General features: G+C 51.4%; 199 protein-coding genes and 5 pseudogenes (2 of these 204 cut by a window edge). 108 read left to right on the forward strand and 96 right to left on the reverse strand.

From position 1 onward, the window contains the following. The 13 genes from ACOQPM_RS08490 to ACOQPM_RS08550 all read left to right on the forward strand — a co-directional run. A protein-coding gene (locus tag ACOQPM_RS08490) for a hypothetical protein (RefSeq protein WP_420628818.1) crosses the window boundary here: on the forward strand, positions 1 to 197 show its 3' portion. 151 nt of this gene lie to the left of the window's left edge; only the last 197 of its 348 coding nucleotides appear in the window; the start codon falls outside the window, past its left edge; its stop codon occupies positions 195 to 197. Then, positions 178 to 624, forward strand: a complete 447-nt coding sequence (locus tag ACOQPM_RS08495; RefSeq protein ID WP_420628819.1) for a hypothetical protein — start codon at positions 178 to 180, stop codon at positions 622 to 624. Before ACOQPM_RS08490 ends, ACOQPM_RS08495 begins: the two co-directional genes overlap by 20 nt. Positions 625 to 670: 46 nt before the next feature. Beyond that, complete coding sequence (locus ACOQPM_RS08500; RefSeq protein ID WP_420628820.1) at positions 671 to 1,774, forward strand: phospholipase D-like domain-containing protein; 1,104 nt, start codon at positions 671 to 673, stop codon at positions 1,772 to 1,774. Between the two features lie 179 nt (positions 1,775 to 1,953). Continuing rightward, positions 1,954 to 3,843: a VanW family protein gene (locus tag ACOQPM_RS08505; RefSeq protein WP_420628821.1), complete on the forward strand. Its 1,890-nt coding sequence runs from the start codon at positions 1,954 to 1,956 to the stop codon at positions 3,841 to 3,843. A gap of 144 nt (positions 3,844 to 3,987) precedes the next feature. Continuing rightward, on the forward strand, positions 3,988 to 5,412 hold the full coding sequence (locus ACOQPM_RS08510; RefSeq protein WP_420628822.1) for a hypothetical protein: 1,425 nt from the start codon (positions 3,988 to 3,990) through the stop codon (positions 5,410 to 5,412). A gap of 346 nt (positions 5,413 to 5,758) precedes the next feature. Beyond that, positions 5,759 to 8,119, forward strand: coding sequence for a response regulator (locus ACOQPM_RS08515; RefSeq protein WP_420628823.1), 2,361 nt, complete (start codon positions 5,759 to 5,761; stop codon positions 8,117 to 8,119). Positions 8,120 to 8,400: 281 nt separating this feature from the next. Next, positions 8,401 to 9,423 (forward strand): diguanylate cyclase domain-containing protein, encoded by a 1,023-nt coding sequence (locus ACOQPM_RS08520; RefSeq protein WP_420628825.1) that lies wholly within the window; start codon positions 8,401 to 8,403, stop codon positions 9,421 to 9,423. A 286-nt stretch (positions 9,424 to 9,709) separates the two neighbouring features. Continuing rightward, positions 9,710 to 10,807: an ABC transporter substrate-binding protein gene (locus tag ACOQPM_RS08525; RefSeq protein WP_420628826.1), complete on the forward strand. Its 1,098-nt coding sequence runs from the start codon at positions 9,710 to 9,712 to the stop codon at positions 10,805 to 10,807. Positions 10,808 to 10,904: 97 nt separating this feature from the next. Continuing rightward, on the forward strand, positions 10,905 to 12,728 hold the full coding sequence (locus tag ACOQPM_RS08530) for a GAF domain-containing protein (protein ID WP_420628827.1): 1,824 nt from the start codon (positions 10,905 to 10,907) through the stop codon (positions 12,726 to 12,728). A gap of 47 nt (positions 12,729 to 12,775) precedes the next feature. Continuing rightward, the gene (locus ACOQPM_RS08535; RefSeq protein WP_420628828.1) at positions 12,776 to 15,166 is read left to right on the forward strand and encodes a GAF domain-containing protein; all 2,391 of its coding nucleotides are present in this window, start codon (positions 12,776 to 12,778) and stop codon (positions 15,164 to 15,166) included. Between the two features lie 10 nt (positions 15,167 to 15,176). Further along, positions 15,177 to 19,361 (forward strand): GAF domain-containing protein, encoded by a 4,185-nt coding sequence (locus ACOQPM_RS08540; RefSeq protein ID WP_420628829.1) that lies wholly within the window; start codon positions 15,177 to 15,179, stop codon positions 19,359 to 19,361. 27 nt (positions 19,362 to 19,388) lie between these two features. Next, the gene (locus ACOQPM_RS08545; protein WP_420628830.1) at positions 19,389 to 19,763 is read left to right on the forward strand and encodes a response regulator; all 375 of its coding nucleotides are present in this window, start codon (positions 19,389 to 19,391) and stop codon (positions 19,761 to 19,763) included. A gap of 124 nt (positions 19,764 to 19,887) precedes the next feature. Beyond that, positions 19,888 to 21,012 (forward strand): ATP-binding protein, encoded by a 1,125-nt coding sequence (locus ACOQPM_RS08550; RefSeq protein ID WP_420628831.1) that lies wholly within the window; start codon positions 19,888 to 19,890, stop codon positions 21,010 to 21,012. 40 nt (positions 21,013 to 21,052) lie between these two features. Here the strand turns inward: ACOQPM_RS08550 and ACOQPM_RS08555 are convergent, their stop codons facing one another. The 19 genes from ACOQPM_RS08555 to ACOQPM_RS08645 form a co-directional block, all read right to left on the reverse strand. Further along, positions 21,053 to 21,871: a response regulator transcription factor gene (locus tag ACOQPM_RS08555; RefSeq protein ID WP_420628832.1), complete on the reverse strand. Its 819-nt coding sequence runs from the start codon at positions 21,869 to 21,871 to the stop codon at positions 21,053 to 21,055. 48 nt (positions 21,872 to 21,919) lie between these two features. Next, positions 21,920 to 24,220, reverse strand: a complete 2,301-nt coding sequence (locus ACOQPM_RS08560) for a GAF domain-containing protein (RefSeq protein ID WP_420628833.1) — start codon at positions 24,218 to 24,220, stop codon at positions 21,920 to 21,922. Positions 24,221 to 24,296: 76 nt separating this feature from the next. Then, a complete protein-coding gene (locus ACOQPM_RS08565; protein ID WP_420628834.1) occupies positions 24,297 to 28,502 on the reverse strand; it encodes an EAL domain-containing protein in 4,206 nt (1,401 codons plus the stop codon). 227 nt (positions 28,503 to 28,729) lie between these two features. Then, the gene (locus ACOQPM_RS08570; protein ID WP_420628836.1) at positions 28,730 to 30,895 is read right to left on the reverse strand and encodes a putative bifunctional diguanylate cyclase/phosphodiesterase; all 2,166 of its coding nucleotides are present in this window, start codon (positions 30,893 to 30,895) and stop codon (positions 28,730 to 28,732) included. A gap of 30 nt (positions 30,896 to 30,925) precedes the next feature. Beyond that, complete coding sequence (locus ACOQPM_RS08575; protein WP_420630521.1) at positions 30,926 to 31,357, reverse strand: response regulator; 432 nt, start codon at positions 31,355 to 31,357, stop codon at positions 30,926 to 30,928. Positions 31,358 to 31,402: 45 nt separating this feature from the next. Continuing rightward, positions 31,403 to 32,821 carry a sensor histidine kinase gene (locus ACOQPM_RS08580; protein WP_420628837.1) on the reverse strand — a complete coding sequence of 473 codons (1,419 nt, stop codon included), beginning with the start codon at positions 32,819 to 32,821 and terminating at the stop codon, positions 31,403 to 31,405. Continuing rightward, on the reverse strand, positions 32,755 to 34,227 hold the full coding sequence (locus ACOQPM_RS08585; RefSeq protein WP_420628838.1) for a cyclase: 1,473 nt from the start codon (positions 34,225 to 34,227) through the stop codon (positions 32,755 to 32,757). The genes ACOQPM_RS08580 and ACOQPM_RS08585 overlap by 67 nt, the downstream gene beginning before the upstream one ends. A 62-nt stretch (positions 34,228 to 34,289) precedes the next feature. After that, positions 34,290 to 34,862, reverse strand: a complete 573-nt coding sequence (locus ACOQPM_RS08590) for a hypothetical protein (protein WP_420628839.1) — start codon at positions 34,860 to 34,862, stop codon at positions 34,290 to 34,292. Between the two features lie 33 nt (positions 34,863 to 34,895). Then, positions 34,896 to 35,822, reverse strand: coding sequence for a hypothetical protein (locus tag ACOQPM_RS08595; protein ID WP_420628840.1), 927 nt, complete (start codon positions 35,820 to 35,822; stop codon positions 34,896 to 34,898). A gap of 55 nt (positions 35,823 to 35,877) precedes the next feature. Further along, positions 35,878 to 37,833, reverse strand: a complete 1,956-nt coding sequence (locus tag ACOQPM_RS08600) for a PAS domain S-box protein (RefSeq protein ID WP_420628841.1) — start codon at positions 37,831 to 37,833, stop codon at positions 35,878 to 35,880. After that, complete coding sequence (locus ACOQPM_RS08605) at positions 37,830 to 38,918, reverse strand: HD domain-containing phosphohydrolase (protein WP_420628842.1); 1,089 nt, start codon at positions 38,916 to 38,918, stop codon at positions 37,830 to 37,832. Before ACOQPM_RS08605 ends, ACOQPM_RS08600 begins: the two co-directional genes overlap by 4 nt. Before the next feature lie 8 nt (positions 38,919 to 38,926). Next, complete coding sequence (locus tag ACOQPM_RS08610) at positions 38,927 to 41,263, reverse strand: PAS domain S-box protein (protein ID WP_420628843.1); 2,337 nt, start codon at positions 41,261 to 41,263, stop codon at positions 38,927 to 38,929. 36 nt (positions 41,264 to 41,299) lie between these two features. Then, positions 41,300 to 43,036, reverse strand: coding sequence for a sensor histidine kinase (locus ACOQPM_RS08615; RefSeq protein ID WP_420628844.1), 1,737 nt, complete (start codon positions 43,034 to 43,036; stop codon positions 41,300 to 41,302). 52 nt (positions 43,037 to 43,088) lie between these two features. Beyond that, positions 43,089 to 44,762: a sensor histidine kinase gene (locus ACOQPM_RS08620; RefSeq protein WP_420628845.1), complete on the reverse strand. Its 1,674-nt coding sequence runs from the start codon at positions 44,760 to 44,762 to the stop codon at positions 43,089 to 43,091. Positions 44,763 to 44,764: 2 nt separating this feature from the next. Beyond that, entirely contained in the window at positions 44,765 to 48,490 is a 3,726-nt protein-coding gene (locus tag ACOQPM_RS08625) for a PAS domain S-box protein (RefSeq protein ID WP_420628846.1), read from the reverse strand. Positions 48,491 to 48,617: 127 nt separating this feature from the next. Continuing rightward, positions 48,618 to 49,583, reverse strand: coding sequence for an ABC transporter substrate-binding protein (locus tag ACOQPM_RS08630; RefSeq protein ID WP_420628847.1), 966 nt, complete (start codon positions 49,581 to 49,583; stop codon positions 48,618 to 48,620). A 257-nt stretch (positions 49,584 to 49,840) separates the two neighbouring features. Then, entirely contained in the window at positions 49,841 to 50,242 is a 402-nt protein-coding gene (locus ACOQPM_RS08635) for an ACT domain-containing protein (RefSeq protein ID WP_420628848.1), read from the reverse strand. Between the two features lies 1 nt (position 50,243). After that, entirely contained in the window at positions 50,244 to 50,906 is a 663-nt protein-coding gene (locus ACOQPM_RS08640; protein ID WP_420628850.1) for a histidine phosphatase family protein, read from the reverse strand. A gap of 138 nt (positions 50,907 to 51,044) precedes the next feature. After that, positions 51,045 to 51,656, reverse strand: coding sequence for a hypothetical protein (locus ACOQPM_RS08645; RefSeq protein WP_420628851.1), 612 nt, complete (start codon positions 51,654 to 51,656; stop codon positions 51,045 to 51,047). A gap of 133 nt (positions 51,657 to 51,789) precedes the next feature. Here ACOQPM_RS08645 and ACOQPM_RS08650 point away from each other — a divergent pair, with 133 nt between their 5' ends. Beyond that, complete coding sequence (locus ACOQPM_RS08650; protein WP_420628852.1) at positions 51,790 to 54,024, forward strand: AAA family ATPase; 2,235 nt, start codon at positions 51,790 to 51,792, stop codon at positions 54,022 to 54,024. A 9-nt stretch (positions 54,025 to 54,033) separates the two neighbouring features. Here ACOQPM_RS08650 and ACOQPM_RS08655 read toward each other — a convergent pair whose 3' ends face one another. The 3 genes from ACOQPM_RS08655 to ACOQPM_RS08665 form a co-directional block, all read right to left on the reverse strand. Further along, entirely contained in the window at positions 54,034 to 54,423 is a 390-nt protein-coding gene (locus tag ACOQPM_RS08655; protein ID WP_420628853.1) for a VOC family protein, read from the reverse strand. Between the two features lie 22 nt (positions 54,424 to 54,445). After that, positions 54,446 to 55,111, reverse strand: a complete 666-nt coding sequence (locus ACOQPM_RS08660; RefSeq protein WP_420628855.1) for a hypothetical protein — start codon at positions 55,109 to 55,111, stop codon at positions 54,446 to 54,448. A 67-nt stretch (positions 55,112 to 55,178) separates the two neighbouring features. Then, positions 55,179 to 55,838: a cyclase family protein gene (locus ACOQPM_RS08665; protein WP_420628856.1), complete on the reverse strand. Its 660-nt coding sequence runs from the start codon at positions 55,836 to 55,838 to the stop codon at positions 55,179 to 55,181. 122 nt (positions 55,839 to 55,960) lie between these two features. On the opposite strand from ACOQPM_RS08665, the gene trhA reads away from it, so the two are divergent. Beyond that, positions 55,961 to 56,632, forward strand: coding sequence for a PAQR family membrane homeostasis protein TrhA (gene trhA / locus ACOQPM_RS08670; protein ID WP_420628857.1), 672 nt, complete (start codon positions 55,961 to 55,963; stop codon positions 56,630 to 56,632). Positions 56,633 to 56,663: 31 nt separating this feature from the next. Here trhA and ACOQPM_RS08675 read toward each other — a convergent pair whose 3' ends face one another. Together ACOQPM_RS08675 and ACOQPM_RS08680 are read right to left on the reverse strand one after the other, a co-directional pair. Next, on the reverse strand, positions 56,664 to 57,818 hold the full coding sequence (locus tag ACOQPM_RS08675; RefSeq protein WP_420628858.1) for a carboxylate-amine ligase: 1,155 nt from the start codon (positions 57,816 to 57,818) through the stop codon (positions 56,664 to 56,666). A 150-nt stretch (positions 57,819 to 57,968) separates the two neighbouring features. Then, a complete protein-coding gene (locus ACOQPM_RS08680; protein WP_420628859.1) occupies positions 57,969 to 59,459 on the reverse strand; it encodes a leucyl aminopeptidase in 1,491 nt (496 codons plus the stop codon). Between the two features lie 171 nt (positions 59,460 to 59,630). On the opposite strand from ACOQPM_RS08680, the gene ACOQPM_RS08685 reads away from it, so the two are divergent. The 4 genes from ACOQPM_RS08685 to pgeF are packed head-to-tail and all read left to right on the forward strand — an operon-like array spanning position 59,631 to position 63,305. Next, a complete protein-coding gene (locus tag ACOQPM_RS08685) occupies positions 59,631 to 60,341 on the forward strand; it encodes a hypothetical protein (protein WP_420628860.1) in 711 nt (236 codons plus the stop codon). A 4-nt stretch (positions 60,342 to 60,345) separates the two neighbouring features. Then, positions 60,346 to 61,464: an NB-ARC domain-containing protein gene (locus tag ACOQPM_RS08690; protein WP_420628861.1), complete on the forward strand. Its 1,119-nt coding sequence runs from the start codon at positions 60,346 to 60,348 to the stop codon at positions 61,462 to 61,464. 48 nt (positions 61,465 to 61,512) lie between these two features. Then, the gene (locus tag ACOQPM_RS08695) at positions 61,513 to 62,508 is read left to right on the forward strand and encodes an NAD-dependent epimerase/dehydratase family protein (protein WP_420628862.1); all 996 of its coding nucleotides are present in this window, start codon (positions 61,513 to 61,515) and stop codon (positions 62,506 to 62,508) included. A gap of 2 nt (positions 62,509 to 62,510) precedes the next feature. Beyond that, positions 62,511 to 63,305 (forward strand): peptidoglycan editing factor PgeF, encoded by a 795-nt coding sequence (pgeF, locus tag ACOQPM_RS08700; RefSeq protein WP_420628863.1) that lies wholly within the window; start codon positions 62,511 to 62,513, stop codon positions 63,303 to 63,305. A 109-nt stretch (positions 63,306 to 63,414) separates the two neighbouring features. Here the strand turns inward: pgeF and ACOQPM_RS08705 are convergent, their stop codons facing one another. Together ACOQPM_RS08705 and ACOQPM_RS08710 are read right to left on the reverse strand one after the other, a co-directional pair. Next, positions 63,415 to 64,101, reverse strand: coding sequence for a hypothetical protein (locus tag ACOQPM_RS08705; RefSeq protein WP_420628864.1), 687 nt, complete (start codon positions 64,099 to 64,101; stop codon positions 63,415 to 63,417). Between the two features lie 71 nt (positions 64,102 to 64,172). Next, positions 64,173 to 64,889 carry a hypothetical protein gene (locus ACOQPM_RS08710; RefSeq protein ID WP_420628865.1) on the reverse strand — a complete coding sequence of 239 codons (717 nt, stop codon included), beginning with the start codon at positions 64,887 to 64,889 and terminating at the stop codon, positions 64,173 to 64,175. Between the two features lie 128 nt (positions 64,890 to 65,017). Between ACOQPM_RS08710 and ACOQPM_RS08715 the strand changes: the two genes are divergently transcribed. After that, positions 65,018 to 65,584: a LysM peptidoglycan-binding domain-containing protein gene (locus tag ACOQPM_RS08715; RefSeq protein WP_420628866.1), complete on the forward strand. Its 567-nt coding sequence runs from the start codon at positions 65,018 to 65,020 to the stop codon at positions 65,582 to 65,584. A 7-nt stretch (positions 65,585 to 65,591) separates the two neighbouring features. Here the strand turns inward: ACOQPM_RS08715 and ACOQPM_RS08720 are convergent, their stop codons facing one another. From ACOQPM_RS08720 to ACOQPM_RS08750, 7 genes are all read right to left on the reverse strand, one after another. After that, positions 65,592 to 66,143: a hypothetical protein gene (locus ACOQPM_RS08720; RefSeq protein ID WP_420628867.1), complete on the reverse strand. Its 552-nt coding sequence runs from the start codon at positions 66,141 to 66,143 to the stop codon at positions 65,592 to 65,594. A gap of 16 nt (positions 66,144 to 66,159) precedes the next feature. Continuing rightward, positions 66,160 to 67,575: an ATP-binding protein gene (locus ACOQPM_RS08725; protein WP_420628868.1), complete on the reverse strand. Its 1,416-nt coding sequence runs from the start codon at positions 67,573 to 67,575 to the stop codon at positions 66,160 to 66,162. Then, complete coding sequence (locus tag ACOQPM_RS08730; RefSeq protein ID WP_420628869.1) at positions 67,496 to 68,203, reverse strand: DnaD domain-containing protein; 708 nt, start codon at positions 68,201 to 68,203, stop codon at positions 67,496 to 67,498. Before ACOQPM_RS08730 ends, ACOQPM_RS08725 begins: the two co-directional genes overlap by 80 nt. Positions 68,204 to 68,327: 124 nt before the next feature. Then, the gene (gene dnaB / locus ACOQPM_RS08735) at positions 68,328 to 69,668 is read right to left on the reverse strand and encodes a replicative DNA helicase (RefSeq protein WP_420628870.1); all 1,341 of its coding nucleotides are present in this window, start codon (positions 69,666 to 69,668) and stop codon (positions 68,328 to 68,330) included. Positions 69,669 to 69,677: 9 nt separating this feature from the next. Then, positions 69,678 to 70,187, reverse strand: coding sequence for a bifunctional nuclease family protein (locus tag ACOQPM_RS08740; RefSeq protein ID WP_420628871.1), 510 nt, complete (start codon positions 70,185 to 70,187; stop codon positions 69,678 to 69,680). 194 nt (positions 70,188 to 70,381) lie between these two features. Continuing rightward, positions 70,382 to 72,124, reverse strand: coding sequence for a hypothetical protein (locus ACOQPM_RS08745; RefSeq protein ID WP_420628872.1), 1,743 nt, complete (start codon positions 72,122 to 72,124; stop codon positions 70,382 to 70,384). 185 nt (positions 72,125 to 72,309) lie between these two features. Continuing rightward, a complete protein-coding gene (locus ACOQPM_RS08750) occupies positions 72,310 to 73,431 on the reverse strand; it encodes a hypothetical protein (RefSeq protein ID WP_420628873.1) in 1,122 nt (373 codons plus the stop codon). Positions 73,432 to 73,673: 242 nt separating this feature from the next. On the opposite strand from ACOQPM_RS08750, the gene ACOQPM_RS08755 reads away from it, so the two are divergent. From ACOQPM_RS08755 to ACOQPM_RS08765, 3 genes are all read left to right on the forward strand, one after another. Further along, positions 73,674 to 75,263 carry a hypothetical protein gene (locus ACOQPM_RS08755; protein WP_420628874.1) on the forward strand — a complete coding sequence of 530 codons (1,590 nt, stop codon included), beginning with the start codon at positions 73,674 to 73,676 and terminating at the stop codon, positions 75,261 to 75,263. A gap of 202 nt (positions 75,264 to 75,465) precedes the next feature. After that, a complete protein-coding gene (icd, locus tag ACOQPM_RS08760; RefSeq protein WP_420628875.1) occupies positions 75,466 to 76,704 on the forward strand; it encodes an isocitrate dehydrogenase (NADP(+)) in 1,239 nt (412 codons plus the stop codon). Positions 76,705 to 76,781: 77 nt separating this feature from the next. After that, positions 76,782 to 77,798 carry an ABC transporter ATP-binding protein gene (locus ACOQPM_RS08765; protein WP_420628876.1) on the forward strand — a complete coding sequence of 339 codons (1,017 nt, stop codon included), beginning with the start codon at positions 76,782 to 76,784 and terminating at the stop codon, positions 77,796 to 77,798. Positions 77,799 to 77,841: 43 nt separating this feature from the next. Here the strand turns inward: ACOQPM_RS08765 and thrS (ACOQPM_RS08770) are convergent, their stop codons facing one another. Both thrS (ACOQPM_RS08770) and thrS (ACOQPM_RS08775) read right to left on the reverse strand, forming a co-directional pair. Continuing rightward, complete coding sequence (gene thrS / locus ACOQPM_RS08770; protein ID WP_420628877.1) at positions 77,842 to 79,629, reverse strand: threonine--tRNA ligase; 1,788 nt, start codon at positions 79,627 to 79,629, stop codon at positions 77,842 to 77,844. Positions 79,630 to 79,767: 138 nt separating this feature from the next. Further along, positions 79,768 to 81,597 carry a threonine--tRNA ligase gene (gene thrS, locus ACOQPM_RS08775; RefSeq protein ID WP_420628878.1) on the reverse strand — a complete coding sequence of 610 codons (1,830 nt, stop codon included), beginning with the start codon at positions 81,595 to 81,597 and terminating at the stop codon, positions 79,768 to 79,770. Positions 81,598 to 82,200: 603 nt separating this feature from the next. Here thrS (ACOQPM_RS08775) and ACOQPM_RS08780 point away from each other — a divergent pair. From ACOQPM_RS08780 to ACOQPM_RS08790, 3 genes are all read left to right on the forward strand, one after another. Continuing rightward, entirely contained in the window at positions 82,201 to 82,785 is a 585-nt protein-coding gene (locus ACOQPM_RS08780; RefSeq protein WP_420628879.1) for an RNA polymerase sigma factor, read from the forward strand. Between the two features lie 98 nt (positions 82,786 to 82,883). Next, positions 82,884 to 83,438 carry an anti-sigma factor family protein gene (locus ACOQPM_RS08785; RefSeq protein ID WP_420628880.1) on the forward strand — a complete coding sequence of 185 codons (555 nt, stop codon included), beginning with the start codon at positions 82,884 to 82,886 and terminating at the stop codon, positions 83,436 to 83,438. A 2-nt stretch (positions 83,439 to 83,440) separates the two neighbouring features. After that, positions 83,441 to 84,505 (forward strand): hypothetical protein, encoded by a 1,065-nt coding sequence (locus tag ACOQPM_RS08790; RefSeq protein ID WP_420628881.1) that lies wholly within the window; start codon positions 83,441 to 83,443, stop codon positions 84,503 to 84,505. A 170-nt stretch (positions 84,506 to 84,675) separates the two neighbouring features. Here the strand turns inward: ACOQPM_RS08790 and ACOQPM_RS08795 are convergent, their stop codons facing one another. Further along, positions 84,676 to 85,035 (reverse strand): DUF4870 domain-containing protein, encoded by a 360-nt coding sequence (locus ACOQPM_RS08795; protein WP_420628882.1) that lies wholly within the window; start codon positions 85,033 to 85,035, stop codon positions 84,676 to 84,678. A 133-nt stretch (positions 85,036 to 85,168) separates the two neighbouring features. On the opposite strand from ACOQPM_RS08795, the gene fmt reads away from it, so the two are divergent. The 4 genes from fmt to ACOQPM_RS08815 all read left to right on the forward strand — a co-directional run bounded on the left by fmt (position 85,169) and on the right by ACOQPM_RS08815 (position 88,867). Then, complete coding sequence (gene fmt, locus ACOQPM_RS08800; protein ID WP_420628883.1) at positions 85,169 to 86,107, forward strand: methionyl-tRNA formyltransferase; 939 nt, start codon at positions 85,169 to 85,171, stop codon at positions 86,105 to 86,107. Positions 86,108 to 86,184: 77 nt separating this feature from the next. After that, entirely contained in the window at positions 86,185 to 87,249 is a 1,065-nt protein-coding gene (locus ACOQPM_RS08805; RefSeq protein WP_420628884.1) for a ketopantoate reductase family protein, read from the forward strand. Further along, entirely contained in the window at positions 87,246 to 88,094 is an 849-nt protein-coding gene (locus ACOQPM_RS08810) for a class II aldolase/adducin family protein (RefSeq protein ID WP_420628885.1), read from the forward strand. The genes ACOQPM_RS08805 and ACOQPM_RS08810 overlap by 4 nt, the downstream gene beginning before the upstream one ends. Before the next feature lie 38 nt (positions 88,095 to 88,132). Beyond that, complete coding sequence (locus tag ACOQPM_RS08815; protein WP_420628886.1) at positions 88,133 to 88,867, forward strand: glycerophosphodiester phosphodiesterase; 735 nt, start codon at positions 88,133 to 88,135, stop codon at positions 88,865 to 88,867. 12 nt (positions 88,868 to 88,879) lie between these two features. On the opposite strand, the gene ACOQPM_RS08820 is transcribed toward ACOQPM_RS08815, so the two are convergent. Next, on the reverse strand, positions 88,880 to 89,311 hold the full coding sequence (locus ACOQPM_RS08820; protein WP_420628887.1) for a MarR family winged helix-turn-helix transcriptional regulator: 432 nt from the start codon (positions 89,309 to 89,311) through the stop codon (positions 88,880 to 88,882). Positions 89,312 to 89,476: 165 nt separating this feature from the next. Here ACOQPM_RS08820 and ACOQPM_RS08825 point away from each other — a divergent pair, with 165 nt between their 5' ends. The 5 genes and pseudogenes from ACOQPM_RS08825 (at position 89,477) to ACOQPM_RS08845 (ending at position 92,260) form a co-directional block, all read left to right on the forward strand. Then, entirely contained in the window at positions 89,477 to 89,866 is a 390-nt protein-coding gene (locus ACOQPM_RS08825) for a hypothetical protein (protein WP_420628888.1), read from the forward strand. 247 nt (positions 89,867 to 90,113) lie between these two features. Further along, the gene (locus ACOQPM_RS08830; RefSeq protein ID WP_420627656.1) at positions 90,114 to 90,947 is read left to right on the forward strand and encodes an IS982 family transposase; all 834 of its coding nucleotides are present in this window, start codon (positions 90,114 to 90,116) and stop codon (positions 90,945 to 90,947) included. A gap of 13 nt (positions 90,948 to 90,960) precedes the next feature. Next, a pseudogene (locus tag ACOQPM_RS08835) lies at positions 90,961 to 91,443 on the forward strand (SRPBCC family protein); the annotation flags it as partial. Between the two features lie 11 nt (positions 91,444 to 91,454). After that, positions 91,455 to 91,616: a hypothetical protein gene (locus ACOQPM_RS08840; protein WP_420628889.1), complete on the forward strand. Its 162-nt coding sequence runs from the start codon at positions 91,455 to 91,457 to the stop codon at positions 91,614 to 91,616. 20 nt (positions 91,617 to 91,636) lie between these two features. Beyond that, positions 91,637 to 92,260 carry an alpha/beta hydrolase-fold protein gene (locus ACOQPM_RS08845; RefSeq protein WP_420628890.1) on the forward strand — a complete coding sequence of 208 codons (624 nt, stop codon included), beginning with the start codon at positions 91,637 to 91,639 and terminating at the stop codon, positions 92,258 to 92,260. A 234-nt stretch (positions 92,261 to 92,494) separates the two neighbouring features. Here ACOQPM_RS08845 and ACOQPM_RS08850 read toward each other — a convergent pair whose 3' ends face one another. The 4 genes and pseudogenes from ACOQPM_RS08850 to ACOQPM_RS08865 form a co-directional block, all read right to left on the reverse strand. Then, complete coding sequence (locus tag ACOQPM_RS08850) at positions 92,495 to 93,799, reverse strand: thymidine phosphorylase (protein WP_420628891.1); 1,305 nt, start codon at positions 93,797 to 93,799, stop codon at positions 92,495 to 92,497. 44 nt (positions 93,800 to 93,843) lie between these two features. Then, entirely contained in the window at positions 93,844 to 94,797 is a 954-nt protein-coding gene (locus tag ACOQPM_RS08855; protein ID WP_420628892.1) for a GNAT family N-acetyltransferase, read from the reverse strand. 38 nt (positions 94,798 to 94,835) lie between these two features. Continuing rightward, positions 94,836 to 95,153 (reverse strand): hypothetical protein, encoded by a 318-nt coding sequence (locus ACOQPM_RS08860; protein WP_420628893.1) that lies wholly within the window; start codon positions 95,151 to 95,153, stop codon positions 94,836 to 94,838. Positions 95,154 to 95,155: 2 nt separating this feature from the next. Further along, positions 95,156 to 95,302, reverse strand: a pseudogene (locus ACOQPM_RS08865) (DUF433 domain-containing protein); the annotation flags it as partial. 265 nt (positions 95,303 to 95,567) lie between these two features. On the opposite strand from ACOQPM_RS08865, the gene ACOQPM_RS08870 reads away from it, so the two are divergent. Continuing rightward, entirely contained in the window at positions 95,568 to 97,553 is a 1,986-nt protein-coding gene (locus tag ACOQPM_RS08870) for an amidohydrolase family protein (protein ID WP_420628894.1), read from the forward strand. 71 nt (positions 97,554 to 97,624) lie between these two features. Here ACOQPM_RS08870 and ACOQPM_RS08875 read toward each other — a convergent pair whose 3' ends face one another. After that, entirely contained in the window at positions 97,625 to 97,948 is a 324-nt protein-coding gene (locus ACOQPM_RS08875; protein WP_420628895.1) for an SCP2 sterol-binding domain-containing protein, read from the reverse strand. A gap of 199 nt (positions 97,949 to 98,147) precedes the next feature. Between ACOQPM_RS08875 and ACOQPM_RS08880 the strand changes: the two genes are divergently transcribed. From ACOQPM_RS08880 to ACOQPM_RS08910, 7 genes are all read left to right on the forward strand, one after another. After that, positions 98,148 to 99,317 (forward strand): DUF3179 domain-containing protein, encoded by a 1,170-nt coding sequence (locus ACOQPM_RS08880; protein ID WP_420628896.1) that lies wholly within the window; start codon positions 98,148 to 98,150, stop codon positions 99,315 to 99,317. 496 nt (positions 99,318 to 99,813) lie between these two features. Next, positions 99,814 to 102,882, forward strand: a complete 3,069-nt coding sequence (locus tag ACOQPM_RS08885; RefSeq protein WP_420628897.1) for an SH3 domain-containing protein — start codon at positions 99,814 to 99,816, stop codon at positions 102,880 to 102,882. A gap of 86 nt (positions 102,883 to 102,968) precedes the next feature. Next, complete coding sequence (locus tag ACOQPM_RS08890) at positions 102,969 to 104,291, forward strand: hypothetical protein (RefSeq protein ID WP_420628898.1); 1,323 nt, start codon at positions 102,969 to 102,971, stop codon at positions 104,289 to 104,291. An 85-nt stretch (positions 104,292 to 104,376) separates the two neighbouring features. Beyond that, the gene (locus tag ACOQPM_RS08895; RefSeq protein ID WP_420628899.1) at positions 104,377 to 105,609 is read left to right on the forward strand and encodes a hypothetical protein; all 1,233 of its coding nucleotides are present in this window, start codon (positions 104,377 to 104,379) and stop codon (positions 105,607 to 105,609) included. A gap of 18 nt (positions 105,610 to 105,627) precedes the next feature. Further along, on the forward strand, positions 105,628 to 106,122 hold the full coding sequence (locus tag ACOQPM_RS08900) for a CopD family protein (RefSeq protein WP_420628900.1): 495 nt from the start codon (positions 105,628 to 105,630) through the stop codon (positions 106,120 to 106,122). 263 nt (positions 106,123 to 106,385) lie between these two features. Beyond that, positions 106,386 to 107,033, forward strand: coding sequence for a sugar transferase (locus tag ACOQPM_RS08905; RefSeq protein WP_420628901.1), 648 nt, complete (start codon positions 106,386 to 106,388; stop codon positions 107,031 to 107,033). A 177-nt stretch (positions 107,034 to 107,210) separates the two neighbouring features. After that, positions 107,211 to 108,158 carry a ribonuclease Z gene (locus ACOQPM_RS08910; protein WP_420628902.1) on the forward strand — a complete coding sequence of 316 codons (948 nt, stop codon included), beginning with the start codon at positions 107,211 to 107,213 and terminating at the stop codon, positions 108,156 to 108,158. Between the two features lie 18 nt (positions 108,159 to 108,176). On the opposite strand, the gene ACOQPM_RS08915 is transcribed toward ACOQPM_RS08910, so the two are convergent. From ACOQPM_RS08915 to ACOQPM_RS08925, 3 genes are read right to left on the reverse strand one after another with little or no spacing between them, the layout of a single operon-like run. Then, on the reverse strand, positions 108,177 to 108,515 hold the full coding sequence (locus tag ACOQPM_RS08915) for a hypothetical protein (protein ID WP_420628903.1): 339 nt from the start codon (positions 108,513 to 108,515) through the stop codon (positions 108,177 to 108,179). After that, positions 108,512 to 108,943 (reverse strand): PIN domain-containing protein, encoded by a 432-nt coding sequence (locus tag ACOQPM_RS08920; protein WP_420628904.1) that lies wholly within the window; start codon positions 108,941 to 108,943, stop codon positions 108,512 to 108,514. Before ACOQPM_RS08920 ends, ACOQPM_RS08915 begins: the two co-directional genes overlap by 4 nt. After that, on the reverse strand, positions 108,933 to 109,175 hold the full coding sequence (locus tag ACOQPM_RS08925; RefSeq protein WP_420628905.1) for a DUF6364 family protein: 243 nt from the start codon (positions 109,173 to 109,175) through the stop codon (positions 108,933 to 108,935). The genes ACOQPM_RS08920 and ACOQPM_RS08925 overlap by 11 nt, the downstream gene beginning before the upstream one ends. 136 nt (positions 109,176 to 109,311) lie before the next feature. Between ACOQPM_RS08925 and ACOQPM_RS08930 the strand changes: the two genes are divergently transcribed. Beyond that, positions 109,312 to 110,529 carry an ATP-grasp domain-containing protein gene (locus ACOQPM_RS08930; protein WP_420628906.1) on the forward strand — a complete coding sequence of 406 codons (1,218 nt, stop codon included), beginning with the start codon at positions 109,312 to 109,314 and terminating at the stop codon, positions 110,527 to 110,529. Positions 110,530 to 110,603: 74 nt separating this feature from the next. On the opposite strand, the gene ACOQPM_RS08935 is transcribed toward ACOQPM_RS08930, so the two are convergent. Beyond that, the gene (locus ACOQPM_RS08935) at positions 110,604 to 111,416 is read right to left on the reverse strand and encodes a VOC family protein (protein ID WP_420628907.1); all 813 of its coding nucleotides are present in this window, start codon (positions 111,414 to 111,416) and stop codon (positions 110,604 to 110,606) included. A gap of 305 nt (positions 111,417 to 111,721) precedes the next feature. Between ACOQPM_RS08935 and ACOQPM_RS08940 the strand changes: the two genes are divergently transcribed. Next, on the forward strand, positions 111,722 to 112,015 hold the full coding sequence (locus ACOQPM_RS08940; RefSeq protein ID WP_420628908.1) for an isoamylase early set domain-containing protein: 294 nt from the start codon (positions 111,722 to 111,724) through the stop codon (positions 112,013 to 112,015). A 219-nt stretch (positions 112,016 to 112,234) separates the two neighbouring features. Next, positions 112,235 to 113,830 (forward strand): DUF3179 domain-containing protein, encoded by a 1,596-nt coding sequence (locus ACOQPM_RS08945; RefSeq protein ID WP_420628909.1) that lies wholly within the window; start codon positions 112,235 to 112,237, stop codon positions 113,828 to 113,830. A gap of 87 nt (positions 113,831 to 113,917) precedes the next feature. On the opposite strand, the gene ACOQPM_RS08950 is transcribed toward ACOQPM_RS08945, so the two are convergent. Further along, positions 113,918 to 114,763 carry a DUF6159 family protein gene (locus ACOQPM_RS08950; protein WP_420628910.1) on the reverse strand — a complete coding sequence of 282 codons (846 nt, stop codon included), beginning with the start codon at positions 114,761 to 114,763 and terminating at the stop codon, positions 113,918 to 113,920. 162 nt (positions 114,764 to 114,925) lie between these two features. On the opposite strand from ACOQPM_RS08950, the gene ACOQPM_RS08955 reads away from it, so the two are divergent. From ACOQPM_RS08955 to uvrA, 10 genes and pseudogenes are all read left to right on the forward strand, one after another. Then, the gene (locus ACOQPM_RS08955) at positions 114,926 to 116,131 is read left to right on the forward strand and encodes an ROK family transcriptional regulator (protein WP_420628911.1); all 1,206 of its coding nucleotides are present in this window, start codon (positions 114,926 to 114,928) and stop codon (positions 116,129 to 116,131) included. A 13-nt stretch (positions 116,132 to 116,144) separates the two neighbouring features. Continuing rightward, entirely contained in the window at positions 116,145 to 117,113 is a 969-nt protein-coding gene (locus tag ACOQPM_RS08960) for an ROK family protein (RefSeq protein WP_420628912.1), read from the forward strand. Between the two features lie 274 nt (positions 117,114 to 117,387). Beyond that, entirely contained in the window at positions 117,388 to 120,081 is a 2,694-nt protein-coding gene (locus ACOQPM_RS08965; protein WP_420628913.1) for an ABC transporter substrate-binding protein, read from the forward strand. A gap of 744 nt (positions 120,082 to 120,825) precedes the next feature. Further along, a pseudogene (locus tag ACOQPM_RS08970) lies at positions 120,826 to 121,563 on the forward strand (carbohydrate ABC transporter permease); the annotation flags it as partial. A 55-nt stretch (positions 121,564 to 121,618) separates the two neighbouring features. After that, positions 121,619 to 122,503 (forward strand): carbohydrate ABC transporter permease, encoded by an 885-nt coding sequence (locus tag ACOQPM_RS08975; protein WP_420628914.1) that lies wholly within the window; start codon positions 121,619 to 121,621, stop codon positions 122,501 to 122,503. A 74-nt stretch (positions 122,504 to 122,577) separates the two neighbouring features. Next, positions 122,578 to 124,197: a glycoside hydrolase family 3 protein gene (locus ACOQPM_RS08980; protein ID WP_420628915.1), complete on the forward strand. Its 1,620-nt coding sequence runs from the start codon at positions 122,578 to 122,580 to the stop codon at positions 124,195 to 124,197. Further along, positions 124,194 to 125,366, forward strand: coding sequence for an N-acetylglucosamine-6-phosphate deacetylase (nagA, locus tag ACOQPM_RS08985; protein ID WP_420628916.1), 1,173 nt, complete (start codon positions 124,194 to 124,196; stop codon positions 125,364 to 125,366). Before ACOQPM_RS08980 ends, nagA begins: the two co-directional genes overlap by 4 nt. 48 nt (positions 125,367 to 125,414) lie before the next feature. Then, positions 125,415 to 126,452, forward strand: a complete 1,038-nt coding sequence (locus ACOQPM_RS08990) for an SIS domain-containing protein (RefSeq protein WP_420628917.1) — start codon at positions 125,415 to 125,417, stop codon at positions 126,450 to 126,452. Between the two features lie 87 nt (positions 126,453 to 126,539). Then, positions 126,540 to 126,788 (forward strand): GlsB/YeaQ/YmgE family stress response membrane protein, encoded by a 249-nt coding sequence (locus ACOQPM_RS08995; RefSeq protein WP_420628918.1) that lies wholly within the window; start codon positions 126,540 to 126,542, stop codon positions 126,786 to 126,788. A 302-nt stretch (positions 126,789 to 127,090) separates the two neighbouring features. After that, positions 127,091 to 129,985, forward strand: a complete 2,895-nt coding sequence (uvrA, locus tag ACOQPM_RS09000) for an excinuclease ABC subunit UvrA (protein WP_420628919.1) — start codon at positions 127,091 to 127,093, stop codon at positions 129,983 to 129,985. Here the strand turns inward: uvrA and ACOQPM_RS09005 are convergent. Further along, positions 129,982 to 130,365, reverse strand: coding sequence for a hypothetical protein (locus ACOQPM_RS09005; protein ID WP_420628920.1), 384 nt, complete (start codon positions 130,363 to 130,365; stop codon positions 129,982 to 129,984). The two genes, uvrA and ACOQPM_RS09005, sit on opposite strands and share 4 nt — an antisense overlap. A gap of 77 nt (positions 130,366 to 130,442) precedes the next feature. Between ACOQPM_RS09005 and ACOQPM_RS09010 the strand changes: the two genes are divergently transcribed. The 5 genes from ACOQPM_RS09010 (at position 130,443) to ACOQPM_RS09030 (ending at position 134,349) form a co-directional block, all read left to right on the forward strand. Next, on the forward strand, positions 130,443 to 130,664 hold the full coding sequence (locus tag ACOQPM_RS09010) for a hypothetical protein (RefSeq protein ID WP_420628921.1): 222 nt from the start codon (positions 130,443 to 130,445) through the stop codon (positions 130,662 to 130,664). Next, positions 130,661 to 131,158 (forward strand): gluconokinase, encoded by a 498-nt coding sequence (locus ACOQPM_RS09015; RefSeq protein WP_420628922.1) that lies wholly within the window; start codon positions 130,661 to 130,663, stop codon positions 131,156 to 131,158. The genes ACOQPM_RS09010 and ACOQPM_RS09015 overlap by 4 nt, the downstream gene beginning before the upstream one ends. A gap of 54 nt (positions 131,159 to 131,212) precedes the next feature. Beyond that, on the forward strand, positions 131,213 to 132,667 hold the full coding sequence (gene gnd / locus ACOQPM_RS09020) for a decarboxylating NADP(+)-dependent phosphogluconate dehydrogenase (protein WP_420628923.1): 1,455 nt from the start codon (positions 131,213 to 131,215) through the stop codon (positions 132,665 to 132,667). A gap of 108 nt (positions 132,668 to 132,775) precedes the next feature. Then, complete coding sequence (locus ACOQPM_RS09025) at positions 132,776 to 133,960, forward strand: acyl-CoA dehydrogenase family protein (RefSeq protein ID WP_420628924.1); 1,185 nt, start codon at positions 132,776 to 132,778, stop codon at positions 133,958 to 133,960. A 101-nt stretch (positions 133,961 to 134,061) separates the two neighbouring features. Continuing rightward, on the forward strand, positions 134,062 to 134,349 hold the full coding sequence (locus ACOQPM_RS09030) for a hypothetical protein (RefSeq protein ID WP_420628925.1): 288 nt from the start codon (positions 134,062 to 134,064) through the stop codon (positions 134,347 to 134,349). Between the two features lie 50 nt (positions 134,350 to 134,399). Here ACOQPM_RS09030 and ACOQPM_RS09035 read toward each other — a convergent pair whose 3' ends face one another. The 3 genes from ACOQPM_RS09035 to ACOQPM_RS09045 all read right to left on the reverse strand — a co-directional run bounded on the left by ACOQPM_RS09035 (position 134,400) and on the right by ACOQPM_RS09045 (position 136,444). Next, complete coding sequence (locus tag ACOQPM_RS09035) at positions 134,400 to 135,095, reverse strand: SDR family oxidoreductase (RefSeq protein ID WP_420628926.1); 696 nt, start codon at positions 135,093 to 135,095, stop codon at positions 134,400 to 134,402. 2 nt (positions 135,096 to 135,097) lie between these two features. Beyond that, the gene (locus ACOQPM_RS09040) at positions 135,098 to 135,211 is read right to left on the reverse strand and encodes a nuclear transport factor 2 family protein (protein WP_420630522.1); all 114 of its coding nucleotides are present in this window, start codon (positions 135,209 to 135,211) and stop codon (positions 135,098 to 135,100) included. Between the two features lie 156 nt (positions 135,212 to 135,367). Beyond that, positions 135,368 to 136,444, reverse strand: a complete 1,077-nt coding sequence (locus ACOQPM_RS09045) for an alpha/beta fold hydrolase (RefSeq protein ID WP_420628927.1) — start codon at positions 136,442 to 136,444, stop codon at positions 135,368 to 135,370. Between the two features lie 251 nt (positions 136,445 to 136,695). On the opposite strand from ACOQPM_RS09045, the gene mddA reads away from it, so the two are divergent. From mddA to ACOQPM_RS09065, 4 genes are all read left to right on the forward strand, one after another. Next, entirely contained in the window at positions 136,696 to 137,457 is a 762-nt protein-coding gene (mddA, locus tag ACOQPM_RS09050) for a methanethiol S-methyltransferase (RefSeq protein WP_420628928.1), read from the forward strand. 3 nt (positions 137,458 to 137,460) lie between these two features. After that, on the forward strand, positions 137,461 to 138,354 hold the full coding sequence (locus ACOQPM_RS09055) for an alpha/beta fold hydrolase (RefSeq protein WP_420628929.1): 894 nt from the start codon (positions 137,461 to 137,463) through the stop codon (positions 138,352 to 138,354). A gap of 17 nt (positions 138,355 to 138,371) precedes the next feature. Next, the gene (locus ACOQPM_RS09060; RefSeq protein WP_420628930.1) at positions 138,372 to 138,575 is read left to right on the forward strand and encodes a hypothetical protein; all 204 of its coding nucleotides are present in this window, start codon (positions 138,372 to 138,374) and stop codon (positions 138,573 to 138,575) included. A 165-nt stretch (positions 138,576 to 138,740) separates the two neighbouring features. Continuing rightward, positions 138,741 to 139,502, forward strand: a complete 762-nt coding sequence (locus ACOQPM_RS09065) for an NAD(P)-dependent oxidoreductase (RefSeq protein ID WP_420630523.1) — start codon at positions 138,741 to 138,743, stop codon at positions 139,500 to 139,502. Between the two features lie 75 nt (positions 139,503 to 139,577). Here the strand turns inward: ACOQPM_RS09065 and ACOQPM_RS09070 are convergent, their stop codons facing one another. Next, positions 139,578 to 140,471, reverse strand: coding sequence for an AraC family transcriptional regulator N-terminal domain-containing protein (locus ACOQPM_RS09070; protein ID WP_420628931.1), 894 nt, complete (start codon positions 140,469 to 140,471; stop codon positions 139,578 to 139,580). 186 nt (positions 140,472 to 140,657) lie between these two features. Here ACOQPM_RS09070 and ACOQPM_RS09075 point away from each other — a divergent pair, with 186 nt between their 5' ends. The 17 genes from ACOQPM_RS09075 to ACOQPM_RS09155 all read left to right on the forward strand — a co-directional run bounded on the left by ACOQPM_RS09075 (position 140,658) and on the right by ACOQPM_RS09155 (position 159,334). Continuing rightward, positions 140,658 to 141,491 carry an oxidoreductase gene (locus ACOQPM_RS09075; RefSeq protein ID WP_420628932.1) on the forward strand — a complete coding sequence of 278 codons (834 nt, stop codon included), beginning with the start codon at positions 140,658 to 140,660 and terminating at the stop codon, positions 141,489 to 141,491. Between the two features lie 112 nt (positions 141,492 to 141,603). After that, a complete protein-coding gene (locus ACOQPM_RS09080; RefSeq protein ID WP_420628933.1) occupies positions 141,604 to 142,218 on the forward strand; it encodes a hypothetical protein in 615 nt (204 codons plus the stop codon). Positions 142,219 to 142,353: 135 nt separating this feature from the next. Next, complete coding sequence (locus ACOQPM_RS09085; RefSeq protein WP_420628934.1) at positions 142,354 to 142,821, forward strand: (2Fe-2S)-binding protein; 468 nt, start codon at positions 142,354 to 142,356, stop codon at positions 142,819 to 142,821. 10 nt (positions 142,822 to 142,831) lie between these two features. Beyond that, positions 142,832 to 145,048 carry a molybdopterin cofactor-binding domain-containing protein gene (locus ACOQPM_RS09090; RefSeq protein WP_420628935.1) on the forward strand — a complete coding sequence of 739 codons (2,217 nt, stop codon included), beginning with the start codon at positions 142,832 to 142,834 and terminating at the stop codon, positions 145,046 to 145,048. A 15-nt stretch (positions 145,049 to 145,063) separates the two neighbouring features. Further along, positions 145,064 to 146,278, forward strand: coding sequence for a serine hydrolase domain-containing protein (locus tag ACOQPM_RS09095; RefSeq protein ID WP_420628936.1), 1,215 nt, complete (start codon positions 145,064 to 145,066; stop codon positions 146,276 to 146,278). Positions 146,279 to 146,321: 43 nt separating this feature from the next. Then, a complete protein-coding gene (locus ACOQPM_RS09100; RefSeq protein ID WP_420628937.1) occupies positions 146,322 to 146,720 on the forward strand; it encodes a DoxX family protein in 399 nt (132 codons plus the stop codon). 34 nt (positions 146,721 to 146,754) lie between these two features. After that, positions 146,755 to 147,681, forward strand: a complete 927-nt coding sequence (locus ACOQPM_RS09105) for an oxidoreductase (RefSeq protein WP_420628938.1) — start codon at positions 146,755 to 146,757, stop codon at positions 147,679 to 147,681. A 229-nt stretch (positions 147,682 to 147,910) separates the two neighbouring features. Continuing rightward, entirely contained in the window at positions 147,911 to 148,501 is a 591-nt protein-coding gene (locus tag ACOQPM_RS09110; protein WP_420628939.1) for a DNA-3-methyladenine glycosylase I, read from the forward strand. Between the two features lie 27 nt (positions 148,502 to 148,528). After that, the gene (locus ACOQPM_RS09115) at positions 148,529 to 150,151 is read left to right on the forward strand and encodes a PucR family transcriptional regulator (RefSeq protein WP_420628940.1); all 1,623 of its coding nucleotides are present in this window, start codon (positions 148,529 to 148,531) and stop codon (positions 150,149 to 150,151) included. A 137-nt stretch (positions 150,152 to 150,288) separates the two neighbouring features. After that, positions 150,289 to 151,296: a DUF917 family protein gene (locus ACOQPM_RS09120; RefSeq protein ID WP_420628941.1), complete on the forward strand. Its 1,008-nt coding sequence runs from the start codon at positions 150,289 to 150,291 to the stop codon at positions 151,294 to 151,296. A 19-nt stretch (positions 151,297 to 151,315) separates the two neighbouring features. Beyond that, on the forward strand, positions 151,316 to 152,932 hold the full coding sequence (locus tag ACOQPM_RS09125) for an ABC transporter substrate-binding protein (protein WP_420628942.1): 1,617 nt from the start codon (positions 151,316 to 151,318) through the stop codon (positions 152,930 to 152,932). Positions 152,933 to 153,009: 77 nt separating this feature from the next. Then, positions 153,010 to 154,032 (forward strand): ABC transporter permease, encoded by a 1,023-nt coding sequence (locus tag ACOQPM_RS09130; RefSeq protein WP_420628943.1) that lies wholly within the window; start codon positions 153,010 to 153,012, stop codon positions 154,030 to 154,032. Positions 154,033 to 154,077: 45 nt separating this feature from the next. After that, positions 154,078 to 154,989 carry an ABC transporter permease gene (locus ACOQPM_RS09135; RefSeq protein ID WP_420628944.1) on the forward strand — a complete coding sequence of 304 codons (912 nt, stop codon included), beginning with the start codon at positions 154,078 to 154,080 and terminating at the stop codon, positions 154,987 to 154,989. Next, entirely contained in the window at positions 154,989 to 155,972 is a 984-nt protein-coding gene (locus ACOQPM_RS09140; protein WP_420628945.1) for an ABC transporter ATP-binding protein, read from the forward strand. The genes ACOQPM_RS09135 and ACOQPM_RS09140 overlap by 1 nt, the downstream gene beginning before the upstream one ends. Continuing rightward, a complete protein-coding gene (locus tag ACOQPM_RS09145; RefSeq protein ID WP_420628946.1) occupies positions 155,969 to 156,973 on the forward strand; it encodes an ABC transporter ATP-binding protein in 1,005 nt (334 codons plus the stop codon). The genes ACOQPM_RS09140 and ACOQPM_RS09145 overlap by 4 nt, the downstream gene beginning before the upstream one ends. Before the next feature lie 112 nt (positions 156,974 to 157,085). Next, positions 157,086 to 158,216 carry a DUF917 domain-containing protein gene (locus ACOQPM_RS09150; RefSeq protein WP_420628947.1) on the forward strand — a complete coding sequence of 377 codons (1,131 nt, stop codon included), beginning with the start codon at positions 157,086 to 157,088 and terminating at the stop codon, positions 158,214 to 158,216. A gap of 77 nt (positions 158,217 to 158,293) precedes the next feature. Next, the gene (locus ACOQPM_RS09155; protein WP_420628948.1) at positions 158,294 to 159,334 is read left to right on the forward strand and encodes a hypothetical protein; all 1,041 of its coding nucleotides are present in this window, start codon (positions 158,294 to 158,296) and stop codon (positions 159,332 to 159,334) included. A gap of 131 nt (positions 159,335 to 159,465) precedes the next feature. Here the strand turns inward: ACOQPM_RS09155 and ACOQPM_RS09160 are convergent, their stop codons facing one another. From ACOQPM_RS09160 to ACOQPM_RS09170, 3 genes are all read right to left on the reverse strand, one after another. Beyond that, a complete protein-coding gene (locus ACOQPM_RS09160) occupies positions 159,466 to 160,761 on the reverse strand; it encodes an HlyD family secretion protein (protein WP_420628949.1) in 1,296 nt (431 codons plus the stop codon). A gap of 89 nt (positions 160,762 to 160,850) precedes the next feature. Further along, entirely contained in the window at positions 160,851 to 163,637 is a 2,787-nt protein-coding gene (locus ACOQPM_RS09165) for an FtsX-like permease family protein (protein WP_420628950.1), read from the reverse strand. Between the two features lie 3 nt (positions 163,638 to 163,640). Beyond that, positions 163,641 to 164,369, reverse strand: a complete 729-nt coding sequence (locus ACOQPM_RS09170) for an ABC transporter ATP-binding protein (protein WP_420628951.1) — start codon at positions 164,367 to 164,369, stop codon at positions 163,641 to 163,643. A 148-nt stretch (positions 164,370 to 164,517) separates the two neighbouring features. Between ACOQPM_RS09170 and ACOQPM_RS09175 the strand changes: the two genes are divergently transcribed. Continuing rightward, positions 164,518 to 164,691 (forward strand): hypothetical protein, encoded by a 174-nt coding sequence (locus tag ACOQPM_RS09175; protein WP_420628952.1) that lies wholly within the window; start codon positions 164,518 to 164,520, stop codon positions 164,689 to 164,691. A 74-nt stretch (positions 164,692 to 164,765) separates the two neighbouring features. Here the strand turns inward: ACOQPM_RS09175 and ansA are convergent, their stop codons facing one another. Further along, a complete protein-coding gene (gene ansA / locus ACOQPM_RS09180; RefSeq protein ID WP_420628953.1) occupies positions 164,766 to 165,788 on the reverse strand; it encodes an asparaginase in 1,023 nt (340 codons plus the stop codon). Between the two features lie 266 nt (positions 165,789 to 166,054). Here ansA and ACOQPM_RS09185 point away from each other — a divergent pair, with 266 nt between their 5' ends. From ACOQPM_RS09185 to ACOQPM_RS09220, 8 genes are all read left to right on the forward strand, one after another. Next, positions 166,055 to 166,606, forward strand: a complete 552-nt coding sequence (locus ACOQPM_RS09185; protein WP_420628954.1) for a peroxidase-related enzyme — start codon at positions 166,055 to 166,057, stop codon at positions 166,604 to 166,606. A gap of 86 nt (positions 166,607 to 166,692) precedes the next feature. Further along, positions 166,693 to 167,484: an enoyl-CoA hydratase/isomerase family protein gene (locus tag ACOQPM_RS09190; protein WP_420628955.1), complete on the forward strand. Its 792-nt coding sequence runs from the start codon at positions 166,693 to 166,695 to the stop codon at positions 167,482 to 167,484. A 4-nt stretch (positions 167,485 to 167,488) separates the two neighbouring features. Then, on the forward strand, positions 167,489 to 168,316 hold the full coding sequence (locus ACOQPM_RS09195) for a patatin-like phospholipase family protein (RefSeq protein ID WP_420628956.1): 828 nt from the start codon (positions 167,489 to 167,491) through the stop codon (positions 168,314 to 168,316). A 61-nt stretch (positions 168,317 to 168,377) separates the two neighbouring features. Then, positions 168,378 to 169,127 carry a polyphosphate--glucose phosphotransferase gene (ppgK, locus tag ACOQPM_RS09200; RefSeq protein WP_420628957.1) on the forward strand — a complete coding sequence of 250 codons (750 nt, stop codon included), beginning with the start codon at positions 168,378 to 168,380 and terminating at the stop codon, positions 169,125 to 169,127. Between the two features lie 425 nt (positions 169,128 to 169,552). Then, positions 169,553 to 170,197, forward strand: coding sequence for a DUF4166 domain-containing protein (locus ACOQPM_RS09205; protein WP_420628958.1), 645 nt, complete (start codon positions 169,553 to 169,555; stop codon positions 170,195 to 170,197). Continuing rightward, the gene (locus tag ACOQPM_RS09210) at positions 170,190 to 170,897 is read left to right on the forward strand and encodes a hypothetical protein (RefSeq protein WP_420628959.1); all 708 of its coding nucleotides are present in this window, start codon (positions 170,190 to 170,192) and stop codon (positions 170,895 to 170,897) included. Before ACOQPM_RS09205 ends, ACOQPM_RS09210 begins: the two co-directional genes overlap by 8 nt. Positions 170,898 to 170,955: 58 nt before the next feature. Beyond that, the gene (locus ACOQPM_RS09215; RefSeq protein ID WP_420628960.1) at positions 170,956 to 171,609 is read left to right on the forward strand and encodes a DNA alkylation repair protein; all 654 of its coding nucleotides are present in this window, start codon (positions 170,956 to 170,958) and stop codon (positions 171,607 to 171,609) included. A 10-nt stretch (positions 171,610 to 171,619) separates the two neighbouring features. Then, positions 171,620 to 171,946, forward strand: a complete 327-nt coding sequence (locus ACOQPM_RS09220) for a hypothetical protein (protein WP_420628961.1) — start codon at positions 171,620 to 171,622, stop codon at positions 171,944 to 171,946. A gap of 27 nt (positions 171,947 to 171,973) precedes the next feature. Here ACOQPM_RS09220 and ACOQPM_RS09225 read toward each other — a convergent pair whose 3' ends face one another. From ACOQPM_RS09225 to ACOQPM_RS09270, 10 genes are all read right to left on the reverse strand, one after another. Beyond that, positions 171,974 to 173,200 carry a sensor histidine kinase gene (locus ACOQPM_RS09225; protein ID WP_420628962.1) on the reverse strand — a complete coding sequence of 409 codons (1,227 nt, stop codon included), beginning with the start codon at positions 173,198 to 173,200 and terminating at the stop codon, positions 171,974 to 171,976. Between the two features lie 132 nt (positions 173,201 to 173,332). Further along, on the reverse strand, positions 173,333 to 174,088 hold the full coding sequence (locus ACOQPM_RS09230) for an SIR2 family NAD-dependent protein deacylase (protein WP_420628963.1): 756 nt from the start codon (positions 174,086 to 174,088) through the stop codon (positions 173,333 to 173,335). A gap of 5 nt (positions 174,089 to 174,093) precedes the next feature. Continuing rightward, a complete protein-coding gene (locus ACOQPM_RS09235; RefSeq protein WP_420628964.1) occupies positions 174,094 to 175,317 on the reverse strand; it encodes a response regulator in 1,224 nt (407 codons plus the stop codon). Between the two features lie 65 nt (positions 175,318 to 175,382). Then, positions 175,383 to 176,171, reverse strand: a complete 789-nt coding sequence (locus ACOQPM_RS09240; protein ID WP_420628965.1) for an SCO1664 family protein — start codon at positions 176,169 to 176,171, stop codon at positions 175,383 to 175,385. A 27-nt stretch (positions 176,172 to 176,198) separates the two neighbouring features. Beyond that, the gene (locus tag ACOQPM_RS09245) at positions 176,199 to 176,705 is read right to left on the reverse strand and encodes a DUF3090 family protein (RefSeq protein WP_420628966.1); all 507 of its coding nucleotides are present in this window, start codon (positions 176,703 to 176,705) and stop codon (positions 176,199 to 176,201) included. Positions 176,706 to 176,735: 30 nt separating this feature from the next. Further along, a complete protein-coding gene (locus ACOQPM_RS09250) occupies positions 176,736 to 177,431 on the reverse strand; it encodes an MSMEG_4193 family putative phosphomutase (protein ID WP_420628967.1) in 696 nt (231 codons plus the stop codon). Between the two features lie 37 nt (positions 177,432 to 177,468). Beyond that, a complete protein-coding gene (gene mrdA, locus ACOQPM_RS09255) occupies positions 177,469 to 179,886 on the reverse strand; it encodes a penicillin-binding protein 2 (protein ID WP_420628968.1) in 2,418 nt (805 codons plus the stop codon). A gap of 127 nt (positions 179,887 to 180,013) precedes the next feature. Continuing rightward, positions 180,014 to 180,514, reverse strand: coding sequence for a rod shape-determining protein MreD (mreD, locus tag ACOQPM_RS09260; RefSeq protein ID WP_420628969.1), 501 nt, complete (start codon positions 180,512 to 180,514; stop codon positions 180,014 to 180,016). Positions 180,515 to 180,518: 4 nt separating this feature from the next. Beyond that, the gene (gene mreC / locus ACOQPM_RS09265; RefSeq protein ID WP_420628970.1) at positions 180,519 to 181,379 is read right to left on the reverse strand and encodes a rod shape-determining protein MreC; all 861 of its coding nucleotides are present in this window, start codon (positions 181,377 to 181,379) and stop codon (positions 180,519 to 180,521) included. Positions 181,380 to 181,457: 78 nt separating this feature from the next. Continuing rightward, positions 181,458 to 182,519, reverse strand: a complete 1,062-nt coding sequence (locus ACOQPM_RS09270) for a rod shape-determining protein (RefSeq protein ID WP_420628971.1) — start codon at positions 182,517 to 182,519, stop codon at positions 181,458 to 181,460. A gap of 263 nt (positions 182,520 to 182,782) precedes the next feature. Here ACOQPM_RS09270 and ACOQPM_RS09275 point away from each other — a divergent pair, with 263 nt between their 5' ends. The 3 genes from ACOQPM_RS09275 (at position 182,783) to ACOQPM_RS09285 (ending at position 183,780) form a co-directional block, all read left to right on the forward strand. Then, positions 182,783 to 183,196 carry a hypothetical protein gene (locus ACOQPM_RS09275; protein WP_420628972.1) on the forward strand — a complete coding sequence of 138 codons (414 nt, stop codon included), beginning with the start codon at positions 182,783 to 182,785 and terminating at the stop codon, positions 183,194 to 183,196. A 110-nt stretch (positions 183,197 to 183,306) separates the two neighbouring features. Beyond that, positions 183,307 to 183,522 carry a hypothetical protein gene (locus tag ACOQPM_RS09280; protein ID WP_420628973.1) on the forward strand — a complete coding sequence of 72 codons (216 nt, stop codon included), beginning with the start codon at positions 183,307 to 183,309 and terminating at the stop codon, positions 183,520 to 183,522. A gap of 6 nt (positions 183,523 to 183,528) precedes the next feature. Beyond that, positions 183,529 to 183,780, forward strand: a complete 252-nt coding sequence (locus ACOQPM_RS09285; RefSeq protein ID WP_420628974.1) for a type II toxin-antitoxin system RelE family toxin — start codon at positions 183,529 to 183,531, stop codon at positions 183,778 to 183,780. Positions 183,781 to 183,801: 21 nt separating this feature from the next. On the opposite strand, the gene ACOQPM_RS09290 is transcribed toward ACOQPM_RS09285, so the two are convergent. Then, positions 183,802 to 185,217: a sugar transferase gene (locus ACOQPM_RS09290; RefSeq protein ID WP_420628975.1), complete on the reverse strand. Its 1,416-nt coding sequence runs from the start codon at positions 185,215 to 185,217 to the stop codon at positions 183,802 to 183,804. A gap of 46 nt (positions 185,218 to 185,263) precedes the next feature. Continuing rightward, positions 185,264 to 186,454 carry a glycosyltransferase family 4 protein gene (locus tag ACOQPM_RS09295; RefSeq protein WP_420628976.1) on the reverse strand — a complete coding sequence of 397 codons (1,191 nt, stop codon included), beginning with the start codon at positions 186,452 to 186,454 and terminating at the stop codon, positions 185,264 to 185,266. A 181-nt stretch (positions 186,455 to 186,635) separates the two neighbouring features. Between ACOQPM_RS09295 and ACOQPM_RS09300 the strand changes: the two genes are divergently transcribed. From ACOQPM_RS09300 to ACOQPM_RS09340, 9 genes are all read left to right on the forward strand, one after another. Beyond that, positions 186,636 to 187,298, forward strand: coding sequence for a LysM peptidoglycan-binding domain-containing protein (locus ACOQPM_RS09300; protein ID WP_420628977.1), 663 nt, complete (start codon positions 186,636 to 186,638; stop codon positions 187,296 to 187,298). Between the two features lie 51 nt (positions 187,299 to 187,349). Continuing rightward, a complete protein-coding gene (locus ACOQPM_RS09305) occupies positions 187,350 to 187,907 on the forward strand; it encodes an NUDIX hydrolase (RefSeq protein WP_420628978.1) in 558 nt (185 codons plus the stop codon). A gap of 86 nt (positions 187,908 to 187,993) precedes the next feature. Further along, on the forward strand, positions 187,994 to 189,826 hold the full coding sequence (locus ACOQPM_RS09310) for an NAD(P)/FAD-dependent oxidoreductase (RefSeq protein ID WP_420628979.1): 1,833 nt from the start codon (positions 187,994 to 187,996) through the stop codon (positions 189,824 to 189,826). A 396-nt stretch (positions 189,827 to 190,222) separates the two neighbouring features. Next, complete coding sequence (locus ACOQPM_RS09315; RefSeq protein WP_420628980.1) at positions 190,223 to 190,537, forward strand: hypothetical protein; 315 nt, start codon at positions 190,223 to 190,225, stop codon at positions 190,535 to 190,537. A gap of 10 nt (positions 190,538 to 190,547) precedes the next feature. Then, on the forward strand, positions 190,548 to 191,606 hold the full coding sequence (locus ACOQPM_RS09320; protein WP_420628981.1) for a glycosyltransferase family 2 protein: 1,059 nt from the start codon (positions 190,548 to 190,550) through the stop codon (positions 191,604 to 191,606). Between the two features lie 169 nt (positions 191,607 to 191,775). Further along, positions 191,776 to 193,086, forward strand: coding sequence for a lipopolysaccharide biosynthesis protein RfbH (rfbH, locus tag ACOQPM_RS09325; protein ID WP_420628982.1), 1,311 nt, complete (start codon positions 191,776 to 191,778; stop codon positions 193,084 to 193,086). A gap of 103 nt (positions 193,087 to 193,189) precedes the next feature. Beyond that, complete coding sequence (locus ACOQPM_RS09330; protein WP_420628983.1) at positions 193,190 to 195,790, forward strand: helix-turn-helix transcriptional regulator; 2,601 nt, start codon at positions 193,190 to 193,192, stop codon at positions 195,788 to 195,790. Positions 195,791 to 195,957: 167 nt separating this feature from the next. Next, a complete protein-coding gene (locus tag ACOQPM_RS09335) occupies positions 195,958 to 196,230 on the forward strand; it encodes a DUF4242 domain-containing protein (protein WP_420628984.1) in 273 nt (90 codons plus the stop codon). 39 nt (positions 196,231 to 196,269) lie between these two features. Beyond that, entirely contained in the window at positions 196,270 to 196,785 is a 516-nt protein-coding gene (locus ACOQPM_RS09340) for a hypothetical protein (protein ID WP_420628985.1), read from the forward strand. Positions 196,786 to 197,025: 240 nt separating this feature from the next. Here the strand turns inward: ACOQPM_RS09340 and ACOQPM_RS09345 are convergent, their stop codons facing one another. The 19 genes and pseudogenes from ACOQPM_RS09345 to ACOQPM_RS09435 form a co-directional block, all read right to left on the reverse strand. Beyond that, on the reverse strand, positions 197,026 to 197,874 hold the full coding sequence (locus ACOQPM_RS09345) for a DNA adenine methylase (RefSeq protein WP_420628986.1): 849 nt from the start codon (positions 197,872 to 197,874) through the stop codon (positions 197,026 to 197,028). 19 nt (positions 197,875 to 197,893) lie between these two features. Beyond that, on the reverse strand, positions 197,894 to 200,284 hold the full coding sequence (locus ACOQPM_RS09350) for a Lon protease family protein (RefSeq protein WP_420628987.1): 2,391 nt from the start codon (positions 200,282 to 200,284) through the stop codon (positions 197,894 to 197,896). A gap of 159 nt (positions 200,285 to 200,443) precedes the next feature. After that, a complete protein-coding gene (locus tag ACOQPM_RS09355) occupies positions 200,444 to 201,265 on the reverse strand; it encodes a DUF5996 family protein (RefSeq protein ID WP_420628988.1) in 822 nt (273 codons plus the stop codon). A 102-nt stretch (positions 201,266 to 201,367) separates the two neighbouring features. Then, positions 201,368 to 203,083 carry a hypothetical protein gene (locus tag ACOQPM_RS09360; protein WP_420628989.1) on the reverse strand — a complete coding sequence of 572 codons (1,716 nt, stop codon included), beginning with the start codon at positions 203,081 to 203,083 and terminating at the stop codon, positions 201,368 to 201,370. Continuing rightward, positions 203,071 to 203,850 carry an ABC transporter ATP-binding protein gene (locus ACOQPM_RS09365; RefSeq protein WP_420628990.1) on the reverse strand — a complete coding sequence of 260 codons (780 nt, stop codon included), beginning with the start codon at positions 203,848 to 203,850 and terminating at the stop codon, positions 203,071 to 203,073. The genes ACOQPM_RS09360 and ACOQPM_RS09365 overlap by 13 nt, the downstream gene beginning before the upstream one ends. 200 nt (positions 203,851 to 204,050) lie before the next feature. Further along, a complete protein-coding gene (locus ACOQPM_RS09370; protein WP_420628991.1) occupies positions 204,051 to 204,686 on the reverse strand; it encodes a response regulator in 636 nt (211 codons plus the stop codon). A gap of 97 nt (positions 204,687 to 204,783) precedes the next feature. After that, on the reverse strand, positions 204,784 to 206,007 hold the full coding sequence (locus tag ACOQPM_RS09375) for a sensor histidine kinase (protein WP_420628992.1): 1,224 nt from the start codon (positions 206,005 to 206,007) through the stop codon (positions 204,784 to 204,786). After that, positions 206,004 to 207,650 (reverse strand): GAF domain-containing sensor histidine kinase, encoded by a 1,647-nt coding sequence (locus ACOQPM_RS09380; protein ID WP_420628993.1) that lies wholly within the window; start codon positions 207,648 to 207,650, stop codon positions 206,004 to 206,006. Before ACOQPM_RS09380 ends, ACOQPM_RS09375 begins: the two co-directional genes overlap by 4 nt. 171 nt (positions 207,651 to 207,821) lie before the next feature. Beyond that, positions 207,822 to 208,559: an ABC transporter permease gene (locus ACOQPM_RS09385; RefSeq protein WP_420628994.1), complete on the reverse strand. Its 738-nt coding sequence runs from the start codon at positions 208,557 to 208,559 to the stop codon at positions 207,822 to 207,824. A gap of 68 nt (positions 208,560 to 208,627) precedes the next feature. After that, entirely contained in the window at positions 208,628 to 209,536 is a 909-nt protein-coding gene (locus ACOQPM_RS09390; RefSeq protein WP_420628995.1) for an ABC transporter ATP-binding protein, read from the reverse strand. A gap of 59 nt (positions 209,537 to 209,595) precedes the next feature. Further along, complete coding sequence (locus ACOQPM_RS09395) at positions 209,596 to 209,958, reverse strand: LiaF transmembrane domain-containing protein (RefSeq protein WP_420628996.1); 363 nt, start codon at positions 209,956 to 209,958, stop codon at positions 209,596 to 209,598. A 285-nt stretch (positions 209,959 to 210,243) separates the two neighbouring features. After that, positions 210,244 to 211,194 (reverse strand): ribosome small subunit-dependent GTPase A, encoded by a 951-nt coding sequence (gene rsgA / locus ACOQPM_RS09400; protein ID WP_420628997.1) that lies wholly within the window; start codon positions 211,192 to 211,194, stop codon positions 210,244 to 210,246. A 70-nt stretch (positions 211,195 to 211,264) separates the two neighbouring features. Continuing rightward, a complete protein-coding gene (locus ACOQPM_RS09405; RefSeq protein ID WP_420628998.1) occupies positions 211,265 to 212,134 on the reverse strand; it encodes an EamA family transporter in 870 nt (289 codons plus the stop codon). 6 nt (positions 212,135 to 212,140) lie between these two features. Beyond that, positions 212,141 to 213,616, reverse strand: coding sequence for a PP2C family protein-serine/threonine phosphatase (locus ACOQPM_RS09410; protein ID WP_420628999.1), 1,476 nt, complete (start codon positions 213,614 to 213,616; stop codon positions 212,141 to 212,143). Positions 213,617 to 213,774: 158 nt separating this feature from the next. Next, entirely contained in the window at positions 213,775 to 214,506 is a 732-nt protein-coding gene (locus ACOQPM_RS09415) for a hypothetical protein (RefSeq protein WP_420629000.1), read from the reverse strand. A gap of 444 nt (positions 214,507 to 214,950) precedes the next feature. Continuing rightward, positions 214,951 to 215,328: pseudogene (locus ACOQPM_RS09420) on the reverse strand (electron transfer flavoprotein subunit alpha/FixB family protein); the annotation flags it as partial. An 84-nt stretch (positions 215,329 to 215,412) separates the two neighbouring features. Further along, positions 215,413 to 215,922 (reverse strand): annotated as a pseudogene (locus ACOQPM_RS09425) (electron transfer flavoprotein subunit alpha/FixB family protein); the annotation flags it as partial. Beyond that, positions 215,919 to 216,713, reverse strand: a complete 795-nt coding sequence (locus ACOQPM_RS09430; protein WP_420629001.1) for an electron transfer flavoprotein subunit beta/FixA family protein — start codon at positions 216,711 to 216,713, stop codon at positions 215,919 to 215,921. The gene ACOQPM_RS09430 and the pseudogene ACOQPM_RS09425, both read right to left, overlap by 4 nt. A 101-nt stretch (positions 216,714 to 216,814) precedes the next feature. Beyond that, positions 216,815 to 217,330, reverse strand: a complete 516-nt coding sequence (locus ACOQPM_RS09435) for a hypothetical protein (RefSeq protein WP_420629002.1) — start codon at positions 217,328 to 217,330, stop codon at positions 216,815 to 216,817. Between the two features lie 262 nt (positions 217,331 to 217,592). On the opposite strand from ACOQPM_RS09435, the gene ACOQPM_RS09440 reads away from it, so the two are divergent. The 4 genes from ACOQPM_RS09440 (at position 217,593) to ACOQPM_RS09455 (ending at position 220,971) form a co-directional block, all read left to right on the forward strand. Beyond that, complete coding sequence (locus ACOQPM_RS09440; protein ID WP_420629003.1) at positions 217,593 to 218,768, forward strand: CDP-alcohol phosphatidyltransferase family protein; 1,176 nt, start codon at positions 217,593 to 217,595, stop codon at positions 218,766 to 218,768. Positions 218,769 to 218,827: 59 nt separating this feature from the next. Then, positions 218,828 to 219,796, forward strand: a complete 969-nt coding sequence (locus tag ACOQPM_RS09445; RefSeq protein WP_420629004.1) for a lysylphosphatidylglycerol synthase transmembrane domain-containing protein — start codon at positions 218,828 to 218,830, stop codon at positions 219,794 to 219,796. Positions 219,797 to 219,936: 140 nt separating this feature from the next. Then, on the forward strand, positions 219,937 to 220,278 hold the full coding sequence (locus ACOQPM_RS09450; protein WP_420629005.1) for a hypothetical protein: 342 nt from the start codon (positions 219,937 to 219,939) through the stop codon (positions 220,276 to 220,278). Positions 220,279 to 220,308: 30 nt separating this feature from the next. Beyond that, positions 220,309 to 220,971, forward strand: coding sequence for a rhomboid family intramembrane serine protease (locus tag ACOQPM_RS09455; protein WP_420629006.1), 663 nt, complete (start codon positions 220,309 to 220,311; stop codon positions 220,969 to 220,971). Here the strand turns inward: ACOQPM_RS09455 and ACOQPM_RS09460 are convergent. The 9 genes from ACOQPM_RS09460 to nth all read right to left on the reverse strand — a co-directional run bounded on the left by ACOQPM_RS09460 (position 220,968) and on the right by nth (position 228,999). Further along, positions 220,968 to 221,828: a class I SAM-dependent methyltransferase gene (locus ACOQPM_RS09460; protein WP_420629007.1), complete on the reverse strand. Its 861-nt coding sequence runs from the start codon at positions 221,826 to 221,828 to the stop codon at positions 220,968 to 220,970. The genes ACOQPM_RS09455 and ACOQPM_RS09460 overlap by 4 nt on opposite strands. Before the next feature lie 82 nt (positions 221,829 to 221,910). Then, the gene (locus tag ACOQPM_RS09465) at positions 221,911 to 222,978 is read right to left on the reverse strand and encodes a glycosyltransferase family 4 protein (protein ID WP_420629008.1); all 1,068 of its coding nucleotides are present in this window, start codon (positions 222,976 to 222,978) and stop codon (positions 221,911 to 221,913) included. A gap of 8 nt (positions 222,979 to 222,986) precedes the next feature. After that, positions 222,987 to 223,748 carry a class I SAM-dependent DNA methyltransferase gene (locus ACOQPM_RS09470; RefSeq protein WP_420629009.1) on the reverse strand — a complete coding sequence of 254 codons (762 nt, stop codon included), beginning with the start codon at positions 223,746 to 223,748 and terminating at the stop codon, positions 222,987 to 222,989. After that, positions 223,738 to 224,133, reverse strand: coding sequence for a 6-pyruvoyl trahydropterin synthase family protein (locus ACOQPM_RS09475; RefSeq protein WP_420629010.1), 396 nt, complete (start codon positions 224,131 to 224,133; stop codon positions 223,738 to 223,740). Before ACOQPM_RS09475 ends, ACOQPM_RS09470 begins: the two co-directional genes overlap by 11 nt. A 68-nt stretch (positions 224,134 to 224,201) precedes the next feature. Continuing rightward, entirely contained in the window at positions 224,202 to 225,224 is a 1,023-nt protein-coding gene (locus tag ACOQPM_RS09480; RefSeq protein WP_420629011.1) for a zinc-dependent alcohol dehydrogenase, read from the reverse strand. 68 nt (positions 225,225 to 225,292) lie between these two features. Next, positions 225,293 to 225,727, reverse strand: a complete 435-nt coding sequence (locus ACOQPM_RS09485) for a PaaI family thioesterase (RefSeq protein ID WP_420629012.1) — start codon at positions 225,725 to 225,727, stop codon at positions 225,293 to 225,295. Between the two features lie 71 nt (positions 225,728 to 225,798). Continuing rightward, entirely contained in the window at positions 225,799 to 227,097 is a 1,299-nt protein-coding gene (gene ribA / locus ACOQPM_RS09490; protein ID WP_420629013.1) for a GTP cyclohydrolase II, read from the reverse strand. A gap of 86 nt (positions 227,098 to 227,183) precedes the next feature. After that, positions 227,184 to 228,302: a GNAT family N-acetyltransferase gene (locus ACOQPM_RS09495; RefSeq protein ID WP_420629014.1), complete on the reverse strand. Its 1,119-nt coding sequence runs from the start codon at positions 228,300 to 228,302 to the stop codon at positions 227,184 to 227,186. A 49-nt stretch (positions 228,303 to 228,351) separates the two neighbouring features. Continuing rightward, positions 228,352 to 228,999: an endonuclease III gene (nth, locus tag ACOQPM_RS09500; protein ID WP_420629015.1), complete on the reverse strand. Its 648-nt coding sequence runs from the start codon at positions 228,997 to 228,999 to the stop codon at positions 228,352 to 228,354. A gap of 201 nt (positions 229,000 to 229,200) precedes the next feature. On the opposite strand from nth, the gene ACOQPM_RS09505 reads away from it, so the two are divergent. Next, positions 229,201 to 230,686 carry the 5' portion of an amylo-alpha-1,6-glucosidase gene (locus tag ACOQPM_RS09505; protein WP_420629016.1) on the forward strand. The gene runs 515 nt beyond the window's last position, so 1,486 of the gene's 2,001 nt are visible here — the first part of the coding sequence; its start codon is at positions 229,201 to 229,203; its stop codon lies off the right edge, out of view.

Raw genomic sequence — 230,686 nt, forward strand, 5'->3', positions numbered from 1 at the left:
TTCTGCTAGCAGAACGGGCAGAAATTTTGCAAGCGTTGCGCCAGCTTCATGGGATTTTGGGAGCCGAACAGAGCGTTGCCGACCAAGCTCGGGCCATGCACTCTTTTGTAGAATCTTGTCAATTTTTTGATGACGCTTTGCAAGCTAGCCTGCTGGCAAAGTTAGAGGGTGTTTTGGATGAACAATGTAGCTTATGACGACGTAATTCGTGCGCGGCTAAAACTGTGGTTTGTGCCAATTATGGATAATCCAGGTTGGCGCAGTAACTTGGTGGATGTACAAGCGGAGCAGCTTTTGGCGTGGGGAATGGCGCAGGTGGAGCAAACGGCCGTTCGCACCCAACGCCTCCCTGATGAAGATGCCACCCCGCTGCTGCAAAAGGATAGCACGGCCGTTCACCTCATCATGGCAGGCGTTAATGACCTCATCGGCACCATTGGCAAACCGCCAGAGTTTGATTTGGTGGATGATGTGATGACGCGCCTGCTGAAAAATCTACGCTGGCTCACCAACCAGCCGCTCCGCCCCGACAATTTGCGCCGCGTTAGTGAATTCAATCAGGCACGCGACACAGAAGACCGCGAAGCGGCTTTCCAACACCTGTTGGCACTCATCCAGACCTAGCCGGTTTTCTAAAACCTGTTAGGTCTCCAGCAATTAAGGAAGTTGCATGAACAAAAAAATTGGCGGCGCGATTCTCGTGCTGGTTGTGGCCGTTTTGTCGGTCATTTTTGGGCAAGACTTATTACAGCAGTTTGGCCTGGATGAAGGCGAACCGATTATTGACACGGTAGTTGATTCGGGTGCACCGGCTGATTGGTACGAAATCTATTTTACCAACCCCACCTGCCCGCCAGAAAGCGAGCGCGTGGGCGGTCTGGATGAGGACATCGCAAGCGACATGCTCACAGCCGAGGTGCGGGTGGATATTGCTGCCTTTGATCTGGATGTGGAACCCATCGTGCAGGCGTTAATTGAGCTGGAGGCGCGTGGTGTAGAGGTGCGGGTGGTCACAGACACGGATTATGCGTCACTCAGCAGCATCAATCGGCTGCGGCGCAACGGCATTAGCGTGCGCGAGGACAAACGAACTGCTTTTATGCACAACAAATTTGTGGTGATAGACGGCCGTATCACTTGGCTTGGCTCGATGAATTTCACCAGCAATGGCGTCTACTGCAACAACAACAACATCGTCCGCATCAACTCGCCCCGCCTAGCCGCTAACTACACCGCCGAAATGGACGAAATGTACAACGACGAGCTTTTCGGCTCCGATTCGCCCGAAAATACCCCCAACGAATCCCTTTCCATTGGCGGCATCGAAGTCGAAAACTATTTCGGGCCAGAGAAAGAGATCAGCCTCATCATCTCCCGCCGGGTAGCGCGGGCAGAAAGCGAAATTCTGTTCATGGCGTTCGCCTTTACGGATGAGCAGATTGGGGAAGCGTTGCTGGGGCGGGCAGATGCCGGTGTGATTGTGCGTGGCGTGTTTGAGCGCGTTGGTTCCAATGCGCCGTTTAGCTACTATACCTTGCTGGAGCAGGCGCGGCTGGCTAACGTGGCCGTCCTCACCGATGGGAATCCGCAGGTGATGCACCATAAGGTATTCATCATTGATCGCAGCACCGTTATTTTTGGCTCGTTTAACTTCAGCGACAACGCCAACCGCCGCAACGACGAAAACATCATCATCGTGCATGACCCGGAGTTTGCTAGCTACTTCCTAGAAGAATTTGAAACCGTCTGGACCGAAGCCCAAGTGGGTGAGTGAGTTTGTAAGCAAGATTCCGGTTTGGGGAAACGGCTACCGCTAAACTCCTCATCCGAGCCTCAAATGAGAGCGGCACACATTAGAACATGGTAATTTGCCATGATAATTCACTGGATAGACGGTCGTTTTCGCTATAATTGCGCCGAGTTTTGGATGAAAACTGGTTCGCTGAGAAATTTATGCAAGCAACAGCACCCCAACCAATAACAAATACACGCCGCAATCTGGCCTTCTTTCTAGCCCCTATTTTGGGTAGCTTTTTGCTGCTTTTTGTGGCCTTGGCGATTGTGTTGGTAAGCTATCAGAGTCGGCACAACGGCCGTATCTTCACCGGCATTAGTGTTATGGGCGTAGACCTCAGCGGCATGGAAGTTGCCGAAGCCGAAACTGCCCTCACACAACATTTTAGCTACGCCAGTAGCGAGCAAATCATCTTTGTCGATCCAGAAACCGGGCAGCAATTTGCCAAAACCCCCAGCGAACTCGGCCTCACCTTCGATGTGGCCCAGACAGTAGAAACCGCTTACCAACTAGGGCGCAGCGGTGGCCCGATGGCTCAGGCCCAGGAGATGTATGAAAGTTGGTATTACGGCCGTTCCGTCCCCCCCGTCCTCATTTTGGATGAAAGCAAGCTGGACAGCGCCCTGGCCGAACTCGCCACCGAAATCAACATGCCGCCCGTGAGCGCCACCTTCAACTTGAGCGGCAGCGATACCAGCTACGCTGCTGGGCAGCCGGGTCGTTTCATGGACGTGGCCGACGTTCGCAATCGCGTCATCATGCCCCTCACCAACTTCCGCCCGGCGCAGGTGGAACTGCTCGTGCATGAAGTGGCCCCCGCCGTGTTCGACGCTGGCAACGCCGCCGCCGAGATTCAGCAGGTGTTGGGTAGCCCTGTCACCTTTTACCTGGAAGAGCCGCTCGATGAGCTTGATCTGGCTCCCATCACTTTGAGCCAAGAAGATTTGGCGGCGTGGGTGCGGGTTGAGGTGGCTGAATCGGCTAGCAGCAGTGCTGCCCACAATGTTTTTGTGGATGAAAACGCCGTGCGCCACTGGCTACGCCAATTTGAAGCGCAGATTTTCCGCGACCCCGTGAACGCACGCTACTATTTTGACGATGGCACAGAGGAGCTGGTTTTGGTCGCGCCGCATGTAAACGGCCGTGAACTCGACATCGAAGCCACCATTGAGCAGTTCAAAACCCAGGTGAACACGCCCAATCGCTCCATCCCCTTTGTGGTGAAAGATATTGTGCCGCTGGCCAATTCCACCGCCACCGCTGCAGAGTTGGGCATTACCGAACTGATTACCCAGACCACCACTTGGTTCTCTGGCTCCTCCGACGCCCGCAAACACAACATTGCTACGGCCGCTGCCAACTTTTACGGCATCGTCATCGCCCCTTACGAAGAATTCTCCTTCAATGATTATTTGGGCAGCATCACCGAAGCAGACGGCTTCACCGAAGGGTTGATTATTGTTGGCGGACAAACCATCACGGGCATTGGCGGGGGTGTTTGCCAGGTGAGCACCACGCTCTACCAAACCGCCTTCTTCGCAGGTTTCCCCATCACCGAACGGTTGCCGCATGGTTACATGCTAGGCTACTACCGCGACGGCGCAGGGCACGGCATGGATGCTACCGTCTTTAACGATGGCAACATCAATATTGATATGAAGTTTATCAACAACACCCCCCACCATCTGCTCATCGAGAACTATTTCAGCGAGGAAAACCAAGCACTCACCTTTAAATTTTACAGCACTAGCCTGGGGCGCACGGTGGTGAAAGAAGACCCGGTTTGGGCCAATGTCACCGAAGTGCCGGGGTCTGATCAGGATCGCTGGGAGTTTGTAGAAACGGTAGAGCCAGGCACGGTGGAAAAGATTGATTGGGCTACAGAAGGTGCCGATGTGTCGGTGCGCCGCCTCGTTTACAATGCCGATGGGCAGCTTATTGAAGATCGTACCTTCGTGAGTAACTACATCCCCGTCCCCAACGTCTTCCACTACGGCCCCGAGGTGGAGCCGTTTAGCTACCATCTGGTGCCAGAAGACGATAAGTAAGTAGATAAAAATCTGTCAAATCTGCGAAATCTTTGATATTCTTCTGGCGTGGCCAATATTCCTAGATTTTTACGTCAAATTGTTTTTTTAGCGGTTGGATGCTGGTGGCTGGTGCTGGTTGGTTGCCAGCAGGATGTGGCAGTTGTGCCAACGTCCGTTTCGCAACCTAATTCGCCTCCTACGCCAACTGCCCTTACCCCAACGGAGACAGCAACGGCCGTTCCTCCGACGACAAGCCCCACCGCCACCACGCTTCCCACGCCAACTCCTGTTCCGCTCCCAACTATCACCCTGGCACAGCCACAGGGTCGTGCCCAGCTCATTACCCTACTCCAGCAGGTGCAAACAGAGGTCATTGGCCTGGTGCAAACGCAGCAGCAACTATTAACCTTCCCTCGCCCAGACGATCCGGAGTGGGCGGGCGATGTAGCAGTGCAGGCGGCGTTCATTCAGGCAAACCGACTGGCGCTAGAGAGCCTTGTCCTGCCTGCGGCTGGGGAGAATTTGGTGATGGGGTTGAAGACGGCCGTACGCACTTGTGAAACGGCCGCTTTAGCCCAAGATTTAGATGAACTAGCCACCTGCCTGACAGCGTTGCAAACCGTCTCATTTAGCAATAATGGCAGCACCACAACTACCAACCCCAACGCCGTCACCCCCATCCCACTTGTGGGCTGCAGCCAAACCAGTGTCGGCCTCGTGCCGCTCACCGACCTCGGTACCAATCTGTACATGGGGCAGCAAGGCGGCCTCTACCCCAACGGCCAAAACGCGCCGCCTGCCGCGCATCTTGCCGCTGGGTTAGCCCAGGCACAAGCCATCCAACCCCTCGCCGCCGACGGTTCGCCTGACCCCGCTGGCAAAATTGGCTTTATCTCCGTGGGGATGTCCAACACCGCGCTAGAGTTCAACAGCTTCTTGCGCCTCGCCAACGATGACCCTGCCAAAAATGACGCAGTGGTGATTGTAAACGGGGCACAAGGGGGGTGGACTTCTAACAAGCTGGCCGAAAACCCCGATGCAGAATATTGGCAAGTGCTGGATCAGCGGCTAACTGACAATGGCCTGACGCCCGCCCAAGTGCAGGTGGTGTGGCTCAAACAGGCGCGCGGCGGGATAAAAAACGAACCATTCCCCCAGGAGCCACAAATATTGCAGGCGCAGCTGCAAAGCATCATCCAAATTGTGCAGATACGCTACCCTAACGTGAAAATTGTCTACCTCTCCAGCCGCATTTACGGTGGCTACGCCACTGGGCCGCTCAACCCGGAACCGATTGCCTATCATTCCGGCTTTGCCGTCAAGTGGCTCATCGAGGCGCAAATCAATGGCGAACCGCAGCTAAATTATGATGCAGCGCTGGGAACCGTAGCCGCGCCCTGGCTGGCCTGGGGACCCTACCTCTGGGCCGACGGCCTCACCCCCCGCAGCGATGGCCTCACTTGGCCGTGCAGCGACTTTGCCGACGACGGCACTCACCCCGGCGACCCCGCCCGCGACAAAGTTGCGCGCACGCTATTAGATTTTTTCAAGACAGATGAAACGGCGATGGTGTGGTTTTTAGAGTGAGAGTGAGGGGATGAAGATGCGATCAGAACTTGCATATGAATGAATGCACAAGTTACCGTCTGGTGATTTCATACAAAATAGGTGTTTGCCACCGATCTGTATCCATTTCGGCAACAGGCACAGTAAAACCGGCTGACCTGTTTGACTACTTGCAAAAACATCTTCTAACAGCTCAAAGAAATTGACATTAGCAAACCGCTGATTACTACGGTACCAGAGTGTGCTGTCACATAACTATCACAGAACAGTAATGGTACTGGTGCTCCTTTACGCTATCCTGATAGTACGATTTTAGCTTTAATGAAAACGATGATGCAATTTATCTCTTTGGGAAAAGAAGAGGATCATGAAACGAGTTACCCGCATTTTAATTGTAGATGATCATCCCAATGCTGCTTTCATTCTCGCCCAGGTATTGCGCGGCTTAGGCTCGCATGTTGAGGTTCTTACAGCTCATAATGGCGAAGAAGCATTGGCATTGGTTGAGAATCAGCCTGTTCAGGTGGTGATCACCGATTTTCTGATGCCGGGTATGAACGGCCTGGAATTAATCGAACAGCTACAAAAAAAGAGCAGCTCATCCCCAGAGCAAACAATTTTAATTACTGCTTATGACACTGAGGGGCTGGCCGCCACGGCGCGCCATCTACAGGTTGATGAATATCTGACTAAGCCAGTAGACCCCGAAAAAGTTCGTGCCCTTGTTAATGAAACGCTGCACGGTGCCCCAGAAACACCAATCGTTCACCCGGCAGAACCTACCAAAGAGAAGTTCAAAATTCTAGTTGCTGACGACGACTCGGATCATTTGCGACTCATGTCTACCCGCTTGGCGGATGAGGGCTATACCTATTTTACGGCCGATGACGGTCTGGAAGCGTTAGAAAAAGCCTGGGAGCTTGTACCCGACCTGATTTTGCTGGATGTTAATATGCCTGGCAAAACCGGATTTGAAGTCTTAAAAGAAATCCGGGCAAATTCACGGACGAAGCATATTCAGGTTTTGATGGTAACGGCCGTTCGCACGCAACCCCATCATATTCAGGCGGGTCTTAATTTGGGTGCCGATGATTACATCGTGAAACCCATTGATTGGCATGAACTCAGTGCGCGCATTCGCACCAAGCTACGCGTAAAGCGTGCCGAGGATACGCTGAGACAGCGCAATCGTGAACTGGCTCTGCTGCCAGAAATTGCCCAGGATTTAAGTGCGCGTTTGGATTTGGCGGAGTTGGCCAAGATTGTTTTGGAACGTACAGCCCTGGCTATGAATGGTGCCAACAGCCATTTGGCCATCTTCCAGCCTGATGGGTCGGTTTTTCAAAGACTTTTTGCCAATGGAGAGTTGGTGTCTCTGGGCGAAGACGCCCAAAAACGTTTGGTAGAAGACGGGCTTATTTCCCACGTTACCACCTCTCGGCAAGGGGTGGTTATCATGGATACAGAAAATGACCCCCGTTGGCTGAAAACAGATAATGGCTCCACGCGTTCGGCAATTGCCGTACCCTTGCTGGGTCGCCATGATGTTATTGGCGTTCTCACACTGACGCACACACAACCCAACCAGTTTACGGCCGATCATCAAGTCTTATTGCAGGCAATTGGCAGCCAAGCCGCGATTGCAGCAGAGAATGCCCAACTATACATGGCTGTGGAGCAGGAGCGCAAACGTTTGGAAGCTGTTCTGCATGGCGTGGAAGATGCAATTTTGGTCACAGACGGCCGTAATCACCTACAACTAGCCAATCCAGCGGCCGAACGCTTGTTTGTGCGTGATAGATTACGTCTCAATCAACCACTGCCCGCTACTGACTCCAGCGATAAATTGATGACTCTATCGCAACAGGCTCAAACAACGGGAACTTTGCAGCAAACAGAACTGGCCTGGCCAGGGAATCGCACCTTCCAAACACAGGTGACCTCCGTTGTTGAAGGCGGTAGCGTGATTGTGCTACACGACATCACTCACTTTAAAGAGCTAGAGCGGATTAAGAATGAGTTCATTGCCGCTGCCTCTCATGATCTCAAAAACCCAATTGCCTCGATGTTGCTCAGCAGTAATTTGGTAAAGCGAATAGGACCGCTCAGCCCCCAGCAAACAAAAATCTTGGAGCGCATTGAATACCAAGCAACGCAGATGCACCAATTAGTCACAAACATTCTGGATTTATCTCGTGTCAATTTGCAGGTTGGCCTGAAGCAACAATCTGTTGAACTGGCTCCCATGCTTCAGGAAATTTATGATGAGTTTTTGTCACAGGCAGATGAAAAGAAACTGTCATTAGATCTAAATTTGACGGCCGATACCGAATTGCTGCAAATTCAGGGGGAAAGATTGCGGCTGCAACAGGTATTCCGTAATTTGGTAAACAATGCCGTAAAATACACGCCCGAAAACGGCCGTATCACTATCTCTACTGATGTCCAGGACGATCAGGTTCGCATTCATGTCCAGGATGATGGCATGGGCATCCCTGCCGATGACCTGCCTCACGTTTTCGACTCCTTCTACCGGGTTAGTAACGAAGCGACAAAAACCATAGAAGGTACCGGCTTTGGTCTTGCTATCGTCAAATCAATTGTCGAGCAGCACAATGGCCAAATTGAAGTGGCTAGTTCAGTTGGGAAAGGAACCTGCTTCACTGTCCAGTTCCCCCTCTATGTCCATGCGGAAATATCCACGTCAGATATGGCTTTCGCCATTTGATAACTTTCTCAATTCAGCACACACGCCCCTAACAGGCAAGCTGGACAAGCCATTTAAAGGGCTTTTTAGTAGTAAGGATTATGTAAATATGGCTTCGCAACTGCTGTTTATCGCACACGAGAGCGCAAAAACGATTTTGTGACATTTTATAACAAACGACGACTAAATCATTATGAAAAAGGTTTTATAACTTCTGAAATCGCGTTACCTTTGGTAGCAGCGCGTAAAAAGTTTACAAATATTCACTTAATGAAAAACCCTAAGCCAATTACGATAATATCATGTCTGATGCTCTCACGCTTCTTCTCATAGAAGATAGCCCGTTATACATCAAACTCCTACACAAAATCATCCAGCAAGGCCCTACAACTAGCTACACAATCAAAAGTGTAGAGACATTGCAGGATGCCTTCCGCGTCCTTTCTAAGAACAAAATTGACGTTATTCTCCTAGACCTCTCTCTGCCGGATAGCAATGGGCTTGATACCTTCACCAAAGTAAATGAGAAGGCTGCCCATTTACCCATTGTCATTTTAAGCGGCCTAGATGACGAGCAAGTGGCTCTTAAAACCGTACAGCTAGGTGCACAAGATTATTTGGTAAAAGGTCAGTTTAACGGCCGATATCTCAACCGCATCCTGCATTATGCTATTGAGCGCAAGCGCATCCAGGAAACATTACGCGCCAGTGAAGAACGCTTGCGCCATTTTGCGCTGCATGATCCCCTAACTGAGTTGCCAAACAGAACCAACTTTTTAAGGCAGCTAGAAATGGCAGTGGAGCGAGCCAAGCAATCTGAAGGCTATCTTTTGGCCTTGCTGTTTATTGATTTAGACTATTTCAAAGAGATAAATGACTCTTTTGGCCATCATTATGGCGACGAGTTGCTGAAAACCGTCGCTGAGCGCTTACTGGCATCTATCCGCGCCAGCGACGTGGTCGCCCGCCTGGGCGGTGATGAATTTGTAATTTTGCTAGACAATATTGAAGATGTGCAAATAGCCCATGAGGTAGCCAAGCGCATTCAAGCAAATTTGCAGTCCCCCGTTCGCTTATTTGACAAGATCGTGGAGATCAGTGCCAGCATTGGCGTTACCCTCAATACGCGCCATTATGAGCGAGCCAAAGATTTGCTCAAGGATGCCGACATCGCCATGTACCACGTTAAAATGAGTGGGAAGGCTAACTACTCACTGTATCATACCGGGCTCTTGCTGGACAATCCAGATACACCCTGGTCTAAAGAGCTTGATGATCTCCTAGAGCCAGAAACTCCGCTCGAGTTAGATGATTCGATTGAGTAACCAAAGCAGAAGATTTTCGGCCGTTTTCCTCCCCAACAGTCATTATTTCCCATAAATTCACGCCCCGCTTACGAGCTTCGGGACAAACGTCTCATGTGGGCGTTAGCCAGACTGGTGTACGCTGTCAACTAGCAATTGAACATATTTTCACAAGAGTGTCTGTTCACGCCCTATTCACAACTATTTAACAGCCATCACATAACTGTCACATAACCATAACGGCACGGCCGTTTGCCTTGCAGTAAGCTATGGACAGTTAAATTTAATAAATATGGAGAATTCTTCAATGAAACACCCGATCTTGAAAATTGCATTTCTTATTCTGTTTGGAAGTGTGCTTTTTGCAGCTTGTACCACAGCATCCGAGGCCACGACTGAGGCCACAACGGAGCCAAGTAGCGAAACCGAAAATGTGTTGCGGATATACAATTGGGACACTTATATTGATCCTACAATTCTGGAAGATTTTGAAGAAGCGTTCGGTGTAACCATCGAGTATGAGACTTTTGACAACAATGAAGAATTGTTTGAAGAGATGCAAAATGACGAGTCTTTCAATTACGATCTCATCGTACCTACAGATTACATGGTAGAGATTTTGCGACAAGAAGGTCTTCTAACCCCCCTCACCAAAGACAACATTCCCAACTTCGACAATTTGGATGCCGCTTTTATAGACCCTGGCTATGATTTTGGCAACCGACATTGCGTTCCCTATCAATGGGGCACAATGGGCATCGGCTACAACATTGAAGCCACCGGCCGGGAAATCCACAGTTGGCTGGACTTATTTGATCCTGAATTTGCAGGACGCGTTGCTCTTTTAGATGATGCACGCAGCACATTGGCTGTGATTCTACTATCTTTAAATTATAGCCCCAACACAACCAACGCTGACGAGATTATGGAAGCGGCCAATTTCTTAAAGGAACATGCGGATCAGATTGCAGCTTATGCCCCAGACACTGGGCAGGATATGCTTTTAGCAGGCGAAGTAGATCTAACATTTGAATGGAGTGGCGATATTTTCCAGATTATGGAGGAAAACCCTAACATTCGTTATGTGATTCCCGATGAGGGTTCGATTATTTGGACGGATAATATGTGCATCCCCGAAGATGCCTCTAACAAAGAGTTGGCCGAGCGTTTTATGAATTACATTTTGGAGCCAGAGGTTGGGGCCACACTCTCTAACTTTGTTCGTTATGGCTCGCCCAATCAAGCCTCTGTACCTTTTTTGAATGAGGAAGACGTCAACAATCCAGCCTTGTATCCAACTGAAACAGTACGTGAGCAACTGTTTTTCCTTACCAGCACCAATGTAGAGACCGATCAGCTATATGTGGATGCTTGGGATGAGGTATTGGCTTCTCATTCTCAGTAAATCGTAATTAAGCAGCGCATGAAGAACCAGGTTCCTCTAGGGGACTTGGTTCTCTGCAAAATAATAGGCACTATCTTGACAGCAAAGGTTGATAGTTATGAATATTAAACAGTTTTTTGGTCGGCGTTTTTCGTCTATTCGGGCACAGTTGCGTTTAGGCATGGGTATTATCTTTTTTGTACTCATTCTTGTGACCTTTTTGAATATCCTCGTTCTACTTAACATCCGCAGCACATTGGGTGTGGATATAAATGATGCCAACCAACTTCAGGTCTTAAGTAATCAAATGCAAAGTGAATTCTTGCTGGCTCGGCAAAATGAAGCCAATATTCTTACAACTTGGCGTTCAGTCGGCTTTTCTGAGGCTGCCAGCAATAATCTCGAGGAGAATGCGACCCATTTGCTGGGAGCTAGAAATGCACTCGATCAGATTGACCGCATCTTTGCTGCTAATGATACCTTCCAGGGCTCTGCACAGTTGGTGGAGCAAACAGCCGAAATACGGCCCCTGATCACCGACTATGAAACCACTTTTCAAAGCACAATCGAGGCCATTGAGCTTCGTAGCCAGGCAGAGGGTTTAGAAAGAAGTTTGCAAGTCGAATTTGATAGTTTAGACGACATGGTGCGTCCTCTAAATAACCCAGAACTGGAATCTATTTTGCGGCAAATTCGGACGCGGGAACGCACCTATTTTATTACAGGCCAGCAAGAGCATGTGGACAGCATTCGTCTTTTGATTACCTCCTTCCAAAATGTGGCTGAGGAAACGCAAACCGTAGAGGAAGCAGCAACCATAAATACTCAGGTAGATTCTTATTTCACTGTCGCCAATGATTTATTCGATCTCGATCAGCAAATCAGACGGAGCAACTTTGTCTTTGAAGAGATCACCAGCGAACTTCAACAAGCAGCGACCGAGCTTCAGGGACTTTCTGAGGTTGTGGTTGAAGATGTGCGAACTAACCTACAGATCATCTCGAGAGATATCCTACGCATCATAGCCGCTATCTCTGTCATTACCATTCTTGTTGGCTCCGCGGCTGCCTTCTATTTAATTCGCCAGATTAACCACCCCCTACAAACATTAGGTAATGCCGTACGAGAAATGAGTCAGGGCAACTTGAACCAGAGGGTCACAATTGAGAGACCTGTTGAGATAGCTGGCTTAGCTGATGGTTTCAACGGTATGGCAACCCAGCTACAAACTTTAGTAGATACACTAGAAGAGCAGGTGGCCAATCGCACAGTAGCTATTGAGACCAGTGCTTTAGTGGGTCGCCAGATTTCCACCATTTTGGATGAAGCTGAGCTAGTAAAAGCGGTTGTGGAACAAGTGCAAAACGCTTTTAACTATTACCATGTTCACATCTATTTGTTGGATAGCGAAGCCAATACCCTGCTTATGGCTGGCGGTACGGGTGAAGCGGGTCAAACGATGCTTTCTCATGGTCACCGCATTCCAGTGGGCAAAGGTCTGGTAGGACGTGCCGCACAAACAAATATGGACGTTCTCGTTCCGGATGTTTCCCAAGACGAACAGTGGTTGGCTAACCCCCTGCTGCCAGAAACAAAAGCAGAAACGGCCGTTCCTATTGCCATCGGTGATAACGTATTGGGCGTCTTGGATGTGCAGCATAACGTTGTGAATGGTTTAGACCAGGGTGATGTTGACCTGCTGCACTCTCTATCCAGCCAGATCGCTGTTGCCCTCCGCAACGCGCGAGATTACGCAACGACGCAAGCGCGTGTCGAACAAGAGGCGCGCCTCAACGACATTAATCACCAAATTGATACAGCCCAATCTGTAGAAGAAGTGATGCAAATTGCTGTACGTGAGTTAGGCCAGGTTTTGGGCGCGGAAAAGACCGCCATTCGTTTGTTAGAAAACGGCCGTCACACAACTATCACACAATCATAACACCACCTATCTAGGATACAGACTATCATATCCTCGGAGATTTTATTATGAACAACAGCCAACAAAGCAAGGTAGCGAATCAAGAAGAACTACGGGCGCGTAATGCCAAGTATGTCGTCAATGTCGTTCTGGCAGGTGTAGTCGCTGCTACCCTTGCTTATCTCATTATTGCCTGGCAAACACAAGCATGGCAGATATATATTTTAACCGCCCTTCTTTTTAGCTATGGTGGACTAGCTCTCGTCGCTCGTCGCTATGTACAAAATGGCCGAATCCAGCCTGGTATTACACGCATACTAGGAGGCATGTTTGTCCTCTTCCCGGTTACCAGCTTATTAGTAGCTGATTTAGGCAGTGTACTCGGCCTCGCTCTGGTTGGTCTTGTTATTGTCACCGTATTGCAAACATTACCAGCCCACACTCATACGCGCTTCATCGCCCTCGCTGTGGGCATTGGTATCCTCACCTATTTACTCGATATTTTTGGCGGGGATTACCGCCAGGTTGTGCCCCAGCTTCAATCAGTGATTATCATTTTAACAGCGTTGGTGCTGGTGATTTTCACCGTCTTTATTGTGCGAGGCTTCTCCGATTACAGTCTGCGTACCAAACTAATTCTGGCATTTTTGACCTTAAGTCTCCTCTCGGGGGGTGTCGTAACGCTTTTTACGACCAATACGATTCAGGCAAACTTACTAGAGGATATTGGGAATAATCTCCACAATGTAGCAGACACAAGAGCCACAGCCATTGGCGATCTGTTATCGCGTCAGGCAGACTTACTCAACGCGCTCTCACTTAGTTCCACTATGCGTGCTGAGTTGGCGGCAATCAATCCTCAAGCTACCCTGGCTCAATTAGAAGCTATCGACCAGCAATGGCGTAATGCTGCCGATAGCGATCCGCTTATTCAAGACAGCCTGAACCATCCTTTGGCGCTTGAGATGCTAACCTTTCAGGCACGTTTCCCCCAACATGTAGAGCTCTTCATTACAGACTCTCAGGGGGCACTCTTGGCAACCACAAACCGCACCTCCGACTACTATCAGGCAGATGAGGAATGGTGGCAGGTAGCTTATGCCAACGGCCAGGGTGCCACCTTTATTAGTCAGCCAGAATTTGATGAAAGTAGTAACGCACTGGCTCTGCAAATGGCTGTTCCCATCTTTGCGCCAGACAACTCTATTGTGGGCATTTTGCGAACCACTTACGAAACAGACGCCCTGACAGAGTTGCTCGCAGCAGGCCAGGCTGGCGAATCTCTCACCGTTGATGTTTATTTGCCAGACGGCCGTGAGCTCGAGTTGGAAGAAGGCAGAACCATCATTTCTGTAGACGACGGCTATGAGCAATGGCATACGCTAGCCGAATCAAACGAAACCATAGCAGAAGTGCAGCACGATAATGATCCAACGCTCGCCAGTGCCATTCTTGTTCAAGATACAGAAAATCGCTCCGAGATTGCCAATTTGGATTGGGTATTGACTGTCACCCAGCCAGAGGCAGTTGGCTTAGCCGCTGTAACGGCTCAGCAGCGCAATACGGTTTTGCTTATTATCGGCGTTGCTTTACTTTCCATCATAGTCGCCTTTGGCTTGTCAGGGTATTTGACACGACCTGTGTACACTCTGGCTGATGCTGTTAATCACGTACGTTCCGGAAATTTGGACACACGCGTTTCCTTAACGAGTGGTGATGAGTTCGGCGAACTAGGGCGCTCTTTCAATGATATGACGGCCCAGCTACAACAGTCGGTTGGTCGTCTGGAACGACGCAATCGCGTTATTGAAACCAGTACGGAAATCGGCCGTCGTCTTTCAACGATTCTGGAACCCCAACAACTATTTATTCAAGTGGTAGAGCAAGTGCAAAGCACGTTCGACTACTATCACGCCCATATCTATTTACTCGACGACTCTGGGCAATCTTTGACAATGGTTGGTGGTACGGGACAGGCTGGTGCTGAAATGCTAGCCAAAGGCCACGTCATCCCAATTAACAAAGGTTTGGTAGGCCGAGCAGCTACCACCAAAGATGTGGTTCTCATACCAGATGTAAGCCAGGCTCCTAATTGGTTACCCAACCCACTACTACCAGAAACCAAAGCCGAGGTCGCTGTACCAATTACCGTTGGTGACCGGGTTCTGGGGGTTTTGGATGTGCAGCACAATGTTGTGAATGGGCTGCAGCAACTTGATGTGGAGCTACTCCAGGCAGTTGTTAGCCAGGTTGCCATCGCTCTACAAAATGCCCGCTCTTATGCACAGGCAAAGCAAAAGGCTGACCAGGAAGCTGTTCTGAACACCATCAGCCAGAAAATTGAAACTGCAACGTCCATAGAAACCGTTCTAGATGTTGCTGCGCGCGAATTACGGCAGGCACTTGGTGCCAAACACACCATTGTAGAACTAGGCAAAGCTGTAAACGGCCGAAAATAAAGGGATGATCATGAATTTCAACACAATTCTCCAATTTCGTCACTATAGTCTGCGAACAAAACTCGCAATCGTATTCGTCATCTTTAGTATTGCCTCGGTTGCTGGCGTTTCCCTTAGCGTTACCCGCACGATGGAAAGTGCCCTCACCCAGCAAGTAGGCGAAGTACTCAGCGTAGAAGCAAAAAGCCAACGAGACGTGATCAATCTCTTTTTCCACGAAAAAGTGGGGCAGATTCAACTTCTCTCCTTCACAGATGTGGTGCGAGAGCCGTTGGCGGTGCGTAACGAGAGTTACTCAGGCAGCCCTGAAGAGATTTTGGCGGGAATAGAGGCATTGGATGCCCAATGGGTAGCGGCTGGCGATGATGATCCGCTTATCCGCTCTGTCATTATTGATGATGCCAATGTTAATGCAACGGCCGCGCAACTGCATGACATCTCTCGCGAGTTCCCCGAGCATATTGAAGTTTTCGTTACTGACCGCTACGGCGCCACCGTTGCTTCTTCTAATCGCCTGTCTGACTACTATCAGGCAGATGAGGGCTGGTGGCAATCTGCTTGGGCAGACGGTGAAGGCGCTATCTACATCTCGGATCCAGAGTTTGATGAAAGTGCAAATGCCAACGCCCTCCTCATCGCCGTCCCTGTTTACGCAGATGATGGTGAAGTCATCGGTGTTGTCCGGACGACCCTGGTTGTTGATACGCTCTTCGCCCTGATTGGTCAGCTACGGTTTGGCGACACGGGTCATGCGGTTCTCTTTAACGCCGCTGGTAACGTCTTGTTCGATCCTTTTGCGACGCAAGATGCTGATACAGCAGAACTGCCATCTGAATTGGTACAAAGCTTTCTCACCACAGAGGCAACCTACAACATTGCTACAGATGAACATGGCGATGAGGCTGTTTTTGGTCATTCACCGTTGCACACAGAAGCAGAAGTTGATCGGTCAGATCGCAGCCTGGCTGGACAGATTGCTACCGGCATTTTGGATCTCGGCTGGGTTGTTGTAGCCCGGCAGGAGGCCAGCGAGGCCCTGGCTTCTGTAACAACGCTCAACCGCACCATCCAGTTGGTCGGGTTAGGCATTGTCGGTTTGGCAACGGCCGTCGCGTTCGTTATGGCTGGCACCGTTACCCGTCCCATTTTGGCCCTGAATAAAGCAACAGAAGCCATAGCTGCAGGTAATCTGGATGTAGCATTGCCAACAGGCAGTAAGGACGAAATTGGTCAATTGACTGGTAATTTCCAGCAGATGATGACGCGGCTACGTCAATCGCTAGGTAGCCTGCAAGCCCGCAGCCACGACCTGGAATTGGTGGTTGACGTAGGCCGGGAAATGACCCAGGTACAAGACCTGGAAAATATGTTGCAAAATGCGGTAAACATCATCCGTGACCGCTTCAATCTGTACTATGCTCAAATTTACCTGGCAGACCCGGCTGGTAACAGCCTGATTTTGCGGGCTGGTACCGGTGAGGCCGGACAACAGTTGGTGAGTCGCGGCCACCGCTTGCCAGTTGGCTCTGGCTCTATTAACGGAACGGCCGCAGCCAGTGGACAGGCCGTATTGGTAACCGATACAACAGCCAGCGCAGGGCACCGCGCCAATCCCCTATTGCCAGATACGCGCTCTGAAATGGCCATACCGCTGCTTGTTGATGAAAAGCTGGTTGGTGTTCTTGACCTGCAAAGCAACGAGGTCGAAGGCTTGACCGATGAGAACATCCCCGGTTTTACGGCATTGGCAGCCCAGCTCGCTGTGGCTATCCAGAACGCAACGCTGTTCAGCGAAACGCAGCAGGCTCGCGCTGAGGTAGAAGCTTACTCACAACAGTTGGCTCAGCAGGGTTGGCAAGGCTTCTTGAACGGGATTGACCGCAGCCAGCATTTGGCCGCTGCTTACGATTTGTCGCACGAAACCGCCCTTTCTGACATACCTGAACTGGCAGAAGATGAACACGAGGTGGCAGTGCCCATCACAGTGGCGGGCGCTTCTGTGGGTGCCATCCGGCTGGCCGATTATGAAGGCCGAGAGTGGACAGAAGATGAAGCAGAGATGCTAACGGCCGTAGCTGAGAAGGTTTCCCATCATATTGAAAATCTGCGCTTGCTCACCGAAGCTGAAAAGTACCGCATGGAAGCGGAGTCTGTGGTACGTCGCTTGACCCGCGAAGGGTGGCAAAGCTACCATGACGCAGCAAAATTACAGGCTTCTGGCTTTATCTATGATCAACAAGAGGTAATGCCCCTGCAAGAAGCTCTGGAAGAAACGGCCGTTATACAACCGCTGCTTGTACGCGGCGAGGCCATCGGCGAGCTAGCCATTAGCGGCCTTGACAATAACGAAGGATCACAAGCTGTGTTGCAAGCTATAACCCAAAAGATTAGCGAGCGGCTAGAAGCCTTACGCCTCAACGAAGAAGTTGAACGGCGGGCAAGCGACCTCGTTACAGTAGCTGAAGTGAGTACAGCCACCGCCACTACATTAGAAACAGAGCATCTGCTGCAAGCGGTATCTGACCTCACCAAAGAGCGATTTGGCTTTTACCATGCTCACATCTACCTCAAAGAGCAAGATGAACTGGTATTGGCCGCTGGCGCTGGCGAGGTTGGGCGGCAAATGACGGCCGAGGGCTGGCGCATCGCTCTCGATCGTCCGCAATCACTGGTAGCCCGCGCTGCCCGTACTGGCGAGGGTGTTATCGTGAACAACGTGTTCGACAACCCTGACTATTTGCCCAACCCACTCCTCCTGGATACACGCTCTGAGATGGCAGTACCCATGATTGTGGGTGACGAGGTGATTGGGGTGCTAGATGTGCAGTCAGAACGGCCGTACGCCTTCAATGAAGAAACCGTTCAGATTCAAACGACACTAGCGGCACAGATTGCCGTAGCTGTGCAAAATGCCCGCCAGTATGAGCAAACACAGGCCGCTTTGGCAGAAACGAAACGCCAGGCCCAACGAATGGCCATGCTCAACCAAATTAGTGAGAAGATCACCGTTGCTGGCACGCTGGATGAAATTTATGAAATCGCTGCCAGTGAAGCAACCGAACTGTTCCCCTCAGACCGGGTGACGTTGAGCTTGCTGGACGAAACTGGTGAAAAAGCACAGGTCATCGCCTTTAGCGGGGACCGGGGGTCAGTACCCGTGGGTGTGCCGCAACCAGTTGCGGGCACATTAACAGAAAAAGCCATTCAGTCCCGCCAGGCGATGGTTATCCATGACCCTGCCCCCGCACCCAATCGGGCAATCAACTCTTCTATGATTGTGCCTCTCATAAGCGGTACGCACGTCTTGGGCACCATCAACATTGGTAGCAAACAGCTTAACCAATACGACAATCAGGATGAGAATCTAACCTTCCAGATGGCCTCGCTACTATCGGCTGCTATTGAGAACCAAAGCCTTTACGCAGAGCAGGAAGCTACCGTGAAGCGCTTACAGGAGCTAGACGAACTGAAATCCTCCTTCCTGGCAAATATGAGCCACGAATTACGGACGCCGTTGAACTCCGTTATTGGTTTCACCGACGTGATGTTGGAAGGCTTGGATGGGCCATTGACCGATGCGATGGAAACTGATTTGAAGATCATCCAAAGTAATGGTCAGCACCTACTAGATTTGATCAATGATGTGTTGGACATGGCTAAAATTGAAGCCGGCCGTATGGAATTGTCACTGGGTAAAATCAATATCTATGATATGCTCAATGATGTTGTGGTGACAACAGCACCGCTAGCTGGTGAGAAAGAGCTAGCACTAGACTTAAACAATCTATCCGACCGCTCTGAGCTGGAGATTGAAGGAGACGCTCGCCGGGTTAAACAGGTGCTTTTGAATGTGGTTAGCAACGCCATCAAATTTACAGAAAAAGGCAGCGTCGAGGTTGAAGTAGGCCGCCTTAACGAATTAGTACAGATAAAAGTAAAAGATACAGGTGCAGGCATCGCGCCTGACCAAGTTGAAAAGATTTTTGAACACTTTAGACAAGCTGATAATTCAGCCACCCGTAAAGCAGGCGGAACAGGCCTTGGGCTACCCATTAGCCGGCGGTTGGTTGAGTTACACGGCGGCCGTTTATGGGTGGAAAGTACGGGCATCTCCGGTGAGGGGTCTACATTCTTTGTCGAATTGCCCGTTGAAGTGAAGCGTTCGGTCATGGCGCAAGAAGCCATATTGGCTTAAGTTGAGTCATTCAACAGGAGTAAACGAATGAAGGTTTTATATATTGAAGACAATCCCAACAACATGCATCTCGTCGAGAAGATATTGCGGGCGAGTGGCTATGAAATGATTGGTGCTGAGGACGGTGAACGAGGCCTTTTGATGGCCGAGACCCATCGCCCCAAGCTCATCTTGTTGGACATAAACTTGCCGGACGTAGATGGGTATGAGATTGCTCGCCGCTTACGTGCCAGTGAGCATGAAGAGTTGGCTGAGGTGCCGATTGTAGCGGTAACGGCCAATGCCCTGGTGGGTGATGATCAGAAGGCGCTTGACGCTGGCTGTACGGATTATTTGCCCAAGCCGATTAATATTCGCGATCTGCGTAACTGTGTTGCCCGTTATCTGCCCATTTCGGCGTAGTGGATAGACGATAGAGCCGTCACGCAACTGTCACGTAACTGTTTGCCCAAACGGCCGTCTCTTCCCCTATCATTAGTGAGCAAATATCAAACGATAAACTCTCAATATTTAGCAGGTGAGATAGATGGAAGCCGGAACACAGTCCGATAAGTTACATGAAATTTTTATTCAAAACGTTTCCCATGAATTACGTACGCCTTTAGCAATTATGCTGGGTTTTACTCAGCTGTTGAAGGATGGCGATTTTGGTGAATTGGCACCAGAACAAGAAGAAGCCACGAAAGTAATCCTGGATCGCGCTGAATCGCTAAAGGGGCTTGTTGAGCGCATCTGTTTGCTGATGGGTGGTGAGGGGCACGAAGTTATCCGTGCGCCGCTCTCTCTAGCAGAGGTCGTAAAAGAAGTTGTCACTAAAAAAGAAACCGAAATTGAAACGGCCGGATTGTCCTTGAGCGTTGAAATGGATGACAATTTACCAATTATTTTTGGCAACCAGTATCGTCTGGGGCATTTGGTAACTTGTTTACTGGATAATGCAGTCAAGTTTAATGAAGCAGAGGGCACTATTAAACTAAAGCTCTACGCAGAGCATGACCAGCTTTGTCTATCCGTTACTGATTCCGGCATTGGCATTCCTGCCGCAGAGCTAAAGCAGTTAATTTCAAACCGCTTTTATCAAATAGATGGTTCAACCACGCGTAATTATGAGGGGCTGGGGCTGGGGTTGACCCTGGTAAAAGCAATTGTGGAAGAACATAACGGCCGTTTAGAAATCAATAGCGAACCCGGTTTTGGCAGTCAATTTATTGTACAACTACCTGTACCTGTAACCCCAGCAGGAGAAAGTGTGTCTGTGACCCATGCGAATCTTCCTCCACAACGTGTCTTAGTGGTAGATGATGAAATCAACGTTGGGCTTATCGTCCAAAAAGGGCTAAAGAAATTGCCCAACTGTGAAATTAAGCTGGCACGCAATGCGGACCAAGCTTTGGCCTTATGCCAGGAAGGACCCTTTGATTTAATGATCACCGATTATATGATGCCTGGCACTGATGGCTTGGCTTTGGCCGGCCAAATTCGCGAACTGTATCCGCAAACCGTGATCTTGATGCTGACAGCGCATAACAATGATGAACTCCACCAGCAAGCATCACAGGTTTCTATTCAGCGGATTATGAATAAACCAGTGGAAATAACGGAGATACGCCAGGCAGTCTCGCAGGTTTTGGACAATGGCCCATCTGCCTGATACGGTTTCGCGGCTTCAATACTAATCGTATATTTTTTATTTATTCGCTAATGGTGTATCCCACACCGCGAACCGTTTGAATAACATCGGCCGATTTTCCGGCCGATTTTTTTATTTTCTGGCGGATGCGGTAAATATGGGCACGGGTTATCTCACTCGCTTCTGAGGCATCACTTTCATACCCCTGAATTTTGCTGACCAACTCCTGTGGTGAGACAACGTGGGGAGATTTACGGGCTAGATGAGACATCAAATCAAACTCGATAGGGCTGAGTTCAATTAAATGTCCATCAACTGTAATGACGTGGCGAGCCAAGTCAATAATAAGGCTGCCCTTTTTGAGGAAACGTTGAGAGGATTCGGCTGTTTCGCTTGCCACTGTTGGCATGACACCATCAACCGTTTCTCCTGCTGCGGCCGCACGTATTTGGGAAAGGCTGCTGGTTAAACTATCTTCTAACTGTTTCAGAAGTGCATGCTGCTGCAATGCCTGTTGACGCTTTTGCAAACCTTCGTGGATGCTTTTTCGCAGGACATCAGCTTCACAGGGCTTAAAAAGGTAATCATGGGCACCGTGGCGCAGGGCTTCAACGGCCGTTTCTAAAGCCGCATGAGCCGTCAGCAAAATCACAATCGTCTGCGGCCACTGAGCGTGCAAGCGAGTCATTACCTCAACGCCACTAATGCCAGGCATCATTACATCTAGCATCGCCAGATCAAATTCCTGGTCTTTAATTTGGGTCAAGGCGGCTTCACCACTAGCAACGGCCGTTACGTCATACCCGTCATGCTGTAGCAGTCGTTCCAAGAAAAAGCGGATATGCTGTTCGTCGTCTACAACCAGAATCTTAGCTGTCATGTCTAATTGGTGATCGTTTGGGCAACATCGTGCTGCATTATACTCTTTCTACGGCTGCTTCACAGGTAAAAGGAGGGTGAAAGTTGTTCCTTGCCCTTCCTGGCTGCTCACAGAAATCTCGCCGTTATGAGCTTCAATGATGCCATAGCTAATGGATAAACCCAACCCAGAGCCTTGTTCCTTTGTCGTGAAAAAGGGTTCAAATAGCTGAGAAGCCACTTCCTGTGACATCCCTTCGCCCGTGTCGCTAAAAGTAATCTGTACGGCCGTTGGCACGTCTCCTGGTTGAGAATTTGTGCGTGCTACACGCGTCTCAACACGTAATGTCCCACCTTCCGGCATGGCATCAATGGCATTCAATACCAAGTTCAAAAACACCTGACGCAAATGACTGGGATTCGCTTCAACCTTAGGCAATTGGGTAGCCCAAACCGTCTCTGACACAACTTGGCTACGCTGCATCTGCTTGCCCGTCAACTGCAAAACGCTTTCCAATACCCCATGTATGTCTGTTAAATCCATGCCTTCGCGAGCCGGTCTGTAAAAGTCACGCATATTCTGCACAATGGTCGCCACGCGGTTCAGTTCGCTCTTAACAATCCCCAAATATAAATCAAGCGTTTCCTGTTCAGGCTCATCCTCCTCCAGCTCTTCCATTGTTAACGTCAGACAACCTTGAATCGCTTGAATTGGATTATTGATCTCATGGGCAATGGAAGCAACCAAACGACCCAAAGCACCCATTTTCTCAGCCTGTATCAGCTGCGTTTGTGACTGTTGTAAGCGTTTAAATTGTTGACGCTCGGCCCTGTAAAGCAAGGCATTAGAGATGGCAATAGCAGCCTGCCCCGCGAAGGCCTCGGCCAGTTGGCGATGCTCCTCAGTAAAGAAGTGAGGGTCAGCTTTGTCCAGTGAATACAAACCAATCACTTCACCCCCGGCTACAAGGGGCACACCCATCCAACTCTTTATATAAGTCGCACCAGTTGATCTATCCCAATGATCGTGGATGTCTGTATCAGAGATAATGAGGCTCTTTTGTTCGTGTATCACAGGCTGGATGGTTGGCCAGTCAGTTTGGAACGTTGCCCTTTGTACCACGGACGGATCATCTAAGAATTGACCGTAACCACGCATAGCCGAAATAACAACGCGGTCTTCCCCTTCGCGCAACATCACATTGGCACTGTCGTAAGGTATCAACCGCGCTACATAAGCTAAAAGCGTTTCCAGCACAGCATCGAGATTCAATGTTTGGGTCAAGGCTGTGTTGGCTTCGCGCAATGTCTCAGCTACCTGGCGGGCACGTTGTTCGGCCATAAAGAGCGTGGCGTTTTTAATGGCCAGGGCTGCTTGCGTCCCTAAAATAGTCAGCAGGCGTTCGTCGTCTGCTGAAAAAGCGTGCGGTGAGCCACTTTGTACTGTGATGGTGCCGGTAATGTTGGTACGGTTCTTGATGGGAGCTACCATTAACGACCCCTGCCGAAAACGGCCGCCAGCCAAAAAGCGGTCGTCCGTTTGGGTATCGGTTACATTTATTAACTCTCCCTCTACAACCACATGTCCGGCAATACCTTCACCGGGGCGCATCATCAAGCCGCTCCGATCAACCTCTCCTGTGCGCGTCACGGTTGTCGGCCGTAGCACCTGTTCCTTTTCATCCAGCAAATGAATAACCGTTCGTTCCGCCCGCGGGATAATCTGCCGGGCGGACTCGGCAATTAGCTGAAAAACTTCCTCTAAATCCAGCGTTTCATTCAAGGCCCGGCTGATTTTGACAATAGCTTCACTTTCTCGCAGGCGACGCTGATCCGCCTTAAATAATAAAGACTGCTGCATGCCACCAGCTACCTGATCGGCTATCTCTTGCACGACTTCCAGATCAATATTGCTTAACAGCTCTTTTTGTTGAACGCCCAGATTTAGCGAACCAAGTAATTCACCGCGCGATACAAGGGGAAGCATAACATAGGCCTGAATGCCATCAGCCAATAGCTGCTTATCCACCTCCGACAAATCTGACGAAGCGGCTAAATCTTGCATCACAAAGTGGCGATGTTCTTGCAAAGTTGCTAGCCCTTTGAAAGCTGTCAATGGTGGATGTTTGTCGGCTTGCACCTGAGCCTGATCATCAACCTGCGCTGCCAAAACAGTTGCATAACCTGCTGCAAAATCAAACAAGGCGACACTGGCGCGTTGGTATGGCACTAATTGCTTGAGGCGTTGAATAACGGCCGTTGCGATTTCTGATGGCGAGCGAGAGGTTAAAATAATCCGATCAATCTCATGCAAGAGTTTTAGACGGGTTGTGTAATGTAATGAAGTGGGCTCTGTTTTTATTTGTTCCATAAGATTAAATTTGTAGCTACTTAGCTAACGGCTGGTTAAAAGTTTTTGCCACATCAAAAATGTGCCAGGTTGCTTATTATTCTCCGATAATTTCTTTTGTGATAAATAATGCTTTCCTTGTACCATTTCCTGTTTCACTAATGTGCGTATTCTCTTCAACAAATGCCAGCAGATCTGACGATGACAGCGGCGGGCTGACAAGATAGCCCTGAATTTGATCGCATTGCTGCTGCCAGAGGAAGGTAAGTTGATCCATGGTTTCAACCCCTTCAGCAACAACTTTTAGCTTTAGGCTATGCGCCATGGCGATGATGGCCTCCACCATTGCTTTATCGTTGGGATCGTCCATTAGATCCATTATAAAAGAACGATCAATTTTCAATGTAGAAATAGGTAACGTTTTTAAGCGGCTGAGAGACGAATAGCCTGTGCCGAAATCATCTACCGAAATGTGTACGCCCATTTTAGCTAATTTTTGCAAAGGGGCGGTACTAAAATCTTGGCTGGACATGGCTATACTTTCGGTGATCTCCAATTCTAAAGAGGTTGCGGGCAAATCAGTCTCAGTCAATATTTCTTTTACCAGTTGGGGCAAGTCCTGGTATTGGAATTGGCGAAGCGACACATTGATGGCGATACGAATCGGATAGCCCATATCTTGCCACTTTTTGGCCTCTTTGCAGGCCGCACGCATGAGCCATTCGCCAATAGGATTAATGAGGCCTGTTTCTTCAGCCATGGGGATAAATTGTGTTGGGGAAATGAAGCCTTGTTGAATATGGGGCCAGCGCAGCAGGCACTCCACTTTGGTCATACGGCCGTCTGGCAAACTTAAAATAGGTTGATAAAAAACCTGTAACGTTTCTGCCTTCATCGCCTGCCGTAAATCTGTTTCCAGGCGTAGGCGCTCCAGAGCGACTGTGTACATTTCATTGTCAAAAATGACAAAACGGTTGCCACCTTGCTCTTTGGCGCGGTACATGGCGGTATCTGCATCCCGCACATACTCCTCTGCTTTTTGCCGATGGCTAGAACTAAGCGTGATGCCAATGCTGGCGGTTAGGGCTATGTCATGCTCAGCTATTTGCACCGGATTACTCAAGCTATGCAGAATCTGTTCGGCTACCAACTGTGCCTGGTCTATTTGTTGCATCCCGTCAAGAAGGACAGCAAACTCATCGCCGCCAAAGCGCGCCACTGTGTCGCCAGGGCGAATATTGGCTGCCAGTCGCTGCCCAATGATTTTTAGTAGCTCATCGCCCGCTGCATGACCAAGGCTATCATTAATGACCTTAAAGCGATCCAAATCAAGAAAAAGGACGGCAAAGGCGTAGTGACTTTGCCGTTCAGTATGGCCAATGGCGCGCTGTACATGATCGAGGAATAGGGCACGGTTGGGCAAATTAGTTAGGGCATCGTGGAAAACGTTGTGACGTAGTTGCTCTTCGGCCGCTTTGCGTTGGGTGATGTCTATAATTTGCCCAACAAGGTGCAGCGGCTCGCCATTATCATCTTTGACAAGGGCAACTTGTAAAATCACGTTGAGGAGGTGCCCCTCTTTGTGAAAGTAACGCTTTTCCATGGAAAAATGGGGTAATTCGCCACGTAATAACTGTCGATCTAGGGCTAGATTGGTACTTATATCGTCAGGATGGGTAATATCAACAAATGTCATGTCTAGGAGTTCAGCGGCCGTATAGCCAACAATGTTACAAAATGCCTGATTCACACGCTGGAAACGGCCGTCTATGGTCACAATGGCCATACCGGTGGGCGCTAATTCAAAGATAAGGCGGAACCGCTCTTCGTTTTTCCGCACTGAATCGTAGAGCAGTGCATTGTGAATCCCCATTGCCACTTGCCGCGCAATTGCCTGCAAGCGCTCAATCTCATCCTGACGAAATTCCCGCTTATAGCGACTTTCCCAACCCTCCAAGTAGCCAATCGGCGTGGCACCTGCCCACAGCGGCACAGTGATAATTGATCGCACACCATATTGTTCCATATGCTCGCGTTTGCTCAAAGCCAGCTCGGGATCATCTACGTACATAACTTCATAATGGTCAGCGTCTTGGAGCCAATCGGCCGTGTCTTCAAAATCTTCCGCCAGATTGTAAATCTTTCCCAGATCAGATTGCTTTTCCAAAGGAGAGGCTTCTGGAGCCATATATTCAGCCAATACGGTAGACTGCCCTGTTTCATTGATCCAGTCGCAAATATAAACAGTGGTGAAATCAAGAGCTTGTCCTGTGAGTTGGGCGACACTGTCTAGAATAGGATTCGTGCTTAAAGGAACCGTCATTGCCCTGGAGAGTTCAGCCAACAGTTCCAAAGTGATATTACGCTGCCGCAACGACGTTTCGGTAAGCTTGCGTTCCTCTACTTCTTCCTGAGCTTGTTTATAAAGGCGCGCATTCTCAATGGCAATAGCTGCCTGATCAGCGAAAAGCTGGACAATTTCTAAGTCGGCTTCAGTGATAAGACCAAGTTGTGAACGAGAAATGACCATTACGCCAACAACGCGCTGGCCAATTTTTAAGGGCAAGGCTGCTAAAGCAACTTTTGTGTCTTCTGGAACAATCCCTTGCAAAAGCGGATGGGTGCGCGCATCGGGCATGATGATTGTCTCGCCCTGATGTGCAATGGTATAAGTAAGGCCACCTGGCTCGGGTTTGTCATAGGGTGTATCTGTACGGCCGTCTGCCCAAAGCACTGTACCAAAGGACATCTTGTCTTCAGCCGCATCATAGATATAAATATGAATGCCGCTCACCTGAGGCAGCAAACCCATCGCTGCGCCTGAAATAGCCTGCAGAACTCTTGGTAGCTCTAGCCTTGCCGTGACGCTAAGGCCAGCCTGCCGCAAAGCCTCTAGCTGCTGTGCTTGGCGGCGAGTTTCATCAAAGAGATCAGCATTAACCACGAAAACGGAAATTTGATCAAGGAACGCCTGGCACAGGGCTTGTTCATCGGCCGTTAGATATCTCGCCTGTTCATGATCATATAGCTTAACTAGACCAATGACCCGATCGGCCGTAGCCAAGGGAAACATGTACAGGCTGTTTACCTGAGAATCTTTCATCAGAGCCATTTCGGCTGGGTCTGCTTTTGGATCGTTCACCAGGATAGTTGTAGGTACGGCCGTCTCCAATACTTGCCGGGAAAGCGGATAATCATCTAAAGCATAAACTGTGCCTGGTGAGTCTAAGTACTCTGACTCCTGCAAACCAAAGTCCAACCAGGTGATAACTGTATTAGCTTGCCGATCCCATTTGGATAAGGCACATCCAGTTACCTTAAGCTCTCTCACAATTTGTGCAGCAACTAAACGGAGGATATCTTCTAGATCAAGAATCGCAGAAGCAGCCCGCATTGTGTTTAACAAGGAGGTAAGCCGCTCAGTTTGCTGGCGTGCCTGGGTCAACAGTTGGGCATTGTAAATCGCAAGACCTACCTGATCAGCGAATGCCTGGAGGCCTGCGGCGTGGTCTTGGCTAAAAAAGTTGGGGGTGGCACTGTTGACATTGAGAAAACCAATAACATGATCGCGTGTGCTAATGGGTGCCCCCACATAGGCACGCGTCCAACTGGTGGCATTACGCCTGATCCAGCCAGAAAATAGTTGTGTATCTGTGATGATAACAGGCTGCCTTGTCTGTATCATTTTTTGCAGGTTCGGCGTCTCAGAAATATGTAAGTGCACTTTGGCCATATTTTCGGCTTCATCTTCTGGATAGCCGCGATGGTGAAAAACGCGCCCAATGTCATCTTCAATGAGCATGATATTGGCAGCATCATGGGGAATAACGTCACTGAGGTGCAATAATATTTTGTTGAGAACTTCCTGGAGGTCGAGGGTGCTGTTGATTACTGAAATCCCGTCCCGTAAAGCGTTCGCGGCCGTTGTCATCTCATTGGCGCGATTCATCTCCTGACGTAGGCGTAGTAACTGTTGCTGCAACCAGCCAACGGCCGTTCCCGACGCTAGAATGAACAAACTACCAATTGCAAAAATTCCGTCAAAAGCCTCTGCGCCAAATAGTAACAGGAGCAATGCGCCGTTAAGTAGGGTTAAGACCATCCCGGCTATCAAACCGATGCACCAGCCAAGAAGCAAACCAGCGATAACTGCTGGCAACAACGCAAATGCAGCAATGCCTCGCCCAATCATTGGATGAAAGGCCAGGAAAATTATCAGATGGGCAGCCACAAATGCCACAGGGGTAAGCAACCTGGGCCATGAAGGCTTCTGTGAAAAAAGTGAGCTAAAAAGATTCTTCATTTTGCTTCATGCTTTGGCAAAAGCGCAGATGTCTCAACCAAATAGACAGTACAAATTTTTCGCTTTTCCCTGTGTAAATCACCATTTCCAATTTACACAAATGTAGTCAGCTTACCATAGAAAGGAATATTTCTGAATAACACATTCAGGAGAGACAGTTCATCCTATTATCTATTATGGAAGGCGGTAAAAGTTCCATCTTAGCTCCGCCAGTTGAGGAAAAGTACTTAGCCAACACTGTCCGGTGCGTTGTCTTGGGTGTGGATAAATGATGCAAAGGTATCACTGTTCTCCCACTTCAGTTTATGATCGTCCCAATTTTGTAATAACTCTATCAGTTCAAGAGCCGGAACAGGGGGACTGAATAGAAAACCCTGGACTTCATTACAATGGTGCCCGTATAACAAAGAGAGTTGCTCTTCAGACTCCACGCCCTCAGCAATAACATTCAAGTCAAGGCTATGCCCCATGGCACTGATGGCGCGAATAATGGCAACTTCTTTAGCATCCTCTTTTGACGTGCCGCGGACAAAGGATTGGTCAATTTTGAGTGTGTCTACAGGCAAGCGCTTCAGGGCGTGGAGCGAGGTGTCAAGCCCAAAATCGTCCATAGCAATTCGTACGCCTATCCCTTTTAATTTATGCAACACACCGATGGCATAGTTGTTATTTTCGATGGTATTGACTTCAGTGATTTCGATCTCAAGACGGTGGGGCGGAACGGCCGTTTCACCCAAGACCCTTCCCACCAATTCTGGCAAATCTTGATCCCGAAATTGCTTGGCGGAGACGTTGACTCCCATGCGAAGTGCGGAAAAGCCTAACCCGTGCCAGGCCTGTAACTGTCGGCAAGCAGTATTTAACAACCACTCACCAATGGGTAAAATAAGCCCTGTTTCTTCAGCCAGTGGAAGAAATTCTTTGGGAGATAGTAAGCCATGTTCGGGGTGCTGCCAGCGCAACAAGGCCTCAACTCCAGCTATTTCGCCTGATTGCAAAGAGATGAGGGGTTGATAATAAACAACAAACTCTTCCCGATCGACAGCCTGACGTAAATCTGTTTCCAAATTCCAGCGAGCAAATATTATTTTGAATTGACCTGTATCGAAGAGGGCATGACGCGCCTTGCCCTCTGCTTTGGCTTGGTACATTGCTGTGTCTGCATCTCGCAACAAATCTTCCGGCTGTTTATATTGGCGATTTCCCAAAGCAATGCCAATGCTGGCACTAGTGAACAGCTTTTGATTGGCTAAATCAAATGGCGCTGACAATAGGTGTTGGATACGCTCAGCTACATCCTGGGCATCTTGAATATCCTGTATATCTCGCAAGAGAATAACAAATTCATCTCCCCCGAAACGAGCCAGCGTATCGCCCGCACGTAGGCAGGTTTGCAAGCGGCGGGAAGCTTCAATGAGCAATTGGTCGCCAACTAAATGCCCCAGGCTGTCGTTGATAACCTTGAAGCGATCCAAATCTAGGAAAAGAACGGCAAAACGATAGTTGTCCTTTAATTTGGTAAGGGCAATGGCTTTATCTAATTGTTCAACAAAGTAAACGCGATTGGGCAAGCCCGTAAGGGCATCGTGCAGGGCATCGTGTTTGAGCTGTTCTTCAGCCATGCGTCGGCGAGTAATATCGGTTAGTGAACCAGCAATGCGTTGCGGGCGGTCATTTGCACCACGCACTACTAAGCCACGACACAGCATCCAACGGTAACTGCCATCCTTATGGCGCAAACGGTGCTCACTCTCAAAGTGACTAGTCTCTCCCCGCAAATGCGCCATCAAATCATCCTGTAACCGTTGCTCCTCATCAGGGTGTGCCCTCTGAAACCATTCAGAAATATTTTCGCCAATTTCTGTTTCCGTATAGCCCAGCATCTCCTTCCAGCGGGGCGAGAAATAAACAGTGTCGGCGACCAAATCCCAATCCCACAGACCATCGTTTGCGCCCCGAGCCGCCAAAATGTAACGCTCTTCACTTTGGCGCAGAGCTAGCTGCACCTGCTTGCGTTCGATGGCGTAGCTCAAGGCCCGGACGATTAGCTTGTGGTCAAATTCCCCCTTCACTAGATAATCCTGAGCTCCCTCCTGCAAAGCCTGTACGGCAATACCTTCGTCCGTTGAACCGCTAAGGACAACAATGGGCAAATGGGCAGCCTGTGCCGATAGCTTAATAAATGTTTCTGGGCCATGACTATCAGGCAAGGATAAGTCGGACAAGATTAGATCAAATTCATCTTGGGCCAATCGTCCCAGCCCATCTTGCAATCTATCTACCCAGGTGAGCGTAAAGGGGCTGTTTCTATCTTCATCCAGAATTTCTTGGAGCAGATCGGCATCACCGGGATCATCTTCAATTAAGAGGATGCGTATCTGGTCTTGGCTCATATTATGTCTATTACTTCAGGGAATAACCCTTTATTTGGGTGGAAATTTGACCACTGTGAACCAAAAATTTTCAATGGTTTTCACAATGTGGGCAAACTGATCCAATCCAACAGGCTTGGTAACAAAGGAATTGGCACCTAAATTATAGCTTCTGAGAATATCTTCGTCCGCGTCAGAAGTTGTAAGAACGACGACAGGAATACGCTTGAGGTCAGGATCGCTTTTGATCTCTTGGAGGACTTCACGGCCGTCTTTGCGAGGCAGGTTTAAATCGAGCAAAATGAGATCAGGACGCACGGCTTGGGCATAGTTACCCTGTTGCCGCAAATAATCCATTGCTTTTACCCCATCTTCAACCACATTAACATGGATCAAGACTTTGGCATCTTCCAAAAGTTCTTGGGTTAGATCGGCATCACCAGGATCATCTTCGACCATCAATATTTCAACGTATTCAGCCATCATAATTATTGCTCCTATATAAATGTATGGATGTTGGGTTAGTGATTATACAGGAAGTGTAAAATAAAATGTTGTACCTTCATTAGGCTGGGATTCAAGCCAGATACGGCCGTTATGATTCTCAACCACTTTCTTGCTTATAGCCAAACCAATCCCTGTGCCCGGATACTCCTCTTTCGTGTGCAATCGTTGAAAAATCACAAAGACACGCTCAGCAAATTCCGCCTCAAGACCAATACCATTGTCGGCCACGGCAAAAAGCCACTCGCCATTTTGACGCTCAACACTAATGTGAACAGTGGGTGTTTCTTCACTACGGAATTTGATGGCATTGCTTAATAGATTTTGCAACAGGTGTGTCATTTGCGAAGAATCAGCCTGCACAGTAGGTAAAGGATCGTAGGTAATAACGGCCGAATTTTCCTGCACCATCATATCTAAATCATGCAATACATTATCAACTATCTGATTCAAATCAGCTGATTGAAGAGATAATTCTTCATCACCAACCTTAAGATAGGCCAAAAGATCAGTAATGAGCGTCTGCATCCGCGTGGCTCCACCTACAATATAATTAATATATTTATCTGCCCTTTCATCTAACTGTCCTTGATAGCGACGCTCCAGCAGTTCCGTATACGACCGCACCTTCCGCAAAGGTTCCCGCAAATCGTGCGTAGCAACATAAGCAAATTGCTGCAACTCTCTATTTGTACGAGCCAAGACATGCGTTTGTTGCTGTAGAGTTTCTTCAGCACGGGTTCGTTCTACAATCTCCTGCCGCAAGAGAGTATTCGTTTTTTCAATCTCGATAGATCGCGCTTCCAACTCTACATTGACCATACGCAAATCTCGCAATGCCTGTTCTAAACTACGAGATGATAACCAAGCAACTAAAGCGATCGCAAAAAAACCAATAGGTGCTACGAAATTAAATGTAGACAGCTCAACTAGAGCAATAATATTAATCAATATACCTATCACACCAGCCATAATAAAACTACTGTAGGGGCGCAAAAGAACACTAGCCATAAGAACAGGTAACGTGAACATATATAACGCTCGGCCAAACGCGACTTGTTCAGGTGTATCGCTAAAAAGAAGGGAAATCGCCAAAAGCCCTAAAAAAAGCCAACTAGCAAATCGGTTAAATCCCCGCCGGTTAATTACAAAAACTGCTGTGAGACCTCCTAGCACAGCAGCCCCTGCAGCGATTAAGCGATTTCCTTCTTGGATATTTATAGCGGGAAGAGCAATCGTCAATACAATAGCTAAAAGAACTAAACCCGCCATGCCTAAGAGCAATATATTGAGTAGTTGAGCACGTCTTTGTGTGTCAGGATCGGTTGAAGGTACATTTATAAGTTGATTAACAAATTCTATCACGATGAACTCACTTAACTCGTTAATAGCAAAGCGCTTAAAATAGTTGAGCGAATTACCTTCATTGGCGCATATAAACATTTCCCAATCCACAAAGGTGGATAAGGCAATTCTATATGTGCTTGTAACCAACTAGCTCCCCGCCGCAATACTTCAAGAGGGACATCGCCTCCGCATCGTTGCCAGATAACCAATGCCTGTAGACAATAAGCCGTTTCTTCTGCTGTAGGCATATAGTAGTAACCCCAAGCTCCGTCATCCCGTTGGGTATTCAGAATCCAAGCCACGGCTTTCGCTACTAAGTCTTTATCATATTCTGTACCTGCAATAATAGTATGAGCAGTAGGATAATAAGGGGAGGCATGCCATTTATCAACCCAGAACCCCTTCCTTGTTTGTTTTCTGTACAAGAATTGTCGCACTTTTTGCACTGATGGATGGGACAATTTCAAACCCGCTCGGTTCAACGCACCCAATACGTGAATATTTGCACTCACAGATGGGTTCGCTTCCAGATGAAAGCAACGGAAATGATCATCTTTTTCATAACTTAAGATCGTCTTCAAATCTGCTTGGCGACCAAAGTGAGTCAATGTTTCATAAACTACACTGGTACCGTCACTGTCCCTAATTGCACAGCCGGCAGCATAGCCCATACCATTATTTGGCTCCCAATCACCCTCAAGAAAATCAAGATGCGGCTGACATTGAGCTATAATTTCATCATCTAAAGAAGTGATTAAGGACAGGTTCTGTAACGTCCAGGCTGCTTCAAACACATCAATGGGAAACACATTTGGCACACCCCCTTTGTAAACAGGAAGCCCGCGCAAGTATTCAAGAGCCTGCCCATTATCATTGTCAACAAAAAGAGAAAAATACGCCGTTGCTGAAGGACTAAACCCAACTGAGCCATTAGCCTCCTGTAAATTTTCGGTGTCTAATAAATGAACACCGTCGCCACCAGCCATTTCGGCTGAAAAAACCATACTCACTAAACGACTAATCATTTGTTTAGGCGAACGAGCCAGTTTAACTTCACGTATACGAGCCATATTATCCAAAAAATTATATGGTCGATTGATTAAACCCAGAGATTGAGCCTCTACCATCAAAGTGGGAAACAGCATCTCAAAAGCGATAGTTTCCCCGGCTGGATCATCTGCCAGCTGAGACCAATGAATCTCCAACGCTGCCAGCCCATGCTTTATGCGAACTTTATCGTGCTCTAGTCCACGCCGAGCGAGAGCGATCATCGCCGCTAAAGTGCAAATGAGTCGGTCGTGATGATAGAGCGGTGCTTCAGCACCCCAACTGCCGTCGGCTAGCTGGTGATGGCGCAGCCAGCTCAGCGCATCTTCAGCAATTGGTTCGCCCAATTCAAATAGACGGGCTACCCAAGCTGTATCATATGCCGTATTTGTCATTTGGCTTTGGCCAGGCTTGATTTCTTGAAGCAGTTGGATTATTTGTTGATGAAGATCCACTTAAACACTCCGATACAATAACTCAATTCAATTCTAAAAACGTAGGCCAGATACTTCATTTCCTATGTATGAGAACGCAAAAGATCATAGTCTACTAAACTGATTACAACAGTCACAATGATCGTGATTAACAAAATAGTCGCCACAGTAGGCAAAATATCTACCAAGGTTCTAATGACGATTAAGGCCACGGAAAAAGCAAAAACAAAGGCCAGCATATGCTTAACGCCAATCCGCTTTTTGGCCGCTAAATTCTGGGCCGCACTTAATAGTGCACCTCCCAAGGCGCCCACAATTAAATCAACCTGCCAATTACTCCATGAAGCGTTTACATAAGCAACTACAGCAAGCATCAACAGGCTCATTACGATGATATTCGTTATCGTGACGGAGATTGGCTCCCGCCTTTTGGTTACAATTTTTGCTTCCGTAAAGCGAATTAAAAGAGAGCCTATGATGCTGCCAGCCATAATAGTGGCAACGGCCGTACCCCATTGCTCTTGCCGCCAAAACTGGAGTGCCAGAATCAAGCCAGCCACAAGAGGGAGATTTTGAATAAATTCCCAGGTAAGAATTTGGATTGATCGCATCATATCAAAAAAGAAGAGCGAGTCATTTGGCGATTGATATGTCATATCTATCGTTTGCTTCAGTCGTCTGCCTGTAGCCTACTCCTCCAGAAAACCTTCTGGCAATGTAACTTGCGGTGTAGGGTGCCACATGTCCCACTCTTTATTTCTAGCTCCTACGCCCAGAGTCTTACCCTGATTTGCCTGAAAAAATTGACGCAACGCCATCCAATCCTCAGGCTGTAGGGCTTCATAATTGACCCTCTTAGCGGTCCGGGCATATAGATAGTCGTAAAAAATAGTCCGTAACTGTACTTGATCCAAATAGAAAGCAGGCGCAACGCAAAAGTAGAGTTGTTCCTTTCCAACTGTCATCAAAGGCATATCAGAAGCGTGCAGCTTCCCCGAACCAATGAAAAGATTTGCTGGAGGAATGTATTCACCATAATACATCTCAACCAAAGCCTGTTTGTCGGGAATCTTGCCATGCTCTTGATAATAACGAACCGCCAGTGCAGCCAATGTTTCAGTCGCATCATGGGCACATATACCAAATAACAGTTGGTGTTTAGTATGTGCTAGAGTGCGGGCTGTTACTTGGTCGAACTGTTCAGACAAATGGGCATAGGGTGTATTGGCCAGGCATTGTCTGTGCTCACCGTAGAATCGAACCCGTACGTCATAAGCTTCATAAAAATCCAGAAAGCGCGGATGGCTCGTTAGTTGGGATAACCCTTCTCCCATCATTTTTACATAGCGTTCACCACGCGCCATCAATTGCGGGTTAAAAGCGGGAAGCAAGAGGGTTTGTATGCCGTGGTCAAAGAGTAACTGGCTTAGTTCAACCAGACGTTTTGAGGTGGCCTCAAGGTAAGCAAGAGCAAAATCTTCTTCTGGCTGAGCGTGCTCCAAAATAAACCAACGTCGGGTACCATTGAAAATAAAGGCACATACTCGCAGCCCTCGTGATTGAACAATTTGGGCAACTTCAGCCATTTCTAGATTGAGAAACGTATCATAATCCATCTTGATCGTTTTTCCAGTGCAGTAGGTAGTGTCAAGTGAAAAATTGCACCCCGTGTCATGTATTGAGGTTTAGCATTCCAGTATTCAATCTACCGTCTTGCTTTACGGGCAGCGTAAAGTGGAAGGTTGCACCCTGTTTAGGTTGGGAGGTGGCCCAAATACGGCCGTTGTGATTCTCCACAATCTTTTTACAAATGGCCAAGCCCATGCCCGTACCAGGATATTCACCTCGAGTGTGCAAACGTTGGAAGATCAAGAAAATGCGGTCTACATATTGCGGCTCGATCCCAATCCCATTATCAGACACCGAAAAGAGCCATTCGTCATCTTTTTCTTCAGCAGAGATATGTATTTGGGCTAGCTTATCGCCGCGAAATTTGAGTGCGTTGCCCAAGAGGTTTTGAAGCAAACGGCTAATTTGCTGGGCATCTACATTCAGGGTGGGTAGAGGATCGGCCGTTATGGTTGCACCGCTTTCCTGAATATTTAGCTCTAAATCAGACATGACCCCGTCTAGTATAGCGGAAAGAGCTGTTAAATTGAGGTTAAGATCAGCACGTCCCAGGCGAGAATACATCAGCAGATCGGTAATCAACTGCTGCATTCGTGACGAACCGTCAACAATATAGTCAATATATTTATCAGCTCGGGCATCCAGCTTTCCTTCGTATCGCCGGGACAGTAATTCTGTATAGCTCTTAATCTTGCGTAGCGGCTCGCGCAAGTCATGGGAGGCAACGTAGGCAAATTGTTCTAATTCAGCATTGGAGCGGGCTAATTGGAGATTGCTATTTTCTAATTCGGCCGTGCGTTCAGCAACGAGCTCTTCTAAATGCTCCTGATAGCGCGCCACTTCATCTTCCGCCAACTTGCGTTGGGTAATATCGCGGGTGATAACCTGAATGGCATCAACACGGCCGTCCCGGCGCAACAATGCTGGAAATGCTTCTACCCAGCGTGCTTCATTATCTGGACCTGTTAGCTCAATTGTCAACGAGCCAATCTTATTACCTTCAAGCAGCTGGGAGAAAAGTGCTGTAAAACGTTCTAAGTCTTCCTCTTTTATGGAATCCACTTCAATAAAAGACTGTCCAATGATTTCCTCTCGCGGCAAATTACGCAGGCGCACTGTGGCTTCATTACAATCCACAATTGTGCCATCCAGCCCCAGCAAGGTGATGGATTCTGGCGAGTTCTCAAACAGCAGCCGATACTTTTCTTCACTCTGCCGCAAAGCCTGTTCGGCTTGTTTGCGCTCGCTAACATCGTGGAAGACGATCACGACACCCAAAATCTCATCAAGCTCCCCCTTAATCGGGGCAGCACTATCTTCAATCGGACGTGTCTCTCCATCGCGCTGTATCAATAACGTGCCGTTGTCCAGGATGACCGTTTGGCGACTGTCCATGACTCGGGTTACCAGATTGGCAATAGGGCTAAGCGTTTCTTCATCCACTGCCTGAAACACTTCTGGCAATGGCTCGCCGGCTGCGTCAGACTGCGTCCAGCCGGTTAGTCCTTCGGCCACCGGATTCATAAAGGTGATTTTACCTTGCTCATCTGTGGTAATTACCCCATCACCGATACTGTGCAAAACAGTTGAGAGCCAGCGCTCTTTTGCTCGTAGCTGCCGCTCCATTTCATGTTTATATAGCGCCATTTCGATAGCGGTCTGTAGCTCTTTGCCCTCAAACGGCTTTAGGAGGTAACCAAATGGCTCCGTTAATCTGGCGCGGTCAATGCTGGCATCATCAGAATAGGCAGTGAGGTAGATGACGGGAATATCAAACTTCTCCCGAATTTGTGAGGCAGCGTCAATGCCGTCCATTTGCCCAGCCAGCATGATGTCCATCAGAATGAGATCAGGATGTATGTCGCTGGCCTGCTCAATGGCGGCTTCACCTGTGGCCACGGTTCCAGGAACAGTGTAGCCTAAACTTTCTAATTTGCGCCGCATTGATAAGGCAACCAATTGTTCATCTTCGACAATTAATATGCTTGCTGGTGTCATTGATTTACCTCCGCTGTAATGAGCTGCAAGAATACGGCCGTTATCTCCGGGTCAAAGTGGCTGCCAGCTCCTTCTTGAATCAGGGCAATCGCCTGCTCACGATTAAGGGCTTTATTATACGGGCGATCAGACTGAATCGCATCCCAAACGTCCACTAAGGCAAACAGTCGTGCCGCCAGAGGAATTTCTTTTCCTTTTAAGCCACATGGATAACCGCTCCCATCCCATCGTTCATGGTGGTAGATAGGAATATCCAAAGCTGGCTGCAAATAATCAATAGATTCTAGCATCTGCTGAGCATATATTGGATGCTTCTCGATCACCTGCCGCTCCTCTGCCGTAAGACGATTTGGCTTAAGTAAAACTTCATCGGGAACGCCCATTTTGCCAATATCGTGCAGTAAGCAACCGCGCCGAATATCAACCAGCTCTGCCTCCGTCAATCCTATCGCTTTGCCTAATTGCAGCGTCAATTCGGTAACGCGACGCGAGTGACCGGCCGTTTCTTTATCACGCAATTCTAAGGCTTTAGCCCAACCAGCTAGGGTCTGGTCATAAGCACGCTCTAAATGTTTATGCGAATCTCGTAGTTGTTGTTCTGCTTCTTTGCGAATTTCAATCTCTGTTTGCAGTTGCCTGTTTGCCTTTGTTAATTCGGCCGTTCGCGCCGCCACTAACGATTCCAGCCCATTACGATAGCGGTTAAGTTCTTGTTCTACCTGGTGTTTATAAAGCGCCATCTCTATGGTGGTAGCTAGCTCTCGTTCTTCAAAGGGTTTTACCAGGTAGCCATGAGGTTCGGTGACCCTGGCCCGTTGTATGGTTCGTTTATCCACGTTGGCGGTGAGGTAAATGATAGGAATATCGAGTTGTTCGCGCAAGAGGGTGGCTGTTTCAATACCATCCAGACCGCCACCCAGCATGATGTCCATTAAGGCCAGATCTGGGCGAATATTGATTGCCTGTATTAACGCCTCCTCACCTGTGGTAACGGCAATAGGCACTTCATAACCGAGATGCTCTAATTTTTTGCGAATAGAGAGGGCAATGATGCCCTCGTCTTCGACAACCATGATTTTTGCCATTGTTTTTCCTATATGTGCTTCTCTTGGGTAAAGGTGATGGTTACGGCCGTTCCCGTCCTGTTCTCAAACATCACTTCGCCCTGTAATTGCTGCACCAGCGTATGCACAATTGACAGCCCCAGGGAGTTAGCCTGCTGCCAATCGAAGTTAGCAGGCAAGCCTACGCCACTGTCTTTGATCGTTAGCACCATCTCCGGTTCGTTTTCAGTATTTAGCTGCACCACAATTTGCCCAGAACGGCCGTCTACAAAAGCGTGCTTGTAAGCATTTGAGACCAGTTCATTGATAATAAGCCCCAGGGGGACGGCCGTTTCCACACTTAAGGATGCGTGAGCAACGTCTATATCTAGCACCACTCTTCTAGCCATATGCCCATAGACGCGCATTAGGTAACCCATCAGGCTCTGCACATAATCAGCAAAATCAATCCGCGCCAGGTCGGCCGATTGATACAACTGCTCATGCACCAGAGCCATTGAACGCACCCGGCTGCGGCTTTCCTGAAACATCTCCTGTATGTGTTCATCTTCCAAGTAGCCTGATTGTAAATCCAGCAAGCTGGAAATCACCTGCAAATTGTTCTTTACTCGATGGTGAATCTCTTTCAACAAGACCTCTTTTTCACGCAATGAAGCTAATATTTTCGTCTCGGCCTGTTTGCGATCTGTAATATCTCTCACGGTACCTTGTACAAAGAGGACTTTTCCAGCCTCATCTTCAACACGCGTGCCCCTTATTTCGCAAAGCCGATGCTCTCCATTCTTACGAACTATCGTCCGCTCATAAAATGACGGGTTTGCTCCCTGCATAACAGCCTGACGATGTCTTTTATTTGCCTCGTCCTGTTCTTCTGGTACTGTGAAAAACTCAGGTGTTTGGCCAATCATTTCTTCCAAAGTGTAGCCACTTAGCTCACAAGCCCGCGGATTGGCGGTAACAACTTTGCCATCAGCACTATAGACCCAAACAGCATCAAAGGCATGATCAAAAAGGGCGCGGTAGCGCGCTGCGTTTTCACGCAGCGCTTGTCCGGCTTTCTTGGACTCGGTAACATCTTGGATGGTGCCAAAAATGCGGTTAACCTCACCCATTTCATCAACTAACGGCCGTCCAATGGCATAAAGATGTTTGCGCTGCCTATTAGACAAAATGATGTCATGTTCAATTGTGTAAGGTTCCTGCGAAGCGATGGCCTCACCAACGGCCGTCATCACCCGTTCAAAATCCTCAGGCGCCAACAAGCTCTGGTATCTTTCCAGGGCGATTTCTTCTCTAATCGGCACCCCAAAGATGCGATACGTCTCGTCTGACCAACGAACCTGTTGGGTGTGCAGATGAAATTCAAAGTTGCCCAGTTTGGCAATCGCTTGAGCTTCCCGCAGATTAAACTCACTCTGACGCAACGCTTCTTCAATGTGCTTCCGTTCAGTGATATTACGTGCGACCCAAACTGTTTCATTGCTGCCAAGTGGTGAAATGGTTGCTTCCCACCAATTGTCGGCTTCAATTTGCAGACTATATTCAACTTGCATGGTCTTCCGCGAGGTTAAAACCTGCTGAATATTGTTGTGAAATTCACGCGCCTGCTTATCTGGTAATACATCATACAATGTCTTGCCAAGCATGTCAGCAAAAGCTATCAGTACATTGGGGTTACTGGTCGGCGCAATTCGGACATAACGGCCGTCTGCATCTATCACAAAAATGGCATCTGTTATAGCCTCAAAAATCGCGCGTACCTCTGCCTCTGAAGCAGACAACGTTTCATTTGTCTGAGTTAAAGCTGCCTGCGCTTCCTCTAATTGACGATTACTCTGGCGCACTTGAGTTAATGCTTGTTCCAAGCTGCGCGCTGCCAACCAGACAACCAGGCTAATCATTAAAAAGCCTGTCATCTGTATCCACAGAAAGCCCAGTTGGGCATTGAAAGAAACATAGCTAATCGCCAGACTAACTAGGCCAGCAACAATAAAAGTGGAGTAAGCGGGCAGCAATACGGCCGAAGCAAATATCGGAATTGTAAACAGGAACAGCGTTCGGCCTCTAACAACTTCAAACGGGGTATCGCTTATGGCTAAAACCACGATAAGCAGCCCTAAAAAAAGCCAGGCTGCAATACGATTAGACCAATACCGATTAATAGCAAGAATAATCAGGATGCCCACCGCGTACACAGTCATACCCGTTGTTGCTAAAATCCGTTCTTCGGCAGAAAGTGTTAAGCTAGTGGCAAAGACGATTGCCATCAAAAAACCAAGCACTATTGTGCCAATTAGAAGCGTGTTGAGTAATCGAGCTCGTCGCTGTTCATCTGGGTTGCGCTGAGGCAAACGCAAGGGTTTCATATCAATACCTTTTCTATCTTTAAGTAAGCCACCATATTACTCATTTTGGGTAAAGCTGGCTTGGTGGCCATCTACCACACTATTTTTCTCGCTTTCAGTAGGAATGGTCAATTCAAAGCAGGTGCCATCTTGCGTAGACAACTCAATCTGCCCCTGAAGTTGATTCACCAATGTCATAATGATAGTTAGCCCAAGAGAAGGCGATTGGCGAAAATCCACATCGTCTGGGAAGCCAATACCGTCGTCCCGTATTGTCAGGTAGAGTTGATCGTCTTCTGTCCATAGACGCATACGAATTTGCCCAGAACGGCCGTCTACAAAAGCATGCTTCAATGCATTCGATACCAGCTCATTGATGATCAGACCCAGGGGAACGGCCGTTTCTACACTCAAAAACACATGGTCGATGTCCAATTGCCAATCAACCGGGTTAATTTGCTGGCCGTAAGAGCGAAACAAAAAGCCGGTTAACTGTTGGATATAGTCAGCCATGTCAATGCGGGCTAAATCAGCGGCTTGATAAAGTTGTTCATGCACTAGGGCCATCGAACGTACCCGACTGCGGCTGTCTTGGAACATGCCCTGGACTTGTTCATTGGACACATATCCCGCCTGCAAATCCAACAGGCTAGAAATTACCTGCAAGTTGTTTTTGACACGATGGTGAATTTCCTTGAGCAGCACCTCTTTTTCTTGCAGCGAGGCTTTGATTTGCTCCTCAGCTCGCTTGCGAACGGTGATGTCTCGGCCAATCGATTGTAGCTCCAGCAGCTGCCCAGATTCATTAACAATGGGTCGATCAGACCAGTATTGCCATCGAACTTCCCCGTTTGGCGCGGTTACTTGACGTTCATATGAAAATGATTGCCCGCTCTTCACAATGGCTTCCACTTGTTCTCTGATGGCCTCCCGTGCTTCCAAAGAGACAAACTGTAAAAATTGCGTTCCAATGAGGTCATCGCGCGTTTGGCCAGCGTGTTGGCAGTAAGCTTCATTGGCAAAAGTGAGGGTCGTATCAGGCAAGTAACGGCAGATCATGTCGGGGTTACCCTCAACAACAGCCCGGTAGCGGGTCTCGCTCGTTTGCAATATTTCTTGTTGCTTTTTTAGTTCTTGGGCGTGTAATTGCAACTGGCGATTATTTTCCTTCAATGTCTGTTCGCTGATATTCACACGCGCAATAAAGTTTTCGAAAGCACGGGAATAGTGATAGAGCAAAACACCTATAGCAATGTAAATAGTGATATTTACACGCCAGATAGATGCCAGTGACTGTGCGGGCAATTCTGGCAAGAATCCACCCCTTCCAGCATAAACAAAGGCAGAAATAGTCACAATATTTGCTGCTAATATGAGAAAAGTGCCGCGTTTTCCCAACAGCAAGGTTGCCAGCACAAGCGCGACGAAAAGGCTAAGGATCATATGATCGCGAATACCATATGTATAAACCGAAGCTAGGCTACCGACCCATGCCATACCCGTTAAGAGAATGCTGGCGGTTTGAATGTGGTTACGTCGCATTAACCAAAGGCAGACAAAAATGATCCCCATAGGCACAAGATCAAACCATATACTCACCCAAGGTCGCATTGATGTGAATAGAGTTACTAGGGCGTTTACTATCGTCAAAAATAAGATCGTGAAGAGTAGCGCATTCAGCAAATTAGCTTGATAGGCTTTCTGCCTATCGTTGGGGAATAGAGGAGGTGCCATGTATCGGCGTATTTGCTGATATATGGGATGATCCTTCAATTGTATATGGCTTTCTTTCATAATATTATCCTTGCTTGCCTTTCAAGTGTCTTCCTGTCGGGGAAATGTTGTCTCAATAATTCACACTTTCTCCACTTACTGCGTCGTTAAGGTCATGGCCGTTTTGTGCGCTTTCATGAGAAAAAACAAGCTCAAAGCGGGTGCCATCTTGAGTAGACAGTTCAATCTGCCCCTGAAGTTGATTCACTAACGTCATAATGATGGTTAAACCAAGCGAGGGCGATTGGCGAAAATCTACATCGTCTGGGAAGCCAATACCATCATCCTGTACTGTCAAGTAGAGATAATCGTCTTCTGCCCGCAGATGGGTACGAATTTGCCCAGAACGGCCGTTGGGGAAAGCATGTTTTAGCGCATTGGAGACCAGTTCATTGATGATAAGCCCAAGGGGAACGGCCGTTTCTACACTTAGCGGCGTATTATCAACGTCTACATCCAATGTTACCCCGCTGGCCATTTGTCCATAAACGCGAAGCAGATAGCTGGCTAAGTTTTGTACATAATCAGCAAAATCAATTCGCGCCAAGTCAATAGATTGATACAACTGCTCATGCACCAAAGCCATCGAGCGCACCCGACTTCGACTCTCCTGAAACATCTCCTGCACGGCGTCATCTTCAATGTAAGCCGACTGCAAATCCAACAAGCTGGATATCACCTGCAAGTTGTTCTTCACCCGATGGTGAATCTCCTTTAACAATATCTCCTTCTCTTGCAAGGAAGCCTGGATTTGCGCTTCAGCTTGTTTTCGTTCCGTAACATCTCTAATCATCCCTTGGAAACAGATGGGATTTCCGGCTTCATCTTCAACTCGGCTGGCTCTGACTTCGCAGATTCGTTTATCCCCGTTTTTACAAATCAATGTTCGCTCATAAATCGGCGGGCTCCCACCCTGAACGACAACCTCTTGATATCTGTTGTAAACTTCATCAAATTCTTCTGGGACTGTAAAAAATTCAGGTGTTTTACCAAGCATTTCCTCCAATGTGTACCCACTTAGCTCACAGGCGCGTGAATTAGCCGTCATGACCTTGTCATCAAGGTCATACACCCAAATTGCATCATTTGCATGTTCAAACAAGGCCTGGTAGCGAGCCATATTTTCACGCAATGCGTGTTCTGCTTTCTTCGATTCAGCTTCAGACGCGGATAAAGCATTGATTGTTTGCTGCAATTTACGAATAGTCAGGCTATAAACGCCCGTTGTAGCAAACAGCAAAATAATAAATCCCGCCAAGCCAGTTGTTGGCGTCAGCGGCAAGGGCGGAGATGGTAACCGTTGGCTCACTTCCAGTACGTAGAGAACGGCCGTTGTCAGAACACTTAAACCCGCAAAGCTCTTTGCCGCACGCTCGCCCAGCAGTAAGCCCGCAACAAGCACGCCAAAAATGAAAGTGGTTGGTGCGGCTGAGCTAACCCCGCCGTTAAAAATCGTCAAGAGGATAAAGATAACCCATAGTGAAAGAAGGAATATGATAGATGCTTGTAGCAGTCGTTTCTGCCTCAACAAAAACCGGGTAAGTGCAATCATGAAAAGCAGAAGAGCGGCTCCCATTATTAGCAGCTCAAAAGCAGATAAAGGCACGATGAAGATACTGGCCAAGCTCCCAATAACGGTCAGAATAAAAGCTATCTTTAAGATGCGATCAAGTAAGAGGATAAGCTGTTCTACTTCCTCTTTACCGTGCAAATCATGAATTGTAGGCCAGAATATCTTCCAACTCATTTTCACTGAGTATCCTTTTCCCCTAGCCAAATATCGATCTCAAAACGGGTGCCTTCTTCTTGGGGAACGTGGCGAATGGTTGCTTTGAGTTGATTAATCAACGTCATCACAATAGTGAGTCCCAAAGAAGGAGAGTTGTGAAAATCTAAATGAGCGGGCAAACCAATGCCACTATCCTGAATAGTAAGGTAAAGTTGCTGGTCATCCATTGCAGTAAGTTGAACCCGAACAAATCCCCCCTGGTTATTGGGGAAAGCGTGCTTGAATGCGTTGGAAACCAGTTCATTGATGATGAGGCCGAGGGGAACGGCCGTTTCTACACTCAAAGGCGTATTATCAACTTCTACATCCAGCGTTACCCCTCTGGCCATTTGCCCATACACGCGCGATAGGTAGCTTGTTAGGCTATGTACATAATCAGCAAAATCAATCTGCGCCAAGTCAATAGATTGATACAATTGCTCATGCACCAAGGCCATTGAGCGTACCCGACTGCGGCTCTCCTGAAACATCTCCTGCACATCGTCATCTTCTATGTAAGCCGACTGCAAATCCAGCAAGCTGGAAATCACTTGCAAGTTGTTCTTCACCCGATGGTGAATCTCCTTGAGTAAGACTTCTTTTTCCTGTAAGGAAGCCTGGATTTGTGCTTCAGCCTGTTTACGTTCGGTCACGTCCCTAACGACGCCCTGGATAAAGAGAGGCGTCCCGGCGTCATCTTCAACACGTTTTATTCTGACTTCGCAGATCCGCTTTTCTCCGTTCTTTGCAAGAACAGTCCGTATATAATGTGGTGTAATTCTGCCCCGAGTTGCTGCCCGAAATTTTTGATGTGCGTCATCAACCTCTTCAGGCACTGTGAAAAAGTCATACTTTTTACCAATCAACTCATCCAATGAATAGCCAGTCAGTTCACAGGCGCTGGCATTGGCTATCACGACTGTTTTCTCAAGGTCATATACCCAGATAGCGTCATTAGCATTGTCAAACAAGGCACGGTAGCGAACCACATTTTCATGTAATGTCTGTTCGGCTTTCTTAGCTTCACTAATGTCCTGCACCGTGCCAAAGATACGACTTACTTCACCTGTTGCATCTATTAACGGCCGTCCAATGGCCTGGAGGTGTTTGCGCTGCCCATTAGACAAGATAATGTCGTGTTCAATGGTATAAGGTTCCAGTGAGGCAACAGCTTCGCCAACGGCCGTCATCACCCGTTCAAAATCTTCCGGCGCCAATAAACTCTGGTATCGTTCCAGAGTAACTTCCTCTTTAAGCGGCAGCCCAAAGATACGGTACACTTCATCCGACCAGTAAACCTGTTGCGTATGGAGATTAAACTCAAAGTTCCCCAACTTGGCTATCTGCTGTGCTTCAAGCAAATTCGCTTCGCTCTGGCGCAAAGCCTCGTCAGCCAGTTTGCGCTCATGAATATCTTGAAAGACACCACGCAGCTTGATGACTTCTCCGTTTTGATAAACTGGAATGCCGATAGCCCGTACCCAAAGCCGCTTTTGCTTAGCCGTGATAATTTGCAACTCTACATCATATGCTTCTCCATCAATCGCCCTCTCCACAGCGTCTCGAATAACGGGTACGTGTTCTGGAGCATAAAACTCAATTCCTTCTTCAAGAATGGGCACATAGTCAAGCGGCACTTCATGGATCTCTTTAATCGTGTCCGTCCAGTAAAGTTCATTCGTCTGTAGGTCTAGCTCCCATCCGCCTGTCCGGGCTATTTGATTCGTGGCGTTCAGAAGTGCCTCACTGCGCCGCAACGCCTCTTCTGCCCGCTTACGTTCAGTAATATTGCGTACAAAAGAGATAACTTCATCTGAACCGCTTTTAACCATACGTGTCTCAAAAGTTTGCAGCCCAATGGGTACTTGTAAATCATACTCATAAGCTACCACTTTCCCTGTAGCAACCGTTTGTCGCATAACGTCTAGCATCTCCTGAACGACTTCTGGCGGCATCGGCATTTCTGTCATGTTCGTGCCAATAATTTCGGCCGCAGGCATTGCTAGCTGGGCTTGTTCTTCAGCCTTAAAGTCAAGAATGACCCCGTCCAAGCTTATGCGAAACATCATGTCGGGCATCGCATCAAGCAGGGCACGTTGCCGTGCTTCACTGAGGCGTAGCTCTTCCTCAGCACGTTTGCGCTCTGTTACATCTTGAATAACGGATATGGAGTATTTGTGTTCATTCTGGTTATCGTAATAAGCTGTTGCTGTGAGCAAAACATCAATAACATCACCGTTTTTCAAAACAAATTGGTAGGGAATATCCTGCACGTAACCAGTTTCAAAAAATTTGGGAACAGCCTCTTCAGTAGCATACTGCTTTGAGGTTTCGGTGAAGAAGTTGGCCACCGGACGGCCGATCACCTCATCATACTCATACCCCATTGTTTGTAGCCAATGAAGGTTGACATTGATCAAATTACCTGCCACATCAACTGAGTGCATCATTACAGGAGCACTGTTGTACAGGGTGCGGTAGCGGTCTTCGCTGTCTCGCAAGGAAAGCTGGGCCATTTTTAATTCATTTACACGCTGTTCCAGATCGGTGATGAGCTGGTTTAAATGGCCTGTCATTTTATTAAAGGCAGAAGCGAGGATGCCGATCTCGTCTTCTCGTTCAATATCGGCGGTTAGCGTGAAGTCACCATGGGCAATTTTTTGCGCTGTGGCTGTCAAATTTTGTAGGGGTTGAGTTAAGCCACGCGTAACGTAAAAAGCAACAATGACAGCGGCAGCAAGCGCAGCGATACCAAGCCCAATATCCAGCAAAAGTGACGCTTCCAGGCTGGCAAAGGCTTCTGCCTGGCTCTGCTCGGCTAACAGGGCAACCTTCAGTCTGGGCAGCCACCGATAAACACCAATGACAGGTGCCTGGTCATAGTTAGCGTACAAGCCCGCTGCATTTTGCTTGGCATCCAGAGCCTGATTGGCTCCCTCGCTACGCACAAAAATAACTGAATCGGCCGCCTGAATATCGGCCTCTACAGACAAGGCGTTGGTCAACAAGACGTGATTTGCACCCACCAAATAGGTTTCGCCTGTTTCCCCCAAACCAGATCGCTCCAGCATAATTTCATTGAGTGTGGTCATGCTGGCACGCCCAGCCAAAACCCCTAAGATCTTCCCTTGCCCATCCAAAACAGGCTCAGTCACGACAACAGACATCCGTAACAGTGTTGGCGAATAAAACGGGGGATGAACAAAGCTACCCTCTAAACCTTGTTGAAAGTAGGTTTGGTTGCTGTGAATGGTGCCAACGGCCGTTGCCCCATTAGAAAGTACAACGCGACCTTGCTGATCCATCAGAAAAAGTTCTTCAAAAAGACCCGTGTACTTGATCAGTTGCGTCCAGTTTTCTTGCACAAGCTGAACGGCCGTCTGTTCAGGGCTATCCACTGCCAACATCTGTACGACTAGATCACTTTCCGAGTTAGCGAGGACGGCCGTTAAATTTAGCTGCAAGCTATCTAGCCAGCGCTCAATTTCTGCTTCCTTCAAGGTAGCCACAGATTCCAACTGGCGCGTTACCTGTGTTTGCCCATCACGCCAGCTTACAACGGCCGTGCGTGCCGTAATCAGCACAACAGGCAGCAACACCAACAAGACGAAAGCCACCAACATTCGGGCTCTAATGGTGCGGAAACGGGAAAAGCGGCTCCACGGCCGCATTGTTTTTGAGGGTGATTCTGTTGTCTTCATACGCATCAATTACTCGCCTGTGATCCAACTCCAAATTTGGCTCAACCGTGAAATGTGAAATTTGTCTAGACGTGACAGCCACTTTAGAAGTGACTGTCACGTAACGCACACTTTCTGCCGATCGGCCCAATTTTTATGGTGCTACAAATTCATTTGTATACAACGTCGTTAAATCTAGTGGTGCTTCCAATAATTCATTTTCTATCAAGATCGATTGGGTCGTTTCCCAAATTGTGTCATCCATCAAACCAAGTGCTGATTGACCTGCATCAATAAGCGGAATCGAAGCCCTCATTTCTCGCTCGAGGCTGGCTTCGTCCAAAGATGGGTCAATTTTTAAGGTAGCAGCTACCGCTTCATCTGGATTGGCTAGGGCATACTCCCAACCGCGCATTGTGGCGCGCACAAATCGCTCCACTAAATCTGGATTTTCTTGCACTAAATTATCTGTGGTAAAGAGAATGTCGGAATAAATAAAGGCCCCATAATCATAAGCCAGGATCACATTTAGCTCATACCCTTCCGCCTCTAATCGAGCGACCTGTTCGGTTAAATAACCAGACCAGACATCTACCTCCCCATTCAAAAGCGGGGTCATATCAGATTCAAGAGGGAATATTTCAATATTGTCAATGGTTAAACCCGAACTATGCAAAACAGAATGAAGAAAAAGGTTGCCATTGGCAGAAGCAATCCGTTTGCCAGCCAGGTCAGCAGGCGTTTCTATATTGTTTTCGGCTAGCGAGAAGTAGGCAGTAGGGTTAATTTGAAAGATGGCGGATATTGCCTTGACTGGTTGACCCTCGCTAGAGGCTCTCAGGAGGGAATCGCCAGACCAAATACCAAACTCTGCCTGCCCCGACATTACTTCATCAACAACATTGATCACCCCATCCTCACCAAAACCACCAGGCTTAATGGTTAGCTCAATATTCTCTTCGGCATAAAACCCTTGTTCCTGGGCTATATAAACGCCCGCAAATTGTGCTGAATGCAGCCATTTCAATTGAATGGTTACCTGATCTGGTTCTGGCTGGGTACAGCTAACCAGAAGAAATAGAGCCAGCAAACCTGTCAATAACCAAATAAAACGTTTCATAATAAATCACCTCTTTTGCAATCTGATGAGCAAAGCAAAAAACCATCTCATCAACAATGTAATTATCGCAGAAAAGGGGGGCTTAATTGTTACTTTTGTGTAACAGCTTTGTGTCTATTTTGTTTAGGCAATCACGTTAGGAAAATCATGCGGGCGTGGTATATATAAATTACGCTGCGCGAAGCCGAACTATTTTAATATGGAACGATGACAGCACCATATCTTCCAAGTTGAGTTTTTAAACACTTTCCAACTGTTTATTTTTCTGCCAAATCTTCCAGCGCAGCCAAGGCTGCTTCGGCACGGCCGTTTTGGACAAAAACGTGGTCGTGGTAGTAGGCGGCGATGACGTTGGCGCTGATATTGTGTTCGGTGAGTTTGGTGGCGATAACGGCCGTTAACCCCACCGCCTCCAAGCTGGAATGCACCGACAGGGTGATGCACCGGAACACACCTTCGTACTTGACGTCGTGGGCGTCGGCGCGGTGTTTGGGAATGACGAGAGTGAGTCCTTCTGCTTCCATGAAGGAGGCAATGGGTTGTAGTTTGGTGTGGTCACCGTAACGGCCGTTTTCAAACGTACAAAACACATATTCCTCATCATGCAGCTTGGGTGCGAGCGTAGCCAGCATTTTGCTTAAATCAGTTTCACCCGCCATCTTATTCGTCTACCAGACCTAGTTTTTCCGGGATGTGGTCGGTGTCGAAGGGGCTGAATGAGAGACGGCCGTCCGCCTCAAGGCGCACCTTCAAAATGGAACCATTGGGCATTGGCATGCCCCGTGAAAAGTTGAGATACCGCTCCATCGTGTGCCGATTGGCCTCACGAAAACCAGACAGGTGCATCCACAAATAGGCTCGCAAAAAGAGGCCATGACTGAACAAAGCAATAAATGATTCAGGCGTGTTGGCAAGCTGCTCATCCAGCGCATGTACCCGCGCCAGCAGCTCGGCAAAGGATTCGCCTTCGCCCCCCTCTTTTTCCAGTGGATCCATGCGCTGCCAGTACGCCATTGCCTCTGGCCAACGCTGCTCCCCGGTAGTGCCATTGTATTTTTCCGGGTGCAGATAGCTGAACTCGTAAACGGGCCATTCAACGACAGGGATTGGGTTGAAGCGGCTGATGGTGGGAACGGCCGTTTGCCGGGCGCGAATATAAGGTGACACTACAATCAAATCAGGCTTGCGCGTAAACGCCTCCGCCAAATATTCTGATTCTCTATGCCCCTTGTCTGTCAATTCTGATTTTGCTGGATGCAACGTCGGCAAATTCGCATTCGATATGCTTTCCCCATGCCGGATCAACCACACTTCTTTACTCATTTCCCCTTCCTAACTGAAAAATTTTGACTATTTTGAAATTATTGGGATTAGCAACGAATTAATGCGAATGAACCGAAAATTCGCATTAATTCGCTGCAAAATTGTCACCCGAATCTTTTAAATCTGCGATGCTTTGTTTTATGGATTCACGTACGATTCTACCAAACCTACCAGCGCATCATCAGGATTGCCATACCGTTCTTCCACCAAATCTTCGCCAGAACCGGTGGAGAACATGACAAACGAAGGGCATTCATCCATGAACGTCTCAATGGTTGCTGTGCCCACAACCTCGCCTGTCTTGGCCGCATAAATGGTCAGCTCGTACATGGCATCGTAAATTTCCACGGTGCCTTCCCGCTCCTCTTCATCAATTTCATACCCTTCGCAGGTGTCTACCAGCGTGGTTTCCGTCCGGGCCAGGCACCCAACCAGCTCAATGTCGCTGAATGGTTGGTCTACGGCCGTTGTCCACGCTTCTGGAATATCTGTTTGCGAGGGGAACATAATGTCGTAGATGTCGCCATCAAAGGAATTCTGACTGTACAGAGCGATTTTATGCGGGCCGCTGCCGCTGGCATCATAATCAGCGGCGGCTTCGATGACCGTGCCTGTACAAACGCCAGCCAGGTGGAAACTTTTTAGCTCCGCCGGGTCGCTGGGCGGGGTATTGCCACCACCATCACCGCCGCACGCCGCCGCGCCAATGCCGATAAGCAAAAAGAATATGAGAATGAACGTTTTTTTCATGAGGTGCCTCCTGAGCATGTGAATCTAGTTTCAATAAATCAACGCACATTATCAGCAAAATATGACGGATAAACTGTAAATGTGTTGACAACGGCCGTTTGGAAAGCACCCTCCAATTGGCTACAATGCAGGTATGGATCTGTTTGCACACGGCCGTCAGGCTCAAATTGAAAAAGAGTCCCCGCTGGCTAACCGGATGCGCCCCCGCACGCTGGATGAATACGTGGGGCAAACCCACATCATGGGGCCAGGGCGATTGCTGCGCCGCGCCATCCAGGCCGATCAGCTTTCTTCGCTCATTTTTTACGGGCCACCGGGCACCGGCAAAACCACCCTGGCGATGGTCATTGCCAACACAACCGAGAGCCATTTCATAACGATAAATGCAGTCCTGGCAGGCGTGAAGCAGATTCGTGAGGCGATTGCCACGGCACAGGAGCGGCGCAATTTGTACGGCCAGCGCACCACGCTCTTTGTGGATGAGGTGCATCGCTGGAACAAAGCGCAGCAAGATGCGCTGCTTCCCCATGTAGAAAATGGCACCATCATTTTGATTGGCGCGACGACGGAAAATCCCTACTTTGAAGTGAACAAAGCCCTTGTCAGCCGCAGCCGCATTTTCCAGCTACGGCCGCTCACGCAGGACGATTTGCGCCAGATTGCCCAGCAAACCCTCAGCGACCCAGAGCGGGGCTATGGCAATCTAAACGTTCACATCGAGCCAGACGCGCTGGAGCATTTGGTGGATGTGGCCAATGGCGATGCGCGCGGCGTGCTGAATGCTCTAGAGTTGGCGGTAGAGACGACGGAAAAGGGGGAAGACGGCCGTATCCAAATCACCCTTGAAGTCGCCGAAGAATCCATCCAGCGGCGTGCTGTTTTGTACGACAAAGAGGGAGACGTCCATTACGATACCATCTCCGCCTTCATTAAAAGCCTGCGCGGCTCCGACCCGGACGCAGCTCTCTACTGGATGGCCAAAATGGTGTACGCAGGCGAAGACCCCCGCTTCATCTTCCGCCGCATGACCATCTTTGCCGGGGAAGATGTGGGCATGGCCGATCCGCAGGCGATGGGCGTGGTCACCGGCTGTTGGCAAGCCTTTGAGCGCATCGGGATGCCCGAAGGCCGCTTCCCGCTGGCGCAAGCGTGCATCTACTTGGCCACTGCGCCCAAGTCCAACTCCGTTTTTGCCTTTTTTGCTGCGCTCAGCAGCGTGGAGAAAGAGCAGGAAGCAGACGTCCCCAATCATTTGAAGGACGGCAACCGGGATAGCGAAGGCTTTGGGCATGGCAAGGGCTATCTCTATCCACACGCTTACCGCGACCATTGGGTAGCGCAGCAATATTTGCCCGATGCGCTGCAAGGCAAAATGTTCTACGAACCGAGCGACCAGGGGTACGAGCGGCAGATTCGGGACGAGGTGGCGAGGAAACGGGAAGCCCAACTAGCGGCGATGCTAGAGACTGGAGACTTGGGACTAGAGATTGGGGAGATTTATACGACCAGTCCCAAAAACAAGGGGAAAGAGGCGTGGCTACAGCGGACGATTTCTCAGGCGGGGCAGGCGTTGGGGCAACAGCGGGAGCAACTGTTTGAGCTAGCGGCGGTGCAGCGGCACCATCTGGTGCTGGACGTCAACGCGGGCAGCGGCTTGCTCACTTGGGAGGCGGTGCGTCGCGCCCCGGAAGGTGCGGTTTATGCGCTGGCCGCGGCCACCACCGACGGCGAAGCCCTGCGCCAACAGGCCGAACGTTTGCCAGAACTGGAACGGCCGTTCATCCTCATCGGGGATCTCACAGAGCTAGACACCCTACTCGCCCTCCGTGGCGAGGAAAATCTCCAATTCGACCGCATTCTCGCCCGAAACCTCTTTACGCAACACGCGATACGCAATATCAAACCAGAAATCCTTACAGCTTTAGCAGATAGGTTGCTGCCAGACGGCCGTTTCTGCCTCATCCAAACCATCCCCAAGCACGGCCAGCGACTGCACCAACTAGTCGATTGGTCTGGCGAGACGAAGACGCTGGCGAAGAAAGTCGCAAAAGCCGAGGAAGCAATCTACGCAGACGAAAGCGATCCGCTAGTGAATTGGGACGAAACTGACGTGCGGGTTGGTCTGGAATCCGCTGGATTTACCATTGCTACCCACCAGCTAGACCGCGAAAAAGGGCAACGGCGTCTCACAAAAGCCCATTTAGCACGTTGGTTTGGTGAAAATGGAGATGGTACATACGGCCGTCGCTTGCAAGAAGCTGGTTTGAGCGAGAAAGAGATTAATAAAGTTCACGTCCTATACAAAAGGCAGTTGGAGGAGCAGGTTGTGGGGTGGGAAACGGCCGTACTCTATTTAGTTGCCCAATAAGCAGAATGCTTACTGTGCATTTGAGGCAAACAGATCCACGATGTTGCCATCAGGGTCTTTAACCTGAGCGTAACGCTGACCCCAAAAGGCATCCCAGGGTGGTTTGTGGCTTTCGTAGCCTGCGGCAACCACGTCTTCGTACAGCTTGTCTACCTCGGCGGGGCTGTCACACAAAAAGGCCATGCCCATGCGGTGGCCGACTGGTGTCTCCCATTCATCATTGAAGCTCAAAATCACATCTAGCGTATCCCAAGCTAAGCGCAGGCCACCGGGCAGCGTTACCTCCACATGCCCCTCACTGCCTGCCTCGGTCGGAATTTCCAGCCCCAACAGCCTGTAAAAATTCAGTGATGCGACTATATCTTTTACGACCAATCCAATTAAATCTAGTTTTGCCATTAGAAAATCCTCCGTTGTCTACTCACCCTTCGGCAATAGCTTTTGGTACGGTAAATATTGTTTCATCCACGCTGTTCAAGGTAATTGTGTGGAAATCCAGCACAAAATCGCCGCTGCTGTCTGTAGCGGTTACCTTACTGGGCAGTCTGATGCCCTCAATCGTTTGCCACTCGTTGAAAACGGTTTGCACCGTCTCGCCTGCCTCGCCATTGGGGTTGACGATGACAAAACCCGCCATCAAGCCTGTGGCTTGGTCAAAGTAGAGGGTGCAGGGCTTCTCCAGTTCGTCGAGGGCTTGAATGGTGGCGCAGCGTCTTCCGGCAAAATCGGACTCTGCGCCAATGGCCATCTGGCCAAAATAATCTGGTAAGGTGAGCGGCATCATCTGGAATTCGTGGCCGCGCAGCATGGCGATGCTGGCTTTTGCCAACGGCCGTACCCCACCCGTTTCGGGGTCATCTCCCCAGGCATACTCACTATTGACAATGCCGCTAAAAGGCGGCATCCCAGGCCAAGTTTGCAGAAAATGCAACCGCTGCTGGCGTGCCGACTGGATTTCGGTGGTGTAATCGCCGTGGGGTGAGGTGCAGTTGGCTATGGCGTGAATAGATTGGATGGTAACGGCCGTTGCCTCACCACCCATCGCCTCAATCTGTTTTGTCATTAGGTGTTCAGGTGTTTGGGTCATTTTTTATCTCCAAAAGTGCCAGCGCAAAACGAGAACATTTGTGCTGGATTTTACCCTAGATTTTGGGTTACACAAGGCCAAAAGCGCGGACTGGGAAGGTGCCGAAGGCTTTCACTTTGACCGGCACGGCAAAGAAGCGAAAGTTATCGTCGGGAAGAGCGTGGAGGTTGGTGAGATGTTCGGCAATGGGGATGTCGTGTTTGAGCAAGGTGGAATGAACGGGGCGGTTCCCGTCTTCGGTGTTATCAATATTCAATGAGTCAATGCCCACCAGTGCCACGCCGGATTTTTGTAGGTAAACGGCCGTTTCCGCCGTCAAAAAGGGGTGTCCTTCAAAATATTGCTCACTGTTCCAATGCTGCGACCAGCCCGTATCAAACAGGACGGCTTTCCCCTGCACATTTTTGCCTTGCAGCAGATCGGGATGGAGCGAACGGCCGTAACTCTCCGGCATCCGCACCACCACACAATCCAGATTCGCCAGCGAGCCGAGGGGTAGCTCCGACAAATCCTTGCCGTCGGCATAACGATGGAAGGGGGCATCAACGTAAGTGCCCGTATTAGCCACCATCTCAATCTTGCCAATGTGAAACTCTGTGCCGTCAGCGTAATGCTCTCGTGACGCTTCCCGGCTGAGAAAGTCGCAGATTATTGGCGCGGGCAAGCCTTTGTAGGTCACTAAGCCGTCAGCGACGGTGTGGCTGACATCAATCAACTTCCTACCCATATATTGATTCCTTTTTGATAGTTAAAAGTTAGTAAACGGCCGTTTGAACCCCCTATAATTTGTGATACGCTACGAACAATTTAGCGTTGTGGTGGAACGTTAGCAAAGTAGGGAGACAGCCAATGAATAGAAAAAAGAGTTTACCAACCAACGTGATGGGTTACACCGTTGGTGAAGAGATTGCCAACAGTATAACGCATGGCATTGGTGCTGCCCTCAGCATTGCTGGCCTCACGCTGCTGGTTTCCCTGGCTGCCATCTATGGCGACGTGTGGCGTGTGGTAAGCTTTAGCATCTACGGCAGCAGTCTCGTCTTACTCTACCTTTGCTCCACGCTTTACCATAGCATTCAACACCCAAAAGCCAAGCGCATTTTGCGGATTTTTGATCATTCGGCCATTTACCTCCTCATTGCGGGATCGTACACGCCATTTACCCTGGTGAGTATGCGTGGGCCCTGGGGCTGGACGTTGTTTGGCGTCGTGTGGGGATTGGCACTGCTGGGCATTGCCTTCAAAACGGTGTTCATTGGCAAATATGAGAAGTGGGCAACGGCCGCTTACGTTCTCATGGGCTGGCTGGTGGTGATTGCCTTCAAGCAAATGCTCGTGACCGTACCGCCGGGGGGCATTGTGTGGCTGGTGGTCGGCGGCGTGGTCTACACCCTAGGCGTGCTGTTTTACGCTTGGGAAAAGCTCCCCTACAACCACGCCATCTGGCATCTGTTCGTGTTGGGTGGCTCCATTTGCCACTTCTTTGCTGTTTTGTTTCACGTCCTGCCAGCACAGCAATAAAACTCATTGATAGCGGATCATTTCTGAGAAGCTAAAGGCCCTCTTTTGTTTCCGCTACTAGCTGATCAACCACTGCCTTGAGTGCCTCCTCCCGATTCTCATCGCCGCCGTGGGCTTTGTAAGTGGCAATTTGTCGGTCAGCACTGGTGCCATTACGTAAGATAGTGTGCACATATTCCACTTCTTGGCGGCTCCCCAAATCGTCTACAACATCATCTACTATCTCTAGCAACTCTTCCATGAGGTCGGAAAATGGAACCGATTCTTGCTTGCCAAAATCAATGAGTTCCCCATCAATGCCGTAGCGCACGGCCCGCCACTTATTTTCGGTAATGTGGATGTGCCGATATTGTCGCCAGGACATATTTTGCCGCCGCAGTTTGAGCAGCTTGGCACAAATGGCCTGGAACAAGGCAGCAATGCAGATGGCTTCATCTACTTTAGTACAAATGTCGGTAATGCGGAACTCCAAAGTGTCAAAGACGGGATGCGGCCGTATATCCCACCAAATTTTTGCCCGCGTATCATCTTTGCCAAACGCGCCGACCGTGCCCAGCGTGCGCTCGTAATTTTGGTACTCTCCCCAGGAGGTAAACGAGTGCGGAATGCCCGTGCGGGGCAGCGATTCAAAGACGACGCTGCGATAAGAACGAAGACCTGTGTTACGACCGTGCCAAAATGGCGAACTGGTTGAAAGTGCCAGCAAGTGGGGAATAAAATAACGCGCCTGATTCATAATTTCAATCATCAGGTTCTTTGATTCCAAATCTGCGCCAAAGCCAACATGCACATGCATACCAAAAATGAGCAGCCGCTTGGCCACCCCCTGCATATCGTCCAGCAGTTCTTTGTACCGCACCCCCTCTGTAATGGACTGTTCGTCCCATCGCGCAAATGGGTGGGTAGATGCAGCAGCAATAGCCAAACCATTTTCCTCGGCCAATTCACAGACGGCGCGGCGTAACCGGACAACCTCTTGTCGGATTTCGCCAATGTTCTGGCAAACATTGCTGCCCACCTCCACCTGCGACTGCATCAATTCAGGCATCAAGCCCAGGCTAACCTGTCGCTGCTGATCCTGAGACAAAAATTCGGAAATATACGCATGGAGATTCCGACTTTTCGGATCAATGATCTGATACTCTTCCTCAATTCCCATGGTAAGTGGCGGGGTCGGTACGGACATTTTTTTCTCCTATTTTGTGGACACAGTAAAGCGTAAGCGAATTGCTGGAAAGATTATAAAGGGGGTGGGGAGGAGTGTGCAAGTATGCAAGTTCTCAAGTGTTTAGGAGTTCAGATTACTTGAATACTTGAACACGAAACACGCTTACACTCATTTCCGCAAAAACTCAACTAACAACCGCACGCCATAGCCCGTGCCGCCGCGTGGGGTCAAGGCGTTGCCTTTGTCAGTTAGAGCCATGCCAGCAATATCTAAATGTGCCCAGGGGTAGCTGGTAAACTGCCTAAGAAACATGGCGGAGGTGGCCACGCCACCAAAACGGCCGCCGCTGTTTTTAATATCTGCCACGTCTGATTGGATGGCTTCTTTGTAATCGTCCCACAGGGGCATGGGCCAGACGCGCTCGTGTACGGCCGTACCCGCATCAACCAATTTATCCCGTAAGCTATCGTCTGTACTGAACAAGCCCGCCGCCATTCCCTTACCTAGAGCCACCACGCAAGAACCCGTCAGCGTGGCCAAATCAATGACCGCTTTAGGGTTGTATTTTGCGGCGTAGACCAGCCCGTCGGCCAGCACCATGCGCCCCTCGGCATCGGTGGAGATGATTTCGATGGTGATGCCGTTGCTGGCGGTAATCACATCTGCCGGACGGTAGGCGTTGGCATCTGGCATATTTTCGGTGCAAGGGGCAATGCCGATAACCCGCAGCGGCAGGTTCATGGCGCCCACTACTTTCATCGCCCCCAAAACGGCCGCAGCGCCACCCATATCAGACTTCATCGCTTCCATGTTGGCCGAGGGCTTGATGGAGATACCACCGGTGTCGAAGGTGATGCCCTTGCCCACCAGCACGATCGTATCCAAATCTTCCCGCTCGGCATTGTGTTCCAGCACGATAAATTTGGGCGGCTCACCTGCACCTTTGGCCACAGCCAAAAAGCCACCCATGTTGCGCTCGGCCGCCCAGGCACGATCCCCAACGATGAGCTTGAGGTTGTGATCGTTGGCGATGGTGACGGCCGTATCCGCTATTTTGGTCGGCGTAGCCACATTGGGCGGCATGTTCACCAGGTCGCGGGCAATGGTCACCCCGGCCGCAATGGCCTGCGCCTGGATGCTGCCTGCTTCAATGGCGGCCAGCTTGCTGCCATCAAACTCCACAATCGTGAGCGACTCGATTTCGTGCGGCGGTTCAGGCTCTTGCCGAGTGGCGGCAAAGCGGTAAGTGGCCAATAAACTGCCTTCTACCGTCGCCTGTGCTGCGGCCGTCACATCTAGGCCACCGACGCCCGCGCCATGCACAATCGTGGCCACGTTTTTGGCCTTGAGCTTGTGTGCTTGTTTAATGCCATTGGCCGCCGCCTGCCGCACGCCCTCCAGATCAAAGCCGTCTCGCTTGCCTAAACCAACCACCAAAACGCGCGTCGCCGCCATCGCCCCTCGCGGGTAGAGCACGCCAACCTCACCCATCTTGCCCGTCAGGTCACCACTGGCAATCAGTTCGCTAATCGCGCCGTCCAAGGCCAGATCAACCGCGCCCGTTGCGCCACTTGGCGTTGTCACATCATCAAACAGGTTCACGACAATGGTGTCAGCTTCACTAATTTGGATTTCTCTTTGAATAATTGATACTTTCATTTTCCCTCTAATTTATATTAGTGCCATTCCTGTTACTTGCATAAATATCAAAATTGCCATTATTATGTAATAATTTAGTTAGATGCAAAACTCTCGACTAGAAACAAAATTGCATCACAGCGCGTAATTAAAATAAGTCAGGTTGGACAATTCTCAAAGTGAGATAGATATATGAGCGAGTTTACTATATTGGATTGGTTTGTAATTGGAGCTGCTATAGGTCAAATATGTGCCGGACTTGGTGCCGTAGTTGCCGCCATTTTATCATTTATCACTGTTTTTCAGATCAGGCAACAACTTTCGCAATCAGATCAGCAGGTTAAGGCTATGGATTTAAATAATGAGCTTCAACGAGCTCAATATCAAGCCACTTTTGGCCCCAAAATCATGATAGAGTGGAAAAAATATACTACTTTTCTACCAAAGGGGAACATAATAGATTTTTTCCCACTTGATGCTCAAGAAGTTGCTAAACATGGTAATAATAGCATGGGACAAATATGTAGAGAACTTAAAAAATGGTGGGCATCGCAATCTCCAATGGCAACCCCTTATAAATACATATCATTAGATATTAAAAACGTTCAAAATATAACTCAATCAGGAACAGCCGTAGAGGTGAGAATTAAACTAAAGGTAACTGTAAAGAATCACAACTTTACAGATTTTCCTGAAACTACCAAGGCAACAATTCGGATTGACTTAGATGTTTGTGAGCCAGGCAGTCACATTATCATTCCAATTCGCGTTGAGGGAGTTCCAGTGAAGGGTTTCATTGTCGAAATAATGGATTTTGATTATGAGTTTGATGAACAAAGGCTGAAAGCATTTTCCGGTAGAAAGCTGTATTCTCTTGGGGAAGATGAATTTCAACAAGGATAATAAAATGTCAGATAGCAAGAATGTGCTACACAATCTTCCACGAAGAAAGTTAAACGAACCTTTTGTGGGAAGAAACAAAATTTCTAGTGTTGTGCTAGATTTATTACTTAATAATCCTCGTGCATTCTTAATTGCAATTTCAGGAGTAGCAGGTGTTGGAAAAACTTCATTAGCCTTGCATATTGCACATAAACTTCTGGATGCTACTGATGCTTCTTTTGAAGTTATAGTATGGGCTAGCAGCAAAACTGAACTTGTTGATAAAAGAAGGAATGTAGAAGAAATTGATGAAGCATTTATCACTAAAGACCTTGAAGACTTATTAGACGTTATTGCTAAAACTTTGGATATAAATTGTCATGGATACTCAGTTCCTGACAAGGAAGACAAAATCAAGTCATTTCTTCAAGGAAATAAAATTTTGCTTATTATAGATAATCTTGAGTCTCTTGAGCAAGATGCTGCTGCTGAAATATTACGGTTTGCAAGGAGTATTCCATTTGATAATAAATGTTTAGTTACTTCCAGAATAGAAATTCAGGGTGAAGGAGAACATCTTATAAGATTATTTGCGCTTTCGTTTGAAGAGTGTGTTGAACTAATTAATGCGGAACAAGGAAAAGAAAAAATTTTTGAGCGGTTAAATTTAGATCGAGGTTTAATGCTGGAAATCTATCATGGTACTGGTGGTATACCGTTAGCAATTAAATGGATCATGGCAAAAATACGTGCAACTCGAAGAAAAGATTTAACAGGTTTGATTCCAGAGATATTGGATAGTTTATACACAGCAGAGAATGTGTTGGCCTATTGTTTTCAACAATTGTTTCGCAGCTTATCAGAGAGAGCGAAAGAGGTTCTAATGGCAATGTCTCTTTTGAATAATCCAATCGAAATAGAAGCTATTCAAACAATCTGTGAAATTGAAACTTCTAGACTTTTTGACGCTCTAAGGGAGCTAAAAACCCGATCGTTAATCGAAGAGACAACCAATAACCAAGTTACCATCCTGCCTCTCACAAAAAGTTATGCTAGCTGGCACCTTAATCATAGATCCTCTTTGCGTGAAAAACTAGAATCAAATTACGTTAAAATCTATGACACAAAAGAATACAAACATTAGCCCTCAAATTTAGTCGGCGACATTAACGTAATCATAGAAAGGAGAAATATGAACATACTGGTCATTGGTGGAACGCGATTTTTGGGACGCGCCATTGTGGATGCGGCTTTGGCGGCCGGGCATGAAGTAACGCTATTTAATCGAGGGCAGAGCAATCCAGATTTGTACAGTGGGCAGGTGGATTTGTTGATTGGGGATCGAGATGGGGGGCTGGAGGTGTTGAACGGCCGTTCCTTCGATGCCGTCATTGATACCTGTGGCTACGTACCCCGGCTGGTACGTGATTCGGCTACCGTGCTAGCCGATGCCGTGAAGCAATATGTGTTCATTTCCAGCATTTCTGTCTATCCATTTGAGGCGATGCGTGAACCGGGTTTGGCAGAGGATACGGCCGTTGGCACCATGGAAGACGAAACGGTGGAAGAAGTCACGGGCGAAACGTATGGTCCGCTAAAAGCATTGTGCGAGCAAGCAGCCGAAGCCGCGATGCCGGGGCGCGTTTTGAACGTGCGCGCCGGGCTAATCGTCGGGCCGCACGACCAGTCAGACCGCTTTACCTACTGGCCTCACCGCGTGGCCCAGGGTGACGAAGTGCTGGTTCCAGACTCGCCAGATTACCTGACACAGTTCATTGACGTGCGCGATTTAGCGTTGTGGATTTTGCACATGGTAGCCCAGCAAAAAACGGGCAACTACAACGTCACCGGGCAGGCGGGAACAATCACGCTGGGCGATGTTTTAGAGACGTGCAAAGACGTATCTGGCAGCGACGCTACGTTTACTTGGGTGGATGAGCCATTTTTAACCGAGCACGCGGTGTCGGCGTGGATGGATTTGCCGCTGTGGGTGGGTAGTGAGCTGCCAGGATTCAACCTGGTGAATTGCGACAAAGCGTTTGCAGACGGATTGGTTGTACGGCCGTTAGCCGAAACAATCCGGGACACCTTAACCTGGCAAGCCACCCGCCCCGCTAACCATGAATGGCGTGCCGGTATAAGCCGCGAACGGGAAGCGGAACTGCTGCAAAAGTGGCATAATCGCTAACTATGCTGCAAAAAGAAGAAGCGGGGATTGTTTATTTTGAGTTTGAGAGCTTTGGCAGTTACGGCCGTAGCCAGCACGCTATCTTTTCCCGCCAAGGTGGGGTGAGCCAGCCGCCCCATGACTCCTTAAATTTAAGTGTGAGCGTGCCGGATGAGAAAACGGCCGTCTACACCAATCGCACCAAAGCGTTTGGGCTGTTTGAGCGGCAAAATGATACTGTCGTCCACGCCCACCTGGTACACGGCAACGAGGTGGCTCGCGTGACACAAGCCGACAACGGTACCTGGGTGGAGCACGTGGATGCCCTCATCACCAACGAACCGGGCTGCGGCCTGACGATGAACTTTGCCGACTGCACCCCCATCCTGCTGGTTGATCCGGTGCAGCACGCCATTGGGCTAGGCCACGCAGGCTGGAAAGGCACGGTAGTGGATTTGCCGGGGGCAATGGTACGCGCCATGCAGCAGCAGTTTGGCAGCAATCCGGCTGGTTTGCTGGCGGGCATTGGCCCCTGCATTAGCTGGGACAATTACGAGGTGGATGAACCGCTCGTCAGCGAGGTGAAGGCGGCATTTGCCAATTGGGAACTGCTATTGAGAAAACCAGAGGGGAAGGGGAACGGCCGTTACCATTACGATCTTCCCGAGGCAAATCGCCAACGATTGCTGCAAGCTGGCGTCCAACAAATTGAAATGCCCGGCCTCTGCACCGCCGACCGCACCGACCTCTTCTTCTCTCACCGTGCCGAAAAAGGTAAAACTGGCCGTTTTGGCTCCATTTTTGTGCTATCCCCTTAATATGGAAAAGTATTAGGGCTTTGTCCGTATTTCATGTTTCGTATTGCGTGTCCTGCAGATGCTACGCAATACGAAATACGCAATATCTCCCAGAAAATCTCCTAAATTCTCAAAAAGCGTTTTCTTTCACGCTGTACAAGTTTGAACGGCCGTCCTTCCCCACCTGTTCAATAACATCGCAACGAGCCAGCGTGTAGGTGATGCGCTGAGCCAATTTAGTGCGAATTTTGGCAAGTTTGGCAAGCTGTTTGTTGGTAAACGGCTGGGGTAAATCGGGCGGCAGCAGGGCAAGCAGATCCGTTGGCGTGGCGAAGGTGTGCATTTCTACCACATCCAGCAGGCGATGATCGTGCAGGCTCCACCCTTTGCGCCGCCAGCTCCCTTGGCCGTCATCGCGCCAAATCTCTTCTTGCTGGGTCAGCACCGCGCCTACCACCAAATTGGGATGCGGCAGCAGGTGGGGTATTCGCATTAGTTCAGAGAAGAGGTCAAGCGGTTGCCCTTTTTTGGGGGATTTACGGCGGCTGATGGGGTAGCCAACGGCCGTTTCCCTCACAATCCACTTTTCCTGAGCAATGGGGTGCAGCAGCAGCACCGGATGATTGTCCAGCAGCAGCCCCAGCTTGCGCTTCATCGCCCCAAAGTGGCGTGTCTGAATCTCGATGAGCTGCTCGCCACGCACAATGTCAATGACAAAGCCGTCCACCTTTACCTCGAACTGGTCGGTGGAACGGCCGTACCATTCCTTAATACCTGCGTGCAGCGATTTTTCTGCCAAAGTCCCAATCTTGTTCATAAATTTTTTAGCCACAGATTTCACGGATTAAGACCCTAAATCTGCGAGAATCAGCGAAATCTGCGTATTGTTTATGGTTTGTATAAGCCCCAATCGTCCAGGAACCAGCCATTATTTTCAATGGCCCAGCGACCCCGCATAGCCGCGCCAACGGTAACCGTTTGCGGGCTGGAAATGGTGAATGTGGTCTGAAAGCGGTTTTTCTGGCCGAATTCAGGCAACAGCCAGCCAGTCGTGCCGTTGCCAGCGATCAGCTTCACTTCGCCAGAAAGTGGGTCTGGTGCCCAGATTTTCTGGCCATTTTCATACCCTATCACCAGATCAGGAAAAACGTGGATGACGAGAATGTATGTGCCCGGTTGCAGAGAAACGGCCGTTGTCAACTCAAACTGAATCGCCCCAAAACCCTTAAACACCTTCACTGTCTGGTTGCCATCCCAAATGAACAAATCATGCTCTTCTGGCGGTAAAAATGCCGACGATAGCACCCGCATCTCTGGCCGCACCCACGCATTCCACGGGTCAGGGTCTAGCGCATTATCGCCTTCGGCATAGGCAAACTGCCATCCTTCAGGAATTTGCAGCTCTGGCACGTTGTCAATGTGATACCACCCCTGCTCAAAAGAGCTATTCGGCAGCAAGTTTGGCCCTAATGATGGGCGTGAAACCAGCGGCAAATAGAGGCGTTCATCTTCACCAGCGTTGGTCGGTTGGGAACGGCCGTACACACTCAAAACTAACACCCAAAATGTAAACAACAGCCCGATCACTCGCCTAGATCGTCTCATTATTCTTCTCCCTGAACAGGCGGATTCTAACAGAATTTGGCGCGGCTTGACCAAATAGGGCAAGCCTGTTAATCTGTGACACCATTTGTCATAATGTTTCACACATATGTTTTGGAGGCGTAGTTCCCATGAGTGAAGCACCTGTTGAACAATCAGAAGTAAAAGTACAGCCCACTCCGGAAGATACCGATGTCATCGTACTAGAGCCAGATCAAGCAGATGAAAGGCGAGGTGAACTACTGAAGTTTGCCATTTTGGCAATCATTTTGCTGTTTACAGTTTTGATCATTGCTTTGTTACGGCCGTATATTTTCAACACCGTCATCCCTGCCGTTTTGGGCGAAGGCCAGCCAGCAGCCCCGCTGGTGGAAAGCGACGCAGAGGCCGAAACCATCAAACCAGAGGCTGAAGAAGAGGAAGAAGCAGCTTCAGATGAAGAACCGGACGAGGCTGAGAACAACGAAGCGGAAGAAGTCACTGAAGAAGGCGCAGAAACTGAGGAAGAACCTGTAAACCCGGAAGATTTTCCAACAGCCGTACCTGCCCAAACACACACCGTCCAACCCGGTGAAACCCTCACCGCCATTGCCCGCCAGTACAATACCACTGTCCAGACCCTCGTCACCGCAAACAACATTGCTAACCCAGACCGCGTAACCGTCAGCACAGTTTTAACAATTCCAGACGGACAGTAACCGGCAATCAGTTTTCAGTAAGAAGTTTGCCTTCGGCTTCAACGAGCCGAGCCAGAAAATCATCTTCCGTGTCAACGTAGGGATACCCAAATTTTTGGGCTTCTTGCCCAACGAATGCGCTCCAAAGCGGGACGTCCTCTACAATTTGTCGCTTGAGTTCCTCTGGTAGGTTAGCGTACCCCCGTGAACGGCCGGGGAACTGGTCGAATCGTTTACGGGTCATTTTTGAGCAACCCAAAAACAAGGTTCTCACTTGAAATTGAGCTGACAACCGAGCTACCTGTTCTGGAAGAAAGTCAACCCCTTCAATCACATAATCAGCAGCAAGAGACTCGACACTCCAAACAAACCGCTCTAAATATGGATAAAACCATTCGGCCGTTGCCGCTATTGCCTCTGGCTTAGCATTCCATTCAGTTTTTACCCCGGCAACATCCCCCACCCGCAAAAGCTCCAGCAAAGGATCGGTAGAAATCCAGCTACTCTTTAAACTGGCAGCAACTTGTTGAGCCAACGTACTCTTGCCAACTCTAGGCGCACCGCCAATAAGGTAAATCATACTCGTTACCGGCTTATTATCTTTTCCGGCTGCGTTTGGGTTTTATGCCACCGCGATAGCTAGGCACTTCTAGCAAGAAGAAAGTGCAGCGGCTGCCGTCCAGCATCCGCGTGGCCAGGCGTGGGTCAATTTCATCAATGAGCGTGGCCGTGGTGATAACTGTAGGCAGGCGGGCACTGTAGCGGTAGTTAAACAGTTGGTACAGCTTCTCCCGCGCCCAGGCCGTGGCGCTCTCTGTTCCCAAATCATCCAAAACCAGCAGTGGGGCCGTTTTCACCTCGTCAAACCGCTTGTCGTAGCGCATTCCGCTGGCCGGGTTAAATGTCGCCCGCAGGTGATCCAGTAAATCCGGCACCAAAATGAACAGCACTGGCTCCCCTTTTTTCTGAATTTCGTTGGCAATAGCTGCTGCCAGGTGTGTTTTACCATTGCCGTAGCCAACGCTGTTAAGTACCAACCAATCTGATGGCGTGTCAGCAAACTCACGCGCTGTTTCTAGGGCGTTGCGTAAATTGTTGGCCTGCGCGCGCGGCAGTTCCCGCTCCCGCAAATTAAAATTATCGAACGTTTTGTCGTGATGCAGGCTTAGGCTAGATAACTCAGATTGCTCCTGATCTACCCCTGCCCGGCGAAAGTCTGGCGCGGCGATGTGGATGATTTGCACCAAGCTAGGGTCTACCATGCGCGAGCGTATGCGAATTTCAATGGCTTCCAGTTCCAGATTGGTAGTGACAACCGTCGCTAGGCGGCTGTTGTAGCGATGATTAAAAATCTGGTACAGCTTTTCTTGCGCCCAGTCGCTGTTGCTTTGCGCGCCTAAATCGTCCAGGATGAGCAAAGGCGTGTTGCGAATTTGCTCAAAACGCTCATCGTAACCGGTGGGGGATGTGGGGCTAAAGGTCGCTCGTAGATGGTCTAACAAATCTGGCGTGTTCACAAACAAGGCAGGATGCCCCATGGCGATGCGCTGGTTGGCAATGGCCGCTGCCAGATGTGTCTTGCCGCAGCCGTAGCCACCTTTTAGCACCAGCCACCCTTCGGGGTTTTGAGCATAGGCCAGGGCACGGTCATAGGCCATCTTTAAGTTGAGCTGCTTGCCGGGGGTAAGTCCATGACCATCTGGTAGAAAAGCATCGAAGGTACAATCTCGCAGCGCCCCTAGCTGACTTAGCTTGAGTAGGCCGTCTATGCGAGCCATTTCGCGCTCAGCGGCGCGGCAAGTGCAGGGTAAGGCCCGTCCAAAGCGGGGGTCTACAGGCGGCACGTTAGGGATCACGTAGCCTAGCCCGCCGCAATGTGGGCAATCAGGCTGACCCAAGCCGCTGCCTTCGGCAGAGTCGTCGGGTAGGGGGCTATCGCTTGATGATGTCTTCAAGTCCATCTGGGATTGATTGGCGTAGCTCTTTTTGAGTATCTCGCCGGCCGATTCCATCTTTCTTTCCTTCCTGTCGCCATCTTTCCAGAATGGCGATGATGTAGCGCCACTTGCGGACGTTGTTGGCAACGGCCGTTTCTATCGCTTCTTCTATCCACCGGACGGGGTAGGTTTGCTCGGCGTCGCGCAGTTCGTCGGCCACCATCGGCGTGAGGGGACCAATGTTTTGTTCATAGAGGATGAAGATATTCGGCCGTTCCACCAGCAAGGTGATCGGCTCATCTTCGTCTGGGTTGGGTCGCCACTGCCCTTTAGTGATACCTTCAAAAGCAGCACGTCCTTTCTCGGTGTTGAAAAAGTAGAGATCCATTTTGCCATCAGCGCTTTCGATGTTGACGTGTAAAAAAGTTCCCCGCGCCACCGCCCGCTCAATGCCATCCATCAACGCCTCTGTGGCAATGGCGATGGTTGGCCCTAGTCCCTTCACAAACTCCGTGTCATTCAAAAAGTCGGTTAGGCGCAGATAGCGCACCTTGCCATCTTTTTGCCCCATCGCCCAAAACGCATACAGCGTCACCTTAAGCTCGGCGATGTTCTCAATGTGAGGCAGCAGATCGCTGAAAAAAAGGTTGGGCATAATGGTCGTGCGTAGTTTTCCGTCTGGGAAACCGGGAAAACCTTTCATAATGGTTAATTGTGAATGGTTAATGGTTAATTGTCAACGGCAAGTAAAAGTGCCAGCCACCGGGCGCGGCGATGATCAATTACCAACATCGTTCCGCCCGGTGACTGGCACTTCCAGACTCTATCTACAAATTGATCTCTTGGCGCTGTAGATTGCGGAAGGTGGCGAGTTTGCTGTGCCAGTAGAGGTCTACCACCCCGGTAGGACCGTTGCGGTGTTTGGCAATGGTGAGTTCGGCGATATTCGGCCGTTCTGTGGTGTCTGGATTGTAATATTCATCCCGGTAAATAAACATCACGATATCGGCATCCTGCTCGATCGATCCGCTGTCTCTAAGGTCGGAAAGCTGGGGGTGCTTGTCTTGGCGCTGCTCGACGGCACGACTAAGCTGGGCAGCCGCCAGCACCGGCACATCCAACTCACGCGCCAATCCTTTTAACGCGCGTGAAATCTCGCTAATTTCCATGACGCGGTTGTTGCTGGTGTGTTCTGCCGACATGAGCTGCAAATAATCAATAATGACCAGATCGAGGCCGTGTTCGGCATAGAGACGTCGGCATTTGGTGCGAAGTTGGTTGGGTGTAATCGAAGGCGTATCATCAATAAAGATGCGCGTTTCGGATAAACGGCCGATTGCTTCCATAAAAATCGGCAATTCGTGCTCATGTAGCTGACCGCGCCGCAACCGTTGAGAATCTATGCGCGTTTCAGCGGCAATCATACGCTGCACTAGCTGCTCGCCAGACATTTCCAGGTTGAACATAGCGATACGCTTGCCATACCGCATAGCAGCCGTGAGGGCAATCGCATTTTGCAAACTAGTTTTACCCATACCAGGTCGTGCCGCCAAAATGAGCAAATCGGAGCGATTGAGGCCACCCAATAACCGATCCAGGTCTGTGAAGCCAGTAGGCACGCCAATAACGTCGTCCCCTTGCTCCATCAGCCGCTGGATGCGATCCAGATATTCGCCCGCAATTTGCTTGACCGGCATTAAATCCCGCGTGGTGCGCTGTTCGCTAATGCTAAAAAGAGCCGTCTCTGAGCGGTCAATGACAACATTGATGTCTTCTGCTTCGTCGTAGGCCAGGTTGGCAATGGTACCGGCTGCACCGATGAGCTTGCGCCGCAATGCGGCCGCTTCTACCAGCTTGCCGTAGTTGCGAGCATTGATAGCCGTCGGCACGGCGTTAATGAGGCTAATGACGTATGCTTCGCCACCAACTTCTTCAAGCTGTTCGCGCCGCCGCAGTTCTTCGGTAAGCGTCACAAAATCAAGCGGTTCGCGCCGCTCGCTCAGGCTAAGAATTGCTTCGTAGATCCATTTATTGGCTGTACGGTAAAATGCTTCGGGGCGTAAAAAGTTGGAAACTTCAAACAGGGCATCGGGGTCAATAAGCAGCGAACCAAGAACGGCTTCTTCAGCTTCCAAACTGTGCGGGGGTAGGCGTTCAACAGTGCTCATGGAGCGATGCTATTCATCGAAATCTTCAAAATCAAGCGTATCTACAAAGTCGGTAAAGATGTCTAACGTTTCGGGGTCTTCACCTTCGCCCTCTTTGGCGTCTTCTTGCAAGATGTCTGGCTCTGGCAATACGCCAACTTCATCCATCACGTCCTGGTTTACAAAGACGGGAACTTTCACGCGCACCGCTAGGGCAATTGCATCAGAAGAGCGGCTGTCAATCTCTTTCATTTCACCGTTTACATCAACAAAGAGGCTAGCGTAGAAAACACCTTCGTTAAGGGCTTTGATCAATACGTGTGACACCTTGCCGCCCATTTCAGAGATAACATTTTTCAGCAAATCATGGGTGACAGGGCGCGCCATTTCTACATCTTGTAGTTCAATGGTGATGGCATCAGCTTCGTATGGGCCAATCCAAATGGGTAGTTGGCGTTCGCTATCAGTTTCTTTCAGCACCACAATGCGATGTTGTGAAACAAGGCTAATGCGGATGCTGTCTACGATAACTTCGATCATATTTTTCCTCATTTGGGGGCACATGTCGGCGTTTTATTGGTGGGTGACAGGTGCCTTTTACCTACTGCTCAACTGTATGGCATTGTAGCATAAAGTGAAAATTTATCCATGCGGCCGTTGGCAAAAATGCCACTATTTTAGGAGTTGCTCAGACCTGTCAGGCCCGGCATCAAATTGCGTAAGTTCTGTGTTTTTTAGTTGGAAAGTATCCAGTTTTGGCCAGACAAGGTAAGGGTGAGTGGGGTGAGTACGGCCGTTCCCCAGCCAGTCACCTGCACCTCTGCCCGATCCCCATCCAGGCTGACTGCCTGCACCTCGTATCCTTGTTCCGTTAGCTGCTGCACCAGATTTAGGTAGCTAGCTGCCAACGGATCAATAAATATGCCGTCATTGTCTAGCACGCGGGTGATGCTGTCTAACAGCACGTTGGCTTTATTGTAATCCCCGGCACGCAAAGCTACGTCGGCAGCTTGCAGCATCACCTCTAACGTCACATTTACCTCCGCTTGAGGATGGCGTGTGAGATCGGCCGGATTGCCTTCAGTTTGCAGCGCGCCGGGGTACGGTAACCAAGCGGTGAGGAAATAAGCGGTAGGGTCATAAAAGCGCTGGTAGCGGCGCATCACGTTAAAGTAGCGTAATGTGGTTTGCAGGTCGGTTAGCTGAGCTTGATCTTCTGGCAAGCTGACTAAAAAGGCGAGCCAATCTGCCTCTGCTTGGGCCAGGGTGAGACCATAATATTGTTGTAAATTGAGATCAACTGCTTGCGACAGGGTGTTTGCGTCTTGGGCGGTGACGTCTGCGTAAAATGATTTGAATTGCGGGTAGCTGTAGGTATCCACCAGGTAGGCTACAAATCCAGCGGCTTCTAAATAGCCGATTTCGTGCTGCACAGGGTAAAAATCGTCTATAAGCTGTGCTAGGGGAATGTATTGGTTCAATGCCACCAGCGCCGCTGCGCGTTGATGGATATTTTCCTGTTTGTAATGGCCACCTGACCCCCAAACAGCCATGCCTTCGGCCAAAAACGGAATGCGCTCAGGGGCAAATTGGCGGTCGAGAATGTGGATGGCTTCATGAATCAGAATTTGCTCAAAGCCTCGGCTAGCATAATGCCGATCCAGGTAGGAAACAACCATGGCGTTGCCTGCATACCCACCCTGCCCAATCACGCGATCAATGAGGTAAACGTCAATTTTGCGGTTGGACAGTTCTTCTAAACGGGTGGCGGCTTGGGCAACGGCCGTTTCTACCGTCACCAATATTTCGGGCAAATCCCGGTAAGCGGCCGTGCCGCTAACGACGTGGACATTGCAGCAACTGGTCTCTGCCGTGACCCAGGTAGCTCCTCGTTCATTTGGGGGCAGGTTTTGTGGATCGAGCACCGGGACAGTGAGTACCACTTCGTTGTTGTCTCGGTTTTCATCCCCCTCAGTAATTTCATCGTATCGATCCAGAATGATATGGACAAGCTGGTCGCCGGCTTCGTCTGTCGTGTCCCAGGCCCACTCGAATAATCCAACCGCATCCCCGGCCAGGTTCCGAGCATTTAGCGTTCCTTCAGCAACATCCTGATAATTCACCAGCACATGCACGGTGACGGAACGTGGATCAACAGTGCTTGGCACATGCGCCAATATTTGGAAGGTGACGCGATCACCAGCGTACAGTTCCGGCACGGGGTACAGAAAAATGTTATCGGCTTCGATTGAAAGGTCTGGCTCTGGCGGGACGGCCGTTTCTGTGGGTGCAGGCGGTGGGGCTGTATTGGTGGGGGGGATGTCTATGGTGGGAACGGCCGTTTCCAAAGCTGGTGTAATGGTGTTGGGAACGGCCGTTGGCGGCAATGCTTCTGGCGAGGGCGTGCCACTCCCAGCACAGCCACCCAGCAGCAAAAAAAGTAACAATCCAATTAAACTAACAATCTTCTTTGCCATTACAAACCCATCATGCACTAAAGAACGTTTTGATTTTTCCGCCCCTAATTTTAACGAGTGGTAGGAACGGCCGTTGCCCAATGTGGCCTATGCTCAGAAATTATTAAGAAACTCACTGTGGAGACTTTTGAAGTTTTCTGCCAAAATGCAGCAAGTTTCAGAGAGAAAAACTTCAAAAGTCTGAACTACCCGAATAGATTGCGCCAAAAGCTGCGAAGGCTGTGCCACAGTCGCTGAAACAGGTTTGGCCGCGGCGGTGGTGGGAATGTATCATCGTCGGGGGGTGGCGGTGGCTCAATCGGGTCTGGCGTGGGGGTTGGATTTGGGGGATCAGACGGCCGTTGCGCGGGCATCAATACATTCAGGCGGCTCAGCACGGGTTGCAGTTCACACGCCAGCGCATGTTCCGGGGCGTTGCCAACTTCACCAGCAAAATGCAGCCCAATCGCCTTGCCGCTACCTTCATCTACCCAAACAGAGCCAGAATCTCCGCCCATGCTAATTTCCACATTGCCTGCGCCAGAACGGGGCACAATCCGCACCACATCCTGAATGGCTCGAACACCGGCCGCACCATAGTTAATTGCTGTGGTCATTTTAATGCCATCAATGAAGCCCTGGGTACGCTCTGTGGTACGGCCGCTCTTCCAAACTAGCATCCCTAAAATGGGGGTCGTCACATCCTCAGCAGCATCCTTATCCACCGTCTCGGCGACTAAATCGCGGGAATTGGTGAGTTGGGCAACGGCCGCATCATAAGGCCCCAGCTCAAAGCGGCTAAGGGTGGCAAACGTGTCGCCACTGTTGCCCCCATCCAGCGCCCCAGGTTGCCAAATGGGTTCACCTACAGCCGCAGCGGGCGACCCAGCAAAAACGTGCCAGTTGCTTAAAGCCATCGGTGCCAGCGTGGCAGCATCGTACACTTTGGCACCCAGGGTACCGGCGGTAATGCGCGGATTCCCGGCACTGACGCCGAGCGGAATAGGATCGTAGCGTGCTTTGCGGGCTTCGGGAGCAGCTTCTAGCTGAGAGCCGCCGGGCAGCAATTGAAGGCCATATTCCGCTTGAATGACATCCACCGGAATGCCTTCGAGCTGTTCTGGGAACAGTTCGGTTTCGGTTAGTTCTGCCTCTGGTCGTTTTTGAGACACATGCACGCGAATAGAGAGCTTACCCGTCATCAACCCTTGCGACCATTTGAAGCCAAGATCAACGGCCGTTACGCCTTCACGCGCCAGCCAATCATCACGGACGCTGTTGAGTACGGCCGTTGCCTGTGCCATCTGTTCTGGGCTAAAAGTTGTCATTGGTTTGCTCCTTTATCCAACGGTGAACCATAATGCAATTGGAGTGCATGATATGCTTTTTATGAACGTGCAGCTCTGCTTTTTTCCTTCAAATACGATACGATCTCTCTTTGTGACCTTGTCATCGCCTGTTACTTTTTGTATGCTATGCTTAGGTTGCCATTGGTCGCATAATGGTTTGTATTTTCAAGTATGTCGTAAAGAAATTTTGCCGCTGTATTTTTTTAGCAAAGAGGTGTGCCGTGCTAAACCTTCCTCCATACCCTGATGTTTTCACAACCCGCCATATCACCTGCGTAAGCTGCAAAGAAAAGTTTACCGTTACCGAAGGTCATCGGGGCAGACGCGCCGATTTCCGCGATGGTGATAGCTTATGGGGCGTGCATGCAAATAGTGCCAATTCTGTTAATTTACAGTATCAAGGTGCAAGACAGCAACGCCCAGTGGTACCATTGCCAAAGCAAAGGCCTCAAACGACCCAGCCGCCAATCAACAACCCAAGACCGTTTGCCTTTCAGCCTGTTCCTGTAAATTGCCCCCGCTGTGGTGCCGATAACCGGAATTGGCTCACGTTAAAACAGCAGACGGGCGATAAATCGTTTTGGTCTTTTTTCCGTCTTTGGCGGTATCAATTTCCGAGTGCGTTTACGGCCGTTTTCATTGCCATCTTGTTTGCCCTTTTAGCACTGGCTCTGCCTGACCTTCTGGAAATCTCTCAAACCGAGGCAAATGTTTTAGCTATTTCTACAATTGTGGTGACGGTGCTTCTCATCAACAATATTATCTCGCAATGGGACGCTTACCGAGAAGACCTGCACATTGCCAAAGTTTTACCTAACTCGCGCCGCCTAGAAACAGTATTGTGGGGTCGTTACACGCTTTTCTTGCTGATCGCTTCAGTTATTCTGCCGATTCTCATCTTCGTCGCCGGGCCGGTGGCTATCCAAACAATTGTAGAAATTTTAGAGACCACACCTGAGGAAACGGTTGAAATTACGGCCGAAGGGATGAACACAGATTTTGACGAGCAAGTGAATCAATCTGTTGAGCAAGTTAATGCGTTTGGTGTGGAGCTGCAAGACGCTTTGGGCGACCTGCCAACCGACGATAACGAACGCCTTGAACGAGAAATTGAGGAGCTCTCTCAGGATATTGAGGATACGGCCGTAACCGCCGCTGAAGATATTTCTGTATTTGGTATAGAGGGTATGGAGCGGCTAGAAAATAATGTGGACGACCAAATTGCTGCCTTAGAAAGCACCCGAAAAAGCGAAAGCCTGCGCTTCACAGAAGAAGTTATGGGCAGCGTACGCTACCTGGCTATGTGGGGTCTTATCATGGGGTTTTCCTTGCTCTTTGCCCTGATGATCATGATGCCAGCCATGAAAACATTTGCGGTGGCTGTAAATGCCAATTTACCACCGCCGGTTTTTTACAGCGTAGCCAACATGACACGATTGGTTACCTGGGAAGCGCGGCAAGCTCTGGAAATATCGGGTGACCACTTTTTTCGCATTCAATGGATGTCGGTAAACCGAAACGAAGAAGGGGGGCTTAACTTAGTTGGCTTATTCCGCGAGCCGCCACAAATTGATGTTTTTGGCCAGCCAATGGGTACAAAGGTGCGTGCCCAAAAGCATACCATTCACACCGATATGTGGTGTCGGGTGACAACTGTTAAAATTGAAGATGTTGAAGTCCCCATTACGGTTGCCGACCCCATTGAGCCAACAAGAACGCCTCGTATAACCGCAACGTCACCAACAGCACCGCCGCTGGCTCCAGTACCGGCAAATCCAGCACCTCTTGTTGTTGGGCAGCAACAATTGTAAGTTTTGCAGACGGCCGTATCCTGCCAGCTTTTTTCGGGATACGGCCGTTTCTCACTTTTCCATTCTCCCCAATCGCGTATAATCAAGCTCCTGACACACAATCAGGGAGACTTCATCGGCCACCTTGCCCACCGCGCCTGCAAATCACAAGTTTCCATAACTCATCCTTCACAATTCTTAAATTACACAGGAGAACCAAACCATGAGCTATCTCAATATAAAAGTGTCAAATGGCGAAAAAATCACCTACGCCAACGGTCAGCTAAACGTCCCCGACAATCCCATCGTCGCCTACATCGAAGGTGATGGCATTGGCGTAGACATTACCCCCGCCTCACTGCACGTATGGAATTCGGCCGTAGAAAAAGCATATGGCGGCAAACGCAAAATTGCCTGGATGGAAATCTACTCCGGCGAAAAAGCAGCCGGCCTCTATGATGGCAACTACATGCCAGAAGAAACCTTCGCCGCCATGCGCGAATTTGTTGTGGGCATCAAAGGCCCCCTCACCACCCCCGTCGGCGGCGGCTTCCGCAGCCTGAATGTGACCTTGCGTCAGGTACTTGATCTGTATGCCTGCGTCCGCCCCGTCCGCTACATTCCCGGCACGCCCAGCCCCATGGCCCACCCAGAGCTCATGGACATCGTACTCTTCCGCGAAAACACCGAGGATGTCTACTCTGGTGTGGAATTTGTAGCCAATTCTGACGAAGCCAACAAGGTCATCGCCTTCCTGCGGGATGAAATGGGCAAGAATGTGCGAGAAGCCTCCGCCATTGGCATTAAGCCAGTGAGCGAATTTGGCACCAAGCGACTGGTGCGCCAAGCCATGCAGTACGCCATTGACCATGACCGCAGCTCCGTGAGCCTGGTACACAAGGGCAATATTATGAAGTTCACGGAAGGTGCCTTCCGTGACTGGGGCTATGAGCTGGCGCGTGAAGAGTTCGGCGCTGAACCGTGGGAAGGTGGCCCGTGGCACATCATGAAAAACCCCAATACGGGTAAAGAAATCGTCATCAAAGATGTGATTGCCGACAACATGCTGCAACAGTTGCTTACCCGCACCAAAGATTATGACGTGATCGCTACCCTCAACCTGAATGGCGACTACATGAGCGACGCCGCTGCGGCCCAAGTGGGCGGTTTGGGTATGGCTCCTGGCGGCAATATTGGCGATGGCGTGGCTCTGTTTGAGGCAACGCACGGTACGGCACCCAAGTATGCGGGCAAAGACCAGGTGAATCCCGGCAGCCTCATCCTCAGTGGCGTGATGATGCTAGAGTACATGGGCTGGACAGAAGCTGGCGAGCTGATCGTGAATGCAATGACCAAGACGATTCAGGACAAGACTGTTACCTACGATTTGCACCGCCAAATTGATGGGGCCACCAAGCTGAAATGCTCTGAGTTTGCCCAGGCCATTGTAGACAATATGTAAATTACTACCGGTAGAGGCGTTGCAATGTGACGCCTCTACCTCAAGGCTCGTTGGCGTTGATAAGACGTTCATTAACCATGACAGACTCAGAAAACGGCCGTTCCCATCCCCTCCCCCTCATTGAAGTCAACAACCTGAAAAAACATTTCCCCATCCGGCAAGGCATCCTAAAAAGACAGGTCGGTACAGTTCGGGCTGTGGATGGCATTTCTTTTAAAATTTACAAAGGCGAAACTTTGGGACTGGTTGGGGAAAGTGGCTGCGGCAAATCATCTGCTGGTAAGACGATTTTGCAGCTTCATCGGCCAACAGAAGGCTCCGTATTTTTTGAGGGTGAATCTTTAACAAAATTGAACCGAGAACAGCTACGCCGCGTTCGCCGCCACATGCAGCTATTCTTCCAAGACCCATATTCTTCACTAGACCCCCGCATGACGGTTGGCAACATCATCAGTGAGCCTCTGGTCATCCACAATATTGGCGATGCCCCAAGCCAAAAAGAGCGCGTGGAAGCACTTCTCTCGCTGGTTGGACTTAATCCATATTTTGTTAATCGGTACCCACACGAATTTTCTGGCGGGCAGCGTCAGCGCATTGGCATTGCCCGCGCTCTGGCTACAAACCCGTCGTTTGTTGTCGCCGATGACCCAATTTCGGCTCTGGATGCCTCTATTCAAGCTCAAATTGTCAATTTACTGGCTGATCTCAAGCAGGAACTAGACTTGACCTATCTGTTTATCGCCCAAGAATTATGGGCCGTGCGCGACATCTGTGATCGCGTGGCAATTATGTATTCGGGCAAAATTGCAGAGATAGGCGAGTGTGATGCGTTGCTAAACCAGCCGCTTCATCCATACACGCAAACCCTCCTTGCTACTGTTCCCCTACCAGACGCTGACACAGCCAAAAAACGGCCGCACATCGTTTTGGATGAGGATACCCCTACCCCCGCTGGCTGCCGCTTTCATCCACGCTGTATGTATGCTACGGATATTTGCCGCCAAGAGGAGCCTATTTTACGGCCGTTGGGCAACCCAAAACAAGAACACATGGTTGCCTGCCACCACGCCGAAGGCTTTTTGAACCCTGTCTAATCGTTTTTGAGCCAAAGCTGAATGTGTGAACAACGGCCGTATCCTACAAAACAGCATCTCGACGCGCAATTTTCTCTGCTACCAACGCCTCAAACGCCGCCAGTGCCAATCCATTTTGCCGTGAGCCATCCCGCTTACGCAGCGATACTGTGCCTGCGGCCGCTTCCCGTTCACCCACAACCAGCATGTACGGCACCTTCATCTGCTGCGCCGCCCGAATTTTAGCCTGCATTCGGTCACTTTCCAGCATCGCCTGGGCACGCACGCCACTGGCCTTTAGCTGCCCCGCCACCTGCTGGGCATACTCATTTTGCCCATCCGTGATGGGAATCACCCGCACCTGCTCTGGTGCCAGCCAGACCGGAAAGTTGCCTGCATAATGCTCAATCAAAAAGCCGATGAACCGCTCATGGGCACCTAAAGGCGCACGATGAATGCACCACGGCGTCTCCAGTTCACCCTGCGCGTTCGTAAACGTGAGATCAAAGCGGGGCGGTACGCCAAAATCAAGCTGGTTCGTTGCCAACGAGAACTCCCGCCCGATGGCGCTCCAAATCTGCACATCAATTTTGGGGCCATAAAAAGCGGCTTCGTCTTCTGCCTCCACAAAAGGGACATCATGCTTCAACATCGTTTCGCGGATGATGCGCTCTGCTTTGAGCCACATCGAGCCATTGTCCACATATTTCACGCCTAGTTTTTCTGGACTGTGCTTGCTCAGACGCATCACGTACTTTTCTATGCCAAATAGCTCAAAGTAGCTCCGATACAAATTGATTACGCCCATAAATTCTTCTTCGAGCTGGCTTTCGGCGCAGTAAATATGGGCATCATTTTGTTCGATGCTACGCACCCGCAGCAGGCCCATCAGCGTGCCGCTCTGCTCGTACCGGTACACCATGCCGTATTCGCTTAACCGCAGGGGCAGATCGCGGTAGCTGCGTGGCTTGCTGGCGTAGATTTTGTGGTGGAAGGGGCAGTTCATCGGCTTGAGGTAGTAGCGGCTGCCGTCCCGCTCCATCACAGGATACATCTCATCTGCATAATAGGGCAGATGGCCGCTTTGCAGGTAAAGTGATTCTTTGGCGATGTGCGGCGTGGCCACACGAACATAGCCCGCCTTATCTTCCATCTCATTGGCTAGCTTTACAGACTCTTCGCGCAAAATGTTGCCGTTGGGCAGCCACAGCGGCAGCCCTGAGCCAACATCCTCATCCAAAATGAAGATTTCTAGCTCACGCCCCAATTTGCGATGATCGCGCTTTTTGGCTTCTTCCAGCATGGCTAGATGATTTTTGAGCTCTTTTTTGTTGGGCCAGGCCGTGCCGTAGATGCGCTGTAGCTGCGGCCGTTTCTCATCCCCACGCCAATAAGCCCCAGCAATACTCATCAACTTCAGCCCGGCGGCAGGGATTTTGCCCGTGTGGGCCACATGCGGCCCACGACACAAATCCACAAAACTGTCGTGCTGGTACAGGCTGATTTGCTCCCCTTTTTCAGCCAGCTCATTAATCAGTTCCAGCTTGTACGGCTGGTCGGCCAGCCGCTGGCGCACCTCATCAACAGAAACTTCCTCGTAAACCAGGGGATGTTTCTCGGCGATGATTTGGCGCATCCGCTTCTCTAATTTGGGCAGGTCGTCGGGGTGGAACGTTTGGGAACGGCCGTTCTCCCCAATCCCCAAATCAAAATCATAATAAAACCCATCAGCAATCGGCGGGCCGATACCCAGCTTGGCCTGTGGGTACAGTTCCAGCACCGCTTGAGCCAAAACGTGTGCGGCCGTATGCCGCAGCTTGTACAAATGGGACTGTTCATAATTTTCAGACATGAGATTTACCTCCGGTAGTGGTTGGTGGTTAGTGGCTGGTACAAAACTAGCCACTAACCACTCGCCACAAAAACAAAAAAGACCGCTCTCACGAGCGGCCTCACTGATAACTGCTTACCGATTACCAATAACGGCCGCTCATAACACCATCCCCTTGCTAGTGACCAAGGTGGTCGCCTGAGTGATAAATTCAGCCACCGGAATCGCGCCGCGATCTTCGTTGTCGCGCGTGCGTACGGCCACGGCGTTGGCCTCCTCTTCTTTGTCGCCAACCACCAGCATGTACGGCACCTTTTGCAGCTGGGCGTTGCGGATTTTGGCATTCATACGGCCGTTGCTCGCATCCACCTCTACCCGCATCCCGGCTGACCGCAGATCCGCCGCCACCTGGTTGGCATACGGCACATGGCGATCCGTAATTGGCACCATCACCACCTGAACCGGCGCCAGCCACAGCGGGAAGGCTCCGTTGAAATGCTCAATTAAGATGCCCACAAAGCGTTCCATGCTGCCAAACGGGGCACGATGAATCATCACAGGCCGATGTTTTTGACCATCTTCACCCATGTATTCCAAATCGAACCGCTCCGGCAGCAAAAAGTCCACCTGCACCGTACCAAGCTGCCACTCCCGCTTCAGCACATCCCGGGAGATGAAATCCAACTTGGGTCCATAAAAAGCCGCTTCGCCCTCTTCCACCGTGTAGCGCATTCCGACTTTATCGGCCGCTTGCCGGATGGCGGCAACGCCTTGCTGCCACATCTCTGGCGTTCCGGCATATTTTTCGCTGTCGGCATCATTTATGCCCAGCCGCGCCCGAAAATCTAAAAAGCCCATCGTGTTAAACACATGCTGAATCAAATCCACCACACCAATGAACTCCTCTTCTAGCTGCTCCGGCGTTACAAACAGATGCGAATCATCCACCGTAAAGCCGCGCACCCGCGTCAGCCCGTTTAGCTCACCGCTCTGCTCGTAGCGGTACACCGTGCCAAACTCCGCTAGGCGCAGTGGCAAATCCCGATAGCTGTGCGGCTCACTCTTGTAGATTTCAATGTGATGCGGGCAGTTCATTGGTTTCAGCATGAACTTCTCATCATCTACATCAATCGGCGTGTATTGGCTCTCTTTGTAGTACGGATAATGGCCGCTTTTGATATACAAATCCAGCTTGCCGATGTGGGGCGTAATGACGGGCAAGTAACCACGCTCTAGCTGCGCCTGGCGCAAAAAACTCTCTAAATTTTCGCGTAGGATGGCACCTTTGGGCAGCCACAGCGGCAGGCCAGAGCCAACCAGTTGCGAAATGTGGAACAGCCCCAACTGCTTTCCCAACCGCCGATGATCGCGGGCTTTGGCTTCTTCAAGCAGCTCGAGGTGCTCTTCCAGCTCAACCCGGTTGTGCCAGGCCGTACCGTAGATGCGTTGGAGTTGCGGCCGTTTTTCATCACCACGCCAGTATGCCCCACCAGTACGCAACAGCTTCACCGCATTGGCCTTAACTTTCTTGGTAAAGGCCACGTGTGGTCCGCGGCACAGATCGACAAAGTTGCGCTGGGTGTAGATGCCCACCTCACTTACAGGCTCGCTGAGTGGCTCGCCATTTTCATCCACCTTGCCTGCCGCCAGCTCTGCGATCAGTTCCAGCTTGTAGGGCTGGTTGGCAAAAAACTGCTTGGCCTCCTCAATTGTCATCGTAGATTTCTCGAACTTGGCGTTCTTTTTGAGCAACTGCTTCATCCTGGCTTCTATTTTTTCCAGATCTTCCGGTGAAAAGGTAATCGGTTTGTCATTCTCATCTTTGCCCAGATCGAAATCATAGTAGTAACCATCTTCAATGGGCGGCCCAATAGCCAGCTTGGCCTCTGGATAAAATTCCAGCACGGACTCGGCCAGCACATGCGCGGCCGAATGCCGGATTTTGTAAAGTTCTGATTCGACGTACGGAACGCCGTTCTCCTGTGACATGATTCCTCCAAACTATTAAAAATAAAAACGCCACCACCCTGTTTGGGGCGATGGCGTCGCGGTTCCACCCAAATTTGGTAATCAGTGATCGGTATTCCGTAATCGGTTTAACTGATTACCGTTTACTGATAACCCTCATAACGGCCGTTAACAGAGCCACCCGGATTTTCTTAATGAGAAGGTGGGGGGCAGACCCAAAAGTCTGCCCCTAAATAGGCAAACAATAAAGTTTGCCCTACTGTTCAGAAAACCACTCATGGGGGGTTTTCGTCGCCTTGTTGTGATGATGGCTCTCAGCTAGATAACTTTTCACCGAATCAGACTTTTGAAGTTTCTCTTACTGGAAATTGTGCAATCTGGGACAAAACTTCAAAAGTCTCTCGAAAAATCACCTAACCATCACTCTCTTGCACAAATTTTGCAACTACTCGTCCCAATCAACGTATTGCGTATTGAATTGCAGCATATTCGATTATAAAAGAGGGTTCAGCATTGTCAAGCATGGCACTAAAAAACAGTAGTTTACTAACCGCTAACCAACCAGCGTCAAAGGAAACTTTTCCTGCTATACTGCGTACTGACAAGCGTCAGGAGAAAAAAGCGGTGAACGAAGAACAGGTCTGGTTGGATCAGGCGCGGCGCGGCGACAAGGCCGCCTTTGGCAAAATAATAGAAGCATACCAGCGGCCCGTCTACAACCTGGCTTATCGCATGCTGAGTAACCCAGGCGAAGCAGAAGAAGCTGCACAAGAAGCGTTTATTCGCGCCTATACCCGGTTAGATAGCTACAATCCAAATCATAAATTTAGCACTTGGCTGCTTTCCATCACGTCTAACTACTGCATTGATCTGTTGCGAAAGCGGCGGGCTGTTTTGTTGAATATTGATGAACCGCTGCCGCCACATCCAGCTTTGATGTCAGAAAAATCCTCAGGGCCAGAGCCGCAGCTCGTTCAGAGCGAACGCGAGACAATGGTGCAAAGCTTGTTAGCAGAACTGGCTCCGGAATATAGAGAGGCTGTTGTTTTACGTTATTGGCATGAGCTATCTTATGACGAAATTGCAGAAATGATGGATACAACCGTTAGCGCGATTAAGTCTCGCTTGTTCCGCGCACGCAAGCAGCTAGCCGAAATTGGAATAGCTGCTGGAATGCAATTAGAAAGTGATGGGGCGTTGGCCTCTTAATTGTATTGGAAATAGATACCAGCAAGTTGTTTCGGCTGGTGATGCAGGTAGAAGTCACTGCATACTCAATATTTGAAACAAGATTGATGGAGCAAATTATGGAACACGAAAGAATTCACACGTTGATGATGGACGCGCTCGATGGTGAGCTTGCAGCTGAGGCACAAACTGAGCTGGAATCTCACCTGCGGGCGTGTCCTGCCTGCCGCCAGGAGTGGCACGCGATTTTGGCCATTGACACCTTGTTCCGGCAAGCCCCGATGCTGAGTCCGGCTGCCGGTTTTACGCAGCGGACGGTAGCGATGCTGCCCAACCGACGGGCTCGCCTGTGGGCCATCAGCATTATTTATGTGCTGTTACTACTCAGTGGCATTTTGCCAATCGTGCTGGTGGTTTGGGCTGCCAATACGGTTGTCCCCGTTATTAGTGAACCTGCTTTTGTTGACTCTGTTCAGCAAGTGTGGTCGCAAGCGGTGCGATTGGCTGGGGTGGTTTCTAGCGCTTTGTTCAAGGGGCTGGGTGAGTTGATTGTGCAGCAGCCTGCTATTGTGGGTTGGCTGCTGGTTTTGGCCGGGATGGTGTTTGTCTGGAACGGTGTTTACCGCCAGCTAGTGAGCCAGCCAACGGCCGTTTCAGTACGAGGTAACAGTTAAACATGCAACAAGTAAAAACTAAACGCCGACTTTTATGGGTTTTTACGCTTCTGCTGCTTCTGGTTGTGCCCACAAGCGTCGCTTTGGCTGCGCCGTCGGCTCAACGAGAAGTAAATGATGATAACGTCGTTTATGGCGATGTTGTGTTATTCGATGAAGATTTTGAACTAAAAGATGGTAGCCGCGTTAATGGGGATATCATTCTCTTTAATGGCGATGCAGAGATTGCCGGAACGGTAAACGGCAGTGTCGTTCTCTTCAATGGGAATCTAAAGGTGAGCGATATGGCCGTTCTCAACGGCGACTGCGTTCTCTTCAACGGCGCGACAGCAGGCGACGGCAGCGTGAGCTGCACCAACCTGAATGTAGAGTTACCCCAAGAATTAGTAAATTTTTTGGGTGAGTTAGAGATAAATCCTGAGATACCACCAGAGTACGAAGCACCTTCCTTCTTAGAGCGGTTTTTGGGTGGCACGGCCGCAGCTATGGCTCGCGCCGTTCTGTTTGGCTTGCTGGCTTTTGCCGCCGCTTCTGTGATGCCCCGGCCAATGCAGCGTATTGAAAACACGTTGCGACAGCGCCCCGTTGCCAGCGGTGCAATTGGGCTGCTAACGACCTTTTCAATGCCGTTTGTGGCGGTCACGCTGGCGCTAATCTCCATTCCCCTCATTTTGCTGTGCGGTTTAGGCCTGCTGGGCTATCCGCTGATTGGGGTAATGATTCTGGCAATGGTGGCGGCTGGCTTTCTGGGTTGGTTCACGGTCGGCAATATTGTCGGTGAGTTTTTAGGACAGCGACTGAAGATGAAATCCCGCAGCCAGGCGATGACAACTGCGCTAGGAACGGCGGCAATTACGTTTGCCATTGGCTTTTTGGGCGCGATTCCGTTTGTGATTGGCGAGAGCCTGATCTGGTGGGCGATTGTGTTCCTGGGATTGGGCGCGACGGCGCTGACGAAGTTTGGCACGCGCGAGTACCCGCTGGTGGCCGCACCTGCACCACTGAATCAGGATAAGATTACGGCCGTTCTGGAAACCCTTCCAGACGATGACGAGAATACCGACTAAATTTTAAGAACCCTCTTCCCTTTTAAAAAGCGGCGCACCCTTCCTCGGATGCGCCGCTTTTTTCGTCTGTTTGGATCGTTTCCCCACCTGACGGCAATTACACAGCAAATTTTTCTTCTGGTGGAGTGCCGCCCACCTTGCCTGCAATTTGGCCGTACATGTTCTGAAACTTACGCCCAGCCTTGCCCTTTTACAAAATCGGTGATGACTGGGATCGTGACTTCCTGGCCCTGATAAGCTTGCCAGCCCCAATATGCACCGACAGCCCAAATGAGAACAGAGGGAAGCCCAACGCAAAAGAATAAAACAGAGCTCAAAATAGTGCCGCCTATCAAATTTACTAATCCCCAAGCAAGTGCTTGAGCATTATGTGCTTTGATAAATGGACGACTTTTCTTGTCGTCCATCAATAAAATGACGATCGGGATCACTGGTGTAAAAACGTAAGCTAACAACGACCATAACTTGTCATCGTCTGTCGGACCAGAAACGCTCATATCATCATTCACAACATCAATGTCATCACTCATTGAATTTGCCTCCTAAAAGTAGTGTTAGGGGTATTGGTTGCACCCCCAATTGTTTTGACACCTGCATTGTAAGGGGCTGGCCTCTCTACGTCAACAACTTTGCAAACCACAAAATCGTGGTTAGAATGCCGTTATGGTAAATGTTGTTTTTATGGGTACGCCCGATTTTGCCGTACCCGTCCTGAAAATGTTAATTGATACACAGACGGTGGTTGGCGTTGTCACCCAGCCAGACCGACCAGCGGGGCGCGGCAAGCAATTACGGCCGTCTCCCGTCAAAATCACCGCACAAGAAGCCAACATTCCCATCTACCAACCTAAATCATTACGCAGCGAAGAAGCCGCCCAGCCCTTGCGTGACTGGCAACCAGACATCATCGTCGTGGCAGCCTTTGGGCAGATTTTGCGCCCGCATGTGCTGGATTTGCCGCCGCATGGCTGCCTCAATCTTCACGCCTCGCTGCTGCCGCGCTGGCGGGGTGCGTCTCCCATCCAGCACGCCATTTTGGCGGGGGATGTGAAAACGGGCATCTGTTTAATGAAAATGGACGTGGGGCTGGACACTGGCCCTGTTTACGCTTGTCAATCCACACCCATTTCGCCCACGGAAACGGCCGCTTCCCTGCACGATCGGCTGGCAGAAATGGGAGCCACCCTGTTAGCCACGCATTTAGATGATATTGTGGCGGGCAAGCTCATCCCAACCGCGCAAGACGATGAACAATCCACCTATGCCCCAATGATTAGCAAGGAAGACGGCCGTCTCAACTGGCAACAAACCAGCGCAGAGATTGATCGCCGAATACGCGCCATGTCGCCGTGGCCAGGCGCATTTACCAGTTGGCAGGGCAAGATGCTCAAAATTAAGGCAGGTTCGGTGGCAAACGGCCGTCTCCCTACAGGTAATCCAGGGCAAGTGATAGCGTATGAAGAAGGCGCAGCGGTTCTGACGGCCGACGGGGCATTAACTTTAGATGAAATTCAGCTAGCCGGGAAGCGGGTAACGGCCGTACCCGACTTTTTACGCGGCCATGCCAACTTCATCGGCAGCAAGTTAGGAACGGAAAATTAGCCGCGGATTGCGCGGATTTTCGGGATTAATCCTAATAATCCGCGCAATCCGCGGCCAAAACGTAGCGGAAGAAGCTTATGGATATTTTAATTTACGGCGCAGGTGCGGTCGGCGGCTATTTAGGCGCACGGCTGACGCAACAAAAACACAACGTCACCCTCATCACGCGAGACGTGATGGCCAAGCTCATTGGCGAGACGGGGCTGGAAGTAAGTGAAGATGGGAAGCGTGCGGTAACTCGGCCAACGGCCGTAACCTCCGTTGCCCAAGCCTTCAAAGACGGGCAGCAGTATGACCTTATCATCCTGGCCATGAAAGCGTACGACATTGCCCGCGCCATTGATCCCCTCATTGCCTTTTGCCCCGAGCCGAACATGATTCTCACCACCCAAAACGGCATTGGCGTCGAGAAGGGACTGATCAAGCAGTTCGGTGCCGAGCGCGTACTGGCAGGCTCCTTCACCCTACCCATTCGCAAAGAAACCACCACCCAACTGGTAGCTGAACGATCCGATGGCGGTATTTGCCTGGCGCCAACGCAGCCCAAGCAAGATATTAAGCCGTGGCTCAAACTGTTCAAAGAAGCAAATCTCACGACCAAAGCATACAAATCTTATGAGTCTATGAAATGGTCTAAAGCGTTCCTCAACATCATTGCCAACGCCACGTCTGCCATTTTGAACCGCCGCCCAGGGCTTATTTACCGCTCAGACACCATTTTTGATTTGGAAATTAAGATGCTGGCAGAAACATTGGTCGTGATGCAGGCGGCCGGGCACAAGGTAGTAGATTTGCCCGCCGTGCCCGCCACCAAGCTGGCTTTTTCCGTCAAGCGACTGCCCCGTGCATTATTAAAGCCAGGATTGGCCAAACTGGTGGCAGACGGCCGTGGCGACAAAATGCCCTCCTTCCATATTGATCTGACAACTGGCAAAGGTAAAAGCGAAGTGGTGTACCACAATGGTGCCATTGCCAAAGCTGGCAAGGAGCTGGGCATCGCCACCCCCGTGAATGCTGCGCTCACCGACATTTTGTGGAAGCTCACGCTAGAAAAGCTGGATTGGCGCGAGTTTAACGGTAAACCATCCCGGCTGGTGCAGGAAGTGAAGCGGTACGAAATTGCTCTGGGAACAAACGGATGATGCGCGAAAATGAGCAAGAATTGCGCCAAACGTTCGTAAAAATCGGCCGTTTGATGTACGAAAAAGGGTTCATCCTGGCCAGTGACGGCAACATTTCGGCACGGCTGGGGTCAGATCGGCTACTCATCACGCCAGCGGATTTACACAAAGGCATGCTGGAGCCAGAGCAAATGTTGGTGGTTGATCTAGAGGGAAATGTGGTGCGGGGTGGCTACGGCCGTTCCGCCAACCTCAAGCCCACCAGCGAACTCCCCATGCACCTGGAAGCGTACCGTCAACGCCCAGACATTCAGGCGGTGGTTCATGCCCATCCGCCCCACACCGTCGCCCTCTCCATTGCGGGCGTGCCGATGGCACGCTGCCTGCTGCCAGAAGTGATTGTGATGCTGGGCATCGTTCCCACCACAGAATATGCCACGCCATCCAGCGTAGAAAACGTTCAGGCCATCCGCGAACTCATTCGCAACCATGACGGGCTGGTGCTACAGCGACACGGCTCGCTGACCGTGGGCAATTCCCCCTTGCAGGCGTTTATGCGGCTGGAAACATTGGAGCAAAATGCGCGGATTGGCTTCATGCTGGCGCAGCTAGGTGTGGACAATCCGCTGCCGCCGCACGAGGTTGAAAAATTGCTGACTATACGCGATCACAAGGGGTATAGTCACGCCACAGAACGGCAGGAATTTTGCCAGGTGTGCGGCACGCGCCACGCAAGTGGCGCAGCCCATTTGCCGACGCTACAACCGCAAGACACGGCCGTTTCACCCTCACCCTCCTCCCTCAACCAAACCGAACTACGCAAACTGGTCGCCCAAGTTGTACAAAAAACGCTCGGCACACCGTAGATCAATCTTTAAAAATTGACCCACAAGGATAGTAGTTGATGTACGAATTGAGACGCGAGAAAAACGGCCGTCCGCTGCTGGTTGGTCATCGGGGAGCCATGGACATCGCCCCGGAAAATACCATGCCGTCGTTTGAAGCGGGCCTGGCTGGCGGTGCCGATTTGCTAGAGTTAGATGTTCAGCTCACGGCTGATGAGCAAGTCATATTGTTTCACGACACAGATTTGCAATATAAAACCGGGATTCGGGGCCAAATTGGGGATTTTACGGCCGAATTTTTACGTACGCTCGACGTGGGCAGCTACTTCGACCCACAGTTTGCTGGGCTAAAAATGCCCTTGCTAAAAGAAATGCTCACCTGGGCTAAAGACCGCGTCGCGCTGATGATTGAACTCAAGCACGGCCCCATCTTCGATCCGCGGCTTGATCATGAAGTGGTGCATCTGATTGAGCAGCACGGCATGGAAGATCAAGTCGTGTTAATCAGCTTCGACCAGTTTGCCCTGCGGCGGGTGAAGCAGATGAACCCCAACCTGACGGTGAGCTTGATTTATGTCGGCCGTTTTTGCGACCCGCTGGCAATGATTGGGAATATGCTGCTAGACGCCCTCAGCCCCGCCACCGACTTTTTAACACAAGACGAGGTGCAGCGCATCCAAAAAGCGGGCTACGCCTGCACCCCCGGCGGCTTCTATTGGGATTATCCCACCCTGCTAAATTGGGGCGTAGACACTATCAGCAGCAACAATCCTGCGGCATTTTCATTTGGGTAAGGGTTGTTGTACCTACTTTATCTGCCGCATATTTTCAGAAAGCTGATCTGCCACTCTGAAAAACGTCTCTAGATCCGCTTCATCGATCCCTTGCACCATTTCATCGAAAACGACCTTCTCAATATCCTCGATCTGTCGAAAGATGGCTCCCCCCTCATCTGTCAACTTTAGAAGTTTGCTGCGTTTATCTTCAGGATTTGGCTCACGATAGACAAGATTCCGCGCCACTAATTCATTCACCAATCGGGTCACTTGAGCCTTGTCGCGCTTCAACGTACCCACAATATGTTGCGATGTCACAGCATCCGCACTCCAAATGGCGCGTAGCGCACGCATTTGCATAGGAACCAAGTCTATATCTAACTGGTGGAGCCGATCCGCAAATACGTCGCGCACATCATATTGCAATCTGAATGCTACCTCAAGAACGGTTCTTTGCCGCATAAAAGAATTCCTTTTGAATAATAGTTGACAAAATCAACCAAATCTGTATAATAGTTGATTATATCAACTAAATCGGTTGTGGTAAACAGCTGATTGGAAACTTCCGTCAACTCTTGAATGACCTTAGTCCAATTCATAGATTGACTCCAAAAAAAGGACTTTATTATGACACGTTTAGCTCAAATTCTTTGTGTACTGTTTGTTGTTGTTCTAGGTGGTGCAGGATTAATGACCATCTTAAATCCGGTAACAATGGGTGAAACAAGTGGGTTTAACCCGGTAGGTGCTTACGGCCTGACAAACGTTCGCACCTTAGGGGCACCGACGCTCACTCTCGCTATTGTCACGGCCATTGGTGCTCTCCGAAAGGATTGGTTGCTAATTCTTCCAGCGTCCTTGTACTTCTTATTAAATGGCTTAGCCCGAACGATTTCCGTGTTAGCAGAAGGTTATGAGCCGGTTATGTTACGTGGACTCCTTCTCACAACGGTGTTGTTTGCGCTTTCCCAGGTTGCGCTTCATATTTTCCGCCGCACGAAAGGAATACATAGTTAAGGACTGGCTGAACAGCCCTTTCCTTATACTTCTACTTCTTCTCCATAAGGGGGTTGAGGAGAACGAAATTCGCAATGCCCAAATCACAAGAAAAGTTGTGCAAGCCTCGCTAGCACTCAAAATATAAGGAAAATATCATGAAATTAACATTAACCTAAGTTGCTACCTTAACAGTCAAAAATGGTGAAGTCCATGAAAGCCAAGTAAAGTGGGTTTGAACCACCAAACCATTTTTACGAGGACAATCATGGACGAACAAATTGTAGCGATTTACACGCTGGTTAACGACCTTTTGCTTGGTTTAGGTCATCATGAAAACAGTCAATGCCGCATGAACGATTCCGAGGTCATCACCACAGCAATCGTGGCTGCTCTGTTTTTTAGCGGCAATTATGAACTTGCCCGTGCCTTCTTGCATCAAGGCGGCTACATACCAACCATGTTGAGCAAAAGTCGGTATTCACGTCGTCTGCATCGAGTGAGCCATTACATCGTGACCTTTATCGAGATGTTGGGCGCCCACTGGAAAGGGGTCAGTAGCGATTCGATTTACGTGATCGATACCTTTCCTATTGTGGTGTGTGACAATTGGCGCATTCGCCGCTGTCGTCTCTATCGAGAAGAGAAGTATCGCGGCAAGATTGCGAGCAAACGCCGCTACTTCTATGGACTCAAACTACATTTGATGGTCACCAGTCAGGGTCAACCAGTTGAGTTCTTCCTAACACCGGGTTCTGAAAGCGATGTGACTCACCTGCGCTCCTTTCAGTTTGACCTACCGACGGGTTCAGAAATCTATGCAGACAAAATCTACAATGATTACACCATGGAAGACTTAATCAATGAGACAAGACAGGTGAAACTATGTCCTGTACGCAAGAAAAACAGCAAACGGCCGTATCCACCGTGGCGCGCTTATTGGATAAAACTGCATCGCAAGATTGTGGAGACGACAGGGTCATCCATTGCACGCAGGATGCCGAGGAGCATTCATGCAGTCACAGCCGCAGGCTTTGAGCTGAAAATCGCATTATTTGTTCTGGCTGAGAGTGTCAGCCATATTTTTAAGGTAGCAACTTGAGTTAACATTAAAAAACAGAATTGACGCATCCACCCCAGAAGTATGGGACAAATTGGCAATCCACTTTGATCGGGCAGAGGACTGGATGTCCTTGATTCCAAAATCGGTTGAAAAAACAGATGGCGTGAAGGTAGACGGCGCGCCAGTGGTTGGTAGAGTTTGCGATTTGACAACCAAACTAGATGGACCATATGTTGACGAAACAATTCTCTCTTATGACGAGACACATCACGCCTTCACAGTGAAGGTTGTTCCTGTTGGCGGCAGGCTGCCCATTGTTCAAAATCTCATCACGTTTCGCCTAAAAGATTTAGGTCATAATCAAACCGAGATGACCTGGGACTCAAATATCCAATTAAAAACTGTCGGAAAACTCCTTTCTCCACTGCTCAAGAAAGGATTGTCGAAAAACCTCTCTGATCAAATGGATGAACTAAAATATTATGTAGAAAATGGCGAACCCCACCCAAGAAAAGTGGCCAAGTTGAAGCAATAAAGGTGGAAAAAATGACAAAGGAAAATAACGCTCAACCCAAACCTCTCGACATCGCTCGCTCAATGTTTCCCTATTTATTTGGCGGAAAATCAAGCTTGGCTGGCACTGTCTCTGTTCAGGAAACCAACTTGGGCAGAAATTTGCAATCTATACGCCGCCAGAATATACCTTAAGTGCAAACAACTACCCCGTTTTGTACCATCTGCACTGTGCGGGCATGCTCTGGTCTTGGGTTTACAAGGAACTGTATTGGATAGCTGCTGCTCACGAGCAAGCTGTAAATGCTGGCAAAACAAAACCAATGGTAATTGTAAGCCCATACGATGCAAGCAAGTTTTCGATGTGGGCCGACAGCGCCAAAGGGTCGAACGACATGGCCTCAACAATCCACAACGACCTTATTCCTTATGTCGAACAAAATTACAAGATTATTGGCGACCGCGCCTCACGATTTATTCAGGGTTTTTCAATGGGCGGGTTTGGGGCGGCCTCCCACGCTTTTAGATACCAAAACCTATTTGCTGCAGTTATCATTTGGGATGGTGCTATGCACGATTGGGCCACGATCAGCGCCACGCGGCCAAGCATCACAACAAACCAGTTTGCTGACTCAGAATCACAATTCAACAAATGGTCACCGTGGACAGCCGCTGAACAGGCCGATCTGTCCCGAACGCCCGTCTTGGTTATCTCAGGTCTCATGGTTGACTTTGCCGATCGATATACAGAATTTCTGCAAGGGCTGGATGCTAATGTTACAAGGTATAGCGAAGATTGTAAGCACGAAATGAAATGCCTAGCCGCAAAAAGGGGGTAGGAAGCCTTTGCCTTTTTAGTAAGCTAACTGCTATACAAACAACAAAACAGTATTGGGGCGCGTCAGGATGCTAGGTGGTTAACAACCAGTGTTGTGCACTGCGTAATCAGCGTGGCTTACGCAATACGTCAAAGCCCAAAAAATCCCAAAGAGCCGCAATAATTTGCCACAGAGAACCCAAAGATTTTTGAGAACCTCCTCTTTTCCTTCTGTCTGTGGCTAAAAGTAGTCGCGCTACTGGACCGTGCCGTGGAAATGGGGCTGCGACGGCACTGGCTCGTCTGACCAGTTGATAACGGCGAGCAAATCCTCGCGAGCCTGAGCTAGTTTGTCTGCATCGTTGGCATGGATGGTGCCAAGTTCATCCCCCTCGGCAAAGTTATCCCCAATTTTGGCGGCCAGCACAAAACCGACGGCGTGGTCAATCTGGTCGGTTTTCACCAAACGGCCGCCGCCTAAACGAACGGCCGTCCAACCAATCTCCCCCGTATTCATCGCCGCAATCGTGCCTGAACGGGGTGCGAGGATTGGCTCCACAAATTGTGCTTGGGGCAGCAGGCTGGGATCGTCTACCTGGGCTAAATCGCCGCCCTGGGCTGCCACCATTTGGCGAAATTTCTCGAAAGCGGTGCCGTTTTGGCGAACGGCAGTAACCATCTCCTTCGCCCTGTCCAAATCATCCGCCTTGCCAGCCAGCAGCAGCATGTGGCCCGCCACCTCCAGGCAGTGCGCCCAGAAGTCGGCGGGGCCGCTCCCTTGCAGCGTTTCAATCGCTTCTTTCACTTCCAGCGCATTGCCGACGGCGTGGCCCAGCGGCTGGTTCATGTCTGAAATGAGCGCCACCACCTTGCGCCCAGCGTCCGTGCCGATGTCCACCATCACCTGCGCCAGCTCGCTGGCGGCTTCCACCGTGGGCATGAACGCGCCAGAGCCAGTTTTTACGTCCAGCACCATCGCATCTGCCCCAGCCGCCAGCTTTTTAGACATGATCGATCCGGCAATGAGCGGCACGCTGGCCACCGTGCCGGTGACATCGCGCAGAGCGTATAACTTTTTATCGGCAGGGGCGAGGACGGCCGTTTGCCCAGCCAGCACCAGCCCAATCTCACCCAACTGCTTCTTGAACTGCTCGATGGGCATTTCAAAATGCCATCCCTGAATGGATTCCATCTTGTCCAGCGTGCCGCCGCTGGAACCGAGGCCGCGCCCGCTCATCTTGCCCACCGGTACGCCGCAGGCAGCTACTAGCGGCTGCACCGCCAGCGTCGTCTTGTCACCCACGCCGCCAGACGAATGTTTGTCCACGACCAGCGGAGCGACATCGTGCAAATCCAACTCGTCCCCAGAGCGGGCCATTGCCAGCGTTAGGTCCACCGTCTCACGGCGATCCATGCCGCGAATGTAGATGGCCATCAGCAGAGCTGCGACCTGATAATCTGTCATCTCATCGGCCGTGTAGGCGCGGATGAACCATTCAATTTCGGCCGTGGAAAGCGTTTTGCCGTCTCGTTTCTTTTCAATCAGTTCGATCATTCGCATGGTGGGAAAATCCTTTGGAAATGGGTAATTTGTAGCCGCGGATTCTATGAAAAGGTTTTTTCGTAATAGGTCCAGGCGGGCAAGGGCTTGAAGCCTAAATCCAGGTTGAGCTGGAACATGGGATTGTTTTCTTCGTTGTCGGTATACATGGTGGTGAAGCCATTTTCCTGGGCATACTGAATGCTACTGAGCTTGAGGGCGGAGGCAATTTTGCGCCGACGGTGGCTGCGAATGACCCCCGTAATGCCAGCGAAGAGGCCAGACGGCCGTCTACTCATCACATTCACCACACACATCCCCACATATTCAGCCTGCTTATCCACCGCAATGGCCCAGGAATCAGGCCGAAAATCATCGCCTTTGTAATATTCACCGTACTCCGTGAACGGGGTTGGCGGCTCTGGGTGGGGTGTGGGAATGTCCTGCTCGATTTGCGTAAACAACTGCCAGATGTTTTGCTGCCAATCGGGGTCTGCCTGCATCACGTCGGTCAAGGTTACAAAGCGAATGCCTTGCTGCCGGACATTTTCTAGAAGAGATTCATAATCGGCTAGCTGCACCTGCCGCACATCCAGCGAGGAACGGGGAAAGCGCATCATTAGTTCAAAGCCGTCAGCTTCTAGCAATTTTGTGCGAAATGTTTCATTTTCTGGCGGCTCGCTCACAATTTTGGTTGGCTGCAATTTACCGATTTCGGCCAGCAGGTAGCGGTGCATTTGGGCGGGAACGGCCGTTTCTTGCCATTCCGGCAGCACGTAAAGCGCAAAGTGAACCTGATTTGAGCCGGATTTATAATAGTAGCTACCCCGAGCCACAATGTCGCCATCCAGCTCGCCAAGTACGCGAACGGCCGTATACTCCTTGAAAAATTCGCTGTCCTCCCGCCGCAAAACCGCCACTGTCACCTGATCATCCGGGTTGCGAAAGCGGTTCATCTGGATGAGGGCGTTGTAGTCGTGATCAGTGGGTTGGAACGGCCGTATCTTCAAAGGCTTCATGAGAATATCTATGGGCTTGGTTATCTTCCAGATTGGAGTTAGATCGGAATTTCAGTGTAACTACCCACACTCACCACATTGACAATATCTTTTATCTCGTCAATACGGCGACTGATTTTAGGCCACGAGGTTGAGAGCAAGACGACAATTGCCATTTGACGCTCTCGTAAATTTTGCTGGTATCGCAAGTTTTGGTCTGTTGTTATAAACAGTTGAAAGCCTGCTTCCTCGGCTGCTTTTAGCAAATCGCCATTCGATAACTTGGACCATCCTTGTTCATAAGCTGTAGCCACAGTATGCTCAATGAGATGGCGACGCAAGGGCACTAGTGTTCCCTGATCAAACAAAATCTTCATGCTCAGGCTACACTTGCCAACATCTCTATTTCATGATCAAGGACAGCCTCAACCTGGGCTTGCTCCACGCCAGGGAACCACTCCAAAAACTCTGCGATCGTAGCACCATCCCGTAAATTCTCGAATAATGCAGAGACTGGAACCCTTGTTCCTCGAAAGACCTAAGCACCGCTGATCTTGTTTTGATCACGCTCAATAGCTTCTATTGTTTCCCATTGTCTCATCATTACCACCTTCGTTGCAGAAATATAGTTTACACTGCTAATGTGACCAGCCTCCCAAAGTATAACAGATTCATCATTGTAGCAGGAATTCGGTATAATCCCCTCGATACCGTAAACGGTAAACAGTAATCTGTTATCGGTGACTATCGAATACCGTTTACCGAACACCGATAACCGAAACGGAGGGAACATGCCTAAAAAGGCCGACGTCCTGCTCACGGGCGGCACCGTCGTCACCATGAATGAGCAGTACGAAATTATTGAAAATGGCGCAGTGGCCGTTGCAGGAGATTCGATTGTAGCGATTGGCCTCGCAGCCACCCTCACCGCCGATTTCCAGGCGGACGAAACAATTGACTGCACCGGGCAAGTGATCATGCCGGGGCTGGTGAATGCCCACACGCACGTTCCCATGACGCTTTTCCGCGGGCTGAACGATGATTTGCGGCTGGATGTTTGGCTGGGCTACCTGATGCCAGTGGAGAGAGAGTTCGTAACGCCAGACTTTGTCAAACTAGGTACGCGCATCGCCTGCGCCGAGATGATCCGCTCTGGCGTGACCACCTTTGCCGATATGTACTATTTTGAAGAGGCGATTGCGGAGGAAACGGCCGCAATCGGTATGAGAGCCTTGTTGGGGCAAACTGTCCTCGTCTTCCCTGCCCCAGATGCCGCTACCTTTGAAGACGCCCTCGTCCTCGCCCGCCGCTTCATCGAACGCTGGAACGGCCACCCGCTCATCCAGCCTGCGGTAGCCCCCCACGCCTGGTACACTGGCACGCCAGAAATGGATCGCGCCTGTGCCGATCTCGCCCGCGCGTTTGACGTACCCATCCACACCCACGTTGCCGAAACCAGCTTCGAGGTTGAGAACGCCCGCCAGCAGCACCACACGCCCGTGGTTCCCGTCATTGCCAAACACGGGCTACTAGATACCAAATTACTGGCCGCCCACTGTGTTCATCTGGAAAAAGGCGAAATGTTTGCACTAAAGCAGGCAGGTGCAGGCGTGGCCCACTGCCCCAGCAGCAACCTGAAGCTGGCCAGCGGCATCGCCAATGTGAAAGAAATGCTAGATATAGGAATCAATCTTGGTGTTGGCACAGATGGCCCAGCCAGCAACAACGATCTGGACATGATTGAAGAGGTGCGTCTGGCGGCACTGCTGGCAAAAGCACAGTCTAGCGACCCCACCGTGTTGCCTGCGCGGCAGGCATTGGAGCTCGTCACCCGGCGCGGTGCGCGGGCGCTGCACATGGGAGACGTGACGGGCAGCCTGGAGGTGGGCAAACGCGCTGATCTTGCCGTGGTGAGCATGAATCATCTGCACAACTGGCCCCATTTTAATAACAACCCGGATGGTGTTTACTCACGCCTGATTTACGCGGCCAAAAGCGGGGATGTGCAGCACGTGATGTGCAACGGCCGTTGGCTCATGCAAAATCAAACGCTCCTCACCGTTGATGAAAAACAAGCTATGACCGATGCCGCCCAGGTCGCAGCAAAAATTGATGCCTTTGTCCAGCGACGCGAATCCAGCCCGTATAACAAGCTGGTGCTGCTTTCTGGCGTGCAGCGGCAGGAAAGTTTTGAAGTGCAGGTAAAAGCCCCAAAGGTAGAAAAAGAGGCGGTGTTTAACTTCCTCAACAGCGACCATTGCACCATCGTGCGCGATGCCCATTATAAACAGTACGACCATTACTTCATCTTTGCCGATGAAGACCCGGACTCTGCCCGGCTGCGCTACCGTGAGGATGAGTTTGTGGGTGAAGATGGCAATGTTTACCAAACGCGCACGCGGCTCACGCTCATTGGTGAGGGAGAGCGGCTGGAATTCCCCAACGCCGTGATGCTGTCACGCACCCGCTTTTGGGCAGATGCAGACCGCAGCCTGCGCTTTTACCGCGAATATTTTGCGCCAGAATCGGAAATTGAGGTGGTGAAGGATCGCTTACGCTGGCATATCATCTTCAAAGAGACAGACTTTGCTATTAACTTCGACAAGGTGGTTGAACCGGCCGTGCCCGGTAACTTTTTGGAAATTAAGTCACGCACTTGGTCACGCTCCGACGCGGAACGCAAGGCGGGACTTATTGCTGAAATTTTGTCATTAGTGGGGGTTGAGCTGGAAACGGCCGAACGGCAAGAGTACGCAGATATTGCTCAGAGACAGTAAAAAAGTGACAGTCACTTCAGAACTAGCTATTTACGCTTTTAGTCTCTGAAGTGACTGTCACTTGAATGATTCTAACCCATTTTGAACATCGTCTGAAACTTCATGACGGTGTTGAGATCACCACTCACTTTCACTTTACCACCCATGAAAGCCATCATCGGGTTTAGCTTGCCCGTCATCATATCCACGTAATCGCTGCCGGTCATGCTGATGGTAGCGTCTGCGCCATCGGCGATGCCATCTTCTACGTTGCAAGCGCCGTCGGCAATCTTCACGGTCCACTGCCCGCCTTCTTCACCAGAAAGATCAAACGCAACGGCCGCATTCATATCACCTGCTTTTTCGGCAATCAGGTTTTCAGCGGTTTTTGCAAAAATATCGGCTGGGGTTGTCATAGTTGACTCCTTTTTTATTTGAAGGCCTGACAAGTTTTGAAAACCTGTCAGGTCGGTCTTGGGAAATTTATCAAATTATTATTACGCACTGCGGCATGAAAAGAGTATAACAACGGCCGTTTCCGTGTCAAGCTTACAGAACTTCTCAGATAATTTCATATACTGAACCTACACCTGAAACTGAAAAAAGGAGTTGTCTATGCTTTTGAATCGTTTAAATCAACCCAAAGGATGGCTGCTGCTGGCCCTGCTCTTTTTGGTGGCCTGTGGCGGCAGTGGTGGTGCAACGGCCGTACCCGCCACATCCGCCCCCACTGACACTGGACCAGCAGAAAGTGATACGGCCGTTGACGCGCCTATTACGGAAGTTGCCGAGGAGCCAACCGCTGCCACCGAGCGGTTTCCGGCTGATAAATATGCCGATTTTGAAATTATCACGCTACTGCCACGAGACGCGATCCCGGCCATTGACAACCCGCAATTTCTAACCATCGCGCAAGCAGACGAATTTTACGATCCTGACGAATTGGTGATTGGCGTAGCATTCAATGGAGACGCCCGCGCCTACTCTGTGCCATTTTTAAGCAACCATGAAATTGTCAACGACACCGTTGGCGGCGTGAAAATCGCCGTTACCTGGTGACCGCTTTGCTTTACGGGAATCGTGTATTCCCGAGAAATCAATGGTGAAGAGTATACCTTTGGCGTTTCTGGCAAGCTCATTCGTAACGTGCTGGTCATGTATGATCGGCAAACAGAAAGTTATTGGAGCCAGCTATTAGGCGAGGCGGTTGAGGGCGAACTGGTTGGCACCAAGCTGGAATTTGTTCCCTCGTGGATGATGACCTGGGAGCAATGGAAATCATTACACCCTGAAACAGTTGCTTTAAACAAAAATGGTCGCCGTGGCGGTCGTGATACCTACGACAGTTATTACATTTCTTCGCAAACAGGCGTCATTCCCGAATCCATTCAGGACGATCGGCTAAATGTGAAAGCATTCGTCAACGGCGTCGAGTTGGAAGCCGCAACCGTCGCCTACCCATTTAGTGCGCTCAACGAACAGCCGGTGCTAAATGACTCGGTAGGCGATGAGACGGTGCTGGTGATTTTTGATGTGGAAACGGCCGTTTCCGTCGCATTCAGTCGCATTGTGGCTGACCAAACCCTCACTTTTGCCGCCACAGACACCCCGCTGATTATCCAGGATAATGAAACCGGCACCACCTGGGATGCCCTCTCCGGAGAGGCACTCGATGGCCCTCTGGCTGGTTCACAACTCACGCGACACAAAGGAACCACCTCATTCTGGTTTGGCTGGAAGGATATTCACCCAGACACCCTTGTTTTTGGCGTTGACGAATATTGATCTTTTGTGGTAGAGGCGTTGCCATGCAACGCCTCTACCCTCATTCTTAACGTTTCCTCAAAGATTCACACCTCTGAATGTAAGCAGCCTTACCCTGGTTTGCCTTCTTTTTCATCCTTGTGCTAGAATGTCCGCCGCTCTGGCAAAATTGAAATGACCAGAGGAGAAGCGGCTCATATTGAACGATTAAATTACTATTTTCGGTGAAAACGTTCATGTAAAAGCGGGAAAGATTTTGAAATTAAGAAGAGCCATTTCTCCCGCTTTTACTTAAGTAAATCACAATTTCGCGGCTCAAGTTTTATCAAAATGCTTTTTGTGATTTACAAAAAAGCCGCTTTTTGCATGAATGCTGTTACGGTGTTCATTATTTAGGGAAGAGGATAAAAGTGGTAGATTTTTGGCTAATGGGAAAGTCTCATTGCCTCGCTGCCTTGCCTGAAAACGGCCGTCTCCCCTCCCAAACACACCAACAGCACCAACGGAGGTATTAGTTATGGAAGAGGAACGGCCGTCTGAAGACACCCCCTCAGAAATGGAACAACCTGCACGCTCTGGCCTGTTAATCGGCGGGATTGTGCTTGTCGTTATTCTCATCATTGCCGGTCTATTTTTGCCCCCCATCTCATTGGGCGAGCGACTAGGCTTTGGCGGCGATGAAGAGGCAACCGCAGAAAGTTCGCCTACGGCATCTCCAACAGAAGCAGAAACCGCCGTCGCCAGCAATCCATCCATTGCAGGCGAGGTAGACGTGATTGTTAGCGACACCACAGCTGTGGTGAACGTGAGCAGCCTAAGCGCCAGCGATGCGGCCACCGAGCTGGGCGCATTCCCCGCCAACAGCACCGTGCGCGGCAGCGTGTACAAAGTGGAGCATGATGCCAACACCCTCAGCGGTAAAGTTGCCATCAATGTGCCGGCAGGAACGGCCGTAGAAATGGTTGATCTCTACGGCTGGGATGGCGAAAGCTGGCGCTTTGTCCCCAGCCAAATCGATTTGGAAACCCGTCAAATCGTCTCCCCAGACCACAACTTGTACCAGGCATTTACCCTGGTAGAGTCTGGCGAAGCCGAAACGGTGGCCGTCGGAGCAGAACTTTTGCCCCTGCAAACCTTGTCTGACCCAGCCCTTGCTAGCCTAACAGAACTGTCGGTTGGCACGCTCACGCTGGTTGGCACGGGCGATTTGCAAGGCGAAGTAACAGAACTGCCCGAAGGCGAGTTTGATGCACTGGTGCGCGTCACCAACGTGGGTGTGGTTGTAGACCAAGCCTCCCTTTCGGCGCTGCTCGGTGACTCCACTGCCCAAACAAACCAGATCAATGCCCTGGTGAACACGGCCGTTTCCGGCAACTTCGCAGGCATCAATCTAGATTATCAAGGCGTGGCAGAGTCCCAAAAAGATGCGTTTAGCTCCTTTGTTGGTAGCCTGGCTGATGCGCTTCATGCTCAAAACCTCACCCTGGCCGTCACCCTGGCTGCACCACAGCAAGATGGCAGCCAATGGCTTACTGGCGGGCAAGATTGGGCTGCCATTGGGCAAGCCGCAGACATTGTGTACCTGAACATGCCGCTAGACCCGACCGCTTTTGGCGCTAACGGTGCCAGTATGCAGCTACTCAACTGGGCCACGCGCCTGATTGACCGCAACAAACTGACCATGATGGTCAATGCCGGGGCTGTAGATCGCGTTGGCGAGGCGTTCCTGGAAATGTCCAACGAACAAGCGTTGGCCAACTTTGGCCAAATAGAGTTTGTGGCTGGCAGTGAAGAAGTAGAGCCGGGCACAGCCATCGAAGTCGCCCTCTCTGGCGAGGCGTCACCACTAGAGTGGGACGGGGCTAGCCTGACCTACCGCTATGGCTATGAAATGAACGACCAAACCCACGATGTGTGGCTGGGCAACCCTGCCGCCCTCAGCAATCGTCTGGCTTTGGCAGAGCGGTATCGCCTGCGCGGTGCGGCCGTTCGTGGACTGGGCAACGTGGCAGATGAAGCTGGCTACGCCGCTACGCTAGCTGCCTTCACCGGGCTAAGTGCCGCCCCGGAAACAAATGCGGCAGCCATTGTATGGACGGTAACAGATGAAGACGGCAGCATCCTGGCCAGCGAGAGCGGCAACGAACTCACCTTTGCCTGGCCTGGTGAAGAAGCGGAAGGCAGCTACACCATCATGGCCGAGTTTGCCCTGGGTGAAGCGGTCGCCATGCTAGATACCGTCATGGTGGATGTGCTAGCCCCGGTTGTAGAAGAGCCTGAAACGGAAACGGCCGTCGTCGCCCCTGTAGAAGAATCCAACGACAACGATGGCGCAATAGACCCTGGTGATGCCGACGCCGTTGTGAACGTCAACGCCAACGTGCGCGTGGGGCCAGGGCTTACCTACGGCCTCATTGCTGGTGGGCTCAGCCGCGGTACCCAGGTAGATGTGGTTGGCCGCAACTCAGACGCTAGCTGGTATCAAATCCTCATGCCAGAAGACGGCCGTGAGGGCTGGATTTTTGGTACGCTGCTAGACCTCAGCCCAGATTTAGACGTAAGCAGCCTGGAAGTTGTAGAAGTTGATCCCCCCGTTGTGGCCGATAGCGGTGGCTCCGGCGATGGAGGCGGCGGCACAACGCCCCCACCTCCTCCGCCTCCGGTAGCCAACGCATCTTTTGAACTGGGCGGGCAATCCCACACCTTTGCCAACCCCACGCTCATGGCCTATGCAGGCATGAACTGGGTGAAATTCCAGCATAAATGGGGCATTGGCGATTCGCCAGATGCCGTTGCCGGGCGCATTCAGCAAGCACATGCCAACGGCTTCAAGGTGCTCCTCAGCATCCCCGGCGCCGACCACAGCAACATTGATTTCAATGCCTACGTCAACTTCCTGGCAGGCGTTGCTGCCCTCGGCCCCGATGCGATTGAAGTTTGGAATGAACAGAATATCGATCGAGAATGGCCGAACGGTCAAATTGATCCGGTTTCTTACACCAACAACATGCTGAAGCCTGCTTACCAGGCTATTAAAGCTGCCAATCCCAACGTTATGGTGATTAGCGGTGGCCCAGCACCGACCGGTTTCTTTGGTGGCTGCAGCGGCGCAGGTTGCGACGACGCACTCTACGTGGCAGGCATGGCAAATGCGGGCGCTGCCAGCTATATGGATTGCATTGGCATTCATTACAACGAGGGCATCATCCCGCCCAGCCAGCAAAGCGGCGATCCCCGCAGCGAGCATTATACGCGCTACTTCTGGGGCATGGTGAATACTTACTACAATGCCTTTGGTGGCTCGCGGCAGCTTTGCTTTACCGAGCTGGGCTACTTGTCTGGTCAAGATTACGGTGGCCTGCCTGCGGGTTTTGCCTGGGCGGGCAACACGACCATTGCCCAGCACGCCGCCTGGCTGGCTGAGGCCACCAGTTTGGCAGCCAACAGCGGCAAAACCCGCCTGCTGATCGTTTTCAACGTGGATTTTGTCACGTTTAACTCTGACCCACAGGCTGGCTTTGCCATGATTCGTAAGGATGGTAGCTGCCCAGCTTGTGAAACGCTGCGGCAAGTGATGAATCCGTAACGTTGTTTGAAACATTTCAGGTAGAATGGTAGGCGCATTTTGTTACGCAAGGGGCAAAATGCGCCTTTTCTTTACGTGAGGTATTTATGAAACAGATGAGATGGTTATTTTTTGCAACGGCCGTTCTTTTTTTAATCGTTGCCTGTGGTGGTGGCGAAACGGAGCCGGAAACGGCCGCACCCGATACCAGTGCTGACACCGTTCCTAATCCCCCAACGCCAGAGCCAGCCGCCACGCCCACGTTGGCACCACCGCCCGTGGTGGTGGTTGAAGAAGGGAGTGGCGCTGACGATCCCGCCCCTACCCCGGCAGAAGTGGTTGAAGAAGTAAAAATACGGCCGTGGCCCACCGATAAATTCGGCTATGGTGTTCAGGTACACGGCAATGCCACGGTTGGCGACCCAATCTCCACGATGGACACCGTGGAAGGGCAGCTTGGCCTGGATTGGGTGAAAATGCAAATTCAGTGGTGGCTCATCCACCCCTCGCCCAATGCTGGCCAATGGTTCTTTTACGATGGCGTCATTGATGAAGCGGCCAACCACAACCTGAACCTGATGGTGAGCGTGGTTGGCTCGCCAGAGTGGACACGAGCGGCAGGCAACCACATCGGCCCGCCAGATGATTACAACGAATACGCCAACTTTCTCACCGAACTGATCAATCGGCACCCCGGCAAGATTGACGCCATTGAGGTGTGGAATGAGCAAAATCTGGATCGTGAGTGGCAAACGACCAACGGCATCAGTCCAGAAGATTACGTTCGCTTTCTGGAAGTTGCCTACAACGCCATCAAAGCTGCCGACCCAAACATCATTGTGATTAGTGGCGCGCTATCACCCACTGGCACCGGCGACTGGGTGCGCTGGGCCGACGATTTTGAATATCTGGATCGCGCCTTGGCAGCAGGCATGCTCAACTTTACTGATTGTGTTGGGGCGCACCACAACGGCTACAACATTGCCCCAGATGTGGCGTTTGATCAGGCGGGGAGCACGGCAGAAGCGGCAACGGCCGTTTTCCGTGGCCCCTTCGACAACCCACACCATAGCTGGAGCTTCAAAACCACGCTAGACACCTATGCCCAAAAAATCCAGGCGATAGACCCCAACATGAAGCTGTGCGTCACTGAGTTTGGCTGGGCCAGCAGTGAGGGGTACGATGTCGTTCCCGAAGGATTTGCCTTTGCCCAGGACAACACGCTGGAGGAGCAAGCCGCCTACGTTGTGCAGGCGTTCCAGCAAATGCACGCTTCCGGCAACGTCTGGCTCGCCTTCTTGTTCAACTATGACTTTGGCAACAAGGGCAGCGGCCCCCAAGACGATCCCGTACCGTACAGCATCGTAGACATCAATGGCGCACCCCGTCCAGCGTTTAGCGCCGTGGCAGACATGGAAAAGCCCGACTAACGCATAAATGCTGTAATTGAGTAATTGGGTAATTGGCTAGCTACCTAATTACCCAATTACTCAATTACTCAGTTACCCAATTACCTTGACCAACCGACGCCTCACGCTCACTGTAACAACCCTCCTGCTTTTGCTGCTGATTAGCTGCGGAACCTCACAAACGGAAAGTACGCTGGAAGCACCCTCAGCAACGCCAGTGGCCACGCCCACCCTGCCCCCGCCAGAAGTGGAGATGGTTGTGAACGGAACGGCCGTGCCCACACCCACCCCGCATCTCCTACCCGGCCAACTCTTCAACTCACCAGAGTACGGCGTACACCTTTCCCAATGGTGGCACGTAGACGACGTGCTGCCCCACGATTTGCAACTGGTGCAAGAGATGGGCTTTGGCTGGGTCAAACAAGTCTTCGCCTGGCGCGACATTGAAGGCTTCAGCAAAGGGGAATACGATTGGTACCGGCCAGACCGCATTGTGCAGCAAGCCAACGAAGCCAATCTCAACCTGCTCGTCCGCATTGACCACCAACCACTCTGGAGTGTTCAGGCATTGGTAGATAAACCAATCACCCAAAATCAGCCCCCGGCAAATTACCAGGATTTTGGCGATTTCTGCTTTGCCCTGGCAGACCGCTATAAAGGCCAAATTCAAGCGTATCAAGTGTGGAACGAACCGAATCTCAACCGAGAGTGGGGCGAACAAACCCCAAATCCTGCTGAGTACACAGCCTTGCTGCGCGTTTGTTATGAAGGCATCAAAGCTGGCGATCCAGCCGCGATTGTTGTATCTGCCGGGTTAGCACCCACAGGCGGCCCAATGCCGCAAGCCATGCCAGACGATGAATTTTTGCGCGGCATGTACGCGGCGGGCGCATCTGCTTACTTTGATGCGCTGGGGCTGAATGCCCCAGGCTATAAAGCACCACCTGAATTAGCACCCGAAGAGGGTTTGAACGAAGAGTGGGGCGGCCACCGCTGGAACGTCTTCCGTCACGTAGAGGATATGCGCGACATCATGGTTGCCAACGGCGATGCAGACAAACAGATCGTCATTTTGGAGACGGGCTGGATTTTGCAGCAAGATTTACACCCTTCTTACACCTGGCATGGCGTAACGGAGCAGCAGCAGGCAAACTATTTGGTGGGAGCATACCAATTTGCCCGCGAAAATTGGCAGCCGTGGATTGGCCCCATCTTCACTATTTACATGGCCGATGCCACCTGGACGCCTGAAGAGCATGAACAATATTGGTGGTCAATTGTTTTGCCAGACGGCATGCCTCGCCAAGCCTATCTGGCTCTTAAGGCAATGCCCAAATAAACTGTTGGGGTAAGCGCAATGTTTTGGATTCTTGTTTTCTCTTACTGGATTCATTTGTTGGCAACCGTCATTTGGTTTGGCAGCCTGGTGTTGATGGCTCTAGCCGCCTGGCCAGCTCTTGGCAAAGGCGCGGTAGCTCAGAATGGTTGGCTTGCCTTGCAAAAACAGCTTATCCCCTGGGCAAACATCAGTCTGGTTTTGCTGCTCATCACAGGCTTTGTGCAAATGACTAACGACGTGAACTATAGTGGCTTTTTGGCAATTGACAGCACCTGGGCCTGGGCGATGTTAGTAAAGCATATTGCCTTTGGCTTGTTAGCTGCCTTGACTGTCTATTTGCAATTCGGTCTGTATCCAGCAGCGGATCGAATCGCTTTGTTGGCAGATAAAAAGCCGCAACTTGCCAAAACCGAGCAGCAAAAGCTAGCTCAGCGAGAAAAACAGGTACTATGGCTCAATTTGGCTTGTGCCGTGGCGATTTTATTTTGTACGGCGGTGGCAACGGCCGTTTAACCGTCATACACTCCCCCATATCCCTCCTTACAGCCTTTCTTAAGTCTTCCTTTCAACTAGCATAACAGTCGCTGTTCCCCTCTGAAACAGGCCAAATCGTCGTTAAGTTTTAGTAAGTGTTGTTGTAAGCTGCCTTACGTACACTGTGTTAGAGTCAAAAAACACCGAATCAACAACGAACAAGCATATATATCGCAGTCGTTCATAGGAGTACAACATTGATCCAAGCAACACAAACAAATCGGCTCCTGGAAAAGGCCAGCATGGAAGCAAATACCGCAAAAAGCGAACAACAGATGGTAGCGACACGTTACAATCAAGCGATGAAGCTTGCACTTGATTATGCTTTGGCCATACCTGGCCTGCTGCTAATTGCCCCTCTCTTTATTTTTCTCGCCATCATGGTTAAGCTAGATTCGCCTGGCCCGGTTTTTCATCGTCGGCGGGTGCTGGGGCAAGACGGCCGTGTATTTTACGCCTTCAAGTTCCGCACCATGTATGTGAACGGTGACGAGATTTTGGCACGGTATCCAAAACTGCGCCGCGAACTGAACAAAAATTACAAGCTAAAATGCGACCCTCGCGTGACGCCTGTTGGCAAATTCTTACGTAAGTTTAGCCTAGATGAACTGCCACAATTGCTAAATGTATTGGCACGAGACATGTCTCTCATCGGGCCACGCATCATTGCTCCAGACGAATTGATCAAGTATGGGCAATATGGCAACACGCTGATGATGGTGATGCCAGGGTTGACGGGGTTGTGGCAGGTAAGCGGCCGTTCCGACACCACCTACGACGAACGGGTTGCGCTGGATATGCAATACATCACCGAATGGTCGGTTTGGTTAGACATTAAAATTCTGCTGCGTACTATTCCAGCAGTCTTAAAAGGAGACGGGGCTTACTAAAAACCCATCTCCAAGTTGGGAGCCATCTTCATTGTCAGCAATTTGTTGGCAATTTGTGTAAGCAAGCATTTTTTACCTCCTTCTTACCCCCTCAACGACAAGCCCGTTGAGGGGGTTTCTTTTGGCTTACTTCAAATCAGTATCCCCTAAACCGACAATCGCCGTTACAATACGCCCATGTTTGAACTTATTTTTTTAGGCACGTCAGCGTCGGCACCTTCCATTTACAGGGGGCTATCAGCGCATATTGTTTTGTATCGTGAGTATCGGTTTCTCATTGATTGTGGGGAGGGTACGCAGCGGCAAATTTTGCACAGTGGCTTGGGCTTCAAGCGACTGAACAAGATTTTGCTGACGCATGGCCATCTGGATCACATTTTGGGGTTGGGCGGGTTTGTTTCTACGCTAGCACGCTGGGAAAATATGGAGCGAGTTGATATTTTTGCGGGGCGCAGCACGTTGCGTCGCGTAGCTGATTTGCTCTTTAAGGTGGTCTTCCCGCACGGCCGTTCCCCTCTTCATATCGAATTAACCAAAATCGAACCCGGCATCATCATGGCGGATGATAAGTTCACATTATCGGCTTTCTCCGTACAGCATCGCGGGCCAGACTGCTTTGGCTTTCTGTTTGAGGAGAAAGCACATCGCCCCTTTTTGGCAGAAAAAGCGGCCGTGCTGGGCGTGCCGTTTGGGCCAGAACGGGCGCAACTGGTCCGTGGGGAGGCGGTCACTTTGGCAGACGGCCGTATCATCCAGCCAGATGATGTGTTGGGGGAAGCGCTACCCGGTACCAAATATGTGCATGTAGGGGATGTGGGACGCGTGGATGAGCTGCTGCCCATTTGCCAAAATGCGCATACGCTGGTGATTGAAGCAACATATTTAGAAGAAGATGCAGAGTTGGCACACAAGTTTGGCCACATGACGGCCGTTCAAGCGGCTCGGCTGGCCAAAGAAGCCAACGTCGGCACCCTGATTCTCACCCATTTATCGCGGCGGTATAACGGCCGTATGATTCGCAAAGAAGCACAAGCCATCTTCCCCAACACCCACGTTGCCCGCGACTTCGATCATTTTCAAATTACGCGCGACGGGGCGGAAAAAGTTGCTAAAAACAAAAGCTGATAGCGACTCTTCAATAAATCATGTGTGGAATTTGATTTCGGCTTGATTGGACATTGTTCTCTGTGTATCTTCGGAAAGAGATTCCAATTCCTTCTTCGTTACAAGACCTTGACTCAGCCAACCCATAAGCGTCATGAAAGCTGTTGAGCGCCGTCTGCCATCAAATAATATTGCTAGCATCTCATCGTTTTCATCAATAAACTCGTATATCTCAAGATAAGATTTGTGGGCTTCTTCAAGGTGATTGGCGTCAGATTTGGCATGAACTTGCAACAGCACGCGTGTGCAGAATCTGTCTAAAGCCTTTTCCCTGATACGTCTCAATTTTTTCCAATCACTTTCGGGTAATTTTCTCATGTCACAAATGGTGTTTGGATTGTACATCCTTCAATTATTTGCTCGCTGTTCAAATCTTCAGTCCAGATAATTTGACAACCAAGCTGGCTAGCGCTCCGAATAATCATGCCGTCCCAAAATGAAAGTTGATGCCGCTGCTGAATTTGGATCGCACTTAACACATCTTCAACTTGCGGTTGGTGAATCCGCCATAAACCTAAATCTGCGATAATTTGTGAAGCTTCTAATGGCGTAAGTGGCTTCGCCAGCTTGCGCGTAACTGTAACGAAAAATTCTTGCAGAACCTGAATGCTCAGACATCCTAACTGCTGCTGCCAAAGTTGTTGTAAAAGTTTCTTGGCTTGCTGCTGTTTTTGAGCGTCGCTGCTATCGTAAGCGTACACAAGCACATTTGTGTCTACAAATTGGTAGCTATACTCATCGCTCATGTAGCTCATCCCGCGTCCAAGCTGGTGTCTCTTCTATGCCAAAATCAAACCCTCGTTCCATTAGAACTAACTGCCGCTGCTTGGCAATTTCATACATATCTGATTTTGCCACAATTTCTTCAAGCGTTTTCGTGAGCAAGGCAGATAATGAAGTTTGGCGTTCTGCGGCCAAAATCTTGGCCTTGCGTAATGTTTCTTTGGGTAAAGATAAGGTCACATTTTGTTTTTCCATACAAACAAGCCTCCACGCAAAACAGTGTAGCACGTATTTACGTGCAATTCAATGTCTGATTGCATTTTTACGTTGCTCTATTTGCAGGTAAAATGACGGCCGTATTCAAACCCCACCTGTTGACACGGAGAAGACCATGTCCCAAAACCGTCCCATCACCATTCTGGCCATTGCCAGTGAATGCAAAGGCATTCCCTATCTGCTGGAAGCCAAGCGGCAAGGTACGCGTGTGCTGCTGCTTGTCTCGGAAGAAGCTGCCCAGGTTCCCGATTGGCCGCTGGATGTCATTGAAGAACGGTTTATCATGCCAGATTTGTCTAAGCAGCCAGATGTCACGTATGCGGTGAGCTACCTGGCTCGCACAGAGAAAATTGACCGTATTGTGGCGTTGGATGATTACGATGTGGCTACGGCCGCTTCACTGCGTGAGCATTTACGCATTCCAGGCATGGGGGAGACGACGGCTCGCCACTTCCGTGACAAGCTAGCGATGCGGGTGCGGGCGCGGGATGAAGGGGTGTTGGTGCCGGAATTTACGGCCGTTTTCAACAATGACGATCTCAACGAGTTTCTCCAGCGAGTGCCGCCGCCCTGGGTGCTAAAGCCCCGTTTTGAGGCAGGGGCGATTGGCATCCGCAAGCTGCATGAGGCCGATGCTGTCTGGCAGGCCGTAAACGAACTCGGCGACCAGCGTTCGTTTTATTTGCTCGAGCGGTTTGTGGTGGGCAACGTCTGCCATGTGGATTCGCTTATCTGGGAGAACGGGGTGGTTTTTGCTGTTGCCAGCCAGTACGGTACGCCGCCGCTGGCCGTCACCACTGGGGGCGGCATCTTTAATACGCGTACGTTAGAACGGAATAGCGAAAGCAACCTAGCACTCATCGCTGCCAACGAGAATTTGATGCGCGTGCTGCGGCAAGTGCGCGGTGTCGCCCACACTGAGTTCATCCAGGCAGAGGCAGATGGCCGTTTTTACTTCCTAGAAACGGCCGCACGGGTTGGGGGAGCCAACATTGACCGCCTGGTGGAAGCAGCCACAGGGGTTGTCCTCTGGCAAGAGGTAGCGCGGATTGACCTGGCCAGCGTGCGGCGCGAGGATTACCAGCCCCCCACGCCGCGCCAGGATTACGCCGGGCTTATCATTTGCCTGGCGCAGCAAGAACAGCCCGATTTATCAGCGTATGATGATCCAGAAATCGTGTGGCGGCTCCCCAAAAAGTATCATGCTGGTTTGCTGGTGGCGGGGGCGGATTACGGCCGTATCCAACAGCTCATTCACAGTTACAACGAACGCTTTGCCCGCGACTTTTTGACTTCGGCTCCCCCAAAATCCCAGGTGCGTACGCAAATTTGACCCCTCCCTAACCCTCTCCCTTTGAAGGAGAGAGCCGGGGTGAGGGTAAAAATTACCAATTACAAAATCACACGCTAAGAGGCTTTTTCATACCCTGGCGGCGGATCAATCGGCCCGTTGAACGACATCACGTTAAACACACCGCCTTGCGGATCTGCGATGACGGCGAAGATGCCCATTTCACCTGCCTGGGTTGGCGGCACCATCACTTTACCGCCCAACGCTTCTGCCTGCGCCACTTTGGCGGCTACATCTTTCACCATGAAGTAAACAGACCAATTGTTGGGAATTTCTGGTCCCCAATTTTCATCCATCGTGATCATGCCCGCCTGCATACGGCCGTCTGCAGAAAACGTCACATACCCATTTTCGTCGGCAGCGTTTGTCCAGCCAAACACCGACTGATAAAACACTTTAGCCGCTTCTGGCTCGCGGGTTTGTAACTCATTCCAAACGAGCGTGTTGGGCATGTTTACCAATTCTGCGCCAATATGCTCTCTGGGCTGCCAAACACCAAATGTTGCACCTGCGGAATCAGTGCCGACGGTCATCCTGCCCGATGCCATCACATCCATTGGCGGGAACATCAAATTGCCACCCGCCTCGCTCATTTTTGCGGCAATGCTGTCTACATCATCATGTTTTACATAGGAAGTCCAAAAGGCTGGCATTCCCTGCGCCTTCATGTCTGGCTGCATTTCGCCCAGACCCGCCACGTTTTTCCCTTCGAGTTGGAGCATGGTATATACTCCACCCATATCAATTGGGCGGTCATCTATCTCCCAGCCAAACAAGCCTGAATAAAATGCCTTTGCTGCTTCTTGATCTGGGGTGGTGAGATCAACCCAACAAAAAACACCGTCTGGATATCGTTGCACTACCTGCATATTACTATCTCCTTTGTTGTTAAACTTTTTAAAAATGGGGGGCTTTGTACGCTTGAATATGGTGGAATTGTATCACAAAATCAGAACCTATGTTCTAAATATAGCCTTAAAATTTCTGCTTTTGGCCAAAATCTGCTTGTTTTCCGCTGTTCTTGTCAAAATCCTTGACATGTCAACCATATTGCTTATAATCCGGCGCTGTTTTGGCAGAAAATGTACTGTCACTCATGTAAAAATCAAACTGTTAACAATGCACACAACGTTCCATCAGGAACATAATCCCAATTTTTTGGAGGTACTATCCCATGTTGAAGAAAAAGTTCTTTAAGACAAAAGATGAATGTGAAGTCACGTTCGAGGTAAATGTAGAAAATGCCGAGCAGGTTGCTTTGGTTTCTGAGCATAATGGCTGGGAACCAATTCAGATGAAGAAGCTCAAGAAAGGCCCCTTCCGCACCAAAATCCGGCTGCCCAAAGAAGGCCAGTTCCAGTTTCGCTATTTGGTAGATGGCGCGCATTGGCACAACGATGAAGCTGCCGATGCTTACTGGGCTAACGAACACGGCAGCGACAATAGCGTTATTTTCACCGCAAATTAATAGCTGCAAACGCAATGTTTAAAAGGCGACCTGATAATCAGGTCGCCTTTTTTCATTTTAGGCTCATCTGATCCTTACCAAATGATTACATGTAGCAAAACGGCCGTTTCCCGCCCCAATCTCTTGCTATACTCCAAAGCAAACTTCACAGAAATCACGTTTTGTTTATCGAAGAATTTCTGTAGTTTGCACAACTGTTTGTTACACAAGGAGCAGCGCATGTCTCTTTTACGCAAAATTTTTTTAGCAAGTCTCCTGTTGGGGCTGGCAGCATGTGGGCCTGCCTCTCCAGAAGAAAGCACGCCAACGGCCGTACCTGAAAACACGGCAGATGAACCTGAAACTGCCACAAGTGACTCAGATTCTGCGGAGGAAACGGCCGTCTCCACAGACGAAAATGATGAAGAAACGGCCGTTGCTGCCAGCCCTATTGATGATGAGGAAGCGCGTTCCATCATGTTTAATCTAACTGAAGGCAGCATAAACGATATCCAGGCTGCCCTAGCCCGCATTCTAGCCGCTGAGGATCAGCGGTTCGTCTCCGTTCTCATCGAGCTAATGCGCGGGCGGCAAATTGGCCTCATTCAATATCCAGAGTTTGACGAAATCGTCAGCAGTTTGGAAACGCTCAGCGGGCAAAGCTGGGGAGAAAATTGGGGGGATTGGATCATGTGGTACGGCAGCACAGACCTCATCCCACCCCCAGGCTTTACGAGCTGGAAAGGGCGGCTGCTGGCAGGCATAGACAACTATTTCGGCCTCTTTTTGCAAGACAGCCATCCCTCAAGAATTCGAGTGGAAGAGGTGCAGTGGGGGGGCGTAGTGCTAGATGGCATTCCGGCGCTGGACAATCCCAACATGCTAACCGCCACTGAAGAAGATTATCTAGAACCATGGGAACCCGTTTTTGGCATTGCCATTAACGGAGATGTGCGGGCTTACCCGCTGCGTATTTTGGATTGGCACGAGATGGCCAACGACGTGGTTGGGGGGGTGCCTGTGTCATTAGCTTACTGCACGCTTTGCGGGGCGGCTGTGGCCTACGACGGCCGTTCTGTAGACCTGGAAGGCAATGAAGTTACCTACACCTTTGGCTCCTCTGGTTTTCTCTTCCGCAGCAACAAGCTGATGTATGACCGCAGCACATTTACTTTGTGGAACCAGCTTACGGGCGAGCCGGTGCTGGGCGACCTGGCGGCTGGCGACATCCGGCTCAATTTGCTGCCGGTGGTGCTAACAACCTGGGCAGATTGGCAAGAGCAGCACCCAGAAACATTGGTTGTAGACATGGAAACAGGCTTTAACCGCCTTTACGTTCCAGGTGCTGCCTATGGCGATTATTTTGCCAATGATTCTCGGCTATTCCAGGATGGGCTGATGTTCCCGGTTTGGCAGCAAAGCGATCAGCTATTCAATAAAGACCATGTGTATGCCTTGCGAATTGACGAAACGCCTAAGGCGTACCCGGTTATAGATTTGTTAGCGGAGCGGGTGGTGAATGATGTGGTGGGGGAAACGGCCGTTACCCTGGTTGCCGCAGGTGAAATAGTGGAAGTGGAGGGCATCAGCCAACGCATCGGCCCAGTTACGTATACGTCTGGAGCCGAAATCCGCACATTTGCCCGTGGCGAACACAGCTTCTCCCCCGGTGCAAATGATTTTGAGGTGGTAGATGAAGACGGCCGTCCCTGGCAAGTCACCGAAGAAGCATTGATTGGTCCAGACGGTGAAACGCTAGCGCGCATCAACGGCCATCTGGCCTACTGGTTTGGCTGGTATGCGTTTTACCCGGAAACGGAACTGTATCAACCGTAGTACAACCGTGCCTCAATTGCTTTGAGAAAATATTGCGTAATTCGTTTTGCGTAGAAAAAACGCAAAACGAATTACGCAACACGCCAATTATTTTAGCTTGAAAGCATCTTTCACCATATCAGCTTCAAAGTAGCTACCCGTGTCACCCGTGGTGGCAAAGCGGTAAACCGCTGCTGTGTAGATGCCACTCAGGGTGCTACTCACCAGCGAGATGGCAATTAGCAGCAAGACGACGATGGCAACGGCCGTTATAATCAAGGCCACGCTACCAGACGTCGCCGCCAAAAAAATGAGCGGAGCCCCGGCCAAAATCACCAGGAAAGCCACCAGGCCAAAAATCAAACCAACGCTTAAATTCCCTGCAATCTGCTCACCCCAAGTCTCTTTCAGTAAGCTGCCGCTACGCTTAACGGCCTCCACCGGGCCGACATCTTCCACTACGAGCACGGGAACCACTAAGAATGTGGCTATATTCCAGACAAAGCCAATGAGCGAGACGACCAGTTGGCCAATTGCGCCAGAGCGTTCCGAAATGGCTCGTAAAATAGTCCCCACTGTGGCGGCGATGACGGCATAGCCAAAGATGTTGCCAATCTTACTCAATGCTATGCGAAAGCCATCGCTTACAGTGGGATCGCCCCCTTCAAGCCGAATCATTGCCGCCCCAACCAGCGCCGTATTGGCAAAAATCGTCACAAAGTACATGACCACGTAAAACAAAAAAGCCACAATGTAGCTAAAGACGCTAAGTTCACCGTTGGCAACGGCCGTATCCAGCACGCCAGCCAAAATGGTGGGGACAGCGAAAGTTACCATCACCAATATAGAAGCAAAAAACGCGACCAACGGAAAAACCATCAGCTCTTTATCGGCCAGCAGCACGCGCCAACTGGCTTTTACCAATTCCCAACTATTTGAAAGTCTCTGAAACATACCTTACCTCCTGCCGCATACATAATGTCACACTTTTTCTTGAAATCTGTCCTAGTATACGACATCAGCAGCGGAAGGTAGTAAAAATTGGTGTTGACGGCCGTTTCTATAGTGTGTTAAACTCTTAGTATGTTTAATGAACTTACAAAGGTTCGTTTATAAATGAGACATTCCCAATCCCCTACCCAAAAGGCAACCCGGCAACACACCAAGCAGCACAACGCTCGCCTGGTTCTCAAAACGATTTATACGGCTGGCGACGTGAGCCGCGCCGATGTAGCCCGGATGACCGGTCTGACACGGGCGACTGTTTCTAATATTGTGGCAGGTTTGTTAGACAAAGGGCTCGTTGCAGAATCTGGCTATGGGCCATCTTTAGGAGGCAAGCCACCGATTCTGCTCAACATGGCAGAGGATGCGCGCCAGCTTGTCTGCCTGGACTTGGGGAATGAGCATTTTAATGGGGCTCTCGTAAATTTACGGGGACATTTTGGAGAACAAGTGAACCTACCCGTAAACGGCCGTACCGCCGCAGAGGCTCTCAATCTAGTGTATGAACTGGTAGACCAGCTTTTGGCCAACGTTACGGCACCGGTGCTTGGACTCGCATTGGGTAGCCCCGGCTTGATTGATGCCACCGCTGGCCTGGTTAAGCAGTCGGTTAACCTGGATTGGCATGATTTGCCTTTGCGGCAGCTATTGCAAGACCGCTACAACTTCCCCGTTTACATTGCCAATGACAGTCATCTGGCAGCCTTGGCAGAATATTCCTACGGTGGCGACGATTCACGCAATTTGGTTTTGATCAAAATGGGCCAGGGCATTGGTTCCGGTATCGTTTTGAACGGCCGTATCTTCTATGGTGAAGGCTTCGGTGCTGGGGAAATTGGGCACGTCAGCGTGGTGGAAAACGGTGAGCTTTGCACCTGTGGCAATCATGGCTGCCTGGAAACAGTCGCCAGCGTGCGCGCCATGCTGCGCCAGGCCCAAGCCATTGCCGATGAGAATCCTGACAGCGTATTGGCCCAACTACGGTCGTCTGGCGGCACAGTTTCTTGGGCAAACGTGCAGCAGGCATGCGAGCAAGGGGATGCAACAGCCCAAGAAATCGTTACCCAAGCGGGCAAAACGTTGGGCATGGCGGTGGCTAATTTAGTAGGCATTTTGAACGTAAACCGGATTGTTATTGCGGGCAATGTCACCCAAACGGGCGACCTGTTTATTGAAGCGGTACGCACTAGCATGACCCATCGTGTGTTACCCAAATTGGCAGCAGGAACGGCCGTACAGTACGCTAACAAAGAAGAAAATCTTGTTTTGTTGGGCGCATCTGCGCTCATTTTAAGCCAGGGCTTGGGCGTTTTTTAGAAAGGAGCGGCGAATGCAGGCAGCGCAGCTTTTTGTTGGATTAGATGTAGGCGGTACCAAAACGGCCGCTCTGCTGGTGGATGGCAACAACAATTTACTTGGGCAGGCCACCCTACCTACGCACGCGACCAATCCCGATGAACTTCTAGCCACCCTAACCCGTGCTGTCCACGCAACATTAACCGAAGCCGATGCCACACCGCAGCAAATTGAGAGCATTGGCCTGGGGGTACCTGGTCAAGTGGAGCCTGCGACAGGCATTGTGCAACTGGCCGTCAACCTTAATTTACAAACCTACCCGCTTGGGCCTGCTGTTTCATCCCGATTCAAAGTCCCTACGTTTTTAGAAAATGATGGACGCGCAGCTGCTATTGGTGCTTTTAATCATGTGCGTCAAATGGAACCTGTACAAACGATTGCTTATTTTAGCATTGGAACGGGCATTTCTGCTGGTTTGGTGCTAAACGGCCGTCTCTACCGAGGATACAACGGCATGGCGGGTGAAATTGGCCACATATTAGTAGAGATGGATGGCGAACCATGCAAATGTGGCCTGCGCGGCTGTCTTGAAACTATTGTCTCTGGGCCAGCTATCGTGCGTCAATTCCTGACAGCGAACCCTCAAGCAGAATCACAAATTCAACACGCTGGCGATGTGTACCGCTTGGCTGGAGATGGTCACCCTGTGGCACAAAAAGTTATCAGGCACGTCAGCCAATATCTGGCTCGTGCTATTCAGTGGCTCATCATGACCTACGACGTAGAAAAGGTTGTGCTTGGCGGCGGCGTTGCCCGCAGCGGTCAGCGTTTCGTAGAACCTATTTTGCGCGAGCTGGCCGCCCTGCGCCAACAATCATCATTGGCTGCCAAACTGCTTTTAGATGAAAAATTGCACCTCATTTCACCAGATTTCAACCCTGGTTTGTGGGGGGCTGTTCAATTAGCAAAACAAAACGTTTTAGTGGAAGCGGTTCATATGTAAATGTGTAAATGATGTGCATCGGTCAAGTTTATTAAAAGTAGATAACGCCACAATCGAGCGGCAAACTCCAGAGTTGTGACGTTATCCAAGCTAAAGGAGGTGATCCCTCAACCACAATCATAATACCCCAAAACAACGGTCTTTTCGACAAAGCTCCTTGGTGGAGTGGCTCTCTCAGCAACTGTTCGGAAAACGACCGTATCCCGTCACACTAGAGAGAGCCACAACCATACGTTTTACCTTAACCAATAGGTAAGCTGAAGGAGAGATTACAATGCGAAAGTTAACCCTAATTTTCTTGTTTGCCCTGATTGCCTTATTTGCAATTGCTTGTGGCGAACGGCCGCAAGCCACCGAAACAGACACAGAAACCGATACGGATACCGCAACAGAAACGACAGAGACAAGCGACGAAACGGCCGATTCCAGCGACGAAGAAATGGCCGACGAAGCTGCTGGTTCCTTCCTGGAACGCGCCAAAGCTGGCGAATTTACTGGCAGTGAAGTCACCGTCTTTGGCAAATGGACAGAAGCCGAAGGCGAAAGCTTCGAGGCGGCTCTGGCTCCCTTTGAAGAAGCCACCGGCATTGACGTGAAGTACGAAGGCTCATCCGAATTTGAGACGCTCATCACCGTGCGTGTGGAAGGTGGCGACGCGCCCGACATTGCGGGCTTTCCGCAGCCAGGGCTAATGGCCCAATTCGTGCGCGAAGGTGCCATTCCTGATCATGCTCAATTTTTAGACACGAGCGAACTAAGCGCCAATTACAGCGACGCCTGGATCAATCTAGCCACCGTCAACAATCAGCTTTCTGGCGTTTTCTATCGCGCCAGCACCAAGAGTATCGTCTGGTACCCCGTGCAGGCCTTTGCAGATGCTGGTTACGCAGTGCCCCAAACCTGGGATGAGATGATCGCCCTGAGTGACCAAATTGTGGCCGATGGCGGCACGCCCTGGTGCGTCAGCATGGAGCACGGCGGCGTGACCGGCTGGGTGGCCACCGACTGGGTGGAAGATGTGCTGCTACGCACCGCACCGCCGGAAACCTACGACCAATGGGTAAACCACGAGATTCCGTTCAACGATCCAGCCGTGGTTAACGCCGCCAACATCGTGGGCGACATCTGGTTCAATGAAGATTACGTTTATGGTGGCACCACCGGCATCCTCACCATTTGGGTAGGCGATACACAAACCCCGATGTTTGACGACGCTGGCCCACAGTGCTGGATGCACCGCCAGGCAGGCTGGATTCCTGATTTCTGGCCGGAAGGTACGGAAGCAGGCGTAGATAGCTCGTTCTTCTACCTGCCGCCAATTGATGAAGCCTACGGTAACCCCGTTCTTGGCGGTGGCGATGTTTTCTCAGCCTTCAACACCCGCCCAGAAACGGCCGCACTCATGGAATATCTCTCCTTGCCCGAAGGGGCTGAAGTGTGGGTGAAAGCTGGCGGCTTCATTTCCCCCAACCGCAACGTCCCGGCCGATTGGTACGCTAATTACGTAGACCAGGCCCAGGCTGAAATCTTGCAGGGCGCAACCACGTTACGCTTTGACGCTTCTGATCTGATGCCCGCCGAAGTTGGCGCAGGCACCTTCTGGAGCGGCATGGTGGATTGGGTTGGCGGAGCCGACACCGAAACCGTCTTCCAAAACATTGAAAATAGCTGGCCAGACGCCGAAACAGGTCTGGGCGGCACGGGCGATGCCGAGGAAGAAGCTGCTGAAGAGGCTGGTGGTTATGAGCATCTGGCACGCGCCGAAGCAGGTGAATTTGCCGGCACCGAAGTAACTATCTTTGGAAAATGGACAGAAGGTGAAGAAGACAGCTTCGTTAACACCCTGGCAGACTTTGAAGAACGCACCGGCATAGACATCAAATATGAAGGCTCATCCGAATTTGAAACGCTCATCACCGTGCGGGTTGAAGGTGGTGACGCACCTGACATTGCTGGTTTCCCGCAGCCGGGCTTACTGGCTGAGTTTGTCCGCGAAGGTGCCGTGGTTGATTTGGGCACCAACATTAATACAGACCAACTCGCAGCCGATTACAGCAATGCCTGGATCGATTTGGCGACAGTGGATGGGCAGCTTTCCGGCGTCTTCTTCCGCGCTAGCACCAAGAGCATCGTTTGGTATCCAGTGCAGGCTTTTGAAGATGCTGGGTACGAAATTCCCGAAACCTGGGACGAAATGATTGCCCTAAGCGACCAAATTGTGGCCGACGGTGGCACGCCCTGGTGCGTCAGCATGGAGCATGGCGGCGTGACCGGCTGGGTGGCTACTGACTGGGTAGAGGATGTGCTGCTTCGCACAGCTTCCCCAGAGGTTTATGACCAATGGGTAAACCATGAGATTCCCTTCAATGCCCCAGAGGTTGTCAATGCGGCCAACATTGTGGGTGACATTTGGTTTAACGAGGATTACGTTTACGGCGGCACCATCGGTATCTTGACCATCTGGGTGGGCGATACGCAAACCCCGATGTTTGATGAAGCCGGGCCGCAGTGCTGGATGCACCGTCAAGCAGGCTGGATTCCTGACTTCTGGCCGGAAGGTACAGAAGCGGGCGTGGATAGCTCTTTCTTCTACCTGCCGCCAATTGACGAGGCTTACGGCCGTCCCGTGCTGGGTGGTGGCGATGTCTTTGCCGCCTTCGCTGACCGGCCAGAGGTGTTGGCTGTGATGGAATATCTGGCAACGGCTGATGCCGCCAAAGGCTGGGTTGAGGCCGGAGGCTTCATCTCCCCCAACCGCAGCGTCCCCGCCGACTGGTACGGCAGCTACGTGGATCAAGGCCAAGCTGAAATTCTGCAAGGCGCAACGACTCTTCGCTTTGATGCTTCTGACTTGATGCCCGCCGAAGTAGGCGCAGGCACCTTCTGGAGCGGCATGGTGGATTGGGTCAGCGGAACAGATACCGAAACCGTCCTCCAGCAAATTGAAGATAGCTGGCCAGAAAACTAAACCATAATCATGATAATGTAAGGGCGGGTCTGAGACCCGCCCTTACTCGGGAAGGATAACCACATGGCTGGGCAATATGTTTCACCTCCTCAGCAAGAAGAAAATCAGGTTACAAACTTGGGGCGGGCAGCTTTATCTCTTGGCATTGCGACGGCCGTTTACATTGTGCTGCGCTGGAGCATTGGCTTCATGCGGGACAAGGAAGCACCGGAACAGCTTTTACTATCAATTTATACGCGGTTGGGGCTAGATTCAGCCCTGGCAACTTTACAAGAAAGCGGCATCAATCCCCTCACCGGCAAGCTGATGATTACGGCCGTTGCCCTCGTGGTGGGCATCGGTGGGGTGTGGGTGCTGTTTTGGGTGGCGAACGATTTGATTGGACGGCTGCCATTTAGTTTGCGTGAACGCTTACGGCCGTTTGTCTTTGTTGGCCCTGCAATATTGCTGCTGGCTACCTACCTCATCTATCCTGTCTTTAACACCGTCTACACCAGCTTCTCTGAAGACATCCTCAACATTCCCGAAATAGTGCCAGAGCAGTATTGGGCGTCAGACAGCATTGCGGCCGATCTGGTAGCCGACGCCGATGACCTTACCTTTAACCGCTATCTCATTGATACCGACCAGTTTGAACTGGCCAGCGTGACCGCTAACGAACGAAATGTCTGGTTGGTGGTACGCCCGCAAACGATTACCGATGCCGACAACGAGACCGAGCAGCGTGTTTTTAGTTTGACGGCCGTCGGTCTGCAAAATTACCAATTCGCCTTCACCAGCCCAGAAATGCGCATTGCCTTCCGCAACAACCTGCTCTGGCTCATCATCGGCACGGGCGGCAGCGTAGCCATTGGCCTCATCATCGCCACCCTGGTAGACCGCGTAAAGCGGGAGGCATTAGCCAAATCTTTCATCTTTTTGCCGCTGGCCATCTCTTTTGTAGGTGCTAGCGTCATCTGGAAATTTGTCTACGCCTGGCAGCCAGGAGATCGCGCCCAGATTGGCCTACTGAACGCCATCACGACCAGTTTGGGGATGGAACCAATTCCCTGGCTCATCGAAACCAGCTTCAATACGTATGCCCTCATCGTCATTATGGTCTGGCTGCAAACGGGCTTTGCCATGGTTGTGCTTTCGGCTGCGCTAAAGGGCGTGCCGGGCGAAGTGCTGGAAGCCGCCCGCATGGACGGTGCTTCTGAGCTACAAATATTCTTCCGCGTCATCATCCCCATGATTCAGGGTGCCATCATCACTGTCGGTACGACCATCTTCATTGCCATCCTTAAAGTGTTCGACATCGTTTTTGTGATGACCAGCGGCAAGTTTGATACAGAGGTGATTGCCAACCGCATGTTTGTGGAGATGTTTAACTTCCGCAACTTTGGCCGCGCCAGTTCGCTGGCTGTCATTTTACTCGTCGTGGTTGTGCCGATTATGGTGGTAAACATCCGCAATTTGCGCCAACAGGGGATTAACCGGTAGGTCGGTAATCGGTAAAAACCGATTACCGAATACCGATAACGGAAAAGGGGAAATCATGACAACTTACTCACAAGCTCGGCAAACCAACGCCGTGCAGAAATTTTTACAGAAGGCACCGGTGCGAACGGCCGTATTCATCATCTGCTTCTTGTGGACATTGCCCACAGTTGGCATGTTCGTCAGCTCCTTCCGCACCGCGAACGAGATTCGCACCACAGGCTGGTGGACGGCACTTATTCACCCCTTTGAATTCAGCCAATGGACGCTGGAAAATTACAGCACCGTCCTCACCGCAGACGGGATGCTGAATGCTTTCATCAATAGCCTAATCATTACCATTCCGGCCACCGTCATCCCCATCACCCTGGCTGCCTTTGCCGCCTACGCTTTTGCCTGGATGCGCTTTCCCGGCCGGGATTGGCTCTTTGCCGTCGTCGTTGGCCTGCTGGTGGTGCCACTGCAAATGGCACTCATCCCTGTGCTGCGCCTGTACACTGATCTGGAGCTAAACGGCACCTTTTTGGGAACCTGGCTAGCGCACACTGGTTTTGGGCTGCCGCTGGCAATTTATCTTTTGTATAGCTATATTTCACAACTACCCACAGAACTGTTCGAATCCGCCTTTATTGACGGCGCATCTCACTACACCGCTTTTACTCGGCTGGTTCTGCCGCTTTCAGTACCCGCCATCGCCTCCTTTGCCATCTTCCAGTTCTTATGGGTGTGGAATGATCTGCTGGTCGCCCTCGTCTTTTTGGGCACCAATCCTGATGTCGCCATCGTCACCTCGCGCCTCTCGGCTATGGTGGGCACCAAAGGCGAAGCCTGGCATTTGCTCACGGCTGGTGCCTTCCTGACGATGATCATTCCCCTAATCGTTTTCTTTTCCTTGCAGCGTTACTTTGTGCGAGGATTGTTAGCCGGATCGGTTAAAGGTTAAGAATAGGAGATTGGAGATCAGAGACTGGGGGCTAGAGACTGATTCGTCTCCAGTCCCAGTCTCCTTTTAAGTCAATGAAACGAGATTTAGGCTATAAGTTCATGCTGGCCTTTGAAGGGTACGAAGTGCCAGAGCAGATTCGTACCTGGATTCAGGAAAGAAATCCAGCCGGATTCACCATTTTCCGCCCGTTGAATGTGCAATCACCTGCCCAGGTTCGCGCACTTACGGCCGAATTACAAACCATTGTCAAACAGGCTAACCAGCCCCCTCTTATCATCGGCACAGACCAGGAAGGTGGGCAGCTAAACGCCCTGGGCGAAGAGACTACGCTTTTCCCCGGCAACATGGCATTGGGCGCCACCCGCGATGCTGATTTAGCGCGGCAGGTGGGGCAAGCAATGGGGCGGGAACTGGCAGCCTTGGGCATCAACGTCAACTATGCTCCCAACTGTGACATCAACACCAATCCCAACAATCCGGCCTGCGGCGCACGCGCCTTTAGCGATGACCCATCATTGGCCACACAAATGGCCGTGGCGTTCGTTGAGGGAATGCAGGCAGAGGGCGTGGCGGCGACGATTAAGCATTTCCCTGGCAAGGGGGAAGCGAAAGTTGATTCACATTACGCGCTGCCGCTAATTGATCACAGCCGGGAGCGATTGGAACAGATGGAGTTACGGCCGTTCCGTGCAGCGATCAGTGCCGGAGCCAAACTGGTCATGACAGGTCACTTTGCCATCCCGTCGCTGACGGGCAGCGCAGAACTGCCCGCCACGCTATCCCGCGCCGTGATGCGCGACTTTGTGCGCGACGAACTCGGCTTTGAGGGCATCGTCATTACCGATGCGCTGGACATGGGCGCGATTTCGCAGGGTGCGGGGCAAATTGTGGATGTGATTACGGCCGTTCGTGCCGAAGTTGATTTGCTGCTGTTAACCAAAAGTGCCGAGGTGCAAGAACGCTTGTACGCCGGGTTGCAGTTGGCTTATAGTCGCAAATTGATTGATGAAACCCACCTAAAACCGTCGCTGGCGCGCATTATGGCTTTAAAGCAATGGGTGAGTGGCACGCCGCAACCGCCACTGGATGTGGTTGCCTGTGCAGCCCACCAAAAGCTGGCGCAAACGGTCACCAATCGCTCCGTAACGCTGCTGCGCGATGACGCGGGGCTGCTGCCGCTGCAACTGGACGCTGACGCCCGCATTGCCGTTATCATGCCCCAACCCAAAGAGCTAACGCCTGCCGATACGTCCTCATTTATTACGCTTACGCTGGCAACGGCCGTTCGTAAGTACCACCCCCACGTAGACGAATTCATCACCAGCCATCCGCCTACCGAAGCTGAAATTTCCACCCTGCGAGAAAAAGCCACCGGCTATGACTACCTCATCGTTGGCAGCATCAGTGCCTCGATGGATAAGATGCAGGCGGATTTGGTGAATGAACTCTTGGTAACAGCCGTTCCCACCATCACCGTTGCCCTACGCACACCGTACGATCTGACCGTCTACCCGCAATCCCAAACCCACATTTGCACCTACAGCATCTTGCCCACCGCCATGCGCGCCCTGGCTGCCGCACTCTGGGGCGAGATTCCCTTCCAGGGCAAGCTGCCCGTGCAGGTGGGGGATTTGTATGGTTTTGGGCATGGGTTGTCGTTGACTAGTAGGCCAGTGGTCAGTCGGTCATGATTTGTATTCAACACACTAAAGTTTACACGCCAGCTAAGGTGATTGAAGATGGGGCGGTTTTGGTAGCGGATGGCCGTATCCAAGCCGTTGCCCCCACCAATCAAATTGACCTACCTGATAAAGTTTCCCGCATTGACGGCACGGGGCTGCATCTGGTGCCGGGCTTTATAGATTTACAGCTTAACGGGGCGATTGGCCTAGACTTCACGACTGATCCCAGCAGTATTTGGCCAGTGGCCGACTATTTGCCAAGCACAGGCGTAACTAGCTTTTTGCCCACGATTATTACTTCACCGCTAACGGCCGTTCAGGCCGCCCAGGAAATCATCACCAACTCCCCACCCACCGGTTTTACAGGTGCGATCCCATTGGGTCTGCATCTGGAAGGCCCTTTTCTGAATCCGGCCAAAAAAGGAGCCCACAATCCTGACTATTTGCGATTGCCTACAGAAACGGCCGTCGCTAACTGGCTGCCAGAAAATGGGGTGCGACTAGTCACGCTGGCACCGGAACTGGATGGTGCCCTTGATGTGACGCATCTACTCGCGGAGCGCGGCATCGTCGTCAGCGCAGGGCATTCCACCGCCACTTTTGCCCAGGCGAAGGCTGCCTTCGAGGCTGGCATTCGCTATGGTACGCACCTATTCAACGCCATGCCGCCGCTGCACCATCGGGAACCGGGGCTAGCTGGCGCGCTCCTGGCAGATGAACGCACCACCATCGGCCTGATTGCTGATGGCGAGCATGTGCATCCAGAATTAGTCAAAATGGTGTGGCAGTTGGTGGGGAACGGCCGTCTCAATTTAGTCACCGATGCGATGGCGGCTTTGGGGATGCCCCCCGGCAGCTACCGGCTAGGCGACTTTGACGTAACGGTGGATGACACATCTGCGCGTCTGCCCTCGGGCACGCTGGCGGGCAGCATTTTGAGGATGGATACGGCCGTACGCAATCTCATCATCTACACTGGCTACACCCTGGCCGCAGCCCTGCCTACCGTCACCAGCACCCCCGCCGACCTGCTCAACCTGCCCCACAAAGGGCGTATCGCGCCCAACTGTGACGCCGACTTGGTGCTGCTCGACACAGAATTGCAGGTACACACAGCATTCGTCGGCGGGCGCATGATTTATCAAAAGAATTTAGCCACAGAGAACACAGAGATTTAAGTGGTTTTTCTCTTTTTCCTCTGTGTCCTCTGTGGCAAGGAAATAAAAATGTCCTTACACGCAGAAATTCATGAACAAACGGCCGTTTGGCAGCACAGTTACGCCCAAAATCGGGAAGTTGTCCAGATAATTACCCAGGCGGTGTCGCTAGACAATATCCATCACGCCTTCATCGCCGCCCGAGGCACGTCCGACAATGCCGCCCGGTACGCCAGCTATTTGTGGGGCGCAAAAAACCAGCTCCCCGTGACGCTGGCGACCCCCTCGCTTTTTAGCCTCTACCAGCAGCCCCCCCAGCTACGCGGCGCATTGGTCATCGGCATTTCACAATCAGGCGAGTCCCCTGACATTGTAAACGTCGTCGCCGAAGGCAAACGGCAAGGGCAGCCGACGCTGGCAATCACCAATGAACCGGAATCGCCGCTGGCGCAAACAGCCGACTTTGTTATCAATATTCATGCGGGCATAGAAACTGCCGTTGCCGCCACCAAAACCTACACCAGCCAACTGCTAGCCATCGCCATGCTCTCCGCCGCCTGGAACCAATCTGATGCCCAGTTTGGATTGATCGAGCAATTGGGGGAATGGGGAACGGCCGTACTCGCCCACGACGAAAAAATTGCCCAACTGGCGCAACGCTACCGTTACATGACGCAATGCGTGGTGCTGGGGCGCGGCTACAACTACGCCACCGCCTTCGAATGGGCCCTCAAGCTCAAGGAACTCACCTACATCATCGCCGAACCCTACTCCTCCGCCGACTTTCGGCACGGCCCCATCGCCATCGTGGATCGCGGCTTCCCCATCATGGCCATTGCACCCACCGGAGCCGTGTTGCCAGATATGCGCGACCTACTGCAAAAACTAGCCCAAGAAAACGAGGCTGAGCTGCTCATCATCAGCAACGATGAGGCCATGCTCAACTTGGCAAATTCACCCATCTCCTTGCCAACCGGCCTGCCTGAATGGCTTTCGCCGTTGGTGAGCATCGTCCCTGCCCAACTGTTTGCCTATCATCTCACACGCAGCAAAGGGTACAATACAGAAGCCCCCCGTGGTCTCAATAAAGTGACCAAAACCACCTAAGCAATGTCTAAAGAGCAACTTTACTTGGTGACGTGAGAGGGAAATTCATAAAGTTGGCTCTCACAAATTTTTCTAAAGGAGAAAAATATGACTTTAGGTTCGGTTGTTCTTTGGCTAATTTTAGGTGCTATCGCAGGATGGGCTGCTGGCAAAATTATGCGTGGCGGTGGGTTTGGCCTGGTTGGCAACATCATCGTTGGCATTATTGGCGCATTCATCGGTGGCTGGGTATTTGGTTTATTGGGGCTAAGTGCCGGAGGGTTTATTGGCTCTCTTATCACGGCAATCGTAGGAGCCGTCATTTTGCTATTTATCGTTAGCCTGATCAAAAAATAGTCCAAATACATTTTTCGCTATGTAATGCAAATCACAGAGCAATCGCTCGTCGGTTTGCTCAGGCAAAAACCAATTCCCCGATATTTCTAATCCAAAATTCTTTTTGATTTTTGCAAAATTTAGGTCATCCCACACGGATGGCCTTTTTTTCTCTTATTCTCACGAAATAATAAAATGTTAATGGTCATCGGTTTTCCGACATGTTAGAATTGTAGATTGCTGTAAAGTCTCAATTTACCGTTCATAAAGTATGGCATTTTCTGCTGCTAACCCTCAACGGAAAATGCCAAACGGAAAATCAGATGTCTTTAGACAAAATCATTGTGCGCGGTGCGCGTGCTCACAATCTGAAAAATATTGATGTCGAGATTCCCCGCGACAAGCTGGTGGTCATCAGTGGACTCTCTGGCTCTGGGAAATCCTCCCTCGCCTTCGACACCATCTTTGCCGAAGGGCAGCGTCGCTACGTCGAATCGCTCTCCGCCTACGCTCGCCAATTTTTGGGGCAGATGGAAAAGCCAGATGTGGATCAGATTGAAGGACTCAGTCCGGCCGTTTCCATTGACCAGAAAGGTGTGAGCCACAACCCGCGCTCTACCGTCGGTACCGTCACGGAAATTTACGACTACCTGCGTCTGCTGTTTGCCCGTGTTGGCATTCCTCACTGCCCGGAATGTGGCCGTCCGGTTAGCCCACAATCTGCCGAGCAAATTGTGGATGCCGTGCTGCACATGCCCCAAAATAGTCGCATTCAGGTGCTGGCCCCGCTGATTCGTGACCGCAAAGGCCACCACCAGGGCATCTTCGATGATGTTCGCAAATCAGGCTTTGTGCGGGTGCGCGTCAATGGCGAAGTGCGCTCTGTGGACCAAGAGATTGAGCTGGATCGGTATAAAAACCACACCATCGAGGCCGTAGTAGACCGGCTGGTGGTGCGGCACGACCCGCACGACAACAGCGAAGATGCTCAATCAGCCAAAACCCGCCTCACAGACTCCATTGAAACTGCGCTGCGGCTGGGTAGCGGCCTCGTCATCATCAACGACGTAACCGATTCAGAAAATCCGGTAGACAATTTGTATTCAGAACATCTTTATTGTCCCTACGACGGCACCAGCATTCCAGAAATTGAGCCGCGCACGTTTAGCTTCAACAGCCCGCATGGTGCCTGCTCGGCTTGCCAGGGGCTCGGCACTACCAAAATGATTGACGCCGATTTGGTTGTGCCCAACAAGTCCCTCTCGCTAGAAGATGGCGCAATTGCGGGATGGCCGACGGAGGACAAGGCAGGCTATTATTGGCAACTGCTTAAAGCAACGGCCGAACATTTTGAAATCCCTACCAACGTGCCTGTACGAAAACTGACTGACGCCCAAATGCACATTTTGCTGCAAGGCAGCGGCAGCGAGCAAGTGATTGTTACCTACAAAAATCGGCAGGGCGACCCGCGCCGCTACCTCACCAATTACGAAGGCGTCGTGCCGAACCTGTGGCGGCGCTACAATGAATCCACCTCTGACTACGTGCGCGACAAGCTAGAAGCATTCATGGTTAACCAGCCCTGCCCTCAATGTGATGGTTCCCGCTTGCAGCCCGTGGCGCGCGCCGTGGATATTAACAACACCACCATCACCGAAGTCGTCAAGATGCCCGTACTCAACATCGTGCCCTGGGTAGATGAGCTCCAAAATGAAGAAAATAGCCCGCTTACTGAGCGACAAGCAATGATTGCCAAGCCAATCCTGAAAGAGATAGGCGACCGCGTAACTTTTATGGTGAATGTGGGGCTGGATTACCTGACGCTGGATCGCACGGCTGGCACGTTAAGCGGCGGCGAGGCGCAGCGCATCCGGCTGGCAACGCAAATTGGCAGCCAACTCATGGGCGTGCTGTACGTGCTAGATGAGCCGAGCATTGGCCTGCACCAGCGGGACAATGAGCGGCTGATTCGCACCTTGCAGGGCATGCGTGATTTAGGCAACACGGTACTGGTGGTGGAACATGATGAAGACACGATGCGCGCCGCCGACTGGCTGATTGATTTGGGGCCAGGGGCGGGCACACACGGCGGTGAAGTGGTTGCGGAAGGGTCGCCAGAACTGGTAGCGGCACATCAAAAATCGCTTACCGGGGCCTATCTAAGCGGGCGGCAGCGCATCCCCATACCAGAGCAGCGGCGCAAAGGCACTGGCGAGAAGCTGATGATTCGGGGGGCGCGGGAAAATAACCTGAAAGCGTTGGACATTTGCATTCCGCTGGGCCAGTTTGTTTGTGTAACGGGTGTGAGCGGCAGCGGCAAAAGTTCGTTCCTGATTGAGATTTTGAGTAAGAAGCTAAGCCAGCATTTTTACAAATCGAAGGCGGTACCGGGTAAGCATGAGGATATTGAGGGACTGGAGCATCTGGACAAGGTGATTGAGATTGACCAGAGTCCAATCGGCCGTACGCCCCGCTCAAATCCGGCGACGTATACGAATCTATTTAACCCAATCCGCGACCTGTTTGCCAGTATGCCGGAAAGCAAAATTCGAGGGTATAAGCCAGGGCGGTTTAGCTTTAATGTAAAAGGTGGCCGCTGCGAAGCGTGCCAGGGACAAGGGCAAAACCGAATCGAGATGCAGTTTTTGCCGGACATTTATGTGCCGTGCGACGTGTGCCACGGGGCGCGTTACAACCGGGAAACGCTGCAAGTGCGCTACAAGGAGCTCAACATTGCCGAAGTGCTGGATTTGAGCGTGGAAGATGCGCTGGAATTCTTTGCCAAAGTGCCAACGATAAAACGCAAGCTGAAAACGTTGATGGATGTGGGGCTGGGCTACATCAAATTGGGTCAGCCAGCGCCGACGCTAAGCGGCGGCGAGGCGCAGCGCATCAAGTTAAGCCGGGAATTGAGCAAAATTGCCACGGGGCGCACGATTTACATTTTGGATGAGCCATCGGTGGGGCTGCATTCGCACGATGTGGCCAAGCTGATTGTCGCGCTAAACAAGCTGGTGGATAAGGGGAATACGGTCATCATCATTGAACATAATTTGGACATCATCAAGGTGGCGGATTATTTGATCGACATGGGGCCTGAGGGCGGCCACCGTGGTGGCGAAATTGTGGCGGCTGGTTCACCAGAAGATGTGGCTGAGGTGGAAGCGTCGTACACGGGGCAATGGTTGAAGGGATATTTGAACGGCCGTTCCACCTAACCCACTTGCTGTTTTTCCAACAATAGCTGCTGTGTGCGGCCGGAAACGGCCGTCATCATTTCATCCAACGTTTCAAACTCCTCCATTTCTTCTGCGGATATCCAGGGTTGCAAAGTGTGACCATCCCACCAGAAGGCGGCGGGCAATGGCGCATCCGCCACGCTATATTGCGCTGCCAATTCATCCTTGTGCAAAAATTCAGCAGGCCAGGGCAAATTTTTCACAAAACGTTTCCAGCGTGGCAAGCCGGTCAGCGTATAGGTGAGCGCACACAGATTACATGGGTAAGTAGATGGTGAAAAGATTTTGTGGGCTGCATCCAAAATGAAGTTAAGTAAGCCGCTGTCGGCATTGTAAACAAAAACAAGTTTCTCGTTCATACCTTAGAGTGTAGCAACATTTTGCCCAGAAGGTTGGGAGCCAGCTTACATTTGGATTAGATTAACGGTAATAAACAATGCCTAAAGAATTTGAAATTAGCCGTTTTCATAACAACATCGAACATCCTCGCGCAACTGTCAAACTAGCCACCAAACTATCCCCAGAAGATTGCGCCCAATTGGCGTTAGGCTACGTGAACCCAGATGAAATTGATGTGACCGAATGGCAGAATCGGAAAGATGAAGGCATTTTGTATGTGCCCAAAGCGGGCGAAATGCTGTATCGGGTGAAATCATGACGGTTTTTGTGGTGATGGGCGTTTCTGGTTCTGGTAAAACGACGGTAGGATTGGCGCTGGCTGAGAGGTTAGGCTGTCCATTTTACGATGGCGATGATTTCCACCCGCCAGAAAATGTGGCCAAGATGGCAAGTGGAACCCCGTTGAATGATGATGATCGCTATCCCTGGCTGGTTCGATTGCATAGTTTAATTGCGGATCATCTGGAAAGGGGAGAAACGGCCGTACTCGCCTGTTCTGCCCTGAAAAAGAAGTACCGTGACCAACTGCGCCAGGGCAACGACGGCGTTAAGTTTGTGCATTTGCAGGGCAGTCTCAATCTCATCTGGGAAAGGATGGTGGCACGGCAGACACATTATATGAAAGCAGACATGCTGCAAAGTCAATTTGACGCCTTAGAAGTGCCCTCTCCCGATAACACACTCATTATCAACGTGGAAAATGACGTAGAAAGTATTGTGACGCATATTATTCAAAATTTGAACGCTAGATGAAAACGGAAAAATGTAAAACCGTTTTCTCACTTTTGCAAACGTAAGGAAGAAAAAATGACACAACGAGCAGATATTGGATTGATTGGCCTGGCTGTTATGGGGCAAAACCTCGTTTTGAATATGAACGACCACGGCTTTACTGTTGCCGTTTTTAACCGCACAACCAGCAAAGTAGACCGTTTTATGGAAAATGAGGCCAAAGGAACCAACGTCATCGGCACCCATTCGCTGGAAGAATTAGTCAACACATTAAAACGGCCGCGTCGGGTGATGATCATGGTCAAGGCAGGCTGGCCAGTAGATGCGACCATCGAGCAGTTGGTTCCTCTACTGGAACCGGGCGACATCATTATTGATGGCGGCAACTCGCACTATCCTGATTCCACCCGCCGCACCAAAGAACTGGCCGAAAAAGGCGTCCTGTTCATCGGCACGGGCGTTTCTGGCGGTGAGGAAGGGGCGCGGTTTGGGCCTTCCATCATGCCTGGCGGCTCGCCGGAAGCATGGCCACACGTCAAGCCCATCTTCCAGGGTATTGCCGCCAAGGTGGCCGACGGCTCGCCCTGCTGCGATTGGGTCGGGCAAGACGGTGCGGGGCATTTTGTAAAGATGGTTCACAATGGCATCGAGTACGGGGACATGCAACTCATTTGCGAAGCGTATGATGTGATGAACCACGCTTTGGGTATGTCGCCTGCGGAAATGAGCGCGGTTTTTGCCGATTGGAATGAGGGCAAGCTGGATTCTTATCTTATCGAAATCACGGCCGAAATCCTGGCATTCAAAGATGAAGATGGTCAGCCAATGGTGGACAAGATTTTGGACACGGCGGGGCAAAAGGGAACGGGCAAGTGGACGGCCGTTTCTGCCCTCGAAAATAGTATCCCCCTGACCTTGATCGGCGAAGCTGTATTTTCCCGCTTCCTGTCCGCCTTGAAGGATGAGCGCGTAACGGCCGCATCCGTACTGGGAGCACCTACTCCCACCTACGAGGGAGACAAAGACGGCTTCGTTGCCGATCTGCAGCAAGCTTTGTTTGCCTCCAAGATCGTCTCTTACACGCAGGGTTACATGCTCATGCGGGCGGCATCGGAGGAATTTGGCTGGGATTTGGCGTATGGCAACATTGCCCTAATGTGGCGCGGTGGCTGCATCATCCGTGCCGCATTTTTGGACGATATCAAAGCGGCATTTGATAAAAACCCCGAACTGACGAACTTGCTCCTCGACCCATTTTTCAAGGAACAGGTACAACAGGCTGAGAGCGCATGGCGGCGTGTGGTGGGAACGGCCGTTTCTCTCGGAATCCCTGTGCCAGCTATGTCTAGCGCACTAGCCTTTTACGACGGCTACCGCCGCGAACGGCTGCCAGCCAATCTACTGCAAGCCCAGCGAGATTATTTCGGGGCACATACGTACGAACGGATAGACAAGCCGCGCGGCGAATTTTTCCACACCAATTGGACTGGCGAGGGCGGAGACGTTACGGCAACAACTTATGATGCCTGAAGATGCCAGCTTTTTTTGTTGGGGGACGGTTATTGGGACGATTAAGGGTCGGTGATGATGCAAAATGAGCAGCATAACTTATGAATGACAAAAACAAGGAGTAAATAAATGCTGTCTCAAATGGAAAAAGAACCCAAGATAGTAAATGGTGCCAATGGTCATAGCCACATAGAAGATCGCCCCAAAACCGCGCAGGAGTGGCTCAACCTGATTCATGATTTAGGTACTGTCTTTGCAGAGCGCGAAGTTGTGCACGATCAAGAAGATAGTTTTGTGGAGCAAAATTATATTGAGTTGAAGCGACACGGGTTGCTTTCAGCGATTATCCCCGTTGAGTTGGGGGGCGGTGGCTTAAGCCATGCTGAAATGGCAGATATTTTGAGGACATTGGCACAATATAGCAGCTCAACCGCTTTGGCTAATTCAATGCACCAACATCTAGTCGCTGCTAACGTCTGGAAATATAAGAATGGCAAAGGTGCCGAAGCAATGTTGCGGAACGTGGTGGCAAACAATCCTGTCTTGGTTAGCACCGGTGCCCGGGACTGGTTGGAATCGAATGGAACGGCCGTAAAAGTTGATGGTGGCTATCTGGTTTCTGGCTACAAGGCTTTTGCCAGCCAATCTGCTACTGGTGATATTGCAGTGACTAGTGTGCCCTATCACGACCCTGAACTGGGTGGGCAAGTGCTCCACTTCCCGGTTCCGCTTAATTCTGAAGGCGTTTCACTAGTTGAAAATTGGCAGGCAATGGGTATGCGCGGCACGGGTTCCCACATGATAAAATTTGACGATGTTTTTGTACCAGAAACGGCCGTTGCCCTGAAACGGCCGCTTGGAGAGTATCATCCAGTCTGGAATGTGGTTTTGACCGTGGCAATGCCGCTCATCATGGCTGTATATGTTGGTATTGCTCAAAAAGCTGCAAAAATTGCCTTGGATCATCTGAAGCAGAAGGATACGCACAAAGCGTACGTACCTTCTTCTGTTGGCGCGATGAATAACCAACTCGTTGCCGCGGAAGTGCTGCATCAGGATATGCTTCGTCTGGCAAATAATTTTGCCTTTGAACCGACGGATCAGCTAGGGCATGAAATTTTGTCGCGCAAAACTTTGGTGGCAAATGCTGTTATCAATACCGTTACCCAAGCAATGGACATTGTCGGTGGACCTGGCTACTTCCGTAATTTTGGCCTGGAGAAATTGTTCCGTGATGTGCAGGCAGCCAAGTACCACCCACTGATGGAAAAAGACCAACAGATTTTCTCCGGTAACTACCTTTTGAGCGAGTAGCCTGAAACCTGAACTGGATTACAAAATTGCAAAAAGCTGGTATCTTTCAGGATACCAGCTTTTTTGTTAGAAAATTTTTGAAAGGAGCAAAGGAGAGGTAGATGGAAGATTCAACTCAGAAACGACTTTGGCAATTAGGCTGCGGCTGTTTGGGCATGGTAGGCTGTCTGATTTTGCTATTGATCTTGCTCGCATTGGTGGGCGTGATGCTATTTGGTTTGATCTTCACAGCTCCGCCGCTGGAATTTATGAGCGGATTCAATGACTTTTTGGGAAATGATGTGGGTTGGCTATTGGCTGTTCTTATTATTTTAGCTTTGGTTGTCGGCGGTTTTGGTGGTGCCTTTGTTGGCAAAACAATTGCCGATGCGCGAGCCAACAGCTCATAAGGAGAAAGTTATATGGGAAACGGCCGTTTCTCCCCTCTCTCCCCTCTTACTCACCACGCAATGGGCTTGCCATCCCGAAAAAAGCCACCCGTCGGCCCGTCATCCGGCAACATCGCCGCCCAGACAATCCCTTTCGCGCCATCGGCCACAGGTCGCCCACCGCTGCCACCCATATCAGTCGCTACCCAACCCGGACAAATCGCGTTGACCAAGATGCGGTCGCGGCGCAATTCATCCGCCAGCATCAGCGTGAGCGCGTTGAGCGATGCTTTGGTCATGCTGTAGGCGGGTGTGCCACCACCCATCCCGTTAAGCGCACCACCGCCGCTGCTCACATTCACAATGCGCGGGTGTGGGCTTTGGCGCAGCAGCGGCAGAAAGGTTTGAATCAACTGCCAAGGGCCATACACATTTGTTTCAAACGTCTCCCGCACCATTTCTAAATCCGCATTGATGGCTCGCTGCCAGGTGTCGTAGTTGATGGCGGCATTGTTGATCAGCACGTCGAGGCGGCCAAATTCTTGCACGACTCGTTCATGCAGTGCGACAACGCTTGCCGGGTCAGCCACATCGAGTTGGGCGGGAACGAGATTGTTGCCCAACTCGTTAACCGCCGCCTGCGCTTTCTCCAACGAGCGTGCCGTCAACAGAACGGTGTAGTCTTGTGCCGCCAGTTGGCGGCTCACTTCTTTGCCAATGCCACGATTAGCACCGGTGACGATTGCAGTTGGTTGGTGTGTGGACATAGTTATCTCCAGTAGTGGGTGGCGAGCAAATGGGCATCACATTCAGCACTGTTACCCTGCACATCAACCACGTGCGAACTGAGTAAATGCTGCGTTGCTGTAAAACCGGGCAGCAGCCCTTCCTATAAATGAACCAATCAACGCATCGGATTTAGCCTTGACAGGCACAAAAAAGCCAATCAAGCTGCTGCAACACACTCAGCATCACAGGACGATGCTTTTCCCACGATGCTGTCGCCCCTTCAATGTCGGTGAAAAGAAAGACGGGCATGCTAAATCACCCCCAACTTGCGAGCATGGGCAATTGCCTGCGTCCGGTTACGAACACCCAACTTATTATAAATCTTACTCGTATACGCCTTCACTGTCCCCACTGAAAGCACCAAATCATCTGCCACCTGTTGATTCGTATACCCCGTTGCCAACAAGCGCAATACATCCAATTCACGCGGAGTCAGCGGATCAAGCAAGACAGGCCGGCTCTTCCCATCCTCAACTACTTCCTCCTGAAGAAACTGCTCTATCGCCTCAATCAACGCCTCTGTCTCCCCAAGCCACCACCAATGATCTTTACCCTCAAGCTCCACAAAAATAGCATTGGGAAGTTGCGACGCCATCCACCGCGCCCCCTCAATCCGCACCGCTTTATCATAAGTGCGGTGTAAAACAAGCGTTGCCACATGAATATGTGGCAATGCGGCACGAACATCAATGTCTCGCATCACCCCAAGCACATCACGAACACTCCCCGGCGTTGCCGCCAGCCTCATCATCTTCCCCCACCATTGCTGGAACGCTGGATCTTCCGCGTTAGATGGCGCAAAAGTATGCAAAGCAAACGGACTCCCCCAGTTCTCTATCATTGCTTCTAGCCAGCGATTATATTGATTGCGTGTCAACGCCCACGGGTAATCAAATTCCCGCACCCATTTGACCATCGCCCCATAGAGGATCAATTTTTCCACACGTTCAGGATAGGTGGCCGCAAAAAGTGCAGCAGCAGGGGCACCTTCCGATACACCAAATAAAACAACTTGACGACAACCTATCGTGTCCAGGATCATCAGCATATCGTCAAGCGTGTCCTCTAAAGTTGGTGGGCTCCCAATCCGATCAGACAACCCCACACCCCGCTTATCAAACAAAATAAGACGTCTATTAGTTGCAATTTGCATGATAAAACGGGCTAGTCCTTCATCTTCCCAATGAACATCGAGGTGCGAAAGGAAGCCATTGACAAACAAAACGGCTTGCTCGCCTGTTCCAATAATCTGATAGGCAATATGGACATCACCACTTTGCACATAATGTATTGCTGGCGGTTTGGGTAAATTATCAGAAGTTGCCATCTCTTTGCTCCAAAATGGGCTAAGCAAACCTCGACACATATCTTCAACAATCTGCGGAAAAACCTGACAGGTCTGCAAAAGGCATAGATCAAGATGCTTTCTCAATTCCACATAAACCAACCCTATCTATTAACTTTTGGCAGTATTGGAGTTGCACACCTCTCCCTATACTGATCCTCAAGTTCAACCGATTGCAAAGGTGTACCACACCCCAATTTGTGATGCAAATTCATCCACACAGGAGAAACTTTATGAAAAAATCTTTTATAACTCTTTATGGCCTGCTTGCTTATGGAACATTTTTATTCGCATTTTTGTATATGATTGGCTTCCTCGCTAACAGTGTTGTGCCGACAACGATTGACAATGGAACCAGTCATTCTCTCGCGCAAGCCATCCTAATCAATTTAAGTTTAATCACGCTTTTTGGAATGGCGCATAGCATTATGGCACGGAGTTGGTTTAAGGTATGGTGGACACGCATCATTCCGGAGGCAGCTGAGCGTAGCACCTATGTTTTACAAGCAGCTCTATTGTTGTTGCTCATTGTGTGGCAATGGCAGGCTTTGCCCACGTCACTCTGGTCAATTGAAAATGAAATGGGCCGGCTAGTTATCTGGGGTATTTTTTGGCTCGGTCATGTGATTACGCTTGTTTCGACTTTCTTGATTAATCATTTTGAGTTAACGGGGTTGCAACAGATTTGGTACTACTTGCGTGAGCAAGAGCCGCCGCCAATGACCATGAAGCAACCTTTTTTCTATCGAATTGTGCGCCATCCGATGCAACTGGGCTTAATTATCGGCTTTTGGGCAACGCCAGATATGACAGTTGGGCATTTGCTTTTTGCGGCAGTGATGACCGGTTACATAATGATTGGGTTGCATTTTGAAGAAAAGGCACTAGTACGCCAATTTGGCGACGATTACCGTCATTACCAGAATACGACCCCAAAACTTTTCCCCCGTTTCCGTCTGCGACGCCCTGTTAGTTGCCTAAGTTTAGGAGGATAATCCATGAAAACTATCAATTCTTTAACGATGTTCGAACCACAACAAACCGTTGTTTGTCTGCACGCGAGTGCTAGCACCTCACACCAATGGCACCCATTGAGCCAATGCTTAGCTAATAAGCCCTATCGTTTCGTTGCACCCGACCTTTATGGATATGGACAGGGGCCAAGCCCCAACGGTACGTTTTCAATGGACGATGAAGTTCAATTAGTTCTGGATAATCTTTATGATGATGAATCATTCCATCTTATTGGACACTCGTATGGGGGTAGCGTTGCTCTTCGGGTTGCCCAATGTGTACCTGAGCGTATTTTATCGCTCACGCTTTTTGAACCAGTCTCTTTTGGGTATCTCAAGGCCAACGATATGGTCACTTTTACGGCCGTTAAGAAAGCATTGGGAAAAACAGCCAAGTCTGTTGACAGAGGCGATTTCGTCGCGGCAGCCTCTCACTTCATAAACTATTGGTCTGGGGCGCAAGCGTTTGAACAAATGCCAAGCTCCCTACAAAAAATGATTGTGAACTGTATGCCAAAAGTGGGGCTGGAGCGTCAGGGGCTTTTTGGGGATTGTGTGGATGTTATGGAATTGGCTGCGTTGGCGATGCCAACCCTCTTACTATCAGGTAGGCAATCTACTAAGGCAGCACAGGTGCTCGTGGGTATTTTGCACCGAGCTTTGCCTAGTTCTGATTTGATTCGAGTGGCAAGGCTAGGTCATATGGCACCCGTGACAAATCCAGATGTTGTTAACCCTTATATCGTTGATTTTTTGGAGAGCATCAGTGAGGTGAAACGGCCGTTGGCAATGATTCCTTCAATAAAGCCCAAACCGCCCTCATCAAAGCAGGCAACCTTTGTCCAGCGTGCGGCAACGCATTTAGTTCAACGGCCGTAGAGTGCACGCGAGATGTGGTGGATATTGAGCCAATCCGCCCCACAGTCAATACCCACTATATCATCGAACGGCCGTTTCCTCACTCTCTTCTCCCACTCACCCCACCCACCGCCACCGTCGCAAACGACGCAAACCCAAAATGCCGCTTGTACTCTCGGCCAAATTGGAAAACGGCCGTTTCCCCCCTTATCTTCTTCACTATAATTTATGCAAGTAGATAAATGCACTATTGGGCAACAAAAGATATTGGAGGATCGCATTGATATGAAATTTGAGCAAATAGTCTGTGTTGACGAAACAGGCTTGACTCCTGAAGGGTACAATAACCTCCAACAATTTTCTAGCAACGCGATTATCCCGCTTCCAATGAGGAAATTATAAAGCGAATACAGGATGCGGATTGCGTTTTAGTAAGTTGGAACACGCCTATTTCAGCCGAAGTGCTGCGAGCAGCTAAACAATTGAAATATGTCGGTATGTGTTGTAGCTTGTATGATGCGTCATCAGCAAATGTGGATATTGAAGCGGCGCAGTCGCAAAAAATTACAGTTCGCGGTGTTCGGGATTACGGTGATGAAGGAGTTGTAGAATTTATCATTGCCCAACTTATTTCCCTGTACAAAGGGCTGGGAAAACACCAGTGGGGTGATGAACCTACGGAAATGACAGGCAAGCATCTGGGGATAATAGGTTTTGGCACGACCGGACAAATGGTAGCAAAGGCTGCATGTAGTTTTGGAATGCAAGTATGGTATTACAGCCGCACACGCCGAAAAGAGTTAGAAAGCAGGGATGTACGGTATGCGCCGCTTGATGAGTTGTTGGTATTTTCGGACGTGGTTACAACACACTTGCCCAAAAAGACAAATTTATTGGGCAAAAAAGAGTTTGAAAGAATGAAACCGGGTTCAATATTGGTCAACACATCGCTTGGCCCAACGTTTGAACCAATCGCATTTCGTGATTGGATTGAACAAGGGCACAACTATGCAATTTTTGATGCAGATGGGGCAGGTGGCTATGCAGAAATTTTCTCAAGCTATCCCAACGTTATCATCTCAAATAAGGTTGCGGGATGGACAGTAGAAGCAAGGAGCCGATTGACGCAAAAAGTGATAGCGAATGTCCGAGATTTTTTGTCGGAGTGATTGTGACTACGGTTTGATTTTTTGGAGGATGAGATGAGGAGGGAAACGGCCGTTTCCCCACTCTCTTCTCCTAACTCACCCCACCGCCACTGTCGCCGACGGCGCATAGCCAAAATGCCGCTTGTACTCCCGGCTAAACTGCGCCGGACTATTGTAACCAACCTGATAGCCCGCTTCACTCACCGTATATCCCTCTTTCAGCAATGTTTGTGCCCGAAATAGCTTCATCGCCTGAGCATACTTCACGGGCGAAACGTGCATCACCGCTTTGAAGCTGCGGTGGAAGCTGGAGGTACTCATATTGACCAAACGCGCCAGATACTCAACCGAAACTTTCTCATCAAGGTGGTTCTGAATGTGGTTGACAGCTCTAGCGATTTTTTGGATTTGTCCCCGCTGTTCCAGCAGATGACGAAAGGAACTGGCTCCTGGACGGTCGTCGCACAGGACGCGGTAGTAAATTTCGTCAATGATGGCCTGGCTTAAAATGGTGATGTCGCGGGGGTCGTCCAATGCCTCTAAAAGGCGGATGGTGGGGTCAAGCAATTTATGGTTGATGGGCGCGGTAAAGATGCCGGAAGAAACGGCCGTTTCCTTTTCCCCCAACGCTTCCCCAACCCCATCCATCTGCAGCAACAAAGTAGCAATTCGACTCAAATCAACCCGAATACACGCAGCCAGCAAGGGAGCTTCTGCGGAGGCTGCCAATACCTCAATCTCCAGCGACATGGGCAAAAACAGCGTCAAATAGCTGCCGACGCTGAAATCATACATTTCTCCGCCCACGTAACAGCAAACATTGCCCTGCCCCAAAACCACAATAAACGCCTCACACAACGTTTGCAGCCGCGCCCGCTGGTCAGAGGCCTTAAACAGCACTAGATCACGAATGGCTGACTCGTGAAAGCCCTCTTTTGTTGCCTGACGGCTCAGTAGCTCAGTTAAGGTTTGCTGCTTCAAGTTCATCATGTTTTTATCTCCAAATTTTATCTTTTTGCACAACTACATCGTAACAGAACGACGGCTCAAAGTATAGACAATTCCGCCAACGAAGCAGGATTGTGCAAACATTAGGCGCGTTTATGTATTCAAATAGATACCCGTCAGCAGTATAGTGTATGAAGCAAGCAGAAATGTTCAGATAAGGAAAGAATCATGAGTAAGCAAACAGAACCAATTGCCTTAGTCACTGGCGCATCAGGCGGTATCGGTAAATCAATTGCCGAAAAGCTGGCAGCCAATGGCTTTTATGTCTTTGCGGCCGCTCGCAGGATGGACAAGCTGGAAGCGATGCGGACGAGCCAGATTGAACCTTTAAAACTGGATGTGACGGATGAGGCGGCGATAGAAACGGCCGTTGCCCACATCACACGCAGCAAAGGCCGCCTCGATGTCCTCGTCAACAACGCAGGCTACGGCCTCTATGGCACTATCGAAGGTCTATCTCCCCAAGCTGTCGAGCATGTCTTTGCCGTCAATGTCCTTGGCCTGGGCAGAATGACACAGGCCATCCTGCCTATGATGCGCCAGCAGCGATCCGGCACCGTCATCAACATTAGTTCCGTCGTTGGCAAAGTGTCCATGCCCGGTTTAGGTTGGTATGCGGCCAGCAAGCACGCCGTTGAAGGGATGACCGATGCGCTGCGGCTCGAAGTCAAGCAGTTCGGCATCAATGTCGTGCTGGTTGAGCCGGGCGTTATTGACACGGGCTTTGAAGATGTGGCCGTAAATACGCTGGACAACAGCAATGAGCCGCCAGCCTATGCCCCAATGGTCGCCGCCTTCCGTCAGTCTGTCCGCGACAGCTATAAAAACGCGCCGGGGCCGGAGTTGGTCGCCCAAACGGTACTGAAAGCGTTGAGTAGCAACAGCCCCAAAGCTCGTTACCGCGTCGGGCGTGATGCCAAGCTGCTCATTACGGCTCGTCATCTGCTCGGTGATGGCTTGTTTGACCGAGCGGTAGGGAGCCGTGTAAAAGCGGGAAAGTAATTTGAAATAAGCAGAGCCATTTCTTCCGCTTTTACCTAAGTAAATCACAATTTCGCAGCTCATTTTTTATCAAAATACTTTTTGTGATTTACACAATATTAGGAGGTTAGTTATGCGACTAAGATTGAATCGCCCAGTTTTGTTTACGGCCGTTTTCCTCACCACCCTCCTCCTCACTGCTTGCCAAACAGAGGAACCACCACCTGGGACACCCGTCGGCAATCAACCCGCCGCCACCACTCAGTCTATAGATGGCGAACCATTCGACATTGTTATGAGCGTCTTGACCAGCCCCCGCTGTAGCAACTGCCACCCAACGGCCGATCAGCCGCTGCAACGCGACGAGCAGATTCCCCACCTCTTCAACGTGACACGGGGCGAGGAAAATCACGCTGGTCCCGTGCAAACCTGCGACACTTGCCACCATGAAGAAAACAACCTCTACAGCAACGTGCCCGGCGCGCCTCACTGGGGCTTGGCTCCGCAAAGCATGGGCTGGCACGGGCTAACCGATGCCGAGGTTGTCGCCGCTCTACTTGACCCAGCCAAAAATGGTGGCCGCACCCATGAAGATTTGCTGCACCACATGAGCGAAGACCCGCTGGTCTTGTGGGCGTGGGAACCGGGAAACGGCCGTACGCCACCCCCAGTTTCCCACGAACAATTTATTCAATCACTAGAAGCGTGGCTCGCTGCGGGTGCGCTAATACCGACGGAGACGGAATAAAACACCCGGCAGTTAAAACTGCGGACTACGCCAACAAAGTCGGCCTTCGCCGACTATAGCAGGCCATTTTTAGTCCGCGAAGGCGGACTTGGCAGTAGTTGCCGCGAATTTATTCGCTAAGAAAGGAGTTCAATCATGGAAATCAACTTCAAAATAAACGACAACCCCATCACCGTAGACGTTGACCCCAATATGCCCCTGCTGTGGGTTGTGCGCGACGAGCTTGGCCTAAAGGCCACCAAATACGGCTGCGGCCGAGGCATGTGCGGCGCTTGTTCCCTCCATGTGGATGGCAACCTCTTCCGCTCCTGTACCTACCCCGTGCAATTGGCTGAAGGCAAAGAGGTAATGACACTGGAGGGGCTTTCTGAAAGTGCGGAAAATCTGCACCCCGTTCAGCAAGCGTGGCTGGAAGAAAACGTCCCCCAATGTGGCTACTGTCAGCCGGGTTTTATGATGGCGGCGGCCAAGCTAATTATCGAAATCCCCAATCCCACCGACGAGGAGATCAAACAAAACATCAGCAATATCTGTCGCTGCGGTACGCATCCCCGCATCATGAAGGCTATTCGTCGCGCGGCTGAAATTAACCAGGGTAGTTAGGAGCTGAATCATGAGCAGAAAGAATGTACAGACAGAAAATGAACCAATCAAAAAACGGGGTCGTATCTCCCGCCGTGGCTTTCTAAAATTTGGCGGCATTGCTTTGGCTGGCTCCGTCGCCGCCATCTACTTTGGCCGCACTCCCTTAAGAAGGCTCGCGGCTGAGATCATCGCCGAGCAAGAGTTTGCCCACGGCATCAACACCCTGCAACCAGACCTCGTCTTTGAAATGCAGGCCGACAACAGCCTGCTGCTCAAAGCGGCCAAGGTGGAAATGGGACAGGGCATCTTTACTGGGCTGGCGATGCTGGCCGTTGAAGAGTTGGACATCCCGCTGGCACAGGTGAAAGTGATACCGAGTTCGACGGCCGAGGGCATGATTGATACGGCTGGCACATCGGGCAGTTCCACCACCAGCAGCCTCTATCAACCCATTCGGGAAACGGCCGCAACCTTTCGCGAAATGCTCAAGCTAGCGGCCGCTGCACAGTGGGGTGTTGCTGTCTCGCAGGTTCGCACAGACGCTGGCTTCGTCAGCGCAGGTGAGCGGCAAATGCCCTACATTGACGTGGTCAACAGCACCACCGAGTGGGAAATCCCCGACACGCCACCGCTGCGCCCGGCTTCATCTTTCAAAGTAGTGGGCACGGAGCAACCTCGCATTGATTTGCAACCGAAGGTGCTGGGCGAAGCCATCTACGGGCTGGATGCCGAGATACCCTCTATGCTCCACGCTAACGTGCTGAAATGCCCCTTTATTGGTGGCACATTGCAAAATCTGGACGTGGCCGCCGCTAAAGCCTTCCCCGGCGTGGTGGAAGTCATTCAACAGGATGATTTGGTAGCTGTGGTGGCTGAGAATCGTTACGCGGCCGAGATGGGCAAGCGGCAACTCAACGCGGAATGGACAGTGCCTAAAATTTGGCAGCAGCAGGAGCTTGATGACCTTGTCACGGTGGGAACGACATCACCTGTCAATATCCAGCGCGAGGGCAATGTCAACAGCCAATTTAACGGTGGGACAGAGACGCTGGTTGAAGCGGAATATCGTGTGCCCACAGGTGTTCACGCCCACATGGAGCCGAACGGGGCGATTGCTGATGTGCAGGGGGATAGGGTGCTCGTCATTACGGGAACGCAAGGGCCGGCTCGGGTTCAAAGTGGGGTGGCTCAAGCGCTGGGCATTGATGCTGAGAATGTGGAGGTGCAGCATGTCTACCTCGGCGGTGGTTTTGGGCGGCGCTTTTGGCTCGATCCTTCGCCCGATGCAGCGCGTCTTTCGCAAATGATGGGTCGTCCCGTTCACGTGCTTTGGGATAGGGAGACTGAATTTTTGTGCGGTGTGGTTCGACCGTCTACGCATCACACGCTGCGGGCGAAGTTAAACGGTGCGGGTGAATTGACAGCGATTGAACACAACGTCGCTTCTGGCGAGCAGGGGTTGGGGCTTATTCCCTTGCCATTTTCTGTTCAGCCAATCCTCGGCGCGGACTTGATGAACGTGGCGCATGGCGCATCCTTTCTTTACGAAGTTGAAAATCGGGATGCCACCGTCTGGCATATTGATGTGCCTTATGACACGGGGATTTGGCGGGCGATTGGGATGTTCCCGAATGGCTTTGCCATAGAGAGCTTTATGGATGAAGTGGCGCAGGCGGCGGGGCAAGACCCCTTTGATTTTCGTTTGGCTTATTTGCAAGGCTCGGATGAGAAGCTGCGCCGGATGCGTGATGTTTTGCAACGCCTGCGTGCAGAAAGCGGTTGGGATGATCCGAAGGCTGAGGGGGTTGGGCGTGGCTTGGCGATTGTCAATGACCGCCGCACGGTAGCCGCTTCGGTGATTGAGGTCAAGGTGGAGGAGGGCAAAATTCATGTGGTTCGGGTGACGTCGGCCATTGACCCCGGCGTTGTCATCAACCCCGAGGGGGTGCGGATGCAGGTTGAGGGGTGTGTGATGATGGGGATTGGGGCGGCGCTGTATGAGGAAACGGCCGTTAAGGACGGCCAATTCACCGCCAGCAACTATCACCAATACCCGATGGCAACCCTAGCCGATACACCTACTGAGATTAACGTCATCTTGCTTGAAGGCTCAGACAGACCATCGGGCGTGGGCGAGCCGCCTTTAGGACCTATCGCCCCCGCCATTGCCAACGCCATTTTTGATTTAACCGGTCATCGCTTGCGGCAGTTGCCTTTGCAGAAGGCGTTAACGGCCGTTATTTAAAAGAGAGACTGCGTCATGAAAAAAAGAAAACCATTCCTAATCAGTCTATTAATCATTGCAGTTATCGGTATTTACTTAGCCTTTACCTGGCGGCAGTTTTATTGGACACGCGTGTTGGCTTGGGGCAATGGCGGTGTCGAAGATTACCAGATATTCCCCACCCGCCCTATGGAAGCGGCAGATGAACCGTGGGATTTTCCCAATGCCACCGTTGAGGAACAAACAGCGTTGGCACAGACACTTGACAACATTCCTGCCACCCTTGAGATTGAGGGTCATCAAACCAGCGATTTCTCCACCTTCCTCACCAATACCGAAACTACAGCGTTTTTGGTTATCAAAGAAGGCGAGCTTGTTTATGAGCAGTATTTCAATGGATATGAGCGCGACTCGGTGTTTAGCACTTTTTCCGTTTCCAAATCGTTCATTTCGGCTCTGATTGGCTTGGCTATCGAAGACGGTTTTATTGGCAGCGAGAATGATTCTATTGCCATCTATCTGCCTGAGTTTGTCGGTACCGAAATGGAAAAGATTACGATTCACGATCTGTTGACAATGACATCTGGTATCCGGTTTGAGGGGACGCTAATGCCCTGGGACGATTTTGCCCGCACCTATTACACGCCTGATCTGCGGCAACTGGCTTTGACGGCCGAATCGGAGTCGCCAACGGGTGTGCAGTGGGAGTACAACGATTATCATCCGCTGCTGCTGGGACTGATTTTGGAACGAGCCACGGGAACGGAAATTACAGCCTATTTGGAAAGCAAATTGTGGGCAAATTTGGGGACCGAGTTTGATGGCTCTTGGAGCCTAGACGAATTTGGTTTTGAAAAATTGGCTAGTGGTTTGAATGCGCGGCCCATTGATTACGCCAAATTTGGTTTGCTGTTTTTGAATAACGGCCGTTTCGGCAATGAAACCCTCTTGTCAGAAGAATGGGTGCAGCGTTCAACTCGTTATCTGCCCGATGACAACCCTTTGTTAACCGATGTCCCTGGCTCTACCATGGGCTTGTCAGAACACCCCTACCGCTACAAATACTTTTGGTGGATTAATCCACAGGAAAATCGAGCCGACGACTTTTTTGCCTACGGCAATTTTGGGCAGTTTATTTACATCTCGCCAGACACGGACAGTATCGTGGTGCGCTTTGGCGAAACCGCAGGGGATTACACTGGCTGGACGGATGTTTTTTCAACCATTGCCGAAATAGACACGCAGAGCTAAATGATTCAAGATTGGCTCAATATAGAATCGAAGGAGACAAAAAATGCGATTAATTGCACTTGAATATGGAGACAATGTGGCAGCACGAGACAAAATTATTTATTGGATCACAACGGGTCTGTTATCGGCCTCAATGATCATGAGTGCACTGACGTATGTGCTGCAAAATGAAATGATGGGCGAAAACTTTATGCGCTTAGGACATCCAGCTTATCTTGTTTACCCATTGGCCCTAGCCAAGACATTGGGCATCATCGCCATTTTAACGAAGCGATCGCCGCTTCTAAAGGAATGGGCATATGCAGGCTTCTTTTTTGACTTTGTGCTGGCTCTAATGGCACACATTGCATTAGGTGATGTTCAATTTGTTTTACCCGTAATCACCATCATCCTTCTTCTCGTCTCCCGCTTTTACGATCCGAAGGTTTTTGGGACTGCTTAAATCACAAGAATTTACTGTTTTGAGAGGCAAACACATGAGCAAAAATTGGACAACGGCTGATATCCCCAACTTAACAGGCAAAGTCGTCATCATAACAGGCGGCAACAGCGGCCTTGGCTTTGAAACAGCGAAAGAGTTGGCACGTAAGGGCACGCACACGATCCTCGCTTGTCGCAATATGGAAAAAGCAGGAGCTGCTTGGTCAGCAATTCGGGCGGAAATTCCAGAAGCGAAAGGTGAATTGATGGAACTCGATCTGGCTAGCTTGGCTTCGGTGCGTCGTTTCGCTGCCAGCTTCAAAGCCAAATACAAGCAACTTGATCTTCTCGTCAACAACGCTGGTATCGGTGGGGCAACTTACAGCCTGACCGAAGATGGTTTTGAAAAACAACTGGGTGTGAACCATTTGGGGCATTTTGCCTTGACGGGTCTTTTGTTGGATATGCTGACGGCAACGCCAAAAGCGCGGGTCGTTAATGTTTCCAGCGGCATTTATCGTTTTGGCAAGATCGATTTTGATGATCTGACATTTGCTAACGGAAAAGAATACACGCCGATGAAGGGATATAGCCGTTCCAAACTGGCAAATATGCTGTTCACGCACGAATCGCAGCGTCGTTTACAGGCAGCAGGCGTGGATACTATCGCTGTTGCTGCTCATCCGGGTGCTTCAAGAACAAATATAGAGGCTAATGCACCGCCGCCCGATACGTTGTCATCGAAACTTTTTGCTGGGCTGCTCAGTCCTTTGCGGCAAAGCGCGGCAATGGGGGCACTGCCGACCTTGCGAGCGGCCGTTGATCCCGCCACAAAGGGCGGTGATTTTTACGGGCCGGATGGTTTTCAGGAGATAAGGGGGTATCCGGTATTGGTTCAGTCCAATGCGGCTGCCCGCGACGAGGAGGATGGATACCGCCTTTGGGAGACGTCTGAACAGTTGACAGGTGTCCAGTACAGTTAGAGCGAATTAGCAGAAGCCTGCCGCAGTGTCTGGCGGACAATAATAATTTGCGGCTTAGCTTAATATTGGGTTACGGAGCCGGCCATTTCGAACTGTTGGTAGGCAAGTCGTCGCGTGATGTACAATTGCGCGGACGATTTGAGTGGCTATAAGGAAAACACTCCCCCTCTGATGAGGAAAAAATCGCTCAGTTTTCAACGGTACCAACCTAATCGCTTAGAGGAGATAGATGGACACAAAGTTTCGTTGTGACTGGTGTGGCACCACCGATCCGCTGTATATTCGCTACCACGACGAAGAGTGGGGCGTTCCCATTTACGATAACCAACTGCTGTTTGCCAAACTCATTTTGGACGGCGCGCAGGCTGGGTTGAGCTGGATTACCATTTTGCGTAAGCGGGAAAATTATTGGGCAGCCTTTGACCAGTTCGATCCCGAAAAAATCGCCCGTTACGACGAAGCCAAAATTGCCGAACTGCTGCAAAATCCAGGGATTGTACGCAATCGGCTCAAGGTGCAATCGGCCGTAAAAAATGCGCGGGGGTATCTGGACATCATGGAGAAGGAAGGTTCGTTTAGCCGCTTCTTGTGGGATTTTGTAGACGGCCGTCCCATCCAAAATAGGTGGCGCAGTATGGAGGAAGTTCCAGCAGAAACGGCCGTTTCCCAAGCCATGTCTAAAGTCCTCAAAAAACGAGGCTTCAGCTTCGTTGGTCCCACCATCGTTTACGCTTTTATGCAAGCGGTTGGATTTTGTAATGATCATTTAGTGACATGTTTCAGACATCAAGAATGTAAAGATTTAGCGAATCAATTTTGATCCCAAAGCCGTAGGGATGAATAGATTATGGCCATTACTGTTAGGCAGGCTTTGAATATTGGCGGGCTACAAAAAGGGCGGCTGCTGGCCGGGAGCAAACACCTGGATCGCATTATAAATCACGTCAATATTTTAGAGGCGCCTTGGGAGCCATTCTGGGAAACACAAGACCACCTTTTCTTAACCAGCTTTTACGCCTTACGCGACAACACTTCTTTGCAGATTAAAAGTATCCAAGGGTTGGCCGAGCAAGGTTGCGCGGCTCTGGTCTTTCAGAAGGGAATTCAAGATATTTTAGACCCCTTGGTTGTCCAACAGGCAGAGGAATCAGGTTTGCCACTGATCGAGGTGGAAGAATCCGTTGCTTATCCAGAAATCATCACCCCACTTGTACAAGCCATTTCGCGAGAAAAAACGTATCTTCTGCAACGCTCACAAGAAATCCACCAGCGCTTGACTGGGCTAATTTTAGGCGGGGATGGCTTGCAGGCTGTTGCAGATGCGCTGCATGAACTGATTAACCGACCGGTTGCTTTTGTTAACGGCTGGGGCGATTTGTTGGCCGGTGCGCCACAAGTAAATAGCGATAATCTTTTACAAGAAATATTGCAGTTTGCGCGTCCAGGGCTGGTTTGGAACAAAGCAAGCGGCTGCTGGCTTGTACCGCTGGTTACGGGTAAGCAGAATGAGATTGATGGATTTGTGTTGGTATGGGATGCTGAGCAAAGTGCGAACCAGTTGGATCTAACGGCCATTGAGCAAGCTGCAACGGTTGCCTCGCTAGAGCTGGCAAAACAGCGAGCCGTGCTGGAAACTGAACGACGGCTCAAACGAGACTTTTTAGAAGATATGCTCACCGGTGAGCATCATTCGGTGGAGGCACTGCTGGCACGGGGCCGGTCGCTAGGCTGGGATTTGCAGCACAAGCGCGTTGTTATGTTGGTAGATTTAAATGAGTTTGAAGCATATTATTTGCGCCATTTGGAGAAAGGAGAAGCACATTTTCAGCACATCAAACAGCGGTTTTTGCGCGGGGTCTCGCGCGTTGTTGCGGGGGAGAATCCGTTGAGTATTGTGGTGGAGCGCAGCGACAGCATTGTGGTGATGCCCCATTTTGCAGCAGAGATACCTTTGACGCAGGCGCAGCGTGCCACCCATGCACTGGCGGAAAGAATTTGTGCTGGTCTGCCAGAAACGCTGAACGAACTGTCTGTTTCCGTTGCCATTGGCAATTTTTATGATGAGGTGGTGCGCCTGCGCCACAGTTTTGAAGAGGCAACGGCCGCTTTAGAGATCCGCCTGCACTTAGGTAACCCAGAAGCGATAATTTGGTATGAAGATGTTGCGCTGTATGTGCTGCTCAAGCGTTTTTCCGACCAATCTGAAGTGAACCGCTGGCGGGAGCAAATTTTGGGGCGGCTTATCATTTATGATCAAAATAACGACACGGAATTGATAAAAACGCTGGAAACTTATTTCGACGCTAATCAGAATTCGCAGCAGGCGGCTCGCGATTTGTTCGTTCATCCCAAAACTTTGAAATACCGCCTACGCCGCATTGAAGAAATTTTAGGCATCAACCCATTCAAGGGCGATCGGCAATTGGCTTTCTATCTTGCCACGAAGCTAACACATCTGCATAAATCATAACCTCCTCCTATTTGATTTATCCATTGTGGATAAACAGCCTCTTTCTTTTTCATCTTTGTTCCCCGTAGACGGCTTGCAATTGATTATTTATCCTTTTATTAAGGATAGCTGGCCGTTTTTGGCAAACGAGGAGAAGGATGAACCTGAAAACCAATTTAGACGCATTGACCATGGAAACGGCCGTTCTTGGCGGTGCCGTTTTGGGAGGTGGCGGAGGCGGTAAGCTGGAAGATGGTTTGCATCTTGGCGCATTGGCAACGGCTCAAGGGGGTGCCTGCCTCTTAGATTCAGCCAGCTTGCCCCAAATGATTGTGGCAGCCGTAATGCCGGTTTACACATCGAGCCATCAGACGCATCAAATTGACCCCATTCAAATCCATTGTGCCCTGGAAACACTGCAACATGAATTAGGAACGGCCGTTTCCGGTCTCGTCAGCGGCGGCTCAGGGGCTGTTGAAACGATGATCGGCTGGGAATTGTCTGCCTATTCGAACATTCCTTTGCTGGATGCCTGCGTGCCAGCCACATTCCATCCTGCTGCATTGCAAAATTTATTGCTCTTTTTGTGCGAAACGGCCGTTTCCCAAAGGTTCACAATTTGCCTTGTAAACAATCACCAACAAGCTCAAATCTGGAACGGCCAACCAACACAACTATTGCAACAGTTGACCGCTTTGCCCCCCGATGCAACTTACATTGCGGCCGTTGGGCCACTATCGCCAACAGCCCTAACCTGCCAAGCAAGCAAATCGTCTATAAGCGATGCCTTGCGAATTGGGCAACTGTTACTGGCTACCAATGACAATGGCGGCGAGGATACCATTGTCGCTTTGCAAACAATTTTGCCAACCCAATTCTCCACCTTTGCATCGGTAACTGAGATTAGCTGGCACGGGCAAGGGCAGGAAGCTTACGGCCTCATCCACATGCGCGATGTAGCCAATCGGCAACTGCAATTAACGTATGGCCAGCGGTACACAAAGCTGAGCGTTGACAACAAGAAAATTGCCGCATTTCCCGATTTGATCATTACCCTGGGTACGTTAGGCACCCCGCTGACGGGTGAGGAGGTGTTTTTGGGACAAGATTTGTATTTAATAGTGGCCCGGCAAGAACGGCCGCTTCGTAACTGCTTATCCATTTAATTCACACGAGGAGAGGAAAATGAAATCTAAACGATTTTGGTTTATTCTATTGACTGTTTTGCTGATAACGGCCGTCCTAACAGCCTGCGGCGGAAGTGAACCCGCTGAGGAAGACCAACCCGCCACCACAGCAGAAGAAACAGAACAAGAAGCAGCACCCGATCAAAACATTTTTGTCTATGCCAGCACCACCAGCTACCCAGACATAAATCCCGCCACCAGCTTTTCCAACGACTCCCTCATCACGTCCAACTGCTATGAAACCCTGACCTTCTACAACGCACCAGGGAGCACCGAGGTAATCTCACCAAAACTGGCTGAAAGCTGGGAAGTAAATGAAGACAACACGGTTTGGACCTTCAAGATTCGCGAAGGTGTTACCTTCCATGATGGCGAACCCCTCAACGCCGAAGCTGTAAAAAGCGCCATTGAGAATACCATAGAAATTGGCGCAAGTGCGTCTTATATTTGGGCACCGGTTGAATCTATTGAAGTGGTTGATGAATACAACGTGCAGTTCAATTTAATCTATTCCGCACCAATGGATTTGATAGCCTCATCCGGTTATGCTGCCTGGATTTACAGCATGAAGGCGTACAATGAAAATGGTGCAGACTGGTTCAATGAGGGCAACTGTGCCGGAACCGGCCCCTATATAATTGACAGTTATGAACGCGGCTCTCGCCTCATCATGACCCGCAACGAGGATTATTGGGGTGGTTGGTCTGATGGTCAGTTCGATACGGCCGTATTCGAAATCGTCGAAGACCCCGTGGTACGGCAACAAAAAATTGAAGCCGGGACGGCTGATTTTACGTATGAAGTCCCGTCAGATAACCTCGCCACCCTCGATAGCCGTGACGACATCACAGTCTTTACCAATCCCTCCTTCCAAAACTTGGTTGGCTTATTCAACACCCAAAAACCGCCGCTAGATGACGCACTTGTCCGTCAGGCACTCTCCTATACATTCCCCTACGAGCAATTTATCACTGCCATCATGGGCAACCGAGCCGTTCAGGCACGCGGCCCAGTGCCAGGTGGCATCTGGGGGCACAACGCTGATATGCTGCAATACAATCACGATATGGACAAAGCCCGCGAACTGCTCGCTGAAGCCGGATACGCCGACGGCGGATTCGATTTACTCTTCACCTACGCCACAGGCGACTTAGAAGAACAGCAGATTGGAGAACTGTGGAAAGCAGAATTGGCCACGCTCGGCATCAACCTGGAATTGCAGGCCATGACCTGGGAAGCTCAATGGGAGCTAGGCCAATCAGACCCACAAAATGCCCAAGACGTTTTCGTCATGTACTGGTGGCCCGATTACGTCACGCCAACCACATTCCTCTTCAACATGTTCCTCACCGAAGAAGAAACATTGTTCAACCTCGGATATTACAGCAATCCTGAATTTGACGATTTAGTGTTAGAAGCAGATGCTATCTCCGGCAGCGATCAGGAAGAAGCGGCCAACCTCTTTGGCCATGCACAAGAAATACTCGTAAACGATGCTGCTGCCATGTTCTTTTACGATTTAGCAAATACCCACCTTGCCCGCTCTGACATAAATGGCTATGTGGACAATCCCGCCTACCCGCATGTGGTCTTTGTTTACGATCTGAGCCGATAAACCCTGTAAGCAATATCCCCCGGAGGGGTGGCACCTCCGGGGGAATGGCATCGTCCCAGAGAACCAAGGAGAAAAGCATGCAGCGAATTGAATTTATTATCAAGCGATTGGGCCTTGCCATTTTTGTCCTTCTTGCTGTCTCAATCATGACCTTTTTCATTGCCCGCGTCGTGCCATCGAACCCAGCGGCAGCTTGGGTAGGCCCACGCCCGACCCAAGAGCAAATTGACCAAGCCACCATTGAATTAGGCCTAGACAAGCCGCTCTACGTGCAATACCAACGGTATATGTCATCTCTGCTGCGTGGCGATTTAGGCACATCAGTCACCACTCGACAACCAATTCTTAGCGACATTCAGGTTTTCCTGCCTGCTACATTAGAGTTGGTCTTGGCAAGCATCTTGATGGCTGTTGTTCTTGGCGTGCCGCTTGGTGTTTTGTCAGGGGCAAACAAAGGGAAAGTGCTCGATCATTTAACGCGCTTTTTCTCAATTGCAGGCGTATCCATGCCCGCGTTTTGGCTAGGTTTAATCTTACAGCTTCTGTTTTTCAGTTGGTTGGGGCTGCTCCCCTTAGGCGGGCGCATTTCCACCGAGGTCTCAATTAACAGCCCAATTACCACACTAACTGGCTTCAATTTGATTGATTCACTCTTAACCGGCAATTGGGTCGCCTTTGGCGACACCTTGCGCCATATCATCCTCCCTGCCTTTGTATTAGCAACCTATCCAATTGGCCTCACCATCCGCATGCTCCGCTCCAGCATGATTGAAGTGTTGAGCGAAAAGTATATTCTTGCTGCAGAAATTTCAGGCGTTCCGCGACGTACAATCCTTTTTAAATTGGCACTTAAAAATGCAATTACGCCTGCTCTTAATGCGCTGGGGCTTTCCTTTGTCTTTTCCTTGACTGGTGCAATTTTGGTGGAAATTATCTTTTCTTGGCCAGGGTTAGGCACTTATGTTACCAACGCGGTACTCAGCGTTGATTTTCCAGTCATTGTCTCCGTTACCCTCATTGTTACCGTTTTTTACGTATTGATTAATCTGATTATTGACATCACTCAGGCTGTCTTAGACCCAAGAGTGGTTTTGCAATAGGCGTCGGTGGCGTTTTTATAACGGTCACTTTTAAGGAGAATTCTCATGTCTGCTGCTGTTAACCCCGCTGATGTCCCTACTGAACAACCGCCAGCTAAACGCGTCAGCGAATATCATCTGATGTGGCGTGCGTTTCGGCGCGATCCGCTGGCTGTCGTTAGTCTGATTATTCTGCTAGTATTTGTTTTAGGCGCTATTTTCGCCCCTTGGCTGACGCCTTACTCAGCTCAAGGTTTAGGAGACCCAAATATTTTAGAGAAATTTGTGTCTCCAAATGGAGACCACCTTTTAGGTACGGATTATTTAGGACGTGATGTGCTGGCTCGTGTTTTGTATGGGGGGCGCACCTCCTTGAGCATTGGCTTTCTGGTGGTCTTTTTTGCCGCCATCATCGGCATTCCGTTGGGTGCGGTTGCTGGATACTTTGGTGGCTGGGTTGATAATTTGCTGATGCGTGTCACGGATGTTTTTCTGGCATTTCCGCCACTGCTACTGGCAATTGCCTTAGCCGCAGCCCTGGGAGCCAGCTTCATAAATACCATGATTGCCATCTCTTTTACCTGGTGGCCCTGGTATGCACGGCTAGTACGGGCGCAAACCCTCTCTTTACGTCAGCGTTATTTCATTGAGGCCGCCCGCAGCGTGGGTGTGTCGAATTGGAAAATTATAACGACCCACATTTTGCCAAATGTATTAACACCAGTTTTAGTCCAGATAACGCTGGATATGGGTGGCGCGATTCTCACCGGGGCGGCGATTAGTTTTATTGGCCTTGGCGTGCAGCCGCCCACGGCCGATTGGGGTCAAATGATCAGCATTGGTCGCATCTACTTCATTGAGCGGCCCTGGTATGCTGGGTCTGCTGGTGTCTCTATCTTTCTTGTGGTTTTGGCGTTCAACTTGATTGGTGACACGGTTCGCGATGTGCTGGACCCACGCACAAGGAGGTCTGCCTGATGCCGACGCCTATTCTTTCGATTGAAGATTTACATATTCATTTTGATACCTATTCGGGGAAAGCTCACGCTGTCAATGGAATGTCCTTTGAGATTATGCCGGGGGAAATTTTTGGCCTGGTTGGTGAATCGGGCTGTGGCAAATCGTTAACTAGCTTGGCGGCGTTGCGAATGGTGCGACCACCGGGGCGCGTGGTGAACGGCCGTATTCGCTTCCAGGGTCAGGACATCATGCAAAAAAGTGAAGCTGAAATGAATGAAATACGGGGCGGTCAAATTGCCATGATATTCCAAAATCCGACAGCCTCACTCAACCCCGTATTTACTGTTGGCAACCAAATTATGCGCTTGCTGGACCTGCACACAGACCTGGACAAAACCCAGGCAAAAGAACGCGCCCTCCATTTGTTCGAGCTGGTTGGCTTGCCTAACCCACAGCGTATTTTTGAAGCCTATCCTTTCAATTTAAGCGGCGGGATGCAGCAGCGCGTCATGATTGCAATGGCCCTTTCTTCAGAGGCTAGGCTATTGATTGCAGATGAGCCAACCACAGCACTCGATGTAACGATTCAGGCACAAATTTTGTCGCTTTTAACCGAACTGCGCGAGAAAGAAAACCTCTCTATTCTTTTTATCACTCATGACTTGGGGGTGGTGGCTGAAACCTGCGACCGAGTTGGCGTGGCCTATGCTGGTCGCATTGTGGAGATTGGCTCAATTGACGATGTTTTGTACGAAACAAAACATCCATACACTAAGGGTTTGTTAGGCGCAATGCCCGATTTGATCCCTCATGGGCAACCGTTGCAGGTGATTAGTGGCTCCGTTCCCGATGGTCTGAATCCAGTGGCAGGCTGCCCATTTCATCCACGATGCCCTGACGTGATGGACGTTTGTCGTACCCATGAGTCGCCATTCATCAGCGTCGGCGAGAATACTCATCTGGCTACCTGCCATTTGTATGGCAAGGAGGTGGTATCGTGACAAACGAGGCATTATTGCAGGTTGATAATCTAACCAAAATCTACACATCGCGCAGGGGGTTTTTGTCCCGCAAGCAAAGAAAAGTCCGCGCTGTAGATAATGTAAATCTGACCATCTTCAAACAAGAAACGATTGGTGTGGTGGGGGAATCGGGCTGCGGCAAAACCACCTTGGGTCGCGTAATCATGGGACTGGTGCCATCTACAGCAGGCACCGTACAGTTTGAAGGGCAGGATATGTCTGCCACCAACCGCAAAAAAAGCAGTCATCAGCGTGATATGCAGATGGTTTTTCAAAATCCGTACAGCTCTTTTGATCCACGCTTTACGGTGCTTAGATGCGTAGCGGAGCCATTGGTCACGCATACTTCATTGCGGGGCGACGCATTGGTCAAAGAAGTTCGTCAATTACTAGAGCAGGTTGGGATGCGGGGGCGCATTCTTAATCGCTATACCCATGAATTTAGCGGTGGGCAACTACAGCGGATTGCCATTGCGCGGGCTTTGGCATTGAAACCCAAATTTATTGTGCTCGATGAACCGACTTCGGCTTTGGATGTGTCTGTGCAGGCACAAATTATCAATTTATTGCAGCTTTTACAGAAGGAATTGAAGCTGACTTACCTTTTTATCTCGCATGATTTAAGCGTGGTGCGCCACATCAGTGACCGCATTGCGGTGATGTATTTGGGGAAGATTGTGGAGCTGAACAGCTCGGCAGATATGTTTGCGGGTCAGGCGAAACATCCGTATACGCAGGCTTTGTTAACGGCCGTTCCCTCCGTCGCCAAAAATTTACAGCAAAAACGAACCGTTCTCAAAGGTTCCGTACCCGATGCGTCCAACCCGCCTTCCGGCTGTTATTTTCACCCCCGTTGCCCGGTAGCGGTTGAACGCTGCAAACATGAAACGCCACTGTTGGTTCGAGGGGGAGAGCAAAGCTGGGCAGCGTGCCATCTGGTTGATGATGTAAAAGCCAATAAGAATCTTGAACTAAACTGAGCATTAATTTGGCTTTTACTTGAGCAAACCACAGAGAAATCGCATTGCGGTTTTCAAGATCTTTTCTGTGGTTTGCAGAACAGCAAAGCAAAAATTAAGGAGAAACTAAACCATGCCATATGGAAAGCTAGAAACATTACAAGATTGCGAAGATTTTGTGCAAGGCTGCCTGATTATGGGCACCGGCGGTGGAGGCAGCGTTGCCGAAGGGATGGCGGCCTTGCAAAAAGCTCTGGAAACGGGGCTTACATTGGAATGGATTGATGCGGCTGACATTCCCGATGATGTATTGACGGCAAGTGTCTTTAGCATGGGATCCATTGCACCTGTCTCGCAAGAGACGCAGGATGAGATTGCCAGTTTGAGATTAGAGGAACAGACGGGTTATGAGGCGATGGGAACGGCCGTTAAAGAACTAGGCGATTATTTAGAAAAAACCATCGGCGGCATCATTCCCGTCGAACTCGGAGCTAGCAACACGCCCATTCCGCTTGTGGTGGGGGCGCAGCATGGCATCCCCGTTATTGATGGCGACTATGCGGGTCGTGCCGTTCCTGACGAGATGCAAGGAACGCCATATCTACATGGGAAAGTTGGTTGGCCAGCGACCAGCGTTGATGGCTTTGGCAATGTCACGATTGCCAAGAGGATGAGGAACCCAACCATGTTTGAGCGCGTGGGCAAGATGCTAGCCGTTGCCGCTTATGGGCATACAACAATGGCGACAAATCCCTTTAGTGGCCAGGAAATGAAAAAACTTATTGTGCCAGGTACGCTAACAAATTGCCTAAGGCTGGGCCAGAAAATGCGCTTGGCGCGGGAACGCGGGGATGATCCGGTGGAAACGGCCGTTTCCGTCACCAACGGTTGGCGGCTGTTTGAAGGTATCGTCACCCAAAAAGAGTGGGAAGACCGGGATGGCTACATGTTCGGCACAACCCATCTGCGAGGCACGGGGGATTACGAAGGGCAAACCTTGTCCGTTTGGTTCAAAAACGAAAATCATGTTACCTGGCTCAACGGCAAGCCGTGGATTTGTAGCCCTGATTTGGTGACACTACTTTACAAAGAGACTGGTCTAGGAACTACCAACACGCTGATTAAAGAAGGCGACACAATTACGGCCGTTGGTATCAAAGGGCTGGAATCGTTCCGTACCGAATTTGGCCTAAACGAATCCACCGGGCCACGCTACTTTGGTTTTGACATTGACTACGTTCCGATTGAGGAATTGATGGGATAAAAACCGCAGAGACGCGAAGAACGCAGAGAAAAACAAATAGCTTCTCCTCTGCGGTTCATTTCCAAAGGATGTATAAAATGGTATTTAAACTTGGCAGTGAGCCACGCAACGAGTATCTTGAACTAGAATTAAACAAGGCCGCCCACAAATTAGTCACTGAACTGCGTCCTGCAGCTGGAAAACAAGTGTTGATCACGGCCGACAGTTCGGCAGATATGCGCGTGGCGCGGGCAACGGCAGCGGCCGTTTACGCAGTGGGTGGTGTGCCGACATTGATCAATTACCATACCCTCGACGAGCCGATGCAAGAGCCACCCAAACCCCTGTTGGGCGCGTCACAACATGCCGAAATCTGGTTCAATTTTGCAGTGGCCTATCAGTTGTATAGTCCAGCTTATCATACGGCCGTTAACAACGGCTGCATCTACGTTGAACTCACCGGCATGGATGTGGACATGATGGTACGTACCATTGGTCGCGTCAACTATGCACCCATGAACGAAATGAAACGCTGGCTGTACCGGGAATCGCAAAAAGCAGAAACCGTACGGCTGACAACCGCCCTCGGCACAGATTTACGCATGACCGTTGACAAGGCGGGCGATCACTTCTGGGAAGAGCCACCAGCGGAAGGCGGCTTCCCGCAAATGTTGGGTGGACAATCCGGCTTTATGGCGCACCGCGAAAGCTACGAAGGCGTGCTCGTTTTTGATGCAGCGATTTGGCCACCGTCAGAAATTGGCTTGCTGCGTGAGCCAGTGAAATTGACGATTGAAAATGGCCTGATTCAAAAGGTTGAAGGCGGCGCGAATGCCCTGATGTTTGAACGGTGGCTGGCTGGCTTTGATCATCCAGAATCGTACCGCATGGATCATGCCTGTTACGGTTTTAACCCTGGCGTGCCCAGTGCCACCGGCCGCATTTTGGAAGATGAGCGGGTTTTTGGCTGTATGCAGTTTGGCATTGGGGCTACCGAGTACGGTTCGCCATCGCATACGGATGGGGTGGTGCTGAACCCGTCTGTATGGTTGGATGAGGTAATGATTGAGGAAAACGGCCGTTACACCCACCCCGATCTAGTAGATTTTTGTCGCCAGATGGGGGCTTCTGGTTACTAAGCGTTCGTTCTATGAGTTGGCCGCAGAAAGAAATCATTCCCCCCAGCATAGTTGATATATTGTAAAAAAAGAGCCCCTGCTTACGCAGAGGCTCCAAAACTTAGCGTTCTCCACGAATTTTGCAGTGAAATCTATTCGCCAGCAATTTCCGCACGGCCTGTCATGCCGGGGCGGATGTCCAGTTCATCGCTGCTGATGCTGACAATAACCGGGAAAACGGCCGCATCCCCCACGGTCCCTGTTGCTTGCGCGCCAATACGCACCACTGTGCCTTCAATCACATCATTGGGATACGCCTTCAGCGTCACGGCCACCGATTGACCCGGAGCCACCCGCGCCAAATCCCGTTCACTCAAATTGCTAGTATGGAACTCTAGTTGCGTTGTGTCCAGCAGGGTGACAATGGGCGATCCAGTGCCGATCATTGCGCCTTCAGCCACTTCTACCGAGAGGACGGTGCCTGCCGTGGGCGCGACAAGCTGGGCGTCGGCCACGGCCTCTTGCGCTTGTTCCAAACTAAGCTGGCTTTGCTGCAATGAGAGTTCTGCCTGCTGCACACTTAGCTGGGCGGCTTCGATTTGCTCGGCGGTGGGCGGCTTTTGCGCCTGTTCCAACGCCTGCTGGGCGCTAATCACGGAGGCTTCCGCGTTCAGGGCAGAGTCGTTATTGATGCCCGCGACGGCCAAACTGTAGTTGGCGCGCGCTACCCGCAGATTTTCTTCAGCAAACTGCAAATTGCGCGTGGCGGCATCCCGCTCGTTCTCTAGAAATTGCTTGCGGAAGGGATCGTTTAGCTCCCACTCACGCCCCGGATCGAAGGCGGTGTTGTACGCTTCCTGGGCATCGGCCAGTTGGCGCTCTGCCTGGGCTACGCTCACGTTGGCCTGGGTCACGCTGTTGCCAGCAGCCGCATCAGAGGCAACGGCATTTTCCAGTTGGGCTTGCGCCGCAACAAGGTTTGCCTCTGCCACGGCTACGGCCGTTTCATCTGGCTCCCACTCTAGCAAACGATCCAACTCGGCCTGCGCCTGGGTCAGGTTCAGCTCAGATTGCGCTACCTGGAACTCCGCGTTGGTCACGGCATCCAGCAGTGCCTCATCATCCAGCGTGGCAATGAGATCGCCAGCCGCTACCACATCACCTGGCTCCACGGCTAGTTCCAGCAGTCGCCCGCTGGCGGTAAAGCTCACGGGCAAGACGGGCTGCACAGCCACAACCGACCCATCGGCCAAAATAGTCACGCCACTTTGGCTGGGGCGGGTGGCTGTTGGCGAGGTTGTAGATTGAGTAGCATTGCTGGTCTCGTCCCTGTCGGTTGTCTCAGTGATGACGCCTCCACCGTCAACGGGGCGGGCTTCTACACAAGCTGTCATCATTAGCAATACAAAAATCAAACCAAAAAACGCAAATAAATTCTTCGCTTTCATAACATTATCCGTTAATATTTTTTTACCGCGGAGAGCACGGAGAACGCTGAGAAAAATCCCTAAATCCTCTGTGACCTCTGTGGCCAAAATCACATTCTTAAAATTTCGACGGCGCGCCGTTTCACAATGCGCCGAGCAGAGAAAGTAGCGCCGATGACGCTGGCTAGCACCACCATGATCACCACAAACGGCATCACAGTTGTATCTACTGCCAACTGCATTGGGCGTTGGGCAGAAACGCTATCGAAGTAGGCAAACAGGTAGCCCATCGCTGCCCCAGCGGTAATGCCCGCTAACGCAGCGCTCAGTGTCATGGCAATGGATTCCACGATGAGCATCCCCGTTAGCTCACGGGTGCGCGTCCCGATGGCTTTCATCATGCCAATTTCCAGCCGCCGTGCGTAAATGGTGACGTAAATGACGGCAAATACTCCGAAAACGGCCGTTGTAAAGCTAATCACCGTCAGCACCAGCAAAAAGGCCTGCTCTTGGGCTCGGCTGGCCTGGGCTTGCTCCAGCCGCACCTCTACAATTTGGGTGAAAATGCTGAATTCCAGGCTAAATCGGTTTGTCATCTCGGAAGAGACTTCAAATGGATCCGCATCTGGGGCGGTCGTGCCTAGAATCCGGTCAAGAATTGGCTCGTCGGCGGAAGGCAGCGGCAGCAGCGGATCATTGGAAATGCGGCGGAACGCATCCATCGAGATAAAGACATCGCTGCCGCCCAACCCCTGGGTGCGGACGCGGTTAACAGAGCGGAAGCCGGGCATGGTGCGGGCAATGCCCACCACGCGCATCTCCTCGACATGGTCTAGCCCTGCGCCGGTGATTTTTACAATGCCGCCCAGCGGCACGGCCAGCCCCTCAGCCAACCCTTCGCTGATGACGATAGCGTTGTGGTCGGTCAAGATTTCATCTAAAGATTCTGGCCCACCGCCCACAAATTCAACCATGTCGGCAAAGAGAACGTCGTTGAGACGGCCGTCTACGCCAATAAGCGAAACAGAACCACTCCGCATCCCCACCGGGTCGCTGACGCTGGTGCGATAACCGTAGCTCAAACCCACCGCCTGATCCATGCCCGGAATGGCCAACAACTCTTCATCAATAAAGCTCGGCTTGAGCCGATTGAGGGACGCATCGGCATTGCTGCCAAACCCGCCAAAAACTTCCACCTCTACAGGCGCACCGGCATTCAGGCGCACGTCCGATTCCAGATTTTTATTGGCGATGGCACTCTGCGTGGCCAAGAAGCTGGGCAGCACGCCGCTAAACAGTACCAGTAATGAAATGAGCGTGTTGCGCCCCTGGTTGCGCCCCACGTTCCGCTTGGCAAAGTAAGTGAGCTTGGGCATGATGAGGCCGGTCAGGAACAAAATGAGCCGCTCAAACGGTACAGTGGTGATGAAGAAGAGAAAGCCAACCCCCACAACCATCATCAGCACAGCGGCCAAAATAATGGTGGCTTCTGCCGCCGGGTTGCCCAGCGAGGAAATTACGTCCAGCCCCACGGTCATCATCACCACAAACATGAGGAAGAGGCCAATGAGGAACATACGGCCACTTGGCTTACGCTCTCGCAATCCGGCTAAATCTTCCAACTGTAAATTATCGGCCACGCCGGGGTTGATGGCGTGCATCACTTTGGTATTGGCCGCGTCACGGGCAGGTTTGAGGGCACTCAAAAACAGTACCACAATGGCAGAAATGATGGCGGGAAGAACGGCCGTTAAGCTCACAGCTGGTTGCAAACGGGCCGTCAGGCCAGACAAACTCATCTGGTAGGTAATAAATGGCACCACACCGTAGGTGGTAATCAACTGCCCCAAAATCACGCCCAGGCCAATACCAATCGCCCCAATCACCGCCACTTCGCCAATGACCAAGATGAACAGATAGCGCTGCTGGCTACCCAAAATCCGCAAAATCGCCATCTCGCGCTTTTGCTCCTGCACGTTGGTCATTACCAGCGTGTGTACCAGCAGACCCACCACGCCCAGCGCCATTAGGCCGTACGTGTTGATAAGCGCCTGCAGAACCAAAAAAGCCTGTGCGCTAGCATCTAAAATGACCGCCTTATCTAGGCTATACTGATAATCTTCGCCTAGCGCGGCCTGTACATTGGCAGCGACGTCGCGCACGCTGAGAGCGGCAGCTTCAGAATCCCGCGCTTCGTACAGGCGAGAATCTACCAGGCCAATTACCCGGTCGGCGCGGCCTTGCAGACCGAGCCAGGTTTGGGCATCGGCCAAATCAATAATGAGGCCATCGCGCACGCCAGCGTCTGTCACGCCATCTTGCCGCACGATGGCGACGACCGTGAAGCGAGCCGTGGTGCGCTGCTGGCTGCTGCCCACTGTTTCAGGTTTACCTTCTTCACGGGGCTGAGGAAAGCTGTAAGAAACATCAATTGTGTCGCCGATATTCAGACCAAAGGCATTGGCGGTAGCTTCCAGAACGGCCGCTCCGTTATCCCCAAACTCATATTCCCCGTCTACCACATCAATAAAGCCAACATCGTCTATGCTGGCATCCAGGGCGACTAGCCAACCGTTGGCCTGCTCCCCATTGCCAGACATTTCTACAATGGATTGGATACGGGGGTAAACGGCCGTAATGCTCGGATCGGCCGCCAGCATCGTTTGGCTAACCCGGTCCACATCCACAAATGGCTCCGGGCTAATGTCGGTTTTGGCTACCGTAAGATCGTAGCGCCCCACCCCAGAGGCGATCAGCTCCACGTTAGATTGGCGAATGGTTTCCACTGTGGCACTCATGGCCACAATAAGCCCCGTACTCACTAGCAACGAGAGCACCATGAGCAATGTTCGCACCTTCCGCCGCCGGAAGTTTTTAAGGACATATTTTAAAACCATCGCTTAGTCCTCTGCTTTTTCTTCTTCATGTGCCGCAGCTGGGGAGCTAATTCCGTTCCCATTCAGCAGCTTGCCATCCTGCAATTCAATCACGCGCCCAGCGAATTCCGCCATGCGCGGGTCGTGGGTCACAAAAACGACAGTCATTCCCTCGTCATTCAGCTCGGCAATGAGGCGCATGATGGCAAAACCAGTCTCAGAATCCAGGTCGCCAGTCATTTCGTCACCAATGAGGATGGGGGGATTGTTGGCCAGGGCGCGGGCAATGGCCACGCGCTGCTGCTGTCCACCAGACAGTTCGCTGGGGTAATGGTGGGTGCGATCACCCAAGCCAACGCGCTCTAGCAGCTTGATAGCCCGTTCCTGCCGCTCCTTGCGTGAGACGCTGGCCAGCACCATGGGGGCTTCTACGTTTTCCTGGGCGGTAAAGTTAGCCAGCAGGTTGTAATTCTGGAAGATGAAGCCCATTTTGTCCAGCCGTAGCCGGGCAAGTTCGTTCTCACTAAGCGAGACGAGATTTTGCCCAGCGACGATGAGGTGTCCCCGGCTGGGCTCATCTAGCCCACCCACAACATTTAGCAGGGTGGTTTTGCCGGAGCCGCTGGGCCCCATGAGGCAAACAAACTCGCCCGGCTGAATCTCCAGCGAAACACCGCGCAGGGCGGGAACGGCTTCTTTGCCCATCAGGTAAGATTTATGAACATTATCTACAACAATTATTGGATCGCTCATAGCAGTTGGTAAGTATTGGCCACAGAGTACGCAGAGAATTATAGAGAACTGAATTCTATTACTGCATTCTCTTCAGCTATTTTTTGTTGGTAAGTTAGGTATTGCCGTTGTTTTAAACACCGCCGATACCGACCATGTGACATCTGTTATGCCAACTTGGAAGGATACCAGCTTTGTAATGATCTGGCTTGGGAAATTGGTTGGGTTGGTAACGGCCGTTGCTCATGGCACTGTACGGGTATACCAGCAAAGGGTTGCAAAAAGAAACGGCCGTCTACTCCCTGATAGCAAACGGCCGTTCGTAAGGAGGGAGAACGCCTAATAGATAATCCAAGGCATTCCATATGATATGTCCATTTTTACCTGCCCTGCGTGACGCCAGCGTGACAATTTGCCTTACGGCCGTGTCAATTCTCCGCGCAAACTTTGCTGCATTTTCACCTTCACCACATCCAGATTCGATTCGACACTGAGCAAATAGACCAACTTGGTAAGCGCGGCTTCTGGCGTCATATCGTAGCCACTCAAAATGCCAATGTCGGCCAGAGCGGAGCCTGTGGCATATTTGCTCAGGTCTACCGTGCCGCGCAGGCATTGGGTGCAATCTACAATCACCACGCCGCGCTCGATGGCCTCGGCCAGCACTTGCAAAAAGGCAGGATTGTTGGTGGGGGCATTGCCCGCGCCGTACGTCTCTAGCACCAAGCCACGTAGCGGTGGCTGCAGCACGTTCTCTAAAACGCGGGCAGACATGCCGGGGTAAAGTCGCAGTGCGCCCACTTCACCCGGCTCGCGGATGGTTTGTAAGTTGATGGGCGGGATGGGTAGAGACGGCCGTTTCACCAGCGACCAGTTCACCTCCACATCAATCCCCAGCGTGGCCAGCGGCGGGCAGTTGGGCGACTCAAAGGCATCAAAGCCATCGGCATCTACCTTCACTACGCGGCAGCCCCGGAAGAGGTGACTGTGAAACAGCAAGCACACCTCCGGGATGGGATAGCTGGCCGCCAGCAGCAGGGCGGCAATGAGATTATCCTGGGCATCGTTGCGAATTTCGCACAACGGGATTTGCGATCCGGTGCAGATGACGGGCTTGCCCAGGCCATCCAGCATGAAGGCCAGTGCCGAGGCAGTGTAGGCCATCGTATCTGTGCCGTGCAGGACAATGAAGCCGTCGTACGCATCGTAATGGTTGCAAATGTCAGTGGCAATGCGCGACCAGTCACCAGGGGTCATGTTGGGCGAATCGAGCAGCGGATCGTACTGGTGGATGGTGAATTGGGGCAGTTCCGGGTGGTGGAAGGCGGGGTTATCGGCCATGAGTTGCTGCAAAAAGTTGGGGATGGGTTGGTAACGGCCGTCTACCCGCTGCATTCCAATTGTGCCACCGGTGTAGGCAATATAAACCTTTTTAGACATGGTTGTGTATCCTCGGTTCAGTGGGTTTGGGAAATTTGCCACAGAGGACACAGAGGTTTCAGAGGAAAAGCCTCTTTTCTCTCGATGCTCTCTGTGGCAAAAAAGTTGTGCCAATTGTGACTAACCCGACCCAATTTGCCAACCACCTGCACCCTTCCCCCTCTTTTGCTATCATCCGCTAACGTTTGAACCAACCTCCCGCAGGCTTTTTATACAACTTACGCTTTGGGCTAAACCTGCGGGAGGTTTACTCGGAAGGAGAGGAAATGGCCTGGATTAAGATGATTTCGATGGAAGAAGCGACTGGCGCGTTAAAAAAGATGTATGAAAAATACATGGAGCCGGCGGGCATGGTAGACAACATCTTGCGAATCCACAGCCTGAACCCCAAGTCGCTACGCACCCATTACGACCTGTACGCCCACCTCATGCGGGGCAGGTCAGACCTGAGTCGGGTGCAGCGGGAGATGATTGCCATTGTCGCTTCGGCTGCCAACAAATGCCATTACTGACTGGTACATCACGGAGCCGGGCTGCTCCGCCTGACCAACGACGAGGCGTTAGTCGAAGCATTAAAAACCGACTGGCGCAGTGCCAACCTCACCCCTGCCGACCACCAGATGCTTACATACGCCGAAAAATTGACGCTCACCCCATGGGAAATGGTGGAAGCGGACGTGATTGCGCTGCGTGAGGTCGGTTTTAGCGACGCGGCCATTCTGGATATAAATCAGGTGACGGGGTATTATGCCTTTGTCAATCGCCTGGCCGATGGGTTGGGCGTGGAGCTGGAGGCGTACCAGACCGGTAACCAGTAATCGGTGGTCGGTAATCGGTTTGGTTTTTAGCCCGACAGGGCTTGCACAAATAGTCGGAGGATTTATCCCTCGGTGGAGGTAGTTGAATGAGCGAGTTAGTCCTTACACAGCAGCGGGACAGCATTTTTGAGATTATTTTGAATCGGCCAGAGAAGCGGAATGCGATGAATGCGGAACTGGTTGAGGGGTTGGATACGGCCGTTCGCACCGCAAACCGCACCCCCAACATCCGCACGGTTATCATTCGGGGTGAGGGCAAAGCGTTCTCGGCGGGGATTGACGTGAGCAGCCTGCTAGGGTTGGCGCAAAAGTACGGCCCCTACTGGCAGCAGCGCATGCGGAACATCACCGATGATTTTCAGGCGGTGCACAATCGGCTGGAGCGGCTGGAGATTCCCACCATTGCCCTGCTGCACGGCTACTGCCTGGGGCTGGCCATGGAGCTGGCCCTCGCCTGCGACATCCGCATTGCCGCCGAAGGCACGCAGATGGGCTTGCCAGAAACGCGCCTGGGCATCATCCCCGACGTGGGCGGCACGACGCGGCTAACGCGGCTGGTTGGCCCCGCCCGCGCCAAAGAGCTCATCTTCACCGGGCGGCATTTTGACATGGCTTATGCGGAACGATGGGGCATTGTCAATTACGTGCTGCCCACCAACCAGCTCATGGCCAAGGCGGAAGAATTGGCTGCTGAAATCAATCTAGCAGCCCCGCTGGCGGTGGGCATGGCCAAGCGCGTCATTGATGGTCTCAGCGACATTGATCGCGGCTTGATGCTAGAGGGTTGGGCACAAAGCCAGCTTATGAGCAGTGAAGATTTTATGGAGGGGGCGCAAAGTTTCATGATGAAACGACCGCCTCAATTCAAAGGAAAGTAATGGTATGAAAATTGGGTATGCGTTAGGCGGTGGCGGCGCACGTGGCGCGGCCCACGTTGGCGTGCTGATGGAGCTAGAGCGGCTGGGCATTCGGCCAAATCTCATTACCGGCACGAGCATTGGCGGCCTAGTCGGCGCGTTGTACGCCTCTGGGCTTACCTGCGACGACCTAGCAGACTGCCTGCGCGAGATGAATATTGCCTCGATGTACTCTTTTGCAGGCAATGCACCTGCGCTAACGGGGGTCAGTAAATTCGAGCAGTTGCTGAAATCATATATTGGCCGCCCCAAATTTTCTGAGTTGGGCGTGCCGCTGGCGGTGGTTACCACAGATTTGGTGTCGCGGAAAGAGGTGATTTTAGATGAAGGGGATGTGATTACGGCCGTCCTCGCCACCATCGCCATTCCTATTTTGTTTCCCCCAGTGGAGCAGGATGGTATGGTGTTGAGCGATGGAGGCATTTTGAACAATACGCCATTTGATGTTGCCAGGGCGCGGGGCGCCAACTACGTCATTGCTGTGGATTTGAGCAACACCGCACCCTACGGTACGCCAGACAAGCCAGCCCCCACCCCAACAGGCGTGTTGGGCAAGGCTTTGGCCCTCACACAGCGGCGCAAAACGTGGCAAATTATGTCCGTTGTGGCCGACATTATCACGGCGCAAACGCTACAGAAGCATTTAGCCGTCTCCCGCCCGGAGCTTCTGTTGCAGCCCAACATGGGTTCCATTGGCCTGTTCGATTTTCACCGATTGGATGAGGGGATTGCGGCAGGGCGAACGGCCGTGCGTGAGGCAGAAGAACAGTTGTCGGTAATCAGTAAACAGTAATCGGTTATCTGTTTACTGATCACGGATAACCGATTACGGAATACCAAACACGGAGGTAAACATGATCACACTCGGTATAGACATTGGCGGCAGCGGCATCAAGGGCGCACTCGTAGATACAAAAAAAGGGGAGATGGTGACGGATCGGCTGCGTATTCCGACGCCAAAGCCTGCCAAACCAAAGGCCGTCATCAAGGTACTCAAGCAAATTGTGGATCATTTTGACTATAGCGGGCCGATTGGGGTGGGGATTCCGGCGATTGTTATTAACGGCATCACCCACTCGGCAGCGAACATTGACGATGAGTGGATTGGCTTTGCTAGCCAGCAGGCGATGGCCAAGGCCACTGGTTGCCCGGTGACGCTGGGCAACGATGCAGACGTAGCGGGCGTGGCTGAAGTGCGCTTTGGCGCAGGGCGCAACCAATCCGGCACGGTGATGATTTTTACGCTAGGTACGGGGATTGGCAGCGCAATGTTTGTCAACGGCCGTCTCGTCCCCAACACCGAACTCGGCCACCTTTACTTACGCAACCAAAAGCATGATGCTGAAGATTGGGCCGCGGAGCGCATCCGGGATGAGCAAGATTTAAGCTGGGAGCAGTGGGGTAAGCGGCTCAATACCTACTTTCAGCATATCGAGTTCATCTTTTCGCCAGAGCTGATCATTATTGGTGGCGGCGTTAGCAAAAGGTACGAGAAATTCTTGCCCTATATCCAAACCCGCGCCGACATCGTGCCAGCAGAGTTGCGTAACGAGGCGGGGATTGTGGGAGCGGCCGTTCTTGCCGCAGAAGCAGGTAGGCAGTAACGGGCAAAGTGTCTATGAAACGACGCAAGTTTCATCGAATACTCTTCCTGAGTGCTGGTTGTTACAATTTGCTATGGGGAATCTACAGCAGTTTTGATCCGCAATGGTTTTTTCGATTTTCAGACCTCCCCTTGTTAAATCATCCGCCAATATTTACAACTTTGGGAATGGTCGTTGGCGTCTATGGCATTCTTTATTTGGAAGTTGCGAGACGGCCGTCGCAGGGATTTTTGATCGCAGCTGTGGGGTTGCTTGGCAAAGTGCTAGGCCCGTTAGGGTGGGCCTACCTTTTTCTAAATAGAGAATGGCCATTAAAAAGCATTGTGCTAATTTTGACGAACGATTTAATTTGGTGGATCCCCTTTATAATTTACTTATTTGATTCCAAAGACGAATATTTCAAAGATTTTAAGATTAGGGCTTGAATGAAATCTCCACTTTCTCCAATTTTAGAAGATATTGAGACGCTACCTGAAGCATTCAAAATTCAGTTTTTGCATTCGCCAGAACTGGATTATGATGTCGTTCTTGAGGGGGTGCTAACCGAAGTTTGGTTCCGACCGATCTGGCTAGCTCCGCTTTTCTGGTTACTAGAACGTTTGGGGATCTTAATTGCTGAACGAGCAAATTCAATAAAAACCACCCTAAAAGTTGTGGCAATTTATGATGAAAACGGTTTTCCTTACCATTTATGGTTTCGCAGATTTTATGGGGCAAAAGTCAAAAAGTTTGACGTCAAAGTAATATTTGACAGAGCCTCTAAACAAGCCGTTGATCTTGTAGGCCTTAAAGGTTTTCTTGCCCTGGCATGGGATGTTCGCTTTGCTCCCCCAGATACGATTAAACTAGATGTCGTTGGGGCGGGAATACGCTACAGGGACAGGATCTTTTGGTTACCCAACTGGTTATGGCCTATTTTTCTAGGGCGCGAGGAATTCATTCAAAAGGTTGATTTTCCAAAAGCAGATCAAGTAAGCATTCATTTGTTGATTAAACATCCTCTATTTGGTTCTGTCTTCTCCTACAAAGGCACTTTCCAAGTTACGCAGCACAAGGAGAAAAATGATTGAAACTAAAATATATACCTTCCATTTTGCAAATACCAAAATCCGCACAACGGCCGTTGCACTTAGTCGCCCACCGACCAGTCAGGATGTCCGTGGCCTCAAACACGCGGAATGCATGACAAGGATGACGCTCGGTGCGCCAATCTTGTCGCCAGCACGAATGCAACTCCGCTATCTAACAATGTTTGCAGCTTGGGAAAACCATCGTGCGATAGATGAATTTCTTGCTGATACCAAACTAGGCCGTGCACTTGCAACAGGCTGGCATGTGCGGATGGTGTTTCTGCGTCGCTGGGGCTACATTAGCGAGCTCGATGGGCTTGCCGAAAGCGAGGGAGGACAAAATCCAGAAGCACCTGTGGTAGCCGTAACGCTCGCTCGGATGAAGCTGCCACAAGTCCCACGCTTCATTCGTTGGGGCAAGCCTGTCGAAGAACTGGTTCGAGACCATCCAGGCAAAACCTTAGCGATAGCAGCGATGAGGCTGCCACGCACAGTCTCTACCTTTTCAGTGTGGCACTCTCAACGGGAAATGGTTGATATGGTTCATGGACACAGCTCCGTGCCGCAACCTAAGCGTCACGCCACTGCAATGGCTGAGCGGCGGCGAAAAGATTTTCACTTTGAGTTCACAACCCTTCGATTCAGACCAATTGCAGAGTACGGAGCGTGGGAAGGACGTACCAATATTGTTCCGATTTGAAACTCAGAATGTCAATATTATTTATGAATGATTTATATTATTCGCAATGGAGGTAGCTATGTCAGGTGTAAAATTATCTTCGCAAGAACTTATTGCCCGCCTCAACAGCCAAAATATCAAATTTGGCGATGTCAAAAAAATTGCCAGGGAAATCAAAAGAGATCACCCCCTTGCGATGGAGCTTTGGGCTTCAGAAGGATTTTTTCCCCGTCTTCTTTCCGTTTTGATTTTGGATAAGAAGCAGCTAAATCAGGAAATCATCGAATCCATGGCGAAAGATCTACAGATTCACAAGCCAGAAGAGCGCAACCGAATAAACGAGTGGCTTATGGCCAATCAGCTAATGAAAGACAAGAAGCTGGTCACGCTCATGCAGACTTGGGAGCATCATGCGCTTCCCGATCTACGCCGTATGTTCTGGTATCATCAGGCTCGTCTAAGATGGACTGGCCAGAATCCGCCGGAAAACACTTTAAACCTTGTGGATGCCATTGAGGAGCGGCTCTCCGACGAGGTGCCCGAAGTGCAATGGGCGATGAATTTCACTGGTGGGTGGATTGGTGTTCACGATCCTCAATTCCGCGAACGAATGATCGCCATAGGCGAACGGCATGGTTTGTACAAGGGCATTCCGGTTCCCCAAAATTGTACACCCGACTATTTACCGGAGTTTATCAGCATCGAGGTAGAGAAACTCAAAAAGAAACAGTAGCCCAAAACCCATGATTTATTTTATCCCCACAATCATTATCCTTTTGATTCAAACGTATCTCCTTATTTCTTGGTGGAACGCGCGTAAAAAGAAGGATGGCAACGAGGGGAAGCTCATTTTCTGGGGCTTTCTTGTGGGGCAAATTTATCTGATTTGGGAAGTTTTGTTGGTGCAGCAAACAGGACAGCCTTTGCCGGACTCACCAGAACAACAGATGTTGATGCTTCGGTTGGCCTGTGGCGGTGCGCCTGGGGGGCTTTTTGTCATTATCGGGCTGTTTTATATCAGTTTTACAGCTTTTGGGGTTAGAAAAGTTAACCGGAGTGACGATAAATAATATTCCACTGCCTCACTGAGGTCAGGGTTAAACGGCCGTTACTGGCAACATAATCGTAAAGGTCGCTCCTTCCCCCACGGTGCTAGCAACGGTGATACGGCCGTTGTGCTCCTCCACAATTTTTTGCGCGACGGAAAGCCCCAAGCCGCTACCCTCCGCGCTTTCGCTGCCCGGAATGCGGTAGAAGCGCTCAAATAGATGCTCAATATCTTCTGGCTCAATGCCAGGGCCGGTGTCGGTCACGTCAATTTGGACTTCGCTGTTTTGGCAAGTGGCGCTGATGACGATACGGCCGTTTGCCACATTGTACTTAATCGCATTACTCACCAAATTGAGAAGCACCTGTTTTAGCCGATCGGCGTCGCCGATAACGGCCGTTGCCCCCGCATCGGTTGGCAAATCTGGCGCCAGATTCACCTCAATCTCAATGCCGCGTGCCGCCGCCTGCGCTTGCGAAATGCTCACCACCTCTTCAACGATTTGCGCCAGCGGCACTACCTCCCGCGCCAGCCGCATTCGGCCAGATTCCAACCGTGAGAAATCCAGAAAATCTTTGGTCATTTTAGAAAGACGATTCGACTCTTTTTTGATCATCCCCACCAGCTCACCGTGCTTTTCCTGGGGGATTTCTGGTCGCGTTAGCAGTTCGCTGGCAGCCGAAATGGCCATGAGCGGCGTTTTTAGCTCGTGCATAATTTCGGCAATGAGATCCGATTGGCTAAAGAGGTGGGCGTTCACAATGGCAACGGCCGATTGTGAGGCCAACGATTCCATCAACGCCACATCCTGCTCCGTGTAATCTTTGTCATCTTCCTTGTTGATTACCTCCAGTGCACCAATGACGCCTTGTCCGGTGATCAGCGGCACCGCCAGCATGGAGCGGGTTACGAATTCCAAATCTTCATCCACATTGGCATAAAATCGTTCATCTGTTTGTACATCATCCAAAATGAGGGATCGGCCGTGTCGCACGACCCAACCCGCAATGCTGCTATCCAGCGGCACCACAATGTCTCGTGGCACCTCGCCCCGCGTGGAAGCAGCAAAGTGCAGATGTCCCGTGGAGCGGTCTACCAGCAAAATAGAGGCGGTTTCGGTGTGGGTTAGTTCAGTCGCCACGTCCATCACCAGCGACAGCAGTTCACCTAGCCGCAGCGTGGAGCTGAGACGCTGGCTAATTTGCAGCAGCCGCGCCAAATGCTCTGGCGAAATGGCGCTGTGCGTGTTGGCGGCAATATTCACTTGTTCTGTCATGGTGATGCTCACTTCCTACATCTGTTACAAACCACAGAAAACAATTTGAAAACCGAAAGGCGATTTCTCTGTGGTTTGTACAAGTAAAAGCGAGAGAAATGGCTCTGCGTATTTCAAAAAACTTTCCCGCTTTTACACAAAGGCTGCTGCCAGTTGCGGCAGCAGCTCTGCAACATCTTCCCGAAAAAGTAGATCGGCTTCCCGATCCATATGTGTTGGCCCAAAATTAACGATGATGAGGCGCGCACCGGCTCGTTTAGCAAGCAGCGGCAAATCGCCAGCGGGTGCCACTTCTAAAGATGACCCGGCTACCAGCATCACGTCGCACTGTTTGGCCACTTGCTGAGCCAAGTGCATGGTTAGGGCAGGCAGTAATTCACCAAATAATATCACGTTTGGCTTGAGGATGTGATCACAGGTGGGGCAGCAGGGCAGTTGGCCCGTTTCAATCAGAGCCTTCACCAGCGGCAGACCGTCTACCTCGGTGTGGCAACTTAGGCAAGTGGCGCGGCGCAGGCTGCCGTGTACTTCATAAACAGTTTGGCTGCCAGCGCGGGTGTGCAGCAAATCTATGTTTTGGGTGATGATGGCTTGTAAACGGCCGTTCGCCTCCAAACTTGCCAGCGCCTCATGTGCTGGGTTAGGTTGAGCATTGAAGATAGTGGTGGCTAACGGCCGTATCCAGTTGAAAAATGCCTCTGGATTATGCCGAAAGGCGTAGATGGACGCCATTTCCATCAAATCGCCCTGCTCCCACAGCCCAGAATCCGGGCTGCGATAATCGGGAATGCCGGAGGGCGTGCTGATGCCAGCCCCAGTGAGGGCCACAACCGACTTTGCCTGCCGCAAAAGCTCTATGGCACGAGCGACTGTTGGTGAGGGGTTCATGGCACTTACGGTTGCACCAGCTTTTGGGCAATTTGCCGGATGAGGATAGCGGCTTTGGCATGTGGATTTAGCTGCACGAGCGGGACGCTTTTATTCACCGCCTGGTTCATCTCGGCGGGGGGCATTGGCAAAACGGCCGTTAGCGGATGGTTGAGAAACTTTTCTAGGGTCTGGTGGGGGATAGCCATCTGCCCGCTAAAGTCAAAAATGATGGCGCGCACCGTGGCCTCTTCTGGGGCAATTTCATGCAGATGCTCTAGCAGTTGACGCGCATTGGCCAGCGCCACCCGCTCTGGGCGCAGGCAGACAATGATTTGGTTTGCTTGTGCTAATATGGATTCAACAACGGCCGTTAGTTGATGCCCACAATCAACAATCAATTGATGGTTTGGTTTGATGAGCGGCTGCAACAAGTTAAGCGTCTGTTCTGGCTCCAGCGGCAGCGGCGGTTCATCATGCTGGGTATGGACAAGCAGCAACTCTAAATTTTCGGCGTAGGAATACAGCTCCTTCTTTAAAAGGTGGCTCCACTGGCTTTCTGGTTGGGTAAGCACATTGTTGAGGCCTTTTTGATGCTTTTGGCTCAAGTATAGAGCCACATGTCCTTGCACAAGATCCAGATCGAGCAAAGTGGTGGCCTGACTGCTACTAGCCAGGCTGCTGGCCAAGTTAATGGCCAACGTGGTTGCCCCTGCCCCGCCGCGTGCGCCTAAAATCGCTGTTACCGACCCAGCCGATGAAAATGTAACAGAACGTGTTAAAGGCGCACTGGTATCACCCACTCCTTTGCGCTTGTTCGCTTCAGGCAAGGGCTTGTGCAGGCGCGTTTGGGCGGCCGCTTTTGGGGTGCGGTCTTCGAACATCGTTTTCACACGTTCCAAAAGTTCAGCGGGTTCCGTAGGTTTGGTCAGGTAATCATCAGCCCCGGCGTCAAACCCGGCCAACTTTTGTTCTGCTTCATCAACGGCCGTAAACATGATGATAGGCATATCTGCCAAGTTAGGCATGGCCCGCAGCCGGCGGCACACTTCCCAACCATCCATCTCTGGCATCATGCCATCCACCATCACCATATCTGGGTTCTCTGACTCTGCCAAAGAGAGACCCCGGAAGCCAGACCGCGCCCCAAGCACGTTGTACCCATGCTGCTGCAAAACACGCTGAATAATACTCAGCGTCTCTGGGTGGTCATCAATGACTAATATTTTGAAGGCAATCGGTGATGTCATAGGTTTTTCCCGATACAAACTGCCTTGTCAGCTTTCAGAAATCGGATTTCTTGACGAATATCTACCTATACTGGCGGCCAGGGGTAATGTCGCCCTGGGCCTGGGGCAAGGAAGGTTCCTCGATTGATAACTCGACGGATGCGATTTTGTAAGGCACCTACTTCTGTTTGAGCCAACAGGCGGGTTAGTTCAGAACGTAAGCCTGCTTTGTTGCTAGCAATTTTATCACTTAATGTTTCTAAATCAGATAGCATTTCTAATGGTATTGGCTCACCAGCAAATTCCCAAATGACAGTTCTGAGCTTATACTCTGCATGAAAACAGATGCCATGATCAATAAGCCATAGCTTGTCAGAATTTTCATGTTCCTCAATGAGTACATGCCCTGCCTTTCGATCTGCATTATTGATGATGATGTCTAGCAACACGGTTTTTTGTAACGCTTCCCTAAATTTGGGCTCGCCTTCAAAGGTAAAGTAATGTGCTTCTGGGTTGTGGTCAATAAAAAGCTGTACAGAGCCCGTGCCGTGTTCGCCTTCACGCAGCACGGTGGGGGGAACGAGGTTCCAGCCAATGGCATGGCTAATCAAAAAAGCAGCGCGTTCTCGTTGGCACAGAGTTCCTTGGGCAAAGTCCCACAACGGCCGTTCGCCACGACGCGGTTTGTACACCGCTCGCACTTCCTTTACGCTATTTTGAGGCAAATGGGGCAATGCTTCCCAAACGGCCGTGTTTGGGCAAACATCTACCAAAAACGAGTAGTTTGAACTCCAGGGCAGCACCCCTTTTACAGACAGTGTACCCACCTGCAATAACTGAAGCCAATCCGCTGTGCTAAGCGTTTGTTGTGCCATTTCAACAGTTAACCGCTTGCCTCAAAATTAATGTGCATGCCCATTTCGGTGTGGACAAAAATGCCCGGTTGCATCAATTGGTTTGCCACAATTCCCACAAATGGGCCGTCCCGCCTTCACAACATCGTAAGCATGTTTTACCAGAGCCTGAACCTGCTCCCGAGTAATCCAGTAGCTTACGACGTTGGGTTCATCATCTTCGCCAACCAGCTCATAAGCAACCAGCACCACCTGGTTGCTCTCTTCATTGTACCCAATGCCAATGTTGCCCACGCGGAACAATGCTTCTATTGGCTCTCGCAGCCGCATGTCGGTCCAAACAGGGGCTTCTTCCGCCGTCGGATATTTTTGAGCCAGCTCCTCAATAAGCGCATCGAAGCTTTCGGCCAACATGCGTGCTTGTTCTTTCTCTATTGTAAGTGAAATGGTTTGTGACCCACGACTGCCCTGTAGGTAAAAAGTCCGCTGCCCTGGGGAGCCGATGGTTCCCACAGTAATTTGTGTCGCTGGGTTTAGTTCAATATGGCTAGCCATAAGGTTCTCTGCGTAAAAGCCGAAGCTTGCTTAACTGTTGGAATTTTCTGAGGAAACGGCCGTTTCGCCCGTATCATCAGCCTTTTCATTTTCCTTGTTTTTTGCTGGTTTTTTGGGTGGCTTGAGTGGCCCGTCATCGTTAATGCGACCCACGCGCACCATCCCATTTGGCGCTAAATGCAGCACGCTCACCGACGCTGGCGAAATGATGATGCGTTGGAACAGATCAATATGCACGCCCAAATAATGTGCCAATACCAGCTTGATCAAGTCTGCATGTGAAACCACGCAAATAATATCTTTGTCATCGTGCTGCCCGGCCAACGCTTCCAGTGCGTTGACACCGCGTGCCTGAACCTCGCGCAATGTTTCCCCGCCAGGGAACTTCATGCGGCTGGGGAAAAACTGAACCGTAAACCACGCTTTCTTTTTAGCCAGTTTCTTAACTTTCTTGCCTTCCCACTCGCCATAACGCACCTCACCCACGTCTTCCAGAATGTTAAGGGGGAGGTTCTGGCTGGTGGCGATGAATTCGGCCGTTTCGCGGCAGCGCAACACAGGGCTACTGTACAATGACTTGATGGGTAATTCAGATAAACGCTCTGCCGCCGCTGCTGCTTGCTGACGGCCGTTTTCATTCAGATGAACCCCTTCGATCCAACCTGCTAACCGATGTTTCTTTACCCAATCATTTTCGCCATGTCGCACAAGAACAATTGTTGTCATACGTGAATAATAGCACAACTAATAAGCTGACGAAATATTAGTTGCGCTGGACTTGATCTAAAAGGTCTGGTGGCAAAACTGGGTTGAAGCTCAAAGAGTTGCAGGCGCGTGTATCCCCTTCCGTAAATTCAACATCCGCAGCCCCAGAGAATTGTGCATATTGGGCAATGCCAAAATAGGCGGCCATCACGTTGCAGGCCACCGGTGCTGCCCACCGCGACCCTTCGCCGCCGTGGTACAGGAAGGCCGCCACCACAATTTCTGGCTCGTCAAACGGTGCATACCCCACATACCAGGAGTGTGTGGGCAAAATGCGCCGGTTTAAGATGTCGTCGAAGCTGCACCACCCTTTTTCGATGGCGATATTGTCACAAAATTCGGCCGTTCCCGTTTTACCAGCAGTCGTAATGCCAAAAGGGTCCAGCCAATCTACGTAGGTCGCCCCGGTATAAAATTCATCTTCATCCACAAAAACGTTAACCAATTGCATCCCTTCGGCAATGATTTCCAAGTTTTCGCGGTCTACATCCACCGCATTTAGCACCTCTGGCTGGTAGATGATTTCCCCATTGGCGTCAAAGCGGACGTTAAAGGATGGATCATCTAGCGGGTTACCGTCGGCGTCGGTGAGAATGGTACGGCCGTCCGCACCCAGCCTTGCTCGCGCCACAATCTGGCTGTCATCATCCACAAATACAATGTTTCCTTCAGAATCTGTCATGTGGTGAATAATGGTTGGCCGATACAAAAAGCCCCCGTTGGCAACCACCGCCGCCATTTGCGCCACCTGCATGGGGGAAGAAGTGAGGAACCCCTGCCCAATGCCCATGTTGTAATCGTCACCTGTAGACCAGGGCTCCCCGTAAATCCGCGCCTTCCAACCGCGATCTGGCGGCAGGTCGCCCGCCGCTTCTAAAGGCAGTTCAATACCCTGCACTCGCCCAAAACCAAACTGAGCCGCGTAGCGTGACAGCCGGTCAATGCCCAACCCTTCGATAAACTCGCCATCCTGATCAAAGCCGCCGCTAATTTTGTAGAAGTAAATATCACAAGAGTTGGCCATGCCGGTGATGGCATTCATCACGCCATGGCCAGAGCGCAGCCAGCAGAAAAAGGTTTGGGCGCGCCCGGGGTCGTTGGGGGCAAACCGGTTGGGGATGGTAATTTCCCCTGGCGCAGTTAGCAGCCGAGTTGGCGAGACAAGCCCTTCTTGCAAGGAAGCCGAACCGGGCACAATTTTGAAGGTGGAACCAGGAGGGTAAATGCTGCTCACCGCATGGTTAACAAATGGTTGATACTCATTACGCGCCTGACCAAGATAGTAATCTACAGGCACTTCGGTTTGGAAGCGATTGTTGTCGAAGCTGGGCAGGCTGACCATGGCTAACACTTCGCCCGTTTGCGGGTTCATAGCCACCACAGCGCCTTGCCGCACTTCCACATCTTCTTCTTGGCCCGTAATGGGCTCGCGGGAGGGAGTGGCTTCGCGCACTTCCATTGCCTGTCGCAAGATTTCCGTGGCAATTATTTGCAAGTCTATGTCCAGAGTGAGGTGTAAGTTGAGGCCGGGGGTGGGTTCTACGGCCGTACCAATTTGCCTCAGTTCCCGCCCCGTCCAATCCACTTCAATTTGCCGCTCACCCTTCGTGCCCGCCATCTCAATTTCCATTGAGGATTCCAACCCAATCCAGCCAACTCGATCATCCCGCTGGTAACCTAACCCCAGATTGAGCCAATTTTCATTGGGTAGCGGCCCCATATAGCCGATAATGGGTGCGGTGTATTCGGCCGTAGGATAGTAGCGCAGCGGCTCAGGCAAAACGCGCACGCCAGGCAAAAAGATGCTCTCTTGCTCAATGTTGTACGCCTGGGTAATGGGAATGCCGGAAGTGATCACTGCCGGAATGTATTGCAGTGGTGCAGCAATACGCATAATCTCACCAATGCTGTCCGGCAGTTGGGGAACAACTCCAGTTTGCGCCAATGTTTCCTGGCCAGATACACCGTAGATTTCTGCTAGACGAGTATATGTTTCTACTAGTTCGGGATTGGCAGCTTCTACAAGTTGCTGTTGAGCAACGGTGTTGGTCACAGGGACGCCTGTTAGCAAGGATAGCCGCTCATAAATAGCCTGTAGCTCATTGGGGTCATCTGGCAAAAATGTGGGGGTGATAGTGACGTTGAAGCTGGGAATGTTGATGGCCAGGGGATCGCCGTCCCGATCAAAAATCACACCGCGCGGGGCATCATTACGCAAAATAGCAAACTGATTTTCTTGGGCCAGCGCTTGCAGCTGGTCACCCGAGTTTTGCTGAATCCAATAAACACGGTAAAGCAACAACCCTAAAATGGCAACCACGACCAGGCGAAAGAAGAACAGCCGCCCACGCAGCCCAAAATCTTCCTTTTCCAATTCTTCGACATCTTCTACACGTTCCCAACCCATCCGGGACATGGGGTCTCACCTCAAAACGATCCACAGATTTACGCAGATTGGAGCAAATCTTTTGTAGCCGCGGATTCTTTCCGCGTACTTGAGGCGCAGAAAGAATCTGCGGCTACGATTAGAAGGTTTGTAATGGTTACATCTGCACACGGCGAGGCCGTATGATGCGATTGATCATATAAAGTAGCCAGTAAATAGGCAAAATCGCTAAGATATTAATAAGGATTGTGGTGGGTAACACGCCAATGCTTAGAAAGTTGGTAATGGTGCCAAACAGCCACAGCAAGATTAGACCAGCTAGAAAGCTGATGGCGGTGGCCAGCCCAGCAAACAGCAGCGGCAGCAAAATGCGGCTGGTGGGCAGGGCGTATTGTAATAGAAGCACGGCCGTAACCCCCACCATAAACGCCAACGAAGAGACGCCCATCGGCGTGATAGAAAACAGATCGGTAAAAATGCCGGCAAAAAACGCCCAAACCGCACCCTCTTCAATGCCAAAAAGCAAGCCCCAGGCCAGTGCCACCAACAGCGCCAGTTGGGGTGTGTTGCCAAAAATGGGAAAGTGAGGGAGTACGGCCGTTTCCACCACACTTAACAAAATCATCAATGGAATAGCCAGATAAATAGAGGCCGTCATCTAGCTAATTCTCCGTGGGGCTATCAAAAATAGACGTGTCTATTGGGTTAAAATCGGTGATGATGAAAACAATTTCCAGCGTGTCAAAGTCCGTCGCGGGCTGCACAATCGCTTGTTGGAATAGATCTGATTCATTCCGCAAAATCTGTACAACCCGGCCAATCACAATATCCTGCGGGAAATCCCCACCGAGGCCAGACGTCAAAACAATTTCCCCAAGCTCTAGCTGAAATTTAAGGTCAATCCATTCGACAATCAGGTCGCCAGTGGCTCCCCGCCCACGCAGGCTACCCGTTGCGCGGGATGTCCCCAGCCGCACCGGAATGGCACTAGCATTATCCGTAATGAGCACTACCTGGGCCGAGTTTTGCGTCGTGCGAAAGATACGCCCAATCATGCCGCGGGGGCTTTCTACAGGCATCCCTACCTGTAGACCATCCTCTGAACCTTTATCTATGATGATGCTGCGGACAGCGGGGCTGGTGTCGTAACCAATGACGTTGGCGGTTTGGCGTCGCAATTCCGGGGTTTGGCGTGCGCGGTTGAATAAATCCTGCAAAATTTGCCATTCGCCCTGAATTTCGCGCAGCTCCTCATTTTCGCGCTCTAACGCTTCAAGCTGGGCTTGCAACTCTTCAATTTGGGCGCGGGCTTCATCTAAATCACGGGGGCCAGACAGGGCGTCGGCAACAGTGTCGGTTTGGCGAGAGGTCCAGCTAGCAACGGCCGTTAACGGATCTTGCAAAAAGCCAAATAACAAATTTAAGTTGCCAGTGCTGTCTAAAATACTGAGTAAAATGGAGGCACCCACCAGAATAGCAATGGTTGTCCAGCGAATCCTGCGTTGGGCATCGTTTAGATTCATACTGTCCGGTGATCAGTAATCGGTGAGTAGGTAATAGCTAGCAAAAACCGATAACCGATTACTGTTTACTGATTACCGCTAGTGATGCGTGCTGCCCCGGTGCAGGCCAGTGAGCGACCGTCGCCAGAGGTCAATATTTTCCAACACACGCCCTGCGCCACGCGCCACGCAGGTCATGGCATCTTCCGCCACCCAAACGCGCATCTTCACCATATCTTCCAATCGGTCAGCCAAGCCGCGAATTTGAGCCCCGCCTCCTGCCAGGCAGATGCCTACTTCCATCAGGTCAGCCACCAGTTCGGGCGGGGTGTCGTCCAGGCAGTCGCGCACTGTATCCACAATGATGTTGATGGAGGGGGACATCGCTTCACGCAGCTCGATGCTGCTGATTTCTACCGCTTGCGGCAGACCGTTGATGAGATTACGGCCGCGCAGCGTCATCGTGCGCTCTTCGGGCAAGGGGAAGGCGGAGCCAATGCCAATTTTTACCCGCTCGGCCATTCGGTCACCGATGAGCAGGTTGTACTTGTTGCGGGCGTACTGGATGATATCCTCGTCCATTTCATCCCCCGCCACGCGAATGGAGCGGCTGACAACGATGCCGCCCATCGCAAAAACGGCAACTTCGGTGGTGCCGCCGCCAATGTCTACAATCATGCTTCCGCGCGTTTCGTTGACGGGTAGCCCCGCGCCGATGGCAGCAGCGGTTGGCTCTTCAATCAGGTGCGCCTCGCGTGCGCCAGCAGAGATAGCGGCATCGTACACAGCGCGCTTTTCTACTTCCGTTACGCCGCTGGGAATGCCCACCACCACGCGCGGGCGCGGGAAGGGCACAATCATCTGCTCATGTGCCTTGTCTATGAAATATTTGAGCATCGCTTCGGTGATTTCAAATTCGGAGATTACGCCATCACGGAGCGGCCGTATCGCCACAATATCTGCCGGGGTGCGCCCCACCATCTCACGCGCTTCCGCGCCGATAGCTAGGGGCTGGCGGGTGCGTCGGTTGATAGCTACCCAGGACGGCTCGTTGATGACGATGCCACGATCGCGAATGTAGACCAGGGTGTTTGCCGTCCCTAGGTCGATGCCAATGTCGAGTGAAAACAGGCCCAAGAGCCAGTCGAGCGGTCTAAACAATGTTCCCTACTTTTCTCCCTTCCGTGTGTCCACACTTTTTGCCACAGGCTTCAAAATTCTAGTGTGAACCAGCACGAAATTATACTCGACCGCCAACACATCACCAATTTTGCCCACAAATTACCCTACGCTTGCCACCAAAAATTGTATAATTGCTTAGAATGGGATGAGCCAAACGGCCGTTTGCGTGAAAACGTTGAGAGAAAATTCAAACGATTGCGTACTATCAACAGAATTAGCAACTCAACCCAAGAGGTTTTAGCATGGCAAACAAAGCATTATTTCAAGAATTAATTTATGATGAAGCAGGGAATATGGTGGAAACGGCCGTTGTCGGGCAAGAAATGTTCTATGTCATAGACGACGCCGGATTCAAGCGGCACATTGATGCGGATCAGGTAGACCGGCAAGTGTTGAGCATCTTTTTGGAGCAGCTAGAAGCCAACAAAGACATTGCCGTTGAGCAGGCTCTCCGCATGATGGGCAAGGACGATTTGTTCACCAAAGCGGCCGTTGATGCCCAAATCAACAATATCGACATGGACCAAATCATTGCCCAGGGCATCCCTGCCCAGGCCCGCCACATGATGGGCATGATGGGCTTCCGCATCACCATCAACTTTCATGGCGAAGTGGTCAACATGGATCAGCCTACGCTCCCGGATGATGAATTTTAGATAGTGGCTGATGGTTAGCGGTTAGTGAAATGAACTAGCCACCAGCCGCTAACCACTATCTACTTGTTGCTTTATGCTATACTGCTGGCAAAGCATTCTTGAGGTGAATCATGACTGTAAACGAGATTTTGGCATCCGTGCAGTATGTTGTAGATCGTGACGGTCAACAGACGGCCGTTCAGTTAGACCTGTCTGTTTGGAAGACAATACAACAAATGCTAGAGGATATTGAAGATATTGCTGATTTTGAGCAAGCCCAGCAGGAAGAAGATGGAGCGTTTGCCTGGGAACAAGTTGTCCAAGAATATCAAGCAAAGCATACTTGATGCTACATGTACAAAATAATTGTTCGTGGCAAAGCAAAAAAGCAGATTCTACAAATACCTCCGCCTCACTTCCAACGTATCCAAGAGCAAATTGACAAGTTGCGTAAAAATCCTCGGCCTGATGGAGCAAGAAAGCTAAAAGGTGAAACTGGGTTTCGCGTACGGGTTGGTACTTACCGCATCCTCTATGAAGTTAACGACGATGTCCAAATAGTGACAATTTATCGTGTTAAACATCGTCGAGATGTTTACCGTTGAGATCAGTTATCCGTATCCAAATTAGTAAGCCCCACGACCAAAGAGGGAGTGGGGAATCGTTTGCAGCAAAATGCGGATGTCCAGTGCCAGCGACCAATTTTCGATGTAGTAAATGTCCAATAGACACAGTTCATCAAAGGTCAGGTCGGAACGGCCGCTTACCTGCCACAGCCCCGTAATGCCCCCAATGACACTCAAGCGCTGCTTGTGCCACGGCTTGTACGCCGCGACCTCTTCTGCCAGCGGCGGGCGTGGCCCCACCAGGCTCATCTGCCCCAGCAGCACGTTATAAATTTGCGGCAACTCATCCAAACTTAGCCGACGAATAAAGCGACCTACGCGCGTCATGCGAGGGTCATCCTTCATTTTGAAAATAGGGCCGTCTGCCTGATTGAATTGCTTTAGTTCCGCTTTCCGCTGCTCTGCATTTACCTCCATCGAGCGGAATTTGTACATGGGGAAGGGACGGCCGTTCTTTCCCACCCGCATCGCCTTATAAATCACAGGGCCAGGGGAATCTAGCTTAATCGCCAAAGAAATAAGACACATCACCAACAGCGCCGGAATGCCTCCTAGTAAAATGATGCCGAGATCGAGAAGGCGCTTGGTGAGCTGCTGAACCCGCGTGATGCCCACGTCCCGCACGCCAAGCGTCGGTATCCCGGCCATGTTGTTAAACTCTACCCGGTTCATGCTAAGTTGCAGCAAATCTGGCACCACTTGCGCCCGGACGCCATGCTGCTGGCAAAGGCGGAGCAGCTGCGAAATTTGCTGGTGCATTTCACCAGGCAGGGCAATAAAGATGGTGTGGAGATGCGGCCGTTCTGCCAGCGTATTTTGCAAATCAGCAAAGGTGCCCAAATTGGGAATACGCCCCAAACCGATGTTGTTTTCACTTTCACCGTCGTGCAGATAGCCCACAGCTTTGTACCCCAGATCTGAGCGTGCCAGCAGCGTGCGGATGAGGCTGCGCCCCACTTCGCCAGAGCCAATCACCAAAACACGGTCTGCCAAAATGCCTCGCTGATACAATGCCCCCAACACAAAACGGCGCAGCAACCGCGCAACGCCAATCAGCACCACAATTGCCAGAAACGCCCAAAAGTACATTAGGCGAGAGAATGGTGTTGGCTGCACAAAGAAGGCAATCATGCTGAGCAAACCAATTCCCGCCGCCACAGCGTAGGTAATGCGCGACAGTTCATCTACCCAAAATTCGCCCCGCTTGCGCCGCCAAACACGCACCTGGATGAAGGTGAAAATCAGCAGAACGTTGAGCAATGCTAGCTGCCCCAAATAATGGGCAAATGGTTCTAAGAATGTGATGGGACGAAGCCACTGCCACTCGTACCGAATGATGTAAGCTAAGGCAAACCCGCCGTTAAATAACAGCAGGTCGCTCAAAATAGTGGCAATCCGAATTCGTTGATGACTCATATTTGTTTAGCCACAGAGGGCACAGAGGAAAAAGAGTTAAAATCTCTTAAATCTCTGTGTTCTCTGTGGCAAATTTATTTTGCAAGGCGCGTTGGTAAACGACGGCCGTTTCCTTGCCAGCCCGTTCCCATGAGAATTTTTGGGCATGAACCAGCCCGCGTTGGCGTAGTTTATCTTTTAATTCTGCGTTGGTTAAGACGGCCGTCATCTGATTCGCCAACGTTTCCACATCATCTGGGGTAAACAGCAGCCCCGCCTCACCCACGGCCTCAGGAATAGACGAACTGTTCGAGGCAATCACCGGCGTACCGCAAGCCATTGCTTCTACCACCGGCAAGCCAAATCCTTCATAAACCGACGGGAAGATGAGCAGCTCCGCCGCGTTGTACCAGAGTGGCAACTCGTTATCCGGCACGTAGCCGGTAAAAATCACTCGCTCCGCCAGCCCCAGTGCCTGCACCTGCCGGAAGATCTCATCGTACAGCCACCCTTTGCCGCCTACCAGCACCAGCTTTAATGTGGGATCATCCTGCCGGGCAAATGCTTCAATAAGCACCGGAATATTTTTTCGCGGTTGCAGCGTACCCACATGCAGCGCAAATTTATCGAGCCCATGCTTTCGCCGAAACGCCGTCACTTCCTCATGCGGCAAAGGCCGGTACACAGCGTCTACACCGGGCACAACCACATCAATCTGGTCCAAAGGAACACCTAAAAAGTGATACACATCCTGGCGGCTGGATTCAGAAATGGTAATAATGCGCTGCGCCTGCTGGCAGGAACGGCGCGTTTGGCTGCTAAGGTACCAACGCTGCAAAGCCGGGAACCGCTCTGGAAAATGGTAAAAGCTCAAATCGTACACAGTGATCACCGCCGGGCAGCGACTAAACAGCGGCGTAACAAAGGCCATGCTGTGCAGCAGATCAACCCGGTGCTGCCGCAGTTGCCAGGGCCAAATGAGTTGCTCCCACAAAATACGCAGCAGACGGTTTTCTGTGGGTAAACGGCTGGATACGGCCGTAATCCCCGGCAGATCGGCAAATAAATTTTTCTGTTGTGTAAAAACAACGTAGGTTGGTTCACCCTCTTCCCAGGGCAGATGGCGCAGCACTTGAGCAATATATTGGTGAATACCAGCCCGACGGTATCCAGCCTCGCCAGACAGCAAGTGGGCGTTAATCCCCAAACGGCTCACCTCTGCGCCACCGTTTGAACCAAAATGCTGTTCAGACGGCATAGCCCAAAATTATAGCTTATCCCCTAATAGGCAGCGACATTAGGGAAAGCTTCTGGTTAACCGCCACGCAGTTGCCACTCACTTGACGCTCATTTTGGCCTATGGTAGACTGCGTTATGTTTACTAAAGATTAACATAAGAATCATTCTTGCATCGTTTGTATGAAAAAGGTAGGAATCCTATGAAACGTTTGGTTCAACCCCGCTGGCTACTGCCGTTGCTCGTTTTGTTAGCATTGGTGCTGGTAGCCTGTGAACGACCCATCAACTCTGACAGCACCGACCCCACGGCCGATCCCATTTTGCCCGCGACGTTGGTACCCACCACCGACCCGGGTGTGGCCCCGACCACCGACCCCGCAGCGGCAACGGCCGTTCCCGATGATACCACCCCCGACCCAGCTACTGAAGCCACTCCAGAGCCAGGAGCTGAAGCCACCACGCCACCTGAATCTACCGAACCCCGTGGCGAGGTAACGCATACGGTCACTTCTGGCGATACCATCACCGGACTAAGCGTTTTGTACGATATTCCAGTTGATGTGATCGTAGCGGCCAACAATTTAACCAACATTGACGCTCTGGAAATTGGGCAGCAGCTCATTATCCCTGCAGAAGGCACCGAGGTTGAGGATATTGCCCCAGCCCAAACACCGGTAGCCGAGGCCACCACGCCACCGCCAGCTACCGAAGAACGCACCCACATTGTGCAGGCAGGTGAGAATTTGTTCCGCATTGGTTTGCAGTACGGCTTTAGCTTTGAAGAGTTGGCGGCATACAACAACATCCCCAACCCTCATGTACTGGACGTGGGGCAGGTGATTAAGATTCCGCCGGGCAACTAACATTTTCTGGAGATTGGAGACTAAAAATCTCCAATCTCCAGCGTCCCTATCATGATAAAAAAGGGTGCGTCCAAACTTCTTTGGCAACAGGAGGATAGCTGGCGACTACGCCTAGATACCTTGCAATTGCCAAACGGCCGTACCGTCCAAAAAGCAGCCGTTGCTCACCCAGGCGCAGTGGTGCTGGTACCTATACACTCACCCGCTGGTGAGCCGCCGTCCACCAACGGGCCAGAAATCCTCATGCTGCGCCAATACCGGCACGCGCTCAACCAAACCATTTTGGAACTGCCTGCTGGCACACGCGGTTGGGATGAGGATTGGTTACTTTGTGCCCAGCGCGAATTGCGGGAAGAAACGGGCCATCGCGCCGAAAAATTCACCCCGTTAGGTCAGATCTGGCCTGCTCCTGGTATCTCAGATGAGCTGATGCAGCTTTACTTAGCTGAAAGCCTCTCCCCAGCCCCCCTCCTCGGCGATGAAGATGAACTAATTGAACTCACCCCTATGCCCCTGACTGAATTGGTGGAGATGTGTTGGAACGGCCAATTACAAGATGCCAAAAGCATTGTGGGCATCCTCCGTGCGGCTCGGTTTTTGAACCATTAACCCCAAAACAAGTAGCACCAAAGTACCATCAGCTTAAGACGATTTGTAAGTACCCCCGTAAGTGCTTCAGGCTACGATTCTGCCATATGGAGCACACTGAGCTTACGATTCAACCATCTACATCTAACTTAGCCTCCGACGCACCCATTATTGTAATTGGGGGTGGGCCGGCAGGGTTAACGGCCGCTTACGAACTCACCAAGCGGCAGCACACACCCATCGTCCTGGAAAAAAACGACAAGGTCGGCGGCATTGCCCGCACCGAAAATTATCGCGGCTACCATTTTGATATGGGTGGCCATCGCTTTTTCACCAAATCGGCTCAGGTGCAGCAATTTTGGCAGGAGGTGTTGGGGGATGATTTTCTGCGCCGCCCGCGCCTTTCTCGCATTTTCTACAAAAATAAATATTTCCACTATCCGCTCAAGCCATTGAACGCCCTGCTAGGGCTTGGCCCCATCGAGGGCGTTCGCATTATGGGCAGTTACGTGCGCTGGCACCTGTTTCCTTACAAAGAGGAAGAAACATTTGAACAATGGGTAACCAATCGCTTTGGCAAACGCCTGTTTGAAACCTTCTTCAAATCGTACACAGAGAAGGTGTGGGGTATTCCGTGCAGTGAACTAAAGGCAGAATGGGCCGCCCAGCGCATCAAGGATTTGTCGCTCAAAACAGCTATCACGGCGATGTTTCTTAAGCCGCAGGAAACCATCAAAACACTCATTGAAGAGTTCGATTACCCACGGCGCGGCCCTGGCATGTTGTGGACGGCCGTTCAAAACCGCATCAACGCGCAAGGGGGCCAGGTACAGCTCAACAGCAACGTGGTGGGCATCCAGCGGCAGGGGCAGCGGATTACCGGGGTGACAGTGGAACAGAACGGCCGTACCCACACCCTTAAGGGCAGTAAATTTATCTCCAGTATGCCCGTGACCCAACTGCTGCAATGGCTCGATCCGCCACCGCCGCCTCGTGTACTGCAAGCTGCCAACCAGCTCAACTACCGCGACTTCCTCACTGTTTGCCTCATCGTGAAAAAGCCAGAGCTATTCCCCGACAACTGGATTTACATCCACGATCCCAGCGTACTGGTAGGGCGCATCCAAAACTACAAAAATTGGAGCACCGACATGGTGCCAGACCAAAGTACCACCAGCCTGGGACTGGAATATTTTTGCAACGAGGGAGACGCCATCTGGAACATGCCAGATGAAGAATTGGTAGCTCTAGGCAAGCAAGAAATCGCCAAGATTGGCCTGGCCCAGCCAGACGACATCATTGATGGGGCTGTCTTCCGTGTAGAAAAATCATACCCGGTTTACGATTCTGAATATGCTGAGAGCCTGGACATCATCAAAGATTATTTAGGCACGTTAGAAGATTTGCAAACGGTGGGACGCAACGGGCTGCACCGATACAACAACCAAGACCATGCCATGCTCACCGGCATGTTGGCAGTACGCAATCTGCTGTTTGGCGAAAATAACAATCTTTGGCAAGTTAATGCGGAGCAGGAATACCATGAAGAATTGGTGCTCAACCAAACTTTAGACAAAGAAACGGTCACTCATGTGGTAGATGATATTCTGGATGGGGCGTTTCCAAAGCTGGACTCATTGGCGTTGGGCATGTCGTTGGGCATTGTGACGGGGTTGAGCCTGCTGCTGGCGACCTTGTTCTTGGTTGCTACTGGCGGTGATGTGAGCGGGGAAACCCTGACTTTGCTGGCACAATTTTACCCAGGCTATGACATAACGGCCGTTGGCAGTCTCGTTGGCTTAGGCTATGGCTTTCTTACCGGGTTTGCTCTCGGTTGGGGGTATGCGTTTCTACGCAATGCCACCACTGCCCTTTATTTGGTCAGCCTTCATCGCTCTGCCCAGCAAAGCACCATGCGCCAATTCTTTGAGCATATTTAGTAGCCGTTCGGAATTAACTTAGCGGTTTACGAACCGAACGGCTACTTTAAGCCCATTCGCCAATTCCATATTTTATTTGTGAATGGGCACTTAGCCTCAGATAGCCAGTTGTACTTGGCAAAATTGGCAGAATTTGTTGCACAAACCGCCAAAATTGGTTAATACTGGTATCAGAATGCCGAAACTCCTTTTTTCGGGTAAGTGTTCAGCACTCCGGCGACTTTTGAAGTTTTTGTGGCAAACTGTTGTTGCTTCAAGAGGTGAAAACTTCAAAGTCTGTGTGCCCTTTTCGGCAAACAATCGAATGATGATATGAAACTTTTTGGGGTTTGAAATCGCTTGTCGGCGGGGAGCCAGACATGGCAATACCAAGCACCAAAAAGTTTTTTTTTGACAATGGAAAAAGAACAACCAACCCTGGAAACAATTGTGAAAACGCGCGTAACGCGCCTGAATGCGGTTGTTTCCGGCCTGGTGACGGGCGTTATCTTTGGGTTGATCATTTTTATTGCAACCAACTGGCTGCTGCTCAAAGGTGGCGAGCCCGTAGGCCCCCATTTGGCACTGTTGGGCCAATTTTTTCTGGGGTACACCGTGAGCTTTTGGGGCAGCCTGGTTGGTTTGCTATATGGCTTTGTGACCGGATTTATATTAGGATTTGCTGTTGCCTTTCTTTACAACATCTTCCTTAATTTGCGTCACAAGCAGTGAGAAAATTGACATGAAACCTATGATTTCGGTGATTATTCCCGTGCATAACGGCGGCGATCTGTTTCGCCGCTGCCTGGAAGCATTGCAGGAAACATTGTATGAATCGTGGGAATGTATTGTGGTAGAAGATGGCTCTACGGACGATACGGTAGAGATAGCTTACAGTCATGGAATGCGGTTGGTGACTGGGTTAAGCCGCCGTTTGGGGCCAGCGCAGGCGCGCAACATTGGGGCGCAGGTGGCCCAGGGCAGCATCCTCTTTTTTGTGGATGCCGACGTGCTGGTGCAGCCAGGCACGGTGGGGCATGTGGCCGCTACCATGCAAGCAAACCCTGAGTTGGCCGCCTGCTTTGGCTCTTACGACGACGCCCCGTTTGCCCCTAATTTTCTCTCGCAATACCGTAATTTGCTGCACCATTATGTGCATCAGCACAGTAAGATTGATGCGTCTACCTTTTGGAGCGGCTGCGGAGCCATTCGGCGGGATGTTTTTTTGGCGATTGGTGGCTTTAATGAGCAACTTTACGAACGGCCGAGTATTGAGGACATTGAGTTGGGCTACCGCTTGCAGGCGGCTGGGCATCGGGTGCAGCTAGAGAAGCTGCTACAAGTAAAGCACATGAAGCGGTGGACACCGCGCCAAATGCTCATCACCGACGTGCGCGACCGGGCGCTACCCTGGACGCGGCTCATTTTGCAGGGCGGCGGTGCACCGAATGATCTGAATCTGAATTTTTCACAGCGGTTGAGTACGGCCGTTACCTTCATTGGCCTATTTGCTTTGGGATTAACGATGTTGTCTGCCTGGGCGTGGGTGTTTGTTTTGCTAGCAATGGTGCTACTAATTTGGCTAAATTGGCCATTTTACCAATTTTTGCTAGAAAGCCGGGGCGTGCGATTTTTGCTGATGGCGCTGCCGTGGCACTGGTTCTATTTTATTTACAGCGGCGCTACTTTTTTGGCGGGTCTGGTGCTTTTCCGGCTGGGCCGCGTGGAGCAAATAGTGGTAGATGGAATACGGCCACTCACTACCCCACCCACTAATAACCCACAAACTACCGCCGAATGACCGTTGGGCGGAATATGTAATCGGCAAGAAGTTCTTGAAATTAGCGAGCCATGATTTTGGCCGATTACCTGAGTAAACCGCAGAGTAATGGCTTCTTTTTCATCCGAAAACTTTCTGCGATTTACTTAACCATTCGCCCAAATCCCCGTTTTGCAATAAGCTATCCCTCATGAGCAAAAGCGACGCCCTACGGCAACAAATTCTGGCATTGGTACAAGAATATTACGAGGCTGAACATAGTCAGCACCGCTTTACGCCCGGTGAAACCGAGGTGCCCGTTTCTGGGCGCGTGTACGACGCGGCCGAAATGGTTAATTTAGTGGATTCGTCGCTAGAATTTTGGCTGACAACCGGCCGTTATGCCGAGCAGTTTGAGCAGGACTTTGCCCGTTGGATGGGCGTGCGCCACGCTATTTTGTGCAACTCCGGCTCATCGGCTAATCTGCTGGCACTCTCTGCACTCACTTCTCCTAAACTGGAAGATCGCCAATTACGGCCAGGGGATGAAGTAATTACGGTCGCAGCAGGCTTCCCCACAACGGTAAATCCCATTGTGCAAAATCAGCTAACGCCTGTCTTCTTGGATATTGAGCTGGGGACGTACAATGTGGATGTGTCGCTGCTGAAAGCGGCCGTTTCTCCCCGCACCAAAGCCATTATGATAGCTCACACATTAGGCAACCCCTTCAATCTGGATGCCGTGCTGGAAATAGCAAACAAGCATGACCTCTGGCTCATTGAAGATAATTGTGACGCTGTGGGATCGCTTTATAACGGCCGTCTCACCGGCTCATTTGGGCATCTATCCACCGTTAGCTTTTACCCAGCCCACCACATCACCATGGGCGAAGGAGGCTGTGTGCTTACCAACCGCCCACAGCTCAAAAAGCTGGTGGAATCATTCCGCGACTGGGGGCGCGACTGTTGGTGTGCCCCCGGCGTCGCCAACACCTGCGGCAAGCGGTTTGACTGGCAGCTAGGCGATCTGCCTGAAGGGTATGATCATAAATACATCTACTCCCACATTGGCTACAACCTGAAAATGACTGACATGCAAGCGGCCGTCGGCGTGGCCCAACTAAAGAAGCTGCCCAGCTTCATTGAAGCCCGCAAGCGCAACTGGCAGCTATTGTACGATGGGCTCAAGCAATACGAGCACTATTTTATCTTGCCACAGGCCACCCCCAACAGCGACCCTAGCTGGTTTGGCTTCCTGCTCACCGTGCGCCCCGATGCCCCCTTTAGCCGAAACGAGTTGGTGCAATTTTTGGAAGCCAATCAGGTGGCAACGCGCCTGCTGTTCAGCGGCAACATCACCCGCCAGCCTGCCTACCAAAACGTCAATTATCGCGCGGTGGGCGATCTCACCAACACCGACACGGTGATGAACCAAACGTTTTGGATCGGGGTTTACCCACGCATCACGCCACAGATGATAGAATATGTTTTATCTGTGTTTTCTGATTTTCTAAATCGTTGAATTATCAGCTCCTGTTTTACCAACGATACTTCTTCAATACTGCCTACATATTTGTTCGCATCCATACAAAATAGGAGCAAGTGCTGCAACCTATTCATATGTGATGAAACTTCTCGAACGCGAGACATTTTTACAGACGTTACATACTACATTTACTGAGGTAGCTGCTGGGAACGGCCGTATCGCTCTGGTTTATGGCGAAGCAGGTATTGGCAAGACCTCTCTCGTTGAACAATTTGCTGCCGAGTGCCCCCAGCCTGTCCGGTTGTTTTTTGGCGTTTGCGACTTCTTGTTTACACCACGTCCGCTAGATCCCATCTACGATATGGCTCGGCAAAATTGGCTTGAAATGCGCGAATTGCTGCAAAAGGAGACTGATTGGCTAGCCATTGCCAGAACTTTTTTAAGCAAGTTAGAAAGCAACGAAATTCCCTCACTGGTAATCATTGAAGATGTGCATTGGGCAGATGAAGCCACCCTCGATCTAATCAAATTCCTGGGAAGACGAATTCGATCAACACCAACGCTTATCATTCTTACCTATCGTGATGATGAGTTAGAGCCCCATCATTCTCTGCGAACCGTTCTAGGCGATCTAGCCACCTCTGGCATAATACGCAGAATCTCCCTGACACCCTTCTCCATTGCCGGTGTCCAACAATTAGCGCAAGGCAAAAATGTGGACACAGCAACCCTCCACCACCAAACCAGCGGCAACCCTTTTTTTGTGACGGAGGTGCTGGCGAGTGATGCCGATGGCATTCCAGCAACCGTGCGGGATGCGGTTTTGGCGCGAGCGACTCGCCTTTCACTGTCTGGACGAGCTACTTTGGAAGCAGCAGCCATGATCGGTGCGCGGGTCGAGCCGATGTTATTATCTGCGGTTACCAGCACTGAAGCGTCAGCCGCTGAGGAGTGCCTTGCGGCTGGAATGCTGCAAACGCAAGGAGCGATATTGGCCTTTCGCCATGAACTAACTCGCCAGACGATTCTGGATACCATTTCGCCCCAAAGAAAAATCATCCTGCATCAGTTGATTTTAGAGGGCATGAAGGCATTACCAACCGAACAACAAAACCTGGCACGCTTAGCCCATCATGCTGAGGGGGCGAATGACGCAGAAGCGACGCTGGCGTATGCGTCTGAAGCCGCACGCCAGGCCAAAGCGGCAAATGCTCATCGGGAGGCGGCTGCACAATATGCACGCGCCTTGCGTTTTTCTAACACCCTTCCTCCAACCGACCGCGCGGCATTGTTAGAAGCCTATGCTGCTGAGTGCAATGTTGTTGAGAAACGGCCAGAAGGAATATCTGCTCGCCAGGCGGTCATTGAGATTTGGCGTGAAGCTGGCAATCAGCTAAAGGTTGGAGAAAATCTAGTAGCTTTGGTCACCATGTATTTTGGACTGGGGCAAACGGCCGCTGCTGAATTAGCCAGCCAAGAAGCCGTTGATCTGCTGGAAGCACTCCCGCCGAGTCGGGAACTAGCCCAGGCATACCAAACGCAAGCCATGCTAAGTATGCTGCAACGAGACTTAGCAGAAGCCCTGCCCGAAGCAGAGAAGGCTGTGGCTCTAGCAGAACAATTTAAAGATATGGAAACCTTGTCCGCGGCTTACAATACCATTGGCTCATCTTTGATTCTTTCTGATTACGAAGCAGGATGCCACTATCTGGAAAAAAGCCTGACTATTGCCGAAGAAAATGCGCTGTCTTTTCGGGTGGCCGGTGCTTATGCGAATCTGGGCTCTGGTTCAGGCGAGATGTATTATTTTCCCGAAGCAGATCGCTACCTGACTGAAGGTACTGCCTATGCTCTTGAACGAGAGCAGCATGGCTCCCGTCTGTATATGATGGCATGGCGGGCACTCGTCCAGCTCTATTTAGGCCGATGGGATCAAGTTGGGGAGACAGCTACGGCCGTTCTGCAATATCCCGACGTTTCGGCAATCAGTCGGATAATGGCCCTGCTGGCTCTAGGGCGCTTACGCAGTCGACGTGGCGATCCGGGCGCCTGGGAAGCGCTTGATGAAGCCATTGACCTGGCCGAAGAGACACAAACATTGCAGCGCATTGCGCCTGTGCGGGCAGCCAGCGCCGAGGCTGCCTGGTTGGCCGGGAATCCAGAACGTACGTTGGCAGAAGCCCAGGCTACCTATCAATTTGCCCTTGAAAAACAACATGCCTGGTTTACGGGTGAGCTCGCTTTTTGGGCCTGGCGAGCTGGAGAAAAGCTAACAATTCCCTCTTGGACAACCGTGCCTTTTGTTCAACAAATTAATGGTAACTGGCAGGCTGCTGCTGATGAATGGGAGCAACGGAGCTGCCCATATGAGCAGGCTACTGCCCTGGCCGATGGCGATGAGAAAGCCCAATTAGCGGCTCTGGAAATCTTTGAACGGTTAGGAGCCGCACCCGCTGCCGACAAGTTGCGCCAACAGTTACGATCAGCAGGTGTGCGAGGCATTCCGCGTGGCCCGCGCCCCTCTACGCGAGAAAATCCATTTGGCCTGACGGGGCGTGAGATGGATGTGCTGGCACTTTTAACCAAGGGGTTGAGCAATGCCGACATTGCCCAACGTTTAACGATTTCGCCACGTACTGTAGAGCATCACGTTTCGGCCGTTTTGGGTAAGCTAGCTGTTGAATCACGCACCGAGGCAGTTGCTGTTGTTCACCAACACAAACTCTTTTCGGCCAAATAATATTGTTTTCCCCATCTTTTCCCCGCTGAAACGGCCGTAATTCCCAATTTAGGTACCCCATTTGTCCAAAATAGGTAATCGCGCCGATGTGGTATCTCTGGCCATCATTTAAGATTGAGCCATCAGCTGATAGCTAGAAAAATCATACACAAAAGGAGATTAAACTGATGCCTAGATACCTCGTTGAACGTACATTTTCTGACGGACTTGCTTTACCCGCCAATGCTGAAGGTGCCCAGGTTTGCCAAACTTTGATTGGCAACAATGCCACAAACGGCGTTACCTGGATTCACTCTTATGTTACCGGTGACAAGCAAAAAACTTTTTGCATTTACGATGGCCCGTCGCCAGAAGCTGTTCGCAGTGCAGCCAATCGCAGCGACCTGCCAGTAGACCGCATCACAGAAGTTCGGGTGCTGGATCCCTACTTTTATTTGTAAGGTAAACAGTCATATTCCTAGATGATTTTGGAGGTTATTATGAAAGGCAAAAAATTGATACTAGTTGGCGTTGTGGTAACCCTTTTACTGTTGACGGCGCAGTTGGTTTTGGCAGACGGCCGTGGCCATAGTGGCCATAATCCAATCCAACGATTACGTGCGGTTACGGCCCGATTCCGCAGCATCCCTGCAGCACAAGCGGCAGGTTACGATCTTGTTCCCGGTTTGGATCACTGCTTTGATAATCCTGGCGTTGGGGGAATGGGCTACCATTACATCAATCTTGATATTCTGGATTTGAACGTGGATCCGCTGCGCCCAGAAGCGATGGTTTACTCGACTGGTCAAAACGGGCGTCTGCAACTAGGGGCTGTTGAATATGTGGTGCCAGCCGCAGCCTGGGACGCCGCCGGACACAGTGAACCACCCCAACTCTTTGGCCATCACTTCCACTTCAATGAGAGCCTGGGCGTGTATGCTCTCCACGCCTGGATTTGGAAACATAACCCGGCAGGCATGTTTGAAGATTGGAATCCCAACGTTACTTGCCCCTAGCCCCTAAGTTGATTTGAAATCTGGCAAACAAAATTCACGCACCATGTGAATTAGCTCCCCCGGTTGAGGAAAGTCAATCGGGGGTCGTTCCACGTCGTTGGCGACCTTACCGACACCGACATCGTCATGAATCAAACCTTCTGGATTGGCGTCTACCCCCACCATGATTGAGTATATGTTGGATGCCTTTGCCAGCTTTATTTCAAAATATTGATTTTATTGGCCATCAGCATCTGTGCATCACGCATAATTTCGTATCAGCACCTCAGCGATTTTTCCCCGCCCATTTGCTTTTGAGTTTACGGCTCTATTCGCGTGGACAATGCTGACTGAATAGTCAGCATACAGTTCCTTAATGAAGTCTGTCGCTGAATTAGATAGCAAAAATTTCACGCCCCTTTCGTCAAGCCGATCGCACACAGATTTCAAACGCGCCTGTTCGTCTCTACCAAATCCACCTTTGGTGTAACCAGTAAAATTGGCGCTGTTCGAGACAGGATCATATGGGGGATCAAAGTAGACAAATGAGCCTTTGCGTATGTTTGCTAAAGCTTTCTCATAGTCGGTGTTGAGAATCCTGATATCGTTGTGAGCAAGATAGTTGCTTACAGCTCTTATGGTAATCTCATTCACAATATTTGGATTCTTGTACCGTCCGAAAGGCGAATTAAATTCGCCAGCACTATTAACACGAAACAGCCCGTTGTAACAAGTCTTATTCAAATATATGATTCGAGATGCTCGCTGAATGTTGTTTAACTTGCGATAAAGCGCTTTATCTCTGTCTAAGCCTCGAATTTCATAGAAGTATGCTTCTTCGTTTTTATGCTCTTTCAACTCTTGGATAAGTTTATCTGGTGCTTTTTTTATAACTTCATAGAGATTTACAAGCTCTTCATTGCTATCGTTTATGACAGCTTTTTTGGGCTGCAAATGGAATAGCACGGCTCCTCCACCCACAAAGGGCTCGTAGTATCGTGAGAATTGCTGGGGGATATATCTTTTGATTTCGGCCAGGAGCTGGCGTTTCCCTCCTACCCATTTTACAAATGGCCTGACCAACTCATTGCGTCGCTTACGTCTACTCATCGTTCTGATTAAACTTTACTTAGGCATCATCGTCTTCGCCGAAATTACTGAGTTCTTCGGCCAGTTTTAGCAAGCGGGCTTGCACAGCGTGGTGAACGGTGCCTTCGGAATAGCTGCCATCTTTTTGGCGCTGTCCGGCAGGTAGATTCATGAGCAGTTCAATGCCTTCATCCAGCGTTTCGACTGGCCAGATGTGGAAGTTACCTGAGGAAACGGCCGTTACCACCGCTTCATGCAGCATCAAATTCTCAATATTACTGGCGGGAATCAGCACCCCCTGATCCCCCGTAAGCCCCCGTGCCTGGCACAGGCGGAACCAGCCCTCAATTTTTTCATTCACGCCACCAATGGGCTGAATTTCACCCCGCTGGTTAACAGAACCCGTGACTGCCAGCGACTGCTTGATTGGAATATCGCTGAGGCTGGAGAGCAGCGCATATAGTTCAGTGGAGGAGGCGCTGTCGCCGTCCACGCCGCCGTAATTTTGCTCAAACGTCAGGCTGGCGGTGAGCGACAGCGGCTGGTTTTGGGCGTAGGTACCGCCCAGGTAGCCATTCAGCGTCAGCACGCCCTTCTCGTGAATGGGGCCAGACATCTCCGTTTCCCGCTCGATGTGGATGATGCCATCGTCACCCATGAAGGTGCGGGCAGTGATGCGGCCAGGAATGCCGAAGGAATAGTCGCCCGTGTCTAGCACGGAGAGACCGTTGACCTGCCCCACCACGCCGCCTTCGGTGGCGATGAAGATGGTTCCATCAAGGAACCGCTCGAACATGATTTCCTCGAGCTGATTAGCGCGTTTGGTGCGCTCTGCCAGTGCCTCTTGCACATCCTGGCCGGTTACGTGAGGTCGGTCATTGGCCCCTGCCCAATAGCTCGCTTCCCTCACCAAATCTGCCACCATGCCAAACACAGTGCTCAACTTGCGCTTGTCTTCGGCTATGCGGGAGCCAAATTCGACTACTTTAGCAACGGCCGTTGGCTCAAAGTGAAGCAGCTTTTCCTGGTGGCAGCGGTTGGCAATAAAATTAGCATATGCCTGCTCGGCAGCTTCATCACGCGGCATCGTCGAATCAAAATCGGCCCGCACCTTAAACAAGGTGCGGAAATCCTCATCCTGCTCAAACAGCAAGTAATATAGCCCCACGCTGCCCGTCATGATGATTTTCACCTGCAGCGGAATGGGCTCCGGGTCGAGCGTTTTGGCCAAAACCTGGCCGCCACCCATCATGGCGGCAGGCTGAACAGAGATTTCTTCTGCTTTGATGGCCCGTTTTAAGGCTTCCCAGGCAGCAGGATGCTTAAATAAGTCGTGGGCATTGAGGATGAGATAGCCACCATTGGCCCAGTGCAAGCTGCCACATTTTATGTTGGTGAAATGGGTCGTGAGCAGCCCGTTACGCATTTCATACTCCAGCCGTCCAAAGAGATTATTGTAGGTAGGATTATCTTCCACAATGACAGGTGCGCCTTGCGTGTCGCCATTGTTCACCAAAACATTGACCTCGTACCTGCTCAAATCTATCTGCTCCGGGCTGTCTACCGGCGATGTAAAATCATCAATCTGGTTAAGGACGTCTGCCTGCACTTCCTTCAGGTAAAGCTGCATCTCTTCGTCGGCGATGTCGTCAGTTTGCAAATCATCAAAGTGGTGTTGTACGGCCGTTTGCGCCACGTCTCGGTCAATCTGCTTCATCTTTTGCCGTGCTTCCAGCTCTAGCTGATGAATTTGGTAAGCCGCTTCCTCCAACTCCGCCGAGAGCTTCTGGGCTTCCTGCTCCATCGCCTGCCGCGTTTCGATGGGCAACTGCTGCACCTGCTCCGGGCTCATCTGCTGCCCATCCTGAATGGGCACAATGGCAAAGCCGGAGGCTGTTTGCATCAGGCCAAAGTTACTGGCAGCCGCTTTTTGCTGAATTGTTTGCAACGTCGCGCCACGCTGCTGCTCAAACTCTGTTTTCATGCGGTTGATGGTCTCACGGTAAGATTCGGTATCAAACGCCTGGGGCAAATCCTGCCGCAAATCGGCAATGAGGCGAGACATGCGTGCCTTGAATTTAGTGCCTTGTCCGGCAGGCAGCTCAATGGCGCGAGGCTGGTGCGGCACGGCAAAATTATGCACATAAATCCAGTCGTTTGGCACAGGCGCCGTGCGAGTTTGCTGCTGCAAATAATGCTCAATGGCGGTGGCCCGCCCCGTACCGTGTGCACCCAGCGCGTAAATGTTGTAGCCGTGGCTACCAATGCCAATACCAAAGGCAATGGACCGTGTGCCACGCGGTTGCCCAATAATGTGGGTGTCAGTTTCTAGTTCGGCCGTGCTGGTGAAGGTAAATGTGTCTGCTGGGCAGGTTAGGCGTAACTGTTCAGGGGTGAGGGGGGAAACGGCCGTATCAGTCTTCTTGGGCATCAAACTCTCCGCTGGGTCAAAAATAAGGTGGCTGCATTATAGTGTAAAGCAGGGGAAGTTGTCGAAGGGCTGTTGTCATCAACTAAAGTGCCAGGCACGGACTGCATAGTCGTTATTTTGCACTATTGTCCCGCCCCGTGCCTGGCGCTAAAAAACAAATCAAGCCATCAGGGTGGGCGCGGCCAAATCATAAACCGCCTGAGCATATTCAAGCAGCTTCGTCTCGGCATCTGGCTCTGGCTGGTTAACCAAATTACTGTAAGGCAATTTGGTTCCTTGCCAACCATCGGTGTGCCACACGGCCCCATGCGGCAGCGGCTTACCCAACAACGCGTCTGCCTCAAACGGCCAGGGGTTGGAGTAAAAGTAGGGGTCGCCACCAGGGTAAAAGCCCAAATTGAGCTGCGCGGGAAATTCCTGCATCTTGCCATGCTCTTCGGCACGCTCCACCCGGCTGCCAAACCAATCAAAAGCAATGTCGAAGCCGTGCGGCCACACCTGCACCGGGCTAACCACGCCCTCTAATTTGGCGCGATGCTTCTCAAAGGTGCGGGCAACGTTGCTGAGTACGCCAAAAAAGCGCACTGCCTGTGCTGCGTCGTATTCACGCGGTTCGTCGCTTTCAAATTTTTCGCGGGCAAAGTCGCCAGTAATGCCGTGTTGGGCAACGGCCGTTATCACCCATTCTCCCATCTCTGTCCCCGTCATCCCATCTTGCAGGCTCATAGATTGTGTTTGGCCGCTACTCGTTTCCAGCACAAGCTGATGCTGATGAAAATCCAATCGCAAAGCAAGTACGCCACCGTTAGGCAAAGGAATGTTGTCACTCGTCAGCCCATCGGGGCGGGGTTTCAAGCTAATATGCCACCATTTGGGATGGGCAATGCCGTGGGCGCGTGGCACAACACCCAGCGCGTGACTGTAAAGATGGAGCGTTTGCCGTGTAGGTTCAAAATCGGTTAATGGCTCAAAAAAAGACATAGGGAAACTCCTAATCGGAAGGAAAATTTAATAAGCATGGATGGGCAAATTGCCTGTTTGGATTTCCTTCTGAGACGTGGCAGCATCCCGCTATCTTACAGCCTAATCCTCTGGGAGCTTCATGGTTGCTACTAATTCGGGCTCGCGCTCTTGCAATAAATTTCCGGCCAAACGACAGCCCCCGTATAGCAAAGCGGCTCCAAAAACCAGGCTAAAGATTGCCGCTACGCCACCCAGCCAGGGCAAATTAAAGTAAAAGGCTAACCCCAACAGCGCACCAGCGGGTAAATTGACTACGGCAATGCCCATTGGAATGATGGTGACGGAGGCGCAGCCGGTTTTGAAGTTGCCACCAGATTGAAATGCCCCTCGTGTGCTTTTGGCTTCTAGATTTACGGGAATGGGGAAGAGGACGGAGGAAACGGCCGTTACCGCCATTGCCGCCAAACACATTCCCAAACCGATAGGAATGACGACGCCAGAAATCCAGCCACCGATAAAAATAGCGATCAAACCGGTTACAACCAAGTATGGTGTGCCGCTCAGAAAGAAGAAGACAATCCCCTTGGCCAAAAAGAGCCGCCAGCGTGGATGAGGCGTTAGCAGCAGTGATGGCAAGCCTCGCCCCTCCCAGGCCAGCATATTTTGCGAGTTGACCCAGGTTAAAAAGAGAGCATAAACCGGCATGGTAAGAGCAAACCAGCTAGGAATCGCTGAAAGCCCACCCGATACATTACCACCAGAAAAAAGGAACGGTGCCAACATAAAAAATGGCACTAACGCTCCTTGCAGCAAGCCCACGCGCCGCTGCGGTACGCGCCACACCGAGCGCAACTCTTTGCCCACCAAAACAGCCAAATCATGGGGCAGAAAATCCAAAACAGAGCCGCGATTCGTTGTTTTTCGCACGGCTGGCTTTTCTTTCTCTTCTTTGGGCCGTCCGCCAATGATGAAGCCACCGCCCGTAGCCAACCGATTCAGCAATTGAGACCAGACCCAGGTGAGCCCAGCCAGCAAAACGGCCGAATAGAGCAACCAGAGTACGGCCGTTCCCCAAGAGCCAGCCAACGCTTGCTCCACCGCCCGCGCGGGCGCACCAGTGGGAAACCATTGCAAAATGTTTAGCGGCTGAAAATTGGCAAACGATTCGGCAAACGCCTCCTCTTGTCCCGGCGAAAGCGAATTCATTAACCGCTCCATGCCGCTCTGAAACGCCAAATTGATGAAGTAGCAGGAGCTACCTAACAGAGAAAAGAAAATGATGGCAATGTCCCGAAAGCGGCGGCTTTGCAATATGCCCCCAATTGCCACCGAGATGAATTGTCCAATGATCACCATATGCCCGTAGCACAGCAAAATTGCCAAAATGACCACTGGAAAGGCAACAGTGAAGCCAAAGCCAATGAACGCCGCCACAAATAGCGGCAGCATCAGGTAGGTGGGATAGTCAAACAAGGTGCCCAATAGCGTGCTCAAAATCAGGTCACGCCGAGAGATGGGAAAGATGAGCAACCGAGTAATGTCCGCGCTTTCGTTGATGGAGGTAGCAACAATGGGGAAGCCAAGCCACAGCAGCCAGAGCGCTACCATGATGCCGCCAAACAACGCGGTGGGCCATTGCCCTTCTAAGTTGCTGTAACCAATGGCTGAACCAACGGCCGCTGCAATAATCATGGGGCCAAATATCAGGATGACCAAAATTGCGCCAATGATGCGCCCCCGTTCACGCGAAAATTGGCGCACCGTCAGCTTGCCCCGGATTCGGAACAGCGTACCTACCTGCGAGCGGACGGGATTGGGTTCGCCTAGCGCAGCCATGACAACCTGCCTTCTGCGTCCAAATCGCTGGAGGCACCCACTGCGCGCAGGAATATTTCTTCCAGCGTGGTTTCGTCACCAGTTTCTGCCTGATGACGTAGCTCTTCCATGCTGCCCTGGGCTACCAGACGGCCGTCATCAATCACAGCCACCCGCGTACACAAACGCTCTACCACTTCCAAAATGTGCGACGAGAAGAAGATAGTGGTGCCGTGCTCACGCAGCCGCCCCAGCACATCCCGAATAATTCGGCCAGAAATCGCGTCAATCCCCTCGAATGGTTCATCCAAAAAGAGGACGCGCGGCGCATGAATAATCGCCGCTGCCAACGCCGTCTTTTTCCGCATTCCGTGTGAGTAATCCACAATGAGCTTGTCAGCGTCGTCGGTGAGAGTAAGCAGATCTAGCAGCTCGTCGGTGCGCTGCGCCACTTCTGCCTTTGGCACGCCATACATCGTGCCAGAAAAGCGGATATATTCCCGTCCCGTCAGTCGTTGGTAAAGCTGCATTCCTTCTGGCAAAACGCCAATGCGCGCTTTGGCCGCGAGCGGCTCTTCCCACATATCAATGTCATCAATGAGCGCGGTGCCTTCGGTAGGACGCAGTAACCCCACTAGCATGTTGATGGTGGTGCTTTTGCCCGCCCCATTTGGCCCCAAAAAGCCAAAAAATTCCCCGCTATTAACTGTAAGATCAAGATTGTCTACCGCTACTTTTTTATCAAAATGGCGGGTCAGCCCCCGCGTTTCAATGGCCCAACTATTCATATTTTTCTTCCTTCTGGGGAACGACCTCCCGCAAATTTATTCCCTGCGGCAGGATGAAATCGTGCCGATCATATCATATTTTATAAAAGCATTACGGTAAAATGTAGGATTTGGTTACCAAAATTTGTAGGGGCGCACACGGGGGTACGCCCCAAATGGGCAGACACGGGGGTCTGCCCCTACCGCAAAAAGTGTGGGGTTTAACGGTTGAGGGTGATAATTTGCCGCTCCAAAGCAACAGTAACAGCCGCTGTCCTATCATCTACTCCTAGCTTGTTGAAGATGTGAATGAGGTGGGTCTTCACGGTGGCGGTGCTGATGTGCAGTTCTTTGCCAATTTCTCGGTTGCTGGCACCTTTAGCAACCAATTGCAATACTTCAATTTCGCGGGCACTCAGGTTTTCTTCGGCGGGGGCGCGCATGCGGGTCATGAGGCGAGCCGCCACGGCGGGAGCCAGCACAGATTCGCCATTGGCGGCGGCGCGAATGGCGCGGTACAGCTCTTCGCGTGGGGTGTCTTTGAGCAGGTAACCAGTGGCGCCTGCTTCGATTGCGCGCAAAATGTCAGCATCGCTATCGTAGGTGGTGAGGACAAGAATGTTGGCAGACGGCCGTTTCCCTTTAATCTCCCCAATCGCCGTCACTCCATCCATCCCCGGCATCCGCAAATCCATCAAAATCACGTCTGGCGTGTGTTCGGCATCCAGTCGCACCGCTTCTGAGCCATCGGTTGCCGTAGCAACGACATCAAAATCAGGCTGCCCCGCCAGCATTCCCGCCAACCCTTCACGAACAACCGGGTGATCGTCTACCAGAATAAGTTTGATTGTTTCCATTTTTGTTCCTGTGGTTACAAATTGTAATTGGGTAGGGGCAGACCCCCGTGTCTGCCCAACAACAGGGCGCACACGGGGGTGCGCCCCTGCTATGTTTCTACGTGATTGGTATTGAAACGACCAGCGTCGTGCCGCCGTCTGGGTCGCTTTCCAGCAGCAATTCCCCGCCAAACTGGGCAGCGCGTTCACGCATGGCTTGCAGGCCAAAGCCACCACCAAATGGAGAGGGCTTGGTTCCATTCATCCCGACGCCGTCATCTTGCACATCTAGCAGCACCAAATCATCCATGTATGACAGTGTAACGCTGACGTTGCGGGCTTGGGCATGTTTGTGAATGTTGGCCAACGCTTCCTGCGTAGCGCGTAGCAAGGTAACGTCCACGTCCGGGTGCAGCGGCAGCGGCATACCGGTGGTTTGCATGGTGGCGGCAATGCTGTGGCGTTGGCTCCACCGCTGTACCGTGCGCTCGATGGCCGCAGGCAAGGTATGATTTTCTAGCGATTCCGGGCGCAGATCGGCGACAACGCGCCGGGCTTGCTGCAAATTGTGGCGGGCAGCTTCTTTGGCCTGCTGAATTTGGCGGGCAGCGTCGCTGTTGGTTTCTGCCAGGGTCTGTTCGGCCGTTTCCAGATTCATAATGATGCTAATAAAGCCTTGCGCCAGCGTGTCGTGAATTTCGTGCGCCAGCCGCTGCCGCTCGGCCAATACTCCAGCACGACGCTCGGATTGTGCCAATTCATGTCGTGTTGCCTGCAATTCTTCGGCTAACTGTTTGCGATCCTGGCTTTGGCGCATGATGGCATTTAGCCACACACCCATGCCAATGCCAATGCCTGTGGGAATGGTATAAAACAGCATCAGAGTCCAGGAGAATGGCTGCCCATCCAAAACCGTTTGCAACAGGACAATAAGTATTGCCACCACAATTGAAAAAATCGCTGCAAAGAGCATAGGCAGCGTAAAGAACAGTTGGCTAAACACCCCTGCTAAGCCAAAATAAAATGCCGCATCTATCCGAACCAGGGCTATCCAAAATAGAACCTGCCCGACGGTATATGGTATAGTTAATCGTAAGTCTTCGCGGAAGTTTAGTTGGCGGCCAAAGCGCCACATCGCCCCCAAATGCCAGCCAATCACACCAATCGTCAGGACGGCAACCAGAGGAAGTTCCTCTGTACGGCCGTTCTCAAGATAGTAAATGAGAAAACTCGCCACAAAGGACAGAACAAAAACTGTAGACCACAGCCAAACCGAACGTATCCAAAGTTCCCGATCACTCATGGGCTGTGTACGGTTGGCAGGTACCGGTTGTTGACTCATTGTGACTGCGCTCCTGTTGGAATGCTGACCATGAGCGTGGTTCCCTCGGCCGGATCAGATTCAATAACCAACTCGCCATCCAGCTCATCAACGCGTTCACGCATAGCTACTAAGCCGAATCCGCCGGATACGGCCGTTTCCGACTTTCCATTCCCTCCCATAAAGCCCTGTCCATTATCTTGCACATCCAAAATGACCACATCCCCTAGATAAGAGAGTGTTACCTGCGTCTCGCTAGCCTGGGCATGTTTGCGAATATTGGCTAACGCTTCTTGCGCGGCTCGCAGCAGCGTCACTTCCACCTCTGGGTGAAGCGGCTGCACTTGCCCCGTCATCTTGAAGGTAGCCGGAATACCGCTGTGCTGCTCCCATCGCTGTACAACCCGCTCAATGGCCTGGAACAGAGGCGCACTTTCCAAAACTTCGGGGCGCAGGTCTTCCACCACATGGCGGGCTTGCGTCAGGTTGTCTCTGGCGGTGCTTTTGGCCTGGGTGATGTGGCGGGTGAGCGTGGTGGGGTCATCGGGTAGGGCTTGCTCGGCCGCCTCCAGGTGCATCACAATGCTGGTAAAGCCCTGCGCCAGCGTATCATGGATTTCTCGCGCCATTCGCTGCCGCTCACGGAGAACGGCCGTTTCCTTTGCTTGGGCTACCAATCGCAAATTGTCCAAAACGAGGGCTACCTGGGCAGCAATAGTGGCAAAATCCTGCTCGCTGCTGCGCGAGAAGCCGCCGCTGGCTGGGGAGGTAACAGTGAGCAAGCCAACCCAGCTTCCGGTAGGCGTTACCAGCGGAATGAGCAGGGCAGAGCGCGCACCCAACACTTCCCAGTTTTGCTTTTCGGCGTCTGGCAGCTCAATTGCCTTGATTTGCAGGCTGCTTTCTGGCGACAGGCGGCGCAGCGACTGGGTAATGTCGGCACTCATTTGCAGGCCGGGCTGCCAGCTTTCATCTTGTTTGGCAGTCCAGGCGGCGAGGAGGGAAACGGCCGTTGGCCGACCACCCTCCCCCTGCAACAAAATTTCCCACAGGCCAATCTGGCTCACGTTCGCTGTTGCTAAATGCGTGCCAATGGCCACAATAATGGCCTGGGGCGTGGGGGCGTGGGCGATGGCCTGGCTCGTGAAGTAAAGACGCTGCTGCCCGGCCAGCACTTTCTGACTGCGCCGTGCGCCAATCCAGCCAGCCAACATGGGCACTGGCAAAAAGGTGAGAAGCGTGAAATCAAAAAGTAACTGTAATGGAACACCTGCAAAAAGTGCCACCTGAAAGGCGGTGACAATCCCACTAACGACGCCAATGAGCAGCCCATACCAAGAAACGGCCGTTCCTTGCCGCTTGCATACCCAAAAAGCCACCATAATCGTGATAAAAAAATGAGTCACCGGGGAAGCGTAGGTGCCGATAACCTCGGCTCCGCGACTTACGGCGACGGCCGTTTCTCCAGGGGATTGCAGATCTACCGAAACAACAGAGGCGTAGATGGAAATAATGGTACCAATAACCAGGATGTTAATGAAAGCGACAGAGATGCCGGGGAAAACAACCCAGGGCCATTTCACGTCGCGCAGTTCAGCCAGCCACGCTTTTAGGCGGTGATTGAGGGGGGATGTTGGGGTGGCAACGGCCGTTTTCTCGGTCATGATGTGCATCATTATAACCTAACTTTTCACCCTCCCCCTCAGAGGAAAGGTTTTTCAAAAGTTTGATTCACAACCTAATGGGACGCGGATAAACGCGGACGGGCGCCAATGATTAGTAATTTTCCGTGTTACCCACGCTCGTCCGTATCCTAAAAAGGAGAGAAGGCTTGCTTACTCCCAGCGGAAAGTCCGCACAGACAGCACACCTGCTACCAGCGTCATACCTACAATCACAGCAATGGCCGTCATGTTCCATGTGTTGCTGTACCAAACATCCTTGAGCAAATCAACCACGTGGGTTAGCGGCAAGAAGTTGCCAAATTTCACCAGATTATCGGGCAAAATCTCACGCGGCAGGCCAGCCCCAGATAGGAACAACATGGGGTAAAGCAGTGCCATACCAACGGCCGTTGCCGTATTGGCATTGGGCAAAACGCTGGCCAGTAAAAAACCAACCGCCAAAAAGCCAACATTGCCTAACAAGAATGCCAAAACAACGGCTGGAATGTTCGCGGGCAAAACCATGTCGTACACCAGCACGCCTGCGGTGATTAAAACGGCCGAACCAATGACAGAAATGATGGTGTGAACAATGACGCGCGCCCCTAGCAGCGTTTGCGGGCGCAGCGGTGTGGCCCGGTAGCGGCGCAGGACGCCCAGTTCGCGGTAAGTGGCCAAGCCAATGGGCAGGCTCATCATGCCAGTGGTGGCAATCACCATCGCAATGTAGCCCGGCACTGAGTTGTCCACATTGCCTCGACCGCCCAAAAATTCAGACGGCTCGTTACCGTAAATACTGCCAAACAAAAACAAAATCAAAACCGGAAAAACCAGCGTAAAAAAGGTTGCAACTGGCTCACGCAAAGCCAGCTTAAATTCAACCCAGGTCATTTTTCGTAAAGCGTTCATTAGATTTCCTCGTTAATAGTGGCTGGTGGTTAGTGGCTAGTAAATTGCAGAAGCAACTAGCCACTATCTCAATTTCTTATGCTGCGGCCTGTGAGAGCCAAAAACACATCTTCCAAATCGGCCTGCTCCACGCGCAGGTCGGTGGGGGTGACATTGTGCTGCGCCAAAGCGGTGGCTACGTGCGCTAGCAAAGCACCGTTGCCCTGCACAATCACTTGCTTGCCCCGCTGCTCAACATCGGTCACACCAGAAACGGTATGTAGTTGTTGCGGATCGTACCCGTTGTAATTGGTGAAGCGAACGCGCGTTTCTGCCTGCAAATTTTGAATTAATTTGCCTGGCGTATCCAGGGCAACTACATTTCCCTGATCGATGATGGCGATACGGTCAGCCAATTCTTCGGCTTCGTCCATGAAGTGCGTTAACAGCACCACGGTTTTACCCTGATCGCGGATGGCGCGGACGGCATCCCAGGTGGCATGGCGTGCCTGCGGGTCTAATCCGGTCGTTAATTCATCCAGGAAGACTAGCTCTGGGTCATTGAGCAATGCCAGCGCGATGAAAAGCCGCTGCTTTTGCCCACCAGACAAGTTTTTGAAGTTAGTGGTGCGTTTTTCTGTCAATCCCCAATCTGCCAAAAGTTTCTCCCAAGAGACGATTTTATCGTAAAAAGAGCTGTACAAATTAAGTGCTTCCCACACTTTGAGTCGCTCCGGCAAGGCGGCTTGCTGAAGCTGGATACCTATGCGCTGGCGTAGTTCATGCTCTCGCTTTTGCGGGTCTAAACCGAGTACGCGGATGCTGCCACCGTCTGGCTGGCGCAACCCCATAATTGATTCAACGGTGGTGCTTTTGCCTGCGCCGTTCGGCCCAACAATGCAAAAGATTTCACCTTTCTGCACGTTGAACGAGATATTGTCTACGGCAACGGTGCTGCCGTACGCTTTGCGTAATTTTTTTACCTCAATGACGTTCATTTGAAACCTCGATGTAACAGAGAAGTGCAACTTTTTGAAAAAGTTGCACTTCTGATTTTTTAAGAGCGGTTGCCCAGGTACATACCGATGCCAGCGAAGATGAGGCCTACGGGCCAAACCATACCCCAAGTGATGGCTTCAAAGAGGAAGGTGGCAGCGGCGAAAAGAATGGCTATGCTGGCAATAATGGCTCCGGTGCTGGCTGCGGTGAGACGGCCGTTTGCCTGATAGTCGTTGTAAATGTGTCGCCCAAAACCAGCCAGGGGGATAGCCATGAAAAGCACCCACCAATTGGCAAAACCAAAGCCAGTTACGTTGCTAAAGATTAGAACCACACCGACAACGATGAAAATGGCGGCCATAATGGTGTTGTTGCTTTGTTCTACATACTGTTTTTCTTCACGCTTCAATTGATCGTTCACAATTCACTCCTTATCTATTTGGGCAAAGTGGGGTATTTCTTTGGTGATTTCAATGCTTCCCACATTTGCATATCTGTTTGCCGAATGTGACCTAATCTTAAAGGATAAGCAGGTGAAAGTAACCAATCGGAGGATTGAATTATGCGTTGCGTTCGGTGGATTGTGGAGTCAGTGGGATGGATACGGCCGTATCAACCGATCGGTTGATAGAGGGGAGCGGTTATCAGTAAACAGTTGTCAGTAATCAGTATAATTTATTAGGACACTGAATACCGATGACTGGAACTAGTAATTCTCTTCGTCTAACGCTTCGTGTTCGTCGCGCAGGCGGAGGTAGCTGTTGTAACGGTTGGGATGGATACGGCCGTCTGCCACCGCCGCCAGCACCTCACAGCCAGGTTCGTGGCGGTGGCTGCAGTCGCTAAATTGGCAGTCAGAAACCAGCGGGGCAATCTCACGAAAGTACGCATCTAGTTCCGTAGGCTCCAAATCAAACAGTGCCAAGCCGCGAATACCAGGTGTGTCCGCCACGTAACCACCGTCGTCCAGCGGAAATAGTTCGGCAAAGCGCGTCGTGTGCATCCCCTTGCCTGTGGCCCCACTCACCGCACTTACCTTTAGCCCCAATCCCGGCTGGACGGCATTGAGCAAGCTCGATTTGCCCACGCCCGACGATCCGGCCAGCACCGAAATCTTATCGTGCAGCAGTTCCTTGAGTTCGGCGATGCCCTCGCCCGTTTTGACGCTGCTGTGCAAGACAGGATAGCCAATGTCGGCATACCGCTGGAATTGCGCCGCCACCTTCCCCTTTTTGTCCAGATCAATCTTGTTGAGGCAGATGATGGTCGGCAGATTGTTCATCTCTGCCACCACCAGGAAGCGATCCAGCTTACGCAGGTTGGAGGTGGGATTCTTCACGGCAAAGACAAAAATCACCTGGTCCAGATTGGCAACCAGCACCTGCTCCTGGTCAGCAGACATTTTGCGGGTGGGGGCGGCCGTGGGACGGCTGCGCGACAGCACCGACTTGCGTTTGGCGACGGCTTCCACCGTACCCGTGCCGTCGGGGTTCAGCGAAATCGTGACCCAATCCCCAGCGGCCACGAGGGTGCTGCTTTGCCATTCCTGCTTGAGTCGGCCAGCAATCTGAGCTACAACTGGCTCATGCCCGTCAATTTCTACGGTATAAAACCCGCTAATGGCTTTGATGACCCGACCTTCCAATTTTTCTGCCATGTGGCGATTATACAGGGGATTGGAGACTGGAGATTAGCAATTACCCAATCTCCAGTCTCCAATTTCCTTTTCACAGCGCAATCAAAACCAGGGCAACGAGGGCAATACCGACGCCAAACCATTGGCGCGTGCCGAGCTTTTCTTTAAGCACGAGCCGAGCCAGCAAAACGGTTGAGGCTGGATAAAGTGAGGACAAAACGGCCGCAATATCCAGCCGTCCTGATTGCGTTGCCAACGTAAAAAGATAGTTGCCGCCGCTGTCCAAAATGCCAGAGAGTGCCACAATGGGCAGCACGGCGCGGGAGGGCAGTTGCCATTGCGCCGCCTGCCACTGCCGACTCAGCAAAAAGATGAGCAGCAACGGCACAGAAGCGACACGAGCGGCCGTTAGCGGCCAAAAGACGACGCCGAGGCTAATCTGGTCAATGAAAACAAAAAAGAGAGAGAAGCCAAACCCAGCCAGCAGCGCCAAGCCAAGTTCGTCGCGGCGGATACCTTCGGCTTGCCCACCTCCAGAGAGCAGCCAAACGGCCGTTACCGCCAGCCCAAATCCCACCAACACCAACATCGGCGGGATGCCATCGGTGACAATGCCTACAACCACGGGAATAGATGCAGAGAGAACGGCCGTTGTGGGTGCCACCACCCCCATCCGCCCACGCGCCAACCCGGCGTACAGAGCCAAAATGCCAATCACGCCAGCCAATCCGGCAAATGCACCAAACAGCATGTCTCGCGCTGAGGGCAGCGGCTCTTCCAGCAGCAGCGCCAGCGTCAGCAAGCAAACCAACCCCACCGCCTGCGACAGCAGCACGACAGCGTACACATTGCCTCGCTTGGCGGCAAACCCGCCGCTAAAATCACCAGCCCCCCAAACGGCCGCAGATGCCAAGCCATAGGCCACGGCTAGCAGTTCTGGATTGTTCAAAAACAGATTCATGGGCTGTTAACTGTCTCGCGCCAACAGCATGAGGGTGATGTCGTCAAATTGGGGGGCTTCACCAACAAAGTCGAGAACGGCCGTTACCACCTTGCTCTCAATAATCTCCACCGAACGGCCCAAATTGGCCTCCGTCACCGCCTGTAGCCGCGCCTCGCCAAAGAAATCGGCATCCTCATCTTCTGCTTCTGTGACCCCGTCCGTGTACATCAGAAGCAAATCCCCCGGCTCCATCTGGATGGAACCTTGGGTCCAGGCTGGCTCCTCTAAAATGCCAATGGGGATAGCCGTGCGGGTTAGCGGCTGCATCCCGCCGCCGTTGCCGGAATACAAATAGGGCGGATTATGCCCGGCGTTGCAATAGGTCAACACGCCGCTGGCAGGGTCCAAAATGGCGTAAAAAACAGTCACGAACAGATCGCTGCTGCTGTCTGTGAGGACCCGCCGGTTGGCCGCGCACAGCGCCTGCTCTGGCTCCGTGTCAAAATCGGGGGCAAAGGTGCGAATGAGCGTGCGGCTGAGCGCCATGTACAGGGCAGAGCCCATCCCTTTGTCCGCCACATCGGCAATGACCAGACCGATACGGCCGTTCGGCAACCAAATAAAATCATAAAAATCCCCAGACATCTCCCGCGCCGGTTCCAGCGTGACGGCTAGCTGCCAACCTGGTATCTCCGGGAGTTCTGGTGGCAAAAAAGTGGCCTGAACCTTACGAGCAACGCCCAACTCTTCTGAAACCTTCTCGTACTCGGCCATCATGGCATTCACTTCCGCCTGGTACGCCTGCTCGTAAATTTCCTTCTCGTACGCCTCGGCTTGTGCAGCCAGGGCTGCATCCAGCTGCGCCACCTGTTGCAAATTTGCCCCGATTTGTGCCGCGAGGGAACGGCCGTTTGCCAGCCAATCGCGCACACCTAAACCAGCGGCCCGCATCAGGTAAATGCCTCCGATGTTTTCTTCGTTCTCCCCCTGAATCGGTATGACGAGCGCCTCGCTACCAAAACCCAGCCTGGCCTCAGGCAACCCAGCCACAATTTTAGGCGTCTCCAATTCTGCCAGAAGCTCAACCCAACGCTCATTCGCCAGCGGAATCCAACCGTCGCCCTGGGCAAAAAGCACGGCGTCTGGCAACAGTCGGATTTCTACCCAGCCATTGGGGAAAAGTTGGGGAACGTGGCGGCTTAACAGCGCGGGGAGGTCGCCGTTTTCCAGTGGTTCACGCAGTAGCTCCAGCGCTAGCTTCTCCAACTGCTTTCGCTCCGTAGCTTGCTGTTGGGTATGCAGCGTCCGTTTGCTGCACAAACGGATCAGCAGCAGCGCGCCCAGCCCGCCCAGCAGTGCCGACCCCAGCAGAAACCACCAGCCAACCGTGCGCTGACTGCTTCCCACCACCAACCAAGTGAGGGCAACGGCCGTTGGCAGCAGCACGCCAAACAGCAAAACCAGCCTTTTACTTCCTTGGGTTAACCATTTTTCAACCACAGTAGAATGATAGAGGAGATTTTGGGAGGGGCAACGGCCGTTTTTTGAGGGGGTGAACGGGCTTCCGGGTAAAACATGGTACAGCGATGATGCCCGGCCACAGCCCACCGAGAGACCCTTGCAGTAACAGTGGGAAGATTTATCCTCAATCGGAATTCTTATTTCTTACGCATATATTTCTCATGAGGCCGATACTGCGCATTTTGAACGGCAACAACAGCGTCAATTTCCTCACGGGTAATCATTACGTCATATCGCCGATGAGCGGGAACATCACCATTCGCATTCATTCCTGGCTTGATCACATCTGTTTTTTGCGCTATCAACTCGAACTTTTCTACTTGCCAGGCAAATTCAACATCTTCGCGCCGATGGGTAAATACGTCATCAATCCACGCCTGCATCCCGGCACGGGTTCTTACCTGCACTTCCCACCGCCACCGATTCATCTTTTGTCCCTCCTGAATGAGAATTGGCAAGCAATATCCATATTCCTGCTCCAGCCATTGTAGCCAACTAGGTTTTATCCACCTCGGTGGTCGGTACATGAACCAGAAACCGAGTAAGGGGCCACCCCATATGGTTATCCCCAGCAAAAGCGTAAAGGGAAATTCATCAGGATTATAACCTGATAATATAGGCAGCAAAGATAATCCGAGAAACCCAAGTCCGATGGGGAAGATCGCATATATCATTCTTGCGGACATAAGCCCTGGCAGAGTTTTAAGAATAAACCACGACTTTAATAATCCTAACCTAATTATTAGAAATAAACTTGCTGCTGCTAATCCTACGTATAATGCTGGTGACGCCACTAACCTATCCTTGAATTCTAATTGAAGGGTGCCAAATTCCTTGTCGGGAGCAATCCTGTATTCTGGAATATCCAATTAGAAGCAGGAGCTTCGATGAACCATCCTACAGCAACAGCAAAGCCAACAGGACCTGTACCAACAGCAGCTACTACCGCTGCCCCAGCAAGAAAGCCAACTCCGCCAGAAATACCCCTGCTCTGGCGAGGTCTTCGGCCAGCGAGAGACCTCACCCGGCTGCGGCGCGGCGGGACGCCGTGCCGCCCACTTCGCACGCTTGAATCCTCGAATTTTAACATAAGTTGGATAGAAAACGGCCGTTCCGCACAAAACCCTACACATTTCAAAACAGAGACACCAACTGTAGGGGCGCACCCCCGTGTGCGCCCAAAATGGGCAGACACGGGGGTCTGCCCCTACTGAAAAATCGCCAAAAATCAAAAAAGCTGGCAGGTTCCGCGACTTCTCATCGCCAACCTGCCAGCTCCACTGTTTACTGACCTACTGAATACTGCTTACTGACTACAGTCGCTTCTTAAACTCCGCCGTGAGCGCGGGCAGCACCTTGAACAGGTCGCCCACGATGCCGTACTGCGCCAGCTTGAAGATGGGCGCGTCGGCATCTTTGTTGATGGCCACGATGATCTTGGAGGTTCGCATACCGGCCTGGTGCTGGATCGCGCCGCTGATGCCGGACGCAATGTACAGATCAGGGCTAACAACCTTACCAGTTTGCCCAACCTGATGCTCGTAGGGAATCCAGCCAGCGTCTACGGCCGCACGCGAAGCACCCATCGCCGCGCCCAAGGTATCTGCCAATGCTTGCACTGGCTCAAACCCTTCCGGGCCACCCACGCCACGCCCACCAGAAACGATGATGCTGGCGTCGGTCAGGCTCACGGTGCCTTCTTTGCCTTCAAAGCTCACAACTTTGGTGGGGATGTCATCTTCGCTGACCACCGCATCCACCCACGTTGCCGAACCACTCTTGCCCGTAGACTCTGCCTGCGGGAAGGCACGGCTACGCAGCGTAATAACCTGCGTGCTGCTGGTGGCAAAGACATCGCTCATCAGCTTGCCTGCATACACGGGCCGCGTCACTTTGATCTTGTCACCATCTACGGCCACGTTCACGCCATCGGACACCAGCCCAACTTCCAAATCGGCGGCAACCCAGGCGGCCAAATCACGGCCCCGGCTGGTAGCGCTAGCCATAATTACGCCGGGACTGTGTTCCTGCGCCAATTTGGTAACAACTGGCCCCACCGCCTCCACGCGGAACTGCGCCAGCGTAGCGTCGTTTGCACCCAACACGGCATCTACGCCCAAATCAAAGGCAGCATCGGCTACGCCGGAGACGCCTTCGCCAAAGACCAGCCCAGTTAATTCCTGCCCCAGGCCATCGGCCACGGTGCGAGCGGCAGCAATGGCTTCGCGAGAGCCGGTAACAATATTGCCATCTTTATTTTCCAGAAATACCCACACGCCGCTCATATCACTTTCTCCTCAAACAGTTTGTCGGCCAGGACTTTGGCTTGCTCTTCAACAGAATCTGCTTCAATCATTTGTACGCTGCCTTCGCGCGGCGGGATGGCGTAAACATTGGACCAATCTACATTGCTATCACCGGCACCGCCGTCTAGTCCCAAATCAGCCGCAGACCAGGTGGGAATTTTGGCCCGGTTGGCCTTGCGGATACCCATGAGCGAGGGGTAACGTGGCTCGTTGATCTCTTTGACGGTGCTGATGACTACGGGCAGGTTGGTGGTAACGGTCTCTTTACCGTCGTCCAGCAGCCGCTCAACCGTGATTTTACCGTCGCCAATTTCTTTGATGGTGGAAACAAAGGTAAGCGGCGTCCAGCCCAGCTTGCGGGCAACCTGCACAGGGGTTTGCCCGGTATCGCCGTCAATGGCCTGACGGCCGAAAATAGCCACCTGCACATCGCCAGCTTTCTGGATGGCGGCGGCCAGGGTGCGCGCTGTCCCCAGGCTGTCTAACCCTTGTAGTGCCGGATCCGTAACGAGGATTGCCTCGGTGCAGCCCATTGCCAGGCTGGTTTTCAGGGCATCCTGACTTTCTTCGCTGCCCACAGTGAGGGCAATAACGTCGGTGGCACCGTGATTTTCTTTAAAGCGAACGCCTTCTTCTACAGCATACTCGTCCCACGGATTGAGGACGTTGGGCTTGCCACCCGGATCGTCCCAGCTAACATTGCCGCTGCCATCTACGACGAGAACGGCCGTTGTGCTGGGGGTCTGTTTAATGCTTACAACAACTTTCATGCAAAAACCTCCAATGTTTTATGTAGGGGCAGGTCTGAGACCTGCCCCTACCCTGGTTGTTAATATTTTGCGACAAAACCCTAGGCAACCTGCCTTACGAGCTAAATTTCCATCAGGCGTGGCGCGTTTAGCTCAGTGAAGCGGTCAGCAAAGAGATCGTTTTCAAAAGCAAAGGTAGTGGCACGCCAGCTGAACGCTTCAATGGTCACAGCTTGACGAATTGCCTGTTTTTCTGGCAAGGCAGCGTTGGCAATTGGCTGGCGAAACCCCCAAAGTACGGCCGTTGCCAAACCACCACCCACGAGCAGCGCAATCAGCAAGCGCAAACCAAATGAGAGTTCAGCCGGGGTGAGCAATAACGCCACCGCCAGCCCCAGCAAGCCAAGCACGCCGCTCAACAGCCAGCTAATCTTTTGCAGCCGCTCTTCTTCAGCAGAGCGGCGGTTGCGTTCGCCCGTGCAGCGGCTGCACAGGGGCACATCAACCAGGCGAGTGATACGGCCGTATCGCTGCCGCACGGTCATTGTTTCTGGGGCAGGTTGGCTGCAATGGACGCAAATGCCAGGAAACGGTATCGTTTGTTGGGGGCGAACCTTGATTTTGATTCGTCGGCTCATGGGAATTTTCGTTTTATCCGCAGGCTTCGCGGATTCGATTGGCTTCTTGATTTGTCAATGCGTATTGCGTATTTCGTATTGCGTAACAATAAGCGACTACGCAATACGAAATACGCAACAGAAATAATTTAGCAGATTATAGCGGCGGTAAGCTGGTTAATAAAGTGACATTTTGCAGGTGTGATCTCGCAAAAAAGCAGGTGAAAACCCATTTCATGCCGCACCGCGTTATAGAATAACACAAAGACAGGTGATAACGCAATTGGAAACGTTAAAAAGGAGATGGGTAGGCACAGTTTTGGTGTGGGGAACGGCCGTCCTCCTCTTTTACTTCTGGCTACGGCAAATCTGGCAACCGGACTTTGCTAATCGTTGGCTGCTGCTCACCCTACCACCGCTACTGTACTGTTTGTGGATTCCAAGGCGGCATTTGGCAGAGAATCGGCGCGCGGGCGAAACGGCCGTCTTGCCCACGTTTGGCTGGGGCAACCGGCTCACCCTGCTACGCGGGTTGGCTATCAGCATGGTGGCGGGCTTTTTGTTCAGCCCCTGGCCAGATGGCTGGCTGGCCTGGCTCCCCATGCTACTGTACACCGCCGCCGACATTGCCGACTACCTGGACGGCTACCTGGCGCGCATCACCAACCGTGCCACCGCGCTGGGCCAACGGCTAGACATGGAGTATGACGGCCTGGGGATGCTCATTGTGTCTTTGCTAGCGGTCTGGTATAGGCAACTGCCGTGGTGGTATCTCATTTTGGGATTGGCGCGGTATCTGTTTCTGTTTGGGCTATGGCTGCGGGCACGGCGCGGCTTGCCCAGCCACGACCTGCCCCCCAGCGTACACCGCCGCGTCTTTGCCGGGTTTCAGATGGGCTTTATGAGTTCGGTGCTGTGGCCCATCATGCCGCCCGAATTTGCCACCATTGCCGGAACAACAGTTGCCATTCCCACCGCCCTCGGCTTTTTGCGCGACTGGTTTCTGGTGACTGGCCAATTGAACCCGCAAAATGTCCGTTATCGGCAAGTGCAGCAGTGGCTTTACCAAGTGACGACCCATTGGCTGCCGCCCTTGTTTCGCCTAGCGCTAGCAAGCTGCGTTTCCGCGATTTTTTTGGCGCTGCCAACGGCTTGGCCACCGCCTGCCTGGGTGGGTTTGTTCACGGGCTGGGGCTTGCCGCTGCCCGCCTTTTTGGCCATCGTCGCTGTGATCTTGCTGCTGCTTGGCGGTCTTCTAGTGTTACTAGGCACGATGGGACGTCTGGCAGCGTTTTGGCTAGTTTTTCCGCTGGGTTTCGACATGGTGACACGGGGACTGGATTGGGCAAATGGGATTGGTTTGGCAACGGCCGTTTGTCTCATGCTGCTGGGTACCGGGACACTTTCCCGCTGGAAGCCAGAAGAGCGGTTTTTGTTGCGCCGCGCTGGTGAGCGGTGAACAGTAATCGGTAATCAGTGAACGGTGACGGGTCACCGATTACCGTTAACGGGATTGGAATGAAGAAACGATTTGGAAAGGCATTTATTTGGGGCGTTGCGCTTCTTGTACTATGGCTGGTCGTGCGCTCTGTGCCGCTGCGCGAGGTGGGGCGGACGCTGGCTCTGCTACAGGGTTGGCAGTTGGTTGTTTTACTGTTTTTGAATGGATTGGTGCTGCTGGGGTTGAACGGCCGTTGGTGGCTGCTGCTGCGTGGGCTAGGGTACAAGCTGCCGTTTGGCTCGCTGCTGGGGCATCGCCTGGCGGCGTTTGGGGTAAGCTACTTCACGCCAGGGCCCCACTTTGGCGGGGAGCCGGTGCAGGTGCTGCTGGTGGAGCGGCAGCATGGCGTGCCGCGTGCTGGGGCCATTGCGGCCGTTTCATTGGATAAAACCGTAGAGCTGCTGCTCAACTTTGGCTTTCTGGTTTTCGGGGTTGCGCTGGTGGTGCAGACTGGTTTGTTGGGCGGTGCTGTGGGCGGGCAAACGGCCGTCTGGGTGCTGCTCCTTCTCTTACCGCCAATGCTCTATTTGTGGCGCATCTGGCTAGGGGGGCAACCAATCACCAAGCTGTTGCGGATTGTGAAATTGGAGAGGTGGGTAACGGCCGTTTCCGCCAGCGAAATCCAAATGAACACCCTTTGCCAACAAAATCCTGGCGCGCTGTTGGGTGCAATTGGTATCTCTGTCCTCAGTTGGGGGCTGATGATTATAGAATTTTACGCGATGGCTACCTTTTTAGGCGTGTCGCTGTCGCTGGTGCAGCTCATTGCCTTGCTCACAGCGGCGCGGTTAGCCTATCTGCTGCCGCTGCCCGGTGGGCTAGGCACACTGGAAGCTAGCCAAGTGTGGGCGTTGGGACTCATGGGGTTCAATCCGGCGGCAGGGCTGGGATTAAGCCTGCTCATCCGCCTGCGGGACGTGCTGCTGGGGCTGCTGGGGTTGTGGTGGATGGGTCGGCGGCTGAAGATGGTTTGGATACGGCCGTAACCCAATCGCCATCTTTGGGGTTTTACAAACAGGCATACATCAAATCGCGCCAGGCGGCGCATGATTTGGTAATCCGGGGCACCATCTACCCACTGCGCCCACCCCCTTTTCACTCATTTTAGGCAAGAGGAGGTTTTCCAATGGATTTGACAGCAAATTTATCAGGTCAGCAGAAGACAATTGTGGGGCTTACCGTAGCTACGGCGCTTATTCACATTGTGTTGGGCGTACTGGCTGGCGGTACATTCTTGATCATGTTTCTGCTCAATGGGCTGGGCTATTTGGTGCTGATGGCAGCGCTTTACTTTTTGCCCCAGTTTGCCGCCCAGCGGTCGCTGATTCGGTGGGTGCTATTGGCGTTTACGGCCGTTACCTTCATCCTCTACTTCGTTTTTAACTGGCCAGATATTTGGTCGCCAATAGGCATTGTAGACAAGTTGATTGAGCTGGCACTCATCGTATTGCTGTGGCAAGACAAGTAACCAATTAGTTTAGTCAATTTCTGAATTTGATTGGACGCTGCTGGCCTTGAGGTTACAATGAGGCTAGCAGCTTTTTGTTTCCCTAATTTCTGCCACCAGACCATGTTCCTTTATCGCCTTTACGAAACCTTCCTTAATCTGCCAGCGGGCTTGCAAACCGTCCTGATCATGCTGCTTTTCATGTACATCCTTCACTTAGCAGACCGGTACATGTTCAAGAAAAAGCTAAAGGCATCCTACGGGCTTCAACCTAGACAAGCCAACAATTTACTGTCACCCGTTTTGGCCCACACACTGCATAAAGACAGGAAACATCTTTTCGGCAACTCTGTCCCTTTTGCCATTTTAGGTTCGATTATTGCCCTATCCAGCTTGCCCGCTTTTTGGATAGCAACAGGCTCCATTGTGACAATTGGTAGCCTGGGCACATGGTTAATTGGCTCAAAAAGCAGGCATTTGGGTGCCAGTGGTTTGGTTACAGGTTATTTTGGCTACCTTGTTTTCGATGGTTTCATAAATCAAGAGACGCAATCCGCTTTAATTGGAATTATTGTGGGGTTCTTCTATTTTGGCATCTTCCGCCTGGTTTTACGGAGGCATAAAGGCTATTCCAACGCCATGCACTTCTTCGGTTTTTGGGGCGGGCTAATTGCGGCTTGGGCTAAACCATTCTTGCTGCAAAATCTTATTTAACGCTCTCCAACCCATCGCCCCACAAAATCAAGCTGGTGGGCAATGTACACCAGTTCCCCTGCCTCAATTTGCGCCCGCCGCTGGGCGATCCAATCTTCAAACTGCGCCGCATCCAGGTCTGGATGATTCGCTAAGGCACGGCGCATCGTTTCCACGATGAACTGCAAGAAATATTTCTCGTCGGCCGGGTAGCCTGCCGTGTAAACATCTGGCTGGGCAAAAACGACCCAATCGGAGCCACCCGCAGCCAAAATCTGTGCGCCTGCCTGTCTTAAATGAGTAAACAGGTGCCTTCCGCTACGGCTATCACCAGACGGCCGTCCCCCCGTCATACGCTCATCCATCGTTTGGTGATAAAGCTGCTCAATTTTGGCATCCAGTGCTGGGTCAATGGCGGGTTCCAGTATGGTCACGCCGTCGAAGTTGATGCTAAAGTAGAATACCCCGCCTGGCTTGAGCAAGGAAAATAGCTGCGGCAGCGTGGCGGGAATGTCCATCAAATCTAAAAAGGCGTGAGCGATGAGCACATCCCACTGCTGCTGGCCTTGCTCTCGCCGGATAAAGTCAAACAGATCAACTGCTTCTAGCATGAGCGCAATGCCTGGAGGCAAGCTAGCCAGCCGCTGCCTAGCGGTGGCAATGTTCTCTGACTGGTTGTCAATGGCCGTGTATTTTGCGGATGAAATGAACCGTTGTTCAACTAGCCGTTCAATCATTGTGCCGATGCCTGCGCCAATTTCCAGGATGGCGGGCTGGGGTGGCAGGTTTTGTCGCAGCGTCTGCCAAACGTGGGCATTAAGGGCGCGGTCATCAACCGTTTTTTTGGCGGCGAGGTAGCGAGGAAAATCGTAAATCATAATCTTTTACCGTGTCATACCCGCGTAGGCGGGTATACATTTTTGTGTTCGGCTCGGATTCCTGCCTTCGCAGAGCCTGCCCTCACGGAGGGGGAGGAATGACCGATTGTAAGAAGTTGCGGATTTGGGACATGGAATCAGACCAAGTCGGGTGAGCAGCAAAGCGAGTTTGGGCAGCGAGGCTCATTTTGGCAAGCTGACTGCGGTTGTGGTGCAGCGCGTGAATATGTTGGCGGAGCGTCGGTGTGTCTTCCACTAAAAAGCCATCCGCGCCGTGGGTGATGATTTCGTGGGCTGCGCCGCCGCGTCCGGCAATGGCGGGCAGGCCAAAACCCATGCCTTCGAGGTAAACAATGCCGAAGCCTTCATAGCTGGAGGGGACAATGAGCAGGTGACTTTGCATCATTTTGGAAGCGAGTTCCGCATCGCTGAGGGGGCCGTGAAGTGTGACGTTGTAGGTGATCTGCTGCTGGATTTGTTGGGTGTATTGAGGGGAAACGGCCGTCTCCCCCACAACATCCAGCACCCAGTCAGATTTGGGCAAGCCAGCCACCGCTTCTAGCAAAATGTGCAATCCCTTGCGCGGAATCACGTTACCCACAAACAGCAACCGCAGTGGCCCTGACTGCTGGGCGCGGTCTTCAATTTGCGCGGGGGTGATGTTTGGCTGTAAACGATCGCCTGCGGGTAGAGCCACCACATGCGGCGGCGAATCGCCGACCAGAGATTGAACAACCTGGCGCGTTGTCTGGCTGTTGAAGATGAAGCCATCTACAGAGGCGAGGTAACGCCGCTCGATTTGCTGGTAAACCCAATTTTGCCAACTTGGGCGCAGTTCGCTGCACCGCAGGTGGTGGACGATGCTCACAATCGGGTAGCTAATCTGGCCGCGCAGCCGCTGATTGAGCCAGAAGAGGGAAGGATGGTTGAGTTCATCTTGCAGCAGCAGATCAAAATCGGCCAGGCGTAGCTGCTCTGCCAGGGCAAACCAGACGTTGTGCAGCAGGGAACGGCCATATCCTTCCCAGGGCAGCGAGACAATTTCCATTTCGTCACCAGCCGCCTCCAAATGCTCAACCAGATTGCGGTCGTATAGGTAGCCGCCGGAGATTGTTTGGAGACGGCCGTAAATGATGAGCCCAACCTTCATGACGGAACTCAGCGACGATGTGTGCAAACATAAATCTGAAGATAGCCATCTGCTGTTAAAGGGTTTCCTCGCCAATCTCCATAACGAGACAGCACCGTAAAACCATTGTAGTAAAGCAGAGATTCCATTTCTTGAGGCATAATGTAGCGCAAAGCCAGCCTTTCTGGCTGACCCTCTTTTGGCTCGTCCGCCTCAGGCCAATGGCGATACAATGTTTGATACCAGATTTGTTGCAAATGATCGTAATGATCTGTTCCGGACACCTGAACTTCACGCCCCTTGCCATCAACAAACGAATACCAAGCTTGTTTTTCTGGAACGTTCATCATGGAAGTTGGTCGTTTGAAGCCAATGTCAATGACAAACTTCCCGTCTTCGGCCAGATGTTTACGCACGCAAGCCAGCATTGCTTCCTGATCAGAGCGGCTAAGCAGGTGCTGAAAAACTGAACCATAAGTAAAAATCAACGCGTATTGCGTTTCCAGATTAAAGTTGCGTGTGTCATCGCAAATCCACTTTATGGGCAACGCTTTCGCTTTGGTTTGGGCATGAGCCAGCATACCTGATTCAATATCAAGCCCGGTTATATCAAAACCTCGTTCTGCAAATGGGATAGTTACCCGCCCGGTGCCGCAACCTAGCTCAAGCATTGGCCCAGATGTTTGCAAAGCCAATTCAAGCAAGATGGTGTTGTCCAGTTCAATAGGCCCACTTTCAATATCGTAGTTAGCAGGGTCTGCATACATTTCCATGTTTGAATCATCCTTCATATATTTCTCCAATTGGCAACCAATACGATGCCCAGGCGATCTCGTTTTCCCAAATTTTGACGGTGAGATGACTGAGCGTTTCTGCCTGAATGCGTTCGGCGAGTTGGGTGGCCAGAATGCGGGCAAAATGCTCGATGCTGGGGTTGAGCCCGGCAAATTCGGGCAGGTCGTTGAGCGTTTTGTCTTTATAGTACGCTACCAACGCTTCCAGATTGGCTTCGATGTCCACAATATCCACAAGGTAGCCATGCTGGTCCAGGGTGGGGCCAGATAGCTGAAGCTCGACGATGTAATGGTGGGAATGCCATTCATTTTCTGCCCCCCAATCCCCACCGATGAGGAAATGTTGGGCGACAAAATCACGTTTGACGGCGACGGTGTACATAATTTCTCCATTTTGTGGTTGGTAGTTAGCGGCTAGTTACGTGAGCACAAACCACTAGCCGCCAACCGCTAGTAACTAAAAATTACCTGCACGGCCGTTTCTGGCCTCATATCAATCAATTCATACGCTTGGGCAGCTTGCGCCAGCGGGAAGCGGTGGGTGATGAGCTGCTGGGGCTGCACTTTTTGCAGCATCTGCCAGGCAACGGCCAGCCGCCGTGCTTTGCGCCACCGCCCTCCCCAGCGTGGCGCGAGATGGCTCACCTGGCTGCTGATGAGCCGAATCTGGCTGCGGTGGAAGCGGCCGCCCAGGTTCAGATTGGCACGTTTGCTACCGTACCAGGAGCCGATGAGGATACGGCCGTCGAAACCCATCGCCTCAATCGCCACATCCAAGGCCGCCGGATTTCCGGACAGTTCAAAGGCCAAATCCAAGCCGGGATGATAGCTGGCGTGGGGCAGTGCCGCCAAAATTTGGTCAGCTAAATCCGGGGCGGCGGGGTCCAGGCTGGCGGCGGCTCCTAGCTTGCGCGACCAGTCACGGCGGAGCGGGTAACCGTCTAGCGTGAGCAGGCAGGCGAGCGGCAGCTGCGCCAACAAGCTGGTGGTGAGCAAGCCCACAACGCCCTGACCAAAGACGGCCGTTTGCTCACCGAGCCCCGGCTGTGCGTCCATGATGAAGGAGACGGCCGTTTCCATGTTTGGTAAGAAGACGGCCGTTTCTGGCAGCATCCCACCCGGCAGGGGCAGCACTGCATCTGGCTGGGCGATAAAGTGGGATTGGTGAGGCTGGAAGGCAAAAACCAGCCGATCCCGCCACGATTTTTGTACAGCGTTGCCAATTTCCACCACGCGCCCGACGGTGGCGTAACCATACTTCTGTGGATAGCCACCGTCACCGAGCGCGGCAATTGTGGCGTCGGTCATCAGCTCTGGCGGCATTTGGCCTCGATACAGCAGCATCTCCGTGCCTGGGCTGATGGCGGAGACCACCGTTTGTACTAGCAGTGCATCATCTGGCAGCGGTGGCAGCGTTTCTTCGCGGATTTCTAGCTGGTATGGGGCGGTGAAAAAAAGGGCTTGTCGTTGCATAGTTTTGTGCTGTCGCAGGGGTAGACCTCCGTGTCTGCCCAAAACAGGGCGCACATGGGAGTATGCCCCTACCGCTGGATCATGGTGGCGGTCATGAGGGCACACCGTTTGCGTGCGCCGGTTTCATCTTCGCCAAACAGTTCGCCCTGGCAAACGGTGAGCATGCGCCCGGGGCGCACCACGCGCCCAATGGCAATCATCTTTACGCCCAGCGCCGGGGCTAATAAATTGACCTTGAACTCAACCGTGACAACCTCGCTGCCTGGCGGCATTAGTGTGAGGGCAGCATACCCACAAGCAGAATCCACAACGGCCGTTGTCGCTCCCGCATGAACAAAGCCATGTTGTTGGGACAAGCTAGCTGAGACGGGTAACTCGATTGTTATTTCTCCAGGGGAAACGGCCGTTAGCTCCGCCCCTAAAAATGCCATAAATCCCTGCTGGGCAAAGCTCGCTCGCACCGTCTGTTCATAGTCTGGATTCTGCACGTTAAACTGAGTCATCCACCCTTCCTTCATTTTTGAGCCGCGGATTGCGCGGATTTTTTAATCCTTGTAATCCGCACAATCCGTGACTAACTTTTTTCCGGCCAGCTTACATCGCCGGAGAGGATCATATCTTTGCCCAGCCACTGGGTTTGTGGATTTTGTAGCTGGGGCAGGCCGTGGCCGTTCAGGTTGCCCACGGCGTTGAGGCCACCCACCAGCAGCGGTGCCACGGTAATCACCAGCCGATCCACCAACTGCGCTGCCAAGAAGCTGGTGATGATGCCTGCGCCCCCTTCCACCATGAGTCGGCGAATGTGGAATTGGGGCAAACGCGCCAGCAGCGCAGGTAAGCTCACCTGTCCGTTGGCGGTGGCGGGCAAACGCACAACGGTTGCCCCCAAATCTAGTAAAGCGTGTTCTTTGGTGGAAGCGGCCGTTTCCGCAGTAGCTACAATCGGTTTGCGGGGATGCTCTATGAGCAGTTTGGCGGTGAGAGGCAACCGCAGTTGGCTATCTACGATAATGGGCTGCGGGTCGGCACCAGCCACGAGGCGCACCGTCAGGCGCGGATCGTCGGCCAACACAGTGCCAATGCCTACCAAAATCGCATCATGGCTGGCGCGTAGCTGGTGGGTGAGCGTAAGCGACTCTTGTCCGCTGAGTACCATTGGCTGGCCGCGCTGCCGCGTAATTGAGCCATCCACACTTTGAGCATAGCTGAGAGTGACAAAGGGACGGCCGTTTGGCATCGGTTTGGGCTTGGGTGATGGCTGTGGGGAACGGCCGTTCAAATTCAGCAAGTGGCGCATTCGTTCCACCTTGGTGGCCAGGTAAGCCGCATTTTCCACGGTTAGCGCGGCAGGCATCGGCACTCGCTCGGCAACCTGTATGCCCAACTGCTCCAAACTTTCAATCTTGCTGGGGTTGTTGGTAAGCAGCCGCACAGATGACACGCCTAAATCATCCAAAATGCGAGCCGCGATGGTGTAATCGCGCGCATCTGCCTGATGGCCGAGCTTCAAATTTGCGTCAACCGTATCGTACCCTTCATCCTGCAAATTGTAGGCACGCAGCTTGTCTAGCAAGCCAATGCCGCGCCCCTCCTGCCGCAGATACACAATGACGCCCGCACCCGCTTGGGCAATTTTTTCCATCGCCTGATTGAGTTGGGGGCCACAGTCGCAGCGCAGTGAGCCCAGTACATCACCCGTAAAGCATTCGGAGTGAATGCGTACCAGCGATGGCTCCTGCAGCACCATTTCTCCAAAAACGAGGGCTAAATGTTCTTTTTGATCCTGATTGTTTTGATAGTAGCAAAGTTGAAACTCGCCCACCTCTGTGGGAATTCGGGCGCACGTTCGGCGCTCAACGGCAAGCTTTTTCATTTTGTACACACTCCAACACAACTTTTTCCGTAAGCCAGTTGTTTCTATTAAATTATACGCAACTCTGGAAGGAATGGATCGTGGGGCTAAAAGGTACGCTCGTAGAGTTGGTATGTTTGTTGGGTGATGGCTTTGTGGTGGTGCAGAAAGGGTACGGCCGTTCCACCCTCCCACACTGGCCCAATTGTTATTTTTTGCCACCCTGCGGCCTGGGCAGACTGGATGGTTTGCTGCCAAAGCTGCCGCCCAATGCCCTGCACGCGCCACGCGGGGTGTACGCCCCCCAGCAATACCCTGCCTGCGGAAACTGTGCGATGACGAACGGCCGTTAACCCCAGCCCCCACATACCACGACCGCCACGAAACCGCCGCAGCCGCGCTGCCAAATCTGGCAGGAGCAGCACCAGGCCAACCGGTTGCTCATCAATCCAGGCAACCCAGCCACGCAGCTGCGGCCCCAGCCAGCGTTGCCAATAGGCTGCTTCCAAATCATCTGGTGTAGGGAACCCGGCCGGATTTTGGCAAAGCATAACCAGCAGGGGCAGCAGCACGCCACTAAGCTGAGCCGGGTTCAGCGGGCGCAGCATCGCGGGGTGCTGTGGCATGTTAGTTAGAGCTGTTGTTGGCACAATGCAAGAAAACAGCGTTGCCTGGGCAATTGGGCGCATCCGCCGCGCCAGCACCTCTGGCAAATAGGGCGGATTGTACGGCGTGTGCTGGGGCGGTTGCTGCTGCCAATGGCTGACGAGTGCACCGCTGCCGAGTTGTGGCAAGAGGCTTACGGGGCCAAGCAGCCGCCGAATGCCCCGGTTAACCAAGCCCTCGATGATGTTGTCCTGGTAGGCTAGAAATGCTGCTTTGTTGTTGGTGCAGTGCAGGTAGGCCAGGTATGCAGTGCGATCGTGGCGGCGCGGGTCGTGCAGCAAAATATTGGTGACCAGTGGCGTCTCGAAGTTGGCCAGGGCTGGTCTGGTAGTCACTGACTGCTGGTTCCTTTGGCGCAAGCCATCAAAGTAATGCAACCGGGGCTGCATACGGGCCAAGTGTGGCTGTTTGGCGGGGTTGAGCAGCGTGTGTATGTAGTGGGCGTCAGGTGGCGTCCAGCGATTATCTCTTCCATAAATTTGCCGACTGTAGCGGAGAAAGGTGCGGCGATCCCAATGAGAAACGGCCGTATGCAACTGGTAGTTAAAGTAATCACTCATATTTTTGAGCCGCAGAAAGTTCAGAGTAAGGGCGGTTCTCGAATGACCCTTACCACTCCACCGAGGGGCAGATGTCGTTGAGCGGGCAGTTGGGGCAGTCTGGGCGGCGGGCAATGCAAATGCGGCGGCCATGAAAGATGAGCAGGTGCGAAATATTGATCCAATGCTCGTGGGGAATAATTTCCATTAGCTCACGCTCCACCTTGACTGGGTCTTTGTTGTTGCTTGTAAGGCCCAGTTTGTGGGCAATGCGCTTAACGTGGGTGTCTACGGTGATGCCTTCTGCCTTGCCGTAAATTTCGCCCAGCACTACATTGGCCGTTTTGCGGGCCACCCCTTTTAGCTGCGTCAAATCGTCCATCTCATCTGGTACGTCGCCGCCATGATTTTGCAGTAGGGAAACGGCCGTTGACTGTATAAACTCTGCCTTCTGCCGAAAAAATCCCGTCGGACGAATCGTTTCTTCCAATTCTGCGCGGTCGGCAGCGGCAAAAGCAGCAACATCAGGGTATTTTGTGAAAAGCTCCGGCGTTACCTGGTTCACGCGCACGTCTGTACATTGGGCCGAGAGAATGGTGGCCACCAGAAGTTGGAGAGGCGTCTCATAATTTAGCTCGCAATGGGCGTCTGGATGGGTGGCTTGCAGCCGCTGCAAAACGGTCTGCACAAATTCTGGGGAGGGTTTTTGGTAAGCCATGTATGTTCCTGTTCGGTGCTGGGCAATCTGCCAAAAAATTGCCCGTTTTTGCCGTGTAACTCTAGCGTTATCAGATTCGGCGCGCAAGTGTATAATGGGCGGCGGGAATTTTTGTGTTCAGGTGATTAAGTTTTCAGGTACTCAAGTTTTCACCTGCTCACTTCAACACTTGACGTTTGAACACCTTGAAGGAGCAACTGTGTGCTAATTGATTTTGGACGCGAACTGTGTGGCGATTTGGCAACGGCCGAATCACGAGAATGGCTGGTAACCAACGGCATTGGCGGTTTTGCCTCTGGCACCGTGGCAGGGACGCTCACGCGCCGCTACCACGGCTTGCTGATGGCGGCACTGGAGCCGCCTCTGGGCCGGACGCTGCTGTTAGCCAAGCTGGATGAGACGGTGGAGTATGAGGGAATTTACCCTCGAAGCGGCCGTTTCTATCCACTTTATGTTAACCGTTGGGCAAATGGCGTAGTAGAAGGCAACGGGCACCAAACGATCAACCGATTCCACCTGGAGGGCACGACCCCCGTTTGGACCTACGCTTTCGGTAATGCCCTATTAGAAAAGCGCATCTGGATGCAGCCCGGCGCGAACACAACCTACATGCAATACAAGCTTATCCGCGCTACAGGGCCGCTCACCATGGAAGCCAAAGCGTTTGTTAACTACCGTGACTACCACAGCACGACCATTGTCAATGACTGGGAACCAGAAATTGCAGAAGTGACAAACGGTTTGTGTCTAAAAATTCATGAAGAAGCAACCCCATTTTATCTACTCAGTAACAAAATGCAGATGACGCCACAGTTTGACTGGTACGAAGATTTCTACCTGAGTATTGAGGAGTATCGTGGGCAAAATGACGTGCAGGAAGACCACATCTATGCTGCGCAGCTTCGCAAGGTGCTTCGCCCTGGCGAATCGCTGACGCTGGTGGCCAGCACAGACCCCAACGCCAACCTGGATGGAGACGAGGCTTATGCCGAGCGGCAAACGTATGAAGCGGAATTACTGGATCGCGCCCGCAAAGTGCATCCGGTTGAACTTCCTCCACAGATTGACCAGCTAGTTTTGGCAGCCGACCAGTTTGTGGTGAAAAGGCCAACCGCACGAGATGAAAACGGCCGTTCCATCATTGCTGGCTATCCCTGGTTTAGCGACTGGGGACGCGACACGATGATCGCCCTGCCTGGCTTAACGCTAACCACAGGGCGGCCCGAAGTTGCCGCCTCTATTTTACACACCTACGCCCAATTTGTAGACCAGGGGATGCTGCCGAACCGCTTCCCAGACGAAGGCGAACATCCCGAATACAACACCGTAGACGCCACGCTTTGGTATTTTGAAGCCCTCCGTGCCTACCATGCAACCACAAAGGATGATGCCCTGGTAAAAGAGCTGTTCCCCGTGCTGCAAGAAATTGTCATGTGGCACAAGCGAGGTACCCGCTACAACATCCAGATGGACACAGAAGACGGGCTACTCTTCGCTGGCGAAGAAGGAGTACAGCTCACGTGGATGGACGCCAAAGTAGACAATTGGGTTGTGACTTCGCGCATTGGCAAGCCCGTAGAAATTAATGCTCTCTGGTTCAACGCACTTTGCATCATGGCTAATTTTGCCCGGCTCTTAGGCGAAGATGCCACCGAATACAACACCCTCATTAAGCAGGTGAAGCAAG

Origin of the sequence: Candidatus Leptofilum sp. (genome assembly GCF_965223525.1) — a bacterium.
GTDB lineage: Bacteria > Chloroflexota > Anaerolineae > Promineifilales > Promineifilaceae > Leptofilum.

Coding starts and splice junctions, on each gene's coding strand:
- ACOQPM_RS08495 (WP_420628819.1), top strand. CDS start 178: ATGAACAATGTAGCTTATGACGACGTAATTCGTGCGCGGCTAAAACTG.
- ACOQPM_RS08500 (WP_420628820.1), top strand. CDS start 671: ATGAACAAAAAAATTGGCGGCGCGATTCTCGTGCTGGTTGTGGCCGTT.
- ACOQPM_RS08505 (WP_420628821.1), top strand. CDS start 1,954: ATGCAAGCAACAGCACCCCAACCAATAACAAATACACGCCGCAATCTG.
- ACOQPM_RS08515 (WP_420628823.1), top strand. CDS start 5,759: ATGAAACGAGTTACCCGCATTTTAATTGTAGATGATCATCCCAATGCT.
- ACOQPM_RS08520 (WP_420628825.1), top strand. CDS start 8,401: ATGTCTGATGCTCTCACGCTTCTTCTCATAGAAGATAGCCCGTTATAC.
- ACOQPM_RS08525 (WP_420628826.1), top strand. CDS start 9,710: ATGAAACACCCGATCTTGAAAATTGCATTTCTTATTCTGTTTGGAAGT.
- ACOQPM_RS08530 (WP_420628827.1), top strand. CDS start 10,905: ATGAATATTAAACAGTTTTTTGGTCGGCGTTTTTCGTCTATTCGGGCA.
- ACOQPM_RS08535 (WP_420628828.1), top strand. CDS start 12,776: ATGAACAACAGCCAACAAAGCAAGGTAGCGAATCAAGAAGAACTACGG.
- ACOQPM_RS08540 (WP_420628829.1), top strand. CDS start 15,177: ATGAATTTCAACACAATTCTCCAATTTCGTCACTATAGTCTGCGAACA.
- ACOQPM_RS08545 (WP_420628830.1), top strand. CDS start 19,389: ATGAAGGTTTTATATATTGAAGACAATCCCAACAACATGCATCTCGTC.
- ACOQPM_RS08550 (WP_420628831.1), top strand. CDS start 19,888: ATGGAAGCCGGAACACAGTCCGATAAGTTACATGAAATTTTTATTCAA.
- ACOQPM_RS08555 (WP_420628832.1), bottom strand. CDS start 21,871: ATGACAGCTAAGATTCTGGTTGTAGACGACGAACAGCATATCCGCTTT.
- ACOQPM_RS08560 (WP_420628833.1), bottom strand. CDS start 24,220: ATGGAACAAATAAAAACAGAGCCCACTTCATTACATTACACAACCCGT.
- ACOQPM_RS08565 (WP_420628834.1), bottom strand. CDS start 28,502: ATGAAGAATCTTTTTAGCTCACTTTTTTCACAGAAGCCTTCATGGCCC.
- ACOQPM_RS08570 (WP_420628836.1), bottom strand. CDS start 30,895: ATGAGCCAAGACCAGATACGCATCCTCTTAATTGAAGATGATCCCGGT.
- ACOQPM_RS08575 (WP_420630521.1), bottom strand. CDS start 31,357: ATGGCTGAATACGTTGAAATATTGATGGTCGAAGATGATCCTGGTGAT.
- ACOQPM_RS08580 (WP_420628837.1), bottom strand. CDS start 32,821: ATGTTTATATGCGCCAATGAAGGTAATTCGCTCAACTATTTTAAGCGC.
- ACOQPM_RS08590 (WP_420628839.1), bottom strand. CDS start 34,862: ATGACATATCAATCGCCAAATGACTCGCTCTTCTTTTTTGATATGATG.
- ACOQPM_RS08595 (WP_420628840.1), bottom strand. CDS start 35,822: ATGGATTATGATACGTTTCTCAATCTAGAAATGGCTGAAGTTGCCCAA.
- ACOQPM_RS08600 (WP_420628841.1), bottom strand. CDS start 37,833: ATGACACCAGCAAGCATATTAATTGTCGAAGATGAACAATTGGTTGCC.
- ACOQPM_RS08605 (WP_420628842.1), bottom strand. CDS start 38,918: ATGGCAAAAATCATGGTTGTCGAAGACGAGGGCATCATTGCCCTCTCT.
- ACOQPM_RS08610 (WP_420628843.1), bottom strand. CDS start 41,263: ATGAAACCCTTGCGTTTGCCTCAGCGCAACCCAGATGAACAGCGACGA.
- ACOQPM_RS08615 (WP_420628844.1), bottom strand. CDS start 43,036: ATGAAAGAAAGCCATATACAATTGAAGGATCATCCCATATATCAGCAA.
- ACOQPM_RS08620 (WP_420628845.1), bottom strand. CDS start 44,762: ATGAGTTGGAAGATATTCTGGCCTACAATTCATGATTTGCACGGTAAA.
- ACOQPM_RS08625 (WP_420628846.1), bottom strand. CDS start 48,490: ATGCGTATGAAGACAACAGAATCACCCTCAAAAACAATGCGGCCGTGG.
- ACOQPM_RS08630 (WP_420628847.1), bottom strand. CDS start 49,583: ATGAAACGTTTTATTTGGTTATTGACAGGTTTGCTGGCTCTATTTCTT.
- ACOQPM_RS08635 (WP_420628848.1), bottom strand. CDS start 50,242: ATGGCGGGTGAAACTGATTTAAGCAAAATGCTGGCTACGCTCGCACCC.
- ACOQPM_RS08640 (WP_420628850.1), bottom strand. CDS start 50,906: ATGAGTAAAGAAGTGTGGTTGATCCGGCATGGGGAAAGCATATCGAAT.
- ACOQPM_RS08645 (WP_420628851.1), bottom strand. CDS start 51,656: ATGAAAAAAACGTTCATTCTCATATTCTTTTTGCTTATCGGCATTGGC.
- ACOQPM_RS08650 (WP_420628852.1), top strand. CDS start 51,790: ATGGATCTGTTTGCACACGGCCGTCAGGCTCAAATTGAAAAAGAGTCC.
- ACOQPM_RS08655 (WP_420628853.1), bottom strand. CDS start 54,423: ATGGCAAAACTAGATTTAATTGGATTGGTCGTAAAAGATATAGTCGCA.
- ACOQPM_RS08660 (WP_420628855.1), bottom strand. CDS start 55,111: ATGACCCAAACACCTGAACACCTAATGACAAAACAGATTGAGGCGATG.
- ACOQPM_RS08665 (WP_420628856.1), bottom strand. CDS start 55,838: ATGGGTAGGAAGTTGATTGATGTCAGCCACACCGTCGCTGACGGCTTA.
- trhA (WP_420628857.1), top strand. CDS start 55,961: ATGAATAGAAAAAAGAGTTTACCAACCAACGTGATGGGTTACACCGTT.
- ACOQPM_RS08675 (WP_420628858.1), bottom strand. CDS start 57,818: ATGTCCGTACCGACCCCGCCACTTACCATGGGAATTGAGGAAGAGTAT.
- ACOQPM_RS08680 (WP_420628859.1), bottom strand. CDS start 59,459: ATGAAAGTATCAATTATTCAAAGAGAAATCCAAATTAGTGAAGCTGAC.
- ACOQPM_RS08685 (WP_420628860.1), top strand. CDS start 59,631: ATGAGCGAGTTTACTATATTGGATTGGTTTGTAATTGGAGCTGCTATA.
- ACOQPM_RS08690 (WP_420628861.1), top strand. CDS start 60,346: ATGTCAGATAGCAAGAATGTGCTACACAATCTTCCACGAAGAAAGTTA.
- ACOQPM_RS08695 (WP_420628862.1), top strand. CDS start 61,513: ATGAACATACTGGTCATTGGTGGAACGCGATTTTTGGGACGCGCCATT.
- pgeF (WP_420628863.1), top strand. CDS start 62,511: ATGCTGCAAAAAGAAGAAGCGGGGATTGTTTATTTTGAGTTTGAGAGC.
- ACOQPM_RS08705 (WP_420628864.1), bottom strand. CDS start 64,101: ATGAACAAGATTGGGACTTTGGCAGAAAAATCGCTGCACGCAGGTATT.
- ACOQPM_RS08710 (WP_420628865.1), bottom strand. CDS start 64,889: ATGAGACGATCTAGGCGAGTGATCGGGCTGTTGTTTACATTTTGGGTG.
- ACOQPM_RS08715 (WP_420628866.1), top strand. CDS start 65,018: ATGAGTGAAGCACCTGTTGAACAATCAGAAGTAAAAGTACAGCCCACT.
- ACOQPM_RS08720 (WP_420628867.1), bottom strand. CDS start 66,143: ATGATTTACCTTATTGGCGGTGCGCCTAGAGTTGGCAAGAGTACGTTG.
- ACOQPM_RS08725 (WP_420628868.1), bottom strand. CDS start 67,575: ATGGAATCGGCCGGCGAGATACTCAAAAAGAGCTACGCCAATCAATCC.
- ACOQPM_RS08730 (WP_420628869.1), bottom strand. CDS start 68,203: ATGAAAGGTTTTCCCGGTTTCCCAGACGGAAAACTACGCACGACCATT.
- dnaB (WP_420628870.1), bottom strand. CDS start 69,668: ATGAGCACTGTTGAACGCCTACCCCCGCACAGTTTGGAAGCTGAAGAA.
- ACOQPM_RS08740 (WP_420628871.1), bottom strand. CDS start 70,187: ATGATCGAAGTTATCGTAGACAGCATCCGCATTAGCCTTGTTTCACAA.
- ACOQPM_RS08745 (WP_420628872.1), bottom strand. CDS start 72,124: ATGGCAAAGAAGATTGTTAGTTTAATTGGATTGTTACTTTTTTTGCTG.
- ACOQPM_RS08750 (WP_420628873.1), bottom strand. CDS start 73,431: ATGACAACTTTTAGCCCAGAACAGATGGCACAGGCAACGGCCGTACTC.
- icd (WP_420628875.1), top strand. CDS start 75,466: ATGAGCTATCTCAATATAAAAGTGTCAAATGGCGAAAAAATCACCTAC.
- ACOQPM_RS08765 (WP_420628876.1), top strand. CDS start 76,782: ATGACAGACTCAGAAAACGGCCGTTCCCATCCCCTCCCCCTCATTGAA.
- thrS (WP_420628877.1), bottom strand. CDS start 79,629: ATGTCTGAAAATTATGAACAGTCCCATTTGTACAAGCTGCGGCATACG.
- thrS (WP_420628878.1), bottom strand. CDS start 81,597: ATGTCACAGGAGAACGGCGTTCCGTACGTCGAATCAGAACTTTACAAA.
- ACOQPM_RS08785 (WP_420628880.1), top strand. CDS start 82,884: ATGGAACACGAAAGAATTCACACGTTGATGATGGACGCGCTCGATGGT.
- ACOQPM_RS08790 (WP_420628881.1), top strand. CDS start 83,441: ATGCAACAAGTAAAAACTAAACGCCGACTTTTATGGGTTTTTACGCTT.
- ACOQPM_RS08795 (WP_420628882.1), bottom strand. CDS start 85,035: ATGAGTGATGACATTGATGTTGTGAATGATGATATGAGCGTTTCTGGT.
- fmt (WP_420628883.1), top strand. CDS start 85,169: ATGGTAAATGTTGTTTTTATGGGTACGCCCGATTTTGCCGTACCCGTC.
- ACOQPM_RS08805 (WP_420628884.1), top strand. CDS start 86,185: ATGGATATTTTAATTTACGGCGCAGGTGCGGTCGGCGGCTATTTAGGC.
- ACOQPM_RS08810 (WP_420628885.1), top strand. CDS start 87,246: ATGATGCGCGAAAATGAGCAAGAATTGCGCCAAACGTTCGTAAAAATC.
- ACOQPM_RS08815 (WP_420628886.1), top strand. CDS start 88,133: ATGTACGAATTGAGACGCGAGAAAAACGGCCGTCCGCTGCTGGTTGGT.
- ACOQPM_RS08820 (WP_420628887.1), bottom strand. CDS start 89,311: ATGCGGCAAAGAACCGTTCTTGAGGTAGCATTCAGATTGCAATATGAT.
- ACOQPM_RS08825 (WP_420628888.1), top strand. CDS start 89,477: ATGACACGTTTAGCTCAAATTCTTTGTGTACTGTTTGTTGTTGTTCTA.
- ACOQPM_RS08830 (WP_420627656.1), top strand. CDS start 90,114: ATGGACGAACAAATTGTAGCGATTTACACGCTGGTTAACGACCTTTTG.
- ACOQPM_RS08840 (WP_420628889.1), top strand. CDS start 91,455: ATGACAAAGGAAAATAACGCTCAACCCAAACCTCTCGACATCGCTCGC.
- ACOQPM_RS08850 (WP_420628891.1), bottom strand. CDS start 93,799: ATGCGAATGATCGAACTGATTGAAAAGAAACGAGACGGCAAAACGCTT.
- ACOQPM_RS08855 (WP_420628892.1), bottom strand. CDS start 94,797: ATGAAGCCTTTGAAGATACGGCCGTTCCAACCCACTGATCACGACTAC.
- ACOQPM_RS08860 (WP_420628893.1), bottom strand. CDS start 95,153: ATGAAGATTTTGTTTGATCAGGGAACACTAGTGCCCTTGCGTCGCCAT.
- ACOQPM_RS08870 (WP_420628894.1), top strand. CDS start 95,568: ATGCCTAAAAAGGCCGACGTCCTGCTCACGGGCGGCACCGTCGTCACC.
- ACOQPM_RS08875 (WP_420628895.1), bottom strand. CDS start 97,948: ATGACAACCCCAGCCGATATTTTTGCAAAAACCGCTGAAAACCTGATT.
- ACOQPM_RS08885 (WP_420628897.1), top strand. CDS start 99,814: ATGGAAGAGGAACGGCCGTCTGAAGACACCCCCTCAGAAATGGAACAA.
- ACOQPM_RS08890 (WP_420628898.1), top strand. CDS start 102,969: ATGAAACAGATGAGATGGTTATTTTTTGCAACGGCCGTTCTTTTTTTA.
- ACOQPM_RS08900 (WP_420628900.1), top strand. CDS start 105,628: ATGTTTTGGATTCTTGTTTTCTCTTACTGGATTCATTTGTTGGCAACC.
- ACOQPM_RS08905 (WP_420628901.1), top strand. CDS start 106,386: ATGGAAGCAAATACCGCAAAAAGCGAACAACAGATGGTAGCGACACGT.
- ACOQPM_RS08910 (WP_420628902.1), top strand. CDS start 107,211: ATGTTTGAACTTATTTTTTTAGGCACGTCAGCGTCGGCACCTTCCATT.
- ACOQPM_RS08915 (WP_420628903.1), bottom strand. CDS start 108,515: ATGAGAAAATTACCCGAAAGTGATTGGAAAAAATTGAGACGTATCAGG.
- ACOQPM_RS08920 (WP_420628904.1), bottom strand. CDS start 108,943: ATGAGCGATGAGTATAGCTACCAATTTGTAGACACAAATGTGCTTGTG.
- ACOQPM_RS08925 (WP_420628905.1), bottom strand. CDS start 109,175: ATGGAAAAACAAAATGTGACCTTATCTTTACCCAAAGAAACATTACGC.
- ACOQPM_RS08930 (WP_420628906.1), top strand. CDS start 109,312: ATGTCCCAAAACCGTCCCATCACCATTCTGGCCATTGCCAGTGAATGC.
- ACOQPM_RS08935 (WP_420628907.1), bottom strand. CDS start 111,416: ATGCAGGTAGTGCAACGATATCCAGACGGTGTTTTTTGTTGGGTTGAT.
- ACOQPM_RS08940 (WP_420628908.1), top strand. CDS start 111,722: ATGTTGAAGAAAAAGTTCTTTAAGACAAAAGATGAATGTGAAGTCACG.
- ACOQPM_RS08945 (WP_420628909.1), top strand. CDS start 112,235: ATGTCTCTTTTACGCAAAATTTTTTTAGCAAGTCTCCTGTTGGGGCTG.
- ACOQPM_RS08950 (WP_420628910.1), bottom strand. CDS start 114,763: ATGTTTCAGAGACTTTCAAATAGTTGGGAATTGGTAAAAGCCAGTTGG.
- ACOQPM_RS08955 (WP_420628911.1), top strand. CDS start 114,926: ATGAGACATTCCCAATCCCCTACCCAAAAGGCAACCCGGCAACACACC.
- ACOQPM_RS08960 (WP_420628912.1), top strand. CDS start 116,145: ATGCAGGCAGCGCAGCTTTTTGTTGGATTAGATGTAGGCGGTACCAAA.
- ACOQPM_RS08965 (WP_420628913.1), top strand. CDS start 117,388: ATGCGAAAGTTAACCCTAATTTTCTTGTTTGCCCTGATTGCCTTATTT.
- ACOQPM_RS08975 (WP_420628914.1), top strand. CDS start 121,619: ATGACAACTTACTCACAAGCTCGGCAAACCAACGCCGTGCAGAAATTT.
- ACOQPM_RS08980 (WP_420628915.1), top strand. CDS start 122,578: ATGAAACGAGATTTAGGCTATAAGTTCATGCTGGCCTTTGAAGGGTAC.
- nagA (WP_420628916.1), top strand. CDS start 124,194: ATGATTTGTATTCAACACACTAAAGTTTACACGCCAGCTAAGGTGATT.
- ACOQPM_RS08990 (WP_420628917.1), top strand. CDS start 125,415: ATGTCCTTACACGCAGAAATTCATGAACAAACGGCCGTTTGGCAGCAC.
- ACOQPM_RS08995 (WP_420628918.1), top strand. CDS start 126,540: ATGACTTTAGGTTCGGTTGTTCTTTGGCTAATTTTAGGTGCTATCGCA.
- uvrA (WP_420628919.1), top strand. CDS start 127,091: ATGTCTTTAGACAAAATCATTGTGCGCGGTGCGCGTGCTCACAATCTG.
- ACOQPM_RS09005 (WP_420628920.1), bottom strand. CDS start 130,365: ATGAACGAGAAACTTGTTTTTGTTTACAATGCCGACAGCGGCTTACTT.
- ACOQPM_RS09010 (WP_420628921.1), top strand. CDS start 130,443: ATGCCTAAAGAATTTGAAATTAGCCGTTTTCATAACAACATCGAACAT.
- ACOQPM_RS09015 (WP_420628922.1), top strand. CDS start 130,661: ATGACGGTTTTTGTGGTGATGGGCGTTTCTGGTTCTGGTAAAACGACG.
- gnd (WP_420628923.1), top strand. CDS start 131,213: ATGACACAACGAGCAGATATTGGATTGATTGGCCTGGCTGTTATGGGG.
- ACOQPM_RS09025 (WP_420628924.1), top strand. CDS start 132,776: ATGCTGTCTCAAATGGAAAAAGAACCCAAGATAGTAAATGGTGCCAAT.
- ACOQPM_RS09030 (WP_420628925.1), top strand. CDS start 134,062: ATGGAAGATTCAACTCAGAAACGACTTTGGCAATTAGGCTGCGGCTGT.
- ACOQPM_RS09035 (WP_420628926.1), bottom strand. CDS start 135,095: ATGTCCACACACCAACCAACTGCAATCGTCACCGGTGCTAATCGTGGC.
- ACOQPM_RS09045 (WP_420628927.1), bottom strand. CDS start 136,444: ATGGCAACTTCTGATAATTTACCCAAACCGCCAGCAATACATTATGTG.
- mddA (WP_420628928.1), top strand. CDS start 136,696: ATGAAAAAATCTTTTATAACTCTTTATGGCCTGCTTGCTTATGGAACA.
- ACOQPM_RS09055 (WP_420628929.1), top strand. CDS start 137,461: ATGAAAACTATCAATTCTTTAACGATGTTCGAACCACAACAAACCGTT.
- ACOQPM_RS09070 (WP_420628931.1), bottom strand. CDS start 140,471: ATGATGAACTTGAAGCAGCAAACCTTAACTGAGCTACTGAGCCGTCAG.
- ACOQPM_RS09075 (WP_420628932.1), top strand. CDS start 140,658: ATGAGTAAGCAAACAGAACCAATTGCCTTAGTCACTGGCGCATCAGGC.
- ACOQPM_RS09080 (WP_420628933.1), top strand. CDS start 141,604: ATGCGACTAAGATTGAATCGCCCAGTTTTGTTTACGGCCGTTTTCCTC.
- ACOQPM_RS09085 (WP_420628934.1), top strand. CDS start 142,354: ATGGAAATCAACTTCAAAATAAACGACAACCCCATCACCGTAGACGTT.
- ACOQPM_RS09090 (WP_420628935.1), top strand. CDS start 142,832: ATGAGCAGAAAGAATGTACAGACAGAAAATGAACCAATCAAAAAACGG.
- ACOQPM_RS09095 (WP_420628936.1), top strand. CDS start 145,064: ATGAAAAAAAGAAAACCATTCCTAATCAGTCTATTAATCATTGCAGTT.
- ACOQPM_RS09100 (WP_420628937.1), top strand. CDS start 146,322: ATGCGATTAATTGCACTTGAATATGGAGACAATGTGGCAGCACGAGAC.
- ACOQPM_RS09105 (WP_420628938.1), top strand. CDS start 146,755: ATGAGCAAAAATTGGACAACGGCTGATATCCCCAACTTAACAGGCAAA.
- ACOQPM_RS09110 (WP_420628939.1), top strand. CDS start 147,911: ATGGACACAAAGTTTCGTTGTGACTGGTGTGGCACCACCGATCCGCTG.
- ACOQPM_RS09115 (WP_420628940.1), top strand. CDS start 148,529: ATGGCCATTACTGTTAGGCAGGCTTTGAATATTGGCGGGCTACAAAAA.
- ACOQPM_RS09120 (WP_420628941.1), top strand. CDS start 150,289: ATGAACCTGAAAACCAATTTAGACGCATTGACCATGGAAACGGCCGTT.
- ACOQPM_RS09125 (WP_420628942.1), top strand. CDS start 151,316: ATGAAATCTAAACGATTTTGGTTTATTCTATTGACTGTTTTGCTGATA.
- ACOQPM_RS09130 (WP_420628943.1), top strand. CDS start 153,010: ATGCAGCGAATTGAATTTATTATCAAGCGATTGGGCCTTGCCATTTTT.
- ACOQPM_RS09135 (WP_420628944.1), top strand. CDS start 154,078: ATGTCTGCTGCTGTTAACCCCGCTGATGTCCCTACTGAACAACCGCCA.
- ACOQPM_RS09140 (WP_420628945.1), top strand. CDS start 154,989: ATGCCGACGCCTATTCTTTCGATTGAAGATTTACATATTCATTTTGAT.
- ACOQPM_RS09150 (WP_420628947.1), top strand. CDS start 157,086: ATGCCATATGGAAAGCTAGAAACATTACAAGATTGCGAAGATTTTGTG.
- ACOQPM_RS09155 (WP_420628948.1), top strand. CDS start 158,294: ATGGTATTTAAACTTGGCAGTGAGCCACGCAACGAGTATCTTGAACTA.
- ACOQPM_RS09160 (WP_420628949.1), bottom strand. CDS start 160,761: ATGAAAGCGAAGAATTTATTTGCGTTTTTTGGTTTGATTTTTGTATTG.
- ACOQPM_RS09165 (WP_420628950.1), bottom strand. CDS start 163,637: ATGGTTTTAAAATATGTCCTTAAAAACTTCCGGCGGCGGAAGGTGCGA.
- ACOQPM_RS09170 (WP_420628951.1), bottom strand. CDS start 164,369: ATGAGCGATCCAATAATTGTTGTAGATAATGTTCATAAATCTTACCTG.
- ACOQPM_RS09175 (WP_420628952.1), top strand. CDS start 164,518: ATGCCAACTTGGAAGGATACCAGCTTTGTAATGATCTGGCTTGGGAAA.
- ansA (WP_420628953.1), bottom strand. CDS start 165,788: ATGTCTAAAAAGGTTTATATTGCCTACACCGGTGGCACAATTGGAATG.
- ACOQPM_RS09190 (WP_420628955.1), top strand. CDS start 166,693: ATGAGCGAGTTAGTCCTTACACAGCAGCGGGACAGCATTTTTGAGATT.
- ACOQPM_RS09195 (WP_420628956.1), top strand. CDS start 167,489: ATGAAAATTGGGTATGCGTTAGGCGGTGGCGGCGCACGTGGCGCGGCC.
- ppgK (WP_420628957.1), top strand. CDS start 168,378: ATGATCACACTCGGTATAGACATTGGCGGCAGCGGCATCAAGGGCGCA.
- ACOQPM_RS09205 (WP_420628958.1), top strand. CDS start 169,553: ATGAAATCTCCACTTTCTCCAATTTTAGAAGATATTGAGACGCTACCT.
- ACOQPM_RS09210 (WP_420628959.1), top strand. CDS start 170,190: ATGATTGAAACTAAAATATATACCTTCCATTTTGCAAATACCAAAATC.
- ACOQPM_RS09215 (WP_420628960.1), top strand. CDS start 170,956: ATGTCAGGTGTAAAATTATCTTCGCAAGAACTTATTGCCCGCCTCAAC.
- ACOQPM_RS09220 (WP_420628961.1), top strand. CDS start 171,620: ATGATTTATTTTATCCCCACAATCATTATCCTTTTGATTCAAACGTAT.
- ACOQPM_RS09225 (WP_420628962.1), bottom strand. CDS start 173,200: ATGACAGAACAAGTGAATATTGCCGCCAACACGCACAGCGCCATTTCG.
- ACOQPM_RS09230 (WP_420628963.1), bottom strand. CDS start 174,088: ATGAACCCCTCACCAACAGTCGCTCGTGCCATAGAGCTTTTGCGGCAG.
- ACOQPM_RS09235 (WP_420628964.1), bottom strand. CDS start 175,317: ATGACATCACCGATTGCCTTCAAAATATTAGTCATTGATGACCACCCA.
- ACOQPM_RS09240 (WP_420628965.1), bottom strand. CDS start 176,171: ATGGCACAACAAACGCTTAGCACAGCGGATTGGCTTCAGTTATTGCAG.
- ACOQPM_RS09245 (WP_420628966.1), bottom strand. CDS start 176,705: ATGGCTAGCCATATTGAACTAAACCCAGCGACACAAATTACTGTGGGA.
- ACOQPM_RS09250 (WP_420628967.1), bottom strand. CDS start 177,431: ATGACAACAATTGTTCTTGTGCGACATGGCGAAAATGATTGGGTAAAG.
- mrdA (WP_420628968.1), bottom strand. CDS start 179,886: ATGTCCCGGATGGGTTGGGAACGTGTAGAAGATGTCGAAGAATTGGAA.
- mreD (WP_420628969.1), bottom strand. CDS start 180,514: ATGACGGCCTCTATTTATCTGGCTATTCCATTGATGATTTTGTTAAGT.
- mreC (WP_420628970.1), bottom strand. CDS start 181,379: ATGAATCTAAACGATGCCCAACGCAGGATTCGCTGGACAACCATTGCT.
- ACOQPM_RS09275 (WP_420628972.1), top strand. CDS start 182,783: ATGGCAAACAAAGCATTATTTCAAGAATTAATTTATGATGAAGCAGGG.
- ACOQPM_RS09280 (WP_420628973.1), top strand. CDS start 183,307: ATGACTGTAAACGAGATTTTGGCATCCGTGCAGTATGTTGTAGATCGT.
- ACOQPM_RS09285 (WP_420628974.1), top strand. CDS start 183,529: ATGTACAAAATAATTGTTCGTGGCAAAGCAAAAAAGCAGATTCTACAA.
- ACOQPM_RS09290 (WP_420628975.1), bottom strand. CDS start 185,217: ATGAGTCATCAACGAATTCGGATTGCCACTATTTTGAGCGACCTGCTG.
- ACOQPM_RS09295 (WP_420628976.1), bottom strand. CDS start 186,454: ATGCCGTCTGAACAGCATTTTGGTTCAAACGGTGGCGCAGAGGTGAGC.
- ACOQPM_RS09300 (WP_420628977.1), top strand. CDS start 186,636: ATGAAACGTTTGGTTCAACCCCGCTGGCTACTGCCGTTGCTCGTTTTG.
- ACOQPM_RS09305 (WP_420628978.1), top strand. CDS start 187,350: ATGATAAAAAAGGGTGCGTCCAAACTTCTTTGGCAACAGGAGGATAGC.
- ACOQPM_RS09310 (WP_420628979.1), top strand. CDS start 187,994: ATGGAGCACACTGAGCTTACGATTCAACCATCTACATCTAACTTAGCC.
- ACOQPM_RS09315 (WP_420628980.1), top strand. CDS start 190,223: ATGGAAAAAGAACAACCAACCCTGGAAACAATTGTGAAAACGCGCGTA.
- ACOQPM_RS09320 (WP_420628981.1), top strand. CDS start 190,548: ATGAAACCTATGATTTCGGTGATTATTCCCGTGCATAACGGCGGCGAT.
- rfbH (WP_420628982.1), top strand. CDS start 191,776: ATGAGCAAAAGCGACGCCCTACGGCAACAAATTCTGGCATTGGTACAA.
- ACOQPM_RS09330 (WP_420628983.1), top strand. CDS start 193,190: ATGAAACTTCTCGAACGCGAGACATTTTTACAGACGTTACATACTACA.
- ACOQPM_RS09335 (WP_420628984.1), top strand. CDS start 195,958: ATGCCTAGATACCTCGTTGAACGTACATTTTCTGACGGACTTGCTTTA.
- ACOQPM_RS09340 (WP_420628985.1), top strand. CDS start 196,270: ATGAAAGGCAAAAAATTGATACTAGTTGGCGTTGTGGTAACCCTTTTA.
- ACOQPM_RS09345 (WP_420628986.1), bottom strand. CDS start 197,874: ATGAGTAGACGTAAGCGACGCAATGAGTTGGTCAGGCCATTTGTAAAA.
- ACOQPM_RS09350 (WP_420628987.1), bottom strand. CDS start 200,284: ATGCCCAAGAAGACTGATACGGCCGTTTCCCCCCTCACCCCTGAACAG.
- ACOQPM_RS09355 (WP_420628988.1), bottom strand. CDS start 201,265: ATGTCTTTTTTTGAGCCATTAACCGATTTTGAACCTACACGGCAAACG.
- ACOQPM_RS09360 (WP_420628989.1), bottom strand. CDS start 203,083: ATGGCTGCGCTAGGCGAACCCAATCCCGTCCGCTCGCAGGTAGGTACG.
- ACOQPM_RS09365 (WP_420628990.1), bottom strand. CDS start 203,850: ATGAATAGTTGGGCCATTGAAACGCGGGGGCTGACCCGCCATTTTGAT.
- ACOQPM_RS09370 (WP_420628991.1), bottom strand. CDS start 204,686: ATGGAAACAATCAAACTTATTCTGGTAGACGATCACCCGGTTGTTCGT.
- ACOQPM_RS09375 (WP_420628992.1), bottom strand. CDS start 206,007: ATGAGTCAACAACCGGTACCTGCCAACCGTACACAGCCCATGAGTGAT.
- ACOQPM_RS09380 (WP_420628993.1), bottom strand. CDS start 207,650: ATGACCGAGAAAACGGCCGTTGCCACCCCAACATCCCCCCTCAATCAC.
- ACOQPM_RS09385 (WP_420628994.1), bottom strand. CDS start 208,559: ATGAACGCTTTACGAAAAATGACCTGGGTTGAATTTAAGCTGGCTTTG.
- ACOQPM_RS09390 (WP_420628995.1), bottom strand. CDS start 209,536: ATGAACGTCATTGAGGTAAAAAAATTACGCAAAGCGTACGGCAGCACC.
- rsgA (WP_420628997.1), bottom strand. CDS start 211,194: ATGGCAGAAAAATTGGAAGGTCGGGTCATCAAAGCCATTAGCGGGTTT.
- ACOQPM_RS09405 (WP_420628998.1), bottom strand. CDS start 212,134: ATGAATCTGTTTTTGAACAATCCAGAACTGCTAGCCGTGGCCTATGGC.
- ACOQPM_RS09430 (WP_420629001.1), bottom strand. CDS start 216,713: ATGAAAGTTGTTGTAAGCATTAAACAGACCCCCAGCACAACGGCCGTT.
- ACOQPM_RS09435 (WP_420629002.1), bottom strand. CDS start 217,330: ATGAGCCGACGAATCAAAATCAAGGTTCGCCCCCAACAAACGATACCG.
- ACOQPM_RS09445 (WP_420629004.1), top strand. CDS start 218,828: ATGAAGAAACGATTTGGAAAGGCATTTATTTGGGGCGTTGCGCTTCTT.
- ACOQPM_RS09450 (WP_420629005.1), top strand. CDS start 219,937: ATGGATTTGACAGCAAATTTATCAGGTCAGCAGAAGACAATTGTGGGG.
- ACOQPM_RS09460 (WP_420629007.1), bottom strand. CDS start 221,828: ATGATTTACGATTTTCCTCGCTACCTCGCCGCCAAAAAAACGGTTGAT.
- ACOQPM_RS09465 (WP_420629008.1), bottom strand. CDS start 222,978: ATGAAGGTTGGGCTCATCATTTACGGCCGTCTCCAAACAATCTCCGGC.
- ACOQPM_RS09470 (WP_420629009.1), bottom strand. CDS start 223,748: ATGAAGGATGATTCAAACATGGAAATGTATGCAGACCCTGCTAACTAC.
- ACOQPM_RS09475 (WP_420629010.1), bottom strand. CDS start 224,133: ATGTACACCGTCGCCGTCAAACGTGATTTTGTCGCCCAACATTTCCTC.
- ACOQPM_RS09480 (WP_420629011.1), bottom strand. CDS start 225,224: ATGCAACGACAAGCCCTTTTTTTCACCGCCCCATACCAGCTAGAAATC.
- ACOQPM_RS09485 (WP_420629012.1), bottom strand. CDS start 225,727: ATGACTCAGTTTAACGTGCAGAATCCAGACTATGAACAGACGGTGCGA.
- ribA (WP_420629013.1), bottom strand. CDS start 227,097: ATGAAAAAGCTTGCCGTTGAGCGCCGAACGTGCGCCCGAATTCCCACA.
- ACOQPM_RS09495 (WP_420629014.1), bottom strand. CDS start 228,302: ATGAGTGATTACTTTAACTACCAGTTGCATACGGCCGTTTCTCATTGG.
- nth (WP_420629015.1), bottom strand. CDS start 228,999: ATGGCTTACCAAAAACCCTCCCCAGAATTTGTGCAGACCGTTTTGCAG.